The organism is Anaerosolibacter sp., assembly GCF_029240175.1.
Lineage (GTDB): Bacteria > Bacillota > Clostridia > Peptostreptococcales > Thermotaleaceae > Anaerosolibacter.
Genome location: NZ_JARBTM010000005.1, coordinates 115343 through 344980 on the forward strand (window position 1 = coordinate 115343; position 229638 = coordinate 344980).

Below are 229638 nucleotides of genomic sequence, written 5' to 3' on the forward strand. Positions count from 1 at the left end.
TAAGGATTCAATGCCTGTCTTCCAGACTTGAGACAAGCTTAATCCAGCACCCAATAAAATAATAGCCCATTGAAGAATTTTTTTAGAAGCAAACTTAATTCCAGGCAGGGTATTTTCAGGTTTGCCAAAGACATTGCTGATCAAAATACCAATAAGGATACCAAAAACGGCTCCGCCGATGATCGGAAGCATCGTACCTAGCCAAGTAGAAATGACTGCAATAGCAAACACCCGCAGCAAACCGGGAAAATTCTCTCGAATCCAATACATGTGCATCAACTCCCTTAATTATGATTACTATTCTATGTTATTCATATTCAATAGAGATGTCAATTTAAAGACAGGATAAAATCATCTTTAGATGAATAAATCTTTGAGGAAGTTGTTATGATACATTTAAACTTTGTTTAATTTGTTATATAATATGGATGGAAACCCTTTCATTTAGAACAAATTCCAACGATTTTTTTTGAAATATTTAGCAAGATATGATACCATAGATAGCAATAAATGATAGATTTCTATGTATTCAATATTCAATAATATGTAATAGATGGGTAAGGAGGAATAAAAGAAATGGCACATGACAATGAAAAGCTGGATGTGAATCCTAAGAAAAGCGATGAAGCTTCCTCAGATTCATATCAATCAACCAATTTTATTCAAAACATCATTAATAACGATCTGGAAGAGGGGGTATATGGAAACAGGGTACATACACGTTTTCCCCCAGAGCCAAATGGGTATCTTCATATAGGACATGCCAAATCTATTTGCTTAAACTTTGGTCTTGCTGCTCAATATGGAGGATTATGTAATCTGCGTTTTGATGATACCAACCCAATTAAGGAAGATGTAGAATATGTAGATTCTATCAAGCGAGATGTAAAGTGGCTGGGATTTGACTGGGAGGACCGAGAATACTATGCTTCTGACTATTTTGAAGATCTATATCAGTATGCAGTACAGTTGATTAAGGACGGAAAAGCTTATGTTTGTGATTTGAGTCCTGAAGAAATGAAGGCATATAGGGGATCTTTTACAGAACCAGGGAAGGAAAGTCCTTATCGAAATCGTTCTATTGAGGAGAACTTAGACTTATTCCAGCGTATGAGAAATGGTGAATTCAAAGAAGGCTCCCGTGTGCTGCGGGCAAAAATAGATATGGCATCCCCAAATCTAAATATGAGAGATCCGGCCCTTTATCGTATCGCCCATGTAGAGCATCATCGAACTGGGGATGCATGGTGCATTTATCCAATGTATGATTATGCCCATCCGATCTCAGATGCTATGGAAAAAATCACCCACTCTATTTGTACTTTAGAGTTTGAAGATCATCGACCATTATATGATTGGCCTTTGAAAGAGCTGAATTTTGAAGCACCGCCAAAGCAGATCGAATTTGCAAAGCTAAACCTTACCAATACAATCATGGGTAAGCGATATCTTCGTAAACTTGTGGAAGATAACTATGTAGATGGATGGGACGATCCTAGGATGCCTACCATTTCTGGACTAAGAAGAAGAGGATACACGCCGGAATCTATCCGCAAATTCTGTGATCTTATCGGGATATCCAAGAGTAACAGCAAGGTGGATATCGGTCTTTTAGAGCACTGTATTCGTGAAGATTTAAAGACAAAGGTGTCTACAATTATGGCAGTATTAAAACCTCTGAAAGTAGTAATTACAAACTATCCTGAGGGGCAATCTGAAATGTTGGATGCTGAAAATAATCCTGAAAATCCTGAAATGGGCAGTCGCCAGATACCTTTTTCTCGAGAGATTTATATAGAACAAGAGGACTTTATGGAAGAACCGCCAAAAAAATTCTTCCGATTGGCACCAGGGCAGGAAGTACGCTTAAAGAATGCTTACTTCATCAAGTGTGAGGAAGTAGTCAAAGACGAGGAAACGGGAGAAATTATTGAGCTTCGTTGTACCTATGATCCTGAAACAAAGAGCGGTACTGGGTTTACAGGCCGCAAGGTAAAAGGAACGCTTCACTGGGTTTCCGCCGAGCATGCTGTAAAATCAGAGGTTCGGTTGTACGATTATCTTGTTATTGACAAAGATGAAGAGGATACGGAAGAAAATACAGAACAGACGGTTAAATTAAATCCAAATTCTATTGAAATATTATCTGAATGCTATATCGAGCCATCTGTAGCTGCAGCAGATCCAGGTACGAGGTATCAGTTCCTAAGACATGGATATTTCAGTGTAGATACAAAGTATTCAAAGCCAGGGGCTCCTGTATTCAATCGAATCGTAAACCTAAAAAGCTCTTGGGATAAAGCAAAAAATCAATAAAACAAAAGAGTACCTCACCATTCAGTGAGGTACTCTTTTGTCTACATTCAATCATTCAAATTTCCATTTAGTCAAAGTCTGGGCAGCTCTATACTTAGAAAGATTAAACTCTTTCCAGGAGGTTTTGTCCGTGATAAGTCTGCTATTGGATTCATAGTAACGACGAAGGGCCAATTGAATATCAAAATCCTTGGTGTCCAAGAGCTTTGTTAACTCAGGGGCAGCATCACAGGATAAAGAGGTAAGATAATTCATATCAATCCTTCCGGTTTCAAAATAGCGGTCGATATTGTTATGGGCAATCATAGCATCTACATTTAAATAGTTTAATCCTACATAGAAAGCAAGGGCTGTAAAGATATAAAACTTAGCCAAATGAAATTTTGGTTTAACGATGTAGTATAATGTAGCAGCCAGTAGAACAGTTTCCAATGCCAAGAAGAAATAGACGAAGATTCTCAAATAGGTATATCCATAATTTTGTTGATACAGGCTCATCCTGTAATAAGCTGAATAAATCATGATATAGGTAAATATGCCCATGAGGATGAGGAATCCCTTTGTCCACTGCTGTCTGTTGTCATGGGCAGGATTCATACCATAGAAGCTTAGAAGGATAATGCTAAAATTCAGCATAGTAACCAGTAGGAGTTGAAAAAATCCTTGTCGTGCATAGGCTGCATAGGTGAAGCTGCCCGGGAGGGTATTAAACCCACCATTAAAGAGGTATGCAAACTGAATGCTACAGAAAACGAGATAGACAACATTGATGACAACCAGAACCGTTAGAAGAATGGTACCATCGAAAAACTTTCTGTTGGTCTTTACAGGGGATGTAGCTACTGCTTCACCTGTGGATGTGATTCCTACCAGTGTTTTTGCAGGTGTAAATAAAAACCAGACGAAACCATAGGCATAGGTAGCCATAAAAATGATCAATAGCAGCTGACCAATATAATCAGCAAGAACTGTGTTTTCCAACAATCTTTCCAAATTTGTTGGGATAAAGGATATCATCTCATAGAATACCATGTCTGCTGAGCTGAGCAGGGAAAGGATCACCAACAATAGGGGCAAAGAAATGAGCAGCCCTAGAAATACTTTTTTAAGCTCAGGGTAATTGTTTTCTTTTTTACCTAATATCCACCGCTGATAAAGGTATGTATAGGGTTTGGTAAAGTAAAAAGCTGGGGCCAATATGGAGCCTAGTATTTTGAATGGAAAGTGGATATGGGCATAATCACCTGTTTCCTTTCCGGAGAGTACTAGCATCATCCCTACAAACAAGCAAAGGATAATCACTAGGTTAAAAAAGTGAAAGATGTAATTACTGCTAAAAAAGAACCGAAAGGAAAGTAAAATAATAGGTAAGGAAAAGAACCACAGGGTATTCTTTTTAAAACGATCAGTGTCTTTTAATACTAGAATAAACAAATAAAAGGCCGTGCCCACAATCATTGGATAGGAAATCCCTACATCACTTTTATAAAATAAGAAGTTAAACAGTATACCCCATAGGATGCTGTAGGATAGTAAACGCCCTTCTTTTATCATATTTTAAGCCTCCTCCGTGGACGTTTTATGATCCGCCACATATTCTAAAATATCTCCAGGTTGACAATCAAGAATTTCACAAATGGTTTCAAGGGTAGAAAACCGAATGGCTTTCGCTTTGTTTGTCTTTAAAATAGATAGATTGGCTTTTGTGATCCCTAGCTTATCAGCCAATTCAGAAGAGCTTATCTTCCGTTTCGCCATCATGACATCTAAGTTTACAATAATCGGCATGATAAACCTCCTCTATATAGTAAAATCATTTTCTTCCTTTACGATGACAGCTTGATGGAATACTTCTGCCAAAATGATGGAAAAGAAGCCTGCGATAGTAAAAACCATGATAAGAATAATTGTCATGAAGGAATTAAAAAAAATCACTTTGAAAATATAGCAGAAAGCTATCAAAAATGATGCAATACCCATTCTCTTCAGGCTTCTGACATTATCCATCATAAATGGGTCCTTTCGGGTCAAGGCTGCAAATATTTTTCTGATTTCATAAACAATGATTAGTGCAAATATGCCTGTTATGGCTAAAAGACCTAGAAGAAAATAATAAATGTTAATACTGACGGTTGCTTGAATATAACTTAGATACCAGTTTACCGTTTTAGGTAAACTGAGGCAAATTCCAATACCTCCAATAAAAATTAAATCAAGCATTTGTTTTACAAAGGCAGACAATGATTTTTCTCCCATGATGTGCAAGGTCGTATACCTCCTTTTTATATTCTGAGATAAGTATATACCATGAAATAAAATTTATCAATAAAAAAACATCGAAAAACAATAAATAATTACCTTAAAAAAATATACTTTTATTGTTTATTATTTTAACTTCCACTATTTTATAAAACTATCCATAGATTGCCTTGTATTCATGATTAACAGAAACAAACAATAAGGATATACGTTAAACAAATATTGAGGTGATGATCTTGAACAAAGGAAAAAGGGAGCAGAACAAAGGAAATGAATTAAGTAAGATAAATATGGAAGCTGGAGAAGAAATCATAGTGGAAAGAAAAATTTTTAATCGTGCAGACCTGCCTGCCAGATTGTTTGGATATGTAGGCGGCATCGATGGAGGAAATGTACCTGGATTGATGACCAAAACCCATAAGAATGATCAGTAAGAAAGGTGTTCGAGTAGTATATATCAAACCAGAGGGAATGCCTCTGGTTTTTGTGATTGTGATTTGAACTATCGGATTATTCTACTCTAAACGATCAACTTATGTTATTATATAAAGGTTATAGAAGTTAAAAGTGTTGGGTTAAAATATGATCTGGAGGAAAATGATGAGAAGATTTATAGGTTTATTCCAATTTCAAAATGAAGCGAATCTACTGGATTCCAAAACCTATATTTTAAAATCATTTTTAGCAGTGGCAACGGCCTATGGTCTAGCTGTGAATAATGATATTATTCGCAGAGATATGATTTCTGTACTTTTTGGACTGATGTTAACTCTTGAACCTGTTACTTTGACTGGGATCCGTCATGGCTGGCATCAAATGTATGCAACGATTCTCGGAGCCCTTTCAACGGCGGCGATTATAAGTATATTTGGTATAAATATTATTACTATTTCTCTATCAGTGGCGTTTACCCTGTATGTTTGTTTGAAGATTAACTGGCGGGAAGTATCTCCTGTGGCGATCTTTACATCGATCTATATGACCCAGTATGTTCAGGTGACAGAGACTGGAGAGCCAAGTATATTATTGACGATACAATTAAGGCTTATGGCTTTGGGCGCAGGCATAATTATTGCCATTTTATTTAATCTACTATTTTCTTTTTTTTCTTATGGGAAAATGACCAATAAACGGATATCCTTTCTATTTAAATCTATTGTAGAACATATGGAAAAGACTTTGGATGCGTTGAAAACAAATGATTTTTCAGGACTAGAAGAGAATCAACGTGGGATGTCCAAGTCATTCAACAATATCGATTGGGTATATGGGTTCCTGAGGGATATGGAGGAGGAAAAGCGCATAAAGAACAGGATTATCGGTGGTTCTGCTGAAGATATGGGAAACCTTATTGAAATTGTTATGGATCTCCGCAGTATTTGTCATTTGAATTATGATATCAGTCTCAGCCTGCTTCGGAATGAAGAGGAGCGGAAACTAATTCATGATAATCAAGGTGGAATGGTTGAGAGGTTTCAACATATAACTTTTCGCATGAGACTTTTAAAAGAAGGATTCTCCATGGAGGATAGTAGGAACTTTTCTAGAAAAAACAACATACAGCAGCATGAACATGGGAAAAATGAACATTCGAGAGTTCTTGAAAGCTTGTATGAAATGGAGGCACTGACTACATTATTAGAATATCGCATAGGAAACCTTAAAAGATTTGATTGAAAAGGATTTTTATATGATGTTTAGGAGATTTATAAAAGAATAAATAGCTATTCATTAGAATGAATGCTGTACATATGGGTATTCATACTTTATCAAAACCATTGTTTAGGATTTCAGAAGGGAGAAAAAGAAATGCAAGTTAAAAACTATAGTGTATTTGATATCATTGGGCCTCGAATGATTGGACCCTCTAGTTCCCATACTGCTGGTGCAGCACGATTGGGAAAGGTGGCTAGAAAGATTGGTGGAAAAGGAATTCTTGAAGTCACGTTTATTTTATATGGCTCATTTGCCCAAACCTATAAAGGGCATGGAACAGATCGTGCTTTGGTAGCTGGCGTATTAGGCATGGATCCAAATGATGAAAATTTAAGCAACTCTATGGAAATAGCCCAAAAAGATGGATTGAAGTATGAATTTGTTCTATCAGAAGATGAAACTGCTCATCCCAACACCGTAAAGATTATCACCCGGAATGAGGAAGGACAGCAATCAGAAATCGTGGGGGCTTCCATAGGCGGCGGAAATATTATGGTCACGGAAATCAATGGATTGGCAGTAGAATTTACTGGTGAATACCCTACAATCATTATTCGACACTTGGACAAACCAGGGGTTGTGGCGGATGTGACCCATATCATGGATGAATTTCAAATAAATATTGCATTTATGAAGGTTTTTCGTCAGCGAAAGGGTGAGGATGCCTTTATGATTATCGAGACAGACAACGACGTTCCTAAGGCAGTACTTGAAGGAATCCGTAATTTAGCAGATGAAATATTACATGTTTACTTGGTAGAAGGACTATAGAAAAGAGGTGAGTCTATGATTAAGGATTTTGTAAATGGCAGTGATTTGCTTAGCTTGTGTCATAAAGAAGAAAAAAAGATATGGGAAGTAATGATTGAAAGAGAAATCTATATTTCAGGAAAATCCAAAGATGAGATCATGGAATATATGTGGGGTAATTTAAAGATCATGAAAAATGCCATTGAGAAGGGCTTACAAGAAGATATTAAGTCTGTCAGCGGCTTGGTAGGGGGCGATGCAAAAAGGCTGCGAACATACTATGAGACAAAAAAAACCTTGTCTGGTGAACAGATGAATAAAGCGGTTGCCAGCGCTATGGCTGTGCTCGAGGTAAATGCATCCATGGGCCAGATCGTAGCAGCACCTACGGCTGGTTCCAGTGGAATTCTACCGGGGGTACTTATCAGTGCAGGACAGGATTTTGGTTTTGACGACGAAGTAATTGTGCAAGGACTATTTACAGCAGCAGCTGTCGGTTATATTATTACAAGAAATGCCACCGTGGCTGGTGCAGAAGGTGGATGTCAAGCGGAAACAGGGGCAGCTGCTGCCATGGCAGCAGCTGGGCTAGTAGAGATGATGGGAGGAACGCCCGAACAAGCCTTACATGGTGCAGCCATGACCATAAAGAATATTTTAGGCTTAGTGTGTGATCCCATAGCTGGTCTTGTGGAGGCGCCTTGCGTGAAACGAAACGCTATTGGTGCTGCCAACGCTTATATATCAGCAGATATGGCTTTGGCTGGAATCCAGAGCATTATCCCATTTGATGAAGTTGTAGATGCCATGTATAAGGTAGGGCAATCGATTCCGTGTTCTCTTCGGGAAACAGCATTGGGCGGATTGGCTGCCACACCAACAGGAAAAAAGATATATGAGAAAGTTTTTGGCAGCAAAGAACAAAAATAATCGATTTGTATAGCTGTTTTGAATCACGGAAAATTTAAAACTAGAATATATTTGAAAGAAACGGAAGGTTGTTAGAGAGGATGATGAATCCCATGAAAAAATTACCTAAAGATACAAAAGTTGTGGTAGGAATGTCTGGTGGCGTGGACTCCTCTGTGGCCGCACTGTTATTGAAAGAGCAGGGCTATGATGTAATTGGTGTATTTATGAAGAATTGGGAGGAAACCGATGAGTTTGGAAATTGTACAGCCACTGAAGACTTTGAAGATGTGCGGCAGGTATGTGATCAAATAGGTATTCCTTACTATACAGTGAATTTCACAAAGCAATATTGGGATCGGGTTTTTACTTATTTTCTAGAAGAATATAAGAGAGGAAGAACACCCAATCCAGATGTAATGTGCAACAAAGAAATAAAGTTTAAAGAGTTTCTGCAATATGCCATAAAGCTAGGTGCCGATTATTTAGCTACAGGCCACTATGCGCAAGTTGAATATCAAGATGGGGAATATCATTTACTCCGTGGGTTAGACACCAACAAGGATCAAACCTATTTTCTCTGCACCCTAGGACAAGACCAGTTATCAAAGGCTATGTTTCCCATTGGTCATTTGACGAAACCACAGCTTAGAGAAATAGCTGAAAATGCAGGTCTGAAAACTGCAAAGAAGAAGGATAGCACAGGGATTTGTTTCATCGGAGAAAGGAATTTTAAAGAATTCTTATCAAACTATTTGCCAGCCCAGCCAGGAGAGATGAGGACCTTTACGGGAGAGGTAAAGGGAAAGCATGACGGATTGATGTATTATACCCTTGGACAAAGAAAAGGTTTAGGTATAGGTGGTGCTGGGTCAGGAGAGCCTTGGTTTGTTGCTGAGAAGGATTTGAAAAATAATATTCTATATGTCGTTCAGGGTGAGGAGCACCCAGCCCTTTATACCTATGGGTTATTGGCAACAGAAGTCCATTGGGTAAGCAGCAAATGCAAAGAGCGTGAGTTCTCTTGTTCAGCGAAATTTAGATATCGACAACCAGATCAAGGCGTGAGGGTAAAACTTCTTTCTGAAGATAAATATCTTGTGATCTTTGATGAACCTCAAAAGGCCATTACGCCAGGGCAAGCAGTGGTGTTCTATGATGGTCAGGATTGTCTAGGCGGGGGAATCATCGATTATATGTATAAAAGCAAAGACGAGTTGGAAAGTGTGAAAGAGGACTAGGGATAGTATAATTCCTAGTCCTTATTTGTTGAATTTATTAAGCTGAGAAGGCAGAATGACCCAAAAGGCGGGCAGGGAAACCCTGCCCTAAAGGAGGAAAAACGAATGATTTAGAGAATTATTACATAAATTATCCAATATATGAAAATAATTACCAAAAGGGGGATGAAGAAAATGTTGAGAAAACTTATGGGTGAAGATCAGGAACCGCTTGTAGCATATCTTTTAGAGGAGAGTGCCATCAATTTATTTATCCTAGGAGATATTGAAAACTTTGGGATGAGTACGGAATTTATGGATATTTGGGGAGACTTTGATGAAAATGGGGATTACCAAGGGGTACTTTTAAGATATAATGATTTCTTCATTCTTTACTCGAAGGAAAATGAGTTTGATGTAAAGGGCTTTGAAGATGTGTTGAAGAACCATGGCAAGGTTGAGTGTATATCGGGTAAAGCATCCACCATAGAAAGATTCATACAGTCGGCTACGATGCGCCCTCAATCGGTAAAGCTTCAGTACTATGTTGGTCTGAGAAATTGTGTAAATGAACGGTTTCGTGAATCTACTAGGGAAGCAATGAAAGGTAGTGTGAAGGATGTAGACGATGTGGCTCAACTTTTAAATACTATTGAAGAATTTGGCGGCATGTCACAAACCGCTGTTGATGGAATAAAACGAGAAATAGAAAAGGGTGGTGCTAGACTGTATTTGATTAAAGAGGGCTCTAAAGTTGTAGCTACTGCAAGGTCAGCAGCAGAAAACAGTAGATCCGCCATGATTGTAGGTGTTGCAACAGATCCTGCATATAGGAATAACGGTTTAGCATCTGCATGTATGGCAAAACTGTGTAAGGAACTGCTGAAGGAAGGAAAGGAAATTTGTCTGTTTTATGATAATCCTAGGGCGGGTAGTATTTACAGAGCATTAGGCTTCCAGGATGTAGGTATGTGGACCATGGCAAAGGATATTGAATTTTAAATGAGATTATAGTATAATAATTCGATGAATAGTAGAATTTTCAATATTTACCTTGACAGGTGAAATGGTAAGAGTATAGAATGATAGTAAAATAAAGTTGAATAATGGCGAAGAAAAGGACAGTAGTAAAAAGAAGAAGTTTACAGAGAAATAATCATTTAGTGAGAGATTATGATGGAAGCTTTTTACGAAGATCACCTTGGAGCTGGATGTCTGAAATCATAGTAGGATATTCCGCAGGCATGCGTTATCATGCATGAAGTGATGAGGTGTAGTCTATACCTCGTAAACAGGGTGGTACCGCGGTTAATTCGTCCCTAAGTCTCAATGACTTAGGGACTTTATCATTTTTGAAAAACTTTGTGAGAGGAGAATAATGGCGATGAAAAAGTTTAAGCCACTTTCAGAAGCACCCGTTGCAAAACGAGAAGCCATGGTTGCAGAACTTTGGGATCAAAACGATGTCCTAAAAAAGAGTATTGATAACCGTGAAAATGCAGAATCCTTTGTATTTTATGAGGGGCCGCCTACGGCCAATGGAAGACCTGGTATTCACCATGTTATCTCAAGAACCTTGAAGGACTCCGTATGTCGTTATAAAACGATGACAGGCCATCAGGTAAAGAGAAAAGCGGGTTGGGATACCCATGGATTACCAGTGGAAATAGAAGTGGAAAAGCAGCTAAAACTATCCAGCAAACAGGAGATTGAAGCCTACGGAATTGATAAGTTCAACGAGAAATGTAGAGAGTCTGTATTTACCTACGAGAAGCAATGGAGAGAAATGACAAAGAGAATGGGTTATGCCATCGACTTAGATAATCCATACATCACATTGGACAATAACTATATTGAATCCGTATGGTGGATTCTTGACAAGTTTTTCAAGGAAGGATATATCTATGAAGGCCATAAGATTCTTCCATATTGTCCGCGCTGCGGTACAGGGCTTGCATCCCACGAGGTATCCCAAGGTTACAAGGAAATCAAGTCTAATACAGTCATTGCTGCTTTCAAGCGAAAAGATGCTGATGAGTATTTCCTAGTATGGACGACTACTCCCTGGACATTGGCGTCTAACGTAGCACTGGCAGTACATCCAGAAGAAACCTATATCAAGGCAAGGATGAATGAAAAAGTATATATTGTTGAAAAAACCTTATCCAAACGTGTACTAGGAGAAGAGTTTGAAGTTCTGGAAGAAATGAAGGGTAAGGACTTAGAATATATAGAATACGAGCAGTTGATGCCATTTGTGAAGGCTGAAAAGAAAGCTTTCTTTGTGACGGTAGCAGACTACGTAACCACCGATGATGGTACTGGAATCGTCCATATTGCACCAGCTTTTGGTGAAGATGACTATCAAGTAGGAAGAAAATACGATCTGCCAGTATTACAGCCTGTAAATGAAGAAGGAAAATATACAACCACGCCATGGGAAGGTAAGTTCGTCATGGATTGTGATGTAGACATCATCAAGTGGCTCCATGGGGAAGGAAAGCTGTTCAAGAAGGAGAAGGTAGATCATAACTATCCTCACTGCTGGCGTTGTTCCACACCACTGCTGTATTATGCGAAGCCAAGCTGGTATATCGAAATGACCAAGTTGAAGGATAAGCTTATAGAAAACAATAATTCTGTGAATTGGTATCCAGATTATGTAGGAGAAAAGCGTTTTGGAAACTGGTTAGAAAATTTAAATGACTGGGCATTGTCCCGAAGCAGATACTGGGGTACGCCTTTAAATATCTGGAGATGTGGATGTGGACATATCACCTCAGTAGGTTCAAGGCAAGAATTGATTGAACAGGCTGTAGAAAAAATTGATGAAAGTGTGGAGCTTCACAGACCATATGTGGATGATATCCACTTAAAGTGCGACAAATGTGAAGGTACCATGACCCGAGTAGTAGAAGTTATCGACTGCTGGTTTGACAGTGGTTCCATGCCTTTTGCCCAGCACCACTATCCATTTGAGAACAAGGACAACTTTGGAGAATTATTCCCTGCAGATTATATCTGTGAGGGTATTGACCAGACCAGGGGTTGGTTCTACTCATTGATCGCGATCTCAACCTTTGTCATGGGGGTATCTCCTTATAAAAACGTACTAGTAAATGATTTGATCTTGGATAAGGATGGGCGAAAAATGTCCAAATCCAAAGGAAATACCGTTGATCCATTTGAAATGTTTGATAAATACGGCGCCGATGCCTTAAGATGGTATCTACTGTATGTGTCTCCAGCCTGGACGCCGACGAAATTTGACATTGAGGGACTAAAAGAAGTACAGAGCAAGTTCTTTGGAACACTTCAGAATGTATATACATTCTTTACCTTATATGCAAATACCGATGAAATCGATCCGAAGGACTTTTACGTGGCACCTAAGGAACGTCCTGAATTAGATCGTTGGATTATTTCAAAGTTCAACAGCCTTGCAAAAGAAGTGGCAAGTGAAATGGCGATCTTTGACTTGACGAAGGCTGTGAGAAAGATTCAAGATTTTGTGAATGAGGATTTATCCAACTGGTATATCCGTCGTGCAAGACGTCGTTTCTGGGAGACAGAGTTAACGGAAGATAAAAAGGCAGTATACAATACAACCTATGAGGTGCTTATTGGGGTAGCGAAGCTCATGGCACCATTTGCACCATTCCTTGCCGATGAGATCTATGCAAATCTTACAGATGAGTTATCGGTTCATTTAGCAGACTATCCAGTGGCAGATGTATCCTTAATTGACTTAGAAGTTGAAGAAAGAATGGATTTAATCAGGGATCTCGTTGGATTGGGCAGAGCTGCAAGGGCAAAGGAAAAGATAAAAGTGCGTCAGCCAATCCAAAAAGTATTGATTGACGGTAAATATGAAGCATTGATTTCTGACTTGATTCCACTGATGGAAGAAGAGTTAAATGTAAAAGAGGTTGTCTTTGAAAAGGATTTAAGCACATTTATGAATTTCAGCCTAAAGCCGAATTTCAAGGTGGCTGGTTCTATTCTTGGATCGAAAATCAAGGCATTGGGTCCTGCTTTGGCTACCTTAGATGCATCAGCAGTCGTACCGAAGCTGGAGGCTGGAGAAAGCATTTTTGTGGACTTAGAAGGTGAATCCACTGAAATTGTGAAGGATTATGTATTGACGAGTATCGCCGCTAAAGAAGGCTTTACCGTTGAAATGGCGAATAACCTTTTTGTGATCCTAGATACTACCCTTACAAAAGAATTGGTGGATGAAGGTTATGCCAGAGAGCTTATCTCCAAAGTACAACAGATGAGAAAAAATAACGACTATGAAATGATGGACAATATCCGCATCTATTTTGATGGAGATGACGAGATTGCCAATGCTGTCGAGATTCACCGAGAATATATCATGCATGAGACTTTAGCAGTATCCATTGAAAGAGTAAATGATGCCACATTGGAAAAACAGAACCTTAATGACCATGATACAGGTATAAAGGTTGAAAAAGTGAATTAAATAATCATTATAACCTGGGCTGCTTAACAACTAGCCCAGGTTGTTTATTGTAATGTATTTGTTGTTCTGATAAAATAAAACGTATAAAAGACATCTGCATAGGAGGGATGAGATCATGGCCATAAGAGAGATTCTGCAGCTAGGGAATAAAGGGTTATATGAAACTTCTAGGGAGGTTTCCTTTGACGAGATAGATTATGTACGGGGTGTAATTCAAGACCTTCATGATACGATGATGGAATTTCGAAGACAATATGGTGTTGGGCGAGCAATTGCTGCGCCTCAAATTGGTGAGAAGATTAGAGTATTATATATGAATATTGGAGAACCAGTCCCTTTCATCAATCCACGACTTGTTTTCGAAGAGGATGATATGATGGAAGTTTGGGATGATTGTATGTGCTTTCCTAATTTACTCGTGAAGGTAATGCGTTATAAAAAGTGCAGGATTGACTATAGGGATGTACATTGGAATGAGCAGTCAATGACGTTAATAGGTGACTTATCTGAATTACTCCAGCATGAGTATGATCATTTGGATGGGATATTGGCTGTATCTCGGGCCATTGATGGACAGTCCTTTGCTTTTCGAGGCGAAATAAAATAAATGAAATATGAAGGAGAGGAGCTAATGTTACATACAATAGCTCCTTTTATAAAAGAAATTTTATGTATTCATAAATTTTTTTGAAGGAAAAAATGAGAAAAATGTCGAATGGATATATATGTATAATGTGAGGAACCTAAGGTTTTATTGGGGGAGGCAGACCCGATATGATCCATGAAAAGGAGCTATATATGATTTCTGAAATAGCAGATGTTGGTAAGGGAAAGAATGATGGTTTTTTTAAATATGATGATGGGCGATATCAATGCATCCTTGAAGAGTCCATGGTGGGTATATATCTAATTCAAGATGGGGTTTTTACCTATGTAAACCCAAAATTTGCTGAGATGTTCGGATATGGGCAAGATGAATTGGTGCATAAGAAGATTATGGACTTAATATATGAAAATGATCAAGCACTAGTGACCGGGAATGTGAACAAAAGATTAATGGGAGAAGCAAAAAGTCTCAGGTACGAATTTCGTGGTGTAAAAAAAGACCTTACCATCATTGAAATAGAGGTATTGGGTACCCATATAGTGTTCGAAGGCAAACCAGCCATCATTGGATCAGCTATGGATATTACCGAGAGAAAAGAAAACAGTGAGCGCTTGCGGATGGCCCAGAAGGTATTTGAAAATACCATTGAAGGTATTGTGGTTACAGATACCGAGGGGATGATACAATTGGTGAATCCAGCATTTACTGCTATAACAGGTTATACATCGGAAGAAGCAATCGGGAGGAATCCCCGACTATTAAAATCAGAACGGCATAATCAATTGTTCTATAAAGATATGTGGGATGCTTTAATAAACACAGGTACATGGCAGGGAGAGATATGGAACAGAAGGAAGAATGGAGAAACCTACCCTGAATGGTTGACCATATCAGCCATTAAGAATGATCATGGAGAAACCACCCATTACATATCTGTATTTAATGATATTACTGAGAATATACGAAAAGAGGAGCATATTAAGCATCTTGCATATTTTGATGCTTTGACAGGTTTACCGAATAGGTTCTTGTTTGGAGATCGTTTGAACCTTGCCATAACCCATGCCCAGCATCATAAGCATATGCTCGCAGTCATGGTGTTGGATGTGGATCGATTTAAACGTATTAATGATACACTGGGTCATGCTGTTGGAGATATGGTGATACAGACTGTGGCGGATCGACTAAGCCGTTGCATTGGGGAAGGTGATACTTTATCTCGTTTAGGCGGCGATGAATTCATGTTCATCCTGGAAGAGATAGAAGATGTTCAGAATGTGACAAAAATAATACATAGACTGTTTGAAGCATTGGCGTGTCCTTTGTCCATTCATGGGCATGAACTGCATATCACTGGTAGTATTGGTGTTAGCATGTATCCTGGCGATGGTCAGGATCTAGATACCCTAGTGAAAAATGCAGATACGGCTATGTACAGAGCGAAAGAACTAGGAAGAAATAATTATCAATTGTATACCCCCGCCATGAATGATAAGGCCATCGCTCGATTAACCATGGAAAATGATTTGAGAAAAGCCATAGAAAGGAACGAGTTAACACTATATTATCAGCCCAAGGTGGATATCAAAAGTGGTAAAATTACAGGGGCAGAGGCGTTGGTAAGATGGAATCATCCCCAAAGAGGGCGGATTTCACCGGGTGATTTTATCCCTTTGGCAGAAGAGACAGGACTTATTGAGCCCCTTGGAGAGTGGGTACTCCAGCAAGCGTGCTGTCAAGTTAGAAAATGGCAGGATGAAAAGGGACAGGATATTTATGTTTCAGTCAATCTATCTCCTCGACAATTTCAAAATGGAAACTTAGCGGAACAAATCATATCAGTAGCTGAAGCTGCTGAAATAGATCCAAAATACATAGAGTTAGAAATTACTGAAAGCTGTGCCATGAAGAATCCAGAGCATACCCTTCGTCTGCTACAGCGATTAAAGGGAAAAGGGTTTACCTTCTCCATTGATGACTTTGGTACTGGTTATTCTTCACTGGGTGTATTGAAGAAGTTCCCTATTGATAAGCTAAAAATAGATCAGTCCTTTGTACGAGATATCACGAAAGACGAAGATGATAAGGCTATTGTATTGGCTATGATTTCCATGGCTCACAGCATGAGGCTGAAGGTCGTTGCGGAAGGGGTAGAGACTTCTGAACAGCTGGAATTCTTGATGGAGAACCATTGTGATCAACTTCAGGGATACCTCTACAGTCCGCCAGTACCAGCAGATGAATTTGAAAAGCTTTGGGAGAACTCCCTGAATCTTCATGAGATTCGCTAGAAGTAGATAATAATTAGATAACAAGCCTGGCGCCATGGATCTGCTAGGCTTGATTTTTTATTTAATAGGAAAGTGCTTCTTTCCTATTAAATAAAAAATCAGGGGTGCAGGGGAAGTATTCCCATGCCGTAGTCAGAGGGGTGCTCAGGCTGCCTAGCAGCCGTCGAAGGGGAACTAAAGCAGAATGAGTACGATTAAATCTATAGGAGTTTGGAGGGTAACGTGATGAGGGTGATAGACTTACATTGTGATACAATTTTAAGATTAATGGAAGATAAGGCGAGGCTGTCATTAGAGGAGAACGAGTTTCAGGTAGATATAAAAAAACTAAAGCATGGGAATTCATTGGCACAGTTTTTTGCCCTTTATGTGGATTTGAATGAAAAAAAAGACCCTATGGAAACTTGCCTAGAGATGTTGGATAAGTTTTATGTGGAGCTGAGTAAAAATCAAGAAACCATAGCCCTGGCAAGAAATTATGAAGAACTATGGGCAAATGACAAAACAGGTAAGATTTCAGCTTTTCTTACCATCGAAGAGGGCGGCGTATTAAAGGGTGAACTATATCATTTAAGGAACTTATATAGACTGGGTGTTCGGCTCATCACCTTGACTTGGAATTATCCCAATGAAATTGGTTATCCAAATGCATTAGAAGATTGTAAAAATAAGGGATTAACGAAATTTGGGGAGGAACTCGTGGCAGAAATGAATGAATTAGGGATGATCATAGATGTTTCCCATTTGTCTGATAAAGGATTCTATGATGTTGCCAGACTGAGCAGTAAACCCTTTGTTGCATCCCATTCCAATGCTAGAAGTGTAATGAACCATACGAGAAATCTTACGGATGATATGATTCGCCGATTGGCAAATAGAGGGGGCGTCATGGGAATCAATTTTGAAAAGCTCTTTCTTGGTAACGACCCAATAAGCAGGGTCAGCAATATGATCCGTCATATTCAACATATCAAAAATGTTGGAGGAATCGAAACTATATCCATAGGCACTGACTTTGATGGTATTAGTCCAGGTTGGGAGATCCCGCATATGGGAGAGATGAATAAGCTGGTGGAAGGACTAGAAAGTCATGGATTCCTTCAAGATGAAATCGAGAAAATATGTTATAAGAATACCTTAAGGGTAATCAAGGAAGTACTGAAATAATAAACAGGCACACGGGGGTGTGCCTGTTTATTTTTATAATTTAAAGATGCTTGTAGCTTGTTTTAATTCTGCTGACAGCTGGTTTAATTTTTCGATTTCTTCAACGATATACAGTATGGAAGCAGTCTGCTCTTGTGTAGATGCAGTGACTTCTTCGGTGCTGGCAGCAGTCTCCTCAGATACGGCGGAAATGCTCTCAACCTCTTGTAGGATGCTTTGACCTTCACCTTTTACCAATCCTGTTGCCTGGGTGATTTCTTTGACTTGTCCGGTAATCATGGAGACCACATCTAAAATTTGCTGGAAGATCTTTGAAGTATTTTGTACTGAGGAACTTTGGGCATCGATGGTATCTGTAGCAGACTTCACAGTGTCCACAGCCATGTTTGTGGCATGTTGAATATCCTTAATGATGTCTTGAATCTTGCCCGTAGATTTCTGGGATTCTTCCGCTAGCTTTCGAACTTCGTCAGCTACAACGGCAAAGCCTCTGCCCTGCTCGCCAGCTCTTGCAGCCTCGATAGCAGCATTTAACGCCAACAGGTTTGTTTGTTCTGAGATACCTTGAATAACCTCTATAATCTGGCCAATTTGAAGGGCCTTATCATTTAACGTAAAGATAATGTCAGAAACATTGTTAACAGCCTTTGTACTTTGTGCCATCTTTGTTTCTTGATCTTCAACAATCTGGCTGCCGTCTTTTACTAAATCAGCGGCTTTTGCAGCAGATTCATAGGAGCGCGAACTACTGACAGCAATTTCGTCGATGGATCGAACAATACTATTTATAGATACAGATGCAGTTTGTACACTTTTCGCTTGATCATCACTGCCCAAGGCCAAGTCATTAATGGCTTCAGAAATCTGGGTTGCTACTTGACCAGCCTGCTGGGATGAAGCCAATACACCGCTTGCAGTAATGCTTACATTATCAGAAGCCAGCGTTACATGTTGAATCAAGCTTTTTAGGTTATCCTTCATTTCTGAGAAGGAAACAGCCAATTCGCCGATTTCATCCTTTGTATTCACTTGGAAATTATAAGCAAGATTTCCTTGGGCCAATTGCTTTGCTGCCTCGCTTAAAATAGAAAGCGGTTTTGTTGTAAACTTTGTAAAGGCGTAACCGATTGCAGCCGCAATGAGTAAGATAATCCCTACTGTCATAACAACGCCTTTTTGAGCCTCGCCCACTGGGGCATAGGCTTCCTCATAAGATTCTCTCACGGCAACAACCCAGCCCACAGAAGGAACAGAGGTATAGCTGCCAAAGACCTTTTTATCATTATAGATATAGTCTTCCGTTCCGCTTTCACCGTTAAGGGCCTTGGCAACAATAGGAATATCGGTGACATCTTTTCTTTCTTCCACCAGTGCGGGGTCTGCATGGGCAAGAATTTGCCCTTTGGAATCCGTAACGAAGGCATAGCCTGTTTCACCAAGGACGATGGACTTACGCAGCTCTTCAATAATGGACAGGTCTAGGGTGCCCCCTATAATACCCATCAGTTCGCCGGTGGCATCAAAGATCGGTGAAGCTACGACCACCGCAGGTTTGCCAGTGGTTTTTGAAACCAAAACATCACTGATCACGGTTTTTTTCTGGGATAAGACATCCTTAAAATATGCCCTGTCTGACATATTGTCAAACTGTGTTTTGCCATCAGAGCGGGCTACCTGTTGGCCAGATATATCCGTTATAAACAAAACAGCAAAATTAGCATATCGTTTATGAATGGTTTCTAAAATATGGGTTTGGTCTTCGAAATTATACAAACGTACATCGTTAAGGGTAGAGATGCTCTCAAGAAGGGATACGTTTTCTTTCAAGAAAGAATCGATTTGCTCACTGAGGTTAATTGCAAACTCCCTTGTGGTTAGGGTAAGATTTTCCTTAATCAAAGCGGTTTGGGTTCGAGCAGATAGGTAGCCGATTACCGAACCTGAAATAAGGATCAATACAACCAATAGAGCAATAAATTTGGTGCTAAGTTTGATTTGCTTGAACATGTTTGTTTGTGCTCCTTTCTAATAGCGCATAAAATGAATAATGTGTTATTCGCCATAAGGGGAAAGGCAGATCCGTCAAGTGATACCATTGGTGTTGGTAAAACCCCGGATATGGACCTTAAAGCTGTTAAAGTAATATTTATGTAAAAAGTTGATTAAAAAAAGATAGAGTTAATACTAGAATACAAGGTTTGGTGACATTAGTCAACAAAAATTGACAAATTCTGGACAATGTTGGGAAAAATAGTACTGGAGTATCAGAGAAATAAATAAAAGTTAAATATATGAGGAATCACTGTTACAATGATTGTTCGATTGTTCATTTAAAGCTTTGAATAAGTAATATGGACGGGAGTAATTACGATGCGAATAGCACCATTTTAAATAGGAATGTAGAATGGGTTCGTTTCATCAATAAGGTGTAGCTTAAAAAAGCTGTTGTTAAACCTAAAGCCATAGATGTATAATTGATGTATAAGTTGAAGATGATAGACAATAGGAAAAAGCAAGTTGAAAGAAATGAGGATGATGAAAGATGAAAACAAAATTGACGGAACTACTGAATATTCAGTATCCTATTATTCAAGGGGCTATGGCATGGGTTTCTGATGGAAAATTGGCAGGCGCTGTGTCTGCAGCTGGTGGCGCAGGAACGATAGCAGCCGGTGGCAGATCTGCCCAATGGCTGAAGGAACAAATAGAGGTCACCAGAAGTATTACAGATAAACCCTTTGGGGTCAATATCATGCTAATGGCTGATAATTGTGACGAAATCGTGGATGTGGTATGTGAAGCTAAGGTAGCTTATGCCACATTAGGTGCGGGTAATCCAGTTCCATACTTTGAAAAACTACATAATGCAGGTGTAAAAGTTATACCAGTAATACCTAATGTGAAATTGGCAAAAAGAGTGGCGGACAAAGGCGCGGACGCCCTTATTATTGAAGGTATGGAGGCCGGTGGACATATAGGAAAGCTTACCACCATGGCCCTTATGACCCAGGTAATCCCCGAGGTAAATATTCCTGTGGTTGTAGCAGGCGGCATTGCAGAAGGTAGAGGCCTGGCAGCAGCCTTGGTTATGGGTGCTGCAGGGGTACAGATGGGAACAAGATTCTATGCTTCAGAAGAATGTTCAGCCCACATCAACGCCAAAACCAGGATCGTTGAAGCCACTGATACCGATACGGTTGTTACGGGTGCTTTACATGGACATGCTGTCAGAGGTATTCAGAATCAGATGACCAACAAGTATTTGGCGTTAGAAAAGGAAGGGGTATCTGAAGGAGAACTGGAAAAGATCGTTGTTGGAACAAGCAGAAAAGCACCTGTTGAAGGTGATGTGGAGTGGGGATTTGTGCAAGCTGGGCAAAGCCTTACAGTGATTAAGAGCATAGAAACCTGTAGTCAAATCATTTCAAGCATCGTTGAGGATGCAAAAAAAGCCCTGAGTGGTGTTCAGCAATATATATAAATAGTGATTTAACCTATAAAAAAACCTTGAGAGATTCAAGGTTTTTTTGTCGTTAAATTCTCAATTTGTACAAATACCCTAACCACTACATATCGCATATGGTATAGTAATGGAAAAATAAGGGGGTATCATATGCTGGACATAAAAAAAGAGATAGAATTTTGGACGAGGATCATGAGGGATCATGGAGAATTTCAGTATACAAATCTATCACCCAAAGAAGTAGATACGATACAAACAGCATCCTATTTTATGAATTTATTCAACGGACTTCATGAAGAAGTAAAGTCTTTGGCTGGAGAGTTGTCCCCTCCAGTATTGTCAAACCTAATATCGAAAAATATGATGGCATTGGGGCAGTTCATTCAATTTAAAAGGGGATTGCTGGCAAGGCTTATGCAATGCGATATCGAGCTGGGTTTTCCCCCATCTTTTATCAATCATATGATTAATGAGGCCATGGAATACCATCGCGTTCTCTGTATGACTCAAGGAACTATTTTATTTAACAAGACCTTAGAGAATATTCGACTTCATAAAATATGGCTGCCCGATGCCTCAGGCCATGCCAGCTCAATCGCTGCTGCATTAGATCCTATTGAGACCGAACTCATTCATAAGGCAGAAAAGTTTATGAAGCGTTTTGATAATCTATTCAAGAAAGCTTTTGAAATGTTTAAAATGTTTGAAAGGACCGGTCTTGAGGACGGTGGACTTCAGTATTTTAATCAGGAGGTTGAGGAAGAACTTCAAAAGTTTATAGGTTATCTAGAAAAGATAAAGGAAGTCCGATCCCATTGTAAAGTCTACGCAACGGGTATGGCTTCGCCTCTGATGCCAGATCATATGATTAGGGAAGAAAAGTATTATATCTATAGAATCCAAGTGCTGCATCAATAGCCAAAAATAAAGGGAACGTCTATGAAAGCATAGATACGTTCCTTTTTATCTTCTTCATCGTATTTATTTTATTTCCATATAATGGGCAATGTTAGCTTTTGAATCCTTAATGCCTCGAATTTTGCTGGTCTTACAGGTCATAATCGTTGTCACGCCAGGGCCATGGCCCATTTTAATGCAATCGCTGTGTATGATTACACCTATGGTTACAGCTCCTTTTAAATATCCTCTCCCATAAGTATTATCACAATCTCTGAGAAGGACAAGGTCTCCAAAGCGGAGTTGATCCAATTCATATTTTTTATTGGCGTCTGGATCAGCGGTCATAATGTCATAATCACCTTTTGCAGCAGTGGGAGAACCGATACCAGAGCCCATGAGGTAAGCGGGAACCTCTGTGACCACTGGAACCTCTAAACAACCGTCAGAAGCTATTTTAATATTCATTCGTGCAAACAATTCAGGATCAAGATTCATCATCATGATTTCAGGAAGCTGTTGAATTTGTAATCCTTGTCCATAGGCTTTGATTAAGATCTGATCATCAATGGCCATCTTCTCTAAGACTTTTTGATGAAAATAAACCATCACATGCTCGACACCACCATGGATACCCGTGACAAAACCTTCTGCACCCTTTGCATCACCACTAACGACCTTCGCCTCGTTCCCGATACAAGCCAGCAGATTTAGAGCACCATTGGCTTTTTCGTCCTTGGCTTTGATGGTTACCCCAGGTTCAATGTGATCTCCAACCCAACCCATAGCCGTATCGCCGATTTGAACATTATAAGTAATACCTCCAGTGGCAGGCAGCGTATGGGAAGTCCCATCATGCATTAATCGATATGGATAGACGGAAGCAGGATGAGAAATTTGACCTTGAACAGACTGCATTACTAATCTATTTCTGTTTGTTTTGATCATGGACAACCTCCTTAAAATATCAGACATTTAGGAAATCGAAATATATAAATCCATGTAGATATTCTCCATAAAAAAACTTTTTCCTGTTCTGTTTCTATGAGATTGGAAAAAAAGTTGCGATGAACCACAATTATAAAGGAGAAATGCTACTAGAAGAGAAAAATAGAATTTAATTACAAATATGTGCATATTTAGACAGGAAAAATCGAAAAATTGTCGAATAAGTTAAGTCAAATAAAAAATTGTAAATCGAACCAGGCCTAAAGGGTGACAAAAATGAGAAGAGAAATTAGCGTACACGGGTTGAACAATATTGAACAGATCATAGAGGCTGCAATTAGTGATTTGAACTGGCAGACCGACTCCTTTGATATAAAGATAATATTAATGGAAGCATTTACGAATGCATATATCCATGGAAATCAAAGGGATACATCGAAGCCTATTTTTTTTCGTTATTGCCTACAGGGTGACAAGGTTTTATTTGAGGTTCAAGATTGTGGGGATAATCAGAATGAAGTCAATATACCAACCGAGTTATCAGAGGAACGTATCTTTGATGAAAGTGGGCGGGGGTTGTTTATAATCCAGGCCCTTGCTGATCATGTATGGTTTCAAAACAATACGTTGATGATTGAAAAAAGATATTGTCTGTCAGAAACATAGTACAAATTTCTAGGTGTGATTCATCATAATAATTGGATGGGGGTCAGAATAATGAAGATTAGTTTAAGGGCGAAGTTGTTAGTGAGCTTTTTTCTTGTAATTACTATTCCATTGGGGGTTTTAGGATTTTTATCCTATCAAATGTCCTCAAATGCTTTGCAGGAGACGATTGAGCAGCAGCTCCATGAAGCCACCAGTCAGACGAGCAAAGCTGTGATACAAACAACTGAGTCTGTAAAAAAAGTGCTTCAAATTTTAAGTCATAATCAGGATGTGATTCAGGCTGCAGCAGGACAAGATGAAGCAATAAATCAAGCTGCCTATAATTTTCTTAATAAGGAATACAAGGGCAATAGCGACCTGCTTGAAACTCTGATTGTTGCAGATATCAACGGAAGGGCTATTCTCTCTAATGAAAGTCCAGACATGGATATGGATTTGACAGATCGAGACTATGTTAAGAAAGCAATTCAAGGTACTACAGCCATGAGTGAGGTAATTACCTCCAAGGTTTCTGGAGATTTGGTGGTAGCCATAGCAGAACCGTTATTCCTCGAAAATAAGGTAGTCGGCGTTCTAATTGGAAGTATTAAATTTGAAAATATCAGTAAGCATGTGGGGGAAATAAAAATCGGAGAGAGCGGCTATGGGTACATGGTTAACAGAGATGCTCTTGTGGTTGCCCATCCAAACGAGGATAATATTCTAAAGCTCAATATTTCTGAGACAGATAATCAAGAATTGAAAGCTTTAGCCGAAAAAATGAAAGCTGGAGAGGCTGCAACAGGTTTTTATACCTTCGAGGGTGTTTATAAGTTTGTGAGTTTCGAACCAGCGGGAAATTGGGTGGTAGCTGTGACCGCAAACTACGATGATTATATGTCCACCGCCTTGGAAATCAGATTCGATACCATACTCATTTCTGTTGTTTCAATTTTTGCTGCCATGATATTTGCATATTTCTTTGCACAGTTGGGTATCATTGCTCCAATTCGTAAGCTTCAAGGATTAATGAATCGTGCAGGAGAAGGTGATTTAACAGTGGTCGCCCAAATCCATACAAAGGATGAAATTCAAGAATTAGCCGCATCTTTTAATCAGATGATTGAGCACCAGTCTCACATTGTATCTCAAGTGCGGTCGGGTGCCCAAGAATTGGCTGCTGCTTCTGAAGAGATGGCGGCTTCCTCAGAACAGGTAAATGCAACAACCCAAACCATTGGTTCCAGTATACAAGAAGTAGCTAAGGATATGGATCAACAGAATCACTCAGTGGTAGAGGTATCGAAGGTCTTAGTACAATTATCCAGCTTGGTGCAGCTTGCCCAAAACAAAGCCACTGGAGCCAATAAAAGTGCTGAACATACGATGGAGACTGCAGCACAAGGAAGAAACAAGGTAAATGGAACTGTCGCTGCTATGGAAGTCATCGAACATAGTACCAATGATACCGCCGAAATTTTAAGAGCTTTAAATGATTTATCTTTAAAAATTGGAGGTATAATTAATACAATTAATCAAATAGCTGAACAGACAAATTTGTTAGCATTGAATGCTGCAATTGAAGCAGCCAGAGCAGGTGAACATGGCAGAGGCTTTGCTGTAGTAGCAGAAGAAGTAAGGAAGCTGTCAGAGGAATCTAACAGAGGAGCCAACGAAATCACAGTCATGATTGAAGAAATGGTAGCCCAAACAGAAAGAGCTGTTCTGTCTATGAATCATGGGAAGGATGCTGTAGAAAATGGTGTGAAGGTGGTAAACGAGACGGATCAATCCTTTATTGGTATCATTCGAGCCGTGGAGGATATGGTCAAAGATATCAAGGAAATTGTTGAGATTACGAAGGATGAGGTAGCAACATCAGATCAAGTAATTAAATTAATTGATACTGTTGCTACCATCACGGAAGCAACAAGCGCAAATGGAGAGGAAGTGGCTGCTGCCACAGAAGAACAATCGGCAGCTGTAGAAACCTTGGCTGCAACGGCGGAAGAGGCAAGTTCTATGGCTAACTCCCTAGATGAGCTCGTTAGAAAATTTATTGTTAGGGGTGAATAGTATGGAGAATACCATAAATATGCATATGAATGCCATCAGTATTATGATTCCAAAAAACTTCTCCGTGAAGGAAGTGGGAAAGCTGCGGGAAGAGATTTATGGCATGCTTGATATTGGAAATAAACATTTTGTGATGAATTTTCATGACTGTGAATTTATTGATAGTACAGGGTTAGGCGTTTTAGTGGGTGTATATAAGAAATGCATGGATAATGGAGGGTCATTGAAAATAGCAGGTGTTCAAGGAAATGTAAAAAAGGTATTTCAGTTGACGAGACTAGACAAGGTATTTCAAATAGAACATAAATAAATACAATAAAAGAAGACCACAAAATTTAAATTTTGTGGTCTTCTTTTATTGTACAGGCACAAGAACTCCTTCTCAAATAGTAATATATCATATAAAAATAATAATCAAAATCAAATAAAAAAATTATCAACTGAAAATTAAGGAGGCAGCAATATGTGTGGTATTACAGGATGGATCGATTGGAATCATGATCTAAAACAAAATAAAGATGTACTGGAGAGGATGACGGCTACCTTAGCTGACAGAGGACCAGACGCAAAAGGTTTATGGTTATCTTCCCATGCAGCACTAGGGCATCGGAGGCTTTCCGTGGTGGATCCTGAGGGAGGCGCTCAGCCCATGATTAAGGAGCGAGATGGGAATACCTATGTGGTCGTTTATAATGGGGAGCTTTATAATTTTATGGATCTTCGACATACCTTAAAAAGCAAAGGATATCAGTTTCAAAGTAATTCAGATACGGAGGTACTCCTGGTAGCATATATGGAATGGGGACCTGAATGTGTTGAGTATTTTAATGGCATTTTTGCCTTTGGCATATGGGATGATAAGAATCAAACCTTGTTTATGGCCAGGGATCGCTTAGGCGTAAAACCCCTTTTTTATGCAGAAACAAGAACTGGTATAGTTTTTGGGTCTGAGATAAAGGCTGTTTTGGGGAATGATGAAATAAAAGCAGAGGTAGATGATGAGGGTTTATCTGAAGTCTTTATCATGGGACCTTCGCGGACACCTGGACATGGCGTTTTTAAAGGGATTTTTGAGGTGAGACCTGGTTTCTGTCTCCTTTATGATCGAGATGGCTCCCACCTGAGGAGATACTGGCAATTCGAGAGCAAACCCCATACGGATGATATGGAAACCACTGTGGAAACCATAAGAGAATTGCTGATTGATGCCGTAGAGAGACAACTGGTGGCAGACGTACCGGTCTGTACGTTTTTATCAGGAGGAATTGACTCCAGCGCTATATCAGCAATCGCTGCAGAAGCCTATAAAAGGGATAGAACTGGCCAGCTTCATACGTACTCCATAGACTACGCCGACAACGAAAAGTACTTTAAAGCCAACGAATTTCAGCCCAATTCTGATGCACCATGGGTAAAAAAGGTATCAGAATACCTTGGGACCCAACATCATTATAAATTTGTTGATACCCAGCAGCTGGTGGATGCTCTAGATGAATCTTTATATGTTCGAGATCTGCCTGGTATGGCAGATATTGATTCCTCACTATATTTGTTCTGTAAGGAGATTAAAAAAGATGCTACTGTAGCCCTGTCTGGAGAATGTGCAGATGAAATGTTTGGCGGTTATCCGTGGTTCTATAGTCCAGAAGCATTTAAGAATAATTCCTTCCCGTGGGTAAGAAATTTTGAAGAACGAATGGCGCTGCTTTCACCAGAATTTTATCATAGAATTCAACCGAAGGAATATCTAAATGCCAGGTATCAAGAAACCTTGAACGAAGTGCCCTGTTTACCAGGGGAGAGAGCTGAAGATGCAGCACGACGCACCCTGTTCTATATGAATATGCTTTGGTTTATGACGACCTTGTTAGAGCGTAAAGACCGTATGAGCATGGGAACTGGCTTAGAGGTTAGGGTGCCTTTCTGTGATCATAGATTGATGGAATACGTATGGAACATACCCTGGGAGATGAAAAACTGCGATGATCGCGAAAAAGGGATTCTTAGAAGGGCATTAAAAGGTATGTTGCCTGAGGATGTTCTTATGCGAAAGAAAAGCCCTTATCCAAAGACCCACAACCCCGGCTATTTGGCAGCCGTAAGAGAACGACTGACAAGAATCATTGAAAATCCTAATGCGCCATTGTTACAATTTGTGGATAAAGCTAAATTAAGCCAGCTCCTAGGCACCAGTGATATTGGGTTTAATAAGCCTTGGTTCGGTCAATTAATGAATGGACCTCAGTTGTTTGCATATTTGATTCAAGTGAATACTTGGTTTGAAAAATACAAAATAAGTATTCGGTAAAAAATAAACAAACCCTATGGTGCCTGTTAGCGGACATCATCGGGTTTGTTTTCGGTTGGCAGATGCTCGGGCATGAGTATGCCGCCGGAAACGACCATTTTTATCGCTGCTTCCACCGTCATATCCAGTTTCATTGTATCCTCTTCTGGAATCATCACCAGCATGCCAGATGTAGGGTTTGGTGTAGTGGGGATAAATATGCTTTTAAGATTCCTATCTGCCTTTGTTTTTGCTTCCTGTGGTGCATCGGAGGTGACAAAACCAATGGCATAGATACCCTTTGTGGGATATTGTATCAGAACAGCAGATTTAAAGGCACTTTTCTGATCAGTGAATATGAGGTCTACCAATTGTTTCATAGACACGAAAACGGTACTTACTAGAGGAATTCGTCTTAGGACTGCTTCTGCAATATGAATCAGTTTTCTTCCAAGATAATTTCTTGAAATGACTCCTGTCGCGAATATGATGAGAAGGGTGAGAATAATTCCAACACCCACTAAAGGAAAGCCTATGAGTTGTTCAAGGGGTTGTCGGAAGATCAGATCAATTCGATTGAATAACCATCCCACGATACTCAAGGTACCGACAATCGGTATTAATGCCAATAACCCTGTGAAAAAGATTCCTCTTATGTGCTTCAAGTGATAGGACCTCCTAGAAATAATATAATATCTATTTTATTATAATGGTATGCTTTACTTTTGTATAGGGGAGTAAAAGAAAAAGGATGCGATACAATCAATCATATAGGTTAAGGTTGAGGCTAAGGTTAAAATCGTACTAGCAAACAGTGTTCGCCTTACAGCCTTAACCTTAGCCTCAACCTTATTTTAAAATACATGCAAACATTCAAATGAAATATATACTCAAACCCTTCATTAGTACCTTCTCTTAATACGATGCTTTATCTAAGGCAATCAATACTTGAAGAGGAGGATTTTGATCAACCAATCCCACCGCATAAATTGTATAGTATTTATCTGGTTGAACGACTACATTTGGAACAGTGAGAACCACCTGGGTAGTTCCTGCGATTCGTGCTTGAATCGTGTATCGACCTGAAGTGATTGTTAGATTGTTGCTAATCTCCTTGAACTCAATATTTCTAAAGAGAATAGTCCCATCGGATGTGGTGAGATCAACCATGGGTGCATTGGGGGATAAGTGGACAAATTTGATTTGGGAACGATTTGGTGGTAATGGCAATGCAGTATCAGGAACGACTAGGGCCTTGATATCCTTCAGCATACCTACAGCAGCAACGGTATAGCTGGCATTAGGCATAACATCTAGGCTGGTATTAATCACTGGTGTTTCTCTTGTGCCTGCTGGATAAACAAGAACTGAATATCGTCCTGGTGTCAATGGAAGATAAGGGGTAAAGTTTTTATAGGTTAAATTCTGGGCAATGCGATTGCCGTTTGCATATACGTCTACAGCAGGGGCATCGGGTGAAGCGTGGAGGATTCTGACATAGGATGGTATCGGAGCCATTCTATACATATATGGAGGAAATTGAGGAAAATACAAGTAAATCATCACCTTTCTAATTAATTGATTATGAAGCATGTTCATGTTTTTGTTCATGATGAAACAGACTACTTTTTCCACTCGAAAGTAGTCTGTGCATGATGGACAAGGGGATATGAAATTAATAAAAGATTCTTACAAACTTTATTGCGTATATGTCACACAATACCAAATCATCGGTTTCTGGTTCTCTAATGATGACATAGCTAATACCTACATCGATGAGGGTACCTTCTCTGTCGATCAACATATTTGTACCTATAAGGAAGTCAATCTTCACATATCTGCCGATTTGGGTCCGAAGGTAGCCTTGGGTATAACCAATATCTTCCATAACTGGGGCACCTGGTTCCATTTCGAAGTCAGGTGGAATAGTAGTGTCTACGACCGGCGTTGGCATTGGAACTGGGGGAACTGCAGTAGTACCTGGTGTACTGGGCATAGTTGTTTGCAAAGGCATTCCTGGTGTCATGGGCATACCAGGCATCACAGGGCCCATGGGCATCTGAGGGTAGTAATAGTTTGGATAATTTTGGCGAAACATATATCATCCTCCTTAAATATAATAGTAGATTTATTATGTTTGAGCATATAGCTCTGTTGGGTTATAGAAGCAGTGCTGCACTACACGTACCTGGAAAGTACCAGAACCATTTCTGGGGAAAGTTGTTATGCATGTAGGCTTGAAAGGATTAAAATACCAGAGGGAATTGCCTGCAGTAAACAGTCTGTTGCCAGCTAGGGCCCAATCGGCAATGTCATAGTGAATCTGTTCTGGCGGATTTGCCCAGATGGTTTGTGGATTAGGCTTTCCTGCTAGAACAGAACGCATACAATCGAACTGTCCTTTCTGATACATTATTTTTCGAATATCCCCTTGGCCGATACGATGGTATTCGCCATAGGGAACACGAACTCTATTCATGATGACAGTGGCAACGGCCTTCATGCCATTATCACCTTCGCCACCGGCCTCACACTTAATCATTCTTGCCAGCAATTCTCTGTCAGAATAAGCCATGATTTAATCACCTCGACTTTACGCATATAAAAATTTATACTGCTTAAGCATAGAACAAAACACAAATACTTTGGCTCTGATACTACTACAATATTCATTATGATTGAAAAAAGTACTATATATTGTGAAGGAATCTACAGGAAATCAGGGAAATATATAAATGATTATAGTTTTTAGATACACCTTCGAGGGAGATGAAAAATCATGACACTCAAAATCAGGCTGTTCAACAATTCACTGGAGGATGCAGCACAGTTAAAGAAAGTAGACCAGTTGACTTTTCAAGACTGTCATTATAGTGAAGAAAGAATTATCGAAATTGCCATGGATCAAAGAAATAAAATCTTTATTGCTGAGATCAATGGGGAAATGATAGGGTTTATCAGCCTTCTACAGGTACAAACTTTGCACTATAAAGGCATATGGGTAGATTTAATTGCGGTTATACCTTCATATCAGAAACAAGGAGTTGCCAGTAGGTTGTTGGAACAAGGGAAAGAATATAGTAAGGCATTGGGTGTTGATTTTATTAGTGGATTGGTGGCAGTTCATAATACTGGATCCCAAGGGACATTTAAAAAGAGCGGCTTTTCTGCTGTAGAGAAGGATTTCAATCTATTTCTATGGGAAGGAAAGAATAACGGATAAGCCAAAGGGCATATCAAAGAATGATAGGGAGGATGAAATGGGTATGACACAAGAATATATTAATAACAAGACCTTAAAAGAATGGCAGTCATCATTTCCATTGTTGAATTCACTGATGGCATATGAACCGATTTTCTGGATGAACAGTGAGAAGAAGACAGTACGTAGCCATTTACCAGTGTTGCCTTTGTCAGAAGAGGATATTATGGATGCAGAGAGAAGATGGCATAGGTTTGCACCATTGATTCAAAGCCTTTTTCCAGAGACAGAGGGCAGCCAGGGGATTATTGAATCTCCCCTAAAAGAAATTCCTAAAATGAAATTATCCTTGGAAGAAGAAAATGGTATGAGCATATCTGGTAGACTATTCTTAAAGTGCGACAATGAACTGCCTGTGGCAGGCTCTATTAAAGCCAGGGGTGGAATTTATGAAGTACTAAAGCATGCTGAAACCTTGGCTATGGAACATGGGATGCTGTCCCATGAAGATAATTATGCTATCATGGCCTCTGAAAGGTTTAGAAGGTTTTTTCAGCAGTATGGAATCGCTGTGGGGTCCACAGGAAATTTAGGACTTAGCATTGGCATTATCAGTGCAGCCATTGGATTTCGTGTAACGGTCCATATGTCCGCTGATGCCAAAGCTTGGAAAAAGGATCTTTTAAGAACAAAAGGCGTTCAAGTCATTGAATACGCCTCTGACTACAGTAAAGCAGTGGAAGAAGGCAGAAAACAATCGGATCAAGATCCCATGAGTTATTTTGTAGATGATGAACAGTCAAAGGAATTATTCTTAGGCTATAGTGTGGCAGCCTATCGTGTAAAAAAGCAACTGGAGGAAAATGGTGTTACAATCGATAAAGAGAATCCTTTGGTACTTTATTTACCCTGTGGTGTAGGCGGAGCGCCTGGTGGTGTTGCCTTTGGTGCAAAGATTCTTTTTGGTGAAGATGTGTATTGTATATTTGCTGAGCCCACCCATTCACCCTGTATGCTGCTAGGTTTGATGACCGGGCTTCATGAAAAGGCGAAGGTACAGGATTTCCAAATAGATAATATGACGGAGGCCGATGGTCTTGCAGTAGGTTCGCCCTCAGCATTGGTAAGCATGATCGTTGGGCCGTGGATCGATGGCGTTTATACCGTAGGAGATTCAGAACTATATCCTATCTTAGCTGGCTTGAAGGATTTGGAGGGAATTAAGATTGAGCCATCATCAGGTGCTGCCCTTTTAGGGTTTAAACGTTTTAAAGAGAATCATTCAGCCTTGGAACGGATTCCTATGAAAAATGCAATTCACATAGCATGGGCTACTGGCGGACTCTTTGTACCAGACGATCAGATGGAAGCTTTTTATCGAAAAGGTATTGAGAAGCAATAGGAAGGAGATCCAAGTTAGCTTTGCAAAAACATGTTGGATATGGTATAAAGCTTTATAGGGTATAATAGATTTATAAAGCGGAAAAGGAGAATGTCAGTGAAAACATTTAAAGAGTATACATTAAAAGGGTTCATCATAGAAAATCTAGAAAAAACTGATATCATGCAGCCAAGTGAAATACAGGAAAAAACTATCCAGCCAATTTTAGAGGGAAAAGATGTAATAGGGAAGGCAAAAACAGGGACTGGCAAAACTTTGGCTTATTTGCTGCCTATGATTGAAAAAATTGACCCCCAAAAAAGAGAGTTACAGGTGTTGGTGTTGGCACCAAGCCGTGAGTTGAGCTTACAGATTCAACGGGAAGCAGAGGCTGTGATCAAGGATACAGAGATACGTATTCAATCCATTGTCGAGGGAATGGATATTGAACGACAGCTAGAGAAATTAAAAGATAAACCTCATTTATTGATTGCCACACCGGGAAGATTGGTACATATCATTGGCTTGAAAAAGATAAAAATGCATGAGGTAAAAATCATTGCTTTAGATGAGGTGGATCAAATTTTAGAGCAGGGCTTGGGTGAAAAAGTAAATGCAGTGATTCAAAGCACCCAAAGGGATAGACAATTATTGAGCTTTTCGGCCACAATGTCAGATGCAGCGAAGAAGGTTCTGTACCAGTTAATGAAGGAACCTCTATACATCAATCTAGATGAAGCCCAACCGATTCCTAGTAAAATCGAGCACCAATATATTGTAAGCAAAGCACCTAAAAAAACAGAAACCCTGGAAGAGTTACTACAAACCATTAAACCTGCGAAAGCACTGATCTTTATCAATAAAAATGAAAACGTAGATCGTTTTGTGAAGGATCTTCATAGAAAAGGGTATTCAATTGGAGGGATTCAGACCAGGACAAAAAATCAGGATCGGCAGCACTTACTGGCATCTTTTCAAAAAGGAAAGCTTAAGCTATTGGTTACCACAGATTTATTTACCAGGGGTATGGACTTTAGAAACGTAACCCATATTTTTAATATGGATCTGCCTTTGAATAAAATTGATTATCTCCACCGAGCAGGTCGAACAGGCAGAATGCATCGTGAGGGTGTAGTCATGAATGTCGTAAAGGATCGAGAAAAGTTCATCATGTATAAGATGATGAAGGAGCTAAACATTCAGGTGAAGCCAGTGACCATCATCAATGGGAAAGTGGTTCCTGTGGATAAAATCGTTCAAAGAAAGAAAAAGGATTAAAAATATTAATCAAAAATAGTGGGGGAAAACGAAATGAAGGCTTTGTTTACCTACGATTATGGCCAAGAAAAAATGGCTTGGGTTCAAGAATTGGGTTATGAAGTGATCTATGTTCACGAAAAGAATGTTAGACTAGATGATCATACGAAGGATGCAGACATTCTCGTTTGTTACAATCCGTTTCCACACCTAGATATCCAAGGGATGGAAAGTCTAAAATGGATTCAACTTTCCAGTATTGGTATTGATCAAGCACCCGTTGGCTATATCCAAAAAGCAGAGATTACCCTGACAAATAACAAAGGGGGCTATAGTATCCCTATTGGCGAATGGATTGTCATGAAAATCCTGGAACTGTTGAAAAATAGCAGCGGGTTGTATAGACAACAGCAGCAGAGAAAATGGGTGATGGATACCAACCTACTGGAACTCTATGGAAAAACTGTAGGATTTATAGGTACTGGAAGCATTGCTGGAGAAGCAGCGAAAAGGCTCCAAGGCTTTGGTACGAGAATTTTAGGGCTAAATACATCAGGAAAACCTGCACCATTTTTCCTTCGATGCTATCCTATGGACGAGATGGAAGAAATGCTGAAAGAATGCGATGTTGTCATCCTAACCATTCCATATACCAAACAAACGCACCATCTTATCAATGAACAAACCCTGGGGTGGATGAAGGACCAGGTTTATTTCATCAATGTATCGAGGGGAAGCATTGTGGATGAGGCTGCGTTCCTAAAAAATATTAAAAATGGAAAGATTAAAGGAGCTGCCTTAGATGTATTTGAGGAAGAACCGTTACCGGAGAATCATCCTTTCTGGGGCTATGAGAATCTCATTGTTACACCCCATAATTCATGGATCTCAGAGATGAGAAATGAGAGACGTTTTGCATTGATCCTCGAGAATTTAAGACGTTACATGAATGGTGAAGAACTCTTAAATGTGGTGGATTTGCAGAAAGGCTATTAAATATAATTTGTTATAGATATAAAAGGAGGCGTGTTCATGCTAGGGCAAGAAATGTTAAATGAAAAGCGATGGGCAGTGGTTGGAGATGTGCTAAACCCTTCGAAGTTTGCCCATATTATCAAAAATAGGCTGATAAACAATCAATATGATGTTTTTCAAGTAAACCCGAGAAGTCAGAGCCCCGAGGTATACCGATCACTAGGGGAAATCAAAGAAAGTATTGATGTCATTGATCTCTGTATCAATCCCCGCACTGGATTGGATATTGTCAAAGAGGCAGACACACTAGGGATCAAAAAAATTTTCATTCAACCAGGGGCTGAGAGTGAAGAGATCATTGATTTTTGCAAGGAAAACAATCTACAATATTACTTGGGATGTGTGCTAGTTGAATTATCTAAGCGAGGCATGTAGTTATTGAAGGGCGGGAAATTTCCTGCTCTTTCAAGTTTTATGGGTAGAATAATTTCTATAGGGACAGTTTTTGACCTATATGTCCATAAACGTTACCATATGATATAATAATGATAATATTTTGGAAACTGAGGAAGGGGCAGGAGGAATCATTATGCTTATTGGTGTAGATTTAGGAGGCACAAATATTAAAGTAGGTGTTGTAGACTTAGATGGAAAAATACATTATCAGAATTCAAGACCTACATATGCAGGAAGAGATTTTCAGCTCATCATTCGGGATATGATTGAGCAAATAGAGGATGCCATGGATTGTGTAAACATTGGTGTTAAGGATATTAAGTCCATCGGAATCGGTGTACCAGGTATTGCAGAAGCCCATACTGGCAAAGTAATCTATTGCACCAATTTGTCATGGTACAATATTCCCTTGGGTGAAGAAATCTCCCGTCATTTTGGAAAGCCCGTTTACGTTGAAAATGATGCCACTGTGGCTGCGTTGGCAGAGTATGTGGCAGGATCTACCAAGGGAATCAAAAACTCAGTTTTCCTGACCATTGGCACGGGAATCGGCAGCGGTATTATCATTAATCATAAAATTTATAGCGGCAGTCATAGTGCGGGTTCTGAATTCGGTCATATGATTATCGGTGAGAACTTTTATGACTGTAACTGTGGAGCTAATGGCTGCTTTGAAACCCTGGCATCTGCAACAGCATTAATTCGGTACACAAAAAAAAGAATAGAAGAGGGTTATGGGGATACCAATATAGTGAGGATGGCCAATGGCAATGTGGAAGGCATAGATGCCAAGATTATCTTCGATGCAGCAAAAGCAGGAGATTCCTTAGGCATAGAGGCAGTAAACCGAATGATTAAATATCTGTCTATCGGAATTGTGAATATCATGAACAGTTTGGATCCTGACAGGGTGGTTATTGGCGGGGGCGTATCCAAGGCAGGCGAATATTTCATCCAACAGGTAGATGAAGCGGTTCGGAAGCTGGTACTATGTAAGGAAGTTCAGTATGGAGATATTGTTTTAGCTCAACTAGGCAATGAAGCTGGTATCATTGGAGCTGCCTTTATTGGAGAAAACATTTTATAAGAGACAGGAGGAGCAATAGATGAAAGAGATTCAGTTTCGCTATGACAATGCCAGTATAAAAGACCATGAGATAAATTATTATGGGGAAGTGGTGAAATGGAGCCACAATGACTTACATAATAAAACTGGTGCCGGAAATGACTTTCTAGGATGGGTGGATTATCCTACAAATTATGATCAAGAAGAATTTATAAGAATTCTTACAGCAGCACTGAAAATCCAAAAGAATTCGGATGTATTTATTGTGGTTGGGATTGGCGGGTCCTATGCTGGTGCGAAGGCAGCAATAGAACTTTTAGGCCACACATTCCACAATGTATTGCCAAAGGGGAAAAGGAAAGTACCAGAAATTTACTTTGTAGGCCATAACTTAAGCGGAACATATTACAACCATCTGATGGAGATTATAAAGGATAAAGAAATCAGCCTTTGCGTGATTTCTAAGTCAGGAACTACCACAGAGCCTGCCATAGCTTTCCGTTTATTAAGAACATATTTGGAGCAAAAGTATGGAGAGTGTGAAGCAGCAGAGCGCATCTACGCCGTTACGGATGCCAAAAAGGGTGCGTTGCGGCAGCTGGCCACTGAAAAAGGGTATGAGACCTTTGTTATTCCAGACGATGTGGGAGGCAGGTATTCTATTCTTACAGCTGTAGGACTATTGCCTATTGCCGTAGCAGGGATTGATATCCAACAGATGATGGACGGTGCAAAAGATGCTCAGCGTCTATATGCTGAAGAGGATCTAATGGAAAACCCGTGCTATCAATATGCAGTACTAAGAAATGTCCTTTACAGGAAAGGCAAGGAAATAGAAGTGCTGGCCAGCTACGAGCCTTCTCTCCGTTATGTGGCAGAATGGTGGAAGCAGCTATATGGAGAGAGTGAAGGAAAGGATGGAAAGGGAATTTTCCCTGCATCGGTGGAGTTTTCTACAGATCTTCATTCCATGGGGCAATTGCTTCAAGATGGAAGAAGAAACATCTTTGAGACGGTACTTACCATCGGGTCACCAAAAGAGGATATCGTGATCCCTGAAGATGATCAGAACTTAGATGGGTTGAATTTTCTAGCTGGAAAAACCCTAAACCAAGTGAATCACCATGCCTTTGAGGGTACAATGCTCGCCCATACCGATGGAGGCGTACCCAATTTAGTGATTGAATTGCCTGAAGCCAATCCGTACTATTTTGGGAAACTAATTTACTTCTTCGAAAAGGCCTGTGGTATGAGTGGATATCTTCTAGGGGTAAATCCTTTTGATCAGCCTGGCGTGGAAGAATATAAGAGAAATATGTTTGCCCTTTTAGGAAAACCTGGTTATGAAGCCTTAGGAAAAGAACTAAATGAAAGATTAAAGTAAAATGAGATCAAGGTTGTAGGGGTCGCATAGTATGCGACCCGAAGAAATAGGCTAGATCATATGCGGATTGCATAATATGCAACCCCTACGATTTTCTGTATTGACCTGTGGTGTGAGGATCGAATCCTCAATTAAATGAAAAGTTAAAAACCAGCATTTTGCTGGTTTTAATTTTTCATCAAATAAAATTTGACGACTGCAAAAAATTCTCTGATATAATATTTAAGTTTCAATAGAACTGAAGGATGCATTTTTGCAGGGGCGCCGCTGACTGGAATGGAAAAGTGCTTTCCGATTTCTAAAGCTCTATAAACGTGAAAGGTATTGGTAACAATGATAGCCCGCTCTAAACCTTCTCGGTCCATGATTTCTTTGCTGTACTTCATGTTTTCATAAGTGCTATAGGAATTCTCTTCAAGATAAATAATGTCTTTGGGAATATTATGGCGTCCCAAATAAACGGCCATGGCATAGGCCTCTGTTGTGAGTTCATCGTCACCTTGGGCACCACTGACAATAATAGATTTTGCATAACCTTGACGATAGAGAGATATCGCTTGGTCTAAGCGATATCTCAATAAAGGACTTGGCTGATCTCCCCATAAATGGGCACCCAAAACGATGATCACATCGGAAGAGAGTGGTTTTTCATAGGTGGCTGTATAGAGGATTTTCCCTTCAATAATAACGAAAATAATGAGAGAGCAAGCAATAAATACGAGTATAAATACTTTCAATCTATTCCCCATGGGCCTCGTGAATAAAGTCTGATTCCATGATCTGAAACAAGATTTCATCGTAGAATTGATTGTTTCTAAATATACTCTCTTTCAATCTGCCAGCCTCTTTGAAACCAATTGAAGTTAATGCACGAACAGATCGCTCATTATTAGAATGAACAAAAGAAATCACACTGTGGAGGCGCATTTCATCAAATGCGATGGACAATATAGATCTGATAGCAAAGCCACCATAACCCTTTCCAATATTTTCATGATCAAATATATAAACATCCATCTGACACTTTTTATCCGTACGGTTAATATTCTTAAGAAAGCAAATACCGATGGTATTTTTATCATCCATGATATAGAAGTATCGTGATCCTTCATCTAATACGGCAACAAGATATTTATAAAAGGCGTAAACCTCATCAAATCTTTGGGTATAGGCAGACAGCTTGATCAATCGATTATAAATATCTTCCGTTTCTCGATAAGTAACGTGTTGAATTCGCTTGAGCTCCAAAATATGCATCTCCCTTATATGTTTATGTTATAACAATACCATTATATTGAATTACTTATGAATTGTAAATGAATGAAAGCAGGCATTGTAAACGATAACAAGGCTTGAACACTCAAAAAATAAAAATAAATGCTTAAAGAGATAAGCTATACGCTGATCTGCACATATATTTGCCCCTTTCCGTAAAGGGTATTATTTCCCTTATATATAATACTTATGAAGAATGATAAAAAATTAAAATAAATACATTTCCATCTCTAGATATGGAAATCATAGGTTTGACAGCTCATAAGCAGTATGAGATGATGAAAAAGACAATAATATAAATATGATAGATTGCCTAGAGCAATTAGATCAGGAGTAAGGAGGGATTTTCTATGGCAAGAATTAAGCCGTTGACGCCACAGGAAGTTGACCAGGAAAGCAAGGATATATTTGAGGCTTTTCTGAAACAACGGGGAAATGTGCCCAATATGTTTAGAACGTTAGCCCATAGGCCAGAGTTATTAAAGACAGCTTTCAGACACTTTACAACCGTATTGAATACTGGAACCGTGGATATTCGTTTAAAGGAAATGGTCGCAGTAAGGGTATCTCAATTAAACCAATGTGAATACTGACTGGCATCTCATACTGTTTTGGCAAAACAGTTCGGTGTATCAGAAGATGCGATTTATGCAATGGCAGACAAGGAAGATAACCCAGAGCTATTCACGGAAAGAGAGCTGGTAGCTTTAGAATTTGCCGAGGTAATGTCCAAAGATTCGAATAATGTGAGTGATGACCTATGGAATCGATTAAGATCATACTTTGATGAAGGTGAAGTGATTGAAATAGCTTGTGTGATTGGCACTTTCAACTATTTTAACCGATTCAATAATGCATTAAATGTAGACGTTACAAAATAATAAATTTCCAATAAGTACATAAAGCGTCCAACATAATACCCAAAAAACTCCTACTTTAGTGTAGGAGTTTTTTGGGTATTATCATAAGAAGGAGAGATACTAAAAATAATAAAACAATGAAGGGTGATTATATGAAAATTTTAGAGAATACCTATGGTAATTTTCTTCAGGCGGCATTTATCGTATTGAATCCATTCAAAAAGGCAGTCATTAAAACCCAATGTAAGGTGCATAAATACATCAATGTTCAAGCATTAGAGGTCTTAAAGAACGATGGATACAAAGAAGCGTACAACTTCTTTAGCAGTCATATTATGCCCATCAATGATGGGGCTTATTGGGCAGATCAGGATTTTAAAAGCAGCGGCCACTTCTATAATCCCCATACGAAAAAAGGTCTGTACGGCAGGGGAAATGCTGCTGATTCGGCGAAGGAGTATTATGAAAAAGCTCTGACGCTTTGGAGTATTGGAGAGTTTGATAAAGCCATGTTTTATTTTGGTGCTGCAACACACCTTGTTCAAGACATGACAATTCCTCAACATGCTAATATTCGCCTGCTGGACAACCACAAACAATATGAAACTTTTGTAAGAAGAACTTACCGTTATGTAAAAGAATTTAGAGCGGAGAAAGGAAGCATATTGTTTGATACAATCAATGAATATATTCGATTTAATGCAAGGGTAGCCATGAAGGTTCACAAAAAGTTCAAGGTAATCCGAGAAAATGAGCAGCGATATTACCGAACCACCAGATGTGTATTACCCCTGGCGGAGAGAACAACCGCTGGCTGCATGGTCATGTTCTATAAGGATATCATGGCAGAATCCCATGGCGTGAAACACTAAATGAGAGAAGAATACATCATCTCCTTTGAACTTTTTTTTCCTATCGTTTATAATGAATCCATAGGAAAAAGGAGGAGAGAAAATGAATGATGTAATTCGATTGATAAAATCCCATCGATCTATCCGGAAGTTTACGGAGCAAGGGATTGACGAATCTTTGTTAAAAGAGATTGTTGAATGCGCTCAGTGGGCTTCTAGTTCATCTTTTGTGCAAGCTTATTCTATTATTGGCATCAAAGATCAAGAAACGAAGAAGCTTCTGGCCAAATTGTGCGGAGAACAATCCTATATTGAAATGTGTCCGGTATTTTTAGTGTTTTGTGCAGATCTAAATCGTTTGAAAATGGCCTGTACACTCCACAAAACAGAGATGGTAGGAGAATATACGGAATCCTTTATTATGGCAACGGCAGATGCAGCTTTAGCAGCGCAAAATGCCATGATAGCAGCTGAATCTCTTGGCTTGGGCGGTGTCTATATCGGGGGAATCAGAAACAATCCAGAAGAGGTCAGCAGGATGTTAAAACTCCCTGAATTTGTATATCCCGTACTTGGCATTTGCTTAGGATATCCAGCCCAAGACCCGGGAAGCAAGCCGAGATTATCATTAGAAGTCATCTATAAGGAAGAAGTATATGATACGAAGAATGATTTAGCGGCAATCGAAGCCTATGATGAAAAAATCAGTGCTTATTATGTTGAGCGAACCAGAGGAAAGAGAAATGACTCTTGGACCCAGCAGATGGCTCAAAAAATGCAGGCAGAAACGAGACCCCATATGAAGGAATTTTTAAGGAACAGGGGCTTTCAGATGAAATAAAGCGAATTAGACGAATTTAGATCATTGTGCTATGATAGAGTAGTTAAATAATTCATAAAGGAGATTAGGCATGACAAAACAGATTATTGCCACAGTTGGCGAAAAAGAGATTACCAAGGATGATTTAAATGTTGCACTGCAGCATGCTCCGAAAAATCAAGCGATGCAGTTTAATACACCAGAGGGAAGAAAATATTTATTGAGCGAAATGGTAACCCAAGAAATGTTGTACTTGGATGCCAAGGAGCGAGGATTAGATCAAAACGAAGATTTTCTAAAAGAAGTGGAAACCATGAAGGAAAACCTTCTTAAGCAATATGCCATTAATCATTTGTTAAAGGGTGTAACGGTTTCTGACGATGAAGTAAGAGAATATTACGAACAGCATCCAGAGCAATTCGTTGCACAAGAATCCATGCGTGCCCGTCATATCCTAACCAATGATGAAGCAACGGCCAAAATGATTTTAGATGAAATCAAAGGCGGTAAGTCCTTTGAAGATGCGGCTGCCCAGTACTCAGAATGTCCTTCAAGAGCACAAGGGGGAGATTTGGGACACTTTGAAAGAGGAAAAATGGTACCTGAATTTGAAGAAGCAGCGTTCGCTCTTGAAACAGGTGCGATGAGCGATCTAGTAAAAACGCAGTTTGGATACCATATCATCAAGGTTGAGGAAAAAAAAGGTCCTCAGACCATTGCATTTGATGAAGTAAAAGGACAAATTCAGGAGTATCTTCTAAGAAATAAACAAAATCAATTGTACCGTGAATATACCAATCAGCTTAAGGATAAGTACGAAATCACAATCAATGAAGAGTTACTCAAATAATATAAAGGATCACCAGATCGTTCTGGTGATCCTTTATATTATTTATAGAATAACGAATTTTAATTATTTATTAAAAAAGCAAAGGGATATGGTAAAATGAAATTAGAGAGAGGGGGGGAGCCATGGGGATTTTCGAGATTATAGGGGCGTTGACAGATAAGATATCTGTTATTCTGGTGGTCGCTTTTCTGCTATCGAAGACGAAGCTTTTTAGGCTCACATTGGTGAAGAACAAACTGACGGTAAGAGATAAATTTTTTTTGACGGTAATTTTTTCAATATTCGGAATTATAGGCACTTATTTTGGTCTGCCTATCCAAAATGCCATTGCCAACAGCAGCATTACAGGGGTAGTAGCTGCAGGGTTGTTGGGGGGGGCTGAGGTAGGAATTGGAACGAGCATGGTGGTGGGAATATATCGCCTTTATATGGGCGGGTATGTAGCGCCTGCCAGTGTCATTACCACTTTGATGGTAGGAACCATTAGCGGTATGTTAAATCATCATTTCTTAAAGCAAAAAAAGAAGGGAACCTATGGATTTATTGTAGGTCTAAGTTCTCAAATAATATTGTTTTCGATGATTCTTCTGCTTGCAAAGCCTTTTGAGGCAGCTTGGGCCTTGGTAAAAATTATCGCACTTCCTATGATTGCTGTGAATTCCTTTGGTGTAGCTATATTTATTACAATTTTAGACAGTATTTATCAGGAACAGGACCGAATCGGTGCAAAATCTGCTCAGTTGGCTTTAGAGATCGCCAATAAGACATTACCCTATTTGAAGCACGGATTGGACTTCGATAGTGCGCAACGGACAGGTGAAATTATCTATCAGATGGTAGAGCAAATCTGTGCTGTGGCTATTACAAAGGACGATATTATACAGGCTCATATTGGGCTGGGAATAGATCATCATAGACCAAAGGATCATATTATGAATCGTAGTACAAGAAGAGTCCTTGATACCGGGGTCTATGGCGTTCTTCAGAGTAGAGAGGAAATAGGCTGCAGCAGCGGGAATTGCCAGCTCATGGCTGCTGTCACTGTACCCCTTAAGATGAAAGAAGAAATCATCGGGACATTGGTTTTGTATAAGGAGACAGAAAACAGCATTACCTATGTAGATATCCAACTTGCACTGGGATTAGCACAACTATTTTCAACGCAGATTGAAATCAGTGAGGCTGATGAAAAAATTCGACTATTAGAGAAGGCAGAACTCAAAGCATTGCAAGCCCAAATAAATCCCCACTTCTTATTCAATGCTTTAAATACAATTATTTCATATACCCGAATAGACATTGCCATGTCGAGAAAGCTACTTATAGATTTGGGAAATTATTTTCGGAATAATTTGCAGAAGGTTGATGGGTTCATTGACTTTTATGATGAAATCAAAAATGTTCAATCGTATTTAGCCATAGAAGAGGCGAGATTTAGTCATAAAATCAAGGTAAGGTATGATATAGATCAAAATATTCGATGCAAACTTCCCCCATTGATTATACAGCCTATTGTAGAAAATGCTGTCAAGCATGGTTTGCTTCCTCATAAAGGCGGGGGTACAGTTAAGATCATCGTTCATCAGCACGAAATGGGAACCCACGTTACCATAGAGGATGATGGTATGGGGATGGATGGAGAAAAGGTTGAGAAAATTCTAAGTGGGAGCTGCAATAACTGCGGCATTGGTATTTATAATGTGGATCGACGGCTTAAAACGATCTATGGCGTCAATTATGGACTCTCGATAGAGAGTGCAATAGGAAAAGGGACAAAGGTAAATTTTATCGTACCGCCGCGTGAACAATGATAAGGGGGATGACAGAGTGCGTACCATGATTGTAGATGATGAGATACCTGCAGTGAGGGAGCTAAAGTTCTTGTTAAGTAAATATCCTGAGATTGAAGTTGTAGGAGAAGCCTATGATGGGGAGGATGCACTGGAATTAGCCAGAAAACTAAAGCCAGAGATCATTTTTTTGGATATACATATGACCAATAGAGATGGCATAGAAACAGCACGGGAGCTCATAAAGCAAAAGCCAGCGCCCTTTATTGTGTTTGCTACGGGTTATGATCAGTACGCTTTACAAGCTTTTGAATTAAATGCTGCAGATTACCTTTTAAAGCCTTTTCAGGAGGAACGTATAGCTAGTACAATTGCACGAATCATGAAATGGGCAGAAAAAAAGGAAACAACGGAAAAGGTGTTCGTAGAAAATGAGATTGAAAAGATGCTGCAGCAGACAGTTAACTTAAAGCTTACAGATAAGCTGGCTGTATGGGACACTGAAAAAATCAAAATCATTGACTATGATGAAATACTTTATATTTCAGTGGATGGCAGACAGTGCACAGTTCATACAGTCCATGGGAACTATATAGCCTACATGAACTTGAAAGATTTGGAAGCGAAGCTGCCTACGGATAGATTTTTTAGAACCCATAGGGCCTATATCGTGAACCTGAGTAATATTGATGAAATAAAAATTTGGTTTAATAACACTTTTATCGTTCAAATGAAAAATTGCAAGGATCAGATTCCTGTGAGCAGAACCTATATGAAGATGTTTAGGAATACAATCGGTTTGTAACCACTTCATGGTGAAATGGGTGCAGTTCATGTTTAGATTTTACTATTCTATGTCTAAATGCCCATCTTATAGAGAAAATCAATTACGATAGAATAAAAGCTATATGAAGGAGTTGGATACAATGGTAGCTAGGCTCCACGAAATTCATGGAGAAACTGCAACGGTTATCACAGAAAAAAACTATACCGTGATTATACCAATTCAGATGATACCTGAAGGGACAAAAACTGGGGATCGACTGCTGCTAGAGTTTAGGACGGAAGTCAATCAAGAAACATGCTTTAAGAGAATTGTTGAACTAGAAAATGAGTATATCGATAAATATTATTAAAACGATTATTTCTTCGTTTGAAACTTTTGTTGGATATTTTGAAAGTAATCCTATAAGCTGAGGACTTCATACAGCACTGCACAGGTGATCCATGAAGTCTATAAAGGCTTATTTGCAGGCTTTCAGTAGAATACCTAACAAAAGTTTTTAATTTTCTAAATAGTCTATTTCTTGGGAAATAATTTGAGGAAAGCCATGGTGTTGCTGGTTATACCCAGGAAGCATTGTATAACTATGGAAAAAAATCAGGATAATAATTGTAATTATGACAAGAATTCATTAAAATAGAAGTGTAAATAATCGAGAAACAAAGGAGGATATTTCATGGCAAGTAACTGTTCATTTGATGTTGTTTCAGAAGTCAATCTTCAGGAAGTAGATAATGCAGTGAATCAAGCGAAAAAAGAACTGGCGCAAAGATATGATTTTAAAGGAAGCAAGGCAGATATTGACCTAGACAAAGATGAGATTAAAATTGTTGCAGAAGATGAATTCAGGATTAAAAATATTATTGATATATTACAGTCAAAAATGGTAAAAAGAAGCATACCATTGAAGTCGTTAGACTATGGAAAAATAGAGCCCGGTTCTGGCGGACTAGAAAAGCAAGTGATAAAGATTCAACGAGGAATTTCAAAGGAGAAGGGAAAAGATGTGGTGGCTGCAATCAAGACTTCAAAGATTAAGGTGCAGGCCCAGATTATGGATGACCAGGTAAGGGTAACAGGCAAGAACAAAGATGATTTGCAAGCGGTCATTCAACTGCTAAAGGAAAAGGATTTTGGTGTAGAACTGCAGTTTACCAACTTCAGATCTTAATCATTACGGGGCCCTAAATATTAGGGCTTTTTATTTTGACATAATGAGATAAAATAGAGATAGATAATATAGAACAAAAGGGGGACGCGTATGGAAAAAGATCAACGTAAGATTCAGATGCTGATGGTGTTGTGTACAGTATTCTGGGCAGGAGCATTCATTGCTGGGAAAATTGGCGTAAGGGAATTTCCGCCGTTTTCTCTGGCATTCTTTAGATTTCTATTTGCAACCATGGTCATCTTTGTAGTGATGATCAAATATGAAGAGAAAAGCTGGAGATTACAGAAAAATGATTGGCCTTATATGCTGGCATTGGGACTTATTGGTATGTTTGGTTATCATGTCTTGTTCTTTATAGCCCTGCAGCATACTTCAGCCATGAATTCTTCTATGATTGGTGCCACCAATCCATTAATCACGAGCATACTGGCTTCCGTATTTTTGAAAGAACATCTGAGTCTAAAGCGGTTTGGTGCAATTATGTTGGCCTTTTCAGGGATCGCCCTAACGGTTTCTAACGGAGATATTAAGGTGTTTACATCTTTATCTTTCAATGTTGGAGATTTGCTAATGCTCACAGCGGTGTTATGTTGGGCAGTATATTCCATCATTAGTCGTAGAATAATAGATCGTTATTCTCCTTTAATTTTGACCTCCTATAGTTTTTTGGTATGCTTGATCCTGCTGATTCCTTTTGTCATATGGGAGCAACCTCTGGTATATCTTCCAAATGTAACCTGGCTGGGATGGACTTCTGTACTATATATGTCTATTTTTGCATCGGTTATCGGTTATTTGGTACAGCAAATCTCTATAAAAACCATTGGAGCTAGCAAAACAGCAGCTTTTATCAATCTGGTTCCTGTGTTTTCTATCATTTTGTCGGCCTTAATACTAAATGAAAGGATTACTGGTATTAAACTATTAAGCGCAGGCATTATCATCACAGGTGTTTATTTAAATACGAAATTAAAAAATATGTCCGAGGGTACCTTGAGCAAAAGTAACGAATAGGCTAACAAACTTTATCTTTCAAAAAATTTCCTCATAATTTGCTAGACCTCTGGACAGTTTATAGATATAATCATTATACAGAAATAGGAGAGGTGGATGACCATGGAAGAGAAAAAAATAGTAACCTTCGTAGATGAAGATGGCAAAGATGTAGAATTTGAAGTCGTTGATTATGTGGAACTTGATGATAATCGGTATGCCCTTTTAGCCCCTGTTGGAGACGAAGATGATGCCTATGTTTATAAGGTAGTTGAGGTGGATGGAAAAGAAGAGTATGTGGTAGTAGATGATGATGATGAATTCGAAAGAGTATTAGAAGAATATGAGTCTCTTTTTGATGTGGAATAGGGCCTAGGAGGAAATCATATTGGAAACATTAGTAGTGATGTTAATGGAAAAAGATCCTGAGACAGGTGTATTTTCTAATGAGGTTGGAAGTTATTCGATCCAAGAGCATGGCAATTTGGTCGAGGGTATTTATTTGATACATAAAGAAGAACAGGATCTAGTGTATCTGAAGCTCACAACGGATCGAGATGTAGCCGATTGGGAGTATGACGCGATCCTGGATTATTATGATATGGATGCCTTGAAGGATATGGTGTTAACCATTGAAGAATCAGAAGGATATAACCCTGTTTGGGAAGTATCTTTTAGATTTATGGACTCTCAAGATGGAATGGAAAACCTATTGACCACAATTTTACAAAAACATAGATACATTCTTGATGAGGTTTTTGAGGCCATAAAAGACAAAAAAGCAGAGTACGAGGAACAAGAATAAAACCTTGGGAAAGAGTCTTTCCTAGGGTTTTTGTTTATACAACAAAGGTTTTTATTCATATGATATCGGAAATAATAGGATAAAGACGGATAGACAAGGAGTAAAGAAGATGGAAAAAGTTGATTTGAAAAACTATAGTCTGAAAGAACTAGAGTCTTTTTTGGAAGGACTAGGTGAAAAAAAGTTTCGAGGTAAGCAGATTTTTCAGTGGATTCATAAGGGTGTTATGACCATTGATGAAATGACCAATCTCTCAAAGGAATTGCGGGTAAAGATCAAGGAAAAAGCTTACATTGGGAATTTAAAGGTGGAGAATGTTCTTATTTCAAAAATAGACGGTACAAGAAAGTATTTGTTTGTACTGGAAGATGGAAATATCATAGAAAGTGTGCTCATGAGATACGAGCATGGAAATACTGTCTGTGTATCTTGTCAGGTGGGCTGTAGAATGGGATGTACCTTTTGTGCATCTACCCTAGAAGGTGTAGTTCGGAACTTGACAGCTGGTGAAATATTGGATCAAGTAATCTCTATTCAAAGAGATATTGGAGATCGTGTTTCCAATGTGGTTTTGATGGGCAGCGGAGAACCCCTAGACAACTACGATGAAATACTAAAGTTTCTTTCCTTAGTCAATCATTCAGAAGGGCTAAACATTGGATTGAGGAGTATCACCATATCTACCTGTGGTATTGTTCCAAAAATGATGGACTTAGCGGATAGAAAATTGCAAATTACCTTGGCAATTTCTCTCCACGCTCCCAACGATGCGTTAAGAAGCACCATGATGCCTGTGAATAGAAAGTATCCAATTGAAGAGCTGTTAAAGGCTTGTAAATATTATGTCGATAAAACTGGTCGAAGGATTACCTTTGAATATGCTTTGATTCGAGATGTAAATGATTCTGAAAGCCATGCATTAGAATTGGCTAGGCGTATGAAAGGAATTCTAAGCCATATAAATCTTATTCCTCTAAATAAGGTGGATGAAAGAGAATATGAATCAGCTCAACTGGATCGTGTAAGGAAGTTCCAGGGTGTCTTAAAAAAACATGGGGTCGAGGCCACCATTCGAAGAGAGTTAGGTAGTGATATCAATGCTGCATGTGGACAATTGCGTAGACGGTATCTAAAGGGACAGGAAAGCAAATAAAAGCAAAAAATGTAATAAAATGTCGCTATTTTATCAAAAGAATATAATTTATAGAAGGATTTTCCTTTGAGTTATAGAATAATACTGTAAAGAATATTATGAATATATAAATTTCTTTAAGTACTCAATAATTCCAAAGGGGGAGATCGAAATGGTTAAGTTAATTACCGGAGGACTAGGTACTGGCAAGACAAAGCGTATGATTGAAATGGCAAATGATTTGGCAGCTCGAGAGAAAGGAAATGTAGTGTATATTGATGATGATAATCGCCACATGTATGATCTGAAGCATCAAGTTCGATTCATTAGCCTACATGAATACCCAATCAATGATAAAATAGGATTTATAGGCTTTCTATGCGGCATCATATCAGAAGATCATGATATTCAAACAATATTTATTGACGGATTAATGAAAATCGGAAACATCCCTATTGAGGAGCTGTCTTGTGTTTTGAAGGAAATAGAAACGCTTTCCCAGAGGTTTGATATAGATTTTGTTTTAAGCGTAAGCTGTAATCCTTATGACTTACCAGAGGAATTAAAAGAGTACACAGTTGCATAAAATAGGGCCACATGGCCCTTTTTTAATATATAGAAAATTATGGTCAAATAATTTCCTATATATGGGGTGTGCAGAGGGGAGTCCCCTTTGCCGTTTTCAGGAAGGTGCTCAGGCTGTCTTGCAGCCGTCGAAGGAAACCTAGGGTTTCCTAGCGAAAACAAATTGCCGATAGGCAACTTTATTAGGAGATATAGATCTTTATATGGATACCGATGATCGGGTGATCAATCTGTTTCTCCCAAATATCAAGGGTAATCCTATATCAAGGCTGCAGCTGCCTAAGGTAAAGGGTGTATTGATAAGGTTTTGGGATCATGAAGATAACCATACAGCCACAATACATTTCCTGCGAAATATTGACTTGCAATCCCATTTTTTAAACTTCGAATTTGATTATAAAGGGCATAAAATCATGATTGAGAATAAAGATTTCTATATAGATTGCATCTGCAAAGAAAAATAAATCGTTGTAATAAGTAGTGATTTACCGTAGGTCATGAAATATTCTTTCTTTAAATCTGAATAAAATTTCAAATAGGAGCAACAGGATGATCATTTAGATAGAAAAAATATGGATATGGGTTTATTTTCTATGGAAAGGGCAATAATAGTGCATATAACAATTACTTTAAATTACTGTCTAGCAAGACGCATTAGGAGGAATTTGTAAAATGAAAGAAGGAACAGTAAAGTGGTTCAACAATGACAAAGGATTTGGCTTCATAGAAGTGGCTGGAGAGCCTGACGTTTTCGTACATTATATGGCGATCACAGGTGAAGGGTATAAAAGCTTGAATGAAGGACAAAGAGTTCAATTTGAAATTGTTCAAGGAGAGCGGGGACCACAAGCTGCTAATGTAGTTAGATTATAAAATTTGAAAGACCTCATGGTTTAGAGACTGTGGGGTCTTTTTGCTTTATCATACGAAGGTATTTATTGGTCTATGGCGAAATAGAATATATAGTATATAATGTTATTAGACTTTAAAGACAAGGGGCGAAGGATTTGAAGAAACTACTTTGTTTAATGATACTATTGATTGTTGTTTTTACAGCCGCTGGATGCAGAAAGCCTCAAGAAGATTTTGATGGTGCAATCAAACCATCAGGAAATGAACAAAGAGAAATGATTGGGCGGGATGAGGCCCAGAAAATTGCTGAAGCTCATTCTGAGTTTAAGGCTTTAGGGGATGTAAAACTTGCGTTAGAAGAAGTCTATGAGGCCACTGAAGATCAGCCAATTTGGGAACTTCACTATATAGAAGAAAAAAGTCAGTTGGTATATGCAGTGATTATCAATGCCTTTACAGGAGAAGTACTTAGTATGCACCTAGTGGATGATCATGAGGTAGATGAAGAAGTTCTCAAAGATGAGATGCTGCAGCATGTACAATGGACATTTGAAAAATGGCAGAGCTTCCACTATGACAATTATGATCCGAGTAGATATGGATTGGCATTTTCTTTGAACTTCAGAATTCCCTATCTGTTTGAAAATTACGAGGAAAACAAAGCATTTGTTCTTGAGAATAAAATCGTTTCTGATGTTAAAATCAAAGAAATACAGGATGTTGCTATGGTATTTAGGGAAGAAGATGAGACCATGTACAGCCAGATACGGGCAATTGCAGAATATCGGCAGCATATAGAGGGAAATGAGATGAAGGAACTGATAGAGGTGTCTATTTTCGCTAAAAAAGATTTGCATGGGGATGAAGGTTGGCAGATCACCAATGTAGATATGTACCCCATATCTAAAGAAAGTACAGTATTTGAAAAACTATTTTTCGGATTTCGTAAAGATAGCTAGTCAGCGATGACTAGCTATTCTTGTAGAAATTTTTCGCCTAAGTACCTTTTGATATCTTCCGGGGTGCTTTCAGGTGTAATGAGAACCTCACGATCCGTTTCAAAAAAATAAACAAGTATTTCTGTTTCTCCTTCAAGAAACAATTTGGCCACGGTATCTTCCTTCAGCTCCCGAACCTTAACTTTGTTTTTTTTCTTTTTTTCGTACTCTTTGGTGAAATAATATCCTGTTAGTTGAATGACTTTTGTGCATCGTTTCATGATAACCCTCCTTGATCACTTTCACAATGTTAGTATAACATATTTTTTGAAATATATTGGAACCAAAGTTGCTATCAATGTAAATGAAAAATAAAGACACCAAACCATACCTCCAACGATAAAATGATAGTAGCAGAGGATGTGAGGTGATATAATTGAGAGTTTTAAGACTTGGAATGAGAGGGACCGATGTCATGGAGATTCAAGCCCTCCTTCAAAAAATTGGATACAAACCTGGTGAGATTGATGGTATTTTTGGACCTCAAACCCAGCAGGCTGTTATTGCTTTTCAAAGAGACAACGGACTTACACCAGATGGTATTATCGGACCTAACACCTATCGAATGCTAGAGCCTATGCTGCTAGGATATATGAGATATAGTATTCAGGCTGGGGACACTATGTATGCTTTAGCCAGAAGGTTTTATACCAGTACAGCTAGAATTGTGGCGGCTAACCCTGGGCTTAATCCGTATAATCTTCAGATAGGGCAGCAAATTATCATTCCTTTCGGAATAGACGTGGTGGATACCAACATTGCATATACCTATGAGATCATGGAGAGAGATATTCAAGGATTGAGGGCGCGATATCCATTTTTAGAAGTGGGTGTTGCTGGCAGGAGTGTATTAGGAAAAAACCTATATTATATTAAACTTGGCAATGGTCCAAATCAGGTTTTTTATAATGGCTCCCACCATGCACTAGAGTGGATTACAACGCCTTTATTGATGAAGTTTATTGAGAACTTTTCAAAGGCTTATGTGGATGAGAGAAATATTCGAGGCTATGATGTGAGGGATATTTGGGATCAAAGTACCATTTATATTATACCGATGGTTAATCCAGATGGTGTTGATCTTGTGTTAAATGGTCTGCAGCCGGATAATCCATATTATAACGATTTAATTAGATGGAACAATGGCAGCACAGACTTCTCCCGGGTATGGCAAGCAAATATTCGAGGTGTGGACTTGAATCATAACTATAATGCCCTTTGGGAGCGATCCAAAGAGGCAGAAGCCCAATACGGTATTACGGGTCCAGGCCCTACAAGGTATTCTGGCCCATATCCAGAGTCAGAGCCAGAGTCCAAGGCTGTGGCGGATTTTACAAGAAATCACAACTTTAGGCTAGTCCTAGCCTATCATAGTCAGGGGGAAATCATCTACTGGAATTTTCAAAATATGGCACCACCTGTTGCTAGAAGAATTGGCGAACTATTTACCCAAGTCAGTGGCTATCCCCTGGATGAAACCTATGGTATAGCGTCCTATGCAGGCTATAAGGACTGGTTTATCCAACAGTATAGAAGACCTGGGTATACCATAGAGGTAGGAAGAGGGAGAAATCCATTACCAATTCAACAATTTGACCGGATTTATAATGACAATGAAGAAATGCTTTTATTGGCTTCAGTTGTATGATTTAAGCCCCCTTTATGGGGGCTTAAGGTGTTTAAAGATGGATTTATCTTTAAAGGGTTTCTGTGATATAATAAAACTTGAAACGAGATTATTGTGATAAATGGTTGGAAGTGGGTATACAATAAATATATGGGTTACTCTTATCATTTGAAAGGAGTCTCAACATGAAGCCAGTAAAGAATGTGATGGTATGCGTTACACAGCAGAAAACCTGTGAAAGACTGATACGAAGAGGAGCAGAGTTAAGAGATACCTATGAAGGTCAACTGTTTGTAATTCATGTGGCCCAAGAAGGTTGGAATTTCCTAGGCAAATCAAAAGAAGGAGATGCGCTGGAGTATCTTTTTGAAAAATCTAAAGCTTATGGGGCAAATTTGACGGTACTGCGCTCCCATGATGTATTAGCTACCCTGAAGGAACAAGTAGAGAAAAACAATATTGATATTATTGTGATGGGAGAAGCCGGTGGAGATCATGAGGGAACCAGTATAATAAGCAACCTAGGAAAACGTTTGCATAAAGATGTTATTTTTGATATAGTGCCTGCTAAATTAAAGAAAAAAGTTGTATAATAGAAGTGCATCCCTTTGGGGATGCATTTCTAAAAACAAGGAGATAGGTAAATGGATAAGATAGATAGATATAAGGTATACTCCCAATACTTAAGGAATCGATATGGAGAAAAAGTATATAAGATTCCAATAAACCTGCCTGTGACATGCCCAAATAGAGACGGAACAGCGGGATGCGGAGGATGTATTTTTTGTGGAGAAGAGGGAGCTGGATTTGAAACCCTGTCCCAGTTTATGCCGGTTTCAGAACAATTGGAAACCAATATTACCTATATTCGGGATAAATATAAGGCGCAGAAATTTATTGCATATTTTCAAAACTATACGAACACATATCTGTCGCTAGAAGCTTTTAAAAAATACATGGTGCAGGCATGTAGGGAGGATGTGGTTGAAATTGCCATTTCCACCCGACCAGACTGTATCCATGATGATTACTTAGTGTATCTTCAAGCATTAAAGGAGCGTTATAACCTAACGATTACTATTGAGCTGGGATTACAGACCGTAAATTATCATACATTGAAAAAAATTAATCGAGGCCATTCCTTGGCAGAATTTCTTGATGCGGTTTTAAGAATCAAAAAACATGGACTTGAAACCTGTGTTCATTTGATCTTAAATTTACCTTGGGATGATGAAGATGATGTGATTGAAGATGCAAAATTTCTCTCTGCTCTGGGTATTGAACAAATCAAGTTGCACTCCCTATATATTCGGAGTGATACAGTGATGGGCAGGATGTATGAGGGGGGAGAGTTTGAGATTATCACATTAGAGGAATATGTCCGTCGTGTGATTTTGTTTCTTGAATATTTGAACCCTGATGTGGTGATACAGCGTTTAATTGGTAGGGCTCCAGAAGAAAACAGCCTCTTTTGCAATTGGAACACTAGTTGGTGGAAGATCAAGGACCGTATCGATGAATCTATGGAAGAATTGGATACATATCAAGGAAAAAGGTTTGACTATCTACATGGAAGCGCATTAAAAGAAAAGCATCAAAGATAAAGAGGAGTTATATAGGGAAAATTGGGATAATCCATGAAATGTGACGATGGACTACCTCAATTTTCTTTTGTTTTTTTTGTCTTTTTTTAAAATCCTCTTTGAGAAGGTTACATAAAATTAGGACAAGTTAATAAACAAAAATCTACAATAATTTAAACAGAAATGAAATCTATGGCGATTTTTATTTCTAAAACATGCGACAAATTATGTACATAAAAATAGCAGGTGAAAATATTTGATGAATCTACATGAAAAAAGTTGTCAAAGAAAGATAGATAGGTTTGGAAGAACTGAAGATAACTCGTTTTTGAGGAAAATTCATTTGAATCAGAGGCGGCAAGTGCAATAAATCATGTTTCGACAAATATATTAAGAATAATTAAAAGAATTATAATGGTATATACAATATAGTACAATTGTGTTAATATAGGTATGCAGTATATCACAATAAACAATGTGATATACAAAATGATACATATTATATGTATAGTCATATATTAATAGCAGAAAGGGGATTTAATATGTCAATTAAAGTTGGTATCAATGGTTTTGGTAGAATAGGAAAAAACGTATTAAAAGCCTGGTTAGAGAAGGAAGAAGACATTGAAATCGTAGCAATTAATAGTACGAGCGGACCAAAAGAACATGCTCATATTTTTAAATATGATTCTCTGTATGGGATTTTACCACAAGAGGTAAAAGCTACAGAACAATCTATTATCATAGGAGATAAAGAAATCGCTTTCACAGCATATAGGGACCCTGCACAGATTCCATGGAAAGAGCTGGGTGTCGATATTGTTGTGGAATCTACGGGGATATTTACAGACAAAGAAAGGGCCTCGAAACATCTAGAAGGTGGGGCCAAGAAGGTAATCATTTCTGCCCCTGGAAAGAATGAGGACATCACCATCGTTATGGGTGTAAACCATACAAAATATGACGCAGATATTCATCATATTGTATCTAACGCATCTTGTACAACAAACTGTTTAGCACCAGCGGCTAAGGTTATTCATGAAAACTATAACATTCTAAGAGGTCTTATGACGACAGTTCATGCTTATACCAATGACCAGAGAATACTAGATCTGCCTCATAGCGACCTTAGAAGAGCACGGACAGCAGCAGAGTCCATTATTCCTACTTCGACAGGAGCTGCCAAGGCTATTGGCTTGGTGATCCCTGAATTGAATGGAAAATTGAATGGCATGGCAATGAGAGTTCCAATACCTGTAGTATCAGTTGTGGATTTGGTGGTGGAACTTGAGAAGAATACCACAGCAAAAGAAGTCAATGAAAAATTAAAAGAAGCTTCCGAAGGTTCTCTACGAGGAATACTAGGTTATTGTGAAGCTCCATTGGTTTCCATTGACTTTAAGAAGGATCACAGATCATCAATCATTGATGCACCATCAACCATGATGGTTGGAGAGAATATGCTAAAGATCGTTGCTTGGTATGATAATGAATGGGGTTACTCAAATCGAGTAATTGATTTAGCTTCCTATATTGGAAAAAAGGGACTTTAAAATAAAGAAGTAGTCTTGGCTATAGCCAAGACTACTTCTTTATTTTACTTTCTACTTCATTTTCCTCAGGAAAACGGCCTAAATCTTTCTTTGAAAAGACAAGATTATCATCTACCATTACCTCAAAAACACCTCCAGAAGAAGGAATGATATTCAAGGATGCGATGCTGTTCTTATGGATATGAAGCAAGTTTTCAGCCAAACCCATGGCCTTTGGAAGGTAACCTCAGCCCGTACAGTACTGAATTGTAATTCTCATAGAATAGCCTCCTTTATACTAGCTTAATAGATTAATTATAGATTACCCTTATAAGTGCATGACTAATCATTAGATACATCTATAATCACTTAGAAAATAGAAAAACTTTTTTATAAAATGCTATAATAGAATGAGATGTCCAAAAGAATTTTTATGAGGATATATAGTGTTATTATGGCTGATGTGTATCTGCTTGGTAACGAAAATGTATTTAAAGGGTGATTCTAAAATATAAAAGATGGGGTAGGGATTATAGTGAAAGTTAAGTTGAATAAGGAGCTTAAAGGTATCTGGAACCTTTCCTGGCCTGTAATTATTGGCATGCTGCTTCAGTCCCTCTTGAGTACTGTAGATATGAAATTCATATCTATGATAGGTACAAGTGAGAGCGCAGGTGCTTCTATTAGTAACTCCGCTGTAAGTGTTGTCTTTGTTATGAGTGCACTAGTAGCATCAGGAACAGTAGCCATTGTAGCAAGAGCTTTTGGAGAGGATAACGAAGATGAAATAAAGAGAATTGGCAGCCAGTCTATTCTATTAGCAGGCATATTAGGCACTGCAATTGGTCTTATCTGCAGTTGGTATACTTATGAGATGCTGCAAGGAATGTTCAATCCAGAAACCAGCGTTCTTGATAGTGCATCAGCTTATTTGCGTATTATTTTTATTGGAACAGTTTTTGTATTTGTTAATAATACAATTCGCAGTATATTACAGGCCTTGGGGGATACAAGAACACCGTTATATATCTTTGGCATGGCGAATATACTTAATGCAATACTAGATCCAATTTTCGTGTTTAAATTGGGGTATGGCGTAAAGGGTGCAGCAATGGCAACGGTGATCTCAAATGTTTTTGCTATGCTCGCAATATTCTACGTATACCTGAGCAAGGTTCACCATGGGCAATTTATAGACTACCTTAATCATGGGAGAATACGGTTTGCAGATTCCTTGAGAATACTACGAATTGGTCTATGGTCTTGTCTTCAGCAAGTCTCACGACCGATCACAGGGATGATCATGTTTCGCATCGTCAGTGAAGTAGGAAATAAGGAAGGTATTGCAGCCTTCGGCATAGGAGGACAATTATTTAACTATACATTCATTCTATTGATGGGTCTTACCGTAGCCGTTTCAGTAATGGTTGGACAAAATTTAGGAAGAAAAGATATAGAGAGAACAGAGGAAATTATTCGAGAAGGTATGAAAGTAGCCATAATAAATATGCTGATTTTTGCAGTTCCCTATATGATTTTTCCAAGGTATATTATTCAATTTTTTCTCAATGATGAAAAGGTGATCCAACTAGGCATTGCGTATTTGCGAATTGTTTACATAGGTGTTATATTTGTAATATTTCCTGTAATATATGGCGGTGCATTTCAAGGGGCGGGAGATACGTTCCCACCCATGATCTCATCAATATTCTCCAATGTTTTTGTCAAGCTGCCACTGGCCTATTTTCTTGCAAAGAATCTTGGTATGGGAACCGATGGTGTCTGGTGGGCAATTGCTCTATCCGTGATGGTAGAAGCAGGGATGATTTGGTTTTATTATCATAGGGGTACTTGGAAAACAAAGAAGGTATAATCCTCTTTCTGTAGAAAATAAACTAATAAGTCATGAAAAAAGTATTACAAGATGAAAACAGAAAGGAATGGATAGATATGCAAGTATGGTTTATTTCATCATTAATCTTTGCGATTCTTGTGGCAACCTTTGCTGTTTCCAATTCTGAGATTGTTACTATCCGCTTTATGTGGAAGCAGGTACAATTAAGCCAATCCATTGTGATATTAGCTTCTGCTGCATTGGGTGCCATGATTGTTGCTTTGATTGGTGCCTTCAGTAAAGTGAAATCGAGCTTTAAGATCAGAGAGTTAAAAAAGCAGGTGAAGGATTTAGAAATTAGAATTGAGGAACTGCAAACGGACCATCTTGAAGCTGGAACAAAGACAGCATTGGAGGAAATAGTTGCTCAAGAACAAGAAACAATATTGAAAGAACGTGAGTCGTAAACAAATTACATGTAATCCTATATTGACAAAACAAAGGCATTTGATTAAATATTTTTTAAATACGTCCTCGAAAGAGGGCTATTTTTTTGTAAAAAAGGATAATTGGTTTTTCTAAGGGTTGATTACATACTTTGAATAAAATAAGCTCAAAATAATAGCATCGGCGATCTCAAAACAAAAGCAGGCTATTTTCTGCTTATTGTTGGAAACTAACATAAGAAAGAGAGGAATTTAAATGATTGCTATTATTTCTCTATTGGTACTTGTTATTGCCATCTATATTGGTTTTAAAAGGGGAATCAATACTGGGTTGGTAAGTATAACAGGTGCATATATTCTAGGATTTTTTGTTCTGGAAGCGAATGAGAAGTTGGGGAAAGATGTTGCGTTATCAGATCCAGCGGGTAAGTTCTCGACTTTGGTTTCAGGATGGCCAAACTCATTGTTTTTCATCCTGCTAGGCGTTACATTACTATTTGGTATTGCAAAGGTAAATGGAACGTTGGCGCTTATCGCAAGAAAAAGTGCTAGACTTGCTGGAGGGAACAAAAAATTAATTCCAATTATCTTCTTTATTTTGGCTACTGTTATAGCAGCCATAGGGCCAGGTAATATCGCTGTATGTGCGCTTCTATTACCCATTGCTATGAGTGTTGCCCACGAAGAAAGAATTGGACCGCTGCTCATGGCAGGTATGGTTATTGCGGGCTCTAATGCTGGTGGTTTGTCACCCTTGGCACCTACAGGAATCATTGCTGTAACCCTTTCAGAAAAGATTGGCCTTGCAAATATGGGTATGAGAATTTTCTATAACATGGTGATTGCACAAGTAATCATTGCAGCGGTAATTTACATCATTCTTGGAGGATTTAGACTTTCATCACATTCCGAAAGTGCTAGAGGTGCTGTTGAGGCATTTGATGGAAGACAAAAAGCAACGATGCTAGTAATATTGTTGGTTGTCGTTGCAGTTATTGTATTTAAGGCCCATTTAGGACTTGTGGGATTTGCAGGAGCAACAATTCTGCTGCTCATAAGAGCCGCGGATGAGAAAGATTCGATTCTCAGCGTACCTTGGTCAACTTTGCTATTGGTATGTGGAGTTGGAGTTCTGGTAAACGTGGTAAGTATCGCAGGCGGGATTACTACTTTAACGGATGCATTATCTTCATTTATGAATGCTAGAACAGCAGCACCTATTATGACAATAATTGGCGGATTAATGTCGTCTGTATCATCGGCTTCTGGCGTCGTAATGCCAACATTGATTCCAACAGTACCAGGATTAATTGAAAAATTAGGTGCAAATATAACACCAACGGCACTTGTATCTGCTATTATCTTAGGTGCCCACGTGGTAACAAACTCTCCCCTATCCACCCTAGGGGCCCTCGCCATGGCATCAGCTGGAGATGAAGTAGATAGAGGAAAACTTTTTAGAGAATTGCTGGTATTAGGATTTGGAGGAATTATATTCGGGGCACTAATCGTCTTCCTTGGTATTGTAAGATAAAAAGATAACCTGACAGGCGTTAAAAAGGTAACCTATTTAGGTTATCTTTTTTTTATGAAAAATATTAACCTTATCCTGGTGACAATTTTGTTATCAAATGGCAAAAAAAATGGTAAAATAATAACTGTAAATTGTGCATGGAGGGGATGCTAGTGCAAGTTCTTCAATGGAATAAATTGTTAATTCCTTATGAGCAAGCTGTTGAGGAGTTAAAAGTGAAGCTAAAAGGAATTCGTAATGAGCTAAGGGCTACCAGTGAATATTCCCCCATTGAATTCGTTACTGGGAGAGTGAAAAAGGTATCTAGTATTTTAGAAAAGGCAAAGCGATATGGTGTCTCACCAGATGAGATTGAGGAAAAAATCGAGGATATTGCTGGTATTAGAATCATGTGCCAGTTCTTAGATGATATCTATAAAGTGAGGGAACTTATTCGTCAGCGAGATGGAAAGGATTTATACATTGTATATGAAAAGGATTATATAAAAAATAAAAAGGACAGCGGATATCAGAGTTATCATGTCATCATTAAGTATCCAGTACAGACGGCCTTTGGTGAAAAAGAGATTTTGGCAGAAATTCAGATCAGAACCTTGGCCATGAATTTTTGGGCTACCATCGAACATTCTTTAAATTATAAATACAAAGAAAATATACCAGAAAAAATTAGGGAACGATTGAAAATCGCTGCTGAGGCTGCCCAGAGACTCGACATGGAAATGTGGCAAATCAGAGATGAAATCATCAACGCCCAAACCCTATTTGAAACCAAATCCAATACAGTAAGCAGTATCGTGAATAATATTCAAATGCTGAATCTTATGGGGAAAAAGTCTGATGCCAAAGATTTTCAGGAAAAGTTTGAGTCCCTTTGGGATAAAGGGAGTCCTGAAGAACTTCACGACTTAGCAGATCGTATAAGATATAGAATAGCAAGATATCAAGTGTTTGAATAAAAAAACAGACTTCAATAGGGAGGAAGATATGTGAAATACATAAGAAAAGTTGCTGCTGCGGTACTGCTATCTTTGGCGCTAACAGGCTGTAATAGTGCGGAGTTTGACAAATTACAAGATCAAGCAGTGATCCTTCAACAGGAAAAGGATCAATTGGCAAAAGAAGTTACAGCTTTAAAAGCTGATTTGAAGCAAAAAGACCAGAAAGTACAAGAATTAACAGCCATCGTGACCGATTACGAAACCCAATATGATGCTTCCATTGAAGATATTCGATTTATCTCAGAGGATATGTATCAGGAAGGAGAACAGGACGGATATATCTATGGTAAGTTTAATGTAGTGGTGACTGTAAGAAATAATACAGATCATGAAATGAAAAATATCAAGATTACTGCCCGACTTGAATCCAGTTTTAGCAATTATCCCAAAGCAGCACCGAAAGTAACAGCAACGAAAATGGATGTAATCAAACAAATCAGTTCAGGGGAGACAAAAGAAATATTTTTTTCAGATCTGACAGTGGATCATCCTGAAGTGATTCAGGAACTATTCATCAATGTGGTAGGGCAGGGAGAAGCGGAAAAGATTAAGATTCCTGTGGCATTCCCACCAGGAAGCCAGGATTAAAGTAAGAGATGTGCCAAGGCACATCTCTTTTTTAGTTTTATCTTCTGCGTTTTTTCTTTTTAGCTACAGAGAATCCAAACCCCCCCAGTGACTTTTTCAATCCATAATACTGACCATGGGAATAGCAGATGGGGTTTGCCCAATCCAAGTGGAATTTGTTCTTATCATCCATGTACTGATCATCTACATTTACAGCCATAACTTTGGCAAGAAACATATGATGGGTGCCGAGCTCTAAGACCTTTGTTACTTTACATTCAATATTAATGGGACTTTCTTTGATTAAGGGTGCACTGACTTTGCTGGCTTTTTCAGGTGTAAGCCGCATTTCCTTAAATTTATTGATATCTCTCCCAGATTTTACACCACAGAAATCAGTAGCCTTTACCAAATCCTCAGTGGCAATATTGATGACAAATTCTTTTGTACGATTAATTATCTCATATGAATGGCGTTCAGGACGAATAGATATGTAAGTCATAGCAGGATCTGAGCAGACCGTGCCTGTCCATGCAACGGTGACAATATTATAATTCTCTTCCGTATCTCCGCAGGTTACTAAAACGGCAGGTACAGGATAAACCATTGTACCAGGTTTCCAAGTTATCTTTGCCATAAAATCACTCCCAAGCTTTATTTCTGTTCTATATTATTTTATCTTAAAGTTTGAAAAAATAAATGTCTAATTTTCAGTATTACATTATTTCTTCCTATGATAAGATAAGAATACATAGAATCCATGAAATAATGGTAAGAAAGAAAATACATAATAAGACTAAAGAAAGAAAAAGTTGGTGAATATATGGCGTTGTACGGGATCGGAGATTTGCATTTAAGTGGCGGAGTTCATAAGCCTATGGATATATTTGGAGAACAATGGATACAGCATCATGAAAAAATAAAGGAAAACTGGCAGCGATTAATTACCGTTGAAGATACTGTGCTGATTCCAGGAGATATTTCTTGGGCAATGAATATGGAACAAGCCATGGTCGATTTAGAATGGATTCATGAATTAAACGGAAATAAAATTCTTCTTCGAGGCAACCATGATTATTGGTGGAGTTCTGTAACAAAGTTAAATCTTCTATTTGAAGATATGGTATTTTTACAAAATAATTTTTACAAATATAAAGAGTATGCTATTTGTGGTACTCGGGGGTGGATTTGTCCAAATGAAAACAAGTTTGAAGCCCAGGATGAGAAAATATACCATCGAGAACTTCAAAGGCTGAAGCTATCTTTGGAGGAAGCAAGGAAAAAGGGTATTGGTAAAATTATTGTCATGACCCATTATCCGCCCACAAATGATCGGTTGGAGCCTTCAGGTTTTACACAGATTTATGAAGAATATGGCGTAGAAAAAGTGATCTATGGACATTTACATGGCAGTGAATCCCATGGTTGTGCATTGCAAGGGTTGGTGAATGGAATAGAATATAGGCTGACCGCTTGTGATTATATTGATTTTTCACCGATAAAGATTCTGCTGGAATGATGATGGGGCAAAGGGTATAGAAAATAGGACAAGATACCTAGAAAATAAAGAAAATTAGCTCAAGTTTCTCTAATGGAATTATTGTATAATAGAATAAAGAGAGCAATAGAAGGTGAATTTATAATCTAGGATATGAGCATTATTAGATAATAAGTATATATAGGGGTGAAAAACATGATAAGGAGAAATCATGCCAGTATTATTGTGAGAACTTGTAAGAAATGTAAAACAGCTATTGATGAAAGATCACTCCATGACTATTGTCCAGACTGTTATCGTATTATAGACGAAGTTTTTGAGAAAATTAGGGCGTATCTTAAGGAATATCCAGGTGGTACCGCCTTCGAAATTGAGTTGGAAACAGGAATTCCATACCATGTGGTTAATAATTTTGTGAGAGATGGCCGATTGGTTGAGATAGAAAACAGCTTCATTAATATTGAGTGTAAAAGATGTGGTTGTTTGCTGCTTTCTGCCAATCATAAGTATTGTCCGAGATGCAGAGATGAAATACAGAAAGAAATGGAACTTGCAAAGGAACAGCTGCAACCTTCTCCAACGATAAAGGAAAAGGCAAAAATGCATCTCCAGGTGGTTCGAAAAGATAGAAAGTAAATTTAGAAAAAGTTATCAAAGTAAATATCATTTTTAAAATCTCCGCATATCTAATTATGAGGGGGTGTAAAAATGAGAAGGTTTCAAAGTTATACGGTGGAAAGCTATCTAACCTACGTGAAGGATTTAAAGATTACAAGAGAGATTAAGGATATTCATCTGCATCATACTTGGAAACCAACCAAAAAGAGTTATCAACTTGCCACCGATAAGGAACAGGTTATATATGGCATGTGGCGATATCATACAGAAACATTAGAATGGCAGGATATAGGACAGCATGTTACGGTATCACCTGATGGACTGATTTGGGATGGTAGGGACGTAAATCGAATACCAGCCAGTATCACAGGACAGAACCAAAGGGCTTTTGCCATTGAGATGATAGGAAATTTTGATAAAGGACAAGAAATCCTAGAAGGTGCTCAATATGAAGCGGTAGTAAAACTAATAAGTGGACTGTTTACTATTTTTAATACAAAGAACCTTGTTTTTCATCGAGATCACTCCTCAAAAACATGTCCAGGGACTTCTTTAGACAAAGAGATGTTTTTGAACAGAATACAGAATAGAGTAGGAATATTGGGCAAAGCTTTGGCAACCCATGGGCAAATGAAGCAGTATTTACTCTCTATCAATAGTTCTCCCAAAATCAATAGTTCTGTCGATGCGCTAATTGGTTATTACTTGGAGGAAGGAAATACTGAAGGTGTTCGGGGCGACATTGCCTTTGCACAAGCATTAAAAGAAACAGGATTCTTCCGTTATGGAGGAATTATAACTCCAGATCAGAACAATTACGCTGGCCTCGGTGCATTGAATGGGAACAAAAGTGGAGAAGCAGCCAGTTTCCCAACACCTAGAATTGGTGTTAGAGCCCATATTCAGCATTTGAAGGGCTATGCTACAAAAGAGACGCTGAAGCAGCCTGTGGTTGATCCTAGATATATTGTTTTGCAAAATGCAGGATTACTGGGTTCAGCTCCAGCAGTTACGGACTTGAATGGTAAGTGGGCAGTTCCTGGAGTCGGTTATGGGGAAGGCATCTTAAAGATTCTTGAAAATATTTTAAGTATGCCTGCTGCAGGAAATGATACCATCATCGGAAATGCAGGGCTGTTAGAAGAAATAAAACAGCTAAAGAACCAGATCGGTTTACTTGAGCTTGAGTTAGATAAATACAAAGGGCTTTTAAACAATATTGTGAATCAGATTAAGGAAATATGAGACTGTTGATGAAAATCAGCAGTTTTTTCTTTTCATTTTTGGTTATGGTTAAAAGGGGCGTTGTAATTGATAGACAATACACCTTTGATAATATGCATTAGTAGAAAGATGCGGCATAAATGCCGCAGATCAAGATCGAGATCCAGATTGAAACCCGTAGGGGCAGGGTCATCCTGCCCTTCTTCTGCTGATCTCTTGGGTCTTCGGGCGGGGAAACCCGCGCCCCTACTGTCTTTACTCGATCTCAATCTTGATCTCGATCTTACGTCGCAATATTTATCAATTACATAATACCGAAATCTCAAAAAATATTCTTGGTAAGGATGTTGCTGAATCATCATGGGTAAACAAAGATACATAACAGATGAATTTTATGTTCCTAAGACAGGCGATAATTAAAAAATTTCGAAAATGTCAGAGGGTATTGCAATTGGAGAAAAGTTATTGTATGATAATGAAAACACAGTATATTGTATACATTGAGAAAAGATTTCATTTACTGTGATCCATATCACAGAATAGGATATATTTTTATCATAGAATAAAGGTAAATAGCAGGAGAAACTCAACAAAATACAGATAGCGCATCAAAAAATATTTGATAAGAACATTAAATACAAGGAGTGATCGTAGTGAAAGGTTGGAATGGATTTAAACAAGGAAATTGGAATGAAGAAATCAATGTAAGAGATTTTATTTTGAAGAACTACACACCTTATGATGGAAATGACAGCTTTTTGGTTGAGTCTACAGAAAAAACAAAAAAGCTTTGGGATAAAGTGTTAGATTTATGCAAAGAAGAAAGAAATAAAAATGGTACACTAGACATTGATACGGATGTAATTGCAACCATCGTATCCCATGGACCGGGGTATATCGAAAAGGAAATGGAGACAATTGTTGGATTCCAGACCGATGCACCTTTAAAGAGGGCAGTACAGCCTTATGGTGGCATCAAGATGGTAAAGGATGCCTGTGACGCCTATGGCTATGAACTAAACCCTCAAATCAATGAATTGTTTACAAAATATAGAAAAACCCATAACCAAGGTGTTTTTGATGCCTATACACCAGAAATGAAACTAGCTAGAAAAACTGGTGTTATCACGGGGCTACCAGATGCTTATGGCAGAGGTCGTATTATTGGTGATTATAGAAGAGTTGCTTTATACGGTATAAATGTACTGATCGAAGATAAAAAACAACAATTAGATTCTCTAGAAGTAGATTTTATGTCAGAAGATGTTATTCGTTTAAGAGAAGAGATACAGGAACAGATTAGAGCATTAAAAGAATTAAAAGAGATGGCAAAAGCCTACGGGTTTGATATTTCTGAACCGGCTGTGGATACGAAGGAAGCAATCCAATGGTTGTATTTCGCTTATCTAGCAGCTGTAAAAGAGCAAAATGGTGCTGCCATGAGTATTGGAAGAGTATCTACTTTCCTAGACATTTACATGGAAAGAGATTTACAAAATGGTGTGTATACAGAAGCTGAAATACAAGAGATGATGGATCATTTTGTTATGAAGTTAAGAATGGTAAGATTCCTAAGAACACCTGATTACAATGAGTTATTCAGTGGTGACCCGACGTGGGTAACGGAGTGTATCGGAGGAGTAACCGTTGATGGAAGAAGTCTTGTAACGAAAAACTCTTACCGAATGCTGCATACACTATACAATTTAGGTGCTGCACCAGAACCAAACCTAACAGTGCTTTGGTCTGTAAATCTACCAGACAACTTTAAAAAGTACTGTTCAAAGGTATCCATTGATACATCTTCTATCCAGTATGAAAATGATGATCTGATGAGACCATACTGGGGTGATGATTATGGTATTGCATGCTGTGTATCTGCTATGAGAATTGGTAAGCAAATGCAGTTCTTTGGTGCAAGAGCCAACTTGGGAAAAGCATTACTCTATGCGATTAACGGTGGTGTAGATGAGAAACTTGGCATTCAGGCTGCACCGAAGTTTGAACCGATTACTTCAGAGTACTTGAATTATGATGAAGTGATGAATAAGTTCGACACAACGATGGATTGGCTAGCAAAGCTGTATGTAAATACGCTAAACATTATTCACTATATGCATGATAAATATGCTTATGAGAGAATCGAAATGGCGCTCCATGATCGAGACGTATTGAGAACCATGGCATGCGGTATCGCGGGATTATCATTGGTAGCCGATTCACTATCAGCTATTAAGCACGCAAAGGTAAAGGTAGTGAGAAATGAAGCGGGATTAGCTGTAGATTATATCGTAGAAGGTGAATATCCTGCTTATGGTAACGATGATCCAAGGGCTGATGAGATTGCCAAAGATATCGTAAAGAGATTTATGAACAAATTGAGAAAATGCAGCACATATAGAAATTCTGTGCCTACAATGAGTGTGTTGACCATTACTTCTAATGTTGTCTATGGGAAAAAGACTGGGAGCACACCTGATGGAAGAAAAGCAGGAGAGCCATTTGCACCAGGAGCGAATCCAATGCACAAGAGAGATAAAAAAGGTGCCATTGCATCGATGAACTCAGTGGCGAAGCTTCCATATGAGCATAGCCAAGACGGTATTTCTTATACCTTCTCTATCATACCGGCTGCCCTAGGCAAGACAAAAGAAGCACAAATTGCCAATATGGCAGGATTGCTAGATGGCTATTTCTCACAAGGGGGACATCACATCAATGTAAATGTATTTGACAAAGAGACATTGCTTGATGCCATGGAGCATCCAGAGAAATACCCACAATTAACTGTTCGTGTTTCAGGATATGCTGTAAACTTTATTAAATTGACAAGAGAGCAGCAGATAGATGTAATTAATCGTACGTTCCACGAAATGATGTAAATCTATGGAGGTGATCAATATGGCAATACAAGGAAAAGTTCATTCAGTTGAGACTTGCGGGACTGTAGATGGACCAGGGATAAGGTATATACTATTTCTGGCAGGCTGCCCCCTCCGATGCAAGTATTGCCATAATTGTGACACCTGGAATGGCGGCATCGGAGATACCATGACCGTAGAAGAGATCATGGAGGAAGTAAAAAGATATAAGCCGTATTTTCGTTTTTCAAAAGGTGGAATCACTGTATCTGGTGGAGAGCCCACCATGCAGCATAATTTTCTGACTGCACTACTGAAAAGCTGTAAGGAAGAGGAAATTCATACTTGTCTGGATACATCAGGCTATTGTGATGAAACAAAGGCTGAGGAATTTCTTCCTTTTACGGATATGGTTCTTCTAGATCTAAAACATATTGATGATGAGAAGCACCGCCAACTTACAGGGGTTAGCAATGAGAAAATATTGAAATTTGCTAAACTGCTGGAAGCTAAGAATATTCCTGTATGGATTCGACATGTGGTTGTTCCAGGATATACCGATGAGGAACAGGATGTAGAAAATTTATGCAAGTTCATCCAAGGACTGAAAAATGTAGAAAAGGTAGAATTGTTGCCTTATCATGCCATGGGTGTTCATAAATGGGAGGGCTTAGGTTTGAATTATGAGCTTCATGACGTTCAATCACCAACACCTGAACTCATGGAAAAGATAAAAAATGTTTTTAGAAAATATAACATTCAAGTGAGCTAACTTCTGCCCAAATGGGCATTATATAGGAAATACAAGCATACTCCCTTTTCCGAAAGGCTGCCTCCGTTTTATGCTGGGGCAGTCTTTCTCCCTTTTTATAGAGCTATATTTCTTGGGAAATATTTTTATAATATCCAGAAGTTTAAGATCCGTTGATTTATTTATCATTGTATTCTAATTAGAACATGCAATGAGGACCCGTTTATTGTATAATCAAAACGAAAGTAAAACTTGGAGGTGATCAATTGGACTATAGAGAAATTTATAAAAGAGTCTACGCATATATGAGTGAAAAGGTTATTGATGAGGATTGCGGTCTTTTATGTAATAGTCATTGTTGTAGAAATTTTACAGAGGATGGGGAAGAGATCGGGATTTACTTGATGCCTTTTGAATACGAAAGTGTCTATAAGGATACACCGCTGGAAGATAGATTTCGCTTTGAAAAGCATACCAGCAAGCATTATTATATACCGCCGAAGGTAAAGTACTTATATTATTTCCATTGTAATAAAGAAGATGGGTGTATCCGTGATTTAAGACCTATACAATGCAGAAGCTATCCTTTTGAACCCCATCTGGATGGAAACAGACTGTCCTTGGTGGTGGAGCGAGAGCAGATTCATCAATGCCCCTTGCTGGATAAAATGGATGGGTTGAGAAAAGAATTTGTTGAAGGCATATACCAAGGTTGGAAGCTAATGCTAGAAGTCCCTGGGGTGAAAGAATTGATTCAATATGACAGTGATATTCGAAAGAAACATAAAAATATCCGTTATATCATGGGTGACTTTGAATAAAGTCCTTGGGGGTAGCGCATCCAAGGACTTTATTCTTCATAAATCATTTTCACCGTCATACCGCCATCGATAATCAAATTGCTGCCCGTGATAAAGGAAGCATCCGGAGAGCATAAAAAGAGACAGGCTTTTGCGATATCTTCAGGTCGTCCTACTCTCCCTACAGGATGCTGCTGGTGGTCTCTGTCGGATAATAAGGCTTGCTGACGGTGATCTTCCTGACCCCAAGCACTTACATCGATCCAGCCCGGACTGATAGCATTCACGCGGATGCTATATTTACCTAAACTAATAGCCAAGGAATGGGTTAAGGCAAGGAGACCCCCTTTAGATGCAGAGTAAGGTTCTGTATCTGGTTCTGACATCAAAGCTCTTGTCGATACAATATTGATAATAGTGGCTGAGATATCCTTCATATAGGGTAATCCATATTTTACAGCCATGTAAGGACCTGTAAGATTAACAGACAGGGCTTGATGCCACTCATCCATCGTACGGGTTTCTATATCCTTGCTATAGTGCATGGCAGCATTATTGACTAGGATATCAATACGGCCATAGTTTTGACCCACGGTATTCATCAAATGATTCACGGATGTCTCACAAGCCACATCTGTAGGAATAGAGATACATCTTCCCCCTTGTTGAAGAATATATGTTTCGTTTTCTTTTGCCGCAGCTTGGTTTATATCAGCAATGACTACAAAAGCACCTTCCGCCGCAAAATATCTGGAGATGGCCATGCCGATCCCCTGGGCACCTCCGGTAACAATCACTACTTTTTCTTGAAACCTAGACAAGATCAAAACCTCCTTATATAGAGAATATAAATTGAAAAGAATAGAAATAATGGTCTATGATTGTAAGTATACCATATTTCTCCTTTGCTTTTCGTGGTTTTAGGGGTAGAATAATGAAAAGGAGGTGTTTACATGCCCCAGATTAAAATGAGAGGCGTTGACCTAGAAAAAGTTTGTGCTGGCAGCAAAGAAATGATTGATAATTTAGAAGAAATTATTGGGTGCCCTAGGGACTATTTTACCATTGAATGGATGCCTTCAACTTTTGTTTGTGATGGAGGTATCGTACCAGGATACCCTTTTGTAGAAGTTGTGTGGTTTGACAGAGGACAGAAAGTACAAGACCAAGTGGCCCGCGAGATTACTCGTTTTGTCCATGAAATGGGATATAGCAGTGTAGATGTATACTTTCATGCTTTAGAAAAAAAATCCTATTATGAAAATGGCGTATCTTTTATCTAGATGTATAGGATCATACATAATATAAAAGACTTCACCACAATCTATAAATATAGTCTAGATGAAATTGGGTGTTAATATTGACCTATCGTATTCAAGAAAGCGTATTTGACAAGTTTTTTAAACATCGTGAATCCTTATTTAGACAGTTTAAGAAAGGTGACATTACGAAAAGAGAATTCATTGAAGAACATTATGCTTTTATACAAAGCCTTAACCTTAGGCCATATCAGAGAATCGATTCCTTTGAAAAAGGGATCTACAATTATCAATACTATAATATGTTGGCAAAATACAATTACATGCGTTCAAAGGATGCAAAGCTCATTCAAAAACATCCTAATATCGCGAAGAAGATGCTGGAAGATGCCAACTACTTCTATCAGCAAAAAGATAAGTCCACTATCAAGTTCTTAGAGTACTTGGACTTTTATAAGGTGGAGGCCTATTATATCAAGGTAAAATCTGAAAACTTAAAGGACAAGCTTTTTGAGATTGTTTTAACGGATTATGAAAATGTGGTATTTCATTCTAAAAATCCTTGGCTGATGCAACGGCTAAAAGAAGAGGGTGTTTGGATTGAGGGAAAGAGAAAATCGATTATTGAGAATTATATCAATGAACGTTATTAATGATGAAAGTCCATTGGCTAACCGATGGACTTTCATAATTATATAGGATTAAGGTAAAAATAAGAGGAAGACAACGGAAATAGGAGGATATATATGAAAAGAAGAAAGATTGATGTGGGAGAAAAGCTGCCTATTTTAGAAGCGCTGCCCTTGAGTATACAACATTTGTTCGCTATGTTTGGTGCATCCGTATTGGTACCTGTGATTTTTCAGATCAATCCTGCCATTGTATTGCTGTTCAATGGGATAGGGACCCTGCTTTTTATATTTATTACAAAGAAAAAAGTCCCAGCATTTCTAGGCTCAAGTTTTGCATTCATTTCACCAGCGTTAGTTATCATGGGGAAATATGGATATAATGAAGTGCTAGGGGGATTCATTGTCTCTGGTATTGTATTTTCCTTGGTTGCTTTGATCATTCGAACCATTGGGACGAAATGGATGGATGTGGTTTTTCCGCCGGCAGCCATGGGTGCTATCGTGGCAATCATTGGACTTGAACTGGCCCCAGTGGCAGCAGAAATGGCTGGATTTACAGGGGAGACAGTAGATATCAAAGCCATAACTGTATCGGTGATCACATTTTTAATCGTAACCATAGGCTCTGTAACCTTTAGAGGTTTTTTATCAGCTATCCCAATACTTATTGGCATCATTTCAGGATACGTTCTTTCGTTTTTTATGGGAATTGTAGATTTTAGTGTGATCGCTAAAGCCAGTTGGCTTCAAATGCCTGAATTCTATCAACCTGCTTTTAGATGGGATGCGATTATGATTATCCTACCCGCAACGCTGGTCGTTATATCAGAGCATATAGGACATTTGATTGTTACAAGTAACATAGTAGGTCACGATCTGAGAAAGAACCCAGGTTTGCATCGTACCATGCTTGGTGATGGAATATCCACAACGCTATCTGGTTTTTTTGGTTCTGTGCCTACAACCACCTATGGAGAGAACATTGGAGTGATGGCAATCACAGGGGTTTATAGTGTTTGGGTGATTGGTGGGGCGGCTATCATTTCCATCGTGTTATCCTTTGTAGGAAAGCTGACTGCTGCAATTCAGACCATTCCTACACCAGTCATGGGCGGCGTATCATTACTTTTATTTGGTGTAATTGCCTCATCTGGTATTCGCATGCTGGTAGAAGAGAAGGTAGACTATAGCAACTCTAAGAACTTAGTTTTAACCTCTGCAGTATTGGTCATCGGTTTAAGTGGCATCCATATAAATATTGGCAGTTTGGAATTAAAAGGCATGGCATTGGCAACGATCGTATCTATTCTTCTAAGTATTATCTTTGAAATATTTGAAAGTCTTCACATAACGAGAAATGAAGAGTAAATAAAAAGGTGAGAGCCATTTCTCACCTTTTACATAAAAAAGATTAAACTGTAACATCTAGGTTGTAAGATCGTCATCGATACATTCACTGCAAAACATAGAATTTTTAGGCTGTCCCTTTTTCTTGTTTATCGGTTTGTCTCCATGAATCTGCTTATCTTCGTGAATCAACTCGCTAATATAGCCATTTACATCCGTATTGTTTACATAGCTGGCATAGATTCGTTTTTGATCCATCTGCAAAACCTCCTTAGCTATATACACTTATTATCCGTAGTTTTTGAGAAATTACACGGGAAAGTAAAGGATTTTTATGGTAGATAGGGAATAAGTAGAGTGAGAAAAAATTGTAAATAATAACCTATTTTAATATTCCTTCCATATACAAATACTATGATTAGTCGAGGAAAGAGAGGATGATTATGTGATTACGAGGTTATTTATTATCGCCATTTCTCCAGGACTTGCCTTTGCCCTAGCAGTATATCTGACAGATCGATATGACCGTGAACCTGTACATCTGTTGATGAAGGTATTTGTTTTGGGAGCCCTATCCGTGATTCCAACAGCAATTGTTGAACGGTTTTTATTATCCTTTAACGTTTTTGGAGGTGTACTATCGGCTGCTTATACAGCATTTATTGTGGCAGGGTTTACGGAAGAATTTTTTAAGCGAGGCGTGGTATTGAGAACCGCCTATTATCATAGAGCATTTGATGAGAAATTGGATGGAATTATCTATGCGGTGTTTGCTGCCTTGGGCTTTGCAACGATTGAAAACATCATGTATGTAGTATTTCGATTTGCAGCCAATCCATATGTTGGTCTATACCGAGGTGTTTTATCTGTACCTGCCCATATGTTATTTGGTGTAACCATGGGATATTATTTATCTTTATCACGATTTGCCAAGGATGAATCCTCTAGAAAGCATTTTCTTCGTAGAGCATTGTCTATTCCAGTTATTCTCCATGGAATTTTTGATTTTATTTTGATGGCCAAGATTCCAGCTCTTATGGCACTATTTTTCCCATTCGTACTATACTTATGGATTGTTAATCTACGAAAACTTAATGAGTACAAAAAAGAATCTAGAGATATTTATACAAGGGCTATGGAAGGATCCGCTGATCTACAGGAGCTACCATAAGAAAATTTAAATCGTCTATATAAAAGCTGTCTGAGTAATGATCAGACAGCTTTTGATATATAAAGATAAATCAATAAAAATATCAGAAAATAAAGTTTCTAAATTTTTAATTTTGAATATGATGGTATTGCAAGATAGAAATAATATTAAAGGGGGAAGCGCACTTGAAACATCTAGAACAAACCTATGAACATCATCCTGTTCCAGCTGAAATAGAACAGTTGAGATATATGCTTGCCAGGGCTTATGTACCTTATCAAATGTATATGCTCAAATATCCATTACCCGTGGCATTACAAGTAGGTACCTTATTCCCAGAACTGGTGAAGCCTTGGCCGCCATATTATTATGAAGAAGTAGCGAAGCAATAGGGGGGGAAATATATGCATAAGGATCAGTTGAATATGTTAAGAAGAATGCAAGAACTTGAATTTGCTTGTGTAGATTTGAATCTATATTTAGATACCCATCCAATGGATCAAAAAGCCTTGATGGATTATAACACATATACCTATCAGCTAATGATGTTAAAAACTCAATATGAAAGCTTATATGGTCCATTGAAGAATTTCGGGTGTTCTCAAAGCAAATTCCCATGGCAATGGGTTGAAGGACCTTGGCCTTGGGAAATTGAATACTAGAGGGGGAATAATTGCTTATGTGGATCTATGAGAAAAAATTAGAATATCCTGTTAAAATTTCAAAGAAAGACCCAAAAACTGCCCAATATATAATGACTCAATTAGGCGGTCCTGATGGCAACTGGGTATGTTTTTATATATAATACTCTATATCCAAGTATCCTTCTTGTTTTACGAATACTATTCTTGAAACCATGGAGCGAATAGCCTTTTGCTTTTCGATCATTGACACATCTTCTGAAGTAAGCAATGCGTACACAACCCCTGCCTTTTTTCTAAACGCATCCATATCAGTCTTTTGATCAGCACTCTTCAGCTCAGCTATTCTTGCTTTTATATCTGATTCTTCTCTTTGTAGGAGCTCCTTATTTAGCTTATACTCATGCAGCGTATCAATCTCAGCTAAAAATGCCTGCTTTGCCCTATCGAGCTTACCCTTAATTTTATCCAGCTGCTTCTCCAATGATTCGATTTCAAGATCAGCGTTGCTATTGGACTTAATATTATAACCCTTAGCGTTTAAGCTCTTTGTCAATCTAAGGAGTTCATCAAGGACCGATTCTTCAATCTTTTTAACTGTTATGCTGTGGGAAACTTTGCATCGACCTGAAGCATAACCTTTGCATTGAAAGCTAGGTGCTCTTACTGCAGTATATACTAGGGTCGCATCACAATTACTGCAGCGGACTAAACCGGATAACCAGTGTTTACACTCATCGAGAGGTTTTTGGTTGGGCCTATACATTTTTTTACGTGTTCGTATTTTTTCTTGTGCAGCTTCAAATATTTCTTCTGAAACGAGTGGCTCGTGTTCAGCGTCCACGATCAATGTATCATCATTATCAAAATCTCGCCGTATTCTTCCGGTAGGGGTCCAACGCAATTTCCCTATATACACAGGATTTCTAAGTATATACTCAACACCCCTATTATCAAATGGTTTCCCACGCTTTGTCATTGCACCCATCTCATTAATCTTCTTAGCGATCCTATAAAAACTTTCGTCGTGATTGAGGAATTGATCATATATATATCTGACAATCTTGGCTTCGTTTTCTACGATAGTCAACTTTCCCTTTTCCAATATTTCATAGCCATAGGAGGCAGCATTTTGAAGACCACCGCGTTTGGCCTTTTCCGTCATGCCTTTCTTTACTTCATCGGATAAGTTGAGAGAGTAGTACTCTGCCATGGCTTCCAACATGGACTCAAGAATAATAGAAAACTTATCGTCCTCGATCTGCTCCGTAATGCTTATGACCTTGATACCACAATCTTTTCTGAGTAGTGATTTATATACAACGCTATCTTCCCTGGAACGAGAAAAACGGTCAAATTTATGAACCAAAATCATATCGAAAGGCTTCGGCTTTTTCTTGGCCAGCTTGATCATTTCCATAAAAGCAGGTCTTTTTTCAGCTTTACGGCCAGAGATACCTTCGTCGATAAAAATATATTCAGAAGGTACAAGGACTCTATTCTTCTTCGCATAGTCCAGCAGGGCTTTTTTCTGGGCATCTGGGCTGTATTCTGTTTGCTCATCGGTACTTACCCTTATGTATAGAGCTGCAGTTTGCATCGTATCACCTTCTTTATGTTTTGTCTAATACAATTATAGCGGGAGGGAAAAAGAAAATCTATTATATTAACAGTTATTTTCAAATTTTCTAGGTAAATGTATATTTTGAAGAATCGAATAAAAGCTCAAATTTACTTAGATTTATGCTTGGGGTGTTATTCCAACATTAAAATGAAAAGTAATGATACAAAATGAAACAAACTGTTACACTATGCGAATATAGTTAGAAAAAATGAGCAAAATAATCTTAGGAGGTGATCAAAATGGAAAAACAAGAAAGAATCCCAACTATGGTTAGATTAAAGCCAGATGTTCGAAATAGACTTGAGACTGTAGCTAGAAGAAATAATACTTCTCTAAGTGGAACAATAGCATCATTGCTAGAAAATCCAAACTGTGTCTTAAATATTTACAATGGGGATGTAATTAACAATTATAATTATGACAAAAAGAGCACACCAACCACTAATTTTGTCGATGTGCATGAGTATAGTATAGAAAGATAATTCTTATGAATATAGTATGTGTAATAATAACAAAAACATTAATTAAGAAAATATTAGAGTCTGCAATGCAGACTCTAATATTTTGAGATAGATATTGTTGTCTGTTTAATACGAATATCAAATTATTGAATAGAAAGATATTAAATCTATTTGTGTGTCGAGGTGCTTTATTAAACTGAATGATTAATTGTCCTTATTAACATTGAGTATATGCATTACTAATCCAAAAACATAAAGTCCTAAGGTCATTAGAATAAGGAAGATAGCTATTCCGCCTTCATTAAAAATCATGTTAAAGAGGTTGCTAACAACTATACGATTATCCTTATCCTGGCAGATAAAATTAACTAATAACACAGTAACAATTATATTTACTGGTAAGATTACCATTCTGTCAAAGAACACTTCAAAAAGAGACTTCATAGTATTTTTATGAAAGATTTTTTCAAAGAATAAAGAAAAAATGCATATGAAGCACAAAACGTAACCTATAAGATAAACGAATTTAAGAAATTTAATTATAGCAATTAAAGTATTAAGTTCAACTGTAATCAATTTTAAAACATACGAAGAAAATAATGTTTGAAAGTGACTTACGATTTGCTCCATTTCTAATGGAAATTGACACCTGAAAAATGCAGTTAATAGTAATGATAACAAGAACCAAAACTGATACCTTGTTTTTAAAAGTATTTCAACAGACCCTTCTTTCGCTCTCTCAAGCGCATCGTTTGTCATAACTCAGTTCCCCCTTAGGTATTGAATTAAAATCTACATATTACTAATTAAAGTTTGTTGGTAGATAAAAACGGATGGCAGATTCATCAGACAAAGACTCTTCTGATCATCTATCTTCCATATAGATTGCTTTCTTGCCATGAATTCAAGCTTGTGCATGACAAACTGCTCAGTTACAACAAAATGATCAGCCATCTCGGACAAGTTTCTAACAAACTTGTTTTTTATTGCATCCAAAAGCATTTCTGTAGGTATTAAAAAATCCACAGCCCACCTTAGCGCGGCAACTTCTTTTTTATCGACCTCTAATCGATCACCATAGCACATATATTTTCTTGGTGTAATATCTCCTATAGTGGTTCTATAATGCCCAATCTCTTCTGCAAGAACTGTACGGTAAAGCTTTTCCAAGTTTCTTATCCGGTCATCTATTAAAATCATATAATAATTCCCGTCAAAAAAATAATATCCAAGAGTCGAATCTGGAAGAGTGCGGAATTCCAATATAATTCCGCACTTTGAGATAATGTTTTCAAGTTTTGAAGTTTCAATCAATATATAATCACCCCTCCTTAATTGCGAATGTATGTTCTTATTATACTGCTATATCATGGAAATTTAAAGACAAAATTTTACATGGAAATGTGGCATAAGATTGCACATAGAGTCAAATATTGTTAGAATATTACTACCAGTAAAAAAATGTAAGGAAATATGAAGACATAAAAAAACTCACGGAATATGCCGTGAGTTTTGAGTAGTGAATTATGGAATCATCTGGTGATCAGTCATAGTTTGTATCATTCTTCTAGCAATGGCATCAACAACTGGAACCGCCACCGAATTACCGAACTGCTTGTAGGCTTGTGGATCCGAGACTGGAATAATAAACTCCTCTGGGAATCCCTGCAGACGTCTACATTCCCTCGGTGTCAGCTTGCGGGGATTACGACCTTCTCCCTGATCAATGAGAATCTCACTGCCATCCTTGTAATAGCGGGCGCTGATGGTATTGGTATAGGGGCTATCCGCATTGAAGAGTGAATATCCAAAACCATTTCCTCGTTCACGATGTTCTTCTCTTCTGCGAAGATGTCCTTCCCATAGGAGGTCACTGATTGTATATTTTTCATCCACTGTTTCATCAAGTATGTCTCCAACTCTTGTAGGAATTCCTAGTGGATCAGGGAAGTCAAAGTTAAACTGGTCAGGATTGTCAATATGGTCTCGATCAAATCCAACTATATAGATACGTTCCCTGTTCTGAGGGACACCATAATCAGCTGCTCTCAGAACTCTGGAGAATACTGTATAGCGGAGAGCGTCAAGATGCTCACAAATAATTCTAAAGGTGTTGCCACCATCATGAGTAAATAGCCTTTTTACATTTTCAAGAAGAAAAGCTTTAGGACGTCGTGCATCGATGATTCTTTCGATCTCGAAAAACAGAGTACCGCGAGTATCCTCAAAGCCGCGGCCAAGTCCTGCCTGTGAGAAAGGCTGGCATGGAAAACCTGCAAGTAATATGTCATGTTCTGGTATATTTTCCGAAGGGATGGCTGTTATATCGCCATGAGGTTGTTCACCATAGTTTGCGAAATATGTTTTGGCGGCAAACTTGTCTATCTCCGAGCTAAAGACGCTTCTACCACCCAATTGCTGAAAGGGTAATCTGATACCACCTATACCACAGAAGAGATCAATGAAGGTGAATCTTTCCTCACCTTCAGCTAAGCCTGGAAATGGATGAGTGTTTGGGAAACTATGTATACGATCAAGTACATCCTGAACAGAATCAAGAGTACTTTTTTCCAATGCTGAAACTATATTTTGACCATCGCGGCCAAGTCCTAAGGCATCAGCGAATTCCTTGTTGGTCATATTGAAAAATGATTTTTTTGTTTTTATGATGTCTGAAACTGGCAATATTATCACTCCTTGTGTCTACTGACATTATAATACCATAATTTTAAAAATAAGAAAACATGTTCGGTTGATTTTAATAGTACGAAAAAAACAAATATGTGATTATTCGAGGAGGTAATGGGATGGTTTTGAAGGATCTAGGGGAACTTGTTCGAAGCGCTAGTGAAAAATATGGAAGATATGGGAATAAAGAGCTTGCTTTAACTGAGAGTTTTAGGAGTGGGTACAGGGCATATGTGGAAAACTCTTCTGAGAGTATAGAATATCTGAATAATTCTGCTTTAATTACTACTAATACTGGGCTAAAAATTTATATACCAAATCAGTGGTTTTATGTGGCTACATATACAACGGAATTTGTGGCTGAGCTAATTAAATATAAGAATGCCTATAATGATATTGTAGGAGATACAAGATATACTAGGAGTGAGCTGAAGGATATAGTTAAAGAACTCAAGGAGGAATCAGGAGCAATTCCAACTGATATAGATGATGCTATCGAGAATTATTTTGATAATGATATATCAAGGAATTATTTTAGAAGATTCATGAGAGATTATGGATGGTGGGAAGGATCAAAAACTATTGATAGAGGAGACTATTACGTATCACCAGTACTTAATATTTTAAAACTGGTGCATGTTACTCAGGCATACATCGCTCAGATTGCCTATGCGTTTGCAAGCGATACATTGCTTTTCGGCGCATCACAGGAATTACTAGAGATTAGTGAGGCAACCCCGGCAACACCTGAAATAACGGACTTTCCATCTGCAATAGGAGAGATAGGTATTAACCAGATAGTTTATGGAGCACCAGGAACAGGAAAGAGTCACTATTTGAATACTCGGTATAGGAATGTTATTCGTGTTACATTTCACCCTGAATATACGTACTATGATTTTGTAGGAAGTTATAAACCAGTTCCCCTCTACAAGGAAATTCCAGATTTACTAACTTCGTATGATGGTGTCGATAGTGGTAGGAGGGAGCCTGTGATTGACTATCAGTTTGTACCCGGACCGTTTACGCAGGCAATTATTGCTGCACTTGAGCAACCGCAAAAGGTTCATACTCTTTTGATCGAAGAGTTGAACAGAGCTAATGCACCAGCCGTATTTGGGGATATCTTTCAACTTCTTGACAGAGACGAGACAGGCAAAAGCGAATATTCTATTAATCCCGATCCGGAATTGCTTAAATATCTAAAGAGGAGCCTTGGTGTGTTTGGCTATACGCTTCCGGAAGACAAGCTATTTATTCCAGCAAATTTAAATATAGTAGCAACCATGAACAGTGCAGACCAGGGAGTATTTGTGATGGATTCGGCCTTCAAGCGAAGATGGCACTTCAAGTATATGCCTATTAAAGTAGATGGGTTTTCACACGAAGATGAACTAGTTTCTTATAACGGAAAGAAAGTGAAATGGAAGAACCTAATCAAGGCAATAAATAAGCATCTAGGAGACTTGAAGATAAATGAGGATAGACATATTGGCCAGTACTTTATGAAATCAAGGGAAGTTGAAGATCCGGAGAATATCCAGTCTAAACTACTAATATATTTGTGGGATGATGTGGTGAGACACTATCGCAATAGCTTTTTCAATGGAGAAATCACTACATATTCGAAGCTTGTGGAGTGGTATTCAGCAGGAAAGAAAATTTTTGTATTTGATGTTGAATTTGAGACGGTGAGTGAAGCATCAGGTGGAGTGCCTACTGCTGGAGGAGTTACTACTCCTGAATTAGGGAGTATGGATGCAGAAATAGCAGATGGTACATCAACTGGCGGTTTAGCGGTGCATGAGGAAGAATCTCCTGAGAATATTGCTGAACCGGATGAAGGATTGGATGAAGATGAGTAATTATACGTTAAGACAGAGATGTTTTGTTGAACTAGTTGAATATTCAACTAAGCTGTATAGTGAAATTCTTGATCCAGTATTTTTCGAAAAAAACATATGCAGAAAAAAGGGTGTGAGTTTTTCTTTTAATGTTACTGGCTTTCTAATAAAGGGAAACCATATTCTCGTTGTATTTCCAAAGGGATATAAATTACCGGATGAAGATGAGCAACTTGAACTCCATGTTAGAACACTTGCAGAAACTCTTGCAAGATACAGAAGTGAAGAAGAACTGGAGGAGGAAGAAAAGGAACTTCTTGGAAACCCTGAGGAAGCAGATCCAGAGGGAATAGCTGCAGCTATCTGGCTAATCAGTGACTACGAAAATAATGGGTATATTCGAAAGGAAATCAGGTCTCATAGAAGTAGTCATGGAGCAAATATCGATTGGCCTAGAACTGTTCGAAAAATGACACCCCTCTTTTCAAAGGGTTCTCCCATATACCCGGATGTTCTTACAAGGCGGTCCAGAATCGATTATAACAATCTTCTCTATCAGCTTCATATGTATGCGGTTCAAAGGAGCTACGAGAAGTATGGATGGATTCTGGGGTGGGAGAAGATGGATACTAGCGGCTTCATTGCAGAAATGCCTTGCGACCGATATGTTGCTAGATACATACTGCAGCGAGAACTGGAAGATACTTTTGTGGATAGAGAAATGAAACTTATAAATATTCTAATGGAATTCATAATCGGTTCGGGAGAAGACGATGAAAGAATTAAGCTTAGTACACTTGCAACTCCATACTTTCACTATGTATGGGAAAAAATATGTGGACATGTATTTTTAAATCGATATAAGGACCTGTCAAATTTCATCCCAAAACCCAGATGGAACTCTAGTTTGGAAAAATCAATTTCACAGCGACCGGACCTACTATATGTGGAAGATGAAATTCTCTATATTCTAGATGCAAAGTACTATGATGTCAATCGCAACCTGCCCGGCTGGCATGACCTTGTAAAACAGTTCTACTATTATTTTTCAATGCATAAAAAGAGTGCCATGAAAGTGAGAAATGCACTAATATTTCCGGGAGTAACAGATCAGCCTGTAGAAGACATCGGATACGTGGATATTGAAGATCTTCCTGAACTTGGACAGATAAGGGCCTTTTGCATTGATACATATGAGGCCATGAGGCAATATGGAAGATACGGAACGGAAAACTTCAGAGAAAGAATAAAGCCACACTTTGCTTCAGAGGAAGTGGTGGAATAAATAGCGGGGGGATACTATGGATCTTGTGAAAGATTTTGACAAGGCAATGAAGAACATTTATCTGGAAGCCAAGCGGGATTGCGGTTACAATGCAGCAAGATTCCTTCAGATGCTTAGTGAAAAGGGAGGACTGGAAACGGCCAGAACTTTGATCTTAAAAGATGTGGTTTCTGAAGGTTTCGTACAACTTCAGATGTGCGGAAGACTGGATCTGACTGTGGAAGCTCATGTCATAAGGAAAGAGTTTCGAGAGCTTTTTACAGAAGAGGAAATAGGGATATGTTTTGAGAGGCTACGTGCCTATGACTACGAGCCTGAGGAATAGAAATATAGCAATATGTGAAGGAGTATCGATGGAGGTACTCCTGTTTTTATATGGAGATGAATACCGAATTGCATTTATAATTTCTGTGAGTTAATGAAGTTGTGATACTAGATTTGATAGAAGCAGTTCAGGATTTTTTCTTAGTTCGCACTCCCACAAGATGATGACCTTCCAGCCCATGGTTCTCAATGATTCAATATTTGCGCTGTCGCGTTCCAAATTTTTATTAATCTTTTCCACCCAGAATTCGGTTCTGGTCTTGGGAATGGTTGCAAGCTTGCAATCCTCATGTCCATGCCAGAAGCAGCCATGGACGAAAATGGCAATCTTATATTTTGGAAGGACGATATCAGGTTTACCCGGGTATCGCTTGTCATTTTTTCTGAATCTATATCCATGGGAGAAAAGCCACTTCCTGACAAGAACTTCTATCTTTGTATCCTTGCTTCTGATCCTAGCCATAACCTCACTACGCTTTTCCTTTGTGAAAACATCCGCCAATTTAGACACCTGCCTTTGGTATTTGAAGTTCGTAACTTGTACCTCACATTTACAGGATATATGAATTATAATTTATAAAATGACATGGAAATATACTTAAAGCTGTTTTAACGGTCATATAGGGAAAGGTATTTTTCCATGATTTCGTCCATCACGGAAAACGTCGGTACCATATATGAACCATAACCATGATACCAGTCCAGCAGTTTGGGAAGTTTTACGGGTGAAGGAATGGAGGCGTTATCCTTATCCGTTCCCGAAATGAGTTCAACAAGCCCGGGACATACCTTATCAGCCGAACCAGAGTACATGTTGCCCAACAGGAGTTCAGAAACAGTGCTACCGACACTGAAGTCGAGAGAGGGACTTTCAAATGTTTCTGATGCAAGCTGATAGGTTCTTTTCCCAGACGAATTTTTTTTCAATGTCTTACCAAGTCCGTTTAGTACCGATACTGCGAAATACTCAGTTGTTCCAAGTGTAATAGCCGATTTCAAGGCATGAACTGTTCCAAAATCATCTTTTGAACACAGGATGTCATAAAAATCATATTCTTCAATAGGCAAGATACTAGATGCAGGTGGATTTTGAGGGGTTGAAACCACAACACCAACAATCGATTCAAGGATGTAACATGCAGTTAGAACATCCTGTTCATCAAGTCCGGTCGATGCTACCAGAGGTGTGACATTGAGAAAATCTGACAGAAGTGACTTTGTAATTTTTTTTACAGTCTTCGATTTACGATACTTGTCCATCAAAAGAGTGGCTAAAGACATATTAAGGATTAACTGGCCACCGAAATGACGGGGGCGCGTAATATCTTCAGTAACGTTATAACGATAAAAAAGATTCGAAAGAATCTCGTCTGCACATGCCCTGTAAGAATCAAGACTGTCAACCCGACCACCCATTTCCCTGATGATACCACAGAGCTCACGGACAATCACTTCTCCAGCCATCCTTGGATCACAGCAAAAAACAATATACCTACCATCCTCAATCTGCTCCCCAATGGCCAGTACATGTGTCTTGTCAGAAGAGGTTCTACCAGTCTCCCTCACAAAGTTGGCAATATCCTCAAGCTCCCAGTTGGAAGCGACCTTTCCATATGTATGAATAACTGTTTCCATCTTTGTATTGTATATATGTGTATTTTCAATTACATGGTCCCCGTTTGGATCCACTAGGGAAACCTCAAGATTGTCTGCAGTCAGGTAGTAGAAAAACTGAAAAATACTGTTCAGATAATTTTCTTTCATGGATGCTGTCCTCCGTCTTAAATAATATTTTCAATATAAAGGGAATCAAGTGTACTTACATATTTTAATTTAATTAACAACCTTTATTATAGCAAAAAAATGATGCACGAGTAATGAAAAAGAAGAATACACTAAGAATCTTAAGTTATAGAGTCTGGAGTTGAACCGTCATAGCAGGAAGGCTAAAATCTCCCGTGTATAAACAAATGAGAAATTTGTAGAAAAAAGTTTTTATTGTGACAAAATATGACACAAATTAATTTCCGAATTATGTAAAATAAAAATTAGATATTGTCCTAAAAGGGGGAATCACTTTGGATGTCTTGGAATCTATTCACAAAATCGAACAGGACTTTGAAACCCAAAATGATTGGGATAGTGCATTAAGAGGATATGAAGAGTTATTATGCGATGACACTGAAAACTTGGAGGTATTAAAAAAAATCGGATGGTGTCAGTCAAGACTTCAAAAATTCGAGTTGGCAGCAGAAACCTTCAAAAAAATTTCTGCCTGTGAAGATCTTAATGCAAAATGGGATTATATGATAGGATACCAATACTATTCACAAAAAAAATGGAGAGAATCAATAGACTGGTTTAAAAGTGCAGTTGAGAAAAAGCCTAAATATCTGAAGGCTAAATATCGGCTGGGGTATGCGCTTTCGCAATGCTGTGGCAGTATGTATCGGATGAAATCCCCAGAGTTTTGGGATGCACTGCGAGAATTTAATGACTGTGAAAAGATCTGGAGTAATCTCCCTGTGGAATCTCAAGAGCGTGAAAAATCTACCTATGCAGATGTATGCTATCAGAAAGGTAAAATGCTTATCGAACGTCAAAAATGGGATGACGCTATCGAATCATTAGTAAGAGCCCTTGAGATAGACAGTAGAAATGACGACTACAAGTATTCACTTGGAAAAGCCTTGTTTGGCAAAGGCAGATATAATGAAGCCCTTGAAATAATCAGAGGTGTAAAAAATACATATTATGTAAAAGAACTAAGAGCCAGTATTTTATATAACCTTAAGAAATACGATGAGGCCCTCAAAATATATCTTGATCTTCTAGGCTCTAGAAAAAAAGATTACTTATATCGAGATATTTCTCAGATATATCTGGAAAAGAACATGTTGGGTGAAAGCTATCAGTATGCATTAAACGCGATAAAAGCATCCCATAGCAACCATAAAAACCATTTCTTACTTGCAGAAATTTATCATAAAGCAAAGTTATACTATAAGGCAAAATCTGAGCTGGAAAAGGCTATTGAATTGTACGGTAAAAAGTATTCAGGTGCCTTTACGGAAGCTGTCGAGCTAATTCAAAGTATTTCTAGTCAAATAGAAGAACTGGAGATTACCAGGGATGATGAAACTATCCTCGAGAAGCTGGTAGGATGTCCTAAACAGGAAATTTACAGAGGGACTGTTACAAAGTATTTATCAGACAAGGGATATGGATTTATAACTGCTCCTGATATTGGCAAATGCTTTTTCCATATTAGTAAGATTATGAAACCACAACAAATAAATGTTTGTGAGTCTTGTGAGGTGGAATTCAAGCTGGAGCAGACAGAGAAAGGACCTGTGGCGGTAAATATAAAACTATTAAAATAAATACTACTGCACTGTATGACAACCACTAGAAAATTTACGTATTATTAAGTAAAAGGATATTGATAAATCATAAGATGAGCAGGGAGGGAACAAACAAATGGCAGAGAAAAGCAAAAAGTTCTATGCAATCAGACAGGGGAGAAAAACTGGTATATTCTTGAGCTGGGCTGAATGCGAGAAACAGATTAGAGGATATTCGGGAGCCGAATATAAAGGCTTTGCCGATAGAAGAGCTGCGGAAGCCTACTTGGGAATAGCTGTATCAGCAGCGGAAGAGAAAGAAATCCATCAACTAAATGATGATGAAATGATAGCATACGTTGATGGTAGCTATGATGATTCAAAAAAGGCGTATGGATCAGGTGTAGTTATTTGGTATCATGGTGAAAAAACAGTCTTCAGTGAAAAAGGAGAAGAAAAAGATCTTCTGGATATGAGAAATGTTGCAGGAGAAATAAAAGGTGCTGTCATTGCGATGAATCATGCGGTAAAAAGTAAAGCTAAAATATTATATCTGTATTATGATTATGAGGGTATTGAAAAATGGTGTACGGGGACATGGCAGGCTAAAAAGCTGGGAACAAAAAGATATAAAGAGTTTTATGATAAAATATCCCAAAAACTAGACGTAAAGTTTATAAAAGTGGAAGCTCATACTGGCGTTGAATATAATGAAGAGGCAGATATACTTGCGAAACAAGCGATACTGGGAAAAGTAGACAATGTGATTAAAGAAGAGAAGGTATTAATAGAAAAAAATATTAATTTTGAAAAGACCATAGTAAAAAATGGTAAGTTCAAACCTGTTTTAAACATATTAATTGGTGAAAATGTTTTAAGCATTGAAGAGATTAATAAGAAATTTAAACAGGAATTGAAAAAGAAAAAAAAGACACTCAAAGAAATTAAGTCTTTTGACCTGATTCTTGATGTACTAAACTGTGAGTTGTGCTGGCATGTGGAGACAGAAACTGAAAACTACAAGATAACGATTAAAGAGTAGGAACAGGGGGATAAGTATGGTAAAGAGTAAATATCAGGATTTGCATTTAGATCGGAATAATATTGAGCTGTGGATACACGAGTATTGCAATGATAACTTCGAAGGTGATTATGAGTTGTCGGGTCCCGATGTATTAAATCCTCAAACGAATCAAAATAGATATACAATAAATACAAAATGTGGTAAAATAGAAATCGATTTGTATTACAAGAAGAGTGGAAAAACTACAGTTGGACCAGTGGGTTCTGGGTCTATGAAAGAACATTCTTTAAAGATTGCCGACCATATCTGTGAAAAAGCTGAATATAAAGATGTTCAACAGTCAGACTATTGTATGAAGCTTTCAAGAGAAAATTTTGATCTTATCACTGAATATTTAGGTACTATGGAAGATCAAGGGGTACAGCAGGTAAATCGTAAGGCAAACGAGACGCAAAAAAGTGAAATGTATCAGTATGTGAGTAAGATAGGTGACAAAATCACAATTACGTATTATAATAGTACAAATACATTTATGTTTCAAGGTAAGGCAATGAAACTGTACCATGAAGTAAATTGTTTGCTTTCTGGAATGTCAGCCACTACAACTGAACAGCTGATTCAACAGCAAGCACAATTCTTTAAGGTAGAAATAAAACATGAAGATATCAATGATGAATTAAAGCGCTATCTGCCGAAGGCCTATGTGAATTTAGATGAAAACTTATTAAAAATACTTTCATCTGCACTAGTGCTAAGAAAAATTGATATTCCTCTACAGGACTACTCCAGCTATGCTTTTCCTGCACTGCGAGCTTTGGAAGGGTATGTAAAAAAGCTATTTAGTTCTCAGGGTATCACAATCAATAACAAAGATGGTTTCGCATATACATATATAGATCCTATAGATGGTAAAACCAAGAAAACCAGCTATTTCAATAAAGACCGTGCAACAGGTATATATAGCTTAAAACCAGGCCAAACTTTTATTAGTTGCACCAACACGGCAAGAGCAATTGAAGAAAGCTATACGTACTACGCAAATAATCGGCATAATTTATTTCATACGGATGCAATGGATGCTTCAACTACGATTGTTGAAAAACGTGAGGATGCCGATCTTATTATACACGAAGTTCTAGATCATATAGAGCGAACGTATGGATATATCATATAAAATAAATTAAGAGGGTGATTCCATGAAAGCTTTTCAAATTGAAAAAGTGAACGATACGGAATACTCAGTCATAGTAATGTCAACAAGCTACATTAATCCAATAGACGAGATTGAGGATATCGAAGAGTATTTGAGAAAGAACTTTAAAGGAAAAGTTTTATTTGACATGCTCTTAAAAAATGGAATAAGCTCTAACCGATTTATTGAAGCCATATTTGATGGCGAAAAATTCGATTTGCAGAGTTTCAGAGCATTGAGTAAAGTTGACGATCGTATCAGGGAATTTGCCGCTAACTTTTATCGGTGTCATGAAGAATTCTTGAATAATAGTACTCTGCCAAAGGCATATCAGTTTTTAATTAAAAAAGGAAAATTAATATAAAACAGGCTAAAAAATAGCCTGTTTTTTCTTGAGGAGAAAGTTCTAAATGTATTTTGACGACACTGCGAACTGTCCTTTATATTTTATACTTGTAATTAAATATGGAAAAGATTGATTTAAGACCGCAGTATTATGTGTTTTCTTGCCAATTAGGTTTGCATTGTTTTAAGAAACTAAATGGTTTTTTCAACAAAATCAAAATTAAAATAATTTAGTAGTGCTGTAACTCTCTTTCTTCGAGAGTGTCTAAATTTACTAGCAGATTGCATAGATTTATGATATTCGGCTACATTGTGGTCATCACGCGATTCCCTAAGATTTAAATAAAATTGATTTAATTTATTGTTAAACTTCTCATCGGGTGCAATGTGATTTATATACATATAGTATGCTAGATACCAAATTGCATACAAATGGCTAACTCCTCTAATATGATATTTATCGTAATCTAAGTCGAATTCCTTGGCTATTTCTTTAATATGGTGAATTGCAGTGACGATGCTATTGGATTTATCCTCATCTATCTCTTCAACAAGTTGCCTAAAATACTTATCTATTTGAGGTTCTGTTCCATCGATTACACTGCCCGTAGCAACTAGTAAATATATTTCTGTAATAAAACTTGCATCTTCTAATCTGTTTTTATTTAAATTTCTCAAAATATCTGATAGAAATTCATCTTTCTTTAATTCTTCTATATGTTGATAAATTATATTATCATAATAATTTGCTTTTCTTAATTCTTGATTATTTAATCTTTCCCCACCCCTGTTTAATCTATCGAAAATATTATCAACTATTTTTACATCTGGATTCTCGATATATTCTATACTTATTACATAGCTCCAAAAATCAGAAATGAAGTCCTTTATTTCTTCATTATCATTACTTATTTCTTGTAGTTGATTAAAAGTTTTATTCGCCATAATTGCATGTCCGTATTCGTCATCACCAAAAGATCCGGGCAACGCAATTTTATTTTCGATGAAATCTATAATTGCAGTTAATCGTTGCTTTCCATCAATCACATCATATTTTGTAATACCTGTCCCCGGATTGATTTTTTGCTCTAGAAAAATAGGAGGCATAGGAAAGTTTTTCATAATTGAGTCAATTAAAAATGATTTTTGATTAGCATCCCAGACATTATAATCTCTTTGGTAAGGAGCATCAAAATTGAATTTGTCCAGTTGATGATGTTCGTAGAAAATGGAAATTGTGATACCTGTAGTCTTACGGCCATATCTTTTTCTACCAGTCATTACAAATTCACCTCCAATAAATCAGTATTCGGGTAATGTACATAGTTTTTAAACAAGCTAGTCAACACAGCATCAAAACAAGTAGGGGGAGTAGGGTTAATTAATGTCATCTCAATTAGAGGATTAACCTGAGTTAGAATCTCATCAATTTCAGCACGATCAACATGCCAATAAGAAATACCAAATATGATCATTTTATCCCTACTGTCTGAGAGTTGAATCTTTTCGCTTACCTTTTGACGCAATGTTTTGACCCAGCTCATACTGAATCTATTTGAGTCACCAGCAGGAGGAATAATTGCATTAATAATAGGATAATCACCAGCTAGGTCGTACTTTAAATTAAATTGACCAATGTCTTGCGTAATATAATCAAACTCAGAAGTTCTAACTTCAAATGGGCCCCTTACTTTAGCAGTACATGTAAAGCTAATAGAACCGTGAGGCTTGATTATTTTTATCTTACTAGGCTTGTCTTCAAAGCCTTCAATGTTAAATTCCAAGTCATTTAGCATCAGTAAACGTTCCAACCAAATATCATAATTATAAGTTATTAGTATTATTTCATCATATTGCTGCAGGGCATTCTTTATGTATTCAATAAAAGGAAAGGTAACTGATTTTAATTTATCATCATCTACTTTTGAATTATAGTATATGAATAAATACCTCAAATATGTCGATAGTTCCCCGTAGGCTTGTATATAAATATTATTCGAAGCATCTCGTCTTGGGTAATGCCCGTCTGGATTTTCTAGACTATTCAACCTAGATAGATTATAAACATTAATACAGGTAATAATATCCTCAATTAAATTTTTTGCATCTTCATTTTTCATAGTCGTACGTGCTCCAAGAGTCCATAAAGCTTGACAGTGTTTATATGACAAAAATCCATTGTTAATTGTATTTGGCCATGGAACTTCTGCGCCCTTGCAAAAGAGGTTCCGAAGATTGATTGTCTCACTAAGGCCTAATCTGGACATTAAGTCAATTGAAAATCCGTTTCCTAAAATTACATATAATCTGCTGATTACAATCTCCCCCTAAAAATATAATTAGCATTAAAATTAATCCTTTGTCTTTAATGTTCCATCAGAATTGTATTTCTTTTTTAATTGCTCAATGATTGCTTCAACTGCTTGGATATCTTCTTCGGATAAGCCGCCTACATCTAGATTGTGATAGGCTTTGGTGGTGATGCCGTGTTTCTTTTCTACAGACTTATTCTTTTCTTCTGAATAGGGATTTCTTGTATCCGATCTTCCCAAGAGGTAATCAATGGATACATCAAAAAAGTCAGCGATTTTTTCTAGGGTATCTTGGTCAGGAAACCTAGCGCCATTTTCATAACCACTTATTGCCTGCTGGGACAAACTTAATGTATTGGCTAACTGTTCTTGAGTTAATTTCGCTTCATTTCTTAAGTCTTTCATTCTATTCATGAAGATATCCCCCTACTATAATATAGTAATATTGTACTGCAAATAGCAGTATATAAAAATAAATACAAGTAAATGCAGTAAAAATTATTGACATACCACAAAAAGCAGTATAATATATATTTAAAATACTGCAAAACGGGGTGAAAGGAGAAGAATGGCTTGAGAGAGTTGTTAATAACGTTAAGAGGTGATAAGAAACAAGAGGAAATTGCAATTCGTTTAGGAATTTCTCAGCAATACTTAAGCGAAATAGAGAGAAATGCTAAGAATCCAAGCATACGATTAATGAGAAAATTTCAGGAAGAGTATAAGCGAAGTATGATAGAACTATTTCCAGATATTTTTTTAGATTGCAATACCACGAAATGAGGTATAAAAATATGATTTAACTACAGGAGCCAATCGGTAGTGCTATAGATAATGAAGAGCAGAGGTGATAAACATGCCAAATCAAGTCCCGATTAAAAACAACATTCAAAAGTATAGAAAGCTTCGTGGAATCACCCAGGAAAACTTTGCCCAAGAATTAGGTGTCACAAGGGAATATCTATCCAAGCTTGAGAACCAAAGATACTGCGCAGGTACTGACTTGATGGAGAAGGTGTGCCGTCGGTTTGGGGTGGGGCTTGGGGAGATGTTTTATATCAGTGATGAGGGGCTGCGCTAAACATAACTTTAATTAATCAAATAGGTCCTTAACGGATGCGACTAAAAGATACGAACACATTCACGTTTTAAAAAATAGTATGTATTGAGGTGATATCATGGCACGAAAGAAGTTAACCGTAAGATCTTACATTGTAAGGGATGGGAAAAGGGAGTTGCTAACCAGCCTTCCTGAAGAAGAACAAAAGCAAATAGCGCAGGCTTTACAAGATAAGTTCATGTCTGCCTTAGGTTACGTGCCTGATGACACAGAAGACAAAGAAGATCTTCCTAAAGCTCAATACATATGAAAAGTGCTTCGTGCACTTTGTTTTATAAAGGATTTGTGGACAAAGGTGTGGATTAAATAGATGCTTCATGAAAGCGAGGTGGGATTATGGATTGTAGAAAAGTTTTAGAAAGTCAGGTAGACATTTTACAACAGGCACAACAAAGATGTTTGAGTAACGGTTCACTTGACCTTGTTGCACCAATTGCAAAACAAATTTTAGAAATCACTATGCTGTTAGAAAGATATAAAGTTACTCCTTGCTAGGTGGTTCTGAGATCAACTTATATGCAGTATTGTAAATATCTTTAATGGGTTGCACTCTGAGCCAATCGCAAGAAACTTTTCCAGAAGCAACTCCATCACCTACAGCTTTTATCCAGGATATAGTAATCTCAGTGGCTAATTCCTCATAAGTTTTAGGCACGTCTTCACCACTTTCTTATTTCATATTTCTACAAGAAAATGGTGAAACCTTTAAATAATAAGTCACAAATAACAAATAAAAATTTTGAGAAAGAGAGCTGAATAGGATGGATAAGTATGTTGTTCAGAGGTTGCAGGAAGCTTTGGCAAGATGTAAAGCGGCTGTTCAAGAAGTAGCTAGTGAGAGTGATGATCCGACGCTTGCCTTAGGTCAAGAGCTTGGTGTGGCTATGGTCATTGAGGAGATTGAGAACATCATCAATACATATATGGAATAAAATGTATCTATTTTACACTAAGAAAGAAGAGGATGCTCCTGGTATAGCAGAAGCATCTAAAAGTGGTGAGATAAATTGATAAATGGATTTTAAGATGGGTTTGATTCCGAATGGATTTGTTGTGTTCATTATATAGCGAAAGGGCGTGGATTTAAATGCATACTTTACAGGAAAATATCTATCGTTCTGCTAGAAATCATGCAGGTTTGACAAGGGAAAAGGCAGCTGAACAGATCAATGTCAGCGTGAGGTCGCTGGCAGACTATGAAACGGGTAAAACTGTGCCTGGTGATGATATCGTCTGCTGTATGGTAGAGGTATATAAGGCAAATTGGCTTGGATATATGCATTTGCAGCAGTCTACAGAAGTAGGAAGAAGATATTTGCCATCATTACATATGGCCGACCTGTCCAGATCTGTGTTGAAGTTTCAAAAAGAGGTTGGGGATTTGAAATATGTGAATGAGGATTTGATAGAGATTGCCTGCGATGGCAAGGTGGATTACCAAGAGGAAGCACGCTGGAATGATATCACCAAGGAGGTTCATGAAGTGATCGGAGCTGCCATTTCATTGATCTATTCAAAGCAAGAAATAGGGATGGAGGTGTTGAGATGAAAAGAAATGCTTTTGAATGCATTACGGTTCAGGGGGCACAAGCACTATATCTAAGTATAGGAGCATTCTGTATCATTTATGATGGCCAAATGAAGGGTTATGGATATGAGTCAAAAAAGGGGACGACTCCCAGGTCGGGGGGACCAAAGGAGTCGAGTTAATGAGGTAACTTAGTGTTTCACATTAATAACCACATTGTAACACGCAAATTTCGACAGAACAAGACAAAAAAGGAGGCGCTATGGAAAAAATATTGATTCCCCATATTGAACGTGGGCATATTTCACGGAAACATAAAAAACGCCTTCGTTTGGTAAAAGGCGTAATCTACTTAATGTTAGTATGTGGTGTTGTATTGGGATTTATACATTTTCTTTGATGGATAGGGGGTGAGGACTATTGGCTGGAAGCAAACATCTATTAAATAAAAAGCCGATTGTTGTGGATACGGATTTGGCAACCTGCTTCGGAGTGAATGAAGCCATTGTGATCCAGCAAGTGCACTACTGGTTGGAAGTCAACAAAGAGGCAGGCAAGAACTACATAAATGATCGTCACTGGACATATAACACAATTGCAGATTGGCAGTCTCTGAACTTTCCTTTCTGGAGCTATGATACAGTAAAGCGGATTTTTAGCAAGCTTGAGAGCGAAGGAATACTCCTGGCAGACAATTTCAATGAGATGAAGAGGGACCGCACAAAGTGGTATTCCATCGATTATGAAAAACTTGATGAGTTGATGGAGAAACATGATAACCAAAAGGCGAATTCGCCTAATGCATTAGGGCAATCTGCACCAATGTCATTAGGGCAAAATGCCCCATTGGATTGGGGCAATCTGCACCAACCGTTACCAGAGATTAACACAGAGATTACCAGAGAGATAAAAGATATACGTCCGACTTCCAAGAAGTCCGACGAATCTCAAGTAGATAAAAAACATCCGCCAACTATTGTGGCCCTAACGGAGCTGCTGATCAGGAAGATCACCGACAACAATCCCCGGGCCAGTGTGCCCGAGAAGGGGACGAGTACCTATAGCAAATGGATTTCAGAGATGGAGAAGCTTCACAGGCTTGGTCCTATAGGTGGAGACAGCAGCAAGGGATACAGCATCGAGGAAATAAAGGGGTTGATCCTGTGGTGTCAGGAGGACTCCTTTTGGAAGAACAATATCCTGTCGGCAGGGAAGCTTCGGGAGAAGGTCGTGATGCTTGAGAACCAGATGAAAAAGCAGCAGAGTGATAAGGGTGTTCAGAAAAATAAACCGCCGAATCGCTTCCATAACTTTGAAGCGAAGACCTTTGAGTATACAAACGATGAGCTTGAAAATATGTTAAGGCACAGGCAAAAGAACCAATGGGGAAGGAGTGGGGAAGAATGACTGATCAAGTAAGACAATATTGTGTTCAAAGCATTATTAGATACCTAAATGGAGATTTTGCAGAGTTTGATAGACTGGCAGCCATGGCCTGTGGCATAAAGGGGGAACGGTTATGAGTTTTGCATGTTGTGGCTCCTATCGCCAGTGCAGCAGAGAAGGGATGTGTGTCAGTACCCATGACCACAGAGACGAATGTGATTATCGAAGGAAACTGGCAAAGGGTTTGAATTTCTTTAAGGGGAAAGACCTTTATATTGAGATCAGTGGAAGAATGTTTCACATCGGAAAGAGGAGTGATTATCACAGGGATACTCGGTCTTTAAATCAGCAAGAGCGGGAAGAGTTGAAACAGCAGTTCAAGGATGACAGTGTCATATGGCATGAGGGCATGCTCCTTGAAAAATGCGTGGATGAAAAGGTAAGTGACACAGATCGGGCCGTATGCAGGGTGTTTGTTTCTATAAGGCAGGAGAAATATAACATTCACAACTACAACAGCAGAGCAGTGACTGAAAAAACCGCTTTTATGATTAGGGACTTTCTAAGGAAATATGGTATAGGAGCTGCAGTTGAGTACGTGGGTACCAAGGTTTCTAAGGTGGTAGTTAAGGCAGAAACTACACAAGTGAAAACTGAGCAGAAGATACCGGAAACTAGAAAGAAGATCGAAGTTCGCATTGATCCAAAGGCAGAGCCGATCATTGGCAAGCAAATCTCTTTTGACGAATTTCTGAGTGGGATGATGGTGAGTTAGGAGGAATGTGATTTGAAAAAAGATTGGGATTTTATCAGGTACATGCAAAAGTGCAGTAAGCTTCAGAAAAAAGAAGATAAGTGTTTCTGCAGTTTTACTAAAGGAACATGTTGCAAAGAAGGATGCCATTTTTACAGCGGGAGCAAATAGCAGGGGGACTTTATTCAATGGAGCTCAAAAAACACAATAGGCTCTCATCGCTGAGAGCCATATATAAATAAGGAGGGAACCTTATAAATCAATTATAAGACTCCATTGTGAAAAAGGTGTGAACTATGTGTGAATAAATGGTTAAGTTTTCGTAGTAAATTGTAAATTAGCGAAGATTATCAGGTATATAAAAAAGATACATATACGCCCAAAACACGGGACTTGCGAAAGGTGATGAATCGGCTTTAAAAATGATAACAAAGCTTGTGATTAACACCATAGCAATAAGTATTATTCTGTATTTGATAATTCCCAAAATTCCAACTAACCAAGCTTTGTAATTCAAGATCTTATTCAATGAATAAAGTACTGAAAAATAGAACCATGGAGGAAAAATTAAGTATATCAACGTTTCCATAAAGAAATTATCCTTTCTAAATTAATCTAGGATAATTATAACAGCTATATACAGAAATTTCCATGATGCAAAATATAAACTCTAGATTTTTGGTAGTAAAGTTGTATTTAAAGAAGTTGAGCTAATGAAAAAAAGAAAAATTATATCATCAGAATTTCTTTATGTAACTAGAGCACTTTGTAAACTGCTCTAGTTTGGGAGTAACTTGTTAATAAAATGTTAACTGATAGGGTCTTCTATGAGAGTAGCAAAAACTGCTTGATGTGAATGACCAAGATCAATTGTAGTTAGCGTTTCTACAAAATGGACGTGTTTTCCACCGCCTACTGGAATTGCTGGTCCAGTTTCGCCACCGATTTCATGAAGATGTCCAATAGCAAAATCAGTATTTGTTAGAAAAGCATGTTTGTGATTGCCACCTGGAAGTGGAATAACCTCACTTGTGACACCTGCAAAACGATGATTGTGTATGATTTGTCCAGCAAGGCGTGTACTACCTAAAAATTCATGAACGTGAGTTTGAGCAGTGGCAATATTGCGTTTTTCATCATGCTCTGGCGTAAATTTGACTTTAACATCCATAAAAGTTTCCAACTCCTTAACAGAATATTGCAAATATAGCTGAAGTTTAGAAAGTTACTCCCGCTCCATCTATTTGCAATACATATTATTAATTACTTGTCCAAAATGTGATGTTAAGTTATATAAATACCACTAAGTGCAGTAATGCTCACATATGAGTTAAAAAGGATGTATTAAATATTCAAAGAATGATTGAAGGAGGTATAGACATGTTTATGATTGACCTAGCAGAGAATTATGCAGCACTTTGGATAGCAATTCAATATGGATTTGAAAACGCAGAGACTTCTTTTAGATATTTGGATAATGCACTTGAAGATCCATTCAGAAGGAGAACGAAAAGTAGAAGGATTTATGATGGGGAAACAAAAACGACTGCAAGAGATCGTAACCTAACAGCGGATGATGTTAGAAATATGATGAGGTTAAGGGAAGAGCGAGTTACCTATAAAGATATTGGGATGATGTATGGAATGACAGATCAAGCAGTGTATCAGCAGATTAAGCGGTTTAAAAATGGTTCAAATGTAAGTAGGTCTAAGAAGGGAATTATAAACTGATGAGGTGCTAAAACATGGAAGAAGATATAAGAGAACTACTAGATACTATATGTCAGATGGCAGAGTATACTGAATGCGATTTAGCATTCATTGAGAATATTGCAAATAAGTATGGATTTACTATTGACGAAGACTTTAAGGTTATTTCGCTAAAATAAGATTTTACGAAAAAATCTTTATTTATAATGTTTACTTATTTCTCAGAAGAAAGCAAAGAGAAAGCGAGCAGATACTTGAAGCATTTGCTCGCTAGGGATTCTTTAGTATGAAAATTATGCAGTGAGAGGTCCAAATGCAGCAATATCTCGTGCATCGATGGATATTAGAGTTCCTACTGGAATTGATCCAAAGGCTTCAGTCAATATAATTCTAATGAATGGAATTGGACCTTGGGATTCACAAGATACTACTCTACCAATTAAAGTGTTGGGACTTCCACCTTCAAGCACAAATGCTCCTACTTCACCAACTGTTAAACCACCTTGTGCTAAGGTTTGACAGGTATCAGGTAGAACCTGATTAACAGAAATTTCATTTGACATAAATTTCCCTCCAATCATGATATTTTGAGACAATGCTTAATGCAAAGAACTATGCATAGAACCATGCATAGAACCTTGTCCCAGTCCATAGTATTCATATCAATGGTTGGATGTTACAAAATAATTAAATTGAGGCTTAGCGAACAAAAAAACTACCCTGAAAATAAGGGTAGTCAATTAAGGAGTGGATTTCGGGGTGAATATAACATGCTCAGGACCATGTCCTAGTACATACTATTCGCAGGCACCGGACAAAGTTACTAAATTTTCATTTAAGCTAGATAAGCTAGCCCAAATGGGCTATAGAGATTCTTCTAACATTTTAACAAATGATGATAATGTTATAGTTTTTTCAAAGTTTTTTTTATCATGAACATCTTGTAAAAGAACTACAATTTCATTAGAATCTTTGAAATTAGAGCGTACATCAACATCGGTAGTTCTCTTTAAAATGGCAGAAGCTAATAGAACTGCTTGCTCTCTTTTATCCATAGAATCACCTCCTTAAAGGTTAATTCAATATTAAGGATGGAAATTCCTGTTAAAACACAAGTAAATAGCACTAAATATAAGTTATAAGAGATTCGAAAGGAAGGATTATTACTTGGAGAAATCCAAAAAAGAGATGATTGAAAATCAGATAGTAGCGTTAGTGAGGGTTGTCACTAGTGCTGCAGCTAGAAAAAATAGATTTGATAATATAACAATGGTGATTTTGAATGATGCTGATGGATTGAAGATGGATTACTCATTGAGCGAGGATCGTAAGAGTTACATACTAAATAAAGCGGTAAATCTTAGAAGGGGGATGCGAATGACAGAGATAAGGTGTGTTTACTGCAATAAGGTATTAGGCAGAGTCCCTGAAGGAACAGAGGTAGAGATAGAGATAAAATGCCCAAAGTGTAAGACGACACATACATATAAGTTAGAGGCTCAAGAAGCCCAGGTAAGCTAAACCTGGGTTTTCTTTTTTTATAAGGTGAGAGAGAAAAGGTGGGGTATAGATGAGATTAAATGATTCATATATGGATTTGTGTAATTCGATTGATGCATGGAAAGTAAGGTTAGATGGGTATAGGGCAGAGTTAAAAGCAGTGATCAAGCTGGCGAAGCTGAATGGACCCAGTGATATTCAGGGAGTGGATTATTCAAAGGTAGGTTCAAGTGGGTCTGCTCAGCTGCCTTTGTTAGAGGCGCTGGAAAGAATACATAGGATTGAAAGTCATATCCTTCTTCATGAGGAAACAATCGCCCATCTGGAGGAAACAAAGAGAAAGATGGAGGAGAAGGTTTCAGAGCTCAGAGGGTTAGATAACAAGGTAGTTTATATGCGGGACTTCCAAGGGAAGAAACTAAAGGAGATTGCAGATGAGTTGGGATACTCCTATGACTATATTCGTGAGGTATCTGCAAAGAACCCACGATAAACCCACAGACAAACCAAAAATAGGGGAATATAATGGTACTAAGTAAAAATGTCTGGTGGAAGAAAAGCTCTTGAGATCATATGGATCTTGGGGGCTTTTTATATTATCAAAAGAAGGTGAGATTGTGGGGAGCAGCGTTATATTAAAGAGGTATCTACGAAGCAAGTGCAATGGTTGTGCATGGGGGAGACTGGTTGGAACGAAGGTGTTCTGCATGATGCCAAGGTGTTGTCACGGAAATAAGGTGATGAAATGAGCCCTATTGATCCAGCACGAGGCTATAGGCAGGTGAGATATAAAGATGGGTAAGAAGAAACCTGCAAATCCCATAAAGGATAGGGAATCTATTCTTGATATCCAAGACTATCTCAAACTGAAGTGTGAAAGGAACTATATGCTCTTTGTCTTAGGAATCGCCACGGGGTATAGGGCTGGTGATCTCGTCAAGCTGAAAGTCAGGGATATAAAGATGGCATTAGATAATGGATACTTTGAGATCCTTGAAGGCAAGAAGGCGAATAGTAAAAATATCAGAAAAGAAAACCTAAAGCCAAGGACCGTAAAGGTGATCAATAACCTGGAAGTACTGCTCAGAAAGTACGTCAAGAATAAAAAAGATTATGAGTATCTTTTTCCATCTCGTAAAGGAAGAAATAATCACATTGAGGTTGATCAGGTAACAAGAATACTGAAAGAAGCGGGTGATGAGTTTGGACTTAAGCAAATCACTGCTCATTCCATGAGAAAAACCTATGCGTACTCTATCTATGTAGAGAGTAAATTTAATATTACATTGGTCAAGGATATGTTAGGGCATAGGAGTATTGACGAAACAAGAAGATATATTGGACTGGATAAGGAAACCTACGACAAGTACAGTGATTCTCTAAATGATTTGATAAGAGTCTCATGATGTACTTTATTATTTTTGACTATGAAAGTCGGATTTTTTAACAGGTCTGCATTGGATGGTCAAAAATCGATGATATATAAAGTAAGAAAATATTATTTTGAAAGTAGGATTCTACATACAAACCCTGCATTCATTTTGAAGCAGAAAAATGGCCTTGAGGCATTGAAATATAAAGCATAGAAAGGTATATTGCTAAAAATACCTAAAAGTAAAAAAATTATTACTAGGGTTTTAGAGATGAAATTTTTTGAGAAAACGGTTCAACTGAATCAATGAAAATATTTAAAGTTAGAAATTTATAAGGATTTAATCCCTAGAAAAAATCCTAGTTATTGTATCAGGAGGTATTATGGGTAGAAGTAGAAGTCCAAACAGAGAAAAGGCCTTTGAAATATATAGAGAGCACCATGGCATAATAACAACCAAAGAAATAGCTATCATGCTTGATGAGAAAGAGAAAAACATTGAGTACTGGAAAAATGCTGATGACTGGAAAGAAAAATATAAACCTCAAGGTGGAGCGCCAAAAGGAAATAGCAATGCTGTAGGACATAAAGGTGTAACTCCTTTAAAAAATCAAAATGCTAGGACCTATGGATGGTATTCGAAGCACTATCCAACAGAGTCCAGAAATCTTATTAAGGAGGCTGAAGAGGCGGGTGGCTCACAGTTAGAAATTTTGTGGGCTCAAATAATGACACATTGGATCAATATCATCAGAGCGCAAAAGATAATGTTTGTTAAGGATAAAAATGATAAGACCAAAGAACTTAAAAAAGTGAAAGTGCAGCAAGATCTCAAAGGTCCGAAAGGTACTCAACAGCTGGTCGAGACATACAGAGAAGAAGAATACGAGATTCAGCAGGCATGGGATAAGTATGCTAATTTCTTAAATTCTCAATCTAGGGCGATGACGACCTTGGCGAATCTCATCAAGAAATATGATGATATACTGCATAATGATTGGGATGCAGCTACAGAGGAACAAAAGCTGAGGGTTGAAAAACTAAAAGTCCAATTGCAGAATCCAGAGCTCCAGCATAGGAAAGAACTTAGTGAGAAAAAGCTTGCGCTTGAAAGAGAAAGGTTCGAGCATACCAAAGAAATGGAAAAGGCGAAGGTGTGGTAGTATGAGCAGTGGTGTATTGAGACAATTTTATTTATCGAAAGCATGGATAGACCTTAGGAGCTGTATCATTGTTGAGAGAGGTCCTGTATGTGAGAAATGTCAAAAGATATTCATAGACACATCAAAACTTATTGGTCATCACAAGGAGGAGCTAACACCGGAGAATGTTCATGATGTTAGCATATCTCTCAACAAGGAGCTGATTGAGATCATATGCCATGAATGCCATAACAAAGAGCACAGACGATTTGGGCATAACAAACGATCCGTTTATATCGTGTATGGTCCACCATTAAGCGGAAAGAAAACCCTGGTCAATCAGTTGATGCATCATGGGGATTTGATCATAGACATGGATAGGATTTATGAATGTATAAGCGGTCAACCGATGTATATCAAACCTAACAACCTACGATTCAATGTGTTTGCTGTGAGGGATAAGCTGATAGATATGGTCAAAACAAGATATGGGCAGTGGCAGGATGCGTACATCATCGGTGGATATCCAGAGAAATATGAAAGGGATAAGCTCGCTGATTGTCTTCGGGCAGAGCTGATATTCTGTGAAGTGGATAAAGCAGAGTGCTACAGGCGGCTTGAAGCTGACGAGGGTAGAAAGCATAGATCACTAGAGTGGAGAGGGTATATTGATAAGTGGTTTTCAGAATATGCTCCATAGATTCCACCCCCCTCTGATAGGCAAAAAATTGAGTTTCAAAAGACCGGAGGGTATCCCTTGTTTGCACACACACTGAAATTTTGACTTTTTCCTGGAGAGTTTTTGAGAAATGGAGAAGTGGGGTGATAATATTGGAAGTTGTAAAGGATGAAGTGATAGATATATTAGCCCCACCACATAATCAAAACAAATAATGACCAAACAGAAATGGATACACCAAGCAAGCTATTAATATAGATATGTGGAACATAACTTGCTTCCCCATTTTGTTGTTTATTAATAAATTTGTATGCGAACATAGGGGGGACTGTATATAGAAGTATGCTTATCATGGTTAGGACTGTTAAGGAATATAAAGGGGATATTTTTACTATGTTGCTATTTATGTAATAAGAGATGCTTTGGGCATATACTCCAAGCATAGTAGCTAAAATCATGCTACCATACATGAAAAAATGTAGTTTTATCATATAATTTACCTCACTCTTGCTATGCCTTATTTGGATTTTCTTGTTTTTTGCCATAAGTTTATAAAAAATTTTCCCATCCCTAGTTTTTCACCCACATAATTGGCAACTTTCATGAAAATGCCTATAAGGACTGTGTATATAAATAATATCAAAGTCAATTGGATATATTCCATAATTTTATCCTCCTGTACAAGGAATCAATTAATGCCAGTATTAGATGTGCATAGCCAATGTAATACAACATTCTATATGATGGTATATAAATCCTTTTAAATTGTATCTAGGCTAAAAAAGAGAAATGCGGTGATCATATTGGAAGTTGGGAAAGAATACGAAAGAATTAAAGGTTTATTTGAAGGTATCGATGAAAAGCAGATGGCTTTGATCGATGGGGCCATTTGGGAGTGCGCCAGATTGAGGGTAGAGCTAAACGATCTGAATGAGGTAGTTAAGAAAAGCGGGCTGGTAAAGATTCATCCGACGGAGCCATCACTTCAAAAGGAGCTGCCCGTGAGCAAGATGATTGTGAAGGTTAGAGCCAACTATCTAAATTATATCGCGAAGTTGTCCAGCATCCTTGGGAAGAATATCGATGATGAAGACAATGATCTCGAAGAATTTGAATAGGAGTAAGCCATGTATTTAGAAGCGTACTATCGCAAATGTAAAAGCGGTGAAATCATCGTCGGAAAAGAATTGATGGCCCAGTTAGAGATGTGCATGGGGGATATCACTCTAAATCCTAACATTCGCTTTAATATCGAAGAATCCGATAAAAGAATTAAGTTCATAGAGACAAAATGTAAACATTTTGAGGCGCCCCATGCTGGGAAGCCTTTTTTATTGGAGTTGTTTCAGAAAGCCTTCATCGAAGCATTGTTTGCCATACAGATCTATGATGAGGAAATAGGCAGATGGGTGAGGAAATACCAGGATGTACTATTTTTAGTAGGCAGAAAAAATGGAAAGACACCTTTTATCGGCGCTATTTGCCTAGCAGAGTTTTTCTGCGGTGAGATGGGAACGAAGATACTCTGCAGCAGTAACGATTATGAGCAAGCAGATCTGATGTTTCAAGCCATCAACAGCATGAGAGAAGAAAGCGCCAGCCTAGAGAAGGTTACAAAAAAGAATATCAAAGGGATCTTCTTCGGTAATCCCAAGCAGAAAAATAAGAAGGGGAAGTTCAGCAAACAAAATAAGGGCAGCATCAGAAAGCTGTCAGCCAAAACAGGTGCTAAGGAAGGGCGAAACATTCGGATCGGTGCTGTGGATGAAGTCTTTGAAATGAAAGACGACTCCACAGTAATGCCTATCCGGCAGGCTCTTTCTACTCAGGATGAGCCTTTATATTTTGAGTTGACTACCGAAGGTTTTACCCAGGATGGTTATTTGGATGTCAGGTTGATTGAAGCTAGAAAGGTTTTGAAAGGTGAGTCCTACAGGCCGAGATGGTTGATCTGGTTGTATACTCAGGATAGTGAAAGTGAAGTATGGCAGGATGAAGCTTCATGGACAAAGAGCAATCCGGGTCTAGGAAAAATAAAGAAGGTTTCTTTTTTAAGGTCCATGGTGGAAGAGGCAAAGGAGAGCACCAGTAAACGGGCGTTTGTACTGGCCAAGGATTTCAATATCAAGCAAAACAATGCAAATGCCTGGTTACAAGAGGGACAGATTATTAATCTCGCTACTTTTGAGTTAGAGAAATTTAGAAATATGCGCTATATTGGCGCCCTAGACTTCGCTGAAACAACAGACCTTTGTAATGCTAAGGCACTATTTGTAGATTTTGCAACCATGAAAAAATATACAGCTACGATGTACTTTATTCCTGAGTCAAAGGCAGATGAAGTTCTATCTGATGAGAATGGAACGAATCCAGAGAAAAAGGATTATCGGGCATGGGAAAAAGCGGGATTAGTAACCATCGTGCCAGGTAGTGAAGTGGATGCTGCCTATGTGGTGAAGTGGTTTTATGGTCTATATGAAATGTATGGGATGCAACCTTTTAAAATTGGATATGACAATTGGCACGCAAAAGATTTTAAAAAGTTGATTGCTGATTATTTTGGGGAGGAAGTCCTTGAACGGATCAACATGGATTTTGCTTCCTTGTCTAACCCAATGAGAATCGTGGAGGCAGACTTAAGAGACAAAAACCTGATCTATAATAACAATGAAGTGGATGCATGGTGCCTGAGGAATACGGCATATAAGACCAACAACATCGGTCAGATCATGCCAGTGAAGGTCATGGGCCAAAGCAAAAATAGAATAGATGGTGCCCTGGGCTTCATGATAGCTTATGCCACCTATAGTAGATTCAAAAGTGAATACCTAGACTTGATCAGATAAGGGGGTGAGGACTAGATGGTCATTACACAGTTGTTTAAGAACATTTTTTCAGGCAGAAAGAGCATGAGAAAGTATATCTCCATGTTGAATGATGATACTGCCATGTTTTCTGCATATGGTGAAGATGTGTATATGTCTGACTTTGTGAATAACTGCATTGATAGAATTGCCACGGAGATCTCAAAGATCAATATCATTTCAGTTGTAGAAAGCTCTGAGGATGTAAAAAAGCAGAATGATGATATTACAAGGCTTTTTCGATTTAGGCCAAATAAGCTGCAAACAACAAAAGACTTCCTGGCCTGCTGTGAATGGTTGAGAAGAAAGGATCACAACTGCTTTATCTATCCCCAATATATAAATGTACAGGGGAGGGATAGTAAGGTTTATAAAAAGTATATTGCCTTTTATCCTTTGAATCCTACGAGTATAGAGATAGGCACCGATGGCAATGAGGTTTGGGAGATCAAGTTTTATTTTCAAGATGGGAGCAGCTATATCTTGCCCTATGATGAGATCATCCATCTGAGATGGCGAAGGGGAAAAAATACGATCATCGGCGGTGGAGATGATTTGGGACAGCCGGACACACGGGAACTTTTAAGGTCTATAAAGGTACTGGATCAAGTGATGCAGGGGCTACCCAAAAGCATTGAGGCATCTTTGAAAATCAAGGGCCTATATTCTGCAAAGACTGTTGTTGATGGTGATAAGTTAAGAGCCGCAAGGGATTCTTTTGAACAGCATTTGTTTAGCAGCAAGGCAGGGATTGTTGCAACAGATTTAGGTGGGGAGTTCACACCTATGAATATTAATCCGGCAAAGATCGAGGAGGGAACCCTAAAGTTTTTAAAGTCCATCCTGCGTGAGCGATATGGTATTTCTGATGTAATCATCGGAGGGGATTATACAGGGGAGCAGCACAGTGCTTTTTATCAGAACTGTATTGAGGATTTTATCATAGAGTTTGAGCAGGCTGTCTCTTCGACTGTGTTTAGTCAGCGGGAGCAGGATATAGGCCATAGAGTTAAGTGCTACTATGACAGGGTAGCCTATCTATCAACCCAAAACAAGATTGACATTGCCAGTATCGCAACCAATGTTGGAAATATGACATTGAATCAAATCAATGAGATGTTTGGAGTGCCGCCATTTGAAGGAGGCAATAGAAGGCTTCAGTCATTAAATTATACAAATGTTGAGCTGGTGGATAAATATCAGCTAGGAAAGGTGGGTGTAAATAGTGAGCCTAGCCAACTTAAGTAAAGAGCAGAGGTTGATTGAGTTTAGAGCAGTAGACAATGAAGAAGGTAAGATGATTATAGAGGGATATGCTATCACCTATGATCAACCAGCTACCCATGAATACGGTAAATATAAGTTTACTGAAACCATCCGACGGGGTGCCTTAGATCATACTGATATGAAAGATGTACCATTAAGGTATAACCATAATGACAGCTGGTGCATTATGGCAAGAACAAGAAACAACAGCTTGCAGCTCATAAAAGATGATATAGGGCTGAAAATTAGAGCTGAGTTAATCGATACCCAAAGCAACAGAGACATCTATAAATCAATTCAGGAAGGATTGATCGATAAGATGTCTTTTGCATTTTCAGTGGCAGACAAGGGTGATACATGGACCTATGGCGAGAACGAGACCACAAGGGATGTAACAGATATCAGAAAACTTTATGATGTAAGCGTGGTGGATACCCCGTTTTATGATACAACTTCCGTTTATGCAAGAAGTGTTGAGTTGCTGGAGAGCAATTTAAAACAGCTGGACAGCTTTGACTTGCAGAAGAGGAAGCTAGAAAAGTACTACCAATACAAATAAAAAAGGAGATGTATAGATATGAATTGTGAGCAAATTCTAAAGGACTTAAGAGAAAAGAGAAAAGCTGCATTAGAAGGAATTAAGACAGCAGCAACCCAGGCTGAGCTTGATAAAGCCGAGTTGGATATCCGAAAGCTTGATTTTGAGATCAAGGAAGCAGAGGCTCAGTTGGAAGAGGAAAAAAGAGCTGCAGAATCTGCGAGAACCGATGCCATAAATAATGGACAGCGAATGGATCCTGAACAAAGAAACTTTAATCCTATAGCGGGTGCACACTTCCAACAGCAGCAACAACAAAGAAGTGGTGAAGAAGATCCCTATGACACCATGGAATACCGGATGGCCTTTCGAAACTACGTGGTAAACGGCACACCGATTCCAGCGAACTTGTGTGAAAAGAGAGCGGATTCACTAACGGTGGTTGCTGATACTGGAGCTGTGATTCCTACAACGATCATGAATCGAGTCATCGAAGAAGCTCAGGCCACAGGAATGATTCTATCAAGAATCACCCAGACAAATTATCAGGGTGGTGTAAAAATCCCAATCAGTGAGATCAGGCCAACGGCTACCTGGATCAATGAAACTGTAGTTTCTGATGAACAAAAGATGAGTATGGAAGCATCGGTGGAGTTTAGCTACTACCTACTTGAATGTAAAGTGGGATTAAGTCTGCTGTCTTCGGCTGTATCACTGCCTGTATTTGAAAATACTATCGTGAATAATATCAAAACTGCCATGATTAAAGCCATAGAAGTTGCCGTGATCTCCGGAGAGGGAGTCGCATCCCCTAAAGGAATCATCAAAACAGCTATTCCTGGTGAGAGACAGATTAACCTAACCAGTGACGAAATCAACACCATCCCCGGATGGGCAAAGGTTGAGGCGGCCATGCCCCTAGCCTATGAAGCTGAGGCCATATACTTGATGGCAAAGGCCACCTGGGAGAAGTATATCAATGGTGCTGTGGATGCCAATGGTCAAAGGTTAGGTTTTACCGGTATCGATGGAAAGTTGAAGAGATTCTTAAACGGCAGAGAGGTTATATTGGTTGATTACTTACCAAGCTTTGATGCAGCAGCTGATGGAGATGTATTTGCAGCATTAGTCAACCTGAAAGAGTACTTGCTAAACAGCAACCTGGCAATGACTTATAAGAAGTACTTCGACGAGGACAAAAACAAGTGGGTACATAAGTCATTGTTAATTGCCGATGGAAAGATGGCTGACAGCAATGGTTTGGTGCTAGTGAAAAAGGATATAGTTTAGGATTTGAAAGTAGTCATGTAAAAGACTAGTGGTTTAGATTCCGCTAGTCTTTTGCTGATTTGGAATAAGGACGGAGGTTTGGCCTGATGGGAATTAATGAATTAAAGGAGTATTTAAGAATCGATGATGATGCGAGCGACACTTTAATTCAGGCGCTCCAAATATCAGCGGAAGAATACCTCTTGAATGCAGGAGTAGCAAAAGATTATAGTAAAATGCTGTATGGATTGGCGGTCAAAATGCTTGTTACCAGTTGGTTTGAAAACAGGGAAACAGGCGGGAAGAAAGATTTATCTTCCCTTAGCTTGCAGAGCATCATCATTCAATTGAGGTGAAATCATGAATCCAGGTAGATTGAAACATAGGATAACAATTCAAGGGGTTGAAGGTACTGTAGAAAACGAGTGTCATGAAGATGTGCCAAACTACGTACCATGGAAAACAGTATGGGCTTCTGTAGAGCCCCTTAGAGGTAAAGAGTACTTGCAAGTGGACAGGGTAAATGCAGAGGTTACCCATAGAATCGTAATCAGGTATCTCGCAGGACTAAAACCGGATATGCGAATAGATTTTAAAGGCAGGGTGTTTGACATACAAAGTATTATCAATGTGGATGAAGAAAATCGAGAGATGCAGCTCATGTGCCTTGAGAAGGTGGTTTAAAATGTTTGTGATCGAAGGCTTGGATGGTTTTGAGAAAACCCTTATCGATACACTGGAGAAGAAATACCCAAAGGAAGTAGAGAAGCAGCTAATCAGACTGGCCAAAGAGTTGAAAGATAGTGTGGCTGCCAAGACACCGGTTGGAACAGAGAAAAAAACTTCGTCGAAGCGGTTAAAAAAGAACTGGAGAGTTGGCAAGGTAAGAAAAAAGGGGAATGAACTGTTTATTGAAGTATATAACAAGGCTCCCCATGCTCATCTTGTTGAAGATGGTCATAGAACTGTTGATGGAGGTTTTGTTGAAGGAAAGCATATGCTGCTTATCTCAGTAAAGCAGCTGGAGCAGAGATTAACACCAAAGCTTCAAGCATGGCTTAACCAGATGCTAAAGGAGTTGGAACTATGAAGCTGACAGATATAAAGACTGCCATAGTGGATAGATTGAAGGAAAAGATACCTGGGGTAAGGGTTGTTGCTGAAGAAGTGGAGCAGGGATTTAAGAAACCTGCTTTTTTCGTGAAAGTAATACTGATCAGCTCTGAAAGGGTTAATAGCTATCAAACTGCCAGGTCCATCATGATCATGATTCGTTATCATTCTGAAACTGAAAAAGAAAATGAGAATCTTGCAATGTCAGATACATTGGAAAGAGCATTCAAATCTACGCTTAGAGTCGATGATAGAAGACTGACCATAGAGAATGTTGATTCAGAGATTATCGATAAGGTACTTCATTTCAGATTTGATATTCATTATATCGATAGTGAAGAGGGTATTGTGGTGGCAGATTCATTGGGCAATGAACAAGTAGTGGCTATCGGTGAGCAAGAGGAAGAAGCTGGGTATAGTGAGGGCAATGTTGAGCTGATGAAAGAGCTTGAAATAAAGGAGGGAGAATAGATGGGTTTACCAGAGATTCTTATAGAGTTTAAGACACAGGGTTTAACTGCCATTCAAAGAAGCGCTCGAGGGATTGTAGCACTCATCCTAAAGGATGACACAGGAAATTTTGATACAAAGACTTACAAGAGTATCGATGAAGTGGATGCTGCTGATTGGACACCGGACAATAAGGATTATATTGAAAAGACCTTCATGGGTATACCAAGTAGAATAATCGTTGAAAGGATAGGTACAGGAGATGCAGATTATAACACGGCATTAGGTAGGCTTAAGAATAAGAAGTGGAACTGGCTTGCTATTCCTGGGCTACAGGATGCAGATAAAATCACAATCTCAACTTGGATTAAAACGGAAAGGGATGTCAATAAAAAGACATTTAAAGCCGTACTCCCCAATATCGTTGCAGATCATGAGGGGATTGTGAATTTTGCTACTGATGACCTAAAGGTTGGAGAAGAGACTTACACAACAACGGAGTATTGTGCGAGGATTGCAGGGATTTTGGCAGGTCTACCATTCACCAGATCATCAACATATTATGCACTTTCGGAGGTGGAGAGCATTACGGAGAGTGCTGATCCTAATGCGGATATCGATGCAGGGAAGCTGATCCTGATCAATGATGGTGAAAAGATTAAGATAGGGCGCGGGGTTAATTCGCTGACTACGACCACGGCAACCAAGGGAGAAGAATTCAAGAAGATCAAGATTGTGGATGCTGTTGACTTGGTGAGGGATGATATCAGAAATACCTTTGATGGGTCGTATGTAGGTAAAGTTATAAACTCTTATGACAATAAGGTGCTATTTATGGCAGCTGTGAATGCGTACTTTGCAGAGCTTGAAAAACAGGATATTCTTGATCCTGCATTTGACAATCTGGCTGAGGTCGATGGAGATAGTCAAAGAAATTATCTTGCGGGAAAAGGCATCGATGTCTCTTCATTGAGCGATCAGCAGATCAAGGAATACAATACCGGTTCAAAGGTTTTTGCCAAGGCAAGCATAAAGTTCTTGGATGCCATGGAAGATCTTAAGTTCACGGTGTTTATGTAGGAGGTGGAGTAGATGGCAAAAGCAAAGATACCAGGATATAGACAAATCAATGGCCGTTGGGGAGAAGTGTGGTTGGATGGTGATCTCGTCTCTGAAATCGAGGAATTTGAGAGTAAGATTACAGCCAACCGTGAGGATGTAGAGATGGCAGGGAGTCTGAGTGTAGACAGCAAGATCACTTCACTCAAGGGTGAGGGGAGCATGAAATTAAAGAAGGTGTACAGCAGGGGTGTTCAGAAACTCCTTAGGGCATGGCAGGCTGGTCGAGACCCAAGGTGCCAGATTGTAGGAAAGTTAAAGGACCCGGATGCCTATGGGACTGAGCGAGTTGTCATAGATAATGTATGGTTCAATGAACTGACTTTGATGCAGTTTACAAAGGGGCCCCTAACTACGGATTTACCTTTTGGTTTTACACCGGAGGATGTAAGATTCCCGGATTTGATAGAGGTACAATAAAGGAGGAGAAAAGGATATGAAAATAGATACAAAGCAAACGAAGCAAACACCAAAAAGAGTGACACTGGATGAGCTGATTAAAAGGGCCCTCAATAAGGGCAACGAGCCTGCAACAAAGCAGCTATACGTGCAATCACTTGAAGGTGTTATTGTCATAGAGAAACCGAGCAAAGACCTTTGCCTAGATGCATTGAGCGAGGATGATGAAGGAGCTGCTGATAGACATTTGGTTTATAACTGTGTGATTGAACCAAATCTGAAGAATCCAGACCTAATCAAGGCATATGGACTGGATAGACCTATTGAAATTGTAGACAAGATATTTGAACCAGGAGAAGTTGCCGCTATTTCTAAGGAATGCCTTGCTTTTGCCGGATATATCGATAGTGTCAAGGTGGTAGAAGATATAAAAAACTAATAGGTAGTGGTGGAGTGTTTACCTTGCTCCACCACTACTTGCAAAAAGGCATTGAACCAGATGAAGTACTTGGAAAAAGCAACTTGACGAAACTGTTCTATCTAGCCAGTAAGGATGTGGCATTGGAAGATCATCATGACAATCTAGAATCTATTATAGAACTTTTATTACCTGGAAGAAGGTGATAGATTGGCAAAGAAAAACAACATAGGTGCGGTATTAACCCTAAAGGACAATATGTCAGCCGTTATGAAGGGTGTAAGGAAAGAGCAGAGCCAGTTTAGAAAGGATGTACAGGAGACTAGAAAGTCCATTGAAAGGACCTATAAGAAAAAGCATGATTTGAGAGTAAATCATACTGCAGCTGCAAAGAAGATAAAGGAACTAAAAAAGGATTTGGACCCGCTTAGGAAAAAGGTTGTTACCGCTATAGCCCATAAGGATATGATCAAGGGAAAGATCAAAGAGAAAAAGAATGAGCTTAAGACCTTGGGTAAAATGATCGCGAGTCCTGTTGTGAAGATAAAAGACCAGGTTACTGGTGGGATATCAAAGCTTAAAGGTAAATTAACAGCCTTTGCCAAGAGTCCTATTGGTATTGGATTGGTAGCTGGTGCTGTAGCTGCAGGTGGACTCGGCATTGGCGCTCTAAAGATGGGTGCTGATTTAGAGAAACAAAATATTGCCATGGAGCACTTTATAGGAAAGAATAATCCATCCATGGGAGTTACGGGCGTAAAACGGACAACGACGGATTTCATGAGACAGCTAAGAGAGAATGCCAATGCAACACCTTTTGAGACAGGTGAAGTCATTACAGCTGGCACAAGGGCCCTTGGCATAACGGGAGGCAATACAAAGGATGCCATGGAGCTTGTAAAAGTAGCTGAGGATATGGCAGCTCTTACTCCGGGGAAGACCATTCAAGATGCTATGGAGGCTTTGGCTGATGCTAAGAATGGCGAAATGGAGAGGTTGAAAGAATTCAATGCCAAAGTATCTGCAGAGGATTTTAAAAAGCTAGGATTTAAAGGTGTTGTAGATCAACGACTAAAATCACAGTTTGAGGGTGGTGCAGAAAAGCTTGCCACATCTGGATCAGGATTAGTGTCTACCATTACAGGAAAGTTAAAAACCAATCTGCAGGATACAGGATTGAAGATGCTGGATCAGTTGAAGCCAGCACTTCAAGGAGCAATTACCCTTATTGATATGTACAGTCCATCGATGGAAAAGATCGGTGAAAAGGTAGCAAGTGGTGTGGGTACCGCAATTTCATACATTGGGAAATTTAGTGGATATGTGAAGGCCCACATGCCCCAGATTCGATCCACCATTGCTTATGCGGCAAACCTTACAAAACCAGCATTTGATCTGATTGCCAATGGAGCAACATTAGCATATAACGTATTCAATTGGGCATTTCCAGGGATCAAGGCTGTAATTGGTTCTGTTTGGAACTTTGTGAAGCCTGTACTAGAAGGACTTAGTGAGCTCATTGGATGGGTTGCTGATAAAACGGATAAGCTTGGTAAATGGTTTGGAAAGAAAAGCGGAAAAGTGACCATCAATGCAGTGCAAGAAACGAGAAGCAGCCGCCGCGGTGGAGTTGAAGCTGCTTTTGCATCTGGGATTAACAGGGTGCCAAGGGATATGAATGCACGCATTCATAAGGATGAAGCGGTTATTCCTGCGAAATATAATCCTTTCAATCCTAATACTAGAGATTCAAGAAAAGGGAACATCATTAACATCTATATTAGTGGTGTAAATAAGACTATTAAGGAAATTGTAAATGAGTTAGTGCCAGAGCTGCAGCTAGCAATAGAAAACAGATAGGAGGGGCATATGGATATATTTCTTTCTATTAATAATCGGGAGCAACTTATAAAAATCCCTGTGCTGCCTAAGGAATTTAAAATACGTTCTTCGCAGAAAAATGAAAGCTTTGAGACTATCCAACAAGGTGAAATTAAGCAAATCGGTCTAATGGGATTAAAAAGTATTTCTTTTAGTAGCTTTTTCCCTGTCAAAGATTATCCATTCTCTAAGGATAGTTTATATTCAGGATGGGAGTATGCTGAAATCATAGAGGGCTGGAGAGACAGGAGGATACCCGTTAGATTAATTATCACTGAAACGCCGATCAACATGCCAGTTACCATAGATGATTTTGAATATGGCCCCCAAGATGGCTCAGGGGATGTGTATTTTACCTTATCCATGTCTGAATTTAAGTTCATCAAATTGGATCAAAGGAGGGTGTGATATGGCCCATGAGCTTTGGAATATAAAAGGCAATATTATGACCAATATCACACCCTTGGTTGGTTCTATTTCATGGAAAAGCAATACCATAGAACTTGGTGAAAGGTTGGATTTTGATATAGCCTATAACGATGCCAGGGTTTTCCCCAAAAAACCTGTGGACATAGGAAACCTTATTATTTTGAAGAATGGAGATGAGATATTAAGGGGAATTGTGATTGCTGAGCAAAAGCAAGGAAGAAGTCCTATTGGGTATAATGTCTTTGACTATGCTTTTTATTTGAATAAATCCAAAGAGATCTATCAGTTCAATAAGGTTTCCGGTAAACAAGCCATTGAAACAGTCTGCAGAGACTTTAATATTCCTATTGGAAGTATCGCAAACATTGGTGTACTCATTAACAAAATATACATCGATAAATATTTGAGTGAGATTATTAGAGATATTTTAGATATTGCAGAGAAGGAAACAGGAATCAAATACCGGATGGAAATGAGGAATGGCAAGTTTGTTATAGAGGAGCAGAAGAATCTTATATTAAGAGCTACTTTTACATTGGCTGACAATGTAGCAGCAAATAATATAACCGATGCCATAAGTAATCCATCAAGGCGCAGATCCATTGAGGAGATGAAGAATTCTATAAAGTTAACCAGTGATGATCAGGTGGTTGTAAGCGTGAAGAATGACAGTTTGATCCAGCAGTATGGATTGCTTCAAGAGGTTGTATCCATCGATAAAAAAGATATCGCCCAGGCCAAGAACATTGCTCAGAACATGCTTAAGGATCTTGGAAAGATATTTGAAGAGAATACGATAGATGTACCTGGTCACGATGATGCCAGGGCAGGAAGAATCCTTGAGGTGGAGGAGCCGGTTACAGGTATGAGTGGGCAATATCTGATTGAAGATGTAGTCCATACTGTTAAAAACGGGATACATAGAATGTCTTTAGGATTGGGGGTACTATAATGGATGGTATTGCTGAATTAGCGAAGATGTTTAAAGACAGGGAAAACATCCCTTACTTTGGTCCGCAGACTGGATTCATTCTTTCCCCACCACCAAATATTCAGGTTGCACTTGGAGAGAAAATAATTTTATCAAAGGACCGTCTTGTGATTGCAGAGCATCTGCTGAGTGGGTATCGAAGGGAATTCCAAAGCACAAGCAGCGGAACTATCATCACCAAGACACCTCCACCGGTTTCCTATGATACGGCTACAGTGATGGAATCATTGAACCATGATGGAGAAATAACCTTCACTGATACATTGAAGGCAGGGGATGAAGTGATTCTGATCCCTTCAACAAATGAACAACTTTATTATTTAGTAGGTAAGGCGGTGAGGTTGTAATGCTGCCACAAATAGCACAGCTGGAATTTAATAATCAAGTGACAAAGACTTCTCAGGCTATGGGGAAGTCTTTTAAATTTGATTTCGAGAAAGGTGATTTTGTCCTAAAGGATGGCAGGGTTGTAAAGACAGAAAATGTTGAGGCTTTGAAGGTCTGGATTGAGAAAGTGATAAGGACTGAAAAGTTTCGATTTAAAATCTATGAGGGTACAGATTACGGCATCACCTTGGAGGATCTCATTGGTCAGTCGCTGCCGAGAGATCTAGTTGAATCGGAATTGAAACGAGAACTAAAGGATGCCCTGGAAACCCATCCTATGATTCAAAGCTTATCAAATATTGTGGCTGAAAGAGATGGATCAAACCTAGAAATCTTAATTAAAGTAAATATGGCTGATGGTAATTCATTTCCCAAGGAGGTGAGTATATAGATGGCGGATGACAGAACAGTTATTCAGAATAGGATGTTAGTGAATATACCTGATGAGTACGATAAGAGCGAAGGGGAGTTCTTTTATGACAATACAAAAGCTGTAGCTATAGAATTGGAGGGTGCATATCAAGACCAGGAGGCAATTAGCGATAGAGGATTTGTTGAAACTGCCACTGGGGAATGGCTGGATAAGAAAGTTGCAGAGCAGGGATTGGTCAGAAAACCTGCAACAAAGGCTACTTGTACAGTAACCATAACAGGTTCCCAGGGAGCTGCAGTAAATACGGGAATTATGGTTGCTTCTGATGCGGTAAATTTTATCGTGAAGGAATCAAAGGTGATCGATGCCACAGGCATAGTCAATGTCTTGGTTGAGTGTGAAGAATATGGTTCCATAGGTAATGTGCCAGTTGGAGCTATAAAGTATTTTCCAGTAACCATTGCAGGTTTATCCACTGTAACAAATCCAGCTGCAGCATTTAATGGTTATGATGGAGAAACTGATGAAGAATTGAGGGTGAGGTATTTTGAAAAGGTCAGAACCCCTGCCACATCCGGCAACAAGTATCATTATAGAAATTGGGCTAAGGAAGTGGTAGGTGTTGGTGATGCAAGGGTGTTTCCACTGGCGAACGGACCAGGAACAGTAAAGGTGGTAATAATCGATTCCAATAAAACTGGAGCAGAGCCTGAGCTTGTGACAGATGTCTTTAATCACATTGAAGAAGTAAGGCCCATCGGTGCCACAGTGGAAGTAGTAAGTGCCACGGAGGTGCCCATTAATGTTAGTGCAACTTTGATCATTGATGCAGACAACTACATCATGAATCAGGTCATAGCAAACATTGAAGGCAAGTTAGCGGAATATTTTAAAGTGATTGCTTTTAATGCGACTATTACCTATGTGAGCCATGCGGTGATAGGAAGCATCATCCTGGATACAGATGGAGTCCTTGACTATTCAAATCTTACTATAAATGGTGAAGCTGCCAATATACCTATTACCGACGTGCAGGTGGTTGTATTGGGGGTTGTGACAAATGTCTAATCCACTCATGAAGCATATGCCAGGGTATTATAAGACTTCCCAAGTCATGACCAACATGACAGCTGCAGAGGATGCAGAGATCCAGCACTTTAAAAGTAAAGTAACCCAAACATTAAATCAGTTCTTTGTGGACCTGGCTGACAGCTCTCTAGAAAGATGGGAGAAAGAACTTGGTATCCCGGTGAACAATTCTAAACCTGCAGCATTCAGGAGAAGTGTAATTAAATCAAAACTCCGGGGAAGTGGAACGGTCACTGTTAAGCTGATCAAGAATGTTTCTGAGTCCTACAGTAATGGAGAAGTAGATGTGATTGAAGATAATGCAGCTCATTTCTTTAGTGTTAAATTTGTAGGTGTGTATGGTGTACCACCGAATGTTGAAGATTTAAGAAAAGCTATTGAAGAAATCAAGCCAGCTCACTTAGACTTCGTATTTGAGTATACCTATATGTCATGGGATCAGTTTGATGGATACAACAAGACATGGGATCAGTGGGATGCATTGAACCTTACATGGGATCAGTTTGAAGTATATAAAGAATAGAGGTGATTAAATGCCTAGTATAAATAAAACTCCAAACTTGGGATTGAATCAGTGGGGTGGGAATGAAAATCCAAAGAGGCAAGATTTTGTTGATGATAATGCAACCATAGATGCAGCAGTAAAAGCTAATACTGATGCAATAAATGGACATATAGGCAATAGTACACACATAACATCAGCAGAAAGAACAGCCTGGAATAGTAAACAAGATGCAATCACTGGTGGAGCTTCCACAATAGATACTGAAAATCTTACTGCTTCTAGGGCATTAATTTCGGATGCAAATGGGAAAGTGGCTGTATCTGCTGTAACATCAACTGAATTGGGATATTTAGATGGAGTTACAGCAGCTATACAAACACAATTGAATGGCAAAGCTGCATCAAGCCATAACCATGCAATTGCTAATATAACTGATTTAAGAATTAATAACGGAGAATTGGAATATTACGACGGGGGGTGGCAATCCGTGGGGATTCAACCGACAAAACCTAGAACTGCAGATTTACAGTTTGCTGCTAGGAATTTAAGTACTTACTATACCATAGCGAATGTTATAGGAAAAGGGAAACTTAACAGAATAAGACTGCAAGCAAATGGCGTAGCTGGGTTTTCCCTCAAAATTACTATTGACGGCGTAGTCAACACAATTTCTGGGTCTAGCCTTAACGCACAAACAAGGCAAGAGAATGAAAACAGTTATTTGATAGGCATAGAATTAGATGTTTATTTTAAAACATCTGCTTTGGTGGAAGTATCAAACAGTAGCACCACAAATTTTGGGTGTGCATTAGATTACGCTTTAGTATAGGAGGGATAACATGGAATTTTCAATTAATGAAGTTGGTCAAGTAATGAAAAGGGTAATCGAAGAAACATTTACTGAGGAAACACCTGTTGGCATGGAAAAACAATATGAAACACTTGAATTAGTCGACCGAACGATTTGCCAATGGCAGAAATTCGACTTAAGCCAGGGAAAGTATGTTGTTGATCCAGCGAATACTACTCCGATAGTGATTGATGGTGTGAGCTATGTACCAGTGAATGGAGTTGTAGAGGTAATGAAACAGATTATCATCCAGCCGGAAGGTGATGAAGAAATAGTCAACCTTTATGAGGCTGTAATCGTATTAGACGATAGGGTGACTACATTAGAGAAGGGGGGAACAGTATAATGTTATATGCATATAAAATTAAGGCCTATGCCTACTTAGTGAAAGTAGGGAGATATGATCTTGAGCCTGTGGAGAGCGGAACTCTACCCGTAGTTGAAGAACCATACAGAGAACCTGTAGCTTTATATCTTGCAACTGGAGAAATAATGGCATAGTAGGAAGCACAAACACCTAATAGGTGTTATTTTTATACCTGGAAGGAGAGGGTGTTGTGGCAGATTTACCAGTTAATCCTGAATCAGTACAAGCAATCAGCGAAGGATATCTTAGTTTGGGCATAGTTGGGGGAGCTATGCTCATTGTTCTAATTATCACCATAATAGCTTTTGTAATCTTTAGCATGCAGATGAAAACTGTTTTTTCAACAATTGCTGAAAAGCTAGAAAACGTTGGTGAAAGTCTGCAAAAGTTCACAGAAGCATTAATCCTAAACACAGCCAAAGGTGAAAGTGATCAGGCTGAAATCTTAAGACAACTTAGTGAGCTGACATCAATATCAAATGATATCAGGAAAAAGGTTGTCAGAATAGATGACAGGACCTATCAGTGCTTAGGCAATGCAAAGAGAGAGGAGGCAAGCTGATATGTACAAATATATTATAGACCATATTCCAAAGACCACCCCATGTAATCGCAGACCAGGGACAAACATGGAACCTGAAACTATCACTTTACACAATACTGGAAACCCAAACTCCAATGCTAAGGGAGAAAGAGGATGGCTGACCAATGGATTCAATAAAAGGACAGCCAGTTTCCATATTGCAATCGATGAAAATGAAGCCATTGAATGTTTACCTCTAAATGAGGCAGCATGGCATGCTGGAGATGGTGCCAATGGTCCTGGTAACAGGAAATCTATAGGCATTGAAGCCTGCGAAAGTGGGGATCAGGTTAAGGTATGGAAGAATGCAGTTCATCTGGTAGCAAAGTTACTTTATGAAAGGGGTTGGGGCACGGATCGAGTCAGAACCCACCAATCCTGGTCAGGGAAAAATTGTCCAAGATTGATTCTACCAAAGTGGAAAGAATTCATTCAGGATATAGAAAAGCAATTAAAAGAGCTTCAACAGTCAGATGAGAAAGAAAAAGCAAGGTCGGAAGCAAGCAGCTGGGCAGTTGAGGCTCACAAATGGGTGAAAGAAAAGGGAATATCCGATGGCACTAACCCAAAAGATTCTGTCACCAGGGAGCAAGTCTGGGTTATGCTATATAATTTTTTCAAGTTAGTGAGAGGGGGAAAATAGGATGTATAGAATTATCATTACTTTTATATTAGCTTATTGGCTAGAAATCATCGCTTCACTTGGTATCGTTGGAGTTTTACTGATCCTTTACAAGAGAGGCAGAGAGGATCTTGTTAGAAAGATGATTCTTTCTTTTGTGGTGGATGTAGAGAAGAAGTTGGGCAGTGGCACTGGTGAATTAAAATATGCTGCAGTTGTCGAGCGTCTGTATGACAAACTGCCATGGGTTCTCAGAATGCTGTATAGTAAAAAGCAAGTAAATGGCATGATTGAAGAAGCAGTTGAATATTTAAAGAGATATTTATCCGATGGGAAAAACCTATTAGGATATGGTGAGGATGCCGGGGCTTAATGCTCCGGCTTTTTTTCATTAAAACCTATAGATTTCTTTGTTTTAGTACCTTTCTCTTTATATATACCCTCCAGAAGAATAATATCCAACATAACGGTTGAAAGGCATAAGCCAAATAGATGGAAGTCATCGCGCTAGAGTGACCTGCAGGTGTATCTGCCATGAATCCAGCCATTAAGAGAACTATTGGAAAAAGAAATATTTCAAGAATTCCTAAAAGTGCTAATAAAATCTGCCAGGTTCCATGGTTGGTCGATAGTATACTATCTTTTTTTGTTTTAAGGCCATCTTTTAGAGAAAAATATAAAACGAAATATGGAAGTAAATAAAATAGAACTCCAGGTGACATGGAACATATTTCATATAATGACATAACAAACCTCCTTTTAATATGTATGTTTTTGATAGTATACACTAATACAGGGATAAAAGTAAATAAAAGGAAATTTCTATCGGAAAACTGAATTCATAATTTTTATGCTAATATGTGATCTCACTGTTTCTATGCATTGAAATTTTAGTTGCAAACAAATCATTTGCGTTAAATGTATCATTAATAATAAATGATAGAAATCCTACCTGTCTATTTTGAAGGAAAAAATAGTGAAATATCGAAGTAATTGATTAAAATGAATTGAATTATGGCTGTAGAATACTTGAAAATATTGTAGGGGGATAAAATTATGGAGCTGTTTTCAAAACCTGGAGTGGCTGGAATAATAGAAAAAACGATAAATGGAATAGATCACATACTAATTCAAGATAGATGTAAAGATGATGCTAAAGCAGAGGACGGATTAATTGAAATTCCTGCAGGTAAAATAAGAGAGTTTGAAAATATTTTTGACTGCTTAAGAAGGGAAGTTTGGGAAGAAACAGGATTAGAAGTGACATACATCGAAGGCGAAAATGAAGCCACAATTTTTGAAGCAAATGGCTATAAAGTATTAAACTATACTGCATTTGCATGTTCTCAAAATATACAAGGTACATATCCTATAATGGTACAAGCTTTTATATGTAAGGCTAGTGGAGAGCTATTGAATAAAACAAATGAGACTAAAAATATTAGATGGATATCATTGAAAGAATTGAAAAACTTACTAAATAAAAATGAAAATTCATTTTATCCTATGCATGTCATAGCACTTAAAAAATACTTGAATCATAAAATAGGCGCTCTATGATCCTGAATTTTTATATATCGCGAAATACACCTTTAACGCAAAAGAGTAGGATATAATATATCCAACTCTTTTGCCAAGTAGGAAATTTATGGAATATGTAGAAGTTAGAATTTGATGATAAGTCGCATCTGTAGAATAATGTGACGTACCAATTATATATAAGTAACCCTATAAATCGGAGTTTATAGAATATTTTAAAATGAGGAGATAATATATGAGTTATGAATTAGATTATGAAAAGAAAGTATCTTGTCCTTGTGAAAAGGGGCAAATCGTTGAAACATCCTCTAGCAATGATTGGAATCAGGTGAAATCAAACATATATATTGAATGCATGGACTGCAAGAATAAATATCATATTGAGTATCAATATGCAATACATGGAGACCACGATGTTAGCATTCCATACTTAGTACCAAATGGGGAAACACTTATTAGGAATAATAGCTATAATATAAATGAAGTCCCGTTTTCCAAGCAGCTTTGTCTATCTTATTCTTTGGATATTTTGGATATGGTTTATCAGGTGCTATGTAAGAGTACTACTTATTCTAAAATAACGGATGAAACAACAAGGAGTATAGTCAGACGAAGCAAAAGATCAGTAAATGGAACGATGCGTATTAATACAGTAAGGGAATGTGTTTCTGAGGCTATCCAGAATTATAATAACTTGAATGTAAACTATGATAAGGACACAGAGCGCATAGCTGATGTGAAAAAAAGAAGCCTCAGAATAATGAATCTATAATTATAATTTCCGATATGTTGAGTTAACTATAATTAAATAATTATAAATTATAGTTTGTCGCATTTTTAGAATATTACGAAATAAAGATTATTTGTACTAACTTGTAAGGGGGATAAGATGAAGAAGAAGATTATAATTTTGGGGTTAGTAGCGATTGCGATAGTGATTGCTTTAATTGTCGCTGTTATTGGGAATCCCATAGTCTACCATAATAATCAAAAATTGAAAGAATCAGTATTATCTCTCGAATTGGGTTCAGTATCTCTGAATAATGTTGTGCCGTTTGATTGGGATGCTGTCTATACTTTTGATCCATACACATCTAAGAGTGAAATAGAAGATGTCTTAGGTTTTGAAAGTAGTGATATTAAAGAAACAGTTAATGAGGGAATGGTGCAGCTTATTTTTGTCAGAGATCAGAAAATTGTGAGCAGTGTTTGTGGTTATGCATATAGATTGGGTTATGACATTCATTTGACGACTGGTTCGAGTAACTATCAAAAAATATCCTATGACGATAAAGCAATGTTCACAGTTGAGAGAAAACTTGACATTATTTGGTTAACTCATATAAAGTAATCTAATTCTAAATTTAATTAACTCGTAATTTTCTTATATTTCTAAATATACATTTAGGAGAGCTATTTATATCGATATAACACTAAATATAAGTATTTTAAATACTTGAAAGAAAGCATACCCAGTTGGAGTCTGGAGGACCAGATGGTGAATTATCTGCCGCTTTAAGATATCTTCATCAAAGGTATAGCATGCCTACTGGTGAGGCAAAAGCATTGTTAACAGATATCGGAACAGAGGAGCTTGCTCACTGGGAAATGCTGGTAATCCATGGACTGCAGCTTATATTCAGTCTATAGGAGACCCAGTAGCAGATTTACATGAAGATATGGCTGCAGAGCAGAAGGCCAGAACTGTATATGAACAATTATTGCATCTAACAGATGACCCATTGTTAAAGGATGCTTTGAGATTCTTAAGAGAGCGTGAGGTGGTTCACTACCAAAGATTTGGAGAAGCACTCAGAAGTGTAGAAGAATATCATGCTTCTAAACGAATTTTCTAAATGAAAAAGCCAGGAGAGATCCTGGCTTTATTGTTGTTTACATATATTTACTTTTAAGGAGCATCTGTCTTAGTTATAAAAGACAGAATTAGGTCTACAAAAAAAGGGGAACGATTCTTTGACACAAGAAACATAAGGAGCGTGAAGAAGAATTGTTTCCTATCAATACAAAATCATATCAAGAGACTTTGGTTTTTTTTTAGTCAGTTTGATCATTACCATAAAGCCGGTTTTTTTCAGGCTTACGGCCTGAGATTCCTTAATCAATAAAAATGTATTCAGAAGGTACTAGGAATCTATATTTTCGAGCGTAATCAAATAGTGCTTTTTTCTGGGCATTCGGACTGTACTCTGGTTGTTCATCGGTACTTACTCCTATATAAAGTGCATCGGTTTGCATTATATCATCTTCTTTATTTTTCCTTAAAACAAGTGTAGCGATAGAGAGAAAGAAAAGCTATAAGATAAGTGACCTTTCCTCAGTAACAATGGTAAAATTTAGCATAATAAAATAATGCCAGAATTAATCTGAGCCTTAAATCTTAGATCTGTATCTACAATTTTGATTACATCAAATATTTTTCAAAAATAGCTTTTATTGGTCTATACAAGAATAACAAAACAATAAAAAGTATAATATGTGTTAGGTAAAATGAAAAGTATTCACTTATTGTTACAGAACTAAATATTGCTGATGTGCTATCCACTCCTTCAATAAAACCTATACTTGCAGCTTGTTTTCTTATCATTAGAACATTACCAATGATTTCAATAATCGTAAATAAAAATATAGAAACTATAAAATGTATTGTAAAATTATATTCATGATCGAATATTTTCATTTTATCTACCTTCCTTGCGCTATTTTATAATTATAAATATGCGAATGGATATAGCATAGTGAATATTTCTATATCTCCAAATTAATTCTTCAACAAGGATAAGAGAGCGTTTTTTCATGATTACAAAAAACATATTTAGCTTAAATAAAACTCCAGAAAACTAGGAGTTTTGTCCTATTTATTGTTTTTTCTACAAATTATGACATTATCTTTGAAAATAATACCATATAATCTAAAGCGTTAGTGTCGATTATGTTAATACTGTTACACTATTAACAGCATATATAAGACAGTTTAAGAAACTACATAGCATAGGGAGGATACGATAAATTATATAAGTTAATTAATATTCCTAGGGAATGGAGGCAGATGTAATCTGTAAAATTTGCTTAGCCATTGGGATATAATGGCACTAACACTTGAGCAACAGATACTAGACAGCAAGGAGGAAACAAAGCAAATGAAGAGAAGCGTATCATGGTTATTAGTACTAATCTTGGTGCTTGCTAGTGTGACATCAGGATTTGCACTAGATCTGAACACTAACCAAAGTGTTATTGCAGGGGAAATAATTAGCATTCCTAATGTGAATGATGGTGAAACTGCTTGGCTTGCTCCAGAAGGAGCAACTTTTTCATCTCTAGTTGAGGATGGAACTACAGTCACAAGTGCAGTATATGAGTTAGGTGCAACAGAAATTAATATCGATGTACCTACAAATGTCGGTGAATATAAGCTATATATCACAGACGGATCTATAATACTATCTGAAGCTGCAGGAATATTGACAGCCACAGCGCCAGTTGCGGCAAATCAAACAGTTCATATTTGGGTTATGGACGCTGTTACAGATGCAGCTCTTGAGGGAGCATTGGTGATCTTTGGTAATGATATTAGTGGTTACGAAGAACTGATTGCTGGTGTTAATGGTGAAGTAGTAATTGAAGCTGAATACGGTGTTTATGAGTTATTCGTAGACAAGTTTGGCTATGAGTCTATAGAAAGAGAAGTAACAGTTGGCGAGTCAACAAACGAACAACATATTACAGTATCCCTTAATCCAGTAGAAGTTAAGGATGTAACATTTAGAGTATTAGATGGTACAACACCAGTGGCTAACGCAGTAGTCTATATTGGTAATCATGGATACACAACAGATGAATTTGGAGAAGCTGCTCTATTATTAGAATATGGAGACCTTGGATTCGATGTAGTAGCTGAAGGCTATAATGATGTTAATGGTATAATTCCTGTTACCGCGGATACCCCAGAGGTAGTAGAAGTACAGATGACTAAGCTTATTGAGGGACAATATGATGTACAAGCAGAGTTTACTATAGGTTCCTTAAAAGTAAGAGTAACCGATGAGAATGGTTCTAGAATCCAGACTTTAAGCGCACCGATGTTAGTTAAGAATGGTTTTGCAGTTATTCCTGCAAGAGCATTTAGCGAAGTATATGGATTTGAGGTACTCTGGAATGCAGATACTAAAGAAATGTATCTTCAAAAAGATGGAATGGAAGCAACATTCGTACATGGTTCAATAAATTTCACTTTTGGCCCAATCGATGGTGAAAAGCAAATATTTGCTGCGGATGTAGCTCCATATGTTTTAGATGGAAGATCATATTTACCTATTTTTGATGTAATCGATAAATATCCAGCCCTAAAAGCAATTAAGAATGATCCTCCGGCACATACAATCAGTCTTAAATTTAGAGAGGCGGATACTCAAGGTAATCCAACAGGAAATGTTATTCCAGGTGTAAGCGTTATAATGGATGGACACACAATAGTAACAAATGCTGAAGGCGTGGCAACTTTTGTTGATGTATTTGGAACACCATCTTACGATGAATCCTACATCACATTCACAGCTATAAAATCTGGCTACATGACAAAGACAAGCGAAGTTCTTTCCAATGGAACAGCCTTATTTGAGATAGCATTAGTAAAATCAGCACCAACCAGCGGAAGTAGTGGCAGTTCCTCTGGTGGCTCTAGTGGCGGTGGTAGCACAACGCCAAGCACACCCGCACTTACTCCTTCTCTAATTTCAGATCAAGTAAAGACAGAAGGAGATAAGGCATTAAATGAATCATTAGCAAAAGGACAAGCGGCTACAATTACTCTTCAAAATGATAAGGACAATAAGGCAGAAGTATCTGCTACCATCATCACTAGATTAGCAGAAGAAAATAAACCTATCTTAATCCAGAACAAAGGTGTTGAAATTAAGTTTGCTCCACAGTCGCTTGTGACACCAGAGTTGAAGAAGGCTCTTGAATCTAAAATCGGCAACTTAGAGTTAGGGGCAAAAGAATTAACAGCTGATGAAACAAAAGATTTGATTGTCAAAGTAACAGAAGGCAATACAGGACTTATTGAAATTGGTGGAAAAGTATTTGATTTAACTGCTCAGATCGTATCTGGTACAACAGTTGAAAAAGTTAAGTCATTTAGCGAACCAGTAGGTATCACTATCGATGTATCCGAATTAAAGATTAGCGAAATAGCTAAATTAACTGGTGTTAGGTATGTAAAGAATGAAGATGGCAGCGTTAAAGCTGTGAAACTAGGCGGTAAATATGACGCAAAAAACAAGACATTCACATTCTTTACAGATCAATTCAGCTTATTCGGAGTGATGCAAGCTGAGGAATTAACTAAGGTTGAATTAACAATTGGACAAAGCGATACTATCGTAAATGATACTGCGAGATATAATGATGTTGCACCAGTAGTTATGAATAATAGAACAATGGTTCCTGTAAGATTTATCGTTGAAAACCTTGGTGGACGAGTAGCTTGGAATGAAACTACAAAAGAAATTTCGATTACCCTTGATGGCAAAGAGTTAAAAATGGTAATTAACCAACCAATTGAAGGATTCGATGCTAACCCAACAATCGTTGATAACCGTACATTAGTACCATTGAGATATGTGTCAGAAGCACTAGGAGCTAATGTATTATGGTTTGGGGAATCAAAAAGAGTTGAAATAGTTAAATAGCACCTATAAGAAAGACATAAAAAAGAGAATTCTAAAGGGGCTGTCTCAAAATAGATAATACTATCTAGGGCTGAGACGCCCTTTTTCTTTTGCAAAAAAATAAGAAAACAGATCCCGAAGAATCTGTCTCTCTGGTATAATGTAGTCACCACAACAAACATACACCAAGGAGATTGTATCATGAATATCAATGAATTTCAATTAATCTTACCAATAAACACCGGCATAATGATTCCTGAGAATGATTCTGTGAGGCTATTAAACAAAGTTGTCGAGCAGTTAGATTTTAAACATCTCTATGACTGTTATGCATCCATAGGCAGACCCCCTGCCCCGCCTAAAATGCTTTTCAAAGTTGTTTCTTATGCCTATATGAACGGTATTTATTCATCTCGAAAGATTGAAACAGCTTGTAGACGAGATATTAATTTTATCTGGCTATTAGGGGGCGAAGAAGCCCCGGATCATAATACAATTAGTCGTTTCCGCAGTGGGCGATTAGCCCATGTTATTGAAGAACTGTTTTATCAGCTAGTTACCCTGTTAGGAGATATGGGTGAGATTGCTTACGAGAATATATTTATTGATGGAACAAAGATTGAAGCTAATGCAAATAAATATTCCTTCGTATGGAAAAAATCCATTCAAAAACATGAGCTTCGACTTCAAGAAAAAATTCAAATACTAATTGAGGAAATTAATCGAGCCTACGGCTGCTCTTACATCATTAATGAAGAAAAAGCTTCCGCTTGTCTTTTGGTTGAAATCTTAGATTTTTTAGAACATCAGAAGTCTGTATTAGGTATTGAATTTGTCCATGGTAAAGGTAAAAGAAAAACCCCCTTGCAAAGACACATAGAAAAACTAAAAGAGTACATAAATACAAAGGAAAAGTATGATAGCTACAATCAAATTTTCGATGGAAGAAATAGCTTTTCAAAGACAGATCATGATGCCACATTTATGCATATGAAAGAAGATCATATGAGAAATTCTCAGTTAAAGCCTGGCTACAATGTACAAATCGGTGTGGAAGGTGAATATGTGGTGGGAATGGACATTTTTAGCGAACGTTCAGATCAACTGACTTTCATCCCATTCATAGAAAAACTTCATGAAAAATTACCAAAGTATCATCAGAATGCAGTCACCGATGGAGGTTATGAAAGTGAGGAAAATTATGCCTTTCTGGAAACCCATAAGCAAAAGGCATTTATTAAACCAACAACCTATGAGATGATAAAGAAAAGTAATTTTAAGAAAAAAATCGATCGCCGTGAGAACATGACCTATGATGCAGAAAAGGATGAATACACTTGCCATAATCAAAGGCAGTTAAGATATATTGGAGATAAAAAGAGGAGATCAAAATCAGGTTATGAATCCAAAATAAAGATCTACGAATGTGAGAATTGTGAAGACTGTGAACATAAGCAGCAGTGCACAAAAGCCAAGGGAAATAAGCAACTCCAAGTAGCAATAGACTTTATCCGATTACGAGAAATTTCACTAGGCAATATTACTGGTGAGGAAGGTATAAAATTGAGAGTAAATCGCTCAATTCAAGTGGAAGGTGCTTTCGGGATATTAAAAGAAGACTATGGCTTCAGAAGATTCTTATTACGTGGAAAGCAGAATGTAAAAACCGAATTTATGTTATTATGTTTTGGTTTTAACATTAATAAGTTGCATAGCAAAATTTTAAAAAATAGATGTGGTGTATCATTATTTAACGTAAAGGTAGCCTAGAAATCTCAAACACATCCTAATTAAAGAGATTTTAAGAACCTCTTTTTGTCGTGCGAAAAACCTAAAAAACAACCTATGCTTTCTAAAAACATGGAGAAAAGCATAGGTTGTTTTTAAGATTTTCATGAAAAAGGAGCTGCCTTTTTCAATGATTTATTCAATCATTTTGAGACAGCCCCTTTAGAATTCTGCTCTTGTTTTATTGCGTGAAACAAATATTTAGCGCTTTAGAGGAAAGCCATGCTGACTATAGCTTGGAGCTTTAGAAAGCTTGACTTAACAGAATAAAAATTATGCATCATACAAAATTAAATGTCAACTAAAATGATATATCGGTTGTACTAAAATAAGATTTCATAAATAAAAAATACGAATCAACTAAGTTTCTTATTTACTATCTAGTAGAGCTGAAGGATCTATTCTGAAATTGAGTAGAATGACCTATTTTAACAGATTCTTTTTCCCACTCGGAGATATTTTTAGGTGGTACAACAGAACCCCAAAGCTTATCCCAATCAAGGTATCCTGTTGCATGGGAATATACGTCATGAACAGCATCGTCTACAGAAGAGTATTGGCATAAAGATATATCGTTTATCTTTAGAACAATTTCACCAGTGGATGAATCAAACTCAATTAACATTACTCCTATAGGACTACGATAACAATACAAATGACATCACCTCCGGATGGATTTTATATTTTTATTTCTACAAAATTAAATAACTTCCTTCAATAAATAATATTTATTTATTGAGAAAATTTATTCAAAAGTGAGAATTATAGATGGATTCTATAGTCGATGAGTTTTAGGTGAGAAAATATAGAATGGAATTGAAAAGTGCGTGAGCTAAGTTGAGGTTTAAGGCAATATCGTCATATCTCGACGTAAAAGATGAAACAGAAAAAACGAACGATATTCTTTGAAAACTAAATAATACGGTATTAAAAATCAAATAACTAGTGCCCCATTTATATTCAAGAACATAATCTGTTAATGAAGTCGTTTTGTGAATGGAGGTATTAGTGTGGCATACTATGTTGAAGTAGAGCCAAATGTAAAAATTTATGTAGAGGATCTTAACCCAAAGGGTAAGAAAACAATCTTGTTTCTACACGGTTGGCCTGGAAGTCATAAGTTGTTTGAATATCAGTTTGATCAACTTCCAAAGATGGGATATAGGTGCATTGGAATAGATACAAGAGGATTCGGTAATTCAGATAAGCCTTGGGGAGGATACGATTATAACCGATTGGCGGACGATGTTCGATGTGTGATTGAAGAACCAAGTTTACAAGATTTCACACTTGCAGGACATTCAACCGGGGGAGCGATTGCTATTAGATATATGGCTAGGCATAATGGATATGGTGTATCAAAACTTGCTCTTTTTGCTGCCGCGGCTCCTAGTCTTATTCGTAGGCCTTATTTTCCATTTGGGTTATCCAGAGAAGCAGTAAATGAAATTATTCAAGGAACATATACAGATCGGCCTAAAATGTTAAAGGGGTTTGGAGACATATTTTTCTTTCAGCATATAAGCGAGTCATTTTCAGATTGGTTCTTCATACTAGGATTAGAGGCATCAAGTTGGGCCACTGCGTCAGTTGCAACCACTTGGTTAGGTGAAGAAAGCTTATTTTACGATCTAAGAAAGATAGATGTACCCACTTTAATTCTCCATGGTATCCATGACAAAGTCTGTCTCTTCCCATTGGCTATAGCCCAAAGGCAAGGTATTAAAAACGCCAAACTTGTACCGTTTCAATATAGTGGTCACGGATTGTTCTATGACCAACGAGATAAATTTAACGAGGAACTGACACGATTTATTGAAGAATACTAAAAACGCAAAGACTGATAATTGATGAAAATACCGTATTATTTAGAAATGAGTTAACGGTATTTTTATGTTGCATTTTAAGGATATTGCGTTAAATTTACATTATGCCCCTCTGACAACCCCGACTGCAACAAATACGAGAAAGCTCAAAAGAAACAGATAAAGAAGAAGATGATTGCAAAGGGTTGCCATTATGGGTGACGGGCTATCCAAAACGTAAATATAGTATATGACTACGCTATGGACGGAAAAAAGAAGATTTCAGAACATTGAAGAGGATATAAAGCAGTTGTTACAGCTAAAGAAAAACATGATTCTGATATAGCATCTCTTAAGGAAAGTCAGACAGAAACGAAAATATACGTAAAGCAAATATTTGAAAGGTTAGATGACATAAAAACACTTTTTACAACAGGGAACCAAAGCACAAACGAAACATGGTCTAATATTGTAATTGAATTGATTAAGTCTATTGGAACTATAGCTGCTATCATAGCAGGAATAAAAATTATAAATTGAGAGGAGCCTGATTTATAGATATTACAACATTTATCTTGAACAGGCTTTAATTTTAATACCAGGACTTTACATATTAGGTATGATCCTAAAAAGGTTGGAGTTTATCCAAGATAGGTTCATCCCATTGATCCTTTTAATTGTAGGTGTTGTTGGAACTATGGCAATTATGGGAAGTAGACTAGATTCGCCAGTTGAGGAAATTAGCACAGGCGATGATCCAAGGTATCCTTGTTACTGGAGCAGCAGTTTATTCAAATCAATTGTTTAAGAAAGCGAAGAAGGATAAAAGAATACAGAATGATGGTGAAGACAATACACAGGCAGGGGCTTCGGCTCCTGTCTCTTTTATTTTTGCTTGTTAGTATACCTTCAATTGATTATTATTATAGGACATTAGTACTAAAATATGATAGTACTAGAGGGATATGTAGAATAATGGAGAAAATTGGTATGTCACAAATTATTAAGACGAGGAGGAAAAATATGAAGAAGAGATTAATTGTTTCAGTTGTAACATGCATGATTTTATTAACTGTAGTGGTAGGAGCTGCAAGTATCAATGGAGATTTTAACGGATTTCCAATCGTAAATGTTCAAGTAAATGGAAAATCTGTAAGCAGTGAGGTTCCAGGTGTGAATCTTCATGGAAAAACTGTATTGCCAATAAAAGCTGTAGCGGAAACTTTTAATGCAATTGTAGAATGGAATGCAGAAACTTGGACTGTAAATCTTGTAAGACCTGAGGTGGATTTGATATTTGCGTCAAATATTGAAGAAGATGAAGATGGTGTGCTTAACATTCAAAATCCTTATAAATATCAGTCAGTGGGTTCAAATAATTCATTTTACACCTATGTATCGATGTCAGATATGAAGCCAGGAAATTATGAATTTAGAGTAGCTATAGCAGATGAAGATGGCAATATAATCTATACTACTAGTCCGAGCACTTATGAGGCTGTAGAGAAAGATGATTCTTTCTATATTACAAATTATTTCGAAAATGTTCGTTTTGATAAAGTAGGAGACTATAAATTTCATTTCCAAATCAGATATGGTAACGAGTTCAAAACCGTACATATAAAAGAAATGTATGTTAGATAACGAAAATACTTTATAAAGCAGGGGCTTAGGTTCCTGTCTTTTTTCTTTTTGTACAGAAATTTTATTTAGTGAAAGAAATATGTTAAATGTATCTTTCACAAAGAGAAAAAAAGCCCTGTAGGGCAGTCATAGGTTAAATGTACCTATACATGCTTTAGGGGGCTATTTTTATTGGATAAACCAACGTAATGAATTTTTTAATACTGAAAGGCCTACGTATTATTTTATGACAGCAAAGGTATATACTCCAGCTGTAACGACACTATCTTTTCGATCAATCTCTACAGTCACTGGACCTTGGCCGCTAACACCAACCTGTACTAGCATTGGAATCTCATAGACTAGGTTCGAAGTACAGTTTTCTGCCGTATTATGAATAGTTACTTCAAGTACATGATCAGTAATCCTTGTGATAGTTAGATCAGTGTAGTTTCCTTCCATTTCCTCCTCGAAGGTACTGTTAGGGAAATCATACATAGAAAGCCACTCTGCATTCGTAAGTTTAAGCCTAAAAGTTTGACTTTCGGTTCCAAATTCGAAGATGTTTTCTTCTTCAATATATAACTTAGGGGCTTTTTTAGCAAAGATATACTTGTGGCCTTCGGAGATTTCTTTGACTTTATCTACTGAATTGTTAGTTGCAGCATAGCTATCAATAGGCATAAGCACAATACTCAATGTAAAAACAAATACCGCAAGTAAGGAAACGAATCTTTTCATACTTTTATTTATTTTGTATCCTCCTTAGATTTATTTTAGTCATTTACTCATCAGTAATGACTATTGGCCTAGCTATAGATTTCAAATTTGAAAGGATAAGGTAAAATATCAGCTGATAAGAATAGTATATCAAAAAAATATAGAAGTAAAGTTAAAATTTGGAATGTAAATGTAAAATAATCCCATATATCTAGTTGATATTGACATCTTAGGCAAACCTGTGTGATTGATTATTAGATATGCATTACTGCATTAAATACACCTTCAACGCAAAAGAGTAACATATAATAAATCCTACTTTTTTGCCATTCAGGAAATTTATGGAATGTGTAGAAATTAGAACTTGGGTGATAAGCCGCATCTACAGGAGAATAAGAACCAAGATTATTTGGGCCATATACAAATGGGATAAATAGTCGCCGTTATAAGGGGGAATAAAATGAAATGGATTATCTTAATAGGTGATGAAAAGTTTATGGACTGAAGTTTGATTTCTTATAAGGAAAGCAAGACGTAGTCCAACTTGCTTGATTGTAAGAGTGTTAGGTACGCCTTGAATGAAGTAGGGTAGGGTAAAATCCCTGCTTTTTAAATTTAAGGAGGGAATAAATGGAATGCGTAGAAGTTAGTATTATGAAATTCTAATCAGCATCTGAGATTTTGCGAAATAAATAGGGGGAGAATGGATATGAAGTATGTAACCTACATTATTATAGGTTTATTAACTTTTTGGATTGTGGAGTTCTTATCGATAAATGTTGGTCAATCCCTTGGAGCAGGACCGTATGAGATAGGGCTTGTAATTAGTGCCATATCAATATTGTGTTCGCTGGTAGTAGTGTGTACCTTGATAATAGTAGATACTATAAAAAGTCACACTCAAATAAAATGAATTTTCTAGATCAAAAACAAGGCTGTTAATAGTGTACTAAATTACTGTTTCGTCTTGAGTATATAGAAGTTATTGAGCTTAACGATTATTAGAGGAGGCATATAAATGAAACGAGAATTCTTTTTTTCAACAAAGGATCTTATTATTGAAGATACCAAGTTTCTAGCAATGTATAAGATCATAGACAATAAAAAATGGTGGGATTTACCTGGTGGTAGAATGGAATTTGGAGAAAATGCAGAGGAAACTCTAGCTAGAGAGATAAAAGAAGAACTGGGCGTGAAGATTAAACCAATTAAGCTGATTGATACATGGAATTATATGCCCAACGAAAAATTTCAAACTATAGGTGTAATATATCATTGTGAAATTATTTCAGGAGAAATTTCTATTTCTGAAGAACATGATGGATATGAATGGATTAATATAGATAATATTGAAGAAGTATTTACTAGAGAAGCATTCAGTGAAAGAATGAAATCATGGATTGGAATTCAATAATTAGCAGCAAAATTGTATATAGGCATTATGCCACCTATTAACTCTAATATTAAATAGAATCGATCTAATAGTTTGGTTATCTAATCGTTTACTATGATGAGACTCAAAGATCATTAAAATATAAGGACACAATTAAACTGACAAGTGGGGGTAGAATCATGAATCAAGTAAATATAAAGAACATAATAGGAAAATCTTTCAAGTTATATTCAGAAAAATTTTCCTTATTCACAGGCATTGCCACCGTATCTTTTATTGCTCAGTTGCTTGAGGTTGCAATTACGCATTTAAGGGTAGGGCATGATTTTTTATCGATGAAGTCTGTAGGATTTTTTATAGGGATGATTTTCCTTGTGATCGATCTAGCCATGATCATAGTGAGTACCACTGTTATTTCCAAAAGATACAATGATGAATATGTTGACCTAAATGAAGCTTTTCTTAGTTGGAGCGGAAGATTAGGAAGGTATATTGGGGTCATGCTGATATTCATTCTTGTAAGTATCATTCCGGCGATTATAGGTACAATAGTCTATGCGTTTGTTACCACAAAAATATTAAAATATTTTCTATTAGGTCTGATGTCTATTCCTGTAATATATTTAATGACGATCTATTCGTTTGCTCCATATGTAGCAATCTTAGAAAGCAAGAATATCAATTCTTTCGCTATGAGTAAGAATTTAGTAAAAAACTATTTTTGGAAGGTAATACTGGTATTCACTATTTCATATGTCATCTTATTTGTGCCATCTTATCTCATAAAAATAGGGCGAGACTATATACCTTTGTTTCAGCGCATAGATAATACATATTTAGAGCTAATAAAGAAATTCATAGCCATTTTTACAGGAGTGTTAACAAATGTATTTTCCATTTCGCTATATTATGCTTTAAAAGAGAAAAGCGAAGCTATTATCGACACAGTGTAATATTGCTTTAGTATTAAAAAGAGATTTAGTGACTGTATTATAACGAGTAATACATGACTATGAGTGACTTGTAATTATGTCGCATTCGTATAACAATGCGACACAGATTGATGTTGCGCTTGGTAGGGGCGATTCACGAATCGCCCATGGACCATAGATACCAACCCACCTGAATAACGTGAAGGATCTGATTGTGGGTCTTTGAGATGCTTCGCTGCGCTCTGCATGACAGCAACTGTGGTGCTATTCATAATGAACATGCCGCTAACATTGGGCGATTCGTGAATCGCCCCTACAATTTTATTGATCTCAACCTGCGACATTTATGTCGTATTCTTCTTATAAAGCGTCGCAACTGTAGAATATCGCGTTCTACTTAAAAAAGGGGGAACGGTTATGGAAATACTGCGTATCATGCTGATTATAACAGCATTAGCAAATTTAATTTTAGCCTACTTAGCTGCTATAGATAAGATAAAACCAACAAAATCAACCCAAATTCTTTATTATATAATTGCTGCCTTATCACTTTTAGGACTTGCTTTTATGATATCTTTAATATAATGTCTTTAGATTGATTTATTACGCAACCTGCTGATATTAAGTAACGATGCAAATATATCTCTTATGTAATACAATATAAGTTTAGTAAAATTAAGAAAAATGAGCAAGCTAGAGTACTGTAGATAAATGGAAAGATAATTGTTATGTAGTTATAGAACTAAGCGAATTGAAAGTAGTTAGATAGAGTAAAGGGGGGAATTGAGAAATGGTACATGTGGTATATTGTGATGACAAAGAAAAGGTTTTGGAGAAAATTATGGATGGCACCAAAACTATGATTGTAAGAGGTGCAGCCGGAAGAAAAATTCCTCATAGTAGAGTTTTTGAAGGCGAAACATTGTACTTTATGAAAAAAGGAACAGGAAAAATCTCTGTTACAGCTACAGTAGCAAGCGTTCAAAACTATGTTAAATTGACAGAAGATGAGATTGTGAAAATACTTGAGAGAAATCAAAGTCAGCTGAATCTAACCAACAAGCAAAAAGAAAGGTGGCGGAAAAAATGCTTGTGCTTAGTTGAATTTAAAGATGTTAAAGAAATTGCTCCTTTAGAATTTGACCATCAGAGTAATATGGATGATTGGCTAATCATTGAAAAAATTGAAGACGTGGTAGTCGGAACAAGCATCCAATATAATTATGACAATTCCAAACTTAAGTGAAGTTTATAAGCAAAGACTTATTATGTTGATTTAATACACCCTAAATAATGAAATTATTCTGGATACAATTAACAATATTGATATTCTTGTTGAAAATGTTATTGTAGAAATAAGAAAGCGTTAAAATAAAAATAAGCTTAAGATATAATCCTCTTGTATTTCGAAATATACATTTAGTGAGGGTTATTTGAAATTATATATATCTAAGAAATAAGCATTTTCAATGCATATAGATATCATATCGTTTTGCGATTTGGAGGACCAGATGGGGAACTGTCTGCAGCTTTAAGATATCTTCATCAAAGGTATAGCATGCCTACTGGTGAGGCAAAAGCATTGTTAACAGATATCGGAACAGAGGAGCTTGCTCACTGGGAAATGATGGGTGCCATGTATCCTGGATTTTTTACCTATTTTGAATGAGTCATTTGATTTTGTCCATAAAACTGGTATTCATCCCCTTCCTTCATAGAGTTGTCTTAAATGGCCATGATACAAATGTATCTGTGAGCGCTCTAAGAGGGGGCACAAAGTTAGAGAACTGAATGTAAAAAACTATATATAAGACTTTTGGCTTATTTATACTTTGTTTAAAAGGAAAAGGCTGAAAAAGGTAGAATAATATCGAAATGACATAAAGTAGATATATGATTGATAAAGGCAAACTTATCGAAAGGTAAGGACGCAAAACCATGGATCTAAGGAATGTTTCATTCTATGATTGACAGGTTGCCAAAGACGTTATGACACATAATAATGCTGGCAGCTTTTTGAGCTGCTATTTTTATTGTGTGTGAAAGGATAAGATAATGGATCAGACATACATTGATCGTTTTAATATTGATAACATTCTTTTAAGAAGTATTAAACAAGATATTTTTGTTGGCACATCCAAAGCAGATTTAAATGATACAGCAGTCATTAATATTATTAAAGACAAAAGTATTATATCATCAAAGGATTTAAAGAAGATTAAAAATTCATTGCATAATGTATTGTACCAAGAAAAGATTGATAATGGTGTAGTGTTGGTCACAAAATTTCTTGCTGGTACTCCTTTGTTAGAGCATTTAAACCAAAATAATTTGAATAAGAAAGATAGGGAACATATACTTTATGAATTTATCAAAGGAATATCTAAATATTCGAAGTTGGATAAGCCACTAATTAATGTTTTGATTGACGAGACACAAATATTTGTACGAAATGGCATACTTCAGTTTGCAGAACTGATTAAGTGTGATAATTTGCTTCAGTCTCCTCAGGAGTTCAAGGCGATAGTAGGAAAAATAGGTGCTGTTTCAAGGAGAATATATACCTATGGATTACCAGAACAACACCAAGAAAATCTTGTATCTGATAAAATCTTAAAATTCATAGACGATTTAGAAAATGATAAACTGACTGTTAATAATATTGGTGAGATTTTAGATTACTATAAGAGTTTATATTTCTATAGTACATCATCAAGAACAAAAATTGATCAGGCCTATGGAACTACAAGAAATAAAAGAAGAACATTGAGGAAGCAGGTTAAGAGCCCGATTACGAAAATTGCAACAGGACTTTCTATTGTAGTATTGATGACTTGTGCATCCACTATTTTCCAATTACCATATATGCTTCAAGGATTTGTTGTCCAACCACCTACTGCATCTTTTGATAAAATTAACATTGCTGATGGATGGAAGTTTATAAACAAGAGTACTGCTGATGGAAGTAACAATATCATTAAAGGATCAGTGTGGCAAGTTTATAAAAACGATCAAATTATTGATGAGAAAATATCGAAAGATCTTGATATGGACTTTGTAGATCAAGGCACATACAAAGTAATTCTAAAGGTTCAAGATCAGTATGAAAAATGGAGTGTTCCCTACGAAAAAGAATTTCATATGTTAAAAAATGAGAGACCAGGACCACCACAAGAGACAGCTGGATTTGAAACTGAAATCCTCGATAATTATGAGATTATTTATGATAACCCTAGTGATACATTTATAGATAATTCCATATTTAAAAAAGGCAACTGCTCCATCCGATTTGATAAAAGTGAAAATGGAAACAACAAGTCTATTGCGATGAAAGATCTAGAACCTAGTAATTACTCTGCTTTTTCAATGTGGGTAATGTCTAATTCTATACAAACGATTGATTTCGAGATTGAAGGTTATAAAAATGAAAAACTTAACTATCGAAATAGAGTTTCTTTTAAGTTAGTTTCAAGTAATTCTTGGGAAATGCTTAATATAAATGGAGATATCAGCAATATAGATGAATTGAAAATATCCGTTTTAGACCATGACTCAGCTTTTTGGATTGATGACTTAACATTAGATTTATACAAATAAATACTTAGCATGAGGGCAATACTCTCCACCGTAATCTCCTTTATCGAGGCACAAAAAATATACTTATGAGAGTTATTATCAAAAAAGAAAGGGTATTAATAACATAAATAATTAATCTGAGGAGGAAAATTTATGAAAATATTAGTCCTTTTCTATTCAACCTATGGACATATTAAACTAATGGCTGAAGCTGTAGTTGAAGGTGCAAAACAAGTAGAAGGTGCGGAAGTAATACTTAGAAGAGTGCCCGAAACATTGCCGGATGCTGTTTTAGAGAAGATGGGTGCTTTTGAGATTCAAAAATCATTTGCAAATATACCAGTAGTAGAACATAGCGATCTTGTAAATGCAGATGCTATCATTTTTGGAACTCCTACAAGGTTTGGTAATATGACCGGTCAAATGAAACAATTTTTAGATTCTACAGGTGGTTTATGGGCACAGGGTTCTTTAATTGGAAAAGTTGCTAGTGTATTTACTAGTTCAGCTACACAGCATGGAGGACAAGAATCAACAATATTGAGTACACATATTCCACTTTTACATCATGGAATGATTATAGTAGGCCTACCTTATAGTTTCCAAGGACAGACAAGAATAGACGAAATAACGGGTTGTTCTCCATATGGAGCTTCTACTATAGCTGGAGCCCAAGGAGAAAGATTACCTAGTTTAAATGAGTTAGAGGGAGCAAGATTCTTAGGAAAACATGTAGCAACTATTACGGCTAAATTAACAAGGTGATTTTTATATCCAATTAACACCAATTATTCACCCCTTGGTACATACCAAGGGGTTTTACTATGCAGTATCATCCAGCGTGATAATAAAAATATAATTGTATTTACACAGCTTCACTTGCGCGACAGAACAAAACTATCCCTTTGGCCCATTAATAAAGGTTTGTTTTGTAGAGGTGATTGGATAAACGTATGGATGAATTTCATGTAGTTATCGAAGTTTTAGAGGAATGGATAGCCGCTTTAGAGGAAGCTAAAACAGCTATCGCTATAAGTCCTCCAAGTAACTACATTAAGGTCAAGCAATTTAGAAACCAAACTTCTTAAACGTTTCATCAGCCATTTTTGCGTCTCTAGCCTTAAAAAATTCTTCAATCTCGGCATGAATATCATCATATTTTTGAACAAACTCGGTAGGAGTCAAATTTTGAACATTAGTTGCCAGCCTTAAGTATTCCAAAGTAAGAGAGTGGATTTTATTATCACGTGCATCAGCAAAGCTAGTCATGGTTTCACCTCCTTCCTATTTGAATAATTCTACAAGAAGAGGGAGATACCTCTATACAAATAACGACACTGATTGAATAAGTATTTTACCAAAGAGAGGTGCAAAGCATGGAATGATATGTTGTCTAGAGGCTACAGGAAGCTTTGGCAAGATGTAGAGCTGTTATTCAAGAAGTTGTTAGGGGGAGTGATAATCCGACCTTGATAATAGCACATGAGATTGGTGCGACCATCGATATCAATGCGATTGAGAACATCAAAGGAGAGGAATAGATATGAATCAAAAAAGGGGACGACTCCCAGGTCGGGGGACCAAGGGAGTCGTGGGGTAGTGAAAATATTAATTTACCATATTAACAATTTTATTTTAACATACATATTTCGACAAAACAAGACAAGGATTACATAAATGATCGGGATTGGACCTATAACACAATTGCAGATTGGCAATATCAGAACTCTCCTTTCCGGAGCCATGATACCGTAAAGCATACTTTTAGGAAGCTTGAGAATGATGGAGTGTTCTTGACAGATAATTTTAATGAAATCAAAAGGTACTGCAAGCTTCAGGAAAAGGGTGATGCGTATTAATTTATTTTTACTAAGTGATAATACGGCAAAGAAGGAGGTTGTTTTTATAGTGAAGGTAAATACCCGCGGGTATATCTTTAGTTTAAATAATTACACGGTGATTGGTCCAAATGCTGCGATATCACGTGCATCAATAGACATCAGAGTTCCTACTGGGATTGGTCCGAAGCTCTCAGTCAATATAATCCTTATGAAAGGTATAGGTGGTTGAGATTCACAAGATACTACTCTCCCAATTAGAGTGTTGGGATTTCCACCTTCAAGCACAAATGCCCCGATAGCACCAACAGTTATACCACCTTGAGTTAAAATTTGGCAAGTATTCGGTAGAACCTGATCAACAGAAAGTTCATTTGACATAAAAATTCCTCCAATCATGATATTTTGGATAATGAATAATAAAAGGAATCAAGCATGGAGCCTTGTCCCATTACATGGTATTCATATCAATGGTTGGATGTTACAAAATATTTAAATTGAGGTTTAACGAACAAGATAAAATTAAATGAAAAAGGTGCAATAATGAATTGCCGCTAAATATGAATTAATCTAAATTATTCTGATGCGTATTAGATTCGAAAGCCTCAAGAATGATGAGGAAAATTTGACAAATGATTTTCCAGATAACAATTGAGAAAATGAAAAGGCATGTACCTATAAAGATACCCCGTAATACATTTGGCCCAGTTCTGAAAGTATAAAAACCATGTTGTGTAGCTGGGACTTGATACTGCGAAGGAAATAAAATAGCAAAGTATTTTCCTAAACAAATGGAAGAAAAAAACAAAGGAAATATGCCAATACAAAAAAGTCTTTGTATTAATTTAAAGGCAGCTTCTTTCTTTATAGACAGTAACTTCTCAAACATATATATACCTCCTAAATTAACCAAATCAACAATAATAGTATCATGGAAAATTATTACAGTCAAACGTATAATTCTTTTTAAGAGAGATGTGCTAAATTATGTTTTAGCGATAATGAATTTTGAAAATTGAATAATACGGTATTTGAAAAACCTATGCTCTATGCAAATATAGATGTATTATATTGGTAATTAAGATATAATTATCCTAAAAGACATAGTTAATGCAATAAATTTACTGTTAATGCAACGTAAGGTACATAGCAAATAATAACAATTAAACTGTGCAAACTACAATAGAACAAATTATATCTAAAATACAGGAGGTCATATGCATTCTATATTTGTTACAGTAGTTAGAACCTTATTAGGATTCACAGTATTATTCTTACTAACACGTATTCTCGGTAAGAAGCAGATAGGTCAATTAACTCACTTTACATATATTACAGGAATTGCTCTAGGAAATATTGTTGGAGATATGGTTGTTCACAGAGATATCAAGCTTATAGATGGTTTGGTGGGTGTAATCCTATGGGCGCTACTTACATTTTTATTAGAATATATAAGTTTAAAATCTTCAAAGGCTAGAGTGTTATTAGATGGCGAACCTATGATTGTTATAAAAAAGGGTAAAATTCAGGAAAAGGCATTGTCTAAATCACAACTGAACATTGATGATTTATCGATGCTCCTTCGTAATAAAGCTGTTTTTTCATTTGCTAATGTAGACTATGCTATTTTAGAACCCAATGGGGAATTAAGCGTATTAAAAATACCAGAGGCTGAATCTCCAACCAGGAAAGACTTAAAAATTCTAGCGCCTCAAAGATTACATATACCGACGGAGATCATCGTAGATGGTAAAGTAGTAGGCGAGAACCTAACAGAATTCAGTTTAAGTCAGGACTGGTTGGATAGTCAATTGAAATCTTTTGGAATAAAATCTGTAAATGATGTAATTTATGCGGAGCTTCAAAGTGATGGAAGACTATATGTAAACAAACGGAAAGAAAAAAACATAAAATAGCATTACATATAAGTTTATAGATGAAAAAATACAAAGGATTTATAACCAGCAGTAGAAATCCTTTAGAGGAGGGGTGTATCTTGCTTAAAAGCTACCAGTAACTTAATTTTATATAAAAATTGTGTTAAAAATATGATGGAAAATCAAAAATCATGTGATGCATAAAATCTCAAAGCATCCTGACGATATTCCCTTCAGTTTCAACGAGTTGGTACGAAATATAAAGGCTCCCATTTGAGTTGTACCCAGAAAAATAAATTTTTCCGGTATACATGACAAATTATGACAATATTTTTATGAATAATAATATATAATATTTAATTGGTGATTTTTATAAAAGTAAAATGGAGGTTATTATTAAAGTGGGTAAAAGTAATTTGATTGAGGTTTTATATGAAATTTTAGAAGGTGTAAATGTAGAACACCATAACGACACTACCTTTATTTGGTCTAAAGGATATCGCAAAGCAGTTCTAGATATCATTGATGCGATAGAAAATATTGAACTATAAAATCTATATTTAAGAAAGGGCTTAATTGTGTAAAAAAAATTTTACGCTGTTAAGTCCTTTTTTAAATGGCTTCAATTTATTAATTACTTGCCCCAAATGTGATGTTAAGTTATATAGAAAGCTACAAAGCCTGTAGTATGATCAGGAGCAGGGATTCCTATGAGGTCTTTACTACTTAATGCATCTAAAAAAGCCAGGAGGAATCCTGGCTTTTGTCTATTTTGAATCAGTCATTTGATTTTACCAATAAATCTATTAGAGGGTAGTATCCTCATACCCATTGACAAGAACATCAATTTTTCCTGTTTCTGGGTCCATAATTAAGCCGTGGATGCTTACATCCTTAGAAATGAAAGGATGATTTTTTAATAATTCAACAGTTTCTTTTATAGATTCTTCTACAGAGTTAAAACCCTGCAGCCACTTTCGTATATTAATTCCTGCATTGCATAGCGTATTTATCACATCCGGCGAAATACCTCTAGCCATTGCCTGTTCTAAGGTTTTGTCTACATCTAGATTACTCATACCACAACCATGGTGGCCAATTACCAATACTTCGTCCGCTTTGAACTCATAAATAGCAACCACAATACTTCTTACTGCACTGCCGAATGGATCCATTATAATAGCTCCAGCATTTTTGATAAATTTAGCATCACCATTTTTTAGATTTAGTGCTTTAGGAAGAAGTTCTGTTAATCTAGTATCCATACACGTCAAAATTACTAACTTCTTATTCGGATCTTTTGATGTCTTATACACATCATATCCTTTATTTTCAAGAAATGACTGGTTATGATTTAATATTTCTTGCAATTTGTTCATTATGTCCTCCGAATTATCGAATAATGTCTTATTAATTATATCATATAAGTCAAACGAAGAAATCAAATTGCTTCATATGACGTGCTAGATTTGAGACTTAGCTTACAATCAGTAACCACCTATATACTATCATATTTTTTTCTTAAAAACTTAAGAAAACTTTTTCCGAATTTTACAAAAAATACAATATAAGTAAGACTAAAACAAATGACAGGGGATAGTGATTAATATGCGATAGCTAAGTCAATAGATGATCCCTACTTAAACATGTATTCTTAAGGGTGTGTAGAGGAAGATTGTCAATAAGAGATGACTATGATAATATATAAATCTATGAAGAGCACCATATAGGCTTATCTGTAAAACATAAGTTTTTAATAGTTATTTTACGAAGTTGTAAAAAGGGAATTCAAAATAGTCTTCACAAATTAAAATGAAACATAACGAATGGAGGAAATGAAATAATGTCTAATTTGCCAAATTGTCCAAAATGTAATTCAGAATACACTTACGAAGACGGAAGTCTTTTTGTTTGCCCAGAATGTGCCCATGAGTGGTCTAGTGAGCTAGAAACAGAAAAAGGCGACGACGAGAAGATTATTAAAGATGCAAATGGAAATGTTTTAAACAATGGTGATACTGTAACGGTTATCAAGGATCTTAAGGTAAAAGGAAGCTCATCCGTTATAAAAATAGGAACGAAAGTAAAAAATATACGATTGGTTGATGGGGATCATGATATTGATTGCAAAATCGACGGTTTTGGAGAGATGAAGTTGAAGTCTGAATTTGTTAAAAAGGTGTAGATATAATTTCATATATTTTATCCAATAGAATAAGGCAGGACGGTCCTGCCTTATTATTTAATGTATATTAATGATAAGAGTTGATAGAATATATTTTGAGCATAAGAGCCCTTATTCATTCGTTTGTCTATTATAGAAACTGCATCTCTACGGTGCTTCCTGTCCTATAAATCCTATCTACAGTTAAGGCTTGGTATATATTGCATATGGCCATTATTTAACATTCATCAGCAAATCGTTCCCTAGTAGTAGCCAGTTCCAATTACGTTTATATGACGACTTTAACCCCATTCAGCAAGTTACCTAAATCCGGTTATCTGTCAAAAATGAATTTTACATAATCACCTATAACGCCCCAAAAAGGTAATAATCATTAGAAAATAAAAATTTAGGAAGCAGGAGTTATGCTGAGTTAATATACTGTATTGCGGGGGTGGGATGCATGAAAACGTATAGATTTCATTTTAGGATTGAAAGAGAAGCTGGACTGACGAGTAGGGAAGGGGCTACACAAATAGGGGCTGCATATACAGAAATATGTTTCGAAGCAAGAAAGAAACTGAATAATAAGGAGTTACACGAAGTGATCTTAAAGCTTAGAAAAGAATTGTCAGAACAGTTGGGTATAAAGGTATGGTATATCGTATCAATCAGTGAGAAGGAATACATGAAACATTTGGAGGAACAGTAAGTTACCAATAGTCCTTCTTATATGATATAGTATTAGAAATAAGTGCTTAGTCCATTGACAGGGGGAAATGGTACGTGTTGACCGTAAAGAAACTAGAACAGTTTACAATCGAAGATCAGGAATCTTTTGGATTCAATGGATTCAAAACCGATAAGATATATGCTGTTGAAAAAAGAGAATGTGAAGATGAGCTCATCATCAGTGTAAAAATAAAAGACTTGGAGGAGACTTATCAAAAAAAATGGTCCAGGAGCAGTGCATCAGAGAAATTCTTTCAAGAGGTTATCAAGCAGAATTTATCTTTTGGTGCTTACATCCATGAAGAGTTAGCGGGCGTTTTGATTGCTAGTGAGATTAAATGGAACAATTCTCTTTGGATAGAAAATATAATCATTTCGGAAAGGTACAGAGGTAACGGTATTGGGAAAGCCTTATTGGACAATCTGATGAAGCTGGCAGCGGAGCGGAAGATTAGGATAATTGGTCTAGAAACACAGGGTTCAAATTATCCAGCAATACAGTTTTACAAGAAACATGGATTTGAAATAGATGGAATAGATTTTTCACTTTATCCAAGTAAAGATGAAAGTAATCCAGATGTAGCAATTATCATGAAAAGGAAGGTTATATGAGGAAGCAAACAATGAAGAAGGTAGGTACTTTTAATATAGATATGTATACTACCCTTCTTTCTTTAAAAGCTCGTTGTATTCATTTATTTTAATATCTAGCGCTTGACTAATGATCAATATTTCAGGATTAAGCAGCATGGGGTCTTTAGCGATCAATTCGCACATAGATGCTCTTAATCTTTCAATCTCAATTAAGAGCTGCCCTAAGTTATCCATACAATATCACCCTAACTTTTCATTATTTAAAAATAATTATAAAACTATTATATAACTCTAAAATTATAACTTCAATACAAAATATTACAAATTTTTCATTTTTTAACATTTTATCGTGACAATACTGGAGGAAAAATGTTTTTTTTATAGAATATATTTTTATAGCGGAGCGTACGGATTAGCGGAGCGTACGAAAGAAAAAGATCATTCTATGAAGACAGGAGCCTCTATATGAGTTTGTACCTATTTGAAATAGAAAAGGATCTGGCAGCATTATGTACTGAAATGATTGGCATCTTTGTAGAGATGAAGAACAGAGGAATCATTAGCGAAGATGTATACGAGAAGCATGTTAAATTAAAAGCAGAGTTTCTTAACGATTATCTAAAAAAATATGTTGCTGGATTAGGACAGAATTGAATTCTGTCCTTTCCTTTTGCATTAGATATACTATTTTGGGTTAGAAGACATTGCTATTTGTTATCGATCTGTTTCATACAATGGACCAACGTGTTGTCATTCCAATGGGATTTAATACATAGACAGCATTTGCCATGGAATTCGCACTCCGTATCTAAACATGTACACCAATTTTCATTACATGAAGTCACTATATCCACCCCCTAGATAAATATATTAAACATGTACCACAATTATTCTAGGAGATTAGAAGGGTTTGAATGAACCCATTACTACAGCTGAATTTGAAGAGAGCAAATAAATTGAGCCCTTATCACAGGGATAAGCGCTCATAAGTGAAAGGAGGAACTTACTGATTATATTCATAATATATCCTATTGGAGGATGTCCAAATCAAAAAAGAAAAAATAATATTTTACAACTCACCAAGGAATCTTGTCTAAATGATCTCCTCTTAACACAGGAAGGATCTTGGATTTAATCGCAGGGGGTACGTCCTTTAACTTCAAATGATCGATACGGGTAATACAAGATATATCTAATTTCAGCTTAAAGGCTAGCTCCTGTGCTGTATATCCTTGATTTTTTCGTAATTCTTTCACAGTGTTATTCCTATTTCTAAATTCAAAAAACATATGCAACCTCCTATCAATATCTCCAGTCTAAGTTTATTATATCAAAAACAATTTATAGAATGTTAAATTTTGATTTTGATTTGTAAATAGCCGATAGGCAACTTTGATCTCAAATGATTTTCAATAAAAAAATATGCGTATTTACTCAATTTTGTGGTAGATATAGAATATAAATAAACAAAGGGGTGATGACAATGTTGGAACTTCCCAAAATTAAAAATGGTACTTCTATTGTTATCCAAAGAGAAATCAAAGAGGAAGACACGGCTTTAAACTATGGTAGTGGAAGGTTAGAAAACCTATTGGCTACGCCATCCTTGATTGCATTAATGATAGAGGGGGCTGTAAAACTGGTGGATGACAAGCTCCCCGATGGTGTGATTACCGTTGGAAAAATGATTCAAATCGAACACCAAAAGCCAACAGGATTAGGTGCAACAGTCAGCGTAAAGGTAGTGGTGAAAGAATTTGACGGTGCAAGAATCCTATTTGACATTCAAGCTTATGATGAGATCGGTATGATTGGTAGCGGTAGTCATGAAAGATGGATTGTTAACAAAAACTCTTTGCTTCAAAGAGCAACAGAGAGAGCGGAAAAACTGAAAAATAAAGATTTCTAATGGATACACGAATGCTGCATATTGATGCAGCATTCTCCTTTTATTTAATAGGAAAGTTCTCCTTTCCTATTAAATAAAAGATTAGGGGTGCAGGGGAAGTATTCCCATGCCGTAGTCAGAGGGGTGCTCAGGCTGCCTAGCAGCCGTCGAAGGGGAACTAGGTTCCCCTAGCGAAGGCATCGAATATGGGTTAAGGACATATGATGAAGAAAAATGAGGGAGGGTATACCCATGAAGATAGGAATTAGAATGAAAATGAGCCTCACGATGCTAATATTAATCAGTATTCCTATCTATGTGCTGGGGGCCTCATCCTATGGAAAAGCAAAAGAGATATTGATCCAAGAGTTAAATGAGGTGAATCTTAGAACCATAGAACATATGAATGATTTTTTTATCCATCACTACATGGAAGAAATAGAATCTACTGTAGATATTTTTTCAAGTGATCCAGCGCTGGTTGAATCACTAACTGCTGAATCAAATAGCTTAAATGTGACAGCGGATTGGGAGATCATTCGAAAACTTAATTCAGACCTTTGGCATGTTGTGGTTGGGACAAGCAAGGGCGAAATTTATGTCGTTCCAGATTGGCTGCCGCCCAATGGGTACAATCCCATCATTCGGCCTTGGTATGCAGCTGCCATGAAGGAAAAGGGGAAAATCGCTTGGAGCGAACCCTATGAAGAATTGGTTACTCACGAGACGGTAATCAGTGCCTCAAAGACCATAGAAAATCAACAGGGTGAAGTTGTAGGGGTGTTTGCGATCAATACCTCCCTCCAAAAACTTTCAATGGCAGTAGAAGGGACGAATCTGGGAGATGGTGGATATATGATGATTTTAGATCAAAATGGACAGATTATCGCCCATCCCGATGAAAATGCCTTAGGAAATACAGTGATTCAGCAGGGGTGGTATTCCTCCTTAACGAAAGGGAAAGATGCATTTTATGCAACCGTAGGCGGCAAGGGTGTATTTATAAGTTATATGACGATTCCAAAAACTGGATGGAAGATCGTCGCATTGATGCCGAAGGAAACTTTGGAAAGGGAGGTTGAACCAATACGACAGCGGACAATCTCCATCGCTCTGATTAGTGGACTTTCTGCTGTGTTGGTAGGCATATTTTTCTCCCATACATTGGTGGGAAGAATCAAAAAAATTATGGAATATATGGGACAGGTTGAAAGCGGCAATATGAAAGATCACTATCATTGCCGGGGAAATGATGAGATTTCTGAGCTGAATAGGAAGTTTAACCAAATGGTTGATACGCTGAATCATACAATGACAGAAATGGAGAAAATGGTTATGCTGGATGGATTGACAAAGATATACAATCATAAGTATATGTATGAACGTCTTGACCAAGAAATACAAGAAGCTAAGCGATATGGGAAACATTTGACCGTAATCATGGTGGATATAGATCATTTTAAGAAAGTAAACGATGTGTATGGCCATCAGGTTGGTGACCATGTGTTGTCTAAACTGGCGATGTTCATAAAGGATAATCTAAGGAGTATGGATATTGTGGGCAGGTATGGAGGCGAAGAATTCATGATCATTTTACCAGAGACAGCATTAGCACAAGGTTATATGGTGGCGGATAAGATACGGCAGTTGGTTGAATCCATGGAATGGGAGGAAAAAAATCTGAAAATCACCATAAGTGGCGGCGTTACAGCGTGGATGGATGAGGGTGCATTGAAAATGGTAAAAAAGGCGGATGATCTACTATATCAGGCAAAAAAGAACGGAAGAAATAGAATAGAGCAATGATTATATTTGGAAGAATCTCTAATTTTATTGAACAGAGGTAACAGATATGATACCCTAGATATGATATGGAAAGACCTAGGAATGAGTGGAGGGGGATTCGTAATGCTCAACAGTGTTCAAGGTGTCATATTTGATTTAGATGGAACCCTTGTTGATTCTATGTGGATTTGGAAACAAATCGATATTGACTATTTGGAGAAACGCGGCTTAGGGCTGCCTGAAGATTTGCAAAAGGAAATAGAGGGAATGAGCTTTACAGAAACAGCCCATTATTTTAAAGAGAGATTTTCATTGTCAGACCCTATAGACGTCATTAAAGAAGAATGGCTGGGTATGGCAGCCGATTTTTATGCAAGAAGGATTACCTTAAAAAAAGGTGTCATTCCTTTTCTAACTTTCCTCAAAGAAAACAATATCAAAATGGGAATAGGAACAAGTAATGCCAGGGATCTGGCAGAGGCGGTTCTAAAAAACCATAATATTCTTCATTATTTTGATTCGATACGAACTTCTTGTGAAGTGGAAAAGGGAAAACCGAATCCAGATGTATTCTTGAAGGTCGCTGAAGATTTGCAGCTTGACCCAGCTCGATGTCTTGTATTTGAGGATACTTATGCCGGTGTTCTTGCAGGAAAACGGGCAGGCATGCAAGTAATTGCCATTGCTGATGAGCATTCCTTCCCCTACAAGCATGATATTTGTGCTTTGGCCGATAAGTATATTGAGGATTATGAAGAAATAGCCTAAAGCCGAGTCCATACTCGGCTTTATAAATGTTTTTGAAAGTGCATATTCAGGTCAGAATCATAGGAAAATAGGATTAGGTAGAAATATTTGGGGTGATCAATCAATGAATTTGCCAAAGGATTTTTTAGAGAAAATGCGGTTTCTGTTAAAAGATGAATATGAGGGTTTTATAGCCAGCTATAGGGAGAACAAATTGCAAGGACTACGTGTTAATACACTAAAGATATCGGTAAAAGACTTTTTAAAACAGAATGTATTTCAATTAGAGCCTATTCCTTGGGTAGGGGAAGGGTTTTATTATCCTGTTGAGGAGAGGCCAGGTAAACATCCATTTCATGAGGCCGGATTATATTATATTCAGGAGCCCAGTGCTATGGCAGTAGGAGCTGCCCTTGATCCTCAGCCAGGGGAACGTGTGTTAGACCTTTGTGGAGCACCCGGAGGGAAATCCACCCATATTGCAGCTAGGCTTAATAATGAAGGATTTTTGCTCGCCAATGAAATCCATCCTGCCAGGGCGAAAATTCTAGCCCAGAATGTGGAACGGATGGGTATCAAAAACTGCGTAGTAACCAATGAAACCCCTGAAAAGTTAGCCCACCGATTTCCAAGATATTTTCACAGGATTCTAGTAGATGCTCCATGCTCTGGAGAAGGAATGTTTCGAAAGGACCCAGATGCTTGTGAAGAGTGGAGTTTAGAGAATGTAGCCTTGTGTGCGAATCGGCAGCTTCAAATATTGGAGGAAGCAGGAAAGATGCTGATGCCTGGGGGGCGATTGGTATACTCTACGTGTACATTTTCACCAGAGGAGAATGAAGGGGTTATTGACCAATTTCTAAAGAAGCATCCTGAATATTCTGTAGAGGCTGTAGTATCACATGAAGGCTTCAAACCCGGAAGAAAAGAGTGGATACAAACAGATAATACGTCCATTGAAAAGACAATACGGTTATGGCCCCATCACCTAAAAGGAGAAGGGCACTATGTGGCAGTACTAACCAAAAATGATGGTGAGGGCCCAGAAAAAATAAAGACTATAGAAAAGTCAGTAGATCGTAAGCTGTTGAAGGATTATTTTGATTTTGGGGAAGCATATTTAAATGAAACACCAGAAGGTGAATACATATTATTTGGGGAGCAATTATATATTATACCTAAGGAGATGGTACGCCTAGAGAAGTTAAAAGTACTTCGCCCTGGATGGCATTTAGGAGCCATCAAGAAAAATCGATTTGAGCCATCCCATGCCTTGGCACTATCTTTGAAAGAAGAGGATTGTAAGTTCAATATCAGCTTCGAGATAGGCGACGATCTACTACTTGCCTATCTAAAGGGTGAGTCGTTAAATGTAGAAGGACACAAGGGTTGGAATCTTGTTCATGTAGAAGGCTATTCATTGGGTTGGGGCAAACTGGCAGATCAGGTGTTAAAAAATCATTATCCCAAAGGCTTAAGGTGGTCAGGGATGTAATCCTTCAGCAGCGTGGTGAAGAAATATGATTTTAAAGGTGAAAAAAGAACAACGAGAAGCATTAGACTACCTATACCAACGATTAAAGGAAGATGAGAAAACAATAAAAGATATTCTTGGTAAAAAAGCATCTTTTCGACATAGCGCAGATGGTCGTTTCAACCATACGGTGGCAGTACTCCATCATGGCAGGGAGATTCTCACCAAAGTAGTCTGCAACAAAGAAGTGGTAGAGATGGCGATCATTCTCCATGACATTGCCAAGCTTTCCGATGATGTCAATCATGAGAAAACGGGCGCTGTCATCGCCAAAGAATATCTAGAAAACAGATGCTATGGACAAGTATATACGCGACAAGTATTGGAATGTATTCGCCTGCATAACCAGAAAGGTCAAACACCCACTGCATCCATTGAAGTCAAAGTTGTCCAAGATGCGGATCTATTGGATAAAAGATTATTCTATGAGATACATCATGTATCGGCGGGAAGATTATGGGAAGAAGGAAGAAAAACGGAATACGCAAAACTACTGAAGACTTACAAAGGAAACTTAAAAAAATATGCTGATTGGGCCAATTTTCCATTTGTAAGACAACAGATACTGGGTGCCCTTAACAGGATAGAGAGAGAATTTTGTGAAGAGGAAATAAATCATCCGTTGATGTAAGGACAACATTCACCCACTAAGGAGGAGCAGCTTTCATGAAAAAAAGAGAAATATTGGATTTGAAAATTGAGCAGGTAGAGTTTCCTTCCAAGGGCATTGCCTACCATGAAGGAAAACCTGTATATATAAAAAATGCCCTTCCTGGTCAAACCGTAAGGGTACAAATCAGCAAGGTTAGGGACGATTATGCAGAGGGAAAAGTCCAGGAGGTCATTGAACGATCTCCAGAGGAGCAAGAATCATTTTGTGCCCATTATGGAATATGTGGCGGATGTGCCCAACAAACACTGACCTACAGCAAACAACTGGAGATGAAGGCTGAACAAGTAAAAAGGCTCCTTGATGCTGCTGAAATCGAAGATTATACTTTTCTAGGTATTGAAGGTAGTCCAGAAGAGTTTGCCTATCGTAATAAGATGGAATATTCCTTTGGAGATGCAGAGCGTGGCGGGGAGTTAACCCTGGGAATGCATGAAAAGGGAAAATTCAATTCCGTGGTGACCGTAGATCAATGTAAAATAGCCGATGAAGACTTCAATCTAATCCTGAGAACCACGTTGGAATACTTCAAAAATAAAGGGGTTCCCAAATACAACAGTAAATCCCATGAAGGCTACCTGCGGCACTTTATAGTCCGAAAAGCCAAAAGTACAGGAGAAACACTGGTAAACATCGTCACCTCTACCCAGATTCAGTTTGATATGGGGGAATGGGTGACACGAATCAGAGACCTGAATCTAGTTGGTAAATTGGTAGGTATTCTTCATACCTTTAATGATAATATCTCCGATGTGGTTATCAGTGAAAAAACAGATATCCTATGGGGACAAGATTATTTTACAGAGGAGATATTGGGATTGAAGTTTAAGATTTCAGCCTTTTCTTTCTTCCAGACAAATTCCTTAGGGGCAGAGAAACTCTATAGCATTGTTTTAAACTTTATGGAAAATGCCGATAACAAGACCATCTTTGATCTCTACAGCGGCACGGGCACCATTGGACAGATTGTGGCGAAGAAAGCAAAAAAGGTGATAGGTATCGAATTGATTGAAGAGGCTGTGGAGGCTGCCAATAAGAATGCCAAAATGAATGGTTTGGATAACTGCACATTCATGGCTGGAGATGTGCTGAAGAAGATTGATGAACTAAAGGTAAAGCCAGAGATCATTATCATAGATCCACCTAGGGTAGGTGTGCATCCCAAGGCTCTGCAGAAGATATTAAGATACAAAGCCCCCGAGATTATCTATGTATCTTGTAACCCGAAGACCTTAACAGAGAACTTAAAAGATGCCCAGCAGGCTGGGTACAAGGTAGATAAGGTAAAAGTCATGGACATGTTCCCCCATACGCCCCATGTTGAGACCGTCGTGAGGTTGATGAGGAAATAAGTTGAAATTAAAGAGCTAGAGAAATCTAGTTCTTTTACTTTTGTGGACACGCCACTTCGGAAAAGCGTTTGTAGGAATTTATGCTTCAGAATGGTCAATTAATTATGTAAAAGGGACAAGAGGTTAGTACCGTACTTGTCCCCCTTGTCCCTGCCTTTATTATGATGCCTTTTCTTGAATTGCTTTTTTATTTTCAGTTGTCTTTAATTTTTCCCACGCTTGATATTGGCTAACCAAGTTCAGTGCTCTTTTGATTGTTTTATCCTGTACTTTTTCGGGGTTTTTAAGAATATTAGCCATTTGAACCAATTGAATTTCTAAAAATTTTGGATTGTTAAATTTACCTGAAAAAGAAGCCTTGTCCTTTTTCTTTGATACAGCTAGAGACTCTTTAAACATCAACAGTAGAAAACTATTTTTCTTTTGTTTTGGAACTTGCTTTATCATGTCATAGGTCTGATTGAATAACTTCTCAATATTTCGTTTTCTATAATAATATAATGCAACGCCTGCGCCACCGCCTAAGCTTAGTATTGCTCCAACCGTAAATACACTCGTCATGTCCATGAATACCACTCCTTTAAAAAGATATAAATGCTCTTATATTTTACCATAAATCTTGTCTAAAAGCATTAGCTAAAGCATTTTACCAAGAAAAGATAATTAGATTTTTAAATCTAGTGGGCAATAGACCTTATTATATGATATTTTTAAGAAGGAAGAAGTATTAAAAAGCATTTATAGGTATTTATAATATGACATAAACATGTCATATTAGGAGAGCTGTACTGATCTTATCATAAAATGAAAAGAGGTATGAATGGTGAAGAAGGTAGATTACAAAACTGATTTTAAAGACATTTATCTTCCTAAGAAAACCCCTGTCATCGTCACAGTGCCGACTATATCCTATATTATGATTGATGGTGAGGGTGACCCCAATGGGGAGGCGTTTGCTCAAGCAACTGCAGCACTTTATAGTTTCAGTTATGCTGTAAAAATGTCGTACAAAAGTAAGGATGTACCAAAAGGTTATTATGATTACACCGTATTTCCCCTTGAGGGGATATGGGATTTGCTGGATTACAATTTATCCCATACGGACAAAAATAACTTAAAGTATACAATCATGATCCGGCAGCCAGATTTTTTGACAACAGAGCTGTTTCAAAGATTTATGGAAGAGACAACAAAGAAAAAGCCGAACCCTTATCTTGATAAAATCGAATACAGAACTGTAACGGAAGGGTTATGTTGTCAGATGCTTCATGTGGGAAGCTACGATAATGAACCAGAAAGCTTTAGACAGATGGAAGCGTTCTGCCAAGACAATGGATATGCGCGAATTTCACGTACACATAGGGAAATATATCTTTCAGATCCTCGAAAGACAGAGTCCAATAAACTCAAAACCGTATTGCGTTTTCAGGTTGAAGTGAAGTAAAGGGGAATATCCCCTATTACTTATGCTCATTCTTCGTACCATCTTTCGCTATGATGGGAATTAGAAAAGATGGCAAATTCTCCTCGTCAGTCGTAACAAATGGGACTTACTTTACTAACTTTTTCGCTTTTTGCACATCATTTGGTTTAAGGGTTGGTGGTATTTTGTCTCGGCCTAGTTGCTTTCCTACTATATAACGTGCACATTTCGTTTCATTACCATAGCAGTAATGATCTTCAATTAATTTAACAAAATGCTCTGGAAAGTTTTTAAAGCTATCTTTATGGGAATCACATACTTTTTTAAATCTACATCCAGACACAGGATCACTCCTCAATGCAAATATTTTGACGGTACAATATATTACGCTTGTGGATCAGATTATGATACAAAATAGCGAGGTTTAGAGAAAATGGATGATAAATATAAAAATATATTGTAAGCATACATTTGTATCGTAGAAACATACTAATGATGAGGTGATCATCATGGAAAAGAAAGATAAGAATCCTATAAGAGTAGATACTGTGGTTCAGAAAGACATGGGGAACACTAAGAACTATTTTGATAAGGAAGCAGGAGAAACACCAGGTGCAGAATCTGTGATAGATGATATGAACATGAAAGGGCAGCTGGAGGCGGAAGCGCTTGTGGAGAAATATGAAAACAGTGGCATAAAGACAATTTGAAACAAGAGCTCTAAGGGGCTCTTGTCTGATTTTAAGCAGTTGTATTTAATTTTGTTTGAAATTGAAATAATTTTTATAATAATATATGATGGGTATATCTAGTATGACAAGCAGATAGCCTTATGGAACACTGGAGCTGGACTATATAATGGAAAAGGGAGTGCAAAAGATGTCAAGCAACAATATAGAACGAATGAAAAAGTTAATCGAAGAAAAGAAGAAACTAAGCGCACAGCAAGGACCTTCTGATGATAAGCCAAATCAAAAAATGGGGAATTATCGAAAGGCTTTTAAGAGTACAAAGCGTGGCGGGTTCTTTGATAAATAGAAGGAAGAATGAAATATTAAGCCGATTAATAGGATAGGGGAGTGGGTATTATATAATAGCTTCCCCAAGCGATATTTATGTAGATAAGTTTTAAACCAAAGGATGATGCACATGTTCAATATTACAGATGAAATGATAGAGGATGGCTGCTATACTTATTCGACCCTGCTGAAAGGGCAGCGTTATTATAAAGAGGGGAGAGTAAGAGCCGTAGATATTGATGAGGTTTCTGTACAGGCCATCGTAAAAGGTAGTGAGGATTATTTTGTAGAGGTTGTATTTACGCCTTCCCATAACCTTGATTTTGCGGAATGTGAGTGTCCTGCAAATCATGAGTATACAGGATATTGTAAGCATATCGTTGCAGTGCTTTTACATCTTAAAGATTTAAAAAAATCTAAGGTGAAAGATATGAATCCTCAGGTGGCAGATTTAAGAAGCACGCAAGCAGCTGGAGAGATTATTAACTATTTTGAGAACAAATTAAATATCTTTTCCAAGGATGAAGTGGAAATAGAGATCACCCTGGAGATGATGAGAAGTCCCATGAACTATAGCCAGAGTATACCCACCATATCATTGCGTATCGGAAAGGGAAAACTTTACGTTGTGAAGAACATCAAAACCCTTATTGAGTCCATAGATGGTGGAACCCCTTTGGAATTTGGGAAAAAATTTACTTTTGATCCTTATGTACATAAATTCAAGGAAGCAGATCAAGCAATTATCGATTTTCTGAAAGAAATGTATCAGATTGATCAAACCATCAAAGGATATAGTAGTTATGGCTTTGGCAGCGGGGGAATCTTCACTGGAAAATATATTTATTTAACTCACATGTCTGCTGTGAGATTTTTAAGACTACTGGAAAATAAAAGCTTTAAAGCGAATATACTAGAGACTGAATATGAAGATGTCAGAATTCTAAAGGAAGATTTGCCGGTAGAGTTTTTGCTTAAGAAAGTGGATCATCATTTGTTACTTAATATGAGTATCCAAGGTCATGTGGTGCCTATCACCCAGGATGGTGCCTATATGTTTTCAAAGGGAAATGTTTATAGTATCTCAAAATCCCAACGTGATACCCTAGGGCCTTTTTACAATACGTTAGCCAGGTCTGGCGTGAAGGACATTAAGTTTTCAGAAAAAGACGGTGAAAAATTTGCATCTTTGGTGCTTCCAAATATAAAAAGAGCTGGAAAGCTTGCAATAGACAGCAGCGTTGAAAGGTTATTCTATCACAAACCCCTTGAGGCCAAGGTATATCTTGATAAAGTGGGAGATAGAATTACCGCTGGCTTTAACTTCGAATATGGAGAATATGGTATCGATCCTTTTAAGGAAAATGTGAAAGGGACCGACGGGAATATTATCATCAGGGACTTTGAAAGAGAACGGAGCATCCTTGAGATTATTGAGCAAAGCGGATTTCGGATCAATAAATCGGAAGTCTATCTAGATGATGATGTGATGATTTATGATTTTATAACAGATCGTATATCGGAGCTCCAAAAATTATGTGAGATCTATTATTCTGAGAGCTTTAAGAAAATAAAGATGTATGATTCGTCTTATTACAAGGGGAGTGTACGTTTTAATGAGGTGACCGATCTTTTGGAATTTAGTTTTTCAATCGAAGGTGTAGATCGAGATAGTCTGCCTCAGATATTTGCCTCGATTAAGCAGCGGAAAAAATACTATCGTTTGCCCGATGGCTCTTTCTTACCATTAGATTCCCCAGAACTTGGGAACATATCCGATATTATTGAATACCTAGATCTTGAGGCTGAGGATTTACAAAGGGATTTTATAAACCTTCCTAAGTTTAAAGCTATGTATCTTGATAACAAACTGAAGGAATTGGACAGTATCCATGTGGAACGAAACTTAGCTTTCAAGCAGATTGTCGAGAATATTAAGGAACCAAAGGATATGGATTTTGAGATGCCCGAAAGCCTTCAAGGTATTATGAGAAGCTACCAATCCATTGGTTTCAAATGGTTAAAAACCTTAGCGACTTATGGACTAGGGGGTATTTTAGCAGACGATATGGGTCTTGGAAAAACCCTTCAGACCATTGCTTTTTTGCTCTCAGAAAAGGAAATCGTGAAGCAGCCTTCTATGGTAGTATGTCCTACATCTTTAGTATACAACTGGGAAAGCGAGGTAAAAAGATTTGCACCTTCTTTAAAGACTTTGGTGGTTTTGGGTACGAAGAAAGAACGGGCAGAAATCATCGACCAGATTAAAGAGGTGGATGTGGTCATCACATCCTATCCCTTGATACGGAGGGATATTGAGCAATATGGAGATATATCCTTCAATTACTGTATTCTTGATGAAGCCCAGCATATTAAAAATCCAGACTCCATCAATGCAAAATCCGTAAAGGAACTTAGAGCCAAAGGGTATTTTGCCTTGACGGGTACACCTATTGAGAACAATTTAACGGAGCTATGGTCTATTTTTGATTTTGTGATGCCGGGATATCTACTCTCCCATAGAAAATTTGTAGAGAAATTTGAAAAACCTATTGTGACCGGGGAGAAGAAAGAGGCATTGAAGGAATTGAATAAACATGTCAAACCCTTTGTGCTTAGAAGATTAAAGAAGGATGTGTTAAAGGAGCTTCCGCCTAAAATTGAAAGTACCCTTACTGCGGAGCTTACGGAAGGGCAAAAAGAGGCCTACCTTGCATATCTTCAGCAGATCCGTGGGAAGATTGAAGCAGAAATAAGGGAGAAGGGGTTTGAAAAGAGTCATATTCAGATCCTTGCTGGACTTACCAGACTAAGGCAAATCTGCTGTCATCCTGCCATGTTCATAGAAGGCTATGAAGGAGAAAGTGGAAAGATGGATTTGCTCATAGAGCTTTTACAGGAAGCGAAGGCAGGTGGACACAGGGTACTATTGTTTTCCCAGTTTACAGAGGCCTTGAAGCTTATAGCAAAAGCCCTCGAACGGGAATCATTATCCTACTTTTACCTTGATGGCAGTACAAAGATAGAGACAAGGGGAGCACTGGTAAAGGCCTTTAATCATGGAGAAAAGGATGTATTCCTCATTTCGTTAAAGGCTGGAGGAACAGGACTCAATTTAACAGGTGCTGACATGGTCATCCATTTTGATCCATGGTGGAACCCTGCTGTTGAGGAACAAGCTACCGACCGGGCATATAGAATCGGTCAGGAAAATTCTGTTCAGGTGATAAAGCTGATTACCAAAGGAACCATAGAAGAAAAAATATTGGATCTACACGCAAGGAAGAAAGAGCTTATTGGATCTGTTCTAGAAAATAGCGAAAATTTCATATCGAAGATGACAGAAAAGGATATTCAAGAGCTTTTTCAAATATCTTAGGGTGAATGGTTGAAATTGTTAAATAAGAAAAATGAAGCGAGTCATATTTTCCTACGGATCATTTCATTATATTTTGTAATGGCTGTATTTAACGCTTGACTAGAAGAAATGACTTCAGGATCCTGCAAATCAATTCCTTTCTGTTCTATTAACTGATGTAAATTTGTTCTCAGTTTTTCAATATCTTTTAATAACTCCTGAAGTTCATGCATAGCGATCACCACCTAGTAGATAGAATAGACAAAGTTGGTGAAAATATACATCATACGAAGCGATAGGTGATGCTAGAAATTAGAATATAAATACAATGGGGTTCTCTTCGATCGAAGAGAACCCTATGTAAAAAGGAGGAGTGTATAAAGATTATACATTTTTAGTCTACGCCAAATCTGTGAGAAAAATGTGAAGAAATTATGAAAAAGTGTCTAAGGGTAAAAATCGTCTCTAGGTCCTGCATCGATGACAAAACATAACAGATGGCTTGTTGTACTGTGTATAGGCAATTGGTTGCTGCATTGTCGCAAAAAGACGAGGATTTAGACAATTCTACAGCGACAATTGACAAAGTTTTCATGATGAAAATGCTATGATTATTTCATAGGAGAATATTTTTATTAGGAAATTTGCATAGTGAGGGATGGACGGAATGAAAGAAATATTCTTAGAAAAGGAATTACATCAGTTTGATCCAGTTGCATTGAGATATGTGTTTTCAAATATTATTGAGGAACACAATGACACTACTGCCATCGCAGTAGACTTTGCAGCCATTGAGTATGTTACCGGCATTTTTTTAGGCGCACTGATGTTTTTTCTAAAAAAAGCATGGGATAGAGGAATTACCATCGAATTGGTTAATGTACGACCCGATATTGAAAAGATATTCAAGCTTACCGCTTTGGATAGGATATTCAACATCAATTTATTGAAATGATAAAAAATAATAAGGCAGAATTCTGCCTTATTATTTTTTATCTAAACGGATAGATTTTGTCCATGACTTTCTTCCGCATTTTGAACATTGCAGGTATTTAGAGGATGGACCTTGAGGACTTTTAAAATCTTGGAAAGGTGTGATTGAATATTGATGCTTACACTTTGGGCAAATATAAGCCGATACTTTGGTATGCCATCGTACCAACAAAAACAATAGAATCGCACTCCCAGCGATAATTATATAAATCATAGATCCGATCTCCTTATAAATAAAATATGTCTAGATGAAATTTTCCATAGCCTTATTATAGCACAATAAACGAGGATGCAAAGTCTTTGCATCCTCGTTTATTGTGGTTGTGGTAAATTATGTATAGAATTGGGAAACCCCCAATTCTATTAAACCGTTATTATACTCTTCCAAAACCAAAGAATGGTCCGCCAAATAATACGATTAATAGTAGGAAGAAGAAAAGCAGGCTACTGTCATCGCCAAATCCGCCAAAGAATCCGCCTTTGCCGCAACCAGGTTCATTAAAACATCCACCAAACAATACTACAAGCAAGAGGAAGAAAAATAGTAAGTTTGTGTTGTCACCAAGAAAGCCACATCCTGGCTTTACTGCTGCAGTCTCACTCATGAAAAACAAACCTCCTTCAATGATTCTATGTTTATGTTGATATCTTTCTAATATAAAATATGCGATAGCCTAAGTATTGGTGACCTATTTATTTTGGTTACGCGAATATATCAAAATATGCTATCATGAAATATATCTGTTGTTTAAGACATAGAGACAAAGAAAGAGGATAAACATATGCATATAAAGAAAAACAGAGTCGTACAGCTTATGTTGTGGATATTGGTTATTCTATTGGGTCTGGGAACAAGGCGGTATGGAGAATATATGCCCCAGGTTATAGCAGTCTATGGGGGCGATGTTTTATGGGCATTAATGGTGTATGAAGGATTTGGATTTTTATGTAACAGGGCTTCTACGGGAAAATTATTCATCTTTACATTGATATTTTCTTATATGATAGAGTTGAGTCAATTATATCAAGCACCTTGGATTATGTCTGTGCGAAGAACCACTTTTGGAGCCTTAATCCTTGGACATGGATTTTTATGGAGCGATTTGGTATGCTATACGATTGGTGCGATTCTTGGTGTACTGATTGAAAAATATATTTTACTGAGACGAGCAAATTAAACATAAGAAGAAAAACAGGAAAAGGAGAACTTTAATATGACAGAGATTCGAATTAGAGAGAAATTAAAGGCTTTATGTCCTACGACCTTATTGGGATGTATTGAGGCCGAGATCATGGTGGAAGATTCCCAAAATGAACTTTGGAATCAGCTAAACGATGCATGTCTACATATTGCCAGTGAATTAAAGATGGAAGATATCGCTAAAATAAAAAATGTCATGGATGGCAGAGCTGTTTACAGGAAATTAGGTAATGATCCTACCCGTTACAGATTATCTTCGGAAGCATTGCTGCGACGTATTGTAAAAGAAAGAGGTTTGTATCAGATTAATAGTGTAGTAGATATTAATAATCTCATCTCAATTTCTTCTTTTAATCCGGTATGTGCGTATGATTTAGATAAAATTCAAGGACCTATCAGTTTTACCGTGGGTGAGGAAGGAGAAAGCTATGAGGGAATTGGAAGAGGAAAAATTAATATTGAAAATCTTCCTGTATTTGAAGATGAAAATGGTAAATTTGGAAGTACTACCTCAGATTCAGAACGGGTAATGGTAACCACGGATACGGTGAGACTCTTGCTTTGCGTTGTTTCTTTCAATGATGATCCCTGTATGCATCAGCATTTGGAAATGGCCAAAGGATTGCTGGAAAAATATGCGGGCGCTACAAATATAAAGATGGATATCGTACGATAGCAAACCATCAAAAAACATCCATGGCAGCATGGATGTTTTTACATATACCGAAAATTATCTTTTTAGGGATAGATGCCGCAATTTTATTATAAATATATAGAAGGGATTTAAAGATGTAAGCGTATTTTATCAGATGAGGGGGGAACATGGATGACTGTGTTTGTTTCAGACTTAATTTATAATTTTCTCATCGCATTTGGCGTTATTCTTGGTGCTAGTTTTTTTGCAGGGGTAGGAGCGATTATAAATAATCATCCACCTTTCAAGACCATGATGGAGATCGCGGCATCCTTCAAGATCTGGGCAGTTGCCATGGCCATAGGTGGAACCTTTACATCCTTTGAAGTAATTGATCAGGGTATCTTTAAAGGGGAATTCAGGGGAGTTATCAAGCAAATTATCTATATATTGGTTGCGTTAATCGGTGCCAATATGGCCTGTATATTCATTAGATTTGTTAAAGATTGTGCGCAGCTATGGCTAGAGTAAAGAAGCACGGATGGAAATTGTTTAGTTCGTTTTTATTGGGTATGGCAACTGGCGGATTAATAGGTGTGATAACCATAACTGTATTGGTTAGCTATCGTTTGGACCAATCCTACGAAGAAATTGCAGCCCTTAAAAGTGTTATTGAGGAAAAAGATGAACGATTGAGTAAACTAGAAGAGTCTACCAACAAGCAACGATTCATTCTTAAAGAGATTAGAATTGACTTCATCTTTGAAGATGATGAAATGGATAAGATTGATGAAATTGATGAAATTGAGCTAGAGAAACATATTCGAAGTAAATACATTAAGCTCATTGGAAAAGAGGTTCAATCCATTGATGTAGAATTGTTAGGGGAAGTTATGGATAGAAGAATCATGACATTAGGCAACAATACATATCAATTGTTTGTGGATAAAATAGTTTTAACAGATATATTGCACCTTTGGATAAAGGTAGAATCCAAAAAATGAAATGAACAATGAACCGTTATAAAGGGACGATTTTTTTATTGCCCTTATAACTTTATGGGTAGAATTGTGTAATAATATAGTATAATGATGTATGTAGCAGATGTGTATACATTAGAAATCATGGGCCAAAAGAATGACGTAGGCGAGCAGTATCGGCCAGAATGGAGTATGACATATGAAAATCGGAAAAAAAAGATTTGTATCGATAGCACGATTGTTGATCACATTATTTTTACCCTTGGTAATCCTATTATCTACCCTGCAAACATTTGCTTTTGATAAAGACTTTTACCTAAAGGAATTCAACAAATATGAAGTTTCAAAAGTTACAGGGATGAATATGGAAGATTTAGAAAGGGTTGCTGTGAAGCTGATTCGATATCTTCAAGATGAGGAAAAGGATCTGGTGATCAAAGGAACAGTTAAGGGAGAAGAAAGGGAAGTGTTCGGAGAAAGGGAAAAACATCACATGATAGATGTTAAGAACCTGTTTCAAGGAGGATTTTTTCTTAGAAATACAGGATTAATTTTAATCGCAGCTTCAATCCTTTTATTAAGGAGGTTAACAGACAAGGCGAATGTGGAAATTAGCAGGGGTATATTCCATAGCAGTATATTAACCCTTGTGCTCATGGGCTTACTTTTGATTTTGATGCAAATTGATTTCTATAAATACTTTACGTATTTTCATGAAATTTTCTTTGACAATGATCTGTGGCTGCTTGATCCCAATACGGAAGTACTTATTCAAATGCTTCCGCTGGAGTTTTTTATCGATATTGCCACCAGGGTCATCCTATGGTTTGTGGGAATTATGATTGTTATGGGTGGAGCAGCCTATGCAAGGTTAAAAAAAGCAGCATATTAAACAATAAATCAGCCAAGATTATAATCTTGGCTGATTTTATTTTAATACGATTTATATATTGCTCATAGGGCCATGGATGAATTTACAGGAATTCGCAAATCATCAATGAGTACATTTAGTGCATCTGCCAACTTTTCGATGGTTGCAAAACTAGGATTTCGTTTGTCTCCCCTCTCCAGTTCTTCAATGTAGCTTTTAGACAAATTACTTCTCAATGCCAAATCTAACGAGGTATATCCTTTTTCCTTTCGCAATTCTCTGATCTTTGTGCCATTGACCATTCAGAATGCCTCCTTTAGATAAGTATTTTCCTAGGATGTCCATTGGTAAGAAGATGACAAGACCTATGCTTGTTAGAGGTATACTTTTATATATGCTGAATTTTCAAATGCTATACTATTATTATAGCATGGATTGAATAGAAATCATTTAGGAATTGTTAAATTTCCCTAGGAATACAGCATCATTTTCTCGAACGAAGTCATAAATTGTTGAATAATGGCGTAAAATTTTTTCGGGAGTTGTAGTACGATTAAGAAAATTTAATATGATTGAAATAGTCTAATCAATTGATTATGATGAATAGAGAGAAGTATTTCTGGAGGCGAAATAAATATGATTAAAATCAAGAACTACCTACATCAATATAGAAGAAATGGGAAACTGTTTCTTTTAAATAGTTTTATTTCCTTTTTTACGATGAGTGCCTTTAGTATTCTACTAGGCATATTTTTAAAAGAAAAACAATATGGAGAGGCTTTCGTAGGCTCCATTATGTCAATTCAGATTGTCGCCATGGGTATAGGATCGCTGCCCTCAGCTTTTATGTTAAATAGATGGGGAAATAAGAAAAGTTTGATTTTATCCTTGTCATTGATAGCCATTGGTGGTGTTGGGCAAGTCGCTACAGACAGTGAAATAATGATTATCATCTATTCCATCGTATATGGCCTCGGTTTTGGTATACAGTTTACTGTGGAGCCCCTATTCCTGGTAGAAAACAGCTCTCCAGTAGAGAGAATGTCCTTATTCAGTTTAAATTTTGTCTTAAAAAATATTGCCATGATGATTGGAAACTTTTCAACAGGATACATTTCAGATTATTTAAAACAATATATGAGCAGTGTGGAAGCCATAAAGTGGATACTCATAGGCTGTAGTATCATTGCTTTATCTGGTATTTATGCAGTAGCTAGAATAGAGGAATATGAGATAGGTCAGACAAAAAGCTCTAACAATTTTTTTGCAGGATACAAAAACATGATGAGCTCGTCAGTAATCTTATACATCCTCTACAATGCATTAATAGGACTAGGTGCAGGAATGGTTGTACCATTTTTTAGTATTTACTTAAAATATGCGTTACATGTGGATGACATGGTGGTGGGAAGTATTTTATCCTTTGCCCAGCTGGGAACGGTACTTGGGGGAATGCTTATTCCAATATTGGTTCTGAAGCTAGGGAAGCCTAAAACAGTGGTGCTGTGCCAGATCCTTTCTATTCCTTTTTTGCTTTCAATAGCTTTTCCACAGGGTTTAGCGTTAGTGGCAGTTTCGTTTTTTATGCGGTCTTCCCTTATGAACATGGCGCAACCTGTATTGCAAAATCTCTCTATGGATTTAGTTCAGAAAGAAAGCAGGTCATCCTTGAGCAGCTTCCTGGCTTTATCTAATAATATTTTGAGAGGGGCAGGGGTGTATCTAGGCGGCATGATGATGGAACGATTTACATATAATACACCATATTATTTTACTGTGGCTATGTATTTCATAGGAACTATATTGTTTATGATCATTTTTATGAAGGATCAATTGTGGGGACTGAGAAAACAGCTCCAAAAGCAAGGGTAAATGCTTAATGTATGTTGATTTCTCAAGTATAGTCGGATACAATTCTCATCATACTAATGGAATAGAAGGATCTTATCTTGAAAGAAGATGGTGAATACCATGGAGGATATTGAAAAAAATGAGATTTTCGTAGTGATTAAAAGGCTGCCAAGATATAGCAAATTAATCTACCATTTGTACAAAGCGCCCTTTGTGACAAGAAAACAAAAATTACTCCTTTCTACTGCCATGGGTTATCTCATATCACCCATAGAGTTGGTCCCTGGATTTATACCCATAGCGGGACAGGTAGATGATCTGATTATCGTACTGACAATCCTAAAAAAGGTATTGAAATCAAGTGAAAGTAAGTTGATACAGGATTTATTATTGTATCAAGGATTGACGATAGAGATGATTGATGAAGATATTCGAATCAGCATGGCGTTTGCTAAAGCAATGGTGATGAAGGCAGGTCGATTAATGGGAAGAACAGTCCTGTGGGTAGGAAAAGGCAGCCTTGCTGTAGGAAAGAAAGTTATTGGAAAAAGATACTTAAAAAGCAGTAAGATGCAAAAGAATTCTAATCAGAGGTTGCATAAAAAGCCAAAATATAGTAAAAATGAATAGAGAGTAAAATACAGCAAGAGAGGATGATACATATGAGCAACCCAATCGTAACGATTACTATGGAAAGTGGAAATGAAATAAAGGTTGAACTATATCCTGATATAGCACCGAATACGGTGAACAATTTTATTTCATTGGTACAGAAAGGATTTTATAATGGTTTGATTTTCCATAGAGTGATACCTGGATTTATGATCCAAGGGGGCTGTCCCCAAGGGTCAGGTACAGGGGGGCCAGGATACAGCATCAAGGGTGAATTTAGCGGTAATGGATTTAAAAATGATTTGAAGCATACAAAAGGTGTACTTTCTATGGCAAGAGCAGCCCATCCAGATTCAGCTGGATCACAATTTTTTATTATGCACGAGAATTCACCCCATTTAGATGGACAGTATGCGGCCTTTGGAAAAGTGATTGAGGGTATAGAAGAAGTAGACCGAATCGCAGGAACTAAAACGGACTTTAGAGATAGACCTGTTGAGGATCAAAAAATGCAGAAGGTCACTGTAGAGCTTTTTGACAAGGAATATGCAGAGCCTGAGAAAAAATAGCTAGGAGAATTCTCCTAGCTTTCCTAATCCTATAGAAAAACATATTAGGTATGGATGTTGATTGAGCGGGAGTGATGGGATGGACGTAAATACACTAGCAATAAGGAATAATATTTTAAAATTAGCTGGGCCGGCAATATTAGAAATGACTTTGCATACGCTGGTTTGGACCGTTGATACAGCGATGATTGGGAGACTAAATCCTGCATCTATCTCAGCTGTCTCACTGGGCGCCCAGATGATGTTTATTAGTATGGCCATTTTTGGTTCAATCGGAATAGGTGCAACAGCCATGGTGGCAAGGAATGTGGGGGCAGGGGATTTAGAAAGAGGACGAAAAGTTGCTGCTCAAGCCCTCTCCATGGGTATTGTAATTAGCATACTGCTTTCTTCCGTGGGTATGATTTTCTCAAAGGAGATTTTTTCTTTTGTCGTAGATGATCCTCAGCTCATTTCTTATGGGAGTGTCTATTTACGGTATGTACTAATAGGTGGATTTTTTTTGATTCCTTTAGGTGTAAGCAATGCCATATTAAGGGGTGCAGGGAATACGATTATACCTTTAAAAGCGGCATTATTTGCCAATCTATTTAATATTATCGGTGACTATGTATTGATTTTTGGAAAATGGGGATTTCCCCAGCTCGGGGTAAAGGGTGCAGCCATAGCTACGGGTCTAGCCCAGATGCTAGGTGCATTTATATCATTATATTATTTGTTTTCAGGGAAATATGGGATTAAGGTAAACCTAAAAGAGTTATTTATTCTAGATAAGGAAATATTGTCGAAACTCTTTCGATTAAGTATACCAGCAGCATTTGAAATCACTATGAATGATGGCAGCCGATTATTATCATCCTTCTGGATTGCAAAACTAGGAACTGTTCATTTTGCTGCTAATGCCGTAGCCGTAGCAGCTGAATCCATTTCTTTCATGCCTGGATATGGATTTGCCATCGCAGCTACCACATTAATGGGACAAAGCTTAGGGGCAAAGGATGTGGATGTAGCCCATAAAAGCACCATGAAGTCGATGCAATATGCGGTGATTCTTATGGGAATCATTGCAGTCATATTTCTTACGATACCCCGTTTGATTATGTCATTATTTACATCAGATCAGAAAACCTTGCTCTTGGCAACCCAGTGCATTCGTGTTGGTGCCCTAGAACAAATACCGATTGCCATTGCTATGGTGATTTCTGGAGCATTGAAAGGGGCAGGGGATACAAAAGGTCCGTTCTATATTTCATTGGCGACAAATTTAGGTGTCAGGCTTCCTTTGATATTTATGATTGTATTCTTCTGGAAGCTGAGTATTGTATATGTTTGGGTTGCCACTGCCCTCCAATTCACTCTAGAGGCGCTATTGATGACTTGGCGCTATAGAAGAGGTAAGTGGAAAACCTTAGAGCTTGGCTAAATAAATAGGCATCTTCCTTTAGGAGGATGCCTATTTATTCTCTATAAGCTGCATAGCCTTTTCAAAAATAGTGATATCTGGAGAAATGGGACTGGGTAATTGATTCATTGAAAACCAGCCAACCTCATGACTTTCGAAACTACATTGTAATTGACCAGAAATGTATTGACATGCATACACAGTAATATGGGAATCTTCATACATGAACTCATGGATTTGTTGTTCGATCTGGCATAGAATGCCTGTCTCTTCCCATATTTCTCTGCAAACAGCTTCTTCTTTCGTCTCGCCGGGATCTACAAATCCTCCGGGAGGTCCCCAAAGCTTAGGATACCATTTTCTATGAACAAGAAGCACCTGATGATCCTTTACAACAATTCCCATTGCTGCAACCTTCATTTTTGTTCCTCCTATGATCATAATAGCCAGGAGAAATCCTGGCTATTACCATTTTGTCAATAATGTATGATAAGTAATTATAACCTGTTGCTTGATCCCAATACATTACGAATTTTGTGTTGTACCATATCTTTAATCGCAGATCTAGCAGGCGCTAAATATTTTCTTGGATCAAATTCTTTTGGGCTTTCCATGAGTAATCTTCGAATCGCTGCTGTCATGGCAAGTCTCAAGTCAGTATCGATGTTTACCTTACAGACGCCTAATGTAGCTGCTTGGCGAATCATATCTTCAGGAACGCCTTGGGCGCCGGGTATGTCACCGCCATACTTGTTACATAGGTCTACAAATTCTGGAAGAACAGTAGAAGCACCATGTAAAACAAGGGGTGTATTTGGAACAAGGTTTGTTATTTTTTCTAGGCGTGCAAAGTCTAATCGCGGCTCTCCTTTAAATTTATAGGCACCGTGACTTGTACCAATTGCTATAGCTAAAGAATCTACGCCAGTTCGTTCTACAAATTCTGCTGCCTGATCTGGATCAGTAAACGTAGCATCCTTTTCGCTAACGTTCACATCATCTTCAACACCAGCAAGCTTTCCTAATTCCGCTTCTACTACCACACCACGTGCATGGGCATATTCTACTACTTTTCTTGTAAGGGCAATGTTTTCTTCAAATGGGTACTTAGATCCATCGATCATTACTGAAGTGAATCCATCATCTATACACATTTTACAAATTTCAAAATCCTCACCATGATCAAGGTGTAGTACAATATCTAGTCCACTATCTTCGACTGCGGCTTCAACGAGTTTTCTAAGATAGATTGGACTTGCATATTTTCTTGCACCTGCAGAAACCTGAAGAATAAGTGGAGACTTCTCTTCTTTTGCTGCTTCAACAATACCTTGAATAATTTCCATATTATTCACATTGAATGCACCGATTGCATATCCTCCCAATGCAGCCTTTTTAAACATTTCAGTTGACGTAACTAATGGCATGGTAAAACCTCCTAACATTGAATTCATTTCATTCGTTTTTAACTTGCTTTTGAACCGTTGTATGTATAGTGTTTTCAACTGTTATTATATAATAACAGATTTAAAAAAACCATAAAAAATAAAAATGACATAAAAAATAACTAGGAATTGACAGAAATTTAATGTAAAATAAGATATAGAAAAAACAAGAAGTATAGCTTGACCTAGAACATAACAAACTAAAGTAAGTACAAAAATGCGCAATATATTTATGTCTATAAATTTATCCATGGTGTATTTAACGGTCTACTTAACTAGTTTTATACTTTTACAGTGAATTTTATTCCATGATATTCGTACTTATATGAACTTTACATGGATGAAAGAACTTACTTATAACTATGGGATAACTTTGGACAGCAATATACTGCAAGCCATGACGAGCCTATAAAGGCGGGGGTGATTCTTCATGAAGTATAAAAGTCAAATTCCTAATATATTTACATTTTTAAATCTTTCCTTTGGTATTCTTGCAATTATTGCTGTTTTTTATGATCAATATGGAACGTCTGCATGGTTGATTATTTGTGCTGGTTTGTTAGATCGAATGGATGGTCAACTGGCGAGAAAGCTAAATGCCGTGAGCGAATTTGGGAAGGAATTAGATTCCTTGTGTGATTTGATTTCCTTTGGTGTAGCACCGGCTATTTTGATGTGGCACTTAAATCTTATGGGAACAGGTGCACTGGGTATTGGGATTACCTTGATGTTTGCCCTATGTGGTGCATTCCGACTAGCAAGGTATAATATTGCAGAATTTGAGGGTGTCTATATGGGTATACCAATTACCATCTGCGGTGGATTGGTGGCGCTGATGTCTTTATATTCTACCCGCTATGCCACAAGCTTGCCCATCGTGTTTGTTACAATGATTTTTCTTTCCTATGCCATGGTAAGCAAACGAATTAAATTAAGAAAGAGATAGAAAAACCCACCTTACGGTGGGTATATTTTTGTATTTATACTGGAGATGCTAGTAAAAACAAGGAAGTAGGGGAGATCTATAATGCAGCTGCCAATAGATTTTTTAAAGAGAATGAAGTCTTTGCTAGGGGATGAGTATGAAGATTTTATTCGATCCTATGATGGATCAAAGTATCAAGGCTTAAGGATCAATACATTGAAAATATCTGTGGATGAATTTCAGAAAAGATCTCCATTTTCCTTAAAACCCATTCCTTGGACAAAGGATGGTTTTTATTATGAAGAAGGAGAGCGGCCTGCAAAACACCCATACTATCATGCTGGATTATATTATATACAAGAACCCAGTGCCATGGCGCCGGCATCTGTGTTAGATGTTGTGCCAGGGGATAAGGTGTTGGACCTTTGTGCAGCACCTGGAGGGAAAACAGTACAGCTTGCAGCAAAGCTCAAAGATAAGGGGATTCTTGTTACGAATGATATCAATTTACAGAGGGTTAAGGCCTTGATTAAAAATGTTGAGTTGTTTGGGATTAAAAATGCTATCGTCACCAATGAAAGTCCTGAGAAGTTAACAAGATATTTCTCAAGATATTTTGATAAAATTCTAGTCGATGCCCCGTGTTCTGGAGAAGGAATGTTTCGCAAGGATGAAAAAATGGTGAAAAGCTGGGAACGACAAGGCGTTGAGCCCTATGTGGCCATGCAGCGCAGTATCATGGACTGTGTGGATGGGATGCTGGACGCTGACGGAGAATTATTGTATTCTACGTGTACTTTTTCTCCTGAAGAAAATGAAGGAATTATCGAGGAGTTTATATCAAACCACGAAAATTATATGATTCGTCCTATATCTAAGGCTTTGGGTTTTGATGAAGGGAGACCTCAATGGGTTTCAGGCAGAGAAACCTTAAGGGGGAGTGCGCGGCTGTGGCCCCACAGGCTAGAAGGAGAAGGACATTTTTTAGCCTGGTTAAAAAAAGGACATGATTTGTTAAGAGAGATAAATGCCAAGGGAACAGATGCAATAAAGGCACCTAAATTATTTGCTGCTTTTGTGGAAGAAAACTTGAATGTTCAGCTGGAAGGCTGTTTTGAGATACATAATGATCAATTATATTTATTGCCCGATGGATTACCACCTTTAAAAGGTTTGAAAATTTTAAGATCGGGATGGTTGCTCGGAAGCTTAAAAAAAGATAGATTTGAGCCAAGCCAGGCCATGGCCATGGCATTATCTCGTACGGATGCCACGAGAACAGTAAATTTCAAAGTCAGCGATCCAATGATTGTCAAATATCTAAAAGGAGAGACATTGGATATCGAAGGGGAGAAGGGCTGGACCTTGGTATGTGTAGATGACTTTCCAGTGGGATGGGCGAAGCAGACGGGTACCATGTTAAAAAACTATTATCCACCTGCTTGGAGATGGATAGATTAGGAGGCTTGTATGGCGAAAACACAGAGATTAGATAAAGTCCTTAGTAATATGGGCTATGGAACCCGCAGAGAAATAAAGCTCTTTATGAAAAAGAATAGTGTAGATGTCAATGGAGTACATGTAAAAGATGGAAGTGTTCATGTAGACCCCCAGGAAGATGTGATTAAGATCAATGGGGAGAAGATACATTATCGGGATGTGGTCTATCTCATGATGAATAAACCCCAGGGGGTCATATCTGCAAGCTTCGATCCAAAGGTGGAGACAGTGGTGGATTTGGTTGATGAAACCTATCGTGTATTCGAATTGTTTCCTGTGGGTAGATTAGACAAGGATACCGAGGGATTGCTCATATTAACGAATGATGGTAAGCTTGCCCATGAGCTGTTGGCACCGAAAAAGCATGTTCCGAAAACATACTATGCACGAATTGAGGGGCGGGTTACCGATGATGATGGAGACGCTTTCCAAAAAGGTGTAACCTTGGATGATGGATATGTAACCCAGCCTGCATCACTAAAAATACTAAAAAGTGACGAAGTTTCTGAGATTGAGTTAACGATTTATGAGGGGAAATTCCATCAAGTGAAAAGAATGTTTGAAGCTGTGGGAAAAAAAGTTACCTACTTAAAGCGGATTTCCATGGGCAATCTAAAGCTCGACCCACAGCTTGGTTTAGGTGAATATAGGGAACTGACAGAGGGAGAACTTCAGATACTTGTAAATAGATAGAGGTGAAGCTGCGCTTCACCTCTATCTATTCAGTGGGGGCATCTTCCTCATCAGTGGTTGCATTTGTATCAAACATAGACATGAGCTTCATCATCTGGGCCATTTTTTTGAACTGATCAATGTTCTTTGCTTGTTCCTCGGGCAGCATAGGTCGTATGGCTTCAATCATTGCATCAATTTGCATTGGAGAATCGCCGCCATTTTCAGTCTTGACTTGACGTTGGATATCTAGTACCTTTTTTACATCTTTGAACTTATCCATCATAGATATCATATTGGTAAAGTTGTGGATTTGGGCTTTGTTTTCACTGCTTATATTATCTCCAAGAAGTTCTACAATTTCATTGACGATCTCTTTATTAAACTTTCCAGAAGAGGTCTTAGTTTTTGCTAAGGTTTTACTTAGACCTTGTATGGAAGAGACCTTTTTTACACCCTCTAATATTTTAGTGAATCTTTCAATGGAGTGAGAATCAATAACTGGGGATGGTGAAGAAATAGGATTCAGTGAAATCAGCTTTCTATCAAAACTCTGGGTAGAAAGTTTTGGTTTGGTCAGTACAAAAGGATTTCGGTCCTTTAATAGAAATAATAGTGCAAAAGGAATAAGTATAAGAACCAATTTTTTATTACTTTCAGAGGTGAGCTGGGCGATGCCAAGCTCCTCAAAAGATTTTAGAAACTCATCAGGATGAGAAATTTCATGATTGTTTGAGGAAATGAAATCATTCATAGTTAGCCTCCTAACATAAAAATGCACCTTTATTCTATACTATGCACGCCATGAATTATGGTTACAATATTCTTAAAGAATTCCAAGTGATAAATGATAAAAATGCTACATACATATAAATGAACACCAAATCGGACTTGGAGGTGCTATAATGGGAAGCATAGATAAGAGAAGACTACAGGGACTGATGCAGATGATGGGCGGCATGAACATCAATCCACAGCAATTGAAAATGTTTGAAGAAATATCAAATATCTATGGAGATAAGAGCGAGGAAGAGATTATTCAAGAACTCACCCAATTAAATAAAGCATTGGGTAAAGATAAAGAAAAATATTTGAGGCAAATGGAAGCATTGGCGCAAATGAAAGATTTTCTCAGCGAAGAACAGCGGAAAAAGCTAGATCGGATCATAGAGTTTTTGAACAAAGAGGAAAATCAAGAATAGGTATTCCCATAGAAATATAAGAAAAAGACTAGGACACTCCTAGTCTTTTATTATGATCTACTTGTTTGTAAAATTTCTATGAAGAGGATCTCTTCGTGCCAGTGATGGTATAAATGACATCATCAAGGGAGGCATCCGATGGGACAGAAAATTTACCGGACTTTAATTTCGCTTCCAGTTTCAATTCCTGTATACGGGCAATAAATTTTGCAGTGTTGTCAATAAGCCCCTTTTGCTTTAAAATATTAGCAATACCACTACCTGGGGTACCGTTGGGAATATCCACTTGGATTGTCGTGGGTTGTGGCTGTGGCACTACGGCAGTAACGACAGTTTCTAATACCGGCGAGGCTTGTGGTTCCTCAGGCAATGATGGACTCTCATTGTTACTAGATGTCTGGCTTTGAGATAAATCTTCAGAAGCAATCTCTGTAGGCGTTTCCTCTGATGCCACTTCATTGGATGGAGAATTCTGCTGAGCTGCAACCGGTTCTCCATTGGTAAGCTTGTCGGTTGAAAAAGCCAAAGAGTCCGAAACCTTCCAGGTAATTACTGTGGACATTACTAGAATAATAACAAAGGCAAGCAAAACATCACTGGCTTCGTATAATAAATCTTTGAATTTTTCAAACATCCTGTATCCTCCTCTTATGTAATGCAGAAACTTATATATAAAGGATAACATATCCAAAGGGATTGTTTCAACTGCAATCAAAAATATATTCCGGAGGACCTAAGGGATAGATGACATATTACTTAGTAAGTATATGGAAGAAGTATAGCTATATGGAGAAAGGAGTGGGATGATGGTACAAGTTCCTAAATATCAGTACTGTCCTAAATGTGGAGGAACGCTGTCATTAAATCACATTCATGACCGTCAAAGATTAAGATGTGGAGAATGCAGCTTTATTCTATATGAGAATCCCATTGTGGGTGTGGCTGCAATTCTTCTTAAAGATAGAAGAATATTATTAGGAAAAAGAAATACGAGCTATAAGGGTTTGTGGTGTATACCCTGTGGTTATGTAGAGTATGACGAAGACGTTCATGATGCAGTTGTGAGAGAATTTAAAGAGGAAACAGGGTTAGAAATCGTTGTTGACAGAGTGTATACTGTAAAATCCAACTTTCATAATCCAGAGAGGCACACGGTAGGGATTTGGTTTTTGGCCCGTGAAATTGGTGGAAAGCTGGAAGCAGCCGATGATCTAGACCAGGTAGACTATTTTGATTTGGATCATATTCCACCATTGGCATTTCCAACAGATGAGATGGTTATAAAGATGTTGAGAAACGATATAGAGGGAGAGAGTGAAAAGTGAGAGAACTAAACGTAGGAAAAAATGAAGGCAATCAACGTATTGATAAGTTCTTGAGAAAATATTTGCCTAAGGCTTCCTTAGGGTTTATCTACAAAATGATTCGGAAAAAGAATATTAAAGTCAATGGCGGAAGAATAGACAATGACTATATGTTACAGGATGGAGATATGGTTCAGCTATACCTCAGCGAGGAAACCATTGAAGGTTTTTCAGAAAAAAAGGAAGTCAAAACCGTCAGAATGTCTTTTAAAGTCGTATATGAAGATGAAAATATACTCCTAGTAAATAAGCCCTTTGGCTTGCTAGTCCATGGTGATAGCAGGGAAAAAAAGAATACATTGATCAATCAAGTGATGAGTTATCTCCACGCCAAGGGAGAATATGATCCTAGGGATGAAAAGACCTTTGTACCTGCCAGTGTAAATCGACTAGATCGAAATACCAGCGGTATTGTGATTTTTGCGAAGAACTATGAAACAGTGCAAAACTTGAATAAAATGATTCGAGAAAAAGAATATATTAGAAAGTACTATTTAACGATTGTAAAGGGAAGTGTAAGAAAAGGCCAAGAGCTGAAGGGATATTTGACAAAAGATGAAGATCGAAACCGCGTACGACTCGCAGCACGGGAGGATGAGGACGCAAAAGAAATTCATACCATCTATAAGCCATTAAAGCGTACGGATGAATTTAGCCTCTTAGAGGTAGAGATTATCACAGGAAGAACGCATCAGATCAGGCTTCACCTTTCAAGTATAGGTCATCCAATTATTGGGGATTCCAAGTATGGCAATCCGCGAATCAATCAAATGATGAAGAAAGAATTCGGTTTAGATACTCAGTTTTTGCATGCATATAAAATATTCTTCGATAAATGTGTAGGAAATTTGACCTATTTGGAAGGGAAAAGCTTTGAAGCCGTCCTTCCCAAAAGGCTGAAAGATATTGAAGATGGATTGATAAATGATTTGGAATATCAGGAAAATAGGTAGAAAAGATATGATGTGATATATAGTTCAGCAAAAAAGATTATTCGAAAGAAGGGGACGGTAATGGATAGTTTAAACAAGCCTGAAATCAAATGTGATTCATTATGGTTTGTTTTTAATAGGGATCAAATCCTTATAAGGACTGAGAATGATAGATGGGAAATTCCCACAAGAGAAGATTTAAGACTTATAGGATGTGAACCTGAGCGGTATCAATTTCTTGGAGAGCTAAATGGAATAAGTTGTTTTTCAGCTGAAATAAGGATAAACGATAACCTGAAGAATAATATGGTTTTTGTTGGCTTAAGAGAGCTATTTGGCAAGATAGAGGAGCCATTGTTTTGGCTGGCAGGTAAAGCAATTCAGATTGTGAATTGGGATAAAACCTATCAATTTTGTGGACAGTGCGGAAAACCCACTGAGACAAAGGTTCGTGAATTCGCAAAGGTTTGTGTTGATTGTGGGCTTACCAATTATCCGCGTATTTCCCCGGCAATCATTGTAGCGGTCGTGAATAATGACCAGATTTTGCTTGCCCAGAGCCGTCGATTTACATCTAAGTTTTATAGTGTACTGGCAGGATTTGTTGAGCCGGGAGAAACATTAGAGGAATGTGTGATACGGGAGGTAAGGGAAGAATCGGGTATTGAAGTAAAAAATATAACTTATTTCGGAAGCCAGCCTTGGCCTTTCCCCAATTCTCTTATGGTTGCTTTCACCGCCGAGTATGCATCTGGTGAGATCAAGATAGATGAAGAAGAACTTGTGGATGCAAAATGGTTCTCAGTGAAGGACTTACCTCAAATACCTAGCAGTATTAGTATCGCAAGGAAGTTGATTGATTGGTTTATAGAGAAATATAAATAAGACAACGGGATTTTTATAACAAAGATTGTTACAATAATCGGGCGGGGTAACCCCGCCCCTAGTTACTGAATATCAAAATTTATTTAATTTAAATACTGGCTGTAACTCACCGATGATTTCACCGCGATGATTCTTCACAACGGGTTTCCAAAGAGACCTCAACTGTTGAAATTCGTCCTTGGTGATTAGGTCGAGGCTGTTTAATACATCAATGATGACTGGGTCAATGGCACGATAGGAACCATCATCGATTTTTAGACAAATGCCTAAATCCTCGTCTACGACACCAATATTATAGACAGCTTCAGCACCTAATTTGGCAACAAGTCTGCCTTTTGTAACTTCCATAAGAATCGTATCTAAACGATTTGTACCGGCTACGTAAAAAGGGTTAGTAGTCATTGCAGATTGAATTCTTTTCAGTATCCTGGCTCTTTCAGGTTCAAAATAGCTTTCAGGTTTTGAAAATCTTGCATAGGCTAAAGCCATCCTGTCTATGCCCATACCAAAGACAGGTACACCGCATCCATCAACTGCCAGGACTACATCTTGGGGAGACATATCACAACATGCTGCAATGGTTTTTTTCATGATTTGTTGAATAGGATGATCCACATGTAGATAGTTTTCCATGGAGATGCATAGCAGTTTACCTAGTGCCAGCATGGCGGCATGCTTACCTGAACATGCATTATGGCTAGATTGATATGTATGACCGCCGCGAAGAATAGTATCGGCTGCTGGACTATACATAGGTGCTGCAATACCACAGTCCAAATAGGTGGTGTCATAGCCAATTTTAGATAAGATAGATAGTACTGTATCTACGTGTGCTGGTTCGCCGCCATGGGATGATGTCATCAATGCCAATTCATGGGGTTGAATGTGAAAGGCTTCCATGCCGCCAGATTCTAAGAATGGAATGGCTTGAAACGGCTTGGCAGCAGAACGCCAAAACGTAAAACGGTGGGGGTCTCCTAAGGCATATAAAATCTTGCCATTACCATTCACAATGACTAGATCTCCATGATGACAACTCTCTATATGGCTGCCTCTCGTTACATGGACAAGAATCTCTGACAAATAAACCGCCTCCTTCGGAGAAAATATATTATAATGAGTATATGCTTATTATATCATGAAAACAATTGTCCATAGAAATTGATAAAATAACATTGGGATAGTGGATAAGGAAAGGATTAAAAACCATATGAATGAGGCAAAAATGTCTGTGTTGGATTATAGTTTAGGTCGATATGATTATTCTGGTGCTTATAGGTTATTAAAGGATATTGATGATGCACCTCAAAGCATTGTCTGTATTTTGGATGGCTGTAGATACGCAGCGAATTTTGATTTTAAAACAGCTTTTGAAACAGTTAGAGCTTTAAAAGATGATAAGGACATGGATATACCGATGAAAAAGTGGCTTGATGATATGGAGAGTCTTGCTAAAGGTGTACCCGATGCGATTTTTTCTGAACTTCTAGAAAATACTAGAATTCAGCTGGAAAATGAACGATATATTGATTTTGTGAGCAGAATATACCGTCTAAAGGAAGCTATTTTAAAATATGTTTTTATTCGGTATCATATAGAAAAAAATAAAGTTACATTTTCATCGGAAGTTTTGTCAAAGCAATCCATATTAAAAATACTAAGAAAAAAGTATAAGATTTTCAATCCAAATCTAAGTTACGCCATTACAGCCTATTTACAAAAGTACCACAACAATGATTGGCGATGTAATCAATTGATCCATTTAATAAATAGTGATAAAATGAATGCGCTCATGGATTTACGCAATGCCTCTATCGCAGGGCACGGGTTTAAAGGAATTGAACGTAAAGACCTTATCATGATTTATGGCAGTATTGATCAAATCATAGAGGATTTTGTTAAAGTATTTTCTGAAATAAATGTTCATTTACAAAGAAATAAGTATGATCGGTTAAATCGTTATATTTTAGAAATGATGGCAAAAAACAAATAGGAATTGTTGTATAGGGCAATAAGTGATAGAATAAAACATGGTGAGCTTGTATAAAGGAGGGGGAGCATATGAAGAAAGAGATTATAGAATGGATTAAAACCATTGTTATTGCAGTAGTCATTGCATTGGCAATAACAAATTTTATTGCAAGACCAACCTTAGTAAAAGGATATTCCATGTATCCTACCTTGGATCAATACGATTATTTGATTATCAATAAAATTCCATATATGATCCACGAACCAGAGCGCGGGGACATCGTCGTATTTAAGTCCCATTTAAAAACTCTAGAAGGAAAAGAAAAGGATTTGATTAAAAGAATCATTGGCATTCCAGGAGACCATGTTCAAGTAACTGGAGGTAAAGTTTCTGTCAACGGAGAGGAACTGGAAGAACCATATATTAACGGAGACTATACACCTGGAGAAGTTGATACCATTGTTCCAGAGGATATGCTTTTCGTCATGGGAGATAATCGTGAGAATAGTTTAGATAGCAGAGATGAAAGAGTAGGACCAGTAGAAAAGGAAACACTGATGGGTAAAGCCTTTGTGCGCTTATACCCCTTCACAAAAATTGGTTTAATGGATGGTAAATAAACTCAAGCTTTGGCTTGAGTTTATTTTTATTCATTGAACTTTGCTTTCACAATGAAGGAAATTGAAGAAATATAGCGAAATAAGTATTGAAGGAAAAGTAATCCTATCATAGATACAATAAATCTTAAATGCGAGGAGCCGTTAAGATGGAGAATAGGGATATCATCATTGTAAATGATTCAAAATTTGAAGCGAGAATATTGATGGATATTTTGTCCAGATTAGGGATGAATCCTATCATTTCTGATGAGTATACGATCTTAAGAGATATAAAGCATCGTAAACCCTTTATGGTTATTATTAACTATATTTTGGAGGACTGTACAGGAGATCGAATTATTGAAGAACTCAAAAAGAGATCACCCAACACCATATGCATTCTTTCATCAAGCAACGCTCTCTCCATCACGGATTTTCCCAGCAGTCCCATAGATCAAATCATAAAAACGCCTATTACTATTGACAAAATGAAAGAGATACTCCTAGAAAAACTTGAACAAGAAAACAGTCAATGCAGCAAATGTGGTAAAGCCATTCAGAAAGATTTTATTGTCTGCCCATACTGCGGTACGTTATTAAAAATTAGAGCATAATGCTCTTTTTTTTGTTTATTTTTTCTGATATTGCACAAGCTAATAAATGAAAAAATGAAAGGAGGCAAGACTCTATGAAAGTAAGAGAACTGATGACAACAAATGTTTCAACGGCAGGGGTGGATACACCGATTGATCAAGTGGCAAAACAAATGAGAGATCTAGATGTAGGGTGTATTCCAGTATGTGACCAAAATAAAAATGCCTTAGGAATCGTTACGGATAGAGATATCGTAATCAGAAGTGTTTCCCAGGGAAATACGAGAGTCAATGCAGGGGATGTAATGAGCAGCAATCTTGTGTATGCAACGCCAGAAATGCATGCCCATGAGGCCGCTGAAATTATGGCAAAACATCAGATCAGAAGATTACCTGTTGTTGAGAATGGAAGAATCGTAGGGATTTTAGCCATTGGTGATTTGGCAACAGTAAATATCTATGTGAATGAGGCAGGGGATGCATTAAGCGATATATCAAAACCGAGTACAACTAAAATGTAGCGAGTAAAGTTCCTGTTTATGCAGGAACTTTATTTTGTTGTATAAAATAATAGAATAACTATTTATGGGAGAAAACAGAAAATATTGGGTATAATAAGAAGTATAGGTAAAATCCATAATCTAAGTGGGGGATATAAAAGAGATGACAGAGAAGATAAAAGTGTTGTTAGATGAACAAAATGCTTTAGAAGTAGAACAAGGGACAATACTAGCAGAAGTGTGCAGTAAAGTGCAAGACCAATACCCTTTCATGATCGTAGCTGCGAAAGTTGACAATAGGCTTTGTGAATTGAGTTATCCATTACATAGGGACGCAAAAATAGAATTTGTAGATTTGACATCAACCGATGGTATCCGAATCTACCAGCGAGGATTGGCCTTCGTTTTTATTCGATCAGCCATGGAGATTTTGTCTGGGTGCAGGGTGACTGTAGAGCATTCTTTAAGCAAGGGACTATATTGTGAAATTCATTATAAAAGACCCATTCATGAAGATGATGTGGTAAAGATCGAAGCAAGAATGAGGGAAATCATTGACGAAGATGTTCCTTTTATAAAGGGCAGCGTGCCTGTTGCTGAGGCGAAGCGAATATTTACGGAATTGGGACTTGACGCAAAGACAAAGCTTCTAGACTATAGGAATACATCAGAGGTAAACATTTATAGTTGCGGGTGGCTAAAGGATTACTTCTACGGTTATATGGTGCCAAGTACTGGATACTTGAAATTATTCAAATTGAAGTATTATATGCCTGGTGTAATTATCCAATATCCAGAGAAATCAAATCCTACTGAGATTCCTGAGTTTGAGGAACAGGCCAAATTAGCCACTGTTTTTCGTGAAGCCGAGCAGTGGGGCAGAATTCTTAATATTGAATATGTAGCAAATCTAAATGACAGGATAACAGATAAAAAATATCCTGAATTAATCCGGGTTGCAGAAGCTCTTCATGAAAAGAAGATAGCACAGATTGCAGACCAGATTTTAGAAAAGAAAAAAAGAATTATTCTCATTGCAGGGCCGTCATCTTCTGGAAAAACAACATTCGCCCAGCGACTGTCTATCCAGCTCCAGGTGAATGGTCTTAGACCCATATCCTTATCGACAGATGATTATTTTGTAGATCGCGATCATACGCCAAGAGATGAGAAAGGTGACTTCGATTTTGAGTCCATCAAAGCCGTGGATACAGATTTGTTCAATGATCATCTAGCCAGGCTGATTCAGGGGGAGATGGTAGATCTTCCAACCTTTAACTTTCATAAGGGAGAAAGGGAGTATCGAGGAAAAACACTGCAGATATCCGAAGACCAACCCATTATCATAGAGGGAATCCATGGATTGAATGATATACTCACCGCGGATATACCTCACGATAAAAAGTTTAAGATATATATTAGTGCGCTGACACAGCTAAACATTGATGACCATAACCGTATTCCCACAACAGATACGCGCCTGATTCGAAGAATCGTTAGAGATAGCAAGTATAGAGGTCATTCTGCTCTGACCACATTAAAGCTTTGGAATTCTGTGAGACGTGGAGAAGAAAGAAACATTTTCCCTTTCCAGGAAGAAGCGGATATCATGTTCAATTCGGCATTGATCTATGAACTAGCGGTCTTGAAAAAACATGCCGAACCACTGTTGCTTGAAATAAGCAAGGATGAAAAGGAGTTTTCTGAAGCAAAAAGGTTACTAAAATTTTTAAGTTACTTCTTGTCCATAGAGGATGACCATGTAATACCACAGACATCTATTATTAAAGAATTTGTAGGTGGAAGCTGCTTTGAAGAATAGGGCATCTAAAGAGCTAAAAATCCATATTACGAAATATTAAGAAAGTTCCGTGGATGACCTATTGACTTCGGTTTCTTGATGCATTAAAGTAAGAATTGCACTGGAATCAGAAAGGTGGGGTTATCTATGGAACTTTTGTTATCTGAATTAATATCTAAAAATAGGTACTGGACCAGTTTTGGTCGTGTGGCCGCATATATTCCTGAACTTAAGAATGCGGATCAGAATGCCCTTGGAATTGCCGTTGTGGATATGGATGGCAATATATATAAGGCTGGGGACTATGATACAAAGTTTACAATCCAAAGTGTTTCTAAGCCTATTACCCTGATGCTTGCACTGATGGATTATGGACCAGAGTATGTATTCGAAAAGGTGGGGATGGAGCCAACAGGAGATCCGTTTAATTCCATGAGAAAGCTGGAAACCATCAATCCATCTAGACCATTAAACCCCATGATCAATGCAGGGGCTATTGCGGTAGCTTCCTTGATCAAAGGGAAAGACAATCAAGAGAAAATGAATAGAATTTTAGGTCTGTTTAGAAAATTATCAAAAAATCCTTCTTTGGATATTAACGAGAATGTCTACTTTTCTGAAAAGAAAACTGGTGATAGAAATCGATCTATGGCGTACTTTCTAAGGGATGTAGGTGTTATCGAAGGAAATGTGGAGGATATTTTAGATCTTTATTTTATGCAATGTTCAATAGAAGTAACTTGTGAAGACATCGCCCAGATAGGTATGTTTTTGGCAAATCATGGACTTGTCAAAGAGACTGGAGAACAGTATGTACCAAAGCATATCACGCAGATTGCCAAAACCTTCATGGTAACCTGTGGAATGTATGATGCTTCCGGAGAGTTTGCCATCCAGGTGGGCGTTCCTGCGAAGAGTGGTGTAGGCGGTGGAATTATGTGTGCTATTCCGAATAAGATGGGCATTGGTGTGGTAGGCCCAGCCTTAGACAAAAAAGGGAACAGCATTGCGGGTGTAAAAATGCTACATGACCTGTCAAAACAATTGAATTTGAGCATATTCTAAGGTTCCTTCCAAAGGAATCTTTTTTTTCGGAGAAGATATAAATCATTGGGAATAATAATTTATACAGGTTTTTTGAGGACAAATAAAAATTTTGAATAGAGGGTAGATGTGATGAATAGAGTATATTATGTTGATGGTGGCAGACGAAAGATTGAGTTGTTTCTATCGAAACATGCTGATCGACAAGTAGATTATGATGGATGCATCGTGATCTTGTTTAAGAATGAAAAACTGGTTATGGCTTATCATCCCAAAAGGAAGGGATGGGAGTTCCCCGGAGGAAAAATTGAACCAGGTGAATCAATTGAAGACTGCGGGATAAGAGAAACCTATGAAGAGACTGGATGTAGCATTGAGAAGCTTACTTTATTAGGATATTTTATTATCATTACGCAAATGGGCAAAACTACCTCAGCAATATTCTATGGAGAAGCAGGAATGTTACATTCATTGCCTAATCATAGTGAAATGGAAAGCGTAGCGCTGTTTGATGGATTACCTGAAGATATATCCTTTGATGATGATATTTATAAAATAACCTTAGCTTATATAAGGGATGAAAAAATTCGTTAAATTCTAGTGTTAAGGGGTGGAAGGTGTGAACATCGTAGAAATTCTAGAAAATAGACGTTCAATACGAAAATTTGACAGGAGAGAAGTATCATCTAGACAGTTAGCCGGGTTAGTGGATGCGGGGAATACATCTATACCTTTATATAAGGACATCGATGTACAATTTAGGTTAATTCGTAAAGGGGCTGATTTTGCAAAAAAAATATCTGGAAGCGCGGGTTATTTCGGTATTGTATTCGATGCGCCCCATTATATTGTTTCAATTTCTGAAAAAAAAGAAGGATTTTTAGAAAATTTAGGATACCGCATGGAACAAATGATGCTCAAAGCCCAAGAGGAAGATATAGGCACTTGCTGGACGGAAGTATTTCATTATCATGATAAGATAAAGGAAATACTGGATATTTATGATGATTCCAAGTTAATTCTTGCAGTAACGCCTATCGGATATGAAAAAGAAAATTTTACAGATAAAATGATAAAGCAAGTAGAAAACCAAGGTATATCAAGGAAAAGTGTAGATGAATTGATATGGGGGGAAGACTGGAATAAGGAGCATACAAGGAAGTGGGCAGAGAGATACAAACGGATTATTGATAAAGCACGCTTGGCCCCCTCATGCGCGAACCAGCAGCCATGGAAATTTATTCTTCATCATGAACATCTCGTATTATGCATAAAAAAAGAATCTGTCGGAGGCCATTTATCGATCAATATGAATAGAATAGATGGGGGCATTGTCATGCTCTATTTTCAACTGATTGCTGCCCATGAGGGTGTTAGAGGTGTTTGGAAAAAAGTATCTTCAACAGAGATGATGAACATCAGCATCTCTGATAAACACGAAGCAGTAGGCATATTCAAACCCGTAGGACATTATCAATAATCAGACACCGAAGGAAAACGGAATAATTTTAGAATATTGAAGGATTATGCCGTTTCATGTAGAAATTTTAAACAATAAAGATTATCGAAACGGAGTTGAATCCTTTGCTAAGTATAAAGGAAAACAAAAAATCTGTCGATTTAAGATACATTTATTTGGCCCTGGTTTTCCTGGGCTCACTGTTTATATTTCAAGTGGTGGGGATGCTTGAGGTATATATTTATAGTGTGATTGGAAATATTACTTTTCTTACTTATCATCTGATCTTAGAGGCTGCAAGCATTATTATTAGTTTTGCATCTTTCATTATTACATACTATACTTATCAAAAAAATCATCGTCTGAGACTTCTCGTGTTTTCGGCTGTTTTTTTTATCACTGGATGGTTGGACTTCTTTCATACCATGGGTTACAATGGGATGCCTGAATTCTTTACAGAGAGTTCTATTCCGAAAGCAACAACATTTTGGATTATCGGAAGGTTGTTTTTTGCCATAGGATTACTGATTGCGGGACTGATTCCATATAATTATAAAACGAAAGTAAAAAGGGGTTATTTTTTATGGGGTAGTATCATTGCTTCTACAGTGATCTCATATTTAGTAACACTCCATTTAGATCGTTTTCCACCTTTATTTATAGAGGGTCAAGGACTCACCCTGTTGAAGATAAATCTGGAGTATGTTATATTAGCCATTTTTTTAATTGCTGCAGTTGCGTATATTCGTGATTATCATTTGACAAAGGATCGTATTTTCATACTTGTAGCCGCTGGCTTAATTGTCAGTGTTTTTGCAGAGGCAGCATTTACTCTGTATAAGAGTGTTTATGATACCTATAATTTGTTGGGACATATTTATAAAATCATAGGGATCTATCTTATTAGCAGAGGCATATTCATATATAATTTAGACAAGCCGTATATGGAATTGAGTAATGCGAAAAAGAAAATTAAACTTTATGCAGAAAACTTAGAAAAAATTGTGGAGCGGAGAACATCTGAGGTTCAAAAGGTTAATGCAAAGATCATAGAGGATTTAGAATATGCAAGAAAAATTCAGGAATCCATGCTGCCGCCAAAGGAATTAAATATTTACGGTACTCAGTTTATATCGGAGTATATTCCTTGTGAACGTTTAAGCGGAGATTTCTATGGCATTTATGTTGTTGATGAAGAAAATCTAGGCATGTATATTGCCGATGTAGCGGGTCATGGGGTATCTGCAGCCATGATGACAGTGGTGGCTGATCGAATCATTAAACCAACAGGGGCTCAAGAGCGTGCGGTAAATGCATTGGCACCCCATAAAACCCTAGAGCATTTTTACCGAGAGTTCAATAGGTCTGAATTTCCTATAGAAATGCACGTAGTTATGTTTCATGCAATCTTTAATACGAGATCTCGAGTGCTTTCCTATTGTACAGGGGGAATCAATGTGCTTCCCTTCGTTGTAAAGAAAAGCGGAGAGATTATTAACCTTAATGAGAGTGTAGGATTTCCAATCTGTCGTTTTGGTGATTTCTATACACCCGAATACAAAAAAGCAGAGATACTGTTAGATAAAGGGGATCGGGTCATCTTTTACACAGATGGTCTTGCTGAAAATTTTAAGAATAATACTTTATTAGAACGGGAAAATTTAATTCGTATCCTCCAAGCAGAACGAGAAACGGATTTAAAAGAATTAAATCAGGTAATAAAAAGGGAAGTGAATCAAATTTCATCGGGCTTAGCATATGATGATGATATTACTTACTTTATCATGGAAGCATAGAAAAGAATCATAAAGGATTTTGACAAGGATCTAGAAAAAGTATATAATATATACAATTGTTACAATATCTTAATAAATTTACAAAAATGCTGAATTTGAGAAGAATAGAGGAGATCATATGAAAGATATACTGGTGCTGAGGGAATTGGACCAAATAAAGGCGATTTCTCATCCGTATCGTTTAGAGATTATTGAGTGCTTTGAGGAAGAGCAGCCTGCTACAGCAAAGCAAATCGCGGATCGTATGGGAGAGCCCCATGCAAAAATCAATTATCATATTAAAACCCTTCAAAAAGTTGGTATTCTTGAGTTGATTGATGAAAAGGTAAAGTCGGGAATTATCGAAAAATACTATCGTCCAGCAGCGAAAACTTTTGTAATCGATCGAAGTATTATGAATACTAGTGAGAAGAGTGTAGTAGAATCAATTAATCAAGCTTCTATTTCAATATTTGAAAACATTAGCAATGATTTTTATCGGGCCATAGAAAATGCCAATGATTTAGATTATGCCCAAAAAATGCTCCATTATAATGATTATTATTTGACGATTGAAGAAACGGAGGAGCTTCAAAATATATTAAAAACTACCCTAGAGAGTTATATCAAAGATAAAAGAGATAAGTCTCGGGAAGGTACAAAGGCATATTCCATTTCAACATTGGCAATTCCAAGGGTGAAAAAAAAGAAATAAGGTAATACTAATAAAAGACTTATGTGGCTTCTACATAAGTCTTTACAATTTTCTATAAACACAGTATCAAAATATTATTCTATAAGAGCAGGGGGTTGATCTATGCTGATATTGGCCATCAGTATTCTGATCATTGGATTTATTGGTGCTATTGTTCCTGGAATACCAGGAATTGGCCTGATGTTTTTGACTACTTTATTCTATGGATTTGTTTCCCAGTTTGAAAAAATAAGTATAGGTTGGATAGCAGTCTTTGGGTTGTTAACCCTGATATCCTTTGTGTTGGACTACTTATCCAGTATAATGGCTGCAAGAAAGTTTGGTGCAACAAAATTTGGGATTATTGGAGGCGTTCTAGGTGCAGTAATAGGTACTCTGATACTTAATCTACCTGGATTGTTTCTCGGACAATTTTCTGGGATGCTCATAGGGGAGATTTATGGAGGAAAAGCATTGAAGGCATCGGTAAAAGCTGGCTTTGGTGGTATGATAGGTTACATACTAGGCATGAGCATGAACATATCTATTGCGTTTTTTATATTGGCTACTTTTTTGTTTAAAACACTGGGTTAAAGAAACTTGGGAGGTGGTATGATGTTAAATATTGGTGCCCACTTAACAATATCGAAAGGATATGAAAAAGCTGCGAAAGAAGCCATATCCATTGGTGCGAATACATTTCAATTTTTTACAAGAAATCCTAGGGGTGCAAGGGCAAAGACATTGGATTTAGAGGATATTCAGAAACTGGATAAAATCAGTAAGGACCATGGATTTGCCTCACTCCTTGCCCATGCACCCTATACCTATAATTTAGCTTCAGGAGAGGAAGACACCTGGAGTCTTGGGAAAAAGCTGCTCAGGGATGATCTAGACCGGCTACAGCATATGGAGAGCTGTAATTATATTGTATTTCATCCTGGAAGTCATGTGAAAAGGGGTATTATATTTGGAATTGATCGTATTGCTCAAGGCTTGAATGACATACTTACAGGTGAAGAGAATACAATGCTTTTGTTGGAAGGAATGGCAGGTAAGGGCACTGAAATAGGAAGTCGGTTTGAGGAGCTAAGATTAATTATAGACCAAGTGAATCAGCGTGATCTTGTAGGTGTTTGTTTAGACACATGCCATTTATATAGCGCAGGGTACGATATCGTAAATCTGTTGGATGATGTGCTGGAGGAGTTTGACAAGAAAATCGGCTTAAACAAACTGAAAGCTATCCATCTCAATGACAGCATGATGCCTTTTGCCAGCCATAAAGACCGTCATGCAAAAATTGGAGAAGGTACTATAGGCTTGAAGGCCATTACTACACTTATCAAACATCCTGCTATAAAGAGTTTGCCGTTTTTTTTAGAAACACCCAATGAAGTTGAAGGATACAGGGATGAAATCAAATTGCTGAGAAGTGAATTGAATAAAGAATCATTAGAAGAATAAGGAATTCCTTATTCTTTTTTTGTAACTTGCAGCAATAAAAGAATGACAGCATGCATTATCGTAAAAAATAATAACAAATAGGTGATCAGCAATATATGCGTAAAGAATAACAACGAAGGAGTGGGTCTGATGAACGGATATATTGCGAGTATATTGGCAGGTGCCTGTACTGGTATAGGCGCATTGCCTTTGGTTTTTGTAAAAAGAATATCAAAAAAATTTGAAGACCTCATCTTGGGATTTGCAGCAGGCATTATGTTATTTGCAGCATCTTTTAGCCTTCTTTTACCTGCTTTAGAGCTAGGAGGGATTAAACAGGTGATTGGGGGACTATTGTGTGGCGCCATCATCTTGGGAGTTATTGAGAAAGTAACCCCAAACATTAATATGGGTCAGGTGAGGGGCACAGATTTCAATAACAAAGCCCTGAGGAAAACAATCATGATGACAGCAGCCATCGCCATTCACAATATTCCTGAGGGATTTGCCATCGGTGTAGGATATGCATCAGGAGAGGCAAACATGGGTTTAGTATTGGCAATGGCTATAGGCATTCAAAATGTTCCTGAAGGGTTGGTGGTAGCTGCACCTCTCATTGAGAAAGGTTATTCTAAATATAAGGCCATAGGATTTGCCTTTTTTGCAGGAATTGGTGAACCCATTGCAGCTACCATGGGAATCTTAGCAGGTAGATTTATTCAACCTTTTATGCCTTTTACTCTGGCTATGGCAGCAGGTGCAATGTACTATGTTGTATCCCATGAGTTAATCCCAGAGAGTCACTGTCATGGCAATCAGATGTGTGCTACCTTTGGTGTAATTGCAGGCTTTATAGGTATGCTCCTAATTGAGTATAAAATCAAAGGGTTTTAGGCGGATCATTAGGTTCAATCGTGTACTGAATGTTGTATCGACTGCTTTCATACAATTCAATTTCAATCCGTGGATGATCTTTATCGATATAATCAAATAAAAGAACGGGTTTTAACTGCTTGTCATTTAGGATGACACCGCTTTTCTCAATACCATCACAAATACTTTTTGGATAGTTATGGATATCTCCCATTTGACGATTAGGAAAAAACAGCTTAATGATTGTAATCACGCTGCCTTCGAGAGGTGATCCATGGTACTGTTGATTGATGTGGCCAGCAATAGTATTTTCATAAGCAATATATTTACTATGTTTACCTTGTCTGGGCATCCAAAACTGGCCATGAATGTTTTGCAGCTTGAAGTTAGACTTACTGATTGGTTTTCCTGGTACAATTATTTTAATCATTTTCACACCTCCAGAAATATTTTAGCATACCCAGGACATATAATAAAATGATTCATTATTTCCTTCGGTTATAAAAAGTTTAAACAAAGGAGAGAATGAATAAAAAGAGACACAGGGTGTGATGAGATGCTGGATAAAATTATAGGTGTACTAAAAAATATTTTAATTGCTGTTTTTGTGGCAATCATAATCGAAGAATTTATTTTTGGATTCACTGTGGTACAAGGAGAATCCATGGCGCCAACTGTAAATAATCAAGATAAATTATTTGTAAATAAGATCGGATACTTACTTCATAAACCCAAGATTGGGGATATTGTTATATTTCATCCCCCTATAGAAAATAGACAAAAGGAATATTTTATTAAGAGAGTTATTGCCATGGAAAATGATGAGTTTATGATTCAGGATGGGAAAGTATTTATTAACGGCAAAAAAATTATCGAAGATTATATCATGAATGAACCATACATCGACAGAACTGCTGATATAAGCCAAGGAAAAGTGCCAAAAGGTATGATGTTTGTCATGGGAGACAATAGAAATGACAGCAATGACAGTCGTTACTTTGGGTTTGTACCAATTAAGAATATAGAGGGCAAAGCAAATTTGCGACTGTGGCCATTTGATGAGGTCAAGGCCTTTACCGTTGATTATGAAAAGGATTGAGGAGGACTCAATCCTTTTTATATGATGCATTTATGATATAATGGAAAGAAGATTTTTTCTGGTCAGGGGTGATGTTGGTCATGTTAGAAGATGAAATTAGGCGTTATGGGAAAAGTATTGGGATTGATTTAATTGGTTTTACTACAGCAGCGCCGTTTTTAAGAATTGGAGAGGTGCAGCAGCAAAGACTAGAAATGAACTGTCTTTCAGGTTTTGAAGAGCAGGATATTGAAAAACGTGTGAATCCGCTGCTAACCATGGAAAAAGCAAAGTCTATTATTGCAATTGGCATTGGGTATTATCATAAGGATGAGTGTTCGGTAGAGGAAACTCATGGGGAAATAGCACGGACAGCTTGGGGAAGAGATTATCATCATGTTTTGATGGACAAGCTTTTACGGCTTATGGAGTACATCAAAAAAAATGTAGGGGAATTTGAATACAAAGCATTCGTAGATACTGGACCCTTATCAGATCGTGAAGTTGCTTACCGGGCTGGACTTGGCTGGTTTGGAAAGAATAATATGTTTATTGCAGAGGATTATGGTTCTTGGGTTTTTCTAGGCTATGCATTGACCAATCTTTCACTAATGCCTGATCAACCTGTAACAGAAAGCTGTTTACAATGCAATCTTTGTATTGAGGCATGTCCTGGCAGAGCCTTGAAAGATGGTTATAACATGAATGCTAGGAAATGTATATCATATGTAACCCAAACCAAAGAAGAAATCGATGAAGAGGCTAGAGGCAAGATGAAAAATTTTATCTATGGTTGTGATGTCTGTCAGAATGTTTGTCCCCATAATAAACATATTGTCCATAAGATAGAAGGTGATTTTATACCAGAAGGAAATATCCATCGGCCATCCATAAGAAAATTGATTCAAATGTCTAATAAAGAATTTAAAGTGCTTTATAAAAATACTGCAGCGGGGTGGAGGGGGAAAAATAATCTGAGGAGAAATGCAATCATAGCAGCAGGAAATACGAAAGACCCAGGATTGCTGCTCTATCTCGCAGAAGTATTGAAGGATGAAAGCGTGATGATCAGGAAATATGCAGTATGGGCCATTCATAAAATAGGGGGAGAAGGTAAAACTACACTTCGGAAGCATTTATTGCTAGAAAAGGATCAGGAAATTATAAACGAGATCACAAAATGTTTAGAGGGTGACTAAATGCGTATTGCTGTTTTATCTGATACCCATCTGAGAAATCATAAGTTAGATTTGCCTCAAATTGTGGTGGAAACCTTAAAGAATATGGATGGAATTATTCATTGTGGAGATATGAAAGAAGAAGGCTTGTTAGATTTGTTAGAAGCCTATGGGCCGGTATACGCCGTCCATGGCAATGGAGACAATGAAGCATTGAGATCTAAATTGAAGGAGAGGCTAGTGATCCATCTAGGGGATTATAAGATTGGAATTGTTCACGGACATGGAGAAAAGGGCAAGACATCAGATAGAGCCTTAGAAGCCTTTGAAGATATGGAAGTAGATATTATGCTTTTTGGTCACAGTCATCAACCGCTTCTTCAGACAAAAAAGGGTATTTTGATGATCAATCCCGGATCGCAAACTGCAAAAAGGCGAGAAAAGAAGCATTCTATGGTCATCTTAAATCTGGGGCAGAATCTACATTGTGAATTTATTTTCTTTTAGAAATACTGTATTTGAAATTGGTAGTTATTTCAAGTTTCATTAAAAAGGTTGGGATATTATAATATAAATAAGCCTGGGTGAGGGCCCATACCCAGACTTATTTCGCAAATTATTGAGATAGAAAGAGTGAAAACATGAGAATCATTAAGCGCCTGTTATCGAAGTTTATTATTAAGAAAGACATGCCGAATAAGAATCTACCCTCCCATCTGCTGTTGTCCAATACAATTAATACCACCGTCCATAATAGATCCCGTCGGTTTAACCTTAAGTTCTAAACTTAAGGTTTTTTCTTTTTTGACGAATTGTGTTCCTGTGAAATGGATAGATTTTATCCTTTGATAAAAATATGGGAGAGATGGACGAGGAAGGCGAATAGAATGGATTAAAGAGTGCTTATGAATAAGGACAGGATAGGAGGAATATTTAATGGCAGAATATAAAGAACTTCCATATACAAAGCTCAAAAGATTTTGCAACCCAGATCAATTTGCCTTCAGAACAACGGAAGATCTCATTTTTAACGATAATATAATCGGTCAAGACAGGGCGGTTAGAGCCATGGAGTTTGGGCTTAGGGTAAAAAGTTCACAATACAATATATTTGTCACAGGATTAAAGGGTACTGGGAAGACCAGCTATGCCCAGCGCATTGTATCGGAAAGAGCAAAGGATGAAAATGTGCCTGACGACTGGTGTTATGTATATAATTTTGATAATCCAGGTGTACCGCTGGCTTTGAATGTGCCCCCTGGGATGGGGAAGATCTTAGTAGAAGATATGGATATTCTTGTTCAGGACCTCCTAACAGAAATTCCCAAAGCTTTTCATGGAGAAGATTATGAAAAAAGAAAAGCTGAGATTGTTAAGAAGTATCAGGATGAAAGGAATCAGTTGATCGAAGAATTGACGGAATATAGTAAAGAACAGGGCTTTAAAATCAAGAATACAAGTACTGGATTTGCTTTAGCCCCCTTAATCAATGGAGAGGTGATCAGTGATGGCGAATACAGTGATCTGGATGAAGAACAGAGAATAGAAATTGAAACCAAAGCGGAAGATATTCAGGACCGGGCAGTGGAAATTTTAAGGAAGATTAAAGAAATGGAAAGACAGGCGAAGAAAAAGATCATAGATTTAGATAATACCCTGGGATTATATGTGGTAGAACCTTTGATGGATGAATTGTTTGATAAATATAAAGAACATACCAAGGTTATCGAATATATAAAAAATGTACAAAATGATGTAATTGAACAGATTTATGACTTTGATTTATCTGAAGAGGAACAGGATGAATTGGTTGTAAAAAAGGCAGAGAACAATTTTGTGAAAAAGTATAAAGTGAATTTATTTATCGATAACAGCAATACTACTGGTGCACCAATCGTCATGGAATGTAATCCTAATTATAATAATTTAGTAGGCAGAATAGAGTATGAAAATGAGCAGGGTTCATTAAAGACTGATTTTACCATGATTAAGCCCGGTGCTATTCATAGGGCCAATGGAGGATATCTGATTCTTCAGGCAAATCAAGTCCTCACAAATGCACAGTCATGGGATTTATTAAAACGAACCATTGAAACAGGCCAGATTAGCATCGAAAACCTGCGAATGCAGCTAGGCATTGTGGAGGTCACGACCTTAAAACCAGAACCGATACCCGTAGATATCAAGGTCATTTTGATTGGAAATCCATATTTATATCAGCTTTTATACAACCATGATGAGGATTTTGAGAAGCTTTTTAAGGTAAAGGTCGATTTTGATTCTGTAATGAACACCAACCGTGAGAATGAACAGAAAATCGCTAACTTTATCAGTGATTATTGTGATCGAAAAGAATTAAAGCATTTGGATCGAGAAGCCGTTGCAAAGGTAGTAGAATACAGCCATAAGATTGCAGGGAGTCAGAAAAAACTATCTACACGATTTAACAAGATTATTGAGCTGCTGATTGAAGCCGATGTGTGGGCTGACATTGACAAAAGTGAGTTGGTTCGTAAAGAACATATTGATAAAGCTTATGAGGAGAAACAGTACCGAAACAATCGCATGGAAGAGAAACTAGATGAAATGTACGAAACCGGTAAAATTATTATTGATCTCAAAGGGAAAAAGATTGGAAGGATCAATGGCCTTTCCGTGATCGATGTGGGAGATCATTCCTTTGGTAAACCATCAGTAATTACTGTAACCACATATGCAGGAAATAGAGGCGTTGTCAATATCGAAAGAGAAGTGAAGATGAGTGGGAAAATTCATGATAAGGGCGTGTTGATATTAGAGGGATACTTAAGCGAAAAGTTTGGTCAGGAATATCCAGTTACATTGACTGCCAAAATTTGCTTTGAACAATCCTATAGTGGTGTGGATGGAGATAGTGCATCTAGTACCGAACTATATGGACTTTTGTCGAGTTTGAGTGACATACCTTTGAAACAGCATATTGCAGTAACGGGGTCGGTAAACCAGAAGGGGGAAATTCAACCGGTTGGAGGTGTGACGGAGAAAATAGAAGGTTTTTTTAGTTTGTGTAGATACTTCGGATTGACTGGTGATCAAGGTGTGATCATACCCCATCAAAATGTTGATGATTTGGTTTTAAAAGATGAAATCGTTGAGGCTGTGAGAGATGGAAAGTTTCATATATATCCTGTAGCAATGGTAGAGGAGGGCATAGAGATCCTAACAGATCAATCCTTCCCCAAAATATCGGAAGCTGTAATAGAGAAACTATATAAGTTCACAGCTATTGTGAAGAAAGATGATGATTCAGAGAGCAGAAAAGGTTTTAGAGGCAGAACCTCCAAGGGTAAATAATAACTCTCAGAGCAGTTCACTTACGAACTGCTCTATTTGTTTACAAAAATAAATATTCTGTCATAAAAAAAGGAGGAATTTTATAGGGATATGTGGTATAGTAATGGTATATGGCGGACAATTATCACGAAACATGGTGTTTTGGCGGACAATTGTACTCAATAATCGCACAGTAAATTTAAAATATTCTGTTTATAATAAAAGAGGAGGGTATATATGGAAGGAAATATGAAAGTAGTGATTAAGGAAGAGCCAGGAGTAGGTGCAGTGATTGGAACGAAGGAAATACCTAAGGTAGGTCCTAATGATATTTTGGTAAAAGTAATGGCTACATCGATTTGTGGTACGGACTATCATATCTATAGCTGGGATGCATGGTCTCAAAAAAGAATAAAGACACCTCGAATCATGGGACATGAATTCGCAGGAGAAGTTGTCGAGATTGGAAAAAACGTTACCAGAGTGAAGTTAGGAGATATTGTGTCTGCTGAAACCCATGTGGTATGCGGAAAGTGTGAATTATGTGTAACAGGGAAAGCCCATATCTGTAAGGATACAAAGATCCTTGGCGTAGATACAGATGGTTCCTTTGCAGAGTATATAGCAATACCTGAGGAGAACGCATGGATCAATGACCCATCTATTCCACCAGAGTATTTATGTGTACAAGAACCACTTGGAAACGCAGTGCATACAGTGATGTCAGGTGAAATCATTGGAAAAAGCATTGCTGTGGTAGGCTGTGGTCCGATAGGTATCATGGCTGTAGCTGTGGCAAAGGCTGTAAGCGCTTCAAAGGTCATTGCCATTGAAGTAAATGAATACAGATTGGAGCTTGCAAAAAAGCTAGGTGCAGATGTGGTTATCAATCCTATGAAAGAGGATGTAGTAAAGAGAGTTTTAGAGGAGACGGATGGTATGGGTGTTGACGTAGTTGCGGAAATGTCAGGAAATGCTGCAGCAATTCAACAGGCATTTGAATACATTAAACTGGGCGGCAGAATGTCTATGTTGGGTATTCCCACAAAGAATGTTGAGATCGATATTGCAAGTTTAGTATTCAAGGGAATACAAATCCATGGAATTACTGGTAGAAAAATGTATGATACTTGGTATCAGGTAAAGGGTTTGCTTGCGTCTGGCAACTTAAATATTGATACGATTATTACCCATAAACTGTCCTTAGATGAATATGAAAAAGGTATGGAATTAATGAAGAGCGGGGACTGTGGAAAAGTAGTATTATTCCCTAATATGAATAAATAGATTAAAACATGATAAAATTAAGATAGATAAAACCGGAAAAAATTAAATGTGATCTGGGAGGTATTAGATTATGTCCAATATCCATGAGCTGCCTTTTTTAAAGGAAAAGATTGAAGAGCTAAAAAGCCAAGGAGTTTATAGAAAACTACCAATTCTTGAAGGACCAAATGAAGCAGAAGTGATTTTGAACGGAAAGAAAGTAATTAACTTATCCTCTAATAACTATTTAGGATTTGCAAATCATCCAAGAATGAAAAGAGCTGCCATTGAAGCTGTTGAAAAATATGGGGTAGGGGCAGGAGCCGTTAGAACGATCATCGGTAATATGGATATCCACGAGGAAATGGAAGCGCTATTGGCTAAATTTAAACGAGAAGAGGCAGTAATGTCCTTCCAATCTGGATTTAACTGTAACGCTGGTGCTATCCAGGCAATCACTGAGGCTGGCGACCTGATTATCTCTGATGAATTAAACCATGCCAGTATTATTGATGGCGCTAGATTAAGCAAGGCGAGCAAAACGGTCTATAAGCATAATGATATGGATAATTTAGAAAAAGTACTAAAAGAAAATCGAGATAAGTATAGAAATCTTTTGATTATCACTGATGGTGTATTTAGTATGGATGGAGACATTGCAGATCTTCCAAATATCGCAACCTTGGCTGAAAAATATAACGCCATGACCTATGTGGATGATGCCCATGGTTCAGGTGTGTTAGGAGAAAGCGGTAGAGGTACAGTGGACCACTTCCACCTTCATGGAAGAATCGACTTTAGCATAGGAACCCTATCAAAAGCCATTGGTGTAATTGGTGGTTATGTGGCAGGAAGTCAGACTGCCCAAGACTGGCTAAACCATAGGGGAAGACCAATATTATTTAGTACTGCGCTTCCGCCAGCAGCTGTAGGTGCAATCATGGAAGCTATTAAAATGCTGATGGAAACTACAGAGTATACAGATCGCCTATGGAGCAATGCGAAGTACTTTAAAGAAAAGCTGGGTAAACTGGGCTTCAACACAGGGAACAGCGAAACACCAATTACTCCTGTAATCATCGGCGATGAAGCCAAGACTATGGAATTTTCAAAGAAGCTGTTCGACAACGGTGTATTTGTATCAGGCATTGTATTCCCTACGGTTCCAAAGGGTACTGGAAGAGTCCGTTGTATGGTAACAGCTGCCCATACAGAAGAACAACTAGACAGAGCAGTGGCTGCCTTCGAAAAGGTAGGCAAAGAAATGGGATTAATCTAGAAATTTCTAGAGAATGAACGATTAAGGAAGTTGAATGCTCAACGTATGTTGAGCATTCAACTTGTTTTTTTGATTGGCAGACTTCTTTCTTCATACCACGTAGTATTCAGTAATTGCATATTTCATGGCACGCTGAACATTCTTCATTTCTAAAGAAAAATTTACAAATAATTTATGTTTGGCTAATTGACTGGCGGATTCAATGGATATATAATGGTAGAATACTGACCAGTCAGTCAGGTTATAATGGTAAAAAATAACTATTATTCAAGAGAATAATGCTTTTATGGAGGGAAAAAAATGAGAAAGAAAACCGTATCAGTCATCCTTGCAGTATTTCTACTAATGAGTATCCTGGCGGGGTGTGGTGCCAAAAACGCTCCTGAAGCCAATGCTCCAGAAGAAGAAAAGTATACACCAGTAGAGATAGCTACGGTAGAACAAAAAACCATATTCAATGAAACCACATTCAGCGGCAAAATTTTCGCTGACAAAGAGGTGTTTGTTGTTCCAAAAACACCAGGAAAAGTAACAGCTATGAATGTAGCCGTTGGATCTGTTGTGAGAAAAGGCACACTATTGTTTCAATTGGATCATGAGGATGTACAAAAACAGGTAGACTTAACGAAGAAGAGTATAGACTTGGCCCAAGCGAACTATGAACTTTCAAAAGAAAAAATTGATAATGCCAAGGTGACCTTAGAGAGAACAAGGGCTTTGTATGAACAAGGCGCAATTCCAAAGAGTCAGCTTGAACAAGCGGAGCTAGCAGCCTCAGATAAATCACTACAGACGATTCAAGTTCAGATAGAACAGGCCCAGCTTCAGCACAGCCAAGCAGTGGATAGCCTTCAGAATTTAACGGTTACTGCACCTGTGGATGGGATTGTTTCCGCTGTAGCCGTTGAAGTGGGTGAAATGGCCAGTTCAGCCCAACCATCTGTAACGATTGTGAATATGGATAGGGTGTATGCAGAGATCAACGTAACGGAAAATGTTATCAATGCTCTTACTGTAGGAAAAGAAGTGATCGTAGATATTCCTTCTGCATCCAGTGAAAGTTTAATCGGTAAAATTGACAAAATTAGTCCTGTTTCCGATGTAAAAACACAATTATACCCTATAAGAATATATATAGAAAATCAAAATCATCTTGTAAAGCCTGGTATGTTTGCAAAGGTAAAGCTGGCAACCAACGCCCGTGAAAATGTTATTGCTGTAAGAACAGAAGCCATTGCCAGTGAAAACAATAAAAATATCGTTTATATCGTCGAAGATGACCGGGCTGTAGCAAAAGAAATAAATATAGGCTTAGACACAGGCTTGGAAACAGAAGTAATCAGTGGATTAAAGCCAGGAGATAAAGTAATCATTAAAGGACAGGATTATGTAGAAGATGGATCAAAAGTTAAGGTTGTGAGAGGTGAACAATAATGAATTTATCTAGCTTATCGGTTAAAAGACCTGTCACAGTCATCATGTTTACCCTTATGGTGGTAATCTTTGGCTTTGTGTCATTGTCTAAACTACCGATTGACTTATACCCTAATATTGAAGTTCCAGTAGCCATCGTGTCAACTTCTTATTCTGGTGTAGGACCTCAAGAAATGGAAGAATTAATTACAAAACCTTTGGAACAATCTGTAGGTACGGTAAGTAATATCAAACAAATCAGTTCCATATCCAACGAAGGAAGCTCAATTATTATTGCAGAGTTTAATTCTGGAACGGATATGGAATTTGCAGCCTTGGAAATGAGGGAGAAGGTTGACTTGGTTAAGAGTTTTCTTCCCGATGGCGCAAATGAGCCCATGGTTATGCGGATCGATCCCAATGCCATGGCCATCATGCAGGTTTCCATCTCCAACGGGGAAGAACTAGCGAAGCTTCAAACTGTTGCTGAAGATACCATTAAGCCGAGATTGGAAAGACTATCCGGTGTTGCCTCTGTAGATGTCTCTGGGGGATATACAAATCAAATTGAAGTAGCCGTAAATCAGGAAAAATTAAAAGGATATGGCTTAAGTTTGGATCAGTTATCTCAGGTACTGCGGGCTGAAAACCTAAATATGCCTGGGGGAGAGGTAAAAAAAGGAGTTCAAAAACTAACGGTAAGAACCTTGGGTGAATTCCAAACGGTAGAGGAAATTCAGTCCCTGCCTATCTCACTACCTACGGGTGGAACCATTTATCTTCATGATATTGCCGATGTAAAGATGAAGCATAAGGATGTAACATCCATCACGAGAACCAACGGAAATCGAAGCATCAATATTTCTCTACAAAAGCAATCAGGTACCAATACGGTGCAGGTAGCGGACCGAATTATAGATGAAATTGAAAAGCTGCGTCAAGATTTTCCAAACTTAAAAATTGATATCGTTTTAGATCAGTCGGAATTTATCAAGCAATCTATAGATAATGTACAAAGTAGTGCCATGGTAGGGGCAGGATTGGCCATTGCGATTCTTTACCTATTCCTAAGAAACATAAGAACCACCTTTATTATCGGTGTTTCTATTCCTGTTTCTGTTATCGCAACCTTCATCCTGGTCTACTTTAATGGGATCACGATTAACATGCTTACTTTGGGTGGGTTAGCCCTAGGCGTAGGTATGCTGGTGGATAACTCCATCGTTGTTTTGGAGAATATTTACCGTTTTAGACAGGATGGATATTCACGGATAGATGCAGCTGTGGAAGGAGCGAAGGAAGTGGGGATGGCGGTACTGGCTTCTACCTTAACAACGGTGGCAGTTTTCCTGCCTATCGTTTTCGTAGAAGGGGTTACATCTATCATATTCAAAGAATTTGCCTTGACAGTTACCATGTCCTTGGCAGCTTCCCTCGTGGTATCCCTTACCCTAGTACCGATGCTTTCATCCAAGATGTTAAAGATTGATGATATGCAGGGAAAAGCCCATCATGGACGGTTTAAGTTTTTTGACTTTCTCTATGATAGCTTTGATAAGATGTTTGACAACATTGAAAAGTTGTATAAAAGAATTTTAGGGTGGGCACTAAAGCACCGAAAGTCCACAGTGCTCGTGGCTCTCCTTGTATTTGTTGTGGGAATGAGTTCTATTGCCTTGGTAGGGGCAGAGTTTTTCCCGAAAACCGATGAAGGAACGTTCTCGGTAAGCATTTCCTTGCCACCAGGGATGGAATTAAACCAGACAGATGAGATCATTACAGAAATTGAAGGAATTTTAGAAAAAATTGAAGAGGTAGAAACCATCTATTCTAATATTGGATCTACTGGAGGAATGAGTTTCAGAAACAGTGGAACCAATAGGGGGAGCGTATCTGTTGTTCTTAAAAATATGGCTGAAAGGGAGCGCAGTACAGAGCAAATCGCTGATGAAGTCCGTAATCAAATAAAAGATATTCCTGGAGCAGAAATTCAGGTAGAGGTTACTTCTAGTAATATGATGGGCGGTGGAGGATCTCCTATTTCTATCAAGGTTAAAGGCGATGACCTAGACACATTAAAACAAATCGGAGAAGATTTTAAGGACATTGTGGAATCAGTGGAAGGCACCCGTGAAGTAGAGAGTAATTTAGAAGAAGGAATACCTGAAATACAGGTAAAAGTCAATAGAAGCAATGCATCCCAATATGGGCTGACTGCTGCCCAAATCACATCGGCAGTTAAAGGAACCATTTCCGGGCAAACTGCCACCAGGTATAAGTTAGATGGGGATGAAATTGATATCGTTGTAAAAGGTGATCCGATTTATCAGGAAAGTATTGCTAACCTTGGTCAGGTAACGATACAGACACCTGTAGGAATTAGTATCCCATTAAATCAGGTGGCAGATATCACCACGGAAAGAGGTCCTGTGACCATCAACAGAGAGGGTCAGGTAAGGGTTGTGACAGTATCCAGCCAGATTCTTGGAAGAGACTTAAAAGGTGTTAGTACAGACATTGAGAAAAAGCTTGCTCAATATGATATGCCTGATGGATATACCTATGATATAGGTGGCGAAAATGAGGAAATGATGAATGCATTTAGTGATTTATTCCTAGCGTTACTCCTAGCTGTCGTATTGGTATATATGATTCTTGCTTCCCAGTTCGAATCTTTACTCCATCCTTTTACCATCATGATGTCTGTGCCATTGGCATTTGCAGGCGGTATGCTAGGACTATTGGTAACGGGAAGATCCTTGAATGTAACAGGATTTATCGGCTTAATCATGCTGGCGGGTATCGTTGTTAATAATGCCATCGTACTGGTAGACTATATCAATACAAGAAGGTCCAAGGGAGAAGAACGAAATGAGGCCATTGTTAACGCAGGGCCAATACGTCTCCGACCAATCCTTATGACTACGCTGACAACTGTACTCGGATTGGTACCATTGGCGTTAGGAATAGGTGAGGGAGCTGAGATGCAGACGTCTATGGCCACGGTCGTTATTGCGGGATTGAGTCTTTCAACGTTGTTAACATTGGTGTTTATCCCGGTATTGTATACCATCTTTGATGACTTCAGCCGTTCCATAAAGAAAAGATTGTTTGGTAAGAAGATTGCGAAGGCCTAAGGGGGAAGGTAGTGAATAGATGAGTCAGAAGGGAAACAAAAGAGAGGATATCTTAAGGGCTTCTATGAAAATATTTGCTCAAAAGGGCTTTCACAACACAAAAGTTGATGATATTGCTTTGGAGGCAGGCATTGGAAAAGGGACGGTCTATCAGTATTTTGAAAGTAAGATTCATCTCTTTGAGGAAATGGTGTTTTACTATATAGAAATATATAAGCTTCAACTAATAGAGACTGTAAATGCCAATATGAGTTTCAAAGATAAGCTGTTGAAGCTGGCGATTAACAATAGTAAGCATATGGCTGAGCATTTTAATATGGTGCAAAAGCTAGATGTGAGAGCAGACATGATCTCCGACAAAATGAAAAAGACAATGATCAACAAAAAAAGGGAAATGTATGATGTGATAGGAGAAATGTTTGACGAGGCCATAAAAAAGGGTGAGGTTAGAAAAGATTTAGATAAGGAAGTAGTCATCCCTGCTTTCTTTGGTGCCCTTAACGGATACTGCGCCACAAAATACCAAGAAGGTATGATGAAAGAATCCTTTGTAGATCCCACGCCTGTCGTGTTATTTTTAGAAAAAGCTTTATATGAATAAGATAAAAATAGGTGCCTGCTTTTTTGCAGGCACCTATTTTTATCTTGCTTCTCTCGCATTTAATATTTGCTGCCATGTATCAAGATACATAAACTGTTCTTCGCTGCCATCGTAGGAGGGGATATTGCCTAAGCGCCAGATGGAAATGTCTTTGATACCAAATAATTTCGCCAGGTTAATCTTTGCTAGGATACTGCGGCTGTCTTCGTACCATATGATATTTTGAATATTATTTTCTGTATCCAGGTAGGTAAAATATGGACTTTCATATTGTTTGTCATAGTTCATATTGAGGGTCCCATTTTGTGATTCCGTCATTAATCTATTTCGCAATGCACTATAGGTCGGGTTTGCTGTTTCAATACGGATGTTGCCACCGGTTTCTACTTTTCTCCATTGCATGGCATTAAAAGAAAGCTGTAAAATAACTTTGCTTTTATCGGATACACCAGTTTCGTTATCAGTAATTTCCTGTAAGGCAGTGTATACATCAAAGTCCTTGTTGTATTTGTTTTCAATAGGGGCCAAAGGACTGTGAATGCTTGAAAAATTGTCCAAAGGATTGATCGTACTTACGGCCTCAATCTGTCGGGGGTGGTAATCATGGGCCATGAGAATGACTTTATCGGCAATTTCACCAATGGTTTTATAATCGTAACCCTTATAGTACTTCTTTGGCTGTACAGTTACATAAAGCTCTTTATCCACCTTATTCAACGCTATTTTAAGGGCTTGTAGGAATTGGTTGAATGGAGCTGCCAGCGCAGGGTTCTTTATTTCTTCAAAGTCGATAACCACCCCATCAAAGGCAATCGTCAGTTCATCTTTGGTTGTTTCTGAAATCTGCTGAACAATCTCCCCAATGATTTTTGTTTTCACTTCATCGTTTAATAAAATCAGTTCTACCAATCCTTTGCCTTCTGAGTCTTTGATACTTTGAGACGCAAATACCATCAGGTAAGTAGGAATAAGATGATCATTTGCTTTTGTGATCGGCTCAATGAAGCCAGTGGGCACAGCTAATCCACCAGGAGCATCGGTCTTTAAGGAAGCACTGCCATTGTCATCAAAAACGATTTGACTCCATCCAAAGCTTAATGAATCGAAAGAAGGGATAAGACTTAATTGATCGTATGATTTGGTAGCATAAAATCCATGAAGGTTTTCTAATGGTGTTGATATCTTCTGATACATTTCAAAAACCAACTTTTCTTCAGGGGTTTGATTGGATGTATTCATTTGATGAAGCTGTAGCCCTGTTGGATTGTATCCCACGGCACGAATAAACATCAGCTCTGCTTCCTTTTTTGTGATCTCTTGATTAAGGTCATAGTTTGCATCTAAGATGACCCCATGCTGTTTACCAAGATCAAGAATAGTAGAAGAATTAGAAAGATCAAGTGTTGAGCCTGAAGGATCATCATATATCATGGACACAAGGGTCTTAAGGAAAGAAAGCCTTGTCATACTTTTTCTAGCATCTTGTGGAGCACTTTGAATGATAACCGTTCGGCTTGGTTCATCCCAACTTACTTGGGCCCCCAGACTTTCAGCAATAAACCTCGTGGGAACAAGCGTACGATTGTTTACATTGGAAGCTGGCACATCAAGCTGTACAAGCTGATCATCGATATAGGCATCGCGGCTTCCCAGGGTAAGCTTTACTGTGGTTGTCCCTCTCCTGCCGATTACGGTTTCGGTTGCAGGGTCCCAGTCAACGACTGCCCCAAGGCCTTCAAAAATTGCCCGTACGGGTACCATGGTTCGACTATCGATCATAACTGGGGGGACTTCCATATAAAGAGGTGCGCCGTCTAACAAAATGCTTAGGGTCTGTGAATCTTGAGCAGAAACAGGTGTAACATGAATGAATAGTGTCATTAGACACATCAATATAAGTTTTTTCATTTTTCCTCCTAGGTTTTCATTTTTCTCTATTCTTTATAATTCGATAAGGTGAAGGGGAATCCTTTTGGAAGCAAATTACAGTTCTGTTACAAAGAAATAAAAATGAAATTTGTGAAGGGATAGGCATGGCAATTTAATGTATAATAAAGATAAGTAGACTGATAAAGAGGTGAAGACCATGATTATTGGAACGTGTAGTATAGAAATAATGATGCAGGAGACAAACTCCTTGAAGGATAAGCGACAAATTATCAAGAGTTTGATAGGACGGATTCAATCTAGATTCAATGCTTCAGTGGCCGAAGTGGATCTCCAGGATAAATGGCGAAGTGCAGTCATTGGCATTGCCTGTGTCAGTACCACCACAAAGCATGCAAATCAAATGATTGACTCCATTATCAAGTTTATTGAAGGAGACAATCGGGTAGAAATTATTCGTCAGGACATAGAAATCCTATAGCATTTCAAATATAGAGAGGAAGAGCACCATGGGAAAGAAAAAGGATAAAGTACTAGAAATATTAAACATTTTGGATGAAACCTATCCTGATGCCCATTGCGAGTTGAATCATGAAAATCCATTTCAGCTTCTTATTGCCACGATTCTTAGCGCGCAAACAACAGATAAGAAAGTGAATCAGGTTACTCCAGGATTGTTTAGAAGATATAGGACACCCCTAGATTTTCTTACAATGACGCAAGAAGCGTTAGAGCAGGAAATAAAGGAAATTGGCTTATATAGAAGCAAAGCCAAGAATATTTTAAGCACTTGTAAGATGCTGGTCGAACAATATGATTCCCAGGTACCGAGAACTATGGAAGAACTGATAAAATTACCCGGTGTGGGGAGAAAGACGGCGAATGTTGTGCTCAGTAATGCCTTTGGCGTACCTGCAATTGCAGTAGATACCCATGTGTTTAGGGTTTCTAATAGGATTGGATTGGCTAATGCTGAAAATGTGGAAGAAACAGAGCAGCAGCTGATGAAGTGTATTCCTAAAGAGCAGTGGAGCAAAGCCCATCATACCTTGATCTTCCATGGCAGGAGAACCTGTGATGCGAGAAAACCTAAATGTGAGGTTTGTCCTCTGGTGAATCATTGTTATTTCCACATGAAGCGTGGTAAGAAAAGTTAGCGTAGGGTTTGATAATGTCGTATTTTGAAAAACTGAAAGAGGAAAATGTAAAATCATGAAGAATAATTATGAAGAAGAAGAAAATGAAAGGGTTGTGAAGGATGTCTGAAACAACGACGGCAAAAATAAATCCCCATGAGGTTATATTTTCTTTAGATATAGGAACGAGAAGTGTAGTAGGAATTATAAGTAAGAAAGAGGCAGAAAAGCACATCATTCTGGATGCGGAAATTATGGAACATCCCAGCCGAGCCATGTATGATGGTCAAATACACGATATCGATAAAGTGGCTGTCGTGGCTAAAAAGGTGAAAGAAGCCCTAGAAAATAGGCTAGGCTTCGGGTTAAAGCAAGTTTCTATTGCAGCAGCCGGAAGAGCGTTAAAGACATACCGTGTAACGGTAAGCAGAGAAATTGACATTTCAAAGGAGATCGATAAAGGATTAATTGACAGCTTAGAGATGGAAGGTATTCAGAAGGCCCAAGAACGTTTAGATCAAGAAAATCATAGTCAAGACCATACCTATTACTGCGTGGGTTATACAGTAGTGAACTATTATTTAAATGACAGTGTGATTATGTCTTTAAAAGGACATCGGGGAAATAAAATAGGTGCAGAGGTTTTGGCTACTTTCTTGCCCCATGTAGTTGTTAACGGTCTATATACTGTAATGGATAAAATAGGATTAGAGGTTGCCAACTTAACCTTAGAGCCTATCGCGGCCATTCAAGCAGCAATACCTCAAAAATTAAGACTTTTGAACCTTGCCCTTGTGGATATTGGTGCTGGTACCTCGGATATTGCATTGACCCAAGATGGAACAATTGTAGCCTATGCTATGGCTTCTGTGGCTGGAGATGAAATCACCGAAGCCCTTGCCACAACATACTTATTGGATTTTGATATGGCAGAAAAATTAAAGTTGGAATTGAATAAGAAGGACAATCATTCTTTTACGGATATAGTAGGAATTCCTTACACCCTGACTACCCAGGAAATCATCGAGAAAATAAGTGGTGTAATCGAAAGCTTAGGGGCTGAAATTGCCAATAAAATCATAGAATACAACGGAAAAGCGCCCAGTGCCGTATTTTGTATAGGCGGTGGCAGCCAGATACCACAATTCACAAATTATTTGGCAGAAAAGCTAGGGTTGCCAAAGGAGCGGGTTGTAGTAAGAGGTACAGAGATCATTGAAAATATCATTTTTCAATGCGAAAGGCTTGAAGGACCCGAATTTATTACACCGATTGGTATAGGCATTATTGCAGAGAAAGATCGAGACCAGGATTTTCTTCAAGTAACGGTGGATGGGCGAAATATCAAGCTGTTTAATTCAAAACAGCTCCTTATTTCTGATGCCCTTATATTGGTTGGATATAATGCAAGGAAGCTGATCTCCCGCAGCGGGAAAAAACTAGTGTTTACTTTGAACGGGAAAGAAAAACAAATTCAAGGTGTTCCAGGCGAATCAGCTCGAATTTATCTGAATGGAAGGATTAGCAGTTTGGATGCGCCAATTCATCATAAGGACGAAATAATGATTGATCCAGCTATTGATGGAAAGGATGGAACAGCTACCCTAAGGGAGATCATTGACATCTTGAAAAGTGTAACGTTTAATCAGTTGGAGGTAAAACTGTATAGCAGCCTTACAGTAAACGGAAAAGAGCAAGATATCCATTATGATGTCCAAGAAGGGGATATTATCAACTACAGCGAGATCGAGAAAATACAGGATTTACTCTATCGATTTGAAATGAATCCTACCCATTATCATGTTTTTGTTAATGACGTGGAGCGGGCATTGGATTATGTGCTAAGGAACGGAGATAGAATCTATACCCGTGAAAAAGGGAAGAAGATGGATCAAACCTCTGCAATTTCGAGAGAAACCCCCTTGGAAATCGGAGATCCTTCAGTGGGTTCCATCCTTGTATATGTAAACGGTAAATCCATTGAGATCTACAAAGAAAGCGGACAATTTATCTTCGTAGATGTGTTTAATTATATCGATTTTGATCGAACAAAGTCAAAAGGCTCTCTGGTTCTTAAGCTAAACGGACAGCGGGCAAACTATACTGATACCATCCGCCAAGGGGATCAGATAGAAGTATTTTGGAATGAACAATAAGTAAACCTTAGATTTGCTGCAAAAAAAACTAGAGAATTCTCTAGTTTTTTGTGTGTGGTTGCGGAGGCAGGACTCGAACCTACAGCCTCCGGGTTATGAGCCCGACGAGCTACCATTGCTCTACTCCGCGTCGATTGGATAGCGTTATATAACAATTTTATGTAAAAAAATAAAAATTATACCTATTATACAGAGATAAATTTGCCGATGTAAGTTAATGGACAAAAAAAGGAGGGAGTGTGAAACTCCCTCCAAGTAAAGGGGAAATTGCTTGTGGACCCATGTCCACTACATATTATGAGGCTATGAAAAAAAGGTGAAGGTATTATGGACATAGAATAAATATTAAATTTTGATTAATAGATGTTCAGGGCGCAGAATATCATGTATATTAGTTATATGAAGGAAATAAATATAGAGAATAAGGAGTAATCGTTAAGATATGAATTACAGATGAATGGAGGAGAAGGATTGGAAACAAAGGTTAAACATAAAACAAAAAAATCCCATATTGTAACTGGACTCATTATCGTATTGTTTAGCTTTCTCATATCAACCACAGGTATTTCATTTTTCTTGCTATATAGAGATACTATTTACAATGGGGTAACCATAGAAAATGTAGATGTAGGAAGTTTATCGGTATTAGAGGCACAGAAAAAAATACAGGAACATTTTGAAAAATCTATTGACCAGCAAACGCTGTCTTTGGTCTATGGAGATAAGAGATGGGATATCAATGGCAGGGATATCGGATACTCCTACGATTATACAAAAGTAGCCAATGATGCCTACCAAGTTGGTCGTGATGGCAGCTATTTTGAAAGATTGCAAAAAATTGTTTCATTGTATAAAGTGCCATATAACTTAGAACTTGTACCTATTCTTGATCAGAGTAAGCTAGAAGGAATTATTCTTGATATCCGAAAGAATATTGATCAGCCATCTCAAGATGCAACCATTAAAAAGGTAGATGGACGATTTCATATAACCCAGGAAAAAGTAGGCTTAAAGGTTGACATAGAGCGATTAAAGGAATTGATTTCTAAAGAACTTAAGAATAATTATCGTCAAGGGGCTGTCTTGGTAGATATACCTGTGGAGTCAGCTTCACCGAGAATAACATCAGAAAGTTTAAGTTATATTCAAGACCTGTTGGGCGAATATACAACCCAATTTACGGCAGGGAACATGAATAGGACACAGAATATTAATCTAGCATCTAAGACGATTAACGGAACGGTATTAATGCCAGGGGAAATCTTTTCTTTCAATGAAAAAGTAGGACCGAGAACAGCAAGCAGAGGTTATCAGAATGCTCCTGTAATCTTTAAAGGAGAGCTTGTCGATGGTTTGGGCGGGGGAATTTGTCAAGTTTCCAGTACCATATACAATGCAATCTTGTTAAGCAATTTAAATATTGTAGAAAGAATCAATCACAGCATTCCATCCACCTATGTACCAAAGGGAAGGGACGCAACCGTTTCCTATGGGGTTCTTGATTTTAAGTTTCAAAACATACTGGCCCAACCCATCTATATAGAAAGCTTTATTCGGGGCAATCTTCTAACAGTAAAGGTGTATGGACAAAAAATAGACAATAAGGTTGTAAGGATAGAATCAAGAGAAGACCAAGTGGTAAAGAGAACCGTAGAGGTAAAATTTGACCCCAATATGTATCAGGGCGAAGAAAAAATTGATCAAGAGGGTAGAGATGGATACCGGATTACTACCTTTAAGGTTGTCTTGGAAAATGGGGTTGAAATTGAAAGAAAGCAGATCACAAAAGATTATTATAAACCTCAAAACCAAATTATTATAAAAGGAACGAAAAAACGTCCTTCTGCACCGACACAGAAAGCTCAGGACGAGTCAACGCCAAAGAGTGAAGGTGAATCAGAAGTTGAGGTTATTCGGCCGTAATACTATAGAATATCTATAAGAAAAAGCACTAAAGAGGTGACAAAAATGGTGAATGTACTATATGATAAAGCAATTACCTGCCCAGTTTGTAAAAATATTTTTCATACCAAGAAGGTACGGACCTCTGCCACAAGGATTGAGAAAAGGGATACGGATTTTTGCACCCATTATATTGGCGAAAATCCGATCCTCTACAATGTGTTTGTATGTCCTATGTGTGGATATGCTGCGCTGGAAAGTGGGTTTGAAGAAATTAATGCTGCAGGTAAAAAAATGATTCAAGAAAGTATATCAAGACGCTGGACCCAGCGGAGTTTCGGTGAGGAAAGAACGATACTGGAGGCTATTGAAACCTATAAGCTAGCGCTTCTTTGCAGTCAAATTTTAGGTCATAAAAAAGGTACTCTGGCCAATATCTGTTTACGGATTGCATGGCTATATCGATATCTAAGCCATGAAAAGGAGTTTGAATTTTTAACCCATGCGGTAAACTGCTTTGAACAAGCTTTTGCCAATGAACCGATGCCTATTGGAAATCTAGATGATGTATCTCTCACGTATTTAATTGGAGAACTCCATAGAATGATTGGAAATTATGAAGAGGCAGTAGAATGGTTTGGAAAAGCAGTCAGTAATCCAGCAATCAAAACGAAGAAGAAAATTGACACCATGGCAAGGGAGCAGTGGAGATTAGCGAAGGATGCTTATAGAAGTAAAAACAGTCGTGAACAGGTAGGATAAAGCATGACGAAGGTATACACATTCACGAAGGAAAAGTTGCTGCGAAATCGTAGCAGCTTTTTATTTTTTAAAAGGGGGAATGTCTATGGACCCGATCTTAACCACGGTAGGTCTTATGGAAATGATCACGAGTAAGCTGCAAAGTCAGAAAAGAAAACCTTTGGTGTTTGTCCCAGGGCTTTATGGCTCCATGGGGAATACAATCATTCCAGGGACAGGGGACTGGAGCTTTGGAATGTCTGCTTCTGTATATGAGCCATTTGTAGAAAAATTGGAGCAGCTTGGATATACAAGAAATGAGGATCTGTTTATAGCCTTCTATGACTGGAGGCAGGATTGTATTTGTTGTGCCGATGAATATTTGATGAAAACCATTGCTTTGGCTAAGGCAAAAACCAGAAGTCGAAAAGTAGATATTATCTGTCACAGCATGGGTGGGCTGGTTTCAAGGACCTATGTACAGGGGAACAATTATCGAGGGGATGTTGATAATCTCATTATCGTTGGTACGCCCAATGCGGGGGCGGTCAATGCCTATTATTTTTATGCTGGTGGCAAACTGCCCTATAATCGTGGCATAAAATCGAATATTTTTAGGACATTGTTAGAAGGATATCTTTGGATTATTGAGAAGCATTATGGAGAGAAAAATGACATGGTCACAATACATGATCTATTAAAGGGCGCTCAAGATTTGTTGCCGAGTATGCAGTATGGGAACTATCTATATTATATAGATAAGAATCAACAAATGAATTTTGTACCTTATGAAGAAATGCATTATAAAAATAATTTTCTGGATTATATTAATCATATTTATCGAAAGACCATGCCTAGGCATGTAAAGGTCACATTGATTGCTGGTAAGGGAGTAGAAACGAATCATCTGCTGCAGATTGATCCTCAAAGGAGATCAGATGGGAAGAGATGGATTGATGGAAGAGTGATTGATGTGTCCAAGACCCTAGAAGGGGATGGAACTGTTATGGTGAAAAGTGTGATGGCCATCGAAGGAGATCGATTTGTAATCAATGGTAAGCATGAGGAACTTTTAGAAAAGAGTTTGTTCATCATCCGAAAAAAACTTGGCATTGACGGTGCATATATGATGCGAAATAGCCATGAGCCCATAGAAAATCATATAAGCATACTTATTGACGGTTTGGGAGACATACAGTTGAAGGGTTACAGAGAAGAGGGAGAAGAGATCCTCTATGACAAAGGTATAAACAATATGGGAAACCTTGACGTACAAAAATATGGAGATCGACTTACTTGGATGCTACTTACAAACTGTAGATATCAAGAGGTGATATTGAACTTCTTGCCTCAAAAGGATAGTACCCTTGATATTAAAGTGACGGACAGTGAAGGAAAAGTAAAAAAAGCCTTAGGAAGAGAGGTCCTAAGGAAACATCGGTATCGCATTCAGATCCATTGATGGTTTCGTTGACGGAAGATGGCATGGGTGATATGATTATAAAAGGATGAAAATGCCTGTCAATAGACAGGCTTTATTATATCTTTAGGAGTGATATTTTGAGTGGAAAAATAACCCTTGTAACGGGTGGTGCCCGTAGTGGAAAAAGCAATTTCGCAGAGGAGTTGGCGAAAACTTCAGATATGCCGGTAGCCTATTTGGCTACAGCGATTCCTTTTGATGATGGTATGCGGGATCGTATTAAGAAACATAGAGAAAGCAGACCCCAGGAATGGAAAACCTATGAAGGTTTTAAAGACCTCCAATACGTGGTGAAAGAGATATCTGACAATCATGGCACAATATTATTGGATTGTGTGACAATCATGGTGACGAATTTGATGTTTGAAGATTTATCCATTGATTGGGATACAATAAACCATGAACAGATTGATCGGATTGAAGCAAGCATAAAAGATCAGGTTTTTGATTTGCTGAAGAGTATGCGTGAGCATAACATATGGGGAATCATGGTGACCAACGAAGTGGGGATGGGAATCGTGCCAGAAAACAGGTTATCTAGGATATTTGGTGATATTGCAGGCAGGATTAATCAGATGATTGCCGTAGAAGCAGATGATGTGTATTTTACAGTGTCAGGAATTCCCATGAAAATAAAGTAGGAGGCGGCAAAATGGCAGAAAAGAGATTAGCTGAAGGCTTGGTGCATGTATATACTGGTGATGGAAAGGGTAAGACTACAGCGGCATTAGGACAAGCTTTAAGAACCGTAGGGTGTGGATATAAGGTATTTATGGTGCAGTTCCTCAAAGGGGGAGATTCTGGTGAACTACATAGTGTGAAAAACCTAGAGCCGGACTTTCAGATTTTTAGATTTGACACGGCGAAAAAGTTTTTTTGGACACTAACTGATGAGGAGAAGCAGGTTGTAAAAAGCAATATAGACAAGGCATTTGCTTTTGTGGAGGAAGTTCTCCAACAGGAAAGCTGTGATTTGTTGATAATGGATGAGATTATGGGTGTACTCTCCAATAAGATTCTCACAGTACAACAGGTCTGCGACTTGATCAAAAATAAACCTAAACATATGGAATTGATTTTAACAGGCAGAAACGTGCCGCAAGAAATTGCCGAGCTGGCTGACTATGTGTCAGAAATAAAAATGATAAAACATCCCTTCCAAAAGGGAATTGGTGCAAGGGAAGGAATTGAACACTGATGAAGAGATTGATTTTGATGATCCAGTTTTTGACCCGTGTACCGATTCCAGTCAATCTCAAGGTGGATGAGGATGATTTTTTACACGGTATCATATATTTTCCCGTGGTAGGGTTGTTGATAGGTATGTTTATCGTATCCTTTCACTATATCGGCTATCAGCTGGGTGGGAGCTTATTAGCGTCTGTCATGGCAGTGGTTATAGAAGTGTTTATCACAGGGGGGCTCCACTTAGACGGACTGGGTGACACCTTTGATGGGGTGTATAGTAATCGTCCTAAAGATCGAATCTTGGAAATCATGAAGGATAGCCGACTTGGGACCAATGCAGCCTTAGCCATTATGATGACCTTGATTTTAAAGATTGCAATGATTTACAGCATCGGAGAGGATATGGTTTACGGCATACTTCTACTCATGCCTGTGTTTTCAAAACTGTGCCTGGTTTATGGTTCGAAATTCTCTGTCTATGCCCGAAGCAACGGCATGGGGAATCTATATATTGGAAAAGTAAGCAATATTCATCTAGGGATTGCCTTATTTTTTACAGGGGTTATTTCTTTGATCAATCTGTGGTCGCTTCCATTCATTCTTGTAGGCTATCTTTTTAGTATTTTATACATAAAGCATATTACTGGGAAAATTGATGGTATGACAGGAGATACCTTGGGGGCACTATGTGAGCTCTCTGAACTGTTCTATCTTCTGTACTTTTTAGTTTTAGCAGTTTTGATGAAGGGATAGATATTTATGATGGAGTTATATTTGGTTAGACATGGAGAAACCCTATCCAATTGTCAAGGGGTTTACTGTGGATGGTTGGATGTGGAGCTGACAGATATGGGAATATATCAAGCAGAGGAAAGCGCTAAAAGACTGAGAGAAGTACCCTTAGATCTCATTTTGACCAGCGGATTGAATAGAACCCGAAAAACTGCAGAAATTATCAATAAGTATCATCACGTAGAAATTCACTGTGAAGATCGTTTTCGGGAAATGAACTTTGGGCGATGGGAAGGACTATCTTATGAAGAAATTAGGAATCAGTTTCCAAATGAACTGAAATCATGGGAAAAAGAATGGTTAGACTATCCTGTTCCTGAAGGAGAGAGCCTTCGTCAAATGTATGGTCGGGTCAAAGAGGCAATAGACCAGCTGTGTATTGATTATCCTCAAGGAAAAATACTGCTCGTTTCCCATGGAGGCTGCATCCGTGGTATTTTATCCCACTTGATCGGAAGCGGTATAGAAGACTATTGGAAATATAAGATTGAGAATTGTGGCATTACAAAAATAGAGATTGTAGAGGGCTATCCCGTACTAACGATGTTGAATAGATAACAGAGAGGGCAGAAAACGCTATTATTTATAGGTACAAGCCAAAATATTTCCCTCCCAGACTATTGAATTATTGATGAATATTTGATACGATTGAATAAATAAATATGAAAATCGAATAGGTGTTGATACTTAATAGGGAAGCTCGGTGAAAGTCCGACACAGCCCCCGCTACTGTATGTGAGGATGAAATCGACAGTATGTCACTTGTATGCCACAGGGAAGACGTCGAAAGTAAAGAGATTCACAAGTCAGGAGACCTGCCTGTTTGAATTCATTGTATTGCCTTCGGAGGGAAGGAAACAGGAATATACATACGTGTGTTCATGCTCTGACCAAAGATGGTCAGGGCATTTTTATTTGCGCCGACACCTCCAGATTAGGAATTTATAAGAAAAGGAATGATCAAGATGAGGCTACCTAGATTTGTGTTGGCAGGTACGCAAAGTGGTGTGGGCAAGACCACCATATCCACTGGTGTCATGTCTGCCCTTAGGAAGAGAGGTTTTCAAGTACAGCCGTTTAAGGTAGGGCCTGACTACATAGATCCGGCTTTCCATACCTTCGTAACAGGAAATAAGTCAAGAAACTTGGACAGCTGGATGCTGGAAGAAGAAATTGTTAAGGGCTTGTTTGTGAAGAATGCAAGTGGAAAAGACATCGCGGTGATCGAAGGCGTAATGGGACTATACGATGGCAGCGGCAGTAGAAAAGATGTGGGGAGTACCGCCCATGTATCCAAGATCATCAAAGCTCCTGTGATCCTAATCATCAATGGCAGCGGCATGGCAGCCAGTGCTGCAGCACAAGTGCTAGGTTACAAGATGTATGACCCAGATGTGGAGATTGCTGGTGTAATCATCAATAATGTATCTGGTGAAAAGCATTATCACATATTGAAGGAAGCCATTGAAAGAGATATCAGAATCAAGTGCGTGGGTTATATGGTGAAAAATACGGCCATTAAGCTTGAGAGCAGGCACCTAGGGTTAATTCCCAGCGTAGAGGTAGAAGGTTTGCAGCATAAAATTGAAGAAATCGGAAGTATGATTGAGAAGACTGTAGATATAGATGCTTTGTTAGAAATCAGCGAGCAAGCTGTACCGATCGATGGCAGATTGAAGGAAAATAAAGGGTTGGAGAATCGTATTAATATAGGTGTTGCTCAGGATAAGGCTTTTAATTTTTATTATGAAGACAATCTAGATTTATTGAGAAGTTTAGGTGCAAATTTGATATTCTTTAGTCCCTTAGAGGATAAGAAACTGCCTGAAGAAATCCATGGACTATATTTCGGGGGCGGGTTTCCAGAAGTATTCGCCCAAGAACTAGAGGATAACAGGGAACTTCGGCAGCAAATCAAAGATAGCATTGAGGCAGGTTTGCCTGCCTATGCCGAATGCGGAGGACTTATGTACTTAACCAATGCCATTATCAGCTTGGAAGGACAAAGGCATGAAATGGTAGGTGTGTTTAATACAGAAACCAAAATGACAGGGAGATTACAGCGTTTTGGTTATGTGGATGTTACCATTGACCAACCCACAGTGATTTCTCAGACAATTGAAAAAGCAAAAGCCCATGAATTTCATCGATCCGTTCTCACCAAGGACCTAAAAAATGATCAGGTCTATGGGCTTGAGAAAACCAGAAATGGTGAAATTGTTGACCGATGGCGATGTGGGTTAAAGCGGCACAATGCGCTGGGAGCGTATGCCCATATACACTTTTATTGTAATCCAAGATTGGCGGAGAATTTTATAGAAAACTGCAGCGTTTATAAGGATGGGGGAAGGTATAAATGATGAAAACGAAGAAATTGATGCTCCAAGGTACAGGTTCTTCTGTGGGAAAGAGCTTATTGACCGCAGGATTCTGTAGAATATTTCATCAAGATGGGTATAAGGTAGCACCCTTTAAGTCTCAAAATATGGCATTGAATTCATATATTACGGCAGAAGGGCTAGAAATGGGAAGAGCCCAAGTGGTACAAGCGGAGGCTAGCAAGATAGAGCCAACGGTGGCCATGAATCCTGTACTTCTAAAGCCTACTACAGATAAAAAGTGCCAAGTGATTCTAAATGGTAAGGTATATAAAAATATGTCTGCAGTGGAATATCATGAATTTAAATCTGAATTAGCTGCCCTGGTAAAGGATAGCTTTCAGAAATTGGCCGATGCCCACGATGTGGTTGTTATTGAGGGTGCTGGTAGTCCCGCAGAGATTAACTTGAGAGAGAATGACATTGTAAATATGGGGATGGCTGAGATGGCAGATTCTCCGGTAATTCTCATTGGGGATATTGATCGGGGCGGTGTGTTTGCTTCTTTAGCAGGAACCATGCTGTTATTGACTGAGGAAGAAAAGAAACGGGTAAAAGGAGTTATTATCAATAAATTTAGAGGAGATGTAGAAATCCTCAAACCAGGTATCAAGATGCTTGAAGACATTATCAAAATTCCTGTTTTGGGTGTGATTCCCTACTATCATGTTCAAATTGAAGATGAAGATAGTTTGGCAGAACGTTTTAGATATCAAAAATATCAGGGCGGGCAGGTTGAGGTGGCTGTCTTATATCTTCCCCACGTTTCAAACTTTACGGATTTTAACGTATTTGAAACCCAGGAAGATGTGAACCTACGTTATGTTATGCGGGGAGAGTCTATTGGTAATCCAGACCTCTTGATTATTCCTGGTTCAAAGAATACCATTGAGGATCTGGTTTATCTCAGGGAGAGCGGCTTAGAGGAGCAAATTCTGAGATTACATAGACAAGGAAAGCTGATCGTAGGCATTTGTGGAGGGTATCAGATGCTGGGCAAAACCATAAAAGATCCCCATGGCACAGAGAGCTCCATTGAGGAAATCAACGGGTTAGGACTACTGGATGTAGATACCATATTTGAGCTGGAGAAAACAACGACCCAGGTGGAAGCCGTGGTAACAGCCAAATTGAGCGGCTTGCTAGAAGGTACCCAGGGTGCTGGTCTTAGGGGATATGAGATTCATATGGGGAAAACAGTGCTAGGCTCCGAATGCCAAGGATTAAACCAGATACGCCATATGCTGGGTAAGGACGTATCCATTGATGATGGGGCATCCAATATGGAAGGTAATGTCATTGGTACTTATATCCATGGTATCTTTGATAATATTCCATTTACCAGGGTGATATTGAATAATATTCGCCGCCAGAAAGGATTGGAACAGGTAGAAAGCAGTATTGAGAGTTTTGAAGCATTCAAGGAAAAAGAATATGACAAATTGGCCGAAGTTATACGCACCAATGTGGATATGGAAAAGGTATATCAAATATTGAATGGGGAAGAGATATGCTCAGAATAGTCATTGGATATGGGATGGATTTACTTTTCGGCGATCCCTATTGGCTTCCGCATCCCATCCGATTCATCGGAAATGCTATTAAGTATGTAGAAAATATACTGCGTAAGTTTTTCAAAGGGGACAAACAGGAACGGACTGGAGGAATGATCCTTACTGTGGTGATTGTTGCTCTGACCTATGGGATAACCTACTTACTTCTGCATATGGCAGGAATGATACATCCCTATTTAAAGATTGGATTGGAAACTTTTCTAATTTTTCAAATACTGGCCACAAAAAGCCTTGATCGAGAAAGCAGAAAGGTTTATACACAGCTGAAGGAAGGAAACATACTTGAAGCCAGGAAATATCTTTCTTACATCGTGGGGAGAGATACAAAGGATCTAGACGCGAATGAGATTACCAGAGGAACGATTGAAACAGTAGCTGAAAATATATCTGATGGCATTATTGCACCACTGGTTTACATTTATATAGGCGGTGCACCCTTAGGGATGGCATATAAAGCCATCAATACCCTGGATTCCATGGTGGGGTATAAAAATGAAAAATACTTAAACTTTGGAAGGGCCAGCGCTAGGTTGGACGACTTTGTGAATTACATCCCAGCAAGGCTCACCGCATTTTTTATTGTTGCTGCCGCTGCTTTTCTGGGCTACAATTGGAAAGATGGGGTCAAAATCACGAAAAGGGATTGCAGAAATCACAAAAGTCCCAATAGTGGATATCCTGAATCTGCAGTGGCTGGTGTATTGGGTATTCAGATTGGCGGCACCAATACATATTTTGGGGAGAAGGTCCATAAGCCTACAATTGGAGATCCGACCCGTCCCTTGGAAAAAGACGATATTAAAAGAACAATTGGAATTATGTACGCTGCTTCCGCGGCTGGTATGTTTTGTTTAATGATGATAAAATATTTAGTGGCTGTGGTGTAAGGGGTGAGTTGTGATGAAAATAGCGAAGCATGGCGGCAATATATATGAAGTGGCACAAAAACTAGGAATTCAACCAACAGAGATACTAGATTTTAGTGCAAATATTAATCCCTTGGGTGTGCCAGCCAGTTTTAGGAAGGCCCTCATTGAGAATATTTCCATGATTGAGAACTATCCCGATCCAAACTATGAACAATTGATAGACGGGATGAGCAAATATCATCAAATTAGTCCTAGCTGTATTACTGTGGGAAATGGTGCAACGGAGATTATTTTTTCAATCATATCAGCATTAAAGCCAAAGAATGCTTTAATCCTTGCGCCAACCTTTGCAGAGTATGAAAGAGCTCTGATGAAGGCAAATTGTGAAGTGCACAGTTATCGGCTGAAAGAAGAACTGGATTTTACTGTGGATGAGGGGTTTTTAAAGGCATTAGATGATAGCATTGATATGGTCATCCTTTGCAATCCCAACAATCCTACAGGGCAGATGATCGATTCGGAAATGATGGAGCTGATTTTAGATAAGTGTAGAGAGCTTCGGATTAATTTGATAATCGACGAAGCTTTTAATGAGTTTTTAGATTGCCCAGAGGAAAGAAGCATGATCTCTCACATTGAGAGTTATAAAAATCTCTATATTATTCGATCGCTGACAAAGTTTTTTGCTCTTCCTGGTTTACGGATCGGGTATGGAATTTCCGGAAATCAGGATGTCTTACAAAAGATTGCCAGTGGGAAAGAACCATGGACAATTAATAGCTTCGCAGCATTGGCAGGAGAGATCGTGGTGGAGGATCATGAATATATCGATAACAGCAAGAATTGGATCAATAGGGAAAGAGAGTTCCTATTTAAGGGTCTTCAAAATATTTCCCAGATCAAGGTCTATAAACCGGAAGCAAATTATATTTTTCTAAGAGTAGTGGATGATTCCCATATATCATTACAAGATAAGCTTTTAGAAAAGCGTATTTTGATTCGAAGCTGTGGGAACTATGAAAATTTGGACGGCACTTATTATAGAGTTGCCATTAAAGATAGAGATGCCAATGAAAAGTTATTACAAGCATTAAGAGAGGTATTTTATGAGAATTAAAGCCAGATGCCCTGCTTCCTGTGGAGAGCTGCTTCAAGGCATGATTGGAACCAATGAAAAACTGATCTCCTATCCCGTAGATATATTTTCCCAGGTGGTCATTGAAGAAAGGAAAAACCCGAAGCGAGACATGGGACGAAAAAAAGCGATAGAAGCCATGTATAAGACCCTTGCTTATTTTGGTGAATCCCAGGAGACAGGGGATTCGCTCTCCATAGAAATTCAGTCTGATATTCCCATTGCCAAGGGGATGGCAAGCAGTACTGCAGATATTGCTGCCACTGCCGCTGCCACAGCAGCTTTACTTGGTAAAAGATTAGAGGGAGATACTCTGGCAAAAATTTGTGTGAGTATTGAACCAACAGATAGTACCATTTATGAAGGATTAACCCTATTCGATCATCTGAGAGGCATAAGATTAGAAAGCTTTGACTGGAATCCAGAGGTGGATGTACTCATATTGGAATCAGACCATGTCTTAGATACCCAGGTGTTTAGAAAATCTGATTATTCCAAGGAAAGAATGGAGGTACAGCCTCGAGTGGAGGAAGCTTTTCGTACATTTAAGGAAGGTGCATTGAAAAAAGACCTATCCTTACTGGGGATGGCTGCCACCATAAGCGCTTTGGCAAACCAGAGAATTCTGCCAAAGAATCAATTGGAAGAAATCATCGAAACAGCGAATCAATATGGATGTCTAGGGGTAAATGTGGCCCACAGCGGTACCGTTGTTGGTATTCTGATGGAAAGAGACAAGACAGATTTACAGCAAATAAAAGAAGCATTGAAAACTAAGAATATTTTTCAACATTATCACAAGGTATATTGTACCCGTATGATTCACGGCGGTGTACGCATTATAGAAGAATAAGGAGGACGAAGAAAAATGAAAAAAGCATTGTTTGTATTAGGTCATGGAAGTCAGGCAGCAGAAGCTGATTCTATTTTTGAGCAAATCGTAGAAATGGTAAAGGGATTGACATCCTTTGAATTAGTGGGAATGGGGTCTTTACAGATATCAAAGCCAAGCTTTGAAGAGGGTATTGCAGCTTTAATTGAAAAGGGAGCAGAGCAAGTAATCATTGTGCCGATGTTCATATTTAAAGGAAACCATGTGAAATTTGATATCCCAGAAAAATTGGTGGAATTAAAAGAACAATTTTCTAACGTGACATTTACCATGGCAAATCATATCGGTGCGGATGAACGTATTGCCATGATTATAGAGGAAAGAGCGAAGGAGGCTGTCGGCGCATAATGAGCGATTATATCAAGGTGCCCCATGAGATTGAGGAAAGAAGTTTTGAAATCATAACGGAAGAATTAGGGGAGAGGACGTTTCCAGAAGAAATTGGCAAGATTATTAAAAGAATTATTCATACCACAGCAGATTTCCAATATGCAGATATTACGGTGATTTCACCGACAGCCATCCAATCGGCAAAGGAAGCTATTGGTAAGGGCGTGAATATTGTAACGGATACTCAGATGGCAAAGTCTGGAATCAACAAAATGCGTTTAAAAAAGTATGGCGGAGATGTACACTGCTTCATATCCGATGAGGATGTGGCATTACGTGCAAAAGAGAAAGGGATTACCCGGGCAATGGTCTCTATGGAAAAGGCAGTAGCAGATGAAAAGAACCAAATCTTTGTTATAGGAAATGCACCAACAGCTCTATTTGAATTAAAGCGGCATATCGAAGAAGGCACAGTGAAGCCTGCCCTTGTGGTGGGTGTACCTGTGGGATTTGTAGGTGCTGCAGAATCCAAAGAAGCCCTAGAAGCATTAGAGGTGCCTTATATATTAACGAGAGGGAGAAAGGGCGGAAGTACCGTAGCCGCTGCCATCGTCAATGCGATACTGTATATGATGGAGTAGGAAAAGAGGGTTATCTATGTTAGAAAGATACATCATAAAAGATGGCAAAAAGATGAGGTATGGCTATACCACAGGGTCCTGTGCTGCTGCGGCTGCCAAGGCCGCTGCCATCATGGCCTTGGAGGGTAAAGAAATCGAAAGGGTATCCATCGATACACCAAAGGGATGGAACTTAGATCTAAAAGTTGAGACATGTTCATTTGGAGATCATCATGGGGCATGTGCCATCAAAAAGGATGGTGGCGATGATCCTGATAATACCCATGGTATTCTCATAGAAGCCAGCTGTGAAATTCTTGATGGATATGGGATCGAGATAAAGGGTGGAAAGGGTGTTGGCATAGTGACCAAGCCAGGTCTTCAGGTTTCTCCAGGTCAGCCGGCCATTAACCCGATTCCCAGAAAAATGATTCTTCAAGAGGTTTCACAAGTACTGCCAGCGGGCAAAGGTGCTGTGATTACCATTTCTGTACCCCAAGGGGAAGAAATTGCGAAGAAAACCTTTAATCCAAGACTTGGAATCGTAGGCGGCATATCGATTCTAGGCACCTCAGGAATCGTGGAGCCTATGTCAGAAGAAGCCTTTAAGGATTCCCTTGCCTTGGAGATAAGCGTTGCAGCCAAGGAAGGAAAAGAACGATTGATTTTGGTTCCTGGCAATTATGGAAGAGATATCGCCATTGATCACTATGGCTTACATAAAGATACCATTATAAAAACCAGCAATTTCGTCGGATTTATGCTGGAAAAATGTGTTGAGCATGGCATCAAGCAGGTATTAATGATTGGACATCTAGGGAAGTTTGTGAAGCTGGCTGGTGGTATATTCCATACACACAGTAAGGTAGCCGATGGCCGGATTGAGATTCTGGCAGCAAACCTAGGGCTATTGGGTGCGAGACAGCCTGTCATAGAAGAGCTTTTTCAGTGTGTAACCACTGAGGCGGCAATGGAAATCATAGAACGAGAAGGGTATCACTCAGTTTATGACTTGTTATGCCAAAAAGCAGAGCAAAAGGCAGAACAACATGTATTTGAGCAATTGGAGATTGGCATTGTGATGTTTTCAATGGATAAAAAAATCCTCGGACTAGGGAACAATGCAAAAAGATTGGTGGAGGAATTTAAGAATGAATAAGGTCTACGTATTGGGAATGGGTCCTGGAAATAAGGAGTATATCCTGCCGATTACGACGCGGATTATTGAAGATTGCGATGTGCTAATTGGCGGTAAGCGAAATTTACAATACTATGAGGACCTGGGAAAAGAAATTCTTTATATTCATTCGGACTTGGCAAGTATTATGGATTTTGTAGTAGAAAATCGAGACCATAAAAAAATTGCTTTTCTTCTATCTGGCGATACTGGATTTTATAGTATGTTGGAGTATATAAAAAAGCATATGGATGCCTCAGATTTAGAAGTGATACCTGGCATCAGCTCTTTTCAATATTTGATGGCTAAAATTGGGGAACCTTGGCAAAATGCATATGTGGGTAGCCTTCATGGAAGAACCTGCAACTTTATTGAGATCATACAGCACTATGAAAAGGCGGTATTTTTGACAGATCATAAGTATTCGCCCCAGCAGATTGCCAAGGAGCTACTGGCTCATAAGATAGGAAACAAGAGAATGGTGGTTGGTGAAAACCTATCCTATGACAATGAAAGAATTACGATATATAAACCTGAAGAAATCGTGGATATTCCAAAATTTGATATGGCAGTGGTGGTGATTATGAATGACGAATAAATGGGTATATAGAACACCGGGTATTCCTGATGATGCATTTGTTAGGGGAAAGGTGCCCATGACAAAGGAAGAAGTAAGGGCAGTAACCATTTCAAAACTACGGCTGAGGGATAACCATATTGTTGTGGATGTAGGAGCCGGCACAGGATCCATTGCCATTGAAGCTGCCCATATCTGTACCAATGGGAAGGTCATTGCCATCGAAAGAAATGAAGAAGGTATTCAATTGATTCAAGAAAACTGTAATCAGTTTCAGGTTGAGATGGAGGTTATCCATGGGAATGCAGCAGAAAAGCTGAAGAGTATTCCCAGCTTCGACCGTGTAATCATCGGCGGAAGCGGCGGAGAATTAGGAGAGGTTATGGCTCTCTGTTATGAAAGGCTGACACTGGGAGGGCGAGTCGTTGTCAATAGTATCACTGTAGAAACCTTGTATGAGTCTATCAAATTCTTAGAAAGTACTGGCTTTGTAGAGATCGACGTTGTATCAGTGAGCGTTGCAAGAGGGAGAAAGGCTGGAAGATATACCCTCATGGAGGCTTTAAACCCGATCTATATTGTCTCTGCTGAAAAAAGGCACGAAAAGCAAATGGAGGAATTAAAATGAATGGAAAATTTTATGGCCTTGGGGTAGGGCCTGGAGATCCAGAATTAATTACCCTTAAGGCTGTACATATATTAAATGCTGCCGATATTATCATTGCTCCCGAAACTGTCAAGGGGAAGGGCAGCGTTGCTTATGACATCATCAAAGGGCATGTACAAGATCAAAGCAAAGTTGTTTTTCAGGTTTTTCCGATGACCTATGATAGTAAGGAACTGGATGACAGCTGGACTCGCAATATGGAGGAAATCCTAACCTTTCTATATGAAGGTAAGAATGTAGCCTTTATTACCTTAGGAGATCCTATGGTATATAGCACCTATATATATGTGATGCGGCCTATTCGAGACAAAGGAATTGCTGTTGAGACTGTTCCCGGCATCACCTCCTTCTGTGCAGCGGCAAGCAGGTTAGGAATTCCTCTTTCTGAAGGCAATGAAACCATTGCCATAGTCCCTGCTGCATACCAGTGTGAGCAGATTGATGATATCCTTCATCTTGCTGACAATGTAATATTGATGAAGCCTTCCAGAGGGTTTGATAACACCGTTAAAAAGCTGGAAGAACATGATCTTTTAGAGAATACGGTTTTGATTACGAAATGTGGCCACGAAGATGAAAAAATATCCTATGATGTGAAAACCTTAGTAGGAGAGAAGATTGATTATCTATCTATGCTGATTGCAAAAAAAGGGAGGCAAAAATAATGGTATATTTTATAGGTGCAGGACCTGGAGATCCAGAATTAATTACCGTTAAAGGACAGAGAATTGTAAAAGAAGCAGACATCATTATTTATGCAGGCTCCTTAGTGAATAAGGCAATCATTGATTGTAGAAGAGAGGACGCAGAGGTTCATAATAGTGCGTCCATGACCTTAGAAGAAGTGATTGAAGTGATGGAAAGAGGCATAGACCAAGGGAAGCTTGTAGCCAGGGTTCATACGGGAGATCCAAGTATTTATGGTGCCATTCGGGAGCAAATGGATATATTGGATGAAAAGGGAATCTCCTATGAGGTGATTCCAGGGGTAAGTTCTTTTGTTGGCTCTGCTGCTGCCATTAAAAAAGAGTTTACGCTGCCAGGGATAACCCAGACGGTTATTCTTACGAGAATGGAAGGCCGAACCGATGTGCCTGAAAAGGAAAATCTTGAAAAGTTGGCACAACACAGGGCGTCCATGTGCATTTTCCTATCGGTGCATATGATCGATGATGTGGTAAAGAATTTAGCTGTACACTACCCTATGACTACGCCTATCGCAGTGGTGCAGAAAGCTACGTGGGAGGATCAGAAAATTGTCTTGGGTACCTTAGCAGATATTGGTGACAAGGTTAGGGAAGCAGGAATCAACAAAACTGCTCAGATTATGGTGGGGGATTTCCTAGGAAATACCTATGAAAAATCAAAGTTGTATGATAAGGATTTCAGTCATGAATTTAGGAGTGCGAAGAATGAGTAAAGCAATCATTACACTGACTCGGGGCGGATTCGACTTGGGGAAGCGATTGCAGCAGATGTTGAAGGACAGTACCTTGTATGTGAATGAAAAATTCGAAGCAGAGGATGCTGGGATTCAAAAAATAGAAAAGAATATAACAGCTTTTGTAGGAGAAATCTTTCATCAATATGATTGTTTAATTTTCATCATGGCAGCAGGAATTGTTGTAAGGGCTATTGCTCCTTATATTCAGGATAAAAAAACGGATCCGGCAGTAATTGTTTTGGATGAAAAGGGAAAAAATGTAATTAGCCTTCTGTCAGGCCATCTTGGCGGAGCCAATGAATATACCCTTGAGATTGCAGAATTGCTGAGAAGTAACCCTGTGATTACCACAGCATCGGATATTAATGAATCCATCGCTGTAGATACCCTAGCCATGGCATTGAATTGTGCCATAGAAGACTATAACGATGCTACGAAAATAACAGCCCATATTGTAAATGGTGAGCGGGTAGGTATCCAAACGGATATCCCAATACTGCTTCCTTTCCCAGAAAATCTAGCCATAGCAGATGAAAAAAAAGTAGAGAATGAAAAATACAAAGGTATGATATATATAACAGAGAGACAAGTTAAGAAGGATCCTAATAAGGACCAGGTGATTCTAAGACCTAAAAGAATTGTCCTGGGTATTGGATGTAGAAAGGGAAAAACCGAAGAAGATATTCTGAATGCCATTCATACTGCTTTAGAAGGTTTAAACATTCATCCTTTATCCATAAAGCACATTGCTACAGTGGATGTGAAGAAGAATGAACCAGGATTGGTTGGTGCAGTGAAAACATTGGGTGTTCCTTTAGTCGTAGTAAATAGGGAAAGGATCGCAGCTGTAGAAAATGAATTTAATCGTTCGGAATTTGTGGAAAAAACCATTGGTGTAGGCTCCGTATGTGAGCCGGTGGCCATGTTGAGTTGTAATAGCGGTATTTGGCTTCAAAGAAAAACTGCTTATGATGGCATCACGATTGCAGTAATGAGAGAAGGTGGCGTTGAATATGGAAATTATTGTGGTAGGAATTAACTATAAGCAATCACCTGTGGAAATACGAGAAAAGGTGGCGTTCACAAAAAGTGATCTGGAAAAGGCTTATGGGGAATTTAAAGAAAATCATTTCATAAAAGAGGCGGTAATTCTTTCAACTTGTAATCGTAGTGAAATCACAGCAGTAGCCGAGGATGTGGAGAAGGGTGTCCACGAGTTGGTAAAGTTTTACCATCAATTTTTCGGCTTACCAGAAGGAACCTTAACGGAGCATCTTTTTATCAAAGCTTCTGACGATGCAGTAAAGCATATTTTTCATTTGGCAGCTGGATTGGACTCTTTGATTCTTGGGGAAGATCAGATATTAGGCCAAGTAAGAGAAGCCCATGGTAATGCCAAGGCTTTAGGATGTACAGATACCATTTTGAATAAGCTTTATCGTGAGGCGATTACAACAGCAAAGAAAATTAAAAGAACCACGGCTATTTCTCAAAATTCTCTTTCTATAAGCTCCATTGCAGTAAAGTTTGTGGAGCAAATTTTTGGAGATTTGACGAATAAGCGGGTCATGGTGATTGGTGTAGGAAAAATGAGCAGAATCGCCATTGAGAATCTGATTTATAAAGGTGTCAAAGAAATCTATGTTACGAACCGCACCAAGGGTCATGCTGTAGATTTATCAAAACGCTACAGCGAGGTGGGTGTCATCGATTTTCAAGATCGATATAAGATGATCTCTCAAACAGACATTATTATTACTTCTACCAGTGCACCCCACTATGTATTAAAAAAAGAAATCTTTGAAAAAAATTTTGCTCAGGAAAACAAGCTATGTATTATTGATATTGCAGTACCTCGTGATGTTGATCCTGAGATCGGAAAAATACAAGATGTTTCCCTGTATGAACTGGATGATTTAAAAAGGGTATCTATGGAAAACATGGAGTCAAGGGTGGAAGCAGCCAAACATGCAGCGGAGATTATTATCGAAGAATGTATTAAGTTTGAAAATTGGTATCATTGTTTACCAGTTTTTCCGGTATTGGAGGCCCTAGCCCAATATAGAGAAGAAATTCTTGAAGAAGAAGTGAGGAGTTTGATGCCTCGTTTGGAACAGGCTTCTGAGAAAGATAAAGAACTGATTGAGATCGTCATGCGCAGCTTGACGAAAAAAATCATTAGAAAACCTATACTTAACCTCAAACGGGCCGGTGAAGATCGTCAAGGTGAATTATATGCATCTGTGGCTGGTCAATTGTTTGGCATAAATCAGTATAGCTGTAAACCAGGACCCTGTAGGGAATGCACAAAAATTTGCAGTAAAAACAGTTAGGGGGAAAAAAATGAAACCGCAGAGTAAAATTTATATCGTAGGGATTGGACCTGGAAATCGGGAACATATGAGTGTAAGAGCAATAGAGGCCATCGCAGATGCAGAAGTAATTATCGGTTACAAGACATATATCGATTTGATAAAGGATTTAATCGTTGGTAAGGAAGTTATCGACTCAGGCATGAGAAAAGAAGTTGAACGTTGTAATTTGACCTTAGATTATGCTTTAGAGGGAAAAAAGGTAGCCATCATCAGCAGCGGTGATGCCGGTGTTTACGGTATGGCAGGTATTATGCTGGAAGTGAAATATGAAAGAAGCAGTGATGTGGACATAGAGGTTGTCCCAGGAATTACTGCAGCCAGTGCAGCTTCTGCGGTACTAGGGGCTCCCATGATGCACGATTTTGCTGTCATTTCTCTTAGTGATTTATTAACAGATTGGGAGCTGATCAAAAAGAGACTGGATTGTGCGGCAGCGGGAGATTTCATTGTGGCTTTATACAATCCCAAGAGTATGGGTCGCGTCCATCAAATCGAGGAAGCACGGGAGATTATGATGAAACATAAAGCTCCAAGCACACCGGTTGGGATCGTTAAAAATGCCAAAAGACAAGGGGAAGAAGCTGTGATTACAGATTTAGAGCATATGCTGGAGCATGATATTGATATGCTTACG

General features: G+C 37.9%; 261 protein-coding genes, 1 tRNA gene, 1 pseudogene, 2 riboswitches and 1 other annotated feature (2 of these 266 only partly in view). Of the genes and pseudogenes, 211 read left to right on the forward strand and 52 right to left on the reverse strand.

Annotated features, from left to right (window positions below):
• Positions 1 to 270, reverse strand: the 5' end (the start) of a protein-coding gene (locus K0R93_RS04520; protein WP_300298183.1) for a YeiH family protein. 738 nt of this gene lie to the left of the window's left edge; the window shows 270 of its 1008 coding nt (coding positions 1–270); it begins with the start codon at positions 268 to 270; the stop codon falls past the left edge of the window.
• Positions 271 to 576: 306 nt separating this feature from the next.
• Between K0R93_RS04520 and K0R93_RS04525 the strand changes: the two genes are divergently transcribed.
• Complete coding sequence (locus K0R93_RS04525; protein ID WP_300298185.1) at positions 577 to 2316, forward strand: glutamine--tRNA ligase/YqeY domain fusion protein; 1740 nt, start codon at positions 577 to 579, stop codon at positions 2314 to 2316.
• Positions 2317 to 2367: 51 nt separating this feature from the next.
• Here the strand turns inward: K0R93_RS04525 and K0R93_RS04530 are convergent, their stop codons facing one another.
• The 3 genes from K0R93_RS04530 to K0R93_RS04540 are packed head-to-tail and all read right to left on the reverse strand — an operon-like array spanning position 2368 to position 4572.
• Positions 2368 to 3870 carry a DUF4153 domain-containing protein gene (locus K0R93_RS04530; protein WP_300298187.1) on the reverse strand — a complete coding sequence of 501 codons (1503 nt, stop codon included), beginning with the start codon at positions 3868 to 3870 and terminating at the stop codon, positions 2368 to 2370.
• A 3-nt stretch (positions 3871 to 3873) separates the two neighbouring features.
• Positions 3874 to 4104: a helix-turn-helix domain-containing protein gene (locus K0R93_RS04535; protein WP_300298191.1), complete on the reverse strand. Its 231-nt coding sequence runs from the start codon at positions 4102 to 4104 to the stop codon at positions 3874 to 3876.
• A gap of 12 nt (positions 4105 to 4116) precedes the next feature.
• Entirely contained in the window at positions 4117 to 4572 is a 456-nt protein-coding gene (locus tag K0R93_RS04540) for a DUF2975 domain-containing protein (RefSeq protein WP_300298958.1), read from the reverse strand.
• A gap of 239 nt (positions 4573 to 4811) precedes the next feature.
• On the opposite strand from K0R93_RS04540, the gene K0R93_RS04545 reads away from it, so the two are divergent.
• The 10 genes from K0R93_RS04545 (at position 4812) to K0R93_RS04590 (ending at position 17721) form a co-directional block, all read left to right on the forward strand.
• Positions 4812 to 5009, forward strand: a complete 198-nt coding sequence (locus K0R93_RS04545; RefSeq protein ID WP_300298194.1) for a hypothetical protein — start codon at positions 4812 to 4814, stop codon at positions 5007 to 5009.
• A 166-nt stretch (positions 5010 to 5175) separates the two neighbouring features.
• Positions 5176 to 6252, forward strand: a complete 1077-nt coding sequence (locus tag K0R93_RS04550; RefSeq protein WP_300298196.1) for an aromatic acid exporter family protein — start codon at positions 5176 to 5178, stop codon at positions 6250 to 6252.
• A 132-nt stretch (positions 6253 to 6384) separates the two neighbouring features.
• Complete coding sequence (gene sdaAB / locus K0R93_RS04555; RefSeq protein WP_300298199.1) at positions 6385 to 7062, forward strand: L-serine ammonia-lyase, iron-sulfur-dependent subunit beta; 678 nt, start codon at positions 6385 to 6387, stop codon at positions 7060 to 7062.
• 15 nt (positions 7063 to 7077) lie between these two features.
• Positions 7078 to 7971, forward strand: a complete 894-nt coding sequence (gene sdaAA, locus K0R93_RS04560; RefSeq protein WP_300298202.1) for an L-serine ammonia-lyase, iron-sulfur-dependent, subunit alpha — start codon at positions 7078 to 7080, stop codon at positions 7969 to 7971.
• A 92-nt stretch (positions 7972 to 8063) separates the two neighbouring features.
• Positions 8064 to 9191 (forward strand): tRNA 2-thiouridine(34) synthase MnmA, encoded by a 1128-nt coding sequence (gene mnmA, locus K0R93_RS04565; RefSeq protein ID WP_300298205.1) that lies wholly within the window; start codon positions 8064 to 8066, stop codon positions 9189 to 9191.
• A gap of 174 nt (positions 9192 to 9365) precedes the next feature.
• Positions 9366 to 10172 (forward strand): GNAT family N-acetyltransferase, encoded by an 807-nt coding sequence (locus K0R93_RS04570; protein ID WP_300298208.1) that lies wholly within the window; start codon positions 9366 to 9368, stop codon positions 10170 to 10172.
• A 101-nt stretch (positions 10173 to 10273) separates the two neighbouring features.
• Positions 10274 to 10494 (forward strand) — a binding site (T-box leader).
• A gap of 60 nt (positions 10495 to 10554) precedes the next feature.
• Positions 10555 to 13656: an isoleucine--tRNA ligase gene (gene ileS, locus K0R93_RS04575; protein WP_300298210.1), complete on the forward strand. Its 3102-nt coding sequence runs from the start codon at positions 10555 to 10557 to the stop codon at positions 13654 to 13656.
• Positions 13657 to 13771: 115 nt separating this feature from the next.
• Positions 13772 to 14263 carry a peptide deformylase gene (locus tag K0R93_RS04580; protein WP_300298214.1) on the forward strand — a complete coding sequence of 164 codons (492 nt, stop codon included), beginning with the start codon at positions 13772 to 13774 and terminating at the stop codon, positions 14261 to 14263.
• A gap of 167 nt (positions 14264 to 14430) precedes the next feature.
• Positions 14431 to 16554: an EAL domain-containing protein gene (locus K0R93_RS04585; protein ID WP_300298217.1), complete on the forward strand. Its 2124-nt coding sequence runs from the start codon at positions 14431 to 14433 to the stop codon at positions 16552 to 16554.
• A gap of 225 nt (positions 16555 to 16779) precedes the next feature.
• Entirely contained in the window at positions 16780 to 17721 is a 942-nt protein-coding gene (locus K0R93_RS04590; protein WP_300298220.1) for a dipeptidase, read from the forward strand.
• Between the two features lie 33 nt (positions 17722 to 17754).
• Here K0R93_RS04590 and K0R93_RS04595 read toward each other — a convergent pair whose 3' ends face one another.
• The gene (locus K0R93_RS04595) at positions 17755 to 19728 is read right to left on the reverse strand and encodes a methyl-accepting chemotaxis protein (RefSeq protein ID WP_300298223.1); all 1974 of its coding nucleotides are present in this window, start codon (positions 19726 to 19728) and stop codon (positions 17755 to 17757) included.
• Positions 19729 to 20263: 535 nt separating this feature from the next.
• Here K0R93_RS04595 and K0R93_RS04600 point away from each other — a divergent pair.
• Both K0R93_RS04600 and K0R93_RS04605 read left to right on the forward strand, forming a co-directional pair.
• Complete coding sequence (locus K0R93_RS04600) at positions 20264 to 21202, forward strand: nitronate monooxygenase (protein WP_300298227.1); 939 nt, start codon at positions 20264 to 20266, stop codon at positions 21200 to 21202.
• A gap of 132 nt (positions 21203 to 21334) precedes the next feature.
• The gene (locus tag K0R93_RS04605; protein ID WP_300298229.1) at positions 21335 to 22102 is read left to right on the forward strand and encodes a DUF2935 domain-containing protein; all 768 of its coding nucleotides are present in this window, start codon (positions 21335 to 21337) and stop codon (positions 22100 to 22102) included.
• Between the two features lie 63 nt (positions 22103 to 22165).
• Here the strand turns inward: K0R93_RS04605 and K0R93_RS04610 are convergent, their stop codons facing one another.
• Positions 22166 to 23029 (reverse strand): DUF4438 domain-containing protein, encoded by an 864-nt coding sequence (locus K0R93_RS04610; protein WP_300298232.1) that lies wholly within the window; start codon positions 23027 to 23029, stop codon positions 22166 to 22168.
• A gap of 276 nt (positions 23030 to 23305) precedes the next feature.
• Between K0R93_RS04610 and K0R93_RS04615 the strand changes: the two genes are divergently transcribed.
• The 4 genes from K0R93_RS04615 (at position 23306) to asnB (ending at position 28061) form a co-directional block, all read left to right on the forward strand.
• Complete coding sequence (locus K0R93_RS04615) at positions 23306 to 23695, forward strand: ATP-binding protein (RefSeq protein WP_300298235.1); 390 nt, start codon at positions 23306 to 23308, stop codon at positions 23693 to 23695.
• Positions 23696 to 23746: 51 nt separating this feature from the next.
• Positions 23747 to 25753, forward strand: a complete 2007-nt coding sequence (locus K0R93_RS04620; RefSeq protein WP_300298237.1) for a methyl-accepting chemotaxis protein — start codon at positions 23747 to 23749, stop codon at positions 25751 to 25753.
• A 1-nt stretch (position 25754) separates the two neighbouring features.
• Entirely contained in the window at positions 25755 to 26063 is a 309-nt protein-coding gene (locus K0R93_RS04625) for an STAS domain-containing protein (RefSeq protein WP_300298240.1), read from the forward strand.
• Positions 26064 to 26216: 153 nt separating this feature from the next.
• Positions 26217 to 28061, forward strand: a complete 1845-nt coding sequence (gene asnB / locus K0R93_RS04630; RefSeq protein WP_300298243.1) for an asparagine synthase (glutamine-hydrolyzing) — start codon at positions 26217 to 26219, stop codon at positions 28059 to 28061.
• Between the two features lie 26 nt (positions 28062 to 28087).
• Here asnB and K0R93_RS04635 read toward each other — a convergent pair whose 3' ends face one another.
• The 4 genes from K0R93_RS04635 to K0R93_RS04650 all read right to left on the reverse strand — a co-directional run bounded on the left by K0R93_RS04635 (position 28088) and on the right by K0R93_RS04650 (position 30615).
• Positions 28088 to 28705: a DUF502 domain-containing protein gene (locus tag K0R93_RS04635; RefSeq protein WP_300298246.1), complete on the reverse strand. Its 618-nt coding sequence runs from the start codon at positions 28703 to 28705 to the stop codon at positions 28088 to 28090.
• A 250-nt stretch (positions 28706 to 28955) separates the two neighbouring features.
• Entirely contained in the window at positions 28956 to 29651 is a 696-nt protein-coding gene (locus K0R93_RS04640; protein WP_300298249.1) for a DUF4397 domain-containing protein, read from the reverse strand.
• Between the two features lie 64 nt (positions 29652 to 29715).
• Complete coding sequence (locus K0R93_RS04645) at positions 29716 to 30138, reverse strand: hypothetical protein (protein ID WP_300298251.1); 423 nt, start codon at positions 30136 to 30138, stop codon at positions 29716 to 29718.
• 33 nt (positions 30139 to 30171) lie between these two features.
• On the reverse strand, positions 30172 to 30615 hold the full coding sequence (locus K0R93_RS04650; protein ID WP_300298253.1) for a cell wall hydrolase: 444 nt from the start codon (positions 30613 to 30615) through the stop codon (positions 30172 to 30174).
• Positions 30616 to 30819: 204 nt separating this feature from the next.
• Between K0R93_RS04650 and K0R93_RS04655 the strand changes: the two genes are divergently transcribed.
• The 7 genes from K0R93_RS04655 (at position 30820) to K0R93_RS04685 (ending at position 37761) form a co-directional block, all read left to right on the forward strand.
• Positions 30820 to 31263: a GNAT family N-acetyltransferase gene (locus K0R93_RS04655; protein ID WP_300298256.1), complete on the forward strand. Its 444-nt coding sequence runs from the start codon at positions 30820 to 30822 to the stop codon at positions 31261 to 31263.
• Between the two features lie 37 nt (positions 31264 to 31300).
• Positions 31301 to 32644 carry a D-serine ammonia-lyase gene (locus K0R93_RS04660; RefSeq protein WP_330685021.1) on the forward strand — a complete coding sequence of 448 codons (1344 nt, stop codon included), beginning with the start codon at positions 31301 to 31303 and terminating at the stop codon, positions 32642 to 32644.
• 96 nt (positions 32645 to 32740) lie between these two features.
• Positions 32741 to 33901 (forward strand): DEAD/DEAH box helicase, encoded by a 1161-nt coding sequence (locus K0R93_RS04665; RefSeq protein ID WP_300298259.1) that lies wholly within the window; start codon positions 32741 to 32743, stop codon positions 33899 to 33901.
• Between the two features lie 33 nt (positions 33902 to 33934).
• Positions 33935 to 34876 carry a phosphoglycerate dehydrogenase gene (locus K0R93_RS04670; RefSeq protein ID WP_300298262.1) on the forward strand — a complete coding sequence of 314 codons (942 nt, stop codon included), beginning with the start codon at positions 33935 to 33937 and terminating at the stop codon, positions 34874 to 34876.
• Between the two features lie 36 nt (positions 34877 to 34912).
• Positions 34913 to 35290: a CoA-binding protein gene (locus K0R93_RS04675; RefSeq protein ID WP_300298265.1), complete on the forward strand. Its 378-nt coding sequence runs from the start codon at positions 34913 to 34915 to the stop codon at positions 35288 to 35290.
• Between the two features lie 154 nt (positions 35291 to 35444).
• Positions 35445 to 36398, forward strand: coding sequence for an ROK family protein (locus K0R93_RS04680; RefSeq protein WP_300298268.1), 954 nt, complete (start codon positions 35445 to 35447; stop codon positions 36396 to 36398).
• 19 nt (positions 36399 to 36417) lie between these two features.
• Entirely contained in the window at positions 36418 to 37761 is a 1344-nt protein-coding gene (locus K0R93_RS04685) for a glucose-6-phosphate isomerase (protein ID WP_300298271.1), read from the forward strand.
• A 167-nt stretch (positions 37762 to 37928) separates the two neighbouring features.
• Here K0R93_RS04685 and K0R93_RS04690 read toward each other — a convergent pair whose 3' ends face one another.
• Positions 37929 to 38498: a YdcF family protein gene (locus tag K0R93_RS04690; RefSeq protein ID WP_300298274.1), complete on the reverse strand. Its 570-nt coding sequence runs from the start codon at positions 38496 to 38498 to the stop codon at positions 37929 to 37931.
• A 1-nt stretch (position 38499) separates the two neighbouring features.
• A complete protein-coding gene (locus K0R93_RS04695) occupies positions 38500 to 39009 on the reverse strand; it encodes a GNAT family N-acetyltransferase (RefSeq protein WP_300298277.1) in 510 nt (169 codons plus the stop codon).
• 377 nt (positions 39010 to 39386) lie between these two features.
• On the opposite strand from K0R93_RS04695, the gene K0R93_RS04700 reads away from it, so the two are divergent.
• From K0R93_RS04700 to K0R93_RS04780, 17 genes are all read left to right on the forward strand, one after another.
• Positions 39387 to 39629 (forward strand): carboxymuconolactone decarboxylase family protein, encoded by a 243-nt coding sequence (locus K0R93_RS04700; RefSeq protein WP_300298279.1) that lies wholly within the window; start codon positions 39387 to 39389, stop codon positions 39627 to 39629.
• Positions 39630 to 39647: 18 nt separating this feature from the next.
• On the forward strand, positions 39648 to 39917 hold the full coding sequence (locus K0R93_RS04705; protein ID WP_300298282.1) for a carboxymuconolactone decarboxylase family protein: 270 nt from the start codon (positions 39648 to 39650) through the stop codon (positions 39915 to 39917).
• Positions 39918 to 40048: 131 nt separating this feature from the next.
• On the forward strand, positions 40049 to 40768 hold the full coding sequence (locus K0R93_RS04710) for a zinc dependent phospholipase C family protein (protein ID WP_300298285.1): 720 nt from the start codon (positions 40049 to 40051) through the stop codon (positions 40766 to 40768).
• Between the two features lie 82 nt (positions 40769 to 40850).
• Positions 40851 to 41588, forward strand: a complete 738-nt coding sequence (gene nfsA, locus K0R93_RS04715) for an oxygen-insensitive NADPH nitroreductase (protein ID WP_300298289.1) — start codon at positions 40851 to 40853, stop codon at positions 41586 to 41588.
• Positions 41589 to 41658: 70 nt separating this feature from the next.
• Positions 41659 to 42417 (forward strand): peptidylprolyl isomerase, encoded by a 759-nt coding sequence (locus K0R93_RS04720; protein WP_300298292.1) that lies wholly within the window; start codon positions 41659 to 41661, stop codon positions 42415 to 42417.
• 122 nt (positions 42418 to 42539) lie between these two features.
• Positions 42540 to 44228 (forward strand): LytS/YhcK type 5TM receptor domain-containing protein, encoded by a 1689-nt coding sequence (locus K0R93_RS04725; protein ID WP_300298295.1) that lies wholly within the window; start codon positions 42540 to 42542, stop codon positions 44226 to 44228.
• 25 nt (positions 44229 to 44253) lie between these two features.
• Positions 44254 to 45012: a LytR/AlgR family response regulator transcription factor gene (locus tag K0R93_RS04730; protein WP_300298962.1), complete on the forward strand. Its 759-nt coding sequence runs from the start codon at positions 44254 to 44256 to the stop codon at positions 45010 to 45012.
• 121 nt (positions 45013 to 45133) lie between these two features.
• Positions 45134 to 45343 carry a hypothetical protein gene (locus tag K0R93_RS04735; RefSeq protein ID WP_300298298.1) on the forward strand — a complete coding sequence of 70 codons (210 nt, stop codon included), beginning with the start codon at positions 45134 to 45136 and terminating at the stop codon, positions 45341 to 45343.
• 324 nt (positions 45344 to 45667) lie between these two features.
• Complete coding sequence (locus K0R93_RS04740) at positions 45668 to 46162, forward strand: YajQ family cyclic di-GMP-binding protein (RefSeq protein ID WP_300298300.1); 495 nt, start codon at positions 45668 to 45670, stop codon at positions 46160 to 46162.
• Positions 46163 to 46252: 90 nt separating this feature from the next.
• A complete protein-coding gene (locus K0R93_RS04745) occupies positions 46253 to 47176 on the forward strand; it encodes a DMT family transporter (RefSeq protein ID WP_300298303.1) in 924 nt (307 codons plus the stop codon).
• 102 nt (positions 47177 to 47278) lie between these two features.
• Positions 47279 to 47524, forward strand: coding sequence for a DUF1292 domain-containing protein (locus K0R93_RS04750; RefSeq protein WP_300298305.1), 246 nt, complete (start codon positions 47279 to 47281; stop codon positions 47522 to 47524).
• Between the two features lie 19 nt (positions 47525 to 47543).
• Positions 47544 to 47960, forward strand: a complete 417-nt coding sequence (locus K0R93_RS04755; protein WP_300298308.1) for a DUF6762 family protein — start codon at positions 47544 to 47546, stop codon at positions 47958 to 47960.
• Positions 47961 to 48069: 109 nt separating this feature from the next.
• On the forward strand, positions 48070 to 49113 hold the full coding sequence (rlmN, locus tag K0R93_RS04760) for a 23S rRNA (adenine(2503)-C(2))-methyltransferase RlmN (RefSeq protein WP_300298311.1): 1044 nt from the start codon (positions 48070 to 48072) through the stop codon (positions 49111 to 49113).
• A 151-nt stretch (positions 49114 to 49264) separates the two neighbouring features.
• A complete protein-coding gene (locus K0R93_RS04765) occupies positions 49265 to 49678 on the forward strand; it encodes a twitching motility protein PilT (RefSeq protein WP_300298314.1) in 414 nt (137 codons plus the stop codon).
• Positions 49679 to 49880: 202 nt separating this feature from the next.
• Positions 49881 to 50141 carry a hypothetical protein gene (locus K0R93_RS04770; protein WP_300298317.1) on the forward strand — a complete coding sequence of 87 codons (261 nt, stop codon included), beginning with the start codon at positions 49881 to 49883 and terminating at the stop codon, positions 50139 to 50141.
• 208 nt (positions 50142 to 50349) lie between these two features.
• Entirely contained in the window at positions 50350 to 50550 is a 201-nt protein-coding gene (locus tag K0R93_RS04775) for a cold-shock protein (protein ID WP_300298320.1), read from the forward strand.
• 134 nt (positions 50551 to 50684) lie between these two features.
• Entirely contained in the window at positions 50685 to 51488 is an 804-nt protein-coding gene (locus K0R93_RS04780; protein WP_300298322.1) for a PepSY domain-containing protein, read from the forward strand.
• 14 nt (positions 51489 to 51502) lie between these two features.
• Here the strand turns inward: K0R93_RS04780 and K0R93_RS04785 are convergent, their stop codons facing one another.
• On the reverse strand, positions 51503 to 51748 hold the full coding sequence (locus K0R93_RS04785) for a hypothetical protein (protein ID WP_300298325.1): 246 nt from the start codon (positions 51746 to 51748) through the stop codon (positions 51503 to 51505).
• A 155-nt stretch (positions 51749 to 51903) separates the two neighbouring features.
• Here K0R93_RS04785 and K0R93_RS04790 point away from each other — a divergent pair, with 155 nt between their 5' ends.
• From K0R93_RS04790 to gap, 4 genes are all read left to right on the forward strand, one after another.
• The gene (locus tag K0R93_RS04790; RefSeq protein ID WP_300298327.1) at positions 51904 to 53175 is read left to right on the forward strand and encodes a M14 family metallopeptidase; all 1272 of its coding nucleotides are present in this window, start codon (positions 51904 to 51906) and stop codon (positions 53173 to 53175) included.
• A 164-nt stretch (positions 53176 to 53339) separates the two neighbouring features.
• Complete coding sequence (locus K0R93_RS04795; protein ID WP_300298330.1) at positions 53340 to 53747, forward strand: universal stress protein; 408 nt, start codon at positions 53340 to 53342, stop codon at positions 53745 to 53747.
• A 51-nt stretch (positions 53748 to 53798) separates the two neighbouring features.
• Complete coding sequence (locus K0R93_RS04800; RefSeq protein ID WP_300298333.1) at positions 53799 to 54758, forward strand: TIGR01212 family radical SAM protein; 960 nt, start codon at positions 53799 to 53801, stop codon at positions 54756 to 54758.
• A 521-nt stretch (positions 54759 to 55279) separates the two neighbouring features.
• The gene (gene gap, locus K0R93_RS04805) at positions 55280 to 56290 is read left to right on the forward strand and encodes a type I glyceraldehyde-3-phosphate dehydrogenase (RefSeq protein ID WP_300298336.1); all 1011 of its coding nucleotides are present in this window, start codon (positions 55280 to 55282) and stop codon (positions 56288 to 56290) included.
• A 31-nt stretch (positions 56291 to 56321) separates the two neighbouring features.
• Here the strand turns inward: gap and K0R93_RS04810 are convergent, their stop codons facing one another.
• Complete coding sequence (locus K0R93_RS04810; RefSeq protein ID WP_300298339.1) at positions 56322 to 56549, reverse strand: SelT/SelW/SelH family (seleno)protein; 228 nt, start codon at positions 56547 to 56549, stop codon at positions 56322 to 56324.
• Positions 56550 to 56804: 255 nt separating this feature from the next.
• Here K0R93_RS04810 and K0R93_RS04815 point away from each other — a divergent pair, with 255 nt between their 5' ends.
• From K0R93_RS04815 to K0R93_RS04835, 5 genes are all read left to right on the forward strand, one after another.
• Positions 56805 to 58142, forward strand: a complete 1338-nt coding sequence (locus K0R93_RS04815) for an MATE family efflux transporter (RefSeq protein ID WP_300298342.1) — start codon at positions 56805 to 56807, stop codon at positions 58140 to 58142.
• 77 nt (positions 58143 to 58219) lie between these two features.
• A complete protein-coding gene (locus tag K0R93_RS04820) occupies positions 58220 to 58570 on the forward strand; it encodes a LapA family protein (RefSeq protein WP_300298345.1) in 351 nt (116 codons plus the stop codon).
• A 235-nt stretch (positions 58571 to 58805) separates the two neighbouring features.
• On the forward strand, positions 58806 to 60083 hold the full coding sequence (locus tag K0R93_RS04825) for an SLC13 family permease (protein WP_300298348.1): 1278 nt from the start codon (positions 58806 to 58808) through the stop codon (positions 60081 to 60083).
• A 152-nt stretch (positions 60084 to 60235) separates the two neighbouring features.
• On the forward strand, positions 60236 to 61039 hold the full coding sequence (locus tag K0R93_RS04830; protein ID WP_330685027.1) for a GTP pyrophosphokinase: 804 nt from the start codon (positions 60236 to 60238) through the stop codon (positions 61037 to 61039).
• A gap of 30 nt (positions 61040 to 61069) precedes the next feature.
• Positions 61070 to 61669 carry a hypothetical protein gene (locus K0R93_RS04835; protein WP_300298355.1) on the forward strand — a complete coding sequence of 200 codons (600 nt, stop codon included), beginning with the start codon at positions 61070 to 61072 and terminating at the stop codon, positions 61667 to 61669.
• Between the two features lie 37 nt (positions 61670 to 61706).
• Here K0R93_RS04835 and K0R93_RS04840 read toward each other — a convergent pair whose 3' ends face one another.
• On the reverse strand, positions 61707 to 62285 hold the full coding sequence (locus K0R93_RS04840; RefSeq protein ID WP_300298357.1) for a flavin reductase family protein: 579 nt from the start codon (positions 62283 to 62285) through the stop codon (positions 61707 to 61709).
• A gap of 186 nt (positions 62286 to 62471) precedes the next feature.
• Between K0R93_RS04840 and K0R93_RS04845 the strand changes: the two genes are divergently transcribed.
• The 6 genes from K0R93_RS04845 to K0R93_RS04870 all read left to right on the forward strand — a co-directional run bounded on the left by K0R93_RS04845 (position 62472) and on the right by K0R93_RS04870 (position 69421).
• Positions 62472 to 63167, forward strand: coding sequence for a metallophosphoesterase (locus tag K0R93_RS04845; protein ID WP_300298360.1), 696 nt, complete (start codon positions 62472 to 62474; stop codon positions 63165 to 63167).
• 174 nt (positions 63168 to 63341) lie between these two features.
• A complete protein-coding gene (locus K0R93_RS04850; protein ID WP_300298363.1) occupies positions 63342 to 63782 on the forward strand; it encodes a hypothetical protein in 441 nt (146 codons plus the stop codon).
• Between the two features lie 72 nt (positions 63783 to 63854).
• Positions 63855 to 65009 carry an N-acetylmuramoyl-L-alanine amidase gene (locus K0R93_RS04855; RefSeq protein ID WP_300298366.1) on the forward strand — a complete coding sequence of 385 codons (1155 nt, stop codon included), beginning with the start codon at positions 63855 to 63857 and terminating at the stop codon, positions 65007 to 65009.
• Positions 65010 to 65641: 632 nt separating this feature from the next.
• Positions 65642 to 67870, forward strand: a complete 2229-nt coding sequence (gene pflB / locus K0R93_RS04860; RefSeq protein ID WP_300298368.1) for a formate C-acetyltransferase — start codon at positions 65642 to 65644, stop codon at positions 67868 to 67870.
• Between the two features lie 19 nt (positions 67871 to 67889).
• Positions 67890 to 68621, forward strand: coding sequence for a pyruvate formate-lyase-activating protein (gene pflA, locus K0R93_RS04865; RefSeq protein WP_300298371.1), 732 nt, complete (start codon positions 67890 to 67892; stop codon positions 68619 to 68621).
• A 245-nt stretch (positions 68622 to 68866) separates the two neighbouring features.
• On the forward strand, positions 68867 to 69421 hold the full coding sequence (locus tag K0R93_RS04870; RefSeq protein WP_300298376.1) for a hypothetical protein: 555 nt from the start codon (positions 68867 to 68869) through the stop codon (positions 69419 to 69421).
• A 29-nt stretch (positions 69422 to 69450) separates the two neighbouring features.
• Here K0R93_RS04870 and K0R93_RS04875 read toward each other — a convergent pair whose 3' ends face one another.
• Positions 69451 to 70221: an SDR family oxidoreductase gene (locus tag K0R93_RS04875; protein ID WP_300298378.1), complete on the reverse strand. Its 771-nt coding sequence runs from the start codon at positions 70219 to 70221 to the stop codon at positions 69451 to 69453.
• 132 nt (positions 70222 to 70353) lie between these two features.
• Between K0R93_RS04875 and K0R93_RS04880 the strand changes: the two genes are divergently transcribed.
• The 3 genes from K0R93_RS04880 to uraA all read left to right on the forward strand — a co-directional run bounded on the left by K0R93_RS04880 (position 70354) and on the right by uraA (position 72659).
• On the forward strand, positions 70354 to 70683 hold the full coding sequence (locus K0R93_RS04880; RefSeq protein WP_300298381.1) for a DUF1904 domain-containing protein: 330 nt from the start codon (positions 70354 to 70356) through the stop codon (positions 70681 to 70683).
• Positions 70684 to 70760: 77 nt separating this feature from the next.
• Positions 70761 to 71312 (forward strand): DUF6648 family protein, encoded by a 552-nt coding sequence (locus tag K0R93_RS04885; protein ID WP_300298383.1) that lies wholly within the window; start codon positions 70761 to 70763, stop codon positions 71310 to 71312.
• A gap of 93 nt (positions 71313 to 71405) precedes the next feature.
• Positions 71406 to 72659 (forward strand): uracil permease, encoded by a 1254-nt coding sequence (uraA, locus tag K0R93_RS04890; RefSeq protein ID WP_300298385.1) that lies wholly within the window; start codon positions 71406 to 71408, stop codon positions 72657 to 72659.
• 57 nt (positions 72660 to 72716) lie between these two features.
• Here uraA and K0R93_RS04895 read toward each other — a convergent pair whose 3' ends face one another.
• A complete protein-coding gene (locus tag K0R93_RS04895) occupies positions 72717 to 72896 on the reverse strand; it encodes a hypothetical protein (protein ID WP_300298388.1) in 180 nt (59 codons plus the stop codon).
• A gap of 187 nt (positions 72897 to 73083) precedes the next feature.
• Here K0R93_RS04895 and K0R93_RS04900 point away from each other — a divergent pair, with 187 nt between their 5' ends.
• From K0R93_RS04900 to K0R93_RS19190, 4 genes are all read left to right on the forward strand, one after another.
• On the forward strand, positions 73084 to 73809 hold the full coding sequence (locus K0R93_RS04900; protein ID WP_300298391.1) for a PrsW family intramembrane metalloprotease: 726 nt from the start codon (positions 73084 to 73086) through the stop codon (positions 73807 to 73809).
• 164 nt (positions 73810 to 73973) lie between these two features.
• Complete coding sequence (locus K0R93_RS04905; protein ID WP_300298394.1) at positions 73974 to 74180, forward strand: spore coat associated protein CotJA; 207 nt, start codon at positions 73974 to 73976, stop codon at positions 74178 to 74180.
• A 12-nt stretch (positions 74181 to 74192) separates the two neighbouring features.
• Positions 74193 to 74450: a spore coat protein CotJB gene (locus K0R93_RS04910; protein ID WP_300298395.1), complete on the forward strand. Its 258-nt coding sequence runs from the start codon at positions 74193 to 74195 to the stop codon at positions 74448 to 74450.
• A gap of 17 nt (positions 74451 to 74467) precedes the next feature.
• The gene (locus K0R93_RS19190; RefSeq protein WP_334305774.1) at positions 74468 to 74593 is read left to right on the forward strand and encodes a manganese catalase family protein; all 126 of its coding nucleotides are present in this window, start codon (positions 74468 to 74470) and stop codon (positions 74591 to 74593) included.
• Here K0R93_RS19190 and K0R93_RS04920 read toward each other — a convergent pair.
• Entirely contained in the window at positions 74584 to 76029 is a 1446-nt protein-coding gene (locus tag K0R93_RS04920; RefSeq protein ID WP_300298397.1) for a recombinase family protein, read from the reverse strand. The two genes, K0R93_RS19190 and K0R93_RS04920, sit on opposite strands and share 10 nt — an antisense overlap.
• Before the next feature lie 263 nt (positions 76030 to 76292).
• Between K0R93_RS04920 and K0R93_RS04925 the strand changes: the two genes are divergently transcribed.
• Positions 76293 to 76535, forward strand: coding sequence for a hypothetical protein (locus tag K0R93_RS04925; protein ID WP_300298400.1), 243 nt, complete (start codon positions 76293 to 76295; stop codon positions 76533 to 76535).
• 183 nt (positions 76536 to 76718) lie between these two features.
• On the opposite strand, the gene K0R93_RS04930 is transcribed toward K0R93_RS04925, so the two are convergent.
• The 3 genes from K0R93_RS04930 to K0R93_RS04940 form a co-directional block, all read right to left on the reverse strand.
• Positions 76719 to 77273: a hypothetical protein gene (locus K0R93_RS04930; protein ID WP_300298401.1), complete on the reverse strand. Its 555-nt coding sequence runs from the start codon at positions 77271 to 77273 to the stop codon at positions 76719 to 76721.
• A 33-nt stretch (positions 77274 to 77306) separates the two neighbouring features.
• Positions 77307 to 77828, reverse strand: a complete 522-nt coding sequence (locus K0R93_RS04935; protein WP_330685028.1) for an ImmA/IrrE family metallo-endopeptidase — start codon at positions 77826 to 77828, stop codon at positions 77307 to 77309.
• Positions 77829 to 78038: 210 nt separating this feature from the next.
• Positions 78039 to 79199 (reverse strand): DNA cytosine methyltransferase, encoded by a 1161-nt coding sequence (locus K0R93_RS04940; protein ID WP_300298403.1) that lies wholly within the window; start codon positions 79197 to 79199, stop codon positions 78039 to 78041.
• Positions 79200 to 79321: 122 nt separating this feature from the next.
• Between K0R93_RS04940 and K0R93_RS04945 the strand changes: the two genes are divergently transcribed.
• Genes K0R93_RS04945 through K0R93_RS04955 form a run of 3 tightly spaced genes read left to right on the forward strand, consistent with a single transcriptional unit; the run spans position 79322 to position 82656 of the window.
• A complete protein-coding gene (locus tag K0R93_RS04945) occupies positions 79322 to 81067 on the forward strand; it encodes an AAA family ATPase (RefSeq protein WP_300298405.1) in 1746 nt (581 codons plus the stop codon).
• Positions 81060 to 82331: an LlaJI family restriction endonuclease gene (locus K0R93_RS04950; RefSeq protein ID WP_300298407.1), complete on the forward strand. Its 1272-nt coding sequence runs from the start codon at positions 81060 to 81062 to the stop codon at positions 82329 to 82331. The genes K0R93_RS04945 and K0R93_RS04950 overlap by 8 nt, the downstream gene beginning before the upstream one ends.
• 16 nt (positions 82332 to 82347) lie before the next feature.
• A complete protein-coding gene (locus tag K0R93_RS04955) occupies positions 82348 to 82656 on the forward strand; it encodes a hypothetical protein (protein WP_300298408.1) in 309 nt (102 codons plus the stop codon).
• A 90-nt stretch (positions 82657 to 82746) separates the two neighbouring features.
• On the opposite strand, the gene K0R93_RS04960 is transcribed toward K0R93_RS04955, so the two are convergent.
• Both K0R93_RS04960 and K0R93_RS04965 read right to left on the reverse strand, forming a co-directional pair.
• Positions 82747 to 83157 (reverse strand): very short patch repair endonuclease, encoded by a 411-nt coding sequence (locus K0R93_RS04960; protein WP_300298410.1) that lies wholly within the window; start codon positions 83155 to 83157, stop codon positions 82747 to 82749.
• A gap of 107 nt (positions 83158 to 83264) precedes the next feature.
• Positions 83265 to 84419 carry a hypothetical protein gene (locus K0R93_RS04965; protein ID WP_300298413.1) on the reverse strand — a complete coding sequence of 385 codons (1155 nt, stop codon included), beginning with the start codon at positions 84417 to 84419 and terminating at the stop codon, positions 83265 to 83267.
• Positions 84420 to 84733: 314 nt separating this feature from the next.
• On the opposite strand from K0R93_RS04965, the gene K0R93_RS04970 reads away from it, so the two are divergent.
• The 4 genes from K0R93_RS04970 to K0R93_RS04985 all read left to right on the forward strand — a co-directional run bounded on the left by K0R93_RS04970 (position 84734) and on the right by K0R93_RS04985 (position 88579).
• Entirely contained in the window at positions 84734 to 86038 is a 1305-nt protein-coding gene (locus K0R93_RS04970) for a tetratricopeptide repeat protein (protein WP_300298416.1), read from the forward strand.
• 97 nt (positions 86039 to 86135) lie between these two features.
• Complete coding sequence (locus K0R93_RS04975; RefSeq protein WP_300298419.1) at positions 86136 to 87041, forward strand: ribonuclease H family protein; 906 nt, start codon at positions 86136 to 86138, stop codon at positions 87039 to 87041.
• A 16-nt stretch (positions 87042 to 87057) separates the two neighbouring features.
• Entirely contained in the window at positions 87058 to 88197 is a 1140-nt protein-coding gene (locus K0R93_RS04980) for a type II toxin-antitoxin system RnlA family toxin (protein ID WP_300298422.1), read from the forward strand.
• 22 nt (positions 88198 to 88219) lie between these two features.
• Positions 88220 to 88579, forward strand: a complete 360-nt coding sequence (locus tag K0R93_RS04985) for a type II toxin-antitoxin system RnlB family antitoxin (protein ID WP_300298425.1) — start codon at positions 88220 to 88222, stop codon at positions 88577 to 88579.
• Between the two features lie 173 nt (positions 88580 to 88752).
• Here the strand turns inward: K0R93_RS04985 and K0R93_RS04990 are convergent, their stop codons facing one another.
• The 3 genes from K0R93_RS04990 to K0R93_RS05000 all read right to left on the reverse strand — a co-directional run bounded on the left by K0R93_RS04990 (position 88753) and on the right by K0R93_RS05000 (position 91286).
• Positions 88753 to 89841 carry a DUF262 domain-containing protein gene (locus K0R93_RS04990; protein WP_300298428.1) on the reverse strand — a complete coding sequence of 363 codons (1089 nt, stop codon included), beginning with the start codon at positions 89839 to 89841 and terminating at the stop codon, positions 88753 to 88755.
• Complete coding sequence (locus K0R93_RS04995) at positions 89841 to 90680, reverse strand: hypothetical protein (protein WP_300298431.1); 840 nt, start codon at positions 90678 to 90680, stop codon at positions 89841 to 89843. Before K0R93_RS04995 ends, K0R93_RS04990 begins: the two co-directional genes overlap by 1 nt.
• 231 nt (positions 90681 to 90911) lie before the next feature.
• Complete coding sequence (locus K0R93_RS05000; RefSeq protein ID WP_300298433.1) at positions 90912 to 91286, reverse strand: helix-turn-helix domain-containing protein; 375 nt, start codon at positions 91284 to 91286, stop codon at positions 90912 to 90914.
• Between the two features lie 159 nt (positions 91287 to 91445).
• On the opposite strand from K0R93_RS05000, the gene K0R93_RS05005 reads away from it, so the two are divergent.
• From K0R93_RS05005 to K0R93_RS05045, 9 genes are all read left to right on the forward strand, one after another.
• Positions 91446 to 91655 (forward strand): helix-turn-helix transcriptional regulator, encoded by a 210-nt coding sequence (locus tag K0R93_RS05005; RefSeq protein WP_300298436.1) that lies wholly within the window; start codon positions 91446 to 91448, stop codon positions 91653 to 91655.
• Positions 91656 to 91728: 73 nt separating this feature from the next.
• Positions 91729 to 91953 (forward strand): helix-turn-helix transcriptional regulator, encoded by a 225-nt coding sequence (locus tag K0R93_RS05010; protein ID WP_300298439.1) that lies wholly within the window; start codon positions 91729 to 91731, stop codon positions 91951 to 91953.
• 97 nt (positions 91954 to 92050) lie between these two features.
• A complete protein-coding gene (locus K0R93_RS05015) occupies positions 92051 to 92242 on the forward strand; it encodes a hypothetical protein (RefSeq protein ID WP_300298442.1) in 192 nt (63 codons plus the stop codon).
• An 86-nt stretch (positions 92243 to 92328) separates the two neighbouring features.
• A complete protein-coding gene (locus K0R93_RS05020) occupies positions 92329 to 92487 on the forward strand; it encodes a hypothetical protein (RefSeq protein WP_300298445.1) in 159 nt (52 codons plus the stop codon).
• Between the two features lie 266 nt (positions 92488 to 92753).
• Positions 92754 to 92924: a hypothetical protein gene (locus K0R93_RS05025; RefSeq protein ID WP_300298447.1), complete on the forward strand. Its 171-nt coding sequence runs from the start codon at positions 92754 to 92756 to the stop codon at positions 92922 to 92924.
• A 155-nt stretch (positions 92925 to 93079) separates the two neighbouring features.
• On the forward strand, positions 93080 to 93541 hold the full coding sequence (locus tag K0R93_RS05030) for a helix-turn-helix domain-containing protein (RefSeq protein ID WP_300298450.1): 462 nt from the start codon (positions 93080 to 93082) through the stop codon (positions 93539 to 93541).
• Positions 93538 to 93702, forward strand: coding sequence for a hypothetical protein (locus K0R93_RS05035; protein WP_300298451.1), 165 nt, complete (start codon positions 93538 to 93540; stop codon positions 93700 to 93702). The genes K0R93_RS05030 and K0R93_RS05035 overlap by 4 nt, the downstream gene beginning before the upstream one ends.
• A 238-nt stretch (positions 93703 to 93940) precedes the next feature.
• Positions 93941 to 94927: a hypothetical protein gene (locus tag K0R93_RS05040; protein ID WP_300298453.1), complete on the forward strand. Its 987-nt coding sequence runs from the start codon at positions 93941 to 93943 to the stop codon at positions 94925 to 94927.
• 112 nt (positions 94928 to 95039) lie between these two features.
• Positions 95040 to 95681, forward strand: coding sequence for a hypothetical protein (locus tag K0R93_RS05045; RefSeq protein ID WP_300298456.1), 642 nt, complete (start codon positions 95040 to 95042; stop codon positions 95679 to 95681).
• Between the two features lie 787 nt (positions 95682 to 96468).
• On the opposite strand, the gene K0R93_RS05050 is transcribed toward K0R93_RS05045, so the two are convergent.
• A complete protein-coding gene (locus K0R93_RS05050) occupies positions 96469 to 96831 on the reverse strand; it encodes a YmaF family protein (RefSeq protein WP_300298458.1) in 363 nt (120 codons plus the stop codon).
• Between the two features lie 209 nt (positions 96832 to 97040).
• Here K0R93_RS05050 and K0R93_RS05055 point away from each other — a divergent pair, with 209 nt between their 5' ends.
• Together K0R93_RS05055 and K0R93_RS05060 are read left to right on the forward strand one after the other, a co-directional pair.
• A complete protein-coding gene (locus tag K0R93_RS05055; RefSeq protein ID WP_300298461.1) occupies positions 97041 to 97391 on the forward strand; it encodes a hypothetical protein in 351 nt (116 codons plus the stop codon).
• A 14-nt stretch (positions 97392 to 97405) separates the two neighbouring features.
• The gene (locus K0R93_RS05060; protein WP_300298464.1) at positions 97406 to 97549 is read left to right on the forward strand and encodes a hypothetical protein; all 144 of its coding nucleotides are present in this window, start codon (positions 97406 to 97408) and stop codon (positions 97547 to 97549) included.
• Between the two features lie 114 nt (positions 97550 to 97663).
• Here the strand turns inward: K0R93_RS05060 and K0R93_RS05065 are convergent, their stop codons facing one another.
• Both K0R93_RS05065 and K0R93_RS05070 read right to left on the reverse strand, forming a co-directional pair.
• Positions 97664 to 97933, reverse strand: coding sequence for a hypothetical protein (locus tag K0R93_RS05065; RefSeq protein WP_300298467.1), 270 nt, complete (start codon positions 97931 to 97933; stop codon positions 97664 to 97666).
• A 300-nt stretch (positions 97934 to 98233) separates the two neighbouring features.
• Positions 98234 to 98425, reverse strand: coding sequence for a hypothetical protein (locus K0R93_RS05070; RefSeq protein ID WP_300298470.1), 192 nt, complete (start codon positions 98423 to 98425; stop codon positions 98234 to 98236).
• A gap of 112 nt (positions 98426 to 98537) precedes the next feature.
• Between K0R93_RS05070 and K0R93_RS05075 the strand changes: the two genes are divergently transcribed.
• From K0R93_RS05075 to K0R93_RS05225, 31 genes are all read left to right on the forward strand, one after another.
• Positions 98538 to 98891 carry a hypothetical protein gene (locus tag K0R93_RS05075; protein ID WP_300298473.1) on the forward strand — a complete coding sequence of 118 codons (354 nt, stop codon included), beginning with the start codon at positions 98538 to 98540 and terminating at the stop codon, positions 98889 to 98891.
• A gap of 49 nt (positions 98892 to 98940) precedes the next feature.
• Positions 98941 to 99363, forward strand: a complete 423-nt coding sequence (locus K0R93_RS05080) for a hypothetical protein (protein ID WP_300298476.1) — start codon at positions 98941 to 98943, stop codon at positions 99361 to 99363.
• 301 nt (positions 99364 to 99664) lie between these two features.
• Entirely contained in the window at positions 99665 to 100276 is a 612-nt protein-coding gene (locus tag K0R93_RS05085) for a tyrosine-type recombinase/integrase (RefSeq protein ID WP_300298478.1), read from the forward strand.
• A 349-nt stretch (positions 100277 to 100625) separates the two neighbouring features.
• Positions 100626 to 101405, forward strand: a complete 780-nt coding sequence (gene terS / locus K0R93_RS05090; RefSeq protein WP_300298481.1) for a phage terminase small subunit — start codon at positions 100626 to 100628, stop codon at positions 101403 to 101405.
• A 1-nt stretch (position 101406) separates the two neighbouring features.
• On the forward strand, positions 101407 to 102084 hold the full coding sequence (locus tag K0R93_RS05095) for an HNH endonuclease (RefSeq protein ID WP_300298484.1): 678 nt from the start codon (positions 101407 to 101409) through the stop codon (positions 102082 to 102084).
• Between the two features lie 773 nt (positions 102085 to 102857).
• Entirely contained in the window at positions 102858 to 103181 is a 324-nt protein-coding gene (locus K0R93_RS05100; protein ID WP_300298487.1) for a zinc-binding protein, read from the forward strand.
• Positions 103182 to 103190: 9 nt separating this feature from the next.
• Positions 103191 to 104909 carry a terminase large subunit gene (locus K0R93_RS05105; RefSeq protein WP_300298490.1) on the forward strand — a complete coding sequence of 573 codons (1719 nt, stop codon included), beginning with the start codon at positions 103191 to 103193 and terminating at the stop codon, positions 104907 to 104909.
• Positions 104910 to 104924: 15 nt separating this feature from the next.
• On the forward strand, positions 104925 to 106175 hold the full coding sequence (locus K0R93_RS05110; protein WP_300298493.1) for a phage portal protein: 1251 nt from the start codon (positions 104925 to 104927) through the stop codon (positions 106173 to 106175).
• Positions 106153 to 106752 (forward strand): HK97 family phage prohead protease, encoded by a 600-nt coding sequence (locus K0R93_RS05115; RefSeq protein WP_300298496.1) that lies wholly within the window; start codon positions 106153 to 106155, stop codon positions 106750 to 106752. Before K0R93_RS05110 ends, K0R93_RS05115 begins: the two co-directional genes overlap by 23 nt.
• A gap of 18 nt (positions 106753 to 106770) precedes the next feature.
• Complete coding sequence (locus K0R93_RS05120) at positions 106771 to 108021, forward strand: phage major capsid protein (protein WP_300298499.1); 1251 nt, start codon at positions 106771 to 106773, stop codon at positions 108019 to 108021.
• Positions 108022 to 108107: 86 nt separating this feature from the next.
• Entirely contained in the window at positions 108108 to 108356 is a 249-nt protein-coding gene (locus K0R93_RS05125; protein ID WP_300298502.1) for a head-tail connector protein, read from the forward strand.
• A 4-nt stretch (positions 108357 to 108360) separates the two neighbouring features.
• Positions 108361 to 108684: a phage head closure protein gene (locus tag K0R93_RS05130; protein WP_300298506.1), complete on the forward strand. Its 324-nt coding sequence runs from the start codon at positions 108361 to 108363 to the stop codon at positions 108682 to 108684.
• A 1-nt stretch (position 108685) separates the two neighbouring features.
• The gene (locus tag K0R93_RS05135) at positions 108686 to 109090 is read left to right on the forward strand and encodes an HK97 gp10 family phage protein (protein ID WP_300298509.1); all 405 of its coding nucleotides are present in this window, start codon (positions 108686 to 108688) and stop codon (positions 109088 to 109090) included.
• A complete protein-coding gene (locus tag K0R93_RS05140) occupies positions 109087 to 109584 on the forward strand; it encodes a phage tail terminator family protein (protein ID WP_300298512.1) in 498 nt (165 codons plus the stop codon). Before K0R93_RS05135 ends, K0R93_RS05140 begins: the two co-directional genes overlap by 4 nt.
• Positions 109585 to 110643 carry a phage tail sheath C-terminal domain-containing protein gene (locus K0R93_RS05145; RefSeq protein WP_300298514.1) on the forward strand — a complete coding sequence of 353 codons (1059 nt, stop codon included), beginning with the start codon at positions 109585 to 109587 and terminating at the stop codon, positions 110641 to 110643.
• Between the two features lie 12 nt (positions 110644 to 110655).
• Positions 110656 to 111102, forward strand: coding sequence for a phage tail tube protein (locus K0R93_RS05150; protein ID WP_300298516.1), 447 nt, complete (start codon positions 110656 to 110658; stop codon positions 111100 to 111102).
• 16 nt (positions 111103 to 111118) lie between these two features.
• Positions 111119 to 111520 (forward strand): phage tail assembly chaperone, encoded by a 402-nt coding sequence (locus tag K0R93_RS05155; RefSeq protein ID WP_300298519.1) that lies wholly within the window; start codon positions 111119 to 111121, stop codon positions 111518 to 111520.
• 14 nt (positions 111521 to 111534) lie between these two features.
• A complete protein-coding gene (locus K0R93_RS05160; protein WP_300298522.1) occupies positions 111535 to 111705 on the forward strand; it encodes a hypothetical protein in 171 nt (56 codons plus the stop codon).
• Between the two features lie 4 nt (positions 111706 to 111709).
• Complete coding sequence (locus tag K0R93_RS05165) at positions 111710 to 113359, forward strand: hypothetical protein (protein WP_300298525.1); 1650 nt, start codon at positions 111710 to 111712, stop codon at positions 113357 to 113359.
• Between the two features lie 9 nt (positions 113360 to 113368).
• Positions 113369 to 113788, forward strand: a complete 420-nt coding sequence (locus K0R93_RS05170) for a phage portal protein (protein ID WP_300298528.1) — start codon at positions 113369 to 113371, stop codon at positions 113786 to 113788.
• A gap of 1 nt (position 113789) precedes the next feature.
• The gene (locus K0R93_RS05175) at positions 113790 to 114761 is read left to right on the forward strand and encodes an XkdQ/YqbQ family protein (RefSeq protein ID WP_300298531.1); all 972 of its coding nucleotides are present in this window, start codon (positions 113790 to 113792) and stop codon (positions 114759 to 114761) included.
• Entirely contained in the window at positions 114761 to 115147 is a 387-nt protein-coding gene (locus K0R93_RS05180; protein ID WP_300298534.1) for a DUF2577 domain-containing protein, read from the forward strand. Before K0R93_RS05175 ends, K0R93_RS05180 begins: the two co-directional genes overlap by 1 nt.
• A complete protein-coding gene (locus tag K0R93_RS05185; RefSeq protein ID WP_300298536.1) occupies positions 115147 to 115578 on the forward strand; it encodes a DUF2634 domain-containing protein in 432 nt (143 codons plus the stop codon). The genes K0R93_RS05180 and K0R93_RS05185 overlap by 1 nt, the downstream gene beginning before the upstream one ends.
• Complete coding sequence (locus K0R93_RS05190; protein WP_300298539.1) at positions 115579 to 116628, forward strand: baseplate J/gp47 family protein; 1050 nt, start codon at positions 115579 to 115581, stop codon at positions 116626 to 116628.
• The gene (locus K0R93_RS05195; protein WP_300298543.1) at positions 116621 to 117172 is read left to right on the forward strand and encodes a YmfQ family protein; all 552 of its coding nucleotides are present in this window, start codon (positions 116621 to 116623) and stop codon (positions 117170 to 117172) included. The genes K0R93_RS05190 and K0R93_RS05195 overlap by 8 nt, the downstream gene beginning before the upstream one ends.
• Before the next feature lie 10 nt (positions 117173 to 117182).
• Positions 117183 to 117983, forward strand: coding sequence for a hypothetical protein (locus K0R93_RS05200; RefSeq protein ID WP_300298546.1), 801 nt, complete (start codon positions 117183 to 117185; stop codon positions 117981 to 117983).
• A 10-nt stretch (positions 117984 to 117993) separates the two neighbouring features.
• Positions 117994 to 118350 carry a hypothetical protein gene (locus K0R93_RS05205; RefSeq protein WP_300298548.1) on the forward strand — a complete coding sequence of 119 codons (357 nt, stop codon included), beginning with the start codon at positions 117994 to 117996 and terminating at the stop codon, positions 118348 to 118350.
• Positions 118350 to 118505 (forward strand): CD1375 family protein, encoded by a 156-nt coding sequence (locus tag K0R93_RS05210; RefSeq protein WP_300298551.1) that lies wholly within the window; start codon positions 118350 to 118352, stop codon positions 118503 to 118505. The genes K0R93_RS05205 and K0R93_RS05210 overlap by 1 nt, the downstream gene beginning before the upstream one ends.
• A gap of 56 nt (positions 118506 to 118561) precedes the next feature.
• Positions 118562 to 118933, forward strand: coding sequence for a hypothetical protein (locus tag K0R93_RS05215; RefSeq protein ID WP_300298554.1), 372 nt, complete (start codon positions 118562 to 118564; stop codon positions 118931 to 118933).
• A gap of 1 nt (position 118934) precedes the next feature.
• Positions 118935 to 119597, forward strand: coding sequence for a peptidoglycan recognition protein family protein (locus K0R93_RS05220; RefSeq protein WP_300298557.1), 663 nt, complete (start codon positions 118935 to 118937; stop codon positions 119595 to 119597).
• A 1-nt stretch (position 119598) separates the two neighbouring features.
• On the forward strand, positions 119599 to 119949 hold the full coding sequence (locus K0R93_RS05225; RefSeq protein ID WP_300298560.1) for a hypothetical protein: 351 nt from the start codon (positions 119599 to 119601) through the stop codon (positions 119947 to 119949).
• A gap of 25 nt (positions 119950 to 119974) precedes the next feature.
• Here K0R93_RS05225 and K0R93_RS05230 read toward each other — a convergent pair whose 3' ends face one another.
• Positions 119975 to 120322 (reverse strand): hypothetical protein, encoded by a 348-nt coding sequence (locus K0R93_RS05230; protein WP_300298563.1) that lies wholly within the window; start codon positions 120320 to 120322, stop codon positions 119975 to 119977.
• 310 nt (positions 120323 to 120632) lie between these two features.
• On the opposite strand from K0R93_RS05230, the gene K0R93_RS05235 reads away from it, so the two are divergent.
• The 4 genes and pseudogenes from K0R93_RS05235 to K0R93_RS19285 form a co-directional block, all read left to right on the forward strand.
• On the forward strand, positions 120633 to 121136 hold the full coding sequence (locus K0R93_RS05235) for an NUDIX hydrolase (protein WP_300298566.1): 504 nt from the start codon (positions 120633 to 120635) through the stop codon (positions 121134 to 121136).
• A gap of 214 nt (positions 121137 to 121350) precedes the next feature.
• On the forward strand, positions 121351 to 121887 hold the full coding sequence (locus K0R93_RS05240; protein WP_300298569.1) for a hypothetical protein: 537 nt from the start codon (positions 121351 to 121353) through the stop codon (positions 121885 to 121887).
• A gap of 117 nt (positions 121888 to 122004) precedes the next feature.
• Entirely contained in the window at positions 122005 to 122466 is a 462-nt protein-coding gene (locus K0R93_RS05245) for a hypothetical protein (RefSeq protein ID WP_300298571.1), read from the forward strand.
• A 134-nt stretch (positions 122467 to 122600) separates the two neighbouring features.
• A pseudogene (locus K0R93_RS19285) lies at positions 122601 to 122971 on the forward strand (manganese catalase family protein); the annotation flags it as partial.
• 566 nt (positions 122972 to 123537) lie between these two features.
• Here K0R93_RS19285 and K0R93_RS05255 read toward each other — a convergent pair.
• Entirely contained in the window at positions 123538 to 123813 is a 276-nt protein-coding gene (locus K0R93_RS05255) for a hypothetical protein (RefSeq protein ID WP_300298574.1), read from the reverse strand.
• A gap of 460 nt (positions 123814 to 124273) precedes the next feature.
• On the opposite strand from K0R93_RS05255, the gene K0R93_RS05260 reads away from it, so the two are divergent.
• Together K0R93_RS05260 and K0R93_RS05265 are read left to right on the forward strand one after the other, a co-directional pair.
• Positions 124274 to 126826: a stalk domain-containing protein gene (locus K0R93_RS05260; protein ID WP_300298577.1), complete on the forward strand. Its 2553-nt coding sequence runs from the start codon at positions 124274 to 124276 to the stop codon at positions 126824 to 126826.
• A gap of 180 nt (positions 126827 to 127006) precedes the next feature.
• A complete protein-coding gene (locus tag K0R93_RS05265; RefSeq protein ID WP_442870173.1) occupies positions 127007 to 128575 on the forward strand; it encodes an IS1182 family transposase in 1569 nt (522 codons plus the stop codon).
• Positions 128576 to 128969: 394 nt separating this feature from the next.
• Here the strand turns inward: K0R93_RS05265 and K0R93_RS05270 are convergent, their stop codons facing one another.
• Complete coding sequence (locus tag K0R93_RS05270; protein ID WP_300298579.1) at positions 128970 to 129248, reverse strand: hypothetical protein; 279 nt, start codon at positions 129246 to 129248, stop codon at positions 128970 to 128972.
• Between the two features lie 355 nt (positions 129249 to 129603).
• Here K0R93_RS05270 and K0R93_RS05275 point away from each other — a divergent pair, with 355 nt between their 5' ends.
• The 4 genes from K0R93_RS05275 (at position 129604) to K0R93_RS05285 (ending at position 132042) form a co-directional block, all read left to right on the forward strand.
• Positions 129604 to 130422 carry an alpha/beta fold hydrolase gene (locus K0R93_RS05275; protein ID WP_300298581.1) on the forward strand — a complete coding sequence of 273 codons (819 nt, stop codon included), beginning with the start codon at positions 129604 to 129606 and terminating at the stop codon, positions 130420 to 130422.
• A gap of 571 nt (positions 130423 to 130993) precedes the next feature.
• Complete coding sequence (locus K0R93_RS19290; RefSeq protein WP_442870174.1) at positions 130994 to 131206, forward strand: phage holin family protein; 213 nt, start codon at positions 130994 to 130996, stop codon at positions 131204 to 131206.
• A complete protein-coding gene (locus K0R93_RS19110) occupies positions 131130 to 131300 on the forward strand; it encodes a hypothetical protein (protein ID WP_330685034.1) in 171 nt (56 codons plus the stop codon). The genes K0R93_RS19290 and K0R93_RS19110 overlap by 77 nt, the downstream gene beginning before the upstream one ends.
• A 121-nt stretch (positions 131301 to 131421) precedes the next feature.
• A complete protein-coding gene (locus K0R93_RS05285) occupies positions 131422 to 132042 on the forward strand; it encodes a stalk domain-containing protein (RefSeq protein ID WP_300298584.1) in 621 nt (206 codons plus the stop codon).
• 219 nt (positions 132043 to 132261) lie between these two features.
• Here the strand turns inward: K0R93_RS05285 and K0R93_RS05290 are convergent, their stop codons facing one another.
• The gene (locus tag K0R93_RS05290; protein ID WP_300298587.1) at positions 132262 to 132762 is read right to left on the reverse strand and encodes a hypothetical protein; all 501 of its coding nucleotides are present in this window, start codon (positions 132760 to 132762) and stop codon (positions 132262 to 132264) included.
• A 997-nt stretch (positions 132763 to 133759) separates the two neighbouring features.
• On the opposite strand from K0R93_RS05290, the gene K0R93_RS05295 reads away from it, so the two are divergent.
• The 7 genes from K0R93_RS05295 to wrbA all read left to right on the forward strand — a co-directional run bounded on the left by K0R93_RS05295 (position 133760) and on the right by wrbA (position 139407).
• The gene (locus tag K0R93_RS05295; RefSeq protein WP_300298590.1) at positions 133760 to 134155 is read left to right on the forward strand and encodes an NUDIX domain-containing protein; all 396 of its coding nucleotides are present in this window, start codon (positions 133760 to 133762) and stop codon (positions 134153 to 134155) included.
• 158 nt (positions 134156 to 134313) lie between these two features.
• Complete coding sequence (locus tag K0R93_RS05300) at positions 134314 to 135087, forward strand: hypothetical protein (RefSeq protein WP_300298593.1); 774 nt, start codon at positions 134314 to 134316, stop codon at positions 135085 to 135087.
• Positions 135088 to 135483: 396 nt separating this feature from the next.
• Complete coding sequence (locus K0R93_RS05305; protein ID WP_300298596.1) at positions 135484 to 135651, forward strand: hypothetical protein; 168 nt, start codon at positions 135484 to 135486, stop codon at positions 135649 to 135651.
• A gap of 205 nt (positions 135652 to 135856) precedes the next feature.
• Entirely contained in the window at positions 135857 to 136312 is a 456-nt protein-coding gene (locus tag K0R93_RS05310) for a hypothetical protein (RefSeq protein WP_300298599.1), read from the forward strand.
• A 246-nt stretch (positions 136313 to 136558) separates the two neighbouring features.
• Positions 136559 to 136735, forward strand: coding sequence for a manganese catalase family protein (locus tag K0R93_RS05315; protein WP_330685035.1), 177 nt, complete (start codon positions 136559 to 136561; stop codon positions 136733 to 136735).
• Between the two features lie 226 nt (positions 136736 to 136961).
• A riboswitch (cyclic di-GMP riboswitch) is annotated at positions 136962 to 137049 on the forward strand.
• 72 nt (positions 137050 to 137121) lie between these two features.
• Positions 137122 to 138663 (forward strand): hypothetical protein, encoded by a 1542-nt coding sequence (locus tag K0R93_RS05320; protein WP_300298601.1) that lies wholly within the window; start codon positions 137122 to 137124, stop codon positions 138661 to 138663.
• 132 nt (positions 138664 to 138795) lie between these two features.
• Positions 138796 to 139407 carry an NAD(P)H:quinone oxidoreductase gene (gene wrbA, locus K0R93_RS05325; RefSeq protein ID WP_300298604.1) on the forward strand — a complete coding sequence of 204 codons (612 nt, stop codon included), beginning with the start codon at positions 138796 to 138798 and terminating at the stop codon, positions 139405 to 139407.
• Between the two features lie 303 nt (positions 139408 to 139710).
• Here wrbA and K0R93_RS05330 read toward each other — a convergent pair whose 3' ends face one another.
• Positions 139711 to 139911 (reverse strand): hypothetical protein, encoded by a 201-nt coding sequence (locus K0R93_RS05330; protein WP_300298607.1) that lies wholly within the window; start codon positions 139909 to 139911, stop codon positions 139711 to 139713.
• A gap of 143 nt (positions 139912 to 140054) precedes the next feature.
• Here K0R93_RS05330 and K0R93_RS05335 point away from each other — a divergent pair, with 143 nt between their 5' ends.
• Positions 140055 to 140183: a hypothetical protein gene (locus K0R93_RS05335; RefSeq protein ID WP_300298610.1), complete on the forward strand. Its 129-nt coding sequence runs from the start codon at positions 140055 to 140057 to the stop codon at positions 140181 to 140183.
• Positions 140184 to 140591: 408 nt separating this feature from the next.
• Here the strand turns inward: K0R93_RS05335 and K0R93_RS05340 are convergent, their stop codons facing one another.
• Both K0R93_RS05340 and K0R93_RS05345 read right to left on the reverse strand, forming a co-directional pair.
• Positions 140592 to 140861 carry a hypothetical protein gene (locus tag K0R93_RS05340; protein ID WP_300298614.1) on the reverse strand — a complete coding sequence of 90 codons (270 nt, stop codon included), beginning with the start codon at positions 140859 to 140861 and terminating at the stop codon, positions 140592 to 140594.
• A 184-nt stretch (positions 140862 to 141045) separates the two neighbouring features.
• On the reverse strand, positions 141046 to 141369 hold the full coding sequence (locus tag K0R93_RS05345; protein WP_300298617.1) for a hypothetical protein: 324 nt from the start codon (positions 141367 to 141369) through the stop codon (positions 141046 to 141048).
• Positions 141370 to 141697: 328 nt separating this feature from the next.
• On the opposite strand from K0R93_RS05345, the gene K0R93_RS05350 reads away from it, so the two are divergent.
• Together K0R93_RS05350 and K0R93_RS05355 are read left to right on the forward strand one after the other, a co-directional pair.
• Positions 141698 to 142396 carry a YetF domain-containing protein gene (locus K0R93_RS05350; RefSeq protein ID WP_300298620.1) on the forward strand — a complete coding sequence of 233 codons (699 nt, stop codon included), beginning with the start codon at positions 141698 to 141700 and terminating at the stop codon, positions 142394 to 142396.
• A 362-nt stretch (positions 142397 to 142758) separates the two neighbouring features.
• The gene (locus tag K0R93_RS05355; RefSeq protein WP_300298623.1) at positions 142759 to 142908 is read left to right on the forward strand and encodes a hypothetical protein; all 150 of its coding nucleotides are present in this window, start codon (positions 142759 to 142761) and stop codon (positions 142906 to 142908) included.
• A gap of 255 nt (positions 142909 to 143163) precedes the next feature.
• On the opposite strand, the gene K0R93_RS05360 is transcribed toward K0R93_RS05355, so the two are convergent.
• Positions 143164 to 143736, reverse strand: a complete 573-nt coding sequence (locus K0R93_RS05360) for a beta-class carbonic anhydrase (RefSeq protein WP_300298626.1) — start codon at positions 143734 to 143736, stop codon at positions 143164 to 143166.
• 464 nt (positions 143737 to 144200) lie between these two features.
• On the opposite strand from K0R93_RS05360, the gene K0R93_RS05365 reads away from it, so the two are divergent.
• The 3 genes from K0R93_RS05365 (at position 144201) to K0R93_RS05375 (ending at position 145865) form a co-directional block, all read left to right on the forward strand.
• On the forward strand, positions 144201 to 144542 hold the full coding sequence (locus K0R93_RS05365) for a zinc ribbon domain-containing protein YjdM (protein WP_300298628.1): 342 nt from the start codon (positions 144201 to 144203) through the stop codon (positions 144540 to 144542).
• A 442-nt stretch (positions 144543 to 144984) separates the two neighbouring features.
• Positions 144985 to 145233, forward strand: a complete 249-nt coding sequence (locus tag K0R93_RS05370; RefSeq protein ID WP_300298630.1) for a hypothetical protein — start codon at positions 144985 to 144987, stop codon at positions 145231 to 145233.
• A 74-nt stretch (positions 145234 to 145307) separates the two neighbouring features.
• Positions 145308 to 145865: a GNAT family N-acetyltransferase gene (locus K0R93_RS05375; protein WP_300298633.1), complete on the forward strand. Its 558-nt coding sequence runs from the start codon at positions 145308 to 145310 to the stop codon at positions 145863 to 145865.
• A gap of 48 nt (positions 145866 to 145913) precedes the next feature.
• Here K0R93_RS05375 and K0R93_RS05380 read toward each other — a convergent pair whose 3' ends face one another.
• Positions 145914 to 146081, reverse strand: coding sequence for an aspartyl-phosphate phosphatase Spo0E family protein (locus K0R93_RS05380; RefSeq protein WP_300298635.1), 168 nt, complete (start codon positions 146079 to 146081; stop codon positions 145914 to 145916).
• Positions 146082 to 146312: 231 nt separating this feature from the next.
• Here K0R93_RS05380 and K0R93_RS05385 point away from each other — a divergent pair, with 231 nt between their 5' ends.
• Positions 146313 to 146501 (forward strand): hypothetical protein, encoded by a 189-nt coding sequence (locus tag K0R93_RS05385; protein WP_300298636.1) that lies wholly within the window; start codon positions 146313 to 146315, stop codon positions 146499 to 146501.
• Between the two features lie 422 nt (positions 146502 to 146923).
• Here K0R93_RS05385 and K0R93_RS05390 read toward each other — a convergent pair whose 3' ends face one another.
• Entirely contained in the window at positions 146924 to 147136 is a 213-nt protein-coding gene (locus K0R93_RS05390) for a transcriptional regulator (RefSeq protein ID WP_300298639.1), read from the reverse strand.
• A gap of 194 nt (positions 147137 to 147330) precedes the next feature.
• Here K0R93_RS05390 and K0R93_RS05395 point away from each other — a divergent pair, with 194 nt between their 5' ends.
• From K0R93_RS05395 to rlmD, 6 genes are all read left to right on the forward strand, one after another.
• Entirely contained in the window at positions 147331 to 147756 is a 426-nt protein-coding gene (locus tag K0R93_RS05395; RefSeq protein ID WP_300298642.1) for a thioesterase family protein, read from the forward strand.
• A gap of 231 nt (positions 147757 to 147987) precedes the next feature.
• Complete coding sequence (locus K0R93_RS05400) at positions 147988 to 149541, forward strand: sensor domain-containing diguanylate cyclase (protein WP_300298645.1); 1554 nt, start codon at positions 147988 to 147990, stop codon at positions 149539 to 149541.
• A 102-nt stretch (positions 149542 to 149643) separates the two neighbouring features.
• Positions 149644 to 150288 carry an HAD family hydrolase gene (locus K0R93_RS05405; protein ID WP_300298648.1) on the forward strand — a complete coding sequence of 215 codons (645 nt, stop codon included), beginning with the start codon at positions 149644 to 149646 and terminating at the stop codon, positions 150286 to 150288.
• Positions 150289 to 150391: 103 nt separating this feature from the next.
• A complete protein-coding gene (locus K0R93_RS05410) occupies positions 150392 to 151762 on the forward strand; it encodes an RsmF rRNA methyltransferase first C-terminal domain-containing protein (protein WP_300298651.1) in 1371 nt (456 codons plus the stop codon).
• Positions 151763 to 151787: 25 nt separating this feature from the next.
• Positions 151788 to 152432 (forward strand): HD domain-containing protein, encoded by a 645-nt coding sequence (locus tag K0R93_RS05415; protein ID WP_300298654.1) that lies wholly within the window; start codon positions 151788 to 151790, stop codon positions 152430 to 152432.
• A gap of 35 nt (positions 152433 to 152467) precedes the next feature.
• Positions 152468 to 153823 (forward strand): 23S rRNA (uracil(1939)-C(5))-methyltransferase RlmD, encoded by a 1356-nt coding sequence (gene rlmD / locus K0R93_RS05420; protein ID WP_300298657.1) that lies wholly within the window; start codon positions 152468 to 152470, stop codon positions 153821 to 153823.
• A gap of 159 nt (positions 153824 to 153982) precedes the next feature.
• Here the strand turns inward: rlmD and K0R93_RS05425 are convergent, their stop codons facing one another.
• Positions 153983 to 154390 (reverse strand): hypothetical protein, encoded by a 408-nt coding sequence (locus K0R93_RS05425; RefSeq protein ID WP_300298660.1) that lies wholly within the window; start codon positions 154388 to 154390, stop codon positions 153983 to 153985.
• A gap of 256 nt (positions 154391 to 154646) precedes the next feature.
• Here K0R93_RS05425 and K0R93_RS05430 point away from each other — a divergent pair, with 256 nt between their 5' ends.
• Positions 154647 to 155267, forward strand: coding sequence for a GyrI-like domain-containing protein (locus tag K0R93_RS05430; RefSeq protein WP_300298663.1), 621 nt, complete (start codon positions 154647 to 154649; stop codon positions 155265 to 155267).
• Between the two features lie 106 nt (positions 155268 to 155373).
• Here K0R93_RS05430 and K0R93_RS05435 read toward each other — a convergent pair whose 3' ends face one another.
• Positions 155374 to 155589: a hypothetical protein gene (locus K0R93_RS05435; RefSeq protein WP_300298666.1), complete on the reverse strand. Its 216-nt coding sequence runs from the start codon at positions 155587 to 155589 to the stop codon at positions 155374 to 155376.
• A 166-nt stretch (positions 155590 to 155755) separates the two neighbouring features.
• On the opposite strand from K0R93_RS05435, the gene K0R93_RS05440 reads away from it, so the two are divergent.
• From K0R93_RS05440 to K0R93_RS05450, 3 genes are all read left to right on the forward strand, one after another.
• Complete coding sequence (locus tag K0R93_RS05440; protein WP_300298668.1) at positions 155756 to 155956, forward strand: hypothetical protein; 201 nt, start codon at positions 155756 to 155758, stop codon at positions 155954 to 155956.
• 169 nt (positions 155957 to 156125) lie between these two features.
• Positions 156126 to 156284: a hypothetical protein gene (locus tag K0R93_RS05445; protein WP_300298671.1), complete on the forward strand. Its 159-nt coding sequence runs from the start codon at positions 156126 to 156128 to the stop codon at positions 156282 to 156284.
• A gap of 111 nt (positions 156285 to 156395) precedes the next feature.
• The gene (locus tag K0R93_RS05450) at positions 156396 to 159644 is read left to right on the forward strand and encodes a DEAD/DEAH box helicase (protein WP_300298674.1); all 3249 of its coding nucleotides are present in this window, start codon (positions 156396 to 156398) and stop codon (positions 159642 to 159644) included.
• A 41-nt stretch (positions 159645 to 159685) separates the two neighbouring features.
• Here K0R93_RS05450 and K0R93_RS05455 read toward each other — a convergent pair whose 3' ends face one another.
• Positions 159686 to 159856: an aspartyl-phosphate phosphatase Spo0E family protein gene (locus K0R93_RS05455; RefSeq protein ID WP_300298677.1), complete on the reverse strand. Its 171-nt coding sequence runs from the start codon at positions 159854 to 159856 to the stop codon at positions 159686 to 159688.
• Between the two features lie 434 nt (positions 159857 to 160290).
• Between K0R93_RS05455 and K0R93_RS05460 the strand changes: the two genes are divergently transcribed.
• Complete coding sequence (locus tag K0R93_RS05460; RefSeq protein WP_300298680.1) at positions 160291 to 160578, forward strand: STAS domain-containing protein; 288 nt, start codon at positions 160291 to 160293, stop codon at positions 160576 to 160578.
• Positions 160579 to 160990: 412 nt separating this feature from the next.
• On the opposite strand, the gene K0R93_RS05465 is transcribed toward K0R93_RS05460, so the two are convergent.
• Positions 160991 to 161221, reverse strand: a complete 231-nt coding sequence (locus tag K0R93_RS05465; RefSeq protein WP_300298683.1) for a hypothetical protein — start codon at positions 161219 to 161221, stop codon at positions 160991 to 160993.
• Positions 161222 to 161398: 177 nt separating this feature from the next.
• Here K0R93_RS05465 and K0R93_RS05470 point away from each other — a divergent pair, with 177 nt between their 5' ends.
• The 5 genes from K0R93_RS05470 to K0R93_RS05490 all read left to right on the forward strand — a co-directional run bounded on the left by K0R93_RS05470 (position 161399) and on the right by K0R93_RS05490 (position 164323).
• Positions 161399 to 161794, forward strand: coding sequence for a ribosomal maturation YjgA family protein (locus tag K0R93_RS05470; RefSeq protein WP_300298685.1), 396 nt, complete (start codon positions 161399 to 161401; stop codon positions 161792 to 161794).
• 36 nt (positions 161795 to 161830) lie between these two features.
• Entirely contained in the window at positions 161831 to 162493 is a 663-nt protein-coding gene (locus K0R93_RS05475; protein ID WP_300298688.1) for a B3/B4 domain-containing protein, read from the forward strand.
• A 150-nt stretch (positions 162494 to 162643) separates the two neighbouring features.
• Complete coding sequence (locus K0R93_RS05480; protein ID WP_300298690.1) at positions 162644 to 162982, forward strand: YtrH family sporulation protein; 339 nt, start codon at positions 162644 to 162646, stop codon at positions 162980 to 162982.
• Entirely contained in the window at positions 162970 to 163455 is a 486-nt protein-coding gene (locus K0R93_RS05485) for a hypothetical protein (RefSeq protein ID WP_300298693.1), read from the forward strand. The genes K0R93_RS05480 and K0R93_RS05485 overlap by 13 nt, the downstream gene beginning before the upstream one ends.
• Before the next feature lie 175 nt (positions 163456 to 163630).
• Complete coding sequence (locus tag K0R93_RS05490; protein WP_300298696.1) at positions 163631 to 164323, forward strand: TIGR01906 family membrane protein; 693 nt, start codon at positions 163631 to 163633, stop codon at positions 164321 to 164323.
• Positions 164324 to 164385: 62 nt separating this feature from the next.
• On the opposite strand, the gene K0R93_RS05495 is transcribed toward K0R93_RS05490, so the two are convergent.
• A complete protein-coding gene (locus K0R93_RS05495; protein ID WP_300298699.1) occupies positions 164386 to 164604 on the reverse strand; it encodes a helix-turn-helix domain-containing protein in 219 nt (72 codons plus the stop codon).
• Between the two features lie 334 nt (positions 164605 to 164938).
• Between K0R93_RS05495 and K0R93_RS05500 the strand changes: the two genes are divergently transcribed.
• The 4 genes from K0R93_RS05500 (at position 164939) to K0R93_RS05515 (ending at position 168757) form a co-directional block, all read left to right on the forward strand.
• Complete coding sequence (locus tag K0R93_RS05500) at positions 164939 to 166174, forward strand: MFS transporter (protein WP_300298702.1); 1236 nt, start codon at positions 164939 to 164941, stop codon at positions 166172 to 166174.
• Positions 166175 to 166273: 99 nt separating this feature from the next.
• Complete coding sequence (locus K0R93_RS05505; RefSeq protein ID WP_300298705.1) at positions 166274 to 166783, forward strand: YkvA family protein; 510 nt, start codon at positions 166274 to 166276, stop codon at positions 166781 to 166783.
• Positions 166784 to 166815: 32 nt separating this feature from the next.
• Positions 166816 to 167334, forward strand: a complete 519-nt coding sequence (locus K0R93_RS05510; RefSeq protein ID WP_300298708.1) for a peptidylprolyl isomerase — start codon at positions 166816 to 166818, stop codon at positions 167332 to 167334.
• Positions 167335 to 167413: 79 nt separating this feature from the next.
• Positions 167414 to 168757, forward strand: a complete 1344-nt coding sequence (locus tag K0R93_RS05515) for an MATE family efflux transporter (protein ID WP_300298711.1) — start codon at positions 167414 to 167416, stop codon at positions 168755 to 168757.
• A 30-nt stretch (positions 168758 to 168787) separates the two neighbouring features.
• Here K0R93_RS05515 and K0R93_RS05520 read toward each other — a convergent pair whose 3' ends face one another.
• Together K0R93_RS05520 and fba are read right to left on the reverse strand one after the other, a co-directional pair.
• Positions 168788 to 169156, reverse strand: coding sequence for an NUDIX hydrolase (locus tag K0R93_RS05520; protein WP_300298713.1), 369 nt, complete (start codon positions 169154 to 169156; stop codon positions 168788 to 168790).
• Positions 169157 to 169233: 77 nt separating this feature from the next.
• A complete protein-coding gene (gene fba / locus K0R93_RS05525) occupies positions 169234 to 170163 on the reverse strand; it encodes a class II fructose-1,6-bisphosphate aldolase (RefSeq protein WP_300298716.1) in 930 nt (309 codons plus the stop codon).
• A gap of 448 nt (positions 170164 to 170611) precedes the next feature.
• Between fba and pssA the strand changes: the two genes are divergently transcribed.
• The 3 genes from pssA to K0R93_RS05540 all read left to right on the forward strand — a co-directional run bounded on the left by pssA (position 170612) and on the right by K0R93_RS05540 (position 173299).
• Positions 170612 to 171127 carry a CDP-diacylglycerol--serine O-phosphatidyltransferase gene (pssA, locus tag K0R93_RS05530; RefSeq protein ID WP_300298718.1) on the forward strand — a complete coding sequence of 172 codons (516 nt, stop codon included), beginning with the start codon at positions 170612 to 170614 and terminating at the stop codon, positions 171125 to 171127.
• A gap of 81 nt (positions 171128 to 171208) precedes the next feature.
• Positions 171209 to 172567, forward strand: coding sequence for an RsmF rRNA methyltransferase first C-terminal domain-containing protein (locus K0R93_RS05535; protein ID WP_300298720.1), 1359 nt, complete (start codon positions 171209 to 171211; stop codon positions 172565 to 172567).
• A gap of 9 nt (positions 172568 to 172576) precedes the next feature.
• A complete protein-coding gene (locus tag K0R93_RS05540) occupies positions 172577 to 173299 on the forward strand; it encodes a pseudouridine synthase (protein WP_300298723.1) in 723 nt (240 codons plus the stop codon).
• Positions 173300 to 173324: 25 nt separating this feature from the next.
• Here K0R93_RS05540 and K0R93_RS05545 read toward each other — a convergent pair whose 3' ends face one another.
• The gene (locus K0R93_RS05545) at positions 173325 to 174032 is read right to left on the reverse strand and encodes a hypothetical protein (protein WP_300298725.1); all 708 of its coding nucleotides are present in this window, start codon (positions 174030 to 174032) and stop codon (positions 173325 to 173327) included.
• A 151-nt stretch (positions 174033 to 174183) separates the two neighbouring features.
• Here K0R93_RS05545 and K0R93_RS05550 point away from each other — a divergent pair, with 151 nt between their 5' ends.
• Complete coding sequence (locus tag K0R93_RS05550; protein WP_300298728.1) at positions 174184 to 174480, forward strand: hypothetical protein; 297 nt, start codon at positions 174184 to 174186, stop codon at positions 174478 to 174480.
• Positions 174481 to 174556: 76 nt separating this feature from the next.
• Here the strand turns inward: K0R93_RS05550 and K0R93_RS05555 are convergent, their stop codons facing one another.
• Positions 174557 to 175195 (reverse strand): hypothetical protein, encoded by a 639-nt coding sequence (locus K0R93_RS05555; RefSeq protein WP_300298731.1) that lies wholly within the window; start codon positions 175193 to 175195, stop codon positions 174557 to 174559.
• A 91-nt stretch (positions 175196 to 175286) separates the two neighbouring features.
• Here K0R93_RS05555 and K0R93_RS05560 point away from each other — a divergent pair, with 91 nt between their 5' ends.
• The 3 genes from K0R93_RS05560 to nudC are packed head-to-tail and all read left to right on the forward strand — an operon-like array spanning position 175287 to position 177661.
• A complete protein-coding gene (locus K0R93_RS05560; protein WP_300298734.1) occupies positions 175287 to 175805 on the forward strand; it encodes an NUDIX hydrolase in 519 nt (172 codons plus the stop codon).
• The gene (locus K0R93_RS05565; RefSeq protein ID WP_300298737.1) at positions 175802 to 176797 is read left to right on the forward strand and encodes an RluA family pseudouridine synthase; all 996 of its coding nucleotides are present in this window, start codon (positions 175802 to 175804) and stop codon (positions 176795 to 176797) included. The genes K0R93_RS05560 and K0R93_RS05565 overlap by 4 nt, the downstream gene beginning before the upstream one ends.
• Positions 176798 to 176857: 60 nt before the next feature.
• Positions 176858 to 177661, forward strand: a complete 804-nt coding sequence (gene nudC / locus K0R93_RS05570; RefSeq protein WP_300298739.1) for an NAD(+) diphosphatase — start codon at positions 176858 to 176860, stop codon at positions 177659 to 177661.
• Positions 177662 to 177733: 72 nt separating this feature from the next.
• Here the strand turns inward: nudC and K0R93_RS05575 are convergent, their stop codons facing one another.
• Positions 177734 to 178744, reverse strand: coding sequence for an asparaginase (locus K0R93_RS05575; protein WP_300298742.1), 1011 nt, complete (start codon positions 178742 to 178744; stop codon positions 177734 to 177736).
• Between the two features lie 127 nt (positions 178745 to 178871).
• Here K0R93_RS05575 and K0R93_RS05580 point away from each other — a divergent pair, with 127 nt between their 5' ends.
• From K0R93_RS05580 to K0R93_RS05640, 13 genes are all read left to right on the forward strand, one after another.
• Positions 178872 to 179654, forward strand: coding sequence for a hypothetical protein (locus K0R93_RS05580; RefSeq protein WP_300298746.1), 783 nt, complete (start codon positions 178872 to 178874; stop codon positions 179652 to 179654).
• Between the two features lie 68 nt (positions 179655 to 179722).
• Entirely contained in the window at positions 179723 to 180253 is a 531-nt protein-coding gene (lepB, locus tag K0R93_RS05585; RefSeq protein WP_300298749.1) for a signal peptidase I, read from the forward strand.
• A gap of 146 nt (positions 180254 to 180399) precedes the next feature.
• Complete coding sequence (locus K0R93_RS05590) at positions 180400 to 180846, forward strand: zinc ribbon domain-containing protein (protein ID WP_300298751.1); 447 nt, start codon at positions 180400 to 180402, stop codon at positions 180844 to 180846.
• A gap of 74 nt (positions 180847 to 180920) precedes the next feature.
• Positions 180921 to 181346: a CBS domain-containing protein gene (locus tag K0R93_RS05595; RefSeq protein ID WP_300298754.1), complete on the forward strand. Its 426-nt coding sequence runs from the start codon at positions 180921 to 180923 to the stop codon at positions 181344 to 181346.
• A 142-nt stretch (positions 181347 to 181488) separates the two neighbouring features.
• Entirely contained in the window at positions 181489 to 183147 is a 1659-nt protein-coding gene (locus K0R93_RS05600; protein ID WP_300298757.1) for a nucleoside kinase, read from the forward strand.
• Between the two features lie 126 nt (positions 183148 to 183273).
• The gene (glsA, locus tag K0R93_RS05605; protein ID WP_300298760.1) at positions 183274 to 184191 is read left to right on the forward strand and encodes a glutaminase A; all 918 of its coding nucleotides are present in this window, start codon (positions 183274 to 183276) and stop codon (positions 184189 to 184191) included.
• Positions 184192 to 184302: 111 nt separating this feature from the next.
• Entirely contained in the window at positions 184303 to 184764 is a 462-nt protein-coding gene (locus K0R93_RS05610) for an NUDIX domain-containing protein (protein ID WP_300298763.1), read from the forward strand.
• A 25-nt stretch (positions 184765 to 184789) separates the two neighbouring features.
• Positions 184790 to 185650, forward strand: a complete 861-nt coding sequence (locus K0R93_RS05615) for a nitroreductase family protein (RefSeq protein ID WP_300298766.1) — start codon at positions 184790 to 184792, stop codon at positions 185648 to 185650.
• Positions 185651 to 185754: 104 nt separating this feature from the next.
• Positions 185755 to 187425 (forward strand): MASE3 domain-containing protein, encoded by a 1671-nt coding sequence (locus K0R93_RS05620; protein ID WP_300298769.1) that lies wholly within the window; start codon positions 185755 to 185757, stop codon positions 187423 to 187425.
• A gap of 118 nt (positions 187426 to 187543) precedes the next feature.
• Positions 187544 to 188119 (forward strand): winged helix-turn-helix domain-containing protein, encoded by a 576-nt coding sequence (locus K0R93_RS05625; protein ID WP_300298771.1) that lies wholly within the window; start codon positions 187544 to 187546, stop codon positions 188117 to 188119.
• Positions 188120 to 188221: 102 nt separating this feature from the next.
• Positions 188222 to 188692 (forward strand): DUF456 domain-containing protein, encoded by a 471-nt coding sequence (locus K0R93_RS05630; protein WP_300298774.1) that lies wholly within the window; start codon positions 188222 to 188224, stop codon positions 188690 to 188692.
• 21 nt (positions 188693 to 188713) lie between these two features.
• Positions 188714 to 189565 carry a deoxyribonuclease IV gene (locus K0R93_RS05635; RefSeq protein ID WP_300298777.1) on the forward strand — a complete coding sequence of 284 codons (852 nt, stop codon included), beginning with the start codon at positions 188714 to 188716 and terminating at the stop codon, positions 189563 to 189565.
• Between the two features lie 129 nt (positions 189566 to 189694).
• Positions 189695 to 190438: a ZIP family metal transporter gene (locus K0R93_RS05640; protein WP_300298779.1), complete on the forward strand. Its 744-nt coding sequence runs from the start codon at positions 189695 to 189697 to the stop codon at positions 190436 to 190438.
• On the opposite strand, the gene K0R93_RS05645 is transcribed toward K0R93_RS05640, so the two are convergent.
• Positions 190425 to 190847 (reverse strand): RusA family crossover junction endodeoxyribonuclease, encoded by a 423-nt coding sequence (locus tag K0R93_RS05645; protein ID WP_300298782.1) that lies wholly within the window; start codon positions 190845 to 190847, stop codon positions 190425 to 190427. The two genes, K0R93_RS05640 and K0R93_RS05645, sit on opposite strands and share 14 nt — an antisense overlap.
• 126 nt (positions 190848 to 190973) lie before the next feature.
• Between K0R93_RS05645 and lepB (K0R93_RS05650) the strand changes: the two genes are divergently transcribed.
• From lepB (K0R93_RS05650) to K0R93_RS05690, 9 genes are all read left to right on the forward strand, one after another.
• Positions 190974 to 191516 carry a signal peptidase I gene (gene lepB / locus K0R93_RS05650; protein WP_300298785.1) on the forward strand — a complete coding sequence of 181 codons (543 nt, stop codon included), beginning with the start codon at positions 190974 to 190976 and terminating at the stop codon, positions 191514 to 191516.
• Positions 191517 to 191596: 80 nt separating this feature from the next.
• Positions 191597 to 192694: a tRNA epoxyqueuosine(34) reductase QueG gene (gene queG / locus K0R93_RS05655; protein ID WP_300298788.1), complete on the forward strand. Its 1098-nt coding sequence runs from the start codon at positions 191597 to 191599 to the stop codon at positions 192692 to 192694.
• Positions 192695 to 193180, forward strand: a complete 486-nt coding sequence (locus K0R93_RS05660) for a metallophosphoesterase family protein (protein WP_300298790.1) — start codon at positions 192695 to 192697, stop codon at positions 193178 to 193180.
• A 429-nt stretch (positions 193181 to 193609) separates the two neighbouring features.
• The gene (locus K0R93_RS05665; RefSeq protein WP_300298793.1) at positions 193610 to 196006 is read left to right on the forward strand and encodes a Lon protease family protein; all 2397 of its coding nucleotides are present in this window, start codon (positions 193610 to 193612) and stop codon (positions 196004 to 196006) included.
• Positions 196007 to 196222: 216 nt separating this feature from the next.
• Positions 196223 to 197272, forward strand: coding sequence for an L-threonine 3-dehydrogenase (gene tdh / locus K0R93_RS05670; RefSeq protein WP_300298796.1), 1050 nt, complete (start codon positions 196223 to 196225; stop codon positions 197270 to 197272).
• Between the two features lie 70 nt (positions 197273 to 197342).
• Complete coding sequence (locus K0R93_RS05675) at positions 197343 to 198530, forward strand: glycine C-acetyltransferase (RefSeq protein WP_300298799.1); 1188 nt, start codon at positions 197343 to 197345, stop codon at positions 198528 to 198530.
• A 300-nt stretch (positions 198531 to 198830) separates the two neighbouring features.
• Positions 198831 to 199964 carry an efflux RND transporter periplasmic adaptor subunit gene (locus K0R93_RS05680; RefSeq protein WP_300298801.1) on the forward strand — a complete coding sequence of 378 codons (1134 nt, stop codon included), beginning with the start codon at positions 198831 to 198833 and terminating at the stop codon, positions 199962 to 199964.
• Positions 199964 to 203080, forward strand: a complete 3117-nt coding sequence (locus K0R93_RS05685) for an efflux RND transporter permease subunit (protein WP_300298804.1) — start codon at positions 199964 to 199966, stop codon at positions 203078 to 203080. The genes K0R93_RS05680 and K0R93_RS05685 overlap by 1 nt, the downstream gene beginning before the upstream one ends.
• A gap of 19 nt (positions 203081 to 203099) precedes the next feature.
• Positions 203100 to 203681: a TetR/AcrR family transcriptional regulator gene (locus K0R93_RS05690; protein WP_300298807.1), complete on the forward strand. Its 582-nt coding sequence runs from the start codon at positions 203100 to 203102 to the stop codon at positions 203679 to 203681.
• Between the two features lie 39 nt (positions 203682 to 203720).
• On the opposite strand, the gene K0R93_RS05695 is transcribed toward K0R93_RS05690, so the two are convergent.
• Positions 203721 to 205589: a stalk domain-containing protein gene (locus K0R93_RS05695; protein WP_300298809.1), complete on the reverse strand. Its 1869-nt coding sequence runs from the start codon at positions 205587 to 205589 to the stop codon at positions 203721 to 203723.
• Between the two features lie 178 nt (positions 205590 to 205767).
• On the opposite strand from K0R93_RS05695, the gene K0R93_RS05700 reads away from it, so the two are divergent.
• The 3 genes from K0R93_RS05700 (at position 205768) to K0R93_RS05710 (ending at position 208860) form a co-directional block, all read left to right on the forward strand.
• Positions 205768 to 206049 carry a DUF503 domain-containing protein gene (locus K0R93_RS05700; RefSeq protein WP_300298812.1) on the forward strand — a complete coding sequence of 94 codons (282 nt, stop codon included), beginning with the start codon at positions 205768 to 205770 and terminating at the stop codon, positions 206047 to 206049.
• Between the two features lie 28 nt (positions 206050 to 206077).
• Positions 206078 to 206725, forward strand: a complete 648-nt coding sequence (gene nth, locus K0R93_RS05705; RefSeq protein WP_300298815.1) for an endonuclease III — start codon at positions 206078 to 206080, stop codon at positions 206723 to 206725.
• Between the two features lie 101 nt (positions 206726 to 206826).
• The gene (locus K0R93_RS05710; RefSeq protein WP_300298818.1) at positions 206827 to 208860 is read left to right on the forward strand and encodes a cell division protein FtsA; all 2034 of its coding nucleotides are present in this window, start codon (positions 206827 to 206829) and stop codon (positions 208858 to 208860) included.
• 55 nt (positions 208861 to 208915) lie between these two features.
• On the opposite strand, the gene K0R93_RS05715 is transcribed toward K0R93_RS05710, so the two are convergent.
• Positions 208916 to 208990: transfer RNA gene (locus K0R93_RS05715), tRNA-Met, on the reverse strand.
• Between the two features lie 341 nt (positions 208991 to 209331).
• Between K0R93_RS05715 and K0R93_RS05720 the strand changes: the two genes are divergently transcribed.
• The 22 genes from K0R93_RS05720 to cobJ all read left to right on the forward strand — a co-directional run.
• A complete protein-coding gene (locus K0R93_RS05720; RefSeq protein WP_300298821.1) occupies positions 209332 to 210783 on the forward strand; it encodes a VanW family protein in 1452 nt (483 codons plus the stop codon).
• Positions 210784 to 210828: 45 nt separating this feature from the next.
• Positions 210829 to 211524, forward strand: coding sequence for a DUF2225 domain-containing protein (locus K0R93_RS05725; RefSeq protein ID WP_300298824.1), 696 nt, complete (start codon positions 210829 to 210831; stop codon positions 211522 to 211524).
• An 85-nt stretch (positions 211525 to 211609) separates the two neighbouring features.
• Positions 211610 to 212965, forward strand: coding sequence for a lipase family alpha/beta hydrolase (locus K0R93_RS05730; protein WP_300298827.1), 1356 nt, complete (start codon positions 211610 to 211612; stop codon positions 212963 to 212965).
• A 98-nt stretch (positions 212966 to 213063) separates the two neighbouring features.
• Positions 213064 to 213627: a bifunctional adenosylcobinamide kinase/adenosylcobinamide-phosphate guanylyltransferase gene (cobU, locus tag K0R93_RS05735; protein WP_300298830.1), complete on the forward strand. Its 564-nt coding sequence runs from the start codon at positions 213064 to 213066 to the stop codon at positions 213625 to 213627.
• Between the two features lie 11 nt (positions 213628 to 213638).
• A complete protein-coding gene (locus K0R93_RS05740; RefSeq protein ID WP_300298833.1) occupies positions 213639 to 214184 on the forward strand; it encodes a cob(I)yrinic acid a,c-diamide adenosyltransferase in 546 nt (181 codons plus the stop codon).
• On the forward strand, positions 214184 to 214927 hold the full coding sequence (gene cobS, locus K0R93_RS05745) for an adenosylcobinamide-GDP ribazoletransferase (RefSeq protein WP_300298835.1): 744 nt from the start codon (positions 214184 to 214186) through the stop codon (positions 214925 to 214927). The genes K0R93_RS05740 and cobS overlap by 1 nt, the downstream gene beginning before the upstream one ends.
• 6 nt (positions 214928 to 214933) lie before the next feature.
• Positions 214934 to 215524, forward strand: a complete 591-nt coding sequence (gene cobC, locus K0R93_RS05750) for an alpha-ribazole phosphatase (RefSeq protein WP_300298838.1) — start codon at positions 214934 to 214936, stop codon at positions 215522 to 215524.
• A gap of 100 nt (positions 215525 to 215624) precedes the next feature.
• Positions 215625 to 215803: riboswitch (cobalamin riboswitch) on the forward strand.
• Positions 215804 to 215931: 128 nt separating this feature from the next.
• On the forward strand, positions 215932 to 217326 hold the full coding sequence (locus K0R93_RS05755) for a cobyrinate a,c-diamide synthase (protein WP_300298841.1): 1395 nt from the start codon (positions 215932 to 215934) through the stop codon (positions 217324 to 217326).
• Positions 217323 to 218867, forward strand: a complete 1545-nt coding sequence (locus K0R93_RS05760) for a cobyric acid synthase (RefSeq protein WP_300298844.1) — start codon at positions 217323 to 217325, stop codon at positions 218865 to 218867. Before K0R93_RS05755 ends, K0R93_RS05760 begins: the two co-directional genes overlap by 4 nt.
• Positions 218855 to 219805, forward strand: a complete 951-nt coding sequence (cbiB, locus tag K0R93_RS05765) for an adenosylcobinamide-phosphate synthase CbiB (RefSeq protein ID WP_300298847.1) — start codon at positions 218855 to 218857, stop codon at positions 219803 to 219805. The genes K0R93_RS05760 and cbiB overlap by 13 nt, the downstream gene beginning before the upstream one ends.
• A gap of 13 nt (positions 219806 to 219818) precedes the next feature.
• Complete coding sequence (gene cobD, locus K0R93_RS05770; RefSeq protein WP_300298850.1) at positions 219819 to 220904, forward strand: threonine-phosphate decarboxylase CobD; 1086 nt, start codon at positions 219819 to 219821, stop codon at positions 220902 to 220904.
• Positions 220894 to 221775 carry a GHMP family kinase ATP-binding protein gene (locus tag K0R93_RS05775; protein ID WP_300298855.1) on the forward strand — a complete coding sequence of 294 codons (882 nt, stop codon included), beginning with the start codon at positions 220894 to 220896 and terminating at the stop codon, positions 221773 to 221775. Before cobD ends, K0R93_RS05775 begins: the two co-directional genes overlap by 11 nt.
• 15 nt (positions 221776 to 221790) lie before the next feature.
• On the forward strand, positions 221791 to 222162 hold the full coding sequence (locus K0R93_RS05780) for a sirohydrochlorin chelatase (RefSeq protein WP_300298858.1): 372 nt from the start codon (positions 221791 to 221793) through the stop codon (positions 222160 to 222162).
• Positions 222162 to 222785, forward strand: a complete 624-nt coding sequence (locus K0R93_RS05785; protein WP_300298861.1) for a precorrin-8X methylmutase — start codon at positions 222162 to 222164, stop codon at positions 222783 to 222785. Before K0R93_RS05780 ends, K0R93_RS05785 begins: the two co-directional genes overlap by 1 nt.
• 16 nt (positions 222786 to 222801) lie before the next feature.
• Positions 222802 to 223923, forward strand: coding sequence for a cobalt-precorrin-5B (C(1))-methyltransferase CbiD (gene cbiD / locus K0R93_RS05790; protein WP_300298864.1), 1122 nt, complete (start codon positions 222802 to 222804; stop codon positions 223921 to 223923).
• Positions 223916 to 224539 (forward strand): precorrin-6y C5,15-methyltransferase (decarboxylating) subunit CbiE, encoded by a 624-nt coding sequence (gene cbiE / locus K0R93_RS05795; protein ID WP_300298867.1) that lies wholly within the window; start codon positions 223916 to 223918, stop codon positions 224537 to 224539. The genes cbiD and cbiE overlap by 8 nt, the downstream gene beginning before the upstream one ends.
• Positions 224529 to 225146, forward strand: coding sequence for a precorrin-6Y C5,15-methyltransferase (decarboxylating) subunit CbiT (gene cbiT / locus K0R93_RS05800; RefSeq protein WP_300298870.1), 618 nt, complete (start codon positions 224529 to 224531; stop codon positions 225144 to 225146). Before cbiE ends, cbiT begins: the two co-directional genes overlap by 11 nt.
• Positions 225143 to 225850 (forward strand): precorrin-2 C(20)-methyltransferase, encoded by a 708-nt coding sequence (cobI, locus tag K0R93_RS05805; RefSeq protein WP_300298873.1) that lies wholly within the window; start codon positions 225143 to 225145, stop codon positions 225848 to 225850. Before cbiT ends, cobI begins: the two co-directional genes overlap by 4 nt.
• Entirely contained in the window at positions 225850 to 226605 is a 756-nt protein-coding gene (gene cobM, locus K0R93_RS05810; RefSeq protein ID WP_300298875.1) for a precorrin-4 C(11)-methyltransferase, read from the forward strand. The genes cobI and cobM overlap by 1 nt, the downstream gene beginning before the upstream one ends.
• On the forward strand, positions 226598 to 227668 hold the full coding sequence (gene cbiG / locus K0R93_RS05815; protein WP_300298878.1) for a cobalt-precorrin 5A hydrolase: 1071 nt from the start codon (positions 226598 to 226600) through the stop codon (positions 227666 to 227668). Before cobM ends, cbiG begins: the two co-directional genes overlap by 8 nt.
• Positions 227643 to 228962 carry a glutamyl-tRNA reductase gene (gene hemA, locus K0R93_RS05820; RefSeq protein ID WP_300298881.1) on the forward strand — a complete coding sequence of 440 codons (1320 nt, stop codon included), beginning with the start codon at positions 227643 to 227645 and terminating at the stop codon, positions 228960 to 228962. The genes cbiG and hemA overlap by 26 nt, the downstream gene beginning before the upstream one ends.
• A gap of 10 nt (positions 228963 to 228972) precedes the next feature.
• A protein-coding gene (gene cobJ, locus K0R93_RS05825) for a precorrin-3B C(17)-methyltransferase (protein WP_300298884.1) crosses the window boundary here: on the forward strand, positions 228973 to 229638 show its 5' portion. The gene runs 75 nt beyond the window's last position; 666 of the gene's 741 nt are visible here — the first part of the coding sequence; the start codon lies at positions 228973 to 228975; the stop codon falls past the right edge of the window.

Bases quoted from the DNA above. Each gene is read 5' to 3' on its own strand.
- nudC (WP_300298739.1), top strand. From the start codon at position 176,858: ATGGATAGTTTAAACAAGCCTGAAATCAAATGTGATTCATTATGGTTT.
- K0R93_RS05395 (WP_300298642.1), top strand. From the start codon at position 147,331: ATGTTGGAACTTCCCAAAATTAAAAATGGTACTTCTATTGTTATCCAA.
- K0R93_RS04710 (WP_300298285.1), top strand. From the start codon at position 40,049: ATGAAAATTTTAGAGAATACCTATGGTAATTTTCTTCAGGCGGCATTT.
- K0R93_RS05225 (WP_300298560.1), top strand. From the start codon at position 119,599: ATGTATAGAATTATCATTACTTTTATATTAGCTTATTGGCTAGAAATC.
- K0R93_RS05030 (WP_300298450.1), top strand. From the start codon at position 93,080: ATGCATACTTTACAGGAAAATATCTATCGTTCTGCTAGAAATCATGCA.
- K0R93_RS05520 (WP_300298713.1), bottom strand. From the start codon at position 169,156: ATGAAGGTTGCAGCAATGGGAATTGTTGTAAAGGATCATCAGGTGCTT.
- K0R93_RS04585 (WP_300298217.1), top strand. From the start codon at position 14,431: ATGATCCATGAAAAGGAGCTATATATGATTTCTGAAATAGCAGATGTT.
- K0R93_RS04740 (WP_300298300.1), top strand. From the start codon at position 45,668: ATGGCAAGTAACTGTTCATTTGATGTTGTTTCAGAAGTCAATCTTCAG.
- K0R93_RS04725 (WP_300298295.1), top strand. From the start codon at position 42,540: ATGGGGATTTTCGAGATTATAGGGGCGTTGACAGATAAGATATCTGTT.
- K0R93_RS05065 (WP_300298467.1), bottom strand. From the start codon at position 97,933: ATGTCAAATGAAATTTCTGTTAATCAGGTTCTACCTGATACCTGTCAA.
- K0R93_RS04570 (WP_300298208.1), top strand. From the start codon at position 9,366: ATGTTGAGAAAACTTATGGGTGAAGATCAGGAACCGCTTGTAGCATAT.
- K0R93_RS05105 (WP_300298490.1), top strand. From the start codon at position 103,191: ATGTATTTAGAAGCGTACTATCGCAAATGTAAAAGCGGTGAAATCATC.
- K0R93_RS05320 (WP_300298601.1), top strand. From the start codon at position 137,122: ATGGATCAGACATACATTGATCGTTTTAATATTGATAACATTCTTTTA.
- K0R93_RS04895 (WP_300298388.1), bottom strand. From the start codon at position 72,896: ATGGATCAAAAACGAATCTATGCCAGCTATGTAAACAATACGGATGTA.
- K0R93_RS04650 (WP_300298253.1), bottom strand. From the start codon at position 30,615: ATGGCTTATTCTGACAGAGAATTGCTGGCAAGAATGATTAAGTGTGAG.
- K0R93_RS05760 (WP_300298844.1), top strand. From the start codon at position 217,323: ATGATGAAAACGAAGAAATTGATGCTCCAAGGTACAGGTTCTTCTGTG.
- K0R93_RS05095 (WP_300298484.1), top strand. From the start codon at position 101,407: ATGAGCAGTGGTGTATTGAGACAATTTTATTTATCGAAAGCATGGATA.
- K0R93_RS04840 (WP_300298357.1), bottom strand. From the start codon at position 62,285: ATGGCAAAGATAACTTGGAAACCTGGTACAATGGTTTATCCTGTACCT.
- K0R93_RS04605 (WP_300298229.1), top strand. From the start codon at position 21,335: ATGCTGGACATAAAAAAAGAGATAGAATTTTGGACGAGGATCATGAGG.
- sdaAA (WP_300298202.1), top strand. From the start codon at position 7,078: ATGATTAAGGATTTTGTAAATGGCAGTGATTTGCTTAGCTTGTGTCAT.
- K0R93_RS05455 (WP_300298677.1), bottom strand. From the start codon at position 159,856: ATGCATGAACTTCAGGAGTTATTAAAAGATATTGAAAAACTGAGAACA.
- K0R93_RS05085 (WP_300298478.1), top strand. From the start codon at position 99,665: ATGGGTAAGAAGAAACCTGCAAATCCCATAAAGGATAGGGAATCTATT.
- K0R93_RS05110 (WP_300298493.1), top strand. From the start codon at position 104,925: ATGGTCATTACACAGTTGTTTAAGAACATTTTTTCAGGCAGAAAGAGC.
- gap (WP_300298336.1), top strand. From the start codon at position 55,280: ATGTCAATTAAAGTTGGTATCAATGGTTTTGGTAGAATAGGAAAAAAC.
- K0R93_RS05680 (WP_300298801.1), top strand. From the start codon at position 198,831: ATGAGAAAGAAAACCGTATCAGTCATCCTTGCAGTATTTCTACTAATG.
- K0R93_RS05360 (WP_300298626.1), bottom strand. From the start codon at position 143,736: ATGAACAAATTGCAAGAAATATTAAATCATAACCAGTCATTTCTTGAA.
- K0R93_RS05295 (WP_300298590.1), top strand. From the start codon at position 133,760: ATGAAACGAGAATTCTTTTTTTCAACAAAGGATCTTATTATTGAAGAT.
- K0R93_RS05140 (WP_300298512.1), top strand. From the start codon at position 109,087: ATGAAGCTGACAGATATAAAGACTGCCATAGTGGATAGATTGAAGGAA.
- K0R93_RS04620 (WP_300298237.1), top strand. From the start codon at position 23,747: ATGAAGATTAGTTTAAGGGCGAAGTTGTTAGTGAGCTTTTTTCTTGTA.
- cbiG (WP_300298878.1), top strand. From the start codon at position 226,598: ATGAGTAAAGCAATCATTACACTGACTCGGGGCGGATTCGACTTGGGG.
- K0R93_RS05775 (WP_300298855.1), top strand. From the start codon at position 220,894: ATGAGAATTAAAGCCAGATGCCCTGCTTCCTGTGGAGAGCTGCTTCAA.
- K0R93_RS05155 (WP_300298519.1), top strand. From the start codon at position 111,119: ATGAAAATAGATACAAAGCAAACGAAGCAAACACCAAAAAGAGTGACA.
- K0R93_RS05245 (WP_300298571.1), top strand. From the start codon at position 122,005: ATGAAGAAGAAGATTATAATTTTGGGGTTAGTAGCGATTGCGATAGTG.
- K0R93_RS05490 (WP_300298696.1), top strand. From the start codon at position 163,631: ATGAAAATCGGAAAAAAAAGATTTGTATCGATAGCACGATTGTTGATC.
- K0R93_RS04995 (WP_300298431.1), bottom strand. From the start codon at position 90,680: ATGAAAAATGAAGATGCAAAAAATTTAATTGAGGATATTATTACCTGT.
- K0R93_RS04610 (WP_300298232.1), bottom strand. From the start codon at position 23,029: ATGATCAAAACAAACAGAAATAGATTAGTAATGCAGTCTGTTCAAGGT.
- fba (WP_300298716.1), bottom strand. From the start codon at position 170,163: ATGCCATTAGTTACGTCAACTGAAATGTTTAAAAAGGCTGCATTGGGA.
- K0R93_RS05780 (WP_300298858.1), top strand. From the start codon at position 221,791: ATGAAAAAAGCATTGTTTGTATTAGGTCATGGAAGTCAGGCAGCAGAA.
- K0R93_RS04950 (WP_300298407.1), top strand. From the start codon at position 81,060: ATGAGTAATTATACGTTAAGACAGAGATGTTTTGTTGAACTAGTTGAA.
- K0R93_RS05685 (WP_300298804.1), top strand. From the start codon at position 199,964: ATGAATTTATCTAGCTTATCGGTTAAAAGACCTGTCACAGTCATCATG.
- K0R93_RS05220 (WP_300298557.1), top strand. From the start codon at position 118,935: ATGTACAAATATATTATAGACCATATTCCAAAGACCACCCCATGTAAT.
- K0R93_RS05235 (WP_300298566.1), top strand. From the start codon at position 120,633: ATGGAGCTGTTTTCAAAACCTGGAGTGGCTGGAATAATAGAAAAAACG.
- K0R93_RS05000 (WP_300298433.1), bottom strand. From the start codon at position 91,286: ATGAATAGAATGAAAGACTTAAGAAATGAAGCGAAATTAACTCAAGAA.
- nfsA (WP_300298289.1), top strand. From the start codon at position 40,851: ATGAATGATGTAATTCGATTGATAAAATCCCATCGATCTATCCGGAAG.
- K0R93_RS05710 (WP_300298818.1), top strand. From the start codon at position 206,827: ATGTCTGAAACAACGACGGCAAAAATAAATCCCCATGAGGTTATATTT.
- K0R93_RS04845 (WP_300298360.1), top strand. From the start codon at position 62,472: ATGGCGTTGTACGGGATCGGAGATTTGCATTTAAGTGGCGGAGTTCAT.
- K0R93_RS05145 (WP_300298514.1), top strand. From the start codon at position 109,585: ATGGGTTTACCAGAGATTCTTATAGAGTTTAAGACACAGGGTTTAACT.
- K0R93_RS05755 (WP_300298841.1), top strand. From the start codon at position 215,932: ATGAGGCTACCTAGATTTGTGTTGGCAGGTACGCAAAGTGGTGTGGGC.
- K0R93_RS05200 (WP_300298546.1), top strand. From the start codon at position 117,183: ATGCCTAGTATAAATAAAACTCCAAACTTGGGATTGAATCAGTGGGGT.
- K0R93_RS05045 (WP_300298456.1), top strand. From the start codon at position 95,040: ATGAGTTTTGCATGTTGTGGCTCCTATCGCCAGTGCAGCAGAGAAGGG.
- K0R93_RS05060 (WP_300298464.1), top strand. From the start codon at position 97,406: ATGGAAGAAGATATAAGAGAACTACTAGATACTATATGTCAGATGGCA.
- cobS (WP_300298835.1), top strand. From the start codon at position 214,184: ATGAAGAGATTGATTTTGATGATCCAGTTTTTGACCCGTGTACCGATT.
- rlmN (WP_300298311.1), top strand. From the start codon at position 48,070: ATGGAAAAAGTTGATTTGAAAAACTATAGTCTGAAAGAACTAGAGTCT.
- K0R93_RS05240 (WP_300298569.1), top strand. From the start codon at position 121,351: ATGAGTTATGAATTAGATTATGAAAAGAAAGTATCTTGTCCTTGTGAA.
- K0R93_RS05475 (WP_300298688.1), top strand. From the start codon at position 161,831: ATGACAGAGATTCGAATTAGAGAGAAATTAAAGGCTTTATGTCCTACG.
- K0R93_RS05010 (WP_300298439.1), top strand. From the start codon at position 91,729: ATGCCAAATCAAGTCCCGATTAAAAACAACATTCAAAAGTATAGAAAG.
- K0R93_RS19190 (WP_334305774.1), top strand. From the start codon at position 74,468: ATGTGGATCTATGAGAAAAAATTAGAATATCCTGTTAAAATTTCAAAG.
- K0R93_RS05255 (WP_300298574.1), bottom strand. From the start codon at position 123,813: ATGAAAATATTCGATCATGAATATAATTTTACAATACATTTTATAGTT.
- K0R93_RS05630 (WP_300298774.1), top strand. From the start codon at position 188,222: ATGCTGATATTGGCCATCAGTATTCTGATCATTGGATTTATTGGTGCT.
- K0R93_RS05695 (WP_300298809.1), bottom strand. From the start codon at position 205,589: ATGAAAAAACTTATATTGATGTGTCTAATGACACTATTCATTCATGTT.
- nth (WP_300298815.1), top strand. From the start codon at position 206,078: ATGGGAAAGAAAAAGGATAAAGTACTAGAAATATTAAACATTTTGGAT.
- K0R93_RS05550 (WP_300298728.1), top strand. From the start codon at position 174,184: ATGGGAAGCATAGATAAGAGAAGACTACAGGGACTGATGCAGATGATG.
- K0R93_RS05310 (WP_300298599.1), top strand. From the start codon at position 135,857: ATGGTACATGTGGTATATTGTGATGACAAAGAAAAGGTTTTGGAGAAA.
- K0R93_RS04855 (WP_300298366.1), top strand. From the start codon at position 63,855: ATGAGAAGGTTTCAAAGTTATACGGTGGAAAGCTATCTAACCTACGTG.
- cobC (WP_300298838.1), top strand. From the start codon at position 214,934: ATGATGGAGTTATATTTGGTTAGACATGGAGAAACCCTATCCAATTGT.
- cbiE (WP_300298867.1), top strand. From the start codon at position 223,916: ATGAATAAGGTCTACGTATTGGGAATGGGTCCTGGAAATAAGGAGTAT.
- K0R93_RS04930 (WP_300298401.1), bottom strand. From the start codon at position 77,273: ATGACAAACGATGCGCTTGAGAGAGCGAAAGAAGGGTCTGTTGAAATA.
- K0R93_RS04750 (WP_300298305.1), top strand. From the start codon at position 47,279: ATGGAAGAGAAAAAAATAGTAACCTTCGTAGATGAAGATGGCAAAGAT.
- K0R93_RS05580 (WP_300298746.1), top strand. From the start codon at position 178,872: ATGAATGAGGCAAAAATGTCTGTGTTGGATTATAGTTTAGGTCGATAT.
- K0R93_RS04795 (WP_300298330.1), top strand. From the start codon at position 53,340: ATGAAGCCAGTAAAGAATGTGATGGTATGCGTTACACAGCAGAAAACC.
- cobM (WP_300298875.1), top strand. From the start codon at position 225,850: ATGGTATATTTTATAGGTGCAGGACCTGGAGATCCAGAATTAATTACC.
- cbiT (WP_300298870.1), top strand. From the start codon at position 224,529: ATGACGAATAAATGGGTATATAGAACACCGGGTATTCCTGATGATGCA.
- K0R93_RS05290 (WP_300298587.1), bottom strand. From the start codon at position 132,762: ATGAAAAGATTCGTTTCCTTACTTGCGGTATTTGTTTTTACATTGAGT.
- K0R93_RS05230 (WP_300298563.1), bottom strand. From the start codon at position 120,322: ATGTCATTATATGAAATATGTTCCATGTCACCTGGAGTTCTATTTTAT.
- K0R93_RS05610 (WP_300298763.1), top strand. From the start codon at position 184,303: ATGAATAGAGTATATTATGTTGATGGTGGCAGACGAAAGATTGAGTTG.
- K0R93_RS04625 (WP_300298240.1), top strand. From the start codon at position 25,755: ATGGAGAATACCATAAATATGCATATGAATGCCATCAGTATTATGATT.
- K0R93_RS04775 (WP_300298320.1), top strand. From the start codon at position 50,350: ATGAAAGAAGGAACAGTAAAGTGGTTCAACAATGACAAAGGATTTGGC.
- K0R93_RS05015 (WP_300298442.1), top strand. From the start codon at position 92,051: ATGGCACGAAAGAAGTTAACCGTAAGATCTTACATTGTAAGGGATGGG.
- terS (WP_300298481.1), top strand. From the start codon at position 100,626: ATGGGTAGAAGTAGAAGTCCAAACAGAGAAAAGGCCTTTGAAATATAT.
- K0R93_RS05660 (WP_300298790.1), top strand. From the start codon at position 192,695: ATGCGTATTGCTGTTTTATCTGATACCCATCTGAGAAATCATAAGTTA.
- K0R93_RS05450 (WP_300298674.1), top strand. From the start codon at position 156,396: ATGTTCAATATTACAGATGAAATGATAGAGGATGGCTGCTATACTTAT.
- K0R93_RS05180 (WP_300298534.1), top strand. From the start codon at position 114,761: ATGGATGGTATTGCTGAATTAGCGAAGATGTTTAAAGACAGGGAAAAC.
- K0R93_RS04600 (WP_300298227.1), top strand. From the start codon at position 20,264: ATGAAAACAAAATTGACGGAACTACTGAATATTCAGTATCCTATTATT.
- K0R93_RS04530 (WP_300298187.1), bottom strand. From the start codon at position 3,870: ATGATAAAAGAAGGGCGTTTACTATCCTACAGCATCCTATGGGGTATA.
- K0R93_RS04700 (WP_300298279.1), top strand. From the start codon at position 39,387: ATGGCAAGAATTAAGCCGTTGACGCCACAGGAAGTTGACCAGGAAAGC.
- sdaAB (WP_300298199.1), top strand. From the start codon at position 6,385: ATGCAAGTTAAAAACTATAGTGTATTTGATATCATTGGGCCTCGAATG.
- K0R93_RS04990 (WP_300298428.1), bottom strand. From the start codon at position 89,841: ATGACTGGTAGAAAAAGATATGGCCGTAAGACTACAGGTATCACAATT.
- ileS (WP_300298210.1), top strand. From the start codon at position 10,555: ATGAAAAAGTTTAAGCCACTTTCAGAAGCACCCGTTGCAAAACGAGAA.
- K0R93_RS04820 (WP_300298345.1), top strand. From the start codon at position 58,220: ATGCAAGTATGGTTTATTTCATCATTAATCTTTGCGATTCTTGTGGCA.
- K0R93_RS04660 (WP_330685021.1), top strand. From the start codon at position 31,301: ATGGGTATGACACAAGAATATATTAATAACAAGACCTTAAAAGAATGG.
- K0R93_RS05365 (WP_300298628.1), top strand. From the start codon at position 144,201: ATGTCTAATTTGCCAAATTGTCCAAAATGTAATTCAGAATACACTTAC.
- K0R93_RS04590 (WP_300298220.1), top strand. From the start codon at position 16,780: ATGAGGGTGATAGACTTACATTGTGATACAATTTTAAGATTAATGGAA.
- K0R93_RS05050 (WP_300298458.1), bottom strand. From the start codon at position 96,831: ATGGATGTTAAAGTCAAATTTACGCCAGAGCATGATGAAAAACGCAAT.
- K0R93_RS05340 (WP_300298614.1), bottom strand. From the start codon at position 140,861: ATGTCAAATGAACTTTCTGTTGATCAGGTTCTACCGAATACTTGCCAA.
- cbiB (WP_300298847.1), top strand. From the start codon at position 218,855: ATGCTCAGAATAGTCATTGGATATGGGATGGATTTACTTTTCGGCGAT.
- K0R93_RS05260 (WP_300298577.1), top strand. From the start codon at position 124,274: ATGAAGAGAAGCGTATCATGGTTATTAGTACTAATCTTGGTGCTTGCT.
- lepB (WP_300298749.1), top strand. From the start codon at position 179,723: ATGAAGAAAGAGATTATAGAATGGATTAAAACCATTGTTATTGCAGTA.
- K0R93_RS05380 (WP_300298635.1), bottom strand. From the start codon at position 146,081: ATGGATAACTTAGGGCAGCTCTTAATTGAGATTGAAAGATTAAGAGCA.
- K0R93_RS04670 (WP_300298262.1), top strand. From the start codon at position 33,935: ATGAAGGCTTTGTTTACCTACGATTATGGCCAAGAAAAAATGGCTTGG.
- K0R93_RS05510 (WP_300298708.1), top strand. From the start codon at position 166,816: ATGAGCAACCCAATCGTAACGATTACTATGGAAAGTGGAAATGAAATA.
- K0R93_RS04525 (WP_300298185.1), top strand. From the start codon at position 577: ATGGCACATGACAATGAAAAGCTGGATGTGAATCCTAAGAAAAGCGAT.
- K0R93_RS04680 (WP_300298268.1), top strand. From the start codon at position 35,445: ATGCTTATTGGTGTAGATTTAGGAGGCACAAATATTAAAGTAGGTGTT.
- K0R93_RS05460 (WP_300298680.1), top strand. From the start codon at position 160,291: ATGAAAGAAATATTCTTAGAAAAGGAATTACATCAGTTTGATCCAGTT.
- K0R93_RS05025 (WP_300298447.1), top strand. From the start codon at position 92,754: ATGGATAAGTATGTTGTTCAGAGGTTGCAGGAAGCTTTGGCAAGATGT.
- K0R93_RS04920 (WP_300298397.1), bottom strand. From the start codon at position 76,029: ATGCAAACTGCAGCTCTATACATAAGGGTAAGTACCGATGAGCAAACA.
- K0R93_RS05440 (WP_300298668.1), top strand. From the start codon at position 155,756: ATGGAAAAGAAAGATAAGAATCCTATAAGAGTAGATACTGTGGTTCAG.
- K0R93_RS05505 (WP_300298705.1), top strand. From the start codon at position 166,274: ATGGAGGATATTGAAAAAAATGAGATTTTCGTAGTGATTAAAAGGCTG.
- cobD (WP_300298850.1), top strand. From the start codon at position 219,819: ATGAAAATAGCGAAGCATGGCGGCAATATATATGAAGTGGCACAAAAA.
- K0R93_RS04770 (WP_300298317.1), top strand. From the start codon at position 49,881: ATGGATACCGATGATCGGGTGATCAATCTGTTTCTCCCAAATATCAAG.
- K0R93_RS04685 (WP_300298271.1), top strand. From the start codon at position 36,418: ATGAAAGAGATTCAGTTTCGCTATGACAATGCCAGTATAAAAGACCAT.
- glsA (WP_300298760.1), top strand. From the start codon at position 183,274: ATGGAACTTTTGTTATCTGAATTAATATCTAAAAATAGGTACTGGACC.
- K0R93_RS05195 (WP_300298543.1), top strand. From the start codon at position 116,621: ATGTCTAATCCACTCATGAAGCATATGCCAGGGTATTATAAGACTTCC.
- K0R93_RS04655 (WP_300298256.1), top strand. From the start codon at position 30,820: ATGACACTCAAAATCAGGCTGTTCAACAATTCACTGGAGGATGCAGCA.
- K0R93_RS04965 (WP_300298413.1), bottom strand. From the start codon at position 84,419: ATGAAAGAAAATTATCTGAACAGTATTTTTCAGTTTTTCTACTACCTG.
- wrbA (WP_300298604.1), top strand. From the start codon at position 138,796: ATGAAAATATTAGTCCTTTTCTATTCAACCTATGGACATATTAAACTA.
- K0R93_RS05545 (WP_300298725.1), bottom strand. From the start codon at position 174,032: ATGAATGATTTCATTTCCTCAAACAATCATGAAATTTCTCATCCTGAT.
- lepB (WP_300298785.1), top strand. From the start codon at position 190,974: ATGCTGGATAAAATTATAGGTGTACTAAAAAATATTTTAATTGCTGTT.
- K0R93_RS05485 (WP_300298693.1), top strand. From the start codon at position 162,970: ATGGCTAGAGTAAAGAAGCACGGATGGAAATTGTTTAGTTCGTTTTTA.
- K0R93_RS05080 (WP_300298476.1), top strand. From the start codon at position 98,941: ATGAGATTAAATGATTCATATATGGATTTGTGTAATTCGATTGATGCA.
- K0R93_RS05675 (WP_300298799.1), top strand. From the start codon at position 197,343: ATGTCCAATATCCATGAGCTGCCTTTTTTAAAGGAAAAGATTGAAGAG.
- K0R93_RS05495 (WP_300298699.1), bottom strand. From the start codon at position 164,604: ATGGTCAATGGCACAAAGATCAGAGAATTGCGAAAGGAAAAAGGATAT.
- K0R93_RS04785 (WP_300298325.1), bottom strand. From the start codon at position 51,748: ATGAAACGATGCACAAAAGTCATTCAACTAACAGGATATTATTTCACC.
- K0R93_RS05190 (WP_300298539.1), top strand. From the start codon at position 115,579: ATGGCGGATGACAGAACAGTTATTCAGAATAGGATGTTAGTGAATATA.
- K0R93_RS05595 (WP_300298754.1), top strand. From the start codon at position 180,921: ATGAAAGTAAGAGAACTGATGACAACAAATGTTTCAACGGCAGGGGTG.
- asnB (WP_300298243.1), top strand. From the start codon at position 26,217: ATGTGTGGTATTACAGGATGGATCGATTGGAATCATGATCTAAAACAA.
- K0R93_RS05590 (WP_300298751.1), top strand. From the start codon at position 180,400: ATGGAGAATAGGGATATCATCATTGTAAATGATTCAAAATTTGAAGCG.
- K0R93_RS04765 (WP_300298314.1), top strand. From the start codon at position 49,265: ATGGTTAAGTTAATTACCGGAGGACTAGGTACTGGCAAGACAAAGCGT.
- K0R93_RS05390 (WP_300298639.1), bottom strand. From the start codon at position 147,136: ATGTTTTTTGAATTTAGAAATAGGAATAACACTGTGAAAGAATTACGA.
- K0R93_RS05645 (WP_300298782.1), bottom strand. From the start codon at position 190,847: ATGATTAAAATAATTGTACCAGGAAAACCAATCAGTAAGTCTAACTTC.
- pssA (WP_300298718.1), top strand. From the start codon at position 170,612: ATGAAGTATAAAAGTCAAATTCCTAATATATTTACATTTTTAAATCTT.
- K0R93_RS04550 (WP_300298196.1), top strand. From the start codon at position 5,176: ATGAGAAGATTTATAGGTTTATTCCAATTTCAAAATGAAGCGAATCTA.
- K0R93_RS05170 (WP_300298528.1), top strand. From the start codon at position 113,369: ATGGATATATTTCTTTCTATTAATAATCGGGAGCAACTTATAAAAATC.
- K0R93_RS04880 (WP_300298381.1), top strand. From the start codon at position 70,354: ATGCCCCAGATTAAAATGAGAGGCGTTGACCTAGAAAAAGTTTGTGCT.
- K0R93_RS05210 (WP_300298551.1), top strand. From the start codon at position 118,350: ATGTTATATGCATATAAAATTAAGGCCTATGCCTACTTAGTGAAAGTA.
- K0R93_RS05470 (WP_300298685.1), top strand. From the start codon at position 161,399: ATGCATATAAAGAAAAACAGAGTCGTACAGCTTATGTTGTGGATATTG.
- K0R93_RS04980 (WP_300298422.1), top strand. From the start codon at position 87,058: ATGGTAAAGAGTAAATATCAGGATTTGCATTTAGATCGGAATAATATT.
- K0R93_RS05690 (WP_300298807.1), top strand. From the start codon at position 203,100: ATGAGTCAGAAGGGAAACAAAAGAGAGGATATCTTAAGGGCTTCTATG.
- queG (WP_300298788.1), top strand. From the start codon at position 191,597: ATGTTAGAAGATGAAATTAGGCGTTATGGGAAAAGTATTGGGATTGAT.
- K0R93_RS05185 (WP_300298536.1), top strand. From the start codon at position 115,147: ATGCTGCCACAAATAGCACAGCTGGAATTTAATAATCAAGTGACAAAG.
- tdh (WP_300298796.1), top strand. From the start codon at position 196,223: ATGGAAGGAAATATGAAAGTAGTGATTAAGGAAGAGCCAGGAGTAGGT.
- K0R93_RS05500 (WP_300298702.1), top strand. From the start codon at position 164,939: ATGATTAAAATCAAGAACTACCTACATCAATATAGAAGAAATGGGAAA.
- rlmD (WP_300298657.1), top strand. From the start codon at position 152,468: ATGAAAAAAAGAGAAATATTGGATTTGAAAATTGAGCAGGTAGAGTTT.
- K0R93_RS05410 (WP_300298651.1), top strand. From the start codon at position 150,392: ATGAATTTGCCAAAGGATTTTTTAGAGAAAATGCGGTTTCTGTTAAAA.
- K0R93_RS05465 (WP_300298683.1), bottom strand. From the start codon at position 161,221: ATGAGTGAGACTGCAGCAGTAAAGCCAGGATGTGGCTTTCTTGGTGAC.
- K0R93_RS04730 (WP_300298962.1), top strand. From the start codon at position 44,254: ATGATTGTAGATGATGAGATACCTGCAGTGAGGGAGCTAAAGTTCTTG.
- K0R93_RS04595 (WP_300298223.1), bottom strand. From the start codon at position 19,728: ATGTTCAAGCAAATCAAACTTAGCACCAAATTTATTGCTCTATTGGTT.
- K0R93_RS05560 (WP_300298734.1), top strand. From the start codon at position 175,287: ATGGTACAAGTTCCTAAATATCAGTACTGTCCTAAATGTGGAGGAACG.
- K0R93_RS04535 (WP_300298191.1), bottom strand. From the start codon at position 4,104: ATGCCGATTATTGTAAACTTAGATGTCATGATGGCGAAACGGAAGATA.
- K0R93_RS05415 (WP_300298654.1), top strand. From the start codon at position 151,788: ATGATTTTAAAGGTGAAAAAAGAACAACGAGAAGCATTAGACTACCTA.
- K0R93_RS04850 (WP_300298363.1), top strand. From the start codon at position 63,342: ATGATAAGGAGAAATCATGCCAGTATTATTGTGAGAACTTGTAAGAAA.
- K0R93_RS05600 (WP_300298757.1), top strand. From the start codon at position 181,489: ATGACAGAGAAGATAAAAGTGTTGTTAGATGAACAAAATGCTTTAGAA.
- K0R93_RS05135 (WP_300298509.1), top strand. From the start codon at position 108,686: ATGTTTGTGATCGAAGGCTTGGATGGTTTTGAGAAAACCCTTATCGAT.
- K0R93_RS05540 (WP_300298723.1), top strand. From the start codon at position 172,577: ATGGCGAAAACACAGAGATTAGATAAAGTCCTTAGTAATATGGGCTAT.
- uraA (WP_300298385.1), top strand. From the start codon at position 71,406: ATGAAAAGAAGAAAGATTGATGTGGGAGAAAAGCTGCCTATTTTAGAA.
- K0R93_RS05400 (WP_300298645.1), top strand. From the start codon at position 147,988: ATGAAGATAGGAATTAGAATGAAAATGAGCCTCACGATGCTAATATTA.
- K0R93_RS04825 (WP_300298348.1), top strand. From the start codon at position 58,806: ATGATTGCTATTATTTCTCTATTGGTACTTGTTATTGCCATCTATATT.
- mnmA (WP_300298205.1), top strand. From the start codon at position 8,064: ATGAAAAAATTACCTAAAGATACAAAAGTTGTGGTAGGAATGTCTGGT.
- K0R93_RS05285 (WP_300298584.1), top strand. From the start codon at position 131,422: ATGAAGAAGAGATTAATTGTTTCAGTTGTAACATGCATGATTTTATTA.
- K0R93_RS04975 (WP_300298419.1), top strand. From the start codon at position 86,136: ATGGCAGAGAAAAGCAAAAAGTTCTATGCAATCAGACAGGGGAGAAAA.
- K0R93_RS05205 (WP_300298548.1), top strand. From the start codon at position 117,994: ATGGAATTTTCAATTAATGAAGTTGGTCAAGTAATGAAAAGGGTAATC.
- K0R93_RS04745 (WP_300298303.1), top strand. From the start codon at position 46,253: ATGGAAAAAGATCAACGTAAGATTCAGATGCTGATGGTGTTGTGTACA.
- K0R93_RS04640 (WP_300298249.1), bottom strand. From the start codon at position 29,651: ATGAACAAAAACATGAACATGCTTCATAATCAATTAATTAGAAAGGTG.
- pflA (WP_300298371.1), top strand. From the start codon at position 67,890: ATGGCAATACAAGGAAAAGTTCATTCAGTTGAGACTTGCGGGACTGTA.
- K0R93_RS05125 (WP_300298502.1), top strand. From the start codon at position 108,108: ATGGGAATTAATGAATTAAAGGAGTATTTAAGAATCGATGATGATGCG.
- K0R93_RS05385 (WP_300298636.1), top strand. From the start codon at position 146,313: ATGAGTTTGTACCTATTTGAAATAGAAAAGGATCTGGCAGCATTATGT.
- K0R93_RS05345 (WP_300298617.1), bottom strand. From the start codon at position 141,369: ATGTTTGAGAAGTTACTGTCTATAAAGAAAGAAGCTGCCTTTAAATTA.
- K0R93_RS04955 (WP_300298408.1), top strand. From the start codon at position 82,348: ATGGATCTTGTGAAAGATTTTGACAAGGCAATGAAGAACATTTATCTG.
- cobI (WP_300298873.1), top strand. From the start codon at position 225,143: ATGAATGGAAAATTTTATGGCCTTGGGGTAGGGCCTGGAGATCCAGAA.
- K0R93_RS05785 (WP_300298861.1), top strand. From the start codon at position 222,162: ATGAGCGATTATATCAAGGTGCCCCATGAGATTGAGGAAAGAAGTTTT.
- hemA (WP_300298881.1), top strand. From the start codon at position 227,643: ATGGAAATTATTGTGGTAGGAATTAACTATAAGCAATCACCTGTGGAA.
- K0R93_RS05700 (WP_300298812.1), top strand. From the start codon at position 205,768: ATGATTATTGGAACGTGTAGTATAGAAATAATGATGCAGGAGACAAAC.
- K0R93_RS05730 (WP_300298827.1), top strand. From the start codon at position 211,610: ATGGACCCGATCTTAACCACGGTAGGTCTTATGGAAATGATCACGAGT.
- K0R93_RS04925 (WP_300298400.1), top strand. From the start codon at position 76,293: ATGGAAAAACAAGAAAGAATCCCAACTATGGTTAGATTAAAGCCAGAT.
- K0R93_RS05070 (WP_300298470.1), bottom strand. From the start codon at position 98,425: ATGGATAAAAGAGAGCAAGCAGTTCTATTAGCTTCTGCCATTTTAAAG.
- K0R93_RS05625 (WP_300298771.1), top strand. From the start codon at position 187,544: ATGAAAGATATACTGGTGCTGAGGGAATTGGACCAAATAAAGGCGATT.
- K0R93_RS05665 (WP_300298793.1), top strand. From the start codon at position 193,610: ATGGCAGAATATAAAGAACTTCCATATACAAAGCTCAAAAGATTTTGC.
- K0R93_RS04645 (WP_300298251.1), bottom strand. From the start codon at position 30,138: ATGTTTCGCCAAAATTATCCAAACTATTACTACCCTCAGATGCCCATG.
- K0R93_RS04720 (WP_300298292.1), top strand. From the start codon at position 41,659: ATGACAAAACAGATTATTGCCACAGTTGGCGAAAAAGAGATTACCAAG.
- K0R93_RS05740 (WP_300298833.1), top strand. From the start codon at position 213,639: ATGGCAGAAAAGAGATTAGCTGAAGGCTTGGTGCATGTATATACTGGT.
- K0R93_RS05265 (WP_442870173.1), top strand. From the start codon at position 127,007: ATGAATATCAATGAATTTCAATTAATCTTACCAATAAACACCGGCATA.
- K0R93_RS04540 (WP_300298958.1), bottom strand. From the start codon at position 4,572: ATGGGAGAAAAATCATTGTCTGCCTTTGTAAAACAAATGCTTGATTTA.
- K0R93_RS05120 (WP_300298499.1), top strand. From the start codon at position 106,771: ATGAATTGTGAGCAAATTCTAAAGGACTTAAGAGAAAAGAGAAAAGCT.
- K0R93_RS04580 (WP_300298214.1), top strand. From the start codon at position 13,772: ATGGCCATAAGAGAGATTCTGCAGCTAGGGAATAAAGGGTTATATGAA.
- K0R93_RS05300 (WP_300298593.1), top strand. From the start codon at position 134,314: ATGAATCAAGTAAATATAAAGAACATAATAGGAAAATCTTTCAAGTTA.
- K0R93_RS05535 (WP_300298720.1), top strand. From the start codon at position 171,209: ATGCAGCTGCCAATAGATTTTTTAAAGAGAATGAAGTCTTTGCTAGGG.
- K0R93_RS05425 (WP_300298660.1), bottom strand. From the start codon at position 154,390: ATGGACATGACGAGTGTATTTACGGTTGGAGCAATACTAAGCTTAGGC.
- K0R93_RS05130 (WP_300298506.1), top strand. From the start codon at position 108,361: ATGAATCCAGGTAGATTGAAACATAGGATAACAATTCAAGGGGTTGAA.
- K0R93_RS05150 (WP_300298516.1), top strand. From the start codon at position 110,656: ATGGCAAAAGCAAAGATACCAGGATATAGACAAATCAATGGCCGTTGG.
- K0R93_RS04800 (WP_300298333.1), top strand. From the start codon at position 53,799: ATGGATAAGATAGATAGATATAAGGTATACTCCCAATACTTAAGGAAT.
- K0R93_RS05725 (WP_300298824.1), top strand. From the start codon at position 210,829: ATGGTGAATGTACTATATGATAAAGCAATTACCTGCCCAGTTTGTAAA.
- cbiD (WP_300298864.1), top strand. From the start codon at position 222,802: ATGTTAGAAAGATACATCATAAAAGATGGCAAAAAGATGAGGTATGGC.
- K0R93_RS05480 (WP_300298690.1), top strand. From the start codon at position 162,644: ATGACTGTGTTTGTTTCAGACTTAATTTATAATTTTCTCATCGCATTT.
- K0R93_RS04985 (WP_300298425.1), top strand. From the start codon at position 88,220: ATGAAAGCTTTTCAAATTGAAAAAGTGAACGATACGGAATACTCAGTC.
- K0R93_RS05055 (WP_300298461.1), top strand. From the start codon at position 97,041: ATGTTTATGATTGACCTAGCAGAGAATTATGCAGCACTTTGGATAGCA.
- K0R93_RS04735 (WP_300298298.1), top strand. From the start codon at position 45,134: ATGGTAGCTAGGCTCCACGAAATTCATGGAGAAACTGCAACGGTTATC.
- K0R93_RS05445 (WP_300298671.1), top strand. From the start codon at position 156,126: ATGTCAAGCAACAATATAGAACGAATGAAAAAGTTAATCGAAGAAAAG.
- K0R93_RS05020 (WP_300298445.1), top strand. From the start codon at position 92,329: ATGGATTGTAGAAAAGTTTTAGAAAGTCAGGTAGACATTTTACAACAG.
- K0R93_RS05370 (WP_300298630.1), top strand. From the start codon at position 144,985: ATGAAAACGTATAGATTTCATTTTAGGATTGAAAGAGAAGCTGGACTG.
- K0R93_RS04945 (WP_300298405.1), top strand. From the start codon at position 79,322: ATGGTTTTGAAGGATCTAGGGGAACTTGTTCGAAGCGCTAGTGAAAAA.
- K0R93_RS05175 (WP_300298531.1), top strand. From the start codon at position 113,790: ATGGCCCATGAGCTTTGGAATATAAAAGGCAATATTATGACCAATATC.
- K0R93_RS04675 (WP_300298265.1), top strand. From the start codon at position 34,913: ATGCTAGGGCAAGAAATGTTAAATGAAAAGCGATGGGCAGTGGTTGGA.
- K0R93_RS05405 (WP_300298648.1), top strand. From the start codon at position 149,644: ATGCTCAACAGTGTTCAAGGTGTCATATTTGATTTAGATGGAACCCTT.
- K0R93_RS05035 (WP_300298451.1), top strand. From the start codon at position 93,538: ATGAAAAGAAATGCTTTTGAATGCATTACGGTTCAGGGGGCACAAGCA.
- K0R93_RS05330 (WP_300298607.1), bottom strand. From the start codon at position 139,911: ATGACTAGCTTTGCTGATGCACGTGATAATAAAATCCACTCTCTTACT.
- K0R93_RS04615 (WP_300298235.1), top strand. From the start codon at position 23,306: ATGAGAAGAGAAATTAGCGTACACGGGTTGAACAATATTGAACAGATC.
- K0R93_RS05640 (WP_300298779.1), top strand. From the start codon at position 189,695: ATGAACGGATATATTGCGAGTATATTGGCAGGTGCCTGTACTGGTATA.
- K0R93_RS05515 (WP_300298711.1), top strand. From the start codon at position 167,414: ATGGACGTAAATACACTAGCAATAAGGAATAATATTTTAAAATTAGCT.
- K0R93_RS05635 (WP_300298777.1), top strand. From the start codon at position 188,714: ATGTTAAATATTGGTGCCCACTTAACAATATCGAAAGGATATGAAAAA.
- K0R93_RS05305 (WP_300298596.1), top strand. From the start codon at position 135,484: ATGGAAATACTGCGTATCATGCTGATTATAACAGCATTAGCAAATTTA.
- K0R93_RS05350 (WP_300298620.1), top strand. From the start codon at position 141,698: ATGCATTCTATATTTGTTACAGTAGTTAGAACCTTATTAGGATTCACA.
- K0R93_RS04910 (WP_300298395.1), top strand. From the start codon at position 74,193: ATGCATAAGGATCAGTTGAATATGTTAAGAAGAATGCAAGAACTTGAA.